Source organism: Pseudomonas sp. SWRI50 (assembly GCF_014269095.1).
GTDB lineage: Bacteria > Pseudomonadota > Gammaproteobacteria > Pseudomonadales > Pseudomonadaceae > Aquipseudomonas > Aquipseudomonas kermanshahensis.
The window spans coordinates 1-191,381 of the sequence record NZ_JABWRW010000009.1 but is presented as its reverse complement, the minus strand read 5'-3'; the positions used below and the strand labels follow the sequence as shown (position 1 = coordinate 191,381).

At 61.8% G+C, this 191,381-nt stretch carries 161 protein-coding genes, 1 tRNA gene and 6 pseudogenes; 73 read left to right on the top strand and 95 right to left on the bottom strand.

The window, feature by feature from the left end; translation table 11 throughout:
• Nucleotides 1-30 precede the first annotated feature (30 nt).
• The 6 genes and pseudogenes from HU750_RS12695 to HU750_RS12670 form a co-directional block, all read right to left on the bottom strand.
• Entirely contained in the window at nt 31-369 is a 339-nt protein-coding gene (locus HU750_RS12695; RefSeq protein WP_186680085.1) for a hypothetical protein, read from the bottom strand.
• A gap of 10 nt (nt 370-379) precedes the next feature.
• Nucleotides 380-2,329, bottom strand: coding sequence for a hypothetical protein (locus tag HU750_RS12690; protein WP_186680059.1), 1,950 nt, complete (start codon nt 2,327-2,329; stop codon nt 380-382).
• Between the two features lie 5 nt (nt 2,330-2,334).
• Nucleotides 2,335-4,464, bottom strand: coding sequence for a hypothetical protein (locus HU750_RS12685; RefSeq protein ID WP_186680057.1), 2,130 nt, complete (start codon nt 4,462-4,464; stop codon nt 2,335-2,337).
• The gene (locus HU750_RS12680) at nt 4,448-5,593 is read right to left on the bottom strand and encodes a tyrosine-type recombinase/integrase (RefSeq protein WP_186680055.1); all 1,146 of its coding nucleotides are present in this window, start codon (nt 5,591-5,593) and stop codon (nt 4,448-4,450) included. Before HU750_RS12680 ends, HU750_RS12685 begins: the two co-directional genes overlap by 17 nt.
• A 1,053-nt stretch (nt 5,594-6,646) precedes the next feature.
• Nucleotides 6,647-7,018, bottom strand: a pseudogene (locus tag HU750_RS12675) (endonuclease); the annotation flags it as partial.
• Between the two features lie 6 nt (nt 7,019-7,024).
• Nucleotides 7,025-7,267: a DUF1654 domain-containing protein gene (locus HU750_RS12670; protein ID WP_027596110.1), complete on the bottom strand. Its 243-nt coding sequence runs from the start codon at nt 7,265-7,267 to the stop codon at nt 7,025-7,027.
• Between the two features lie 219 nt (nt 7,268-7,486).
• Between HU750_RS12670 and HU750_RS12665 the strand changes: the two genes are divergently transcribed.
• Nucleotides 7,487-9,610 (top strand): TonB-dependent receptor family protein, encoded by a 2,124-nt coding sequence (locus HU750_RS12665; RefSeq protein ID WP_186680043.1) that lies wholly within the window; start codon nt 7,487-7,489, stop codon nt 9,608-9,610.
• 118 nt (nt 9,611-9,728) lie between these two features.
• Here HU750_RS12665 and HU750_RS12660 read toward each other — a convergent pair whose 3' ends face one another.
• From HU750_RS12660 to HU750_RS12620, 9 genes are all read right to left on the bottom strand, one after another.
• Nucleotides 9,729-10,484, bottom strand: coding sequence for an SDR family NAD(P)-dependent oxidoreductase (locus HU750_RS12660; protein WP_186680041.1), 756 nt, complete (start codon nt 10,482-10,484; stop codon nt 9,729-9,731).
• 117 nt (nt 10,485-10,601) lie between these two features.
• The gene (locus HU750_RS12655; protein WP_238348894.1) at nt 10,602-11,363 is read right to left on the bottom strand and encodes a GntR family transcriptional regulator; all 762 of its coding nucleotides are present in this window, start codon (nt 11,361-11,363) and stop codon (nt 10,602-10,604) included.
• 54 nt (nt 11,364-11,417) lie between these two features.
• Complete coding sequence (locus tag HU750_RS12650; RefSeq protein ID WP_099454659.1) at nt 11,418-12,443, bottom strand: proline racemase family protein; 1,026 nt, start codon at nt 12,441-12,443, stop codon at nt 11,418-11,420.
• Between the two features lie 9 nt (nt 12,444-12,452).
• Nucleotides 12,453-13,934: an aldehyde dehydrogenase family protein gene (locus HU750_RS12645; RefSeq protein WP_186680039.1), complete on the bottom strand. Its 1,482-nt coding sequence runs from the start codon at nt 13,932-13,934 to the stop codon at nt 12,453-12,455.
• On the bottom strand, nt 13,931-15,211 hold the full coding sequence (locus HU750_RS12640; RefSeq protein ID WP_186680037.1) for an NAD(P)/FAD-dependent oxidoreductase: 1,281 nt from the start codon (nt 15,209-15,211) through the stop codon (nt 13,931-13,933). The genes HU750_RS12645 and HU750_RS12640 overlap by 4 nt, the downstream gene beginning before the upstream one ends.
• Nucleotides 15,212-15,337: 126 nt before the next feature.
• Nucleotides 15,338-16,213: a dihydrodipicolinate synthase family protein gene (locus tag HU750_RS12635; protein ID WP_186680028.1), complete on the bottom strand. Its 876-nt coding sequence runs from the start codon at nt 16,211-16,213 to the stop codon at nt 15,338-15,340.
• Nucleotides 16,214-16,249: 36 nt separating this feature from the next.
• Nucleotides 16,250-16,915 carry an amino acid ABC transporter permease gene (locus HU750_RS12630; protein WP_099454655.1) on the bottom strand — a complete coding sequence of 222 codons (666 nt, stop codon included), beginning with the start codon at nt 16,913-16,915 and terminating at the stop codon, nt 16,250-16,252.
• 10 nt (nt 16,916-16,925) lie between these two features.
• The gene (locus HU750_RS12625; protein ID WP_099454654.1) at nt 16,926-17,597 is read right to left on the bottom strand and encodes an amino acid ABC transporter permease; all 672 of its coding nucleotides are present in this window, start codon (nt 17,595-17,597) and stop codon (nt 16,926-16,928) included.
• A 10-nt stretch (nt 17,598-17,607) separates the two neighbouring features.
• A complete protein-coding gene (locus HU750_RS12620) occupies nt 17,608-18,429 on the bottom strand; it encodes an amino acid ABC transporter ATP-binding protein (RefSeq protein ID WP_186680027.1) in 822 nt (273 codons plus the stop codon).
• A gap of 430 nt (nt 18,430-18,859) precedes the next feature.
• Between HU750_RS12620 and HU750_RS12615 the strand changes: the two genes are divergently transcribed.
• Together HU750_RS12615 and HU750_RS12610 are read left to right on the top strand one after the other, a co-directional pair.
• Nucleotides 18,860-19,693: a transporter substrate-binding domain-containing protein gene (locus tag HU750_RS12615; protein WP_186680026.1), complete on the top strand. Its 834-nt coding sequence runs from the start codon at nt 18,860-18,862 to the stop codon at nt 19,691-19,693.
• Nucleotides 19,694-19,774: 81 nt separating this feature from the next.
• Nucleotides 19,775-20,545 carry an SDR family NAD(P)-dependent oxidoreductase gene (locus HU750_RS12610; RefSeq protein WP_099454651.1) on the top strand — a complete coding sequence of 257 codons (771 nt, stop codon included), beginning with the start codon at nt 19,775-19,777 and terminating at the stop codon, nt 20,543-20,545.
• Between the two features lie 8 nt (nt 20,546-20,553).
• Here HU750_RS12610 and HU750_RS12605 read toward each other — a convergent pair whose 3' ends face one another.
• The 5 genes from HU750_RS12605 to HU750_RS12585 all read right to left on the bottom strand — a co-directional run bounded on the left by HU750_RS12605 (nt 20,554) and on the right by HU750_RS12585 (nt 26,778).
• Complete coding sequence (locus HU750_RS12605; protein WP_186680025.1) at nt 20,554-21,849, bottom strand: NAD(P)/FAD-dependent oxidoreductase; 1,296 nt, start codon at nt 21,847-21,849, stop codon at nt 20,554-20,556.
• A gap of 52 nt (nt 21,850-21,901) precedes the next feature.
• A complete protein-coding gene (locus HU750_RS12600) occupies nt 21,902-22,324 on the bottom strand; it encodes a RidA family protein (protein ID WP_099428869.1) in 423 nt (140 codons plus the stop codon).
• Nucleotides 22,325-22,353: 29 nt separating this feature from the next.
• Nucleotides 22,354-23,493 (bottom strand): ornithine cyclodeaminase family protein, encoded by a 1,140-nt coding sequence (locus HU750_RS12595; RefSeq protein ID WP_099454650.1) that lies wholly within the window; start codon nt 23,491-23,493, stop codon nt 22,354-22,356.
• A 259-nt stretch (nt 23,494-23,752) separates the two neighbouring features.
• A complete protein-coding gene (locus tag HU750_RS12590) occupies nt 23,753-25,102 on the bottom strand; it encodes an alginate export family protein (RefSeq protein WP_186680022.1) in 1,350 nt (449 codons plus the stop codon).
• Between the two features lie 188 nt (nt 25,103-25,290).
• Nucleotides 25,291-26,778, bottom strand: coding sequence for an aldehyde dehydrogenase family protein (locus tag HU750_RS12585; protein WP_186680020.1), 1,488 nt, complete (start codon nt 26,776-26,778; stop codon nt 25,291-25,293).
• Nucleotides 26,779-27,055: 277 nt separating this feature from the next.
• On the opposite strand from HU750_RS12585, the gene HU750_RS12580 reads away from it, so the two are divergent.
• The 3 genes from HU750_RS12580 (at nt 27,056) to feaR (ending at nt 30,173) form a co-directional block, all read left to right on the top strand.
• Nucleotides 27,056-28,552, top strand: coding sequence for an APC family permease (locus HU750_RS12580; RefSeq protein ID WP_027596117.1), 1,497 nt, complete (start codon nt 27,056-27,058; stop codon nt 28,550-28,552).
• Complete coding sequence (locus tag HU750_RS12575; protein ID WP_186680018.1) at nt 28,533-29,117, top strand: DUF3156 family protein; 585 nt, start codon at nt 28,533-28,535, stop codon at nt 29,115-29,117. The genes HU750_RS12580 and HU750_RS12575 overlap by 20 nt, the downstream gene beginning before the upstream one ends.
• A 114-nt stretch (nt 29,118-29,231) precedes the next feature.
• Nucleotides 29,232-30,173 carry a transcriptional regulator FeaR gene (feaR, locus tag HU750_RS12570; RefSeq protein WP_186680016.1) on the top strand — a complete coding sequence of 314 codons (942 nt, stop codon included), beginning with the start codon at nt 29,232-29,234 and terminating at the stop codon, nt 30,171-30,173.
• Between the two features lie 143 nt (nt 30,174-30,316).
• Here feaR and HU750_RS12565 read toward each other — a convergent pair whose 3' ends face one another.
• Nucleotides 30,317-30,682, bottom strand: coding sequence for a cupin domain-containing protein (locus HU750_RS12565; protein ID WP_186680014.1), 366 nt, complete (start codon nt 30,680-30,682; stop codon nt 30,317-30,319).
• A gap of 30 nt (nt 30,683-30,712) precedes the next feature.
• Nucleotides 30,713-32,011 carry an NAD(P)/FAD-dependent oxidoreductase gene (locus HU750_RS12560; protein WP_186680011.1) on the bottom strand — a complete coding sequence of 433 codons (1,299 nt, stop codon included), beginning with the start codon at nt 32,009-32,011 and terminating at the stop codon, nt 30,713-30,715.
• 240 nt (nt 32,012-32,251) lie between these two features.
• Here HU750_RS12560 and hpaR (HU750_RS12555) point away from each other — a divergent pair, with 240 nt between their 5' ends.
• The 3 genes from hpaR (HU750_RS12555) to HU750_RS12545 all read left to right on the top strand — a co-directional run bounded on the left by hpaR (HU750_RS12555) (nt 32,252) and on the right by HU750_RS12545 (nt 35,061).
• Complete coding sequence (gene hpaR, locus HU750_RS12555) at nt 32,252-32,674, top strand: homoprotocatechuate degradation operon regulator HpaR (RefSeq protein WP_085273095.1); 423 nt, start codon at nt 32,252-32,254, stop codon at nt 32,672-32,674.
• Nucleotides 32,675-32,877: 203 nt separating this feature from the next.
• Nucleotides 32,878-34,047 (top strand): p-hydroxyphenylacetate 3-hydroxylase oxygenase component, encoded by a 1,170-nt coding sequence (locus tag HU750_RS12550; RefSeq protein ID WP_027596123.1) that lies wholly within the window; start codon nt 32,878-32,880, stop codon nt 34,045-34,047.
• 75 nt (nt 34,048-34,122) lie between these two features.
• A complete protein-coding gene (locus tag HU750_RS12545) occupies nt 34,123-35,061 on the top strand; it encodes a p-hydroxyphenylacetate 3-hydroxylase reductase component (protein WP_027596124.1) in 939 nt (312 codons plus the stop codon).
• A 104-nt stretch (nt 35,062-35,165) separates the two neighbouring features.
• On the opposite strand, the gene hpaI is transcribed toward HU750_RS12545, so the two are convergent.
• From hpaI to HU750_RS12505, 8 genes are all read right to left on the bottom strand, one after another.
• Entirely contained in the window at nt 35,166-35,969 is an 804-nt protein-coding gene (hpaI, locus tag HU750_RS12540) for a 4-hydroxy-2-oxoheptanedioate aldolase (RefSeq protein ID WP_027596125.1), read from the bottom strand.
• A 10-nt stretch (nt 35,970-35,979) separates the two neighbouring features.
• Entirely contained in the window at nt 35,980-36,783 is an 804-nt protein-coding gene (hpaH, locus tag HU750_RS12535; protein ID WP_186680010.1) for a 2-oxo-hept-4-ene-1,7-dioate hydratase, read from the bottom strand.
• Nucleotides 36,784-36,800: 17 nt separating this feature from the next.
• The gene (locus HU750_RS12530; RefSeq protein WP_186680006.1) at nt 36,801-38,108 is read right to left on the bottom strand and encodes an MFS transporter; all 1,308 of its coding nucleotides are present in this window, start codon (nt 38,106-38,108) and stop codon (nt 36,801-36,803) included.
• A 51-nt stretch (nt 38,109-38,159) separates the two neighbouring features.
• Complete coding sequence (locus HU750_RS12525) at nt 38,160-38,570, bottom strand: 5-carboxymethyl-2-hydroxymuconate isomerase (RefSeq protein ID WP_186680005.1); 411 nt, start codon at nt 38,568-38,570, stop codon at nt 38,160-38,162.
• A gap of 59 nt (nt 38,571-38,629) precedes the next feature.
• The gene (gene hpaD, locus HU750_RS12520) at nt 38,630-39,553 is read right to left on the bottom strand and encodes a 3,4-dihydroxyphenylacetate 2,3-dioxygenase (RefSeq protein ID WP_027596129.1); all 924 of its coding nucleotides are present in this window, start codon (nt 39,551-39,553) and stop codon (nt 38,630-38,632) included.
• A gap of 130 nt (nt 39,554-39,683) precedes the next feature.
• Nucleotides 39,684-41,144, bottom strand: a complete 1,461-nt coding sequence (gene hpaE, locus HU750_RS12515; protein ID WP_027596130.1) for a 5-carboxymethyl-2-hydroxymuconate semialdehyde dehydrogenase — start codon at nt 41,142-41,144, stop codon at nt 39,684-39,686.
• Between the two features lie 5 nt (nt 41,145-41,149).
• The gene (locus HU750_RS12510) at nt 41,150-41,914 is read right to left on the bottom strand and encodes a fumarylacetoacetate hydrolase family protein (RefSeq protein ID WP_186680003.1); all 765 of its coding nucleotides are present in this window, start codon (nt 41,912-41,914) and stop codon (nt 41,150-41,152) included.
• An 11-nt stretch (nt 41,915-41,925) separates the two neighbouring features.
• Complete coding sequence (locus HU750_RS12505) at nt 41,926-42,585, bottom strand: fumarylacetoacetate hydrolase family protein (protein ID WP_099454640.1); 660 nt, start codon at nt 42,583-42,585, stop codon at nt 41,926-41,928.
• 172 nt (nt 42,586-42,757) lie between these two features.
• Here HU750_RS12505 and hpaA point away from each other — a divergent pair, with 172 nt between their 5' ends.
• On the top strand, nt 42,758-43,663 hold the full coding sequence (hpaA, locus tag HU750_RS12500; protein WP_027596133.1) for a 4-hydroxyphenylacetate catabolism regulatory protein HpaA: 906 nt from the start codon (nt 42,758-42,760) through the stop codon (nt 43,661-43,663).
• Nucleotides 43,664-43,838: 175 nt separating this feature from the next.
• Complete coding sequence (gene hpaR, locus HU750_RS12495; protein ID WP_186679992.1) at nt 43,839-44,261, top strand: homoprotocatechuate degradation operon regulator HpaR; 423 nt, start codon at nt 43,839-43,841, stop codon at nt 44,259-44,261.
• A 57-nt stretch (nt 44,262-44,318) separates the two neighbouring features.
• Here hpaR (HU750_RS12495) and HU750_RS12490 read toward each other — a convergent pair whose 3' ends face one another.
• Nucleotides 44,319-45,407 (bottom strand): asparaginase, encoded by a 1,089-nt coding sequence (locus tag HU750_RS12490; protein WP_027596135.1) that lies wholly within the window; start codon nt 45,405-45,407, stop codon nt 44,319-44,321.
• Nucleotides 45,408-45,810: 403 nt separating this feature from the next.
• On the opposite strand from HU750_RS12490, the gene HU750_RS12485 reads away from it, so the two are divergent.
• The 7 genes from HU750_RS12485 (at nt 45,811) to HU750_RS12455 (ending at nt 52,833) form a co-directional block, all read left to right on the top strand.
• Nucleotides 45,811-46,767 carry a sugar ABC transporter substrate-binding protein gene (locus HU750_RS12485; protein ID WP_186679990.1) on the top strand — a complete coding sequence of 319 codons (957 nt, stop codon included), beginning with the start codon at nt 45,811-45,813 and terminating at the stop codon, nt 46,765-46,767.
• A gap of 21 nt (nt 46,768-46,788) precedes the next feature.
• Nucleotides 46,789-48,342: a sugar ABC transporter ATP-binding protein gene (locus tag HU750_RS12480; RefSeq protein WP_099454637.1), complete on the top strand. Its 1,554-nt coding sequence runs from the start codon at nt 46,789-46,791 to the stop codon at nt 48,340-48,342.
• A complete protein-coding gene (locus HU750_RS12475; protein ID WP_186679988.1) occupies nt 48,339-49,334 on the top strand; it encodes an ABC transporter permease in 996 nt (331 codons plus the stop codon). Before HU750_RS12480 ends, HU750_RS12475 begins: the two co-directional genes overlap by 4 nt.
• A 4-nt stretch (nt 49,335-49,338) precedes the next feature.
• Entirely contained in the window at nt 49,339-50,361 is a 1,023-nt protein-coding gene (locus HU750_RS12470; protein ID WP_186679986.1) for a LacI family DNA-binding transcriptional regulator, read from the top strand.
• Nucleotides 50,362-50,370: 9 nt separating this feature from the next.
• The gene (rbsK, locus tag HU750_RS12465; protein WP_186679984.1) at nt 50,371-51,279 is read left to right on the top strand and encodes a ribokinase; all 909 of its coding nucleotides are present in this window, start codon (nt 50,371-50,373) and stop codon (nt 51,277-51,279) included.
• Nucleotides 51,276-51,674 carry a D-ribose pyranase gene (gene rbsD / locus HU750_RS12460; protein ID WP_027596141.1) on the top strand — a complete coding sequence of 133 codons (399 nt, stop codon included), beginning with the start codon at nt 51,276-51,278 and terminating at the stop codon, nt 51,672-51,674. The genes rbsK and rbsD overlap by 4 nt, the downstream gene beginning before the upstream one ends.
• Nucleotides 51,675-51,825: 151 nt before the next feature.
• Complete coding sequence (locus HU750_RS12455; protein WP_186679981.1) at nt 51,826-52,833, top strand: nucleoside hydrolase; 1,008 nt, start codon at nt 51,826-51,828, stop codon at nt 52,831-52,833.
• Here the strand turns inward: HU750_RS12455 and HU750_RS12450 are convergent.
• On the bottom strand, nt 52,805-53,017 hold the full coding sequence (locus HU750_RS12450) for a hypothetical protein (protein ID WP_027596143.1): 213 nt from the start codon (nt 53,015-53,017) through the stop codon (nt 52,805-52,807). The two genes, HU750_RS12455 and HU750_RS12450, sit on opposite strands and share 29 nt — an antisense overlap.
• Nucleotides 53,018-53,305: 288 nt before the next feature.
• Between HU750_RS12450 and HU750_RS12445 the strand changes: the two genes are divergently transcribed.
• Nucleotides 53,306-53,623, top strand: coding sequence for an I78 family peptidase inhibitor (locus HU750_RS12445; protein WP_027596144.1), 318 nt, complete (start codon nt 53,306-53,308; stop codon nt 53,621-53,623).
• 61 nt (nt 53,624-53,684) lie between these two features.
• On the opposite strand, the gene HU750_RS12440 is transcribed toward HU750_RS12445, so the two are convergent.
• Entirely contained in the window at nt 53,685-53,897 is a 213-nt protein-coding gene (locus tag HU750_RS12440) for a cold-shock protein (RefSeq protein ID WP_027596145.1), read from the bottom strand.
• Between the two features lie 162 nt (nt 53,898-54,059).
• Nucleotides 54,060-54,362, bottom strand: a complete 303-nt coding sequence (locus tag HU750_RS12435) for a hypothetical protein (protein ID WP_186679977.1) — start codon at nt 54,360-54,362, stop codon at nt 54,060-54,062.
• 334 nt (nt 54,363-54,696) lie between these two features.
• Between HU750_RS12435 and thrS the strand changes: the two genes are divergently transcribed.
• The 9 genes from thrS (at nt 54,697) to HU750_RS12390 (ending at nt 62,171) form a co-directional block, all read left to right on the top strand.
• Nucleotides 54,697-56,619, top strand: a complete 1,923-nt coding sequence (gene thrS / locus HU750_RS12430; RefSeq protein WP_186679974.1) for a threonine--tRNA ligase — start codon at nt 54,697-54,699, stop codon at nt 56,617-56,619.
• Nucleotides 56,619-57,170, top strand: a complete 552-nt coding sequence (infC, locus tag HU750_RS12425) for a translation initiation factor IF-3 (protein WP_016487884.1) — start codon at nt 56,619-56,621, stop codon at nt 57,168-57,170. Before thrS ends, infC begins: the two co-directional genes overlap by 1 nt.
• A 60-nt stretch (nt 57,171-57,230) precedes the next feature.
• On the top strand, nt 57,231-57,425 hold the full coding sequence (gene rpmI, locus HU750_RS12420) for a 50S ribosomal protein L35 (RefSeq protein ID WP_008100408.1): 195 nt from the start codon (nt 57,231-57,233) through the stop codon (nt 57,423-57,425).
• A 28-nt stretch (nt 57,426-57,453) separates the two neighbouring features.
• On the top strand, nt 57,454-57,810 hold the full coding sequence (gene rplT / locus HU750_RS12415) for a 50S ribosomal protein L20 (RefSeq protein WP_003250671.1): 357 nt from the start codon (nt 57,454-57,456) through the stop codon (nt 57,808-57,810).
• A gap of 109 nt (nt 57,811-57,919) precedes the next feature.
• Nucleotides 57,920-58,936 (top strand): phenylalanine--tRNA ligase subunit alpha, encoded by a 1,017-nt coding sequence (gene pheS / locus HU750_RS12410; RefSeq protein ID WP_027596148.1) that lies wholly within the window; start codon nt 57,920-57,922, stop codon nt 58,934-58,936.
• Between the two features lie 33 nt (nt 58,937-58,969).
• Nucleotides 58,970-61,351: a phenylalanine--tRNA ligase subunit beta gene (gene pheT / locus HU750_RS12405; protein ID WP_186679960.1), complete on the top strand. Its 2,382-nt coding sequence runs from the start codon at nt 58,970-58,972 to the stop codon at nt 61,349-61,351.
• 4 nt (nt 61,352-61,355) lie between these two features.
• Nucleotides 61,356-61,658 (top strand): integration host factor subunit alpha, encoded by a 303-nt coding sequence (ihfA, locus tag HU750_RS12400; protein WP_003250679.1) that lies wholly within the window; start codon nt 61,356-61,358, stop codon nt 61,656-61,658.
• Nucleotides 61,639-61,995, top strand: a complete 357-nt coding sequence (locus tag HU750_RS12395; RefSeq protein WP_008100384.1) for a MerR family transcriptional regulator — start codon at nt 61,639-61,641, stop codon at nt 61,993-61,995. The genes ihfA and HU750_RS12395 overlap by 20 nt, the downstream gene beginning before the upstream one ends.
• Before the next feature lie 99 nt (nt 61,996-62,094).
• A tRNA-Pro gene (locus tag HU750_RS12390) sits at nt 62,095-62,171 on the top strand.
• Between the two features lie 77 nt (nt 62,172-62,248).
• Here HU750_RS12390 and HU750_RS12385 read toward each other — a convergent pair.
• The gene (locus HU750_RS12385; protein WP_186680082.1) at nt 62,249-62,509 is read right to left on the bottom strand and encodes a hypothetical protein; all 261 of its coding nucleotides are present in this window, start codon (nt 62,507-62,509) and stop codon (nt 62,249-62,251) included.
• Between the two features lie 217 nt (nt 62,510-62,726).
• Between HU750_RS12385 and HU750_RS12380 the strand changes: the two genes are divergently transcribed.
• The 4 genes and pseudogenes from HU750_RS12380 to HU750_RS12365 all read left to right on the top strand — a co-directional run.
• Nucleotides 62,727-63,755 (top strand): hypothetical protein, encoded by a 1,029-nt coding sequence (locus HU750_RS12380; RefSeq protein ID WP_186679947.1) that lies wholly within the window; start codon nt 62,727-62,729, stop codon nt 63,753-63,755.
• A gap of 697 nt (nt 63,756-64,452) precedes the next feature.
• A complete protein-coding gene (locus HU750_RS12375; protein WP_186679944.1) occupies nt 64,453-64,920 on the top strand; it encodes a lysozyme inhibitor LprI family protein in 468 nt (155 codons plus the stop codon).
• Nucleotides 64,921-64,995: 75 nt separating this feature from the next.
• A complete protein-coding gene (locus HU750_RS12370) occupies nt 64,996-65,451 on the top strand; it encodes a lysozyme inhibitor LprI family protein (protein ID WP_186679941.1) in 456 nt (151 codons plus the stop codon).
• 1,066 nt (nt 65,452-66,517) lie between these two features.
• A pseudogene (locus HU750_RS12365) lies at nt 66,518-67,545 on the top strand (aminotransferase class III-fold pyridoxal phosphate-dependent enzyme); the annotation flags it as partial.
• Nucleotides 67,546-67,955: 410 nt separating this feature from the next.
• On the opposite strand, the gene HU750_RS12360 reads toward HU750_RS12365, so the two are convergent.
• From HU750_RS12360 to HU750_RS12345, 4 genes are all read right to left on the bottom strand, one after another.
• The gene (locus HU750_RS12360) at nt 67,956-69,557 is read right to left on the bottom strand and encodes a 5-guanidino-2-oxopentanoate decarboxylase (protein ID WP_186679938.1); all 1,602 of its coding nucleotides are present in this window, start codon (nt 69,555-69,557) and stop codon (nt 67,956-67,958) included.
• A 55-nt stretch (nt 69,558-69,612) separates the two neighbouring features.
• The gene (locus HU750_RS12355; protein WP_186679935.1) at nt 69,613-70,644 is read right to left on the bottom strand and encodes an ABC transporter substrate-binding protein; all 1,032 of its coding nucleotides are present in this window, start codon (nt 70,642-70,644) and stop codon (nt 69,613-69,615) included.
• A gap of 42 nt (nt 70,645-70,686) precedes the next feature.
• Nucleotides 70,687-72,066: a sodium:solute symporter family protein gene (locus HU750_RS12350; protein WP_186679932.1), complete on the bottom strand. Its 1,380-nt coding sequence runs from the start codon at nt 72,064-72,066 to the stop codon at nt 70,687-70,689.
• 376 nt (nt 72,067-72,442) lie between these two features.
• On the bottom strand, nt 72,443-73,327 hold the full coding sequence (locus tag HU750_RS12345) for a LysR family transcriptional regulator (protein ID WP_225935629.1): 885 nt from the start codon (nt 73,325-73,327) through the stop codon (nt 72,443-72,445).
• Nucleotides 73,328-73,481: 154 nt separating this feature from the next.
• Between HU750_RS12345 and speB (HU750_RS12340) the strand changes: the two genes are divergently transcribed.
• The 5 genes from speB (HU750_RS12340) to HU750_RS12320 are packed head-to-tail and all read left to right on the top strand — an operon-like array spanning nt 73,482 to nt 77,506.
• Nucleotides 73,482-74,435: an agmatinase gene (gene speB / locus HU750_RS12340; RefSeq protein ID WP_186679926.1), complete on the top strand. Its 954-nt coding sequence runs from the start codon at nt 73,482-73,484 to the stop codon at nt 74,433-74,435.
• 34 nt (nt 74,436-74,469) lie between these two features.
• Nucleotides 74,470-75,252, top strand: a complete 783-nt coding sequence (locus tag HU750_RS12335; protein ID WP_186679923.1) for a transporter substrate-binding domain-containing protein — start codon at nt 74,470-74,472, stop codon at nt 75,250-75,252.
• Nucleotides 75,253-75,260: 8 nt separating this feature from the next.
• Nucleotides 75,261-75,983: an ABC transporter permease gene (locus HU750_RS12330; RefSeq protein ID WP_186679920.1), complete on the top strand. Its 723-nt coding sequence runs from the start codon at nt 75,261-75,263 to the stop codon at nt 75,981-75,983.
• Nucleotides 75,980-76,699 (top strand): histidine ABC transporter permease HisM, encoded by a 720-nt coding sequence (gene hisM / locus HU750_RS12325; RefSeq protein ID WP_186679915.1) that lies wholly within the window; start codon nt 75,980-75,982, stop codon nt 76,697-76,699. The genes HU750_RS12330 and hisM overlap by 4 nt, the downstream gene beginning before the upstream one ends.
• A gap of 12 nt (nt 76,700-76,711) precedes the next feature.
• Nucleotides 76,712-77,506 carry an ATP-binding cassette domain-containing protein gene (locus HU750_RS12320; RefSeq protein ID WP_186679912.1) on the top strand — a complete coding sequence of 265 codons (795 nt, stop codon included), beginning with the start codon at nt 76,712-76,714 and terminating at the stop codon, nt 77,504-77,506.
• 33 nt (nt 77,507-77,539) lie between these two features.
• Here HU750_RS12320 and HU750_RS12315 read toward each other — a convergent pair whose 3' ends face one another.
• Entirely contained in the window at nt 77,540-78,463 is a 924-nt protein-coding gene (locus HU750_RS12315) for a LysR family transcriptional regulator (protein WP_186679906.1), read from the bottom strand.
• 372 nt (nt 78,464-78,835) lie between these two features.
• Between HU750_RS12315 and speB (HU750_RS12310) the strand changes: the two genes are divergently transcribed.
• Nucleotides 78,836-79,840, top strand: a complete 1,005-nt coding sequence (gene speB, locus HU750_RS12310; RefSeq protein WP_186679902.1) for an agmatinase — start codon at nt 78,836-78,838, stop codon at nt 79,838-79,840.
• 426 nt (nt 79,841-80,266) lie between these two features.
• Nucleotides 80,267-82,444 carry a methyl-accepting chemotaxis protein gene (locus tag HU750_RS12305; RefSeq protein WP_514132421.1) on the top strand — a complete coding sequence of 726 codons (2,178 nt, stop codon included), beginning with the start codon at nt 80,267-80,269 and terminating at the stop codon, nt 82,442-82,444.
• Nucleotides 82,445-82,516: 72 nt separating this feature from the next.
• On the opposite strand, the gene HU750_RS12300 is transcribed toward HU750_RS12305, so the two are convergent.
• The 4 genes from HU750_RS12300 to HU750_RS12285 all read right to left on the bottom strand — a co-directional run bounded on the left by HU750_RS12300 (nt 82,517) and on the right by HU750_RS12285 (nt 87,428).
• Nucleotides 82,517-84,562, bottom strand: a complete 2,046-nt coding sequence (locus HU750_RS12300) for a TonB-dependent receptor domain-containing protein (RefSeq protein ID WP_186679895.1) — start codon at nt 84,560-84,562, stop codon at nt 82,517-82,519.
• A gap of 238 nt (nt 84,563-84,800) precedes the next feature.
• Nucleotides 84,801-85,964: an AAA family ATPase gene (locus HU750_RS12295; protein ID WP_186679892.1), complete on the bottom strand. Its 1,164-nt coding sequence runs from the start codon at nt 85,962-85,964 to the stop codon at nt 84,801-84,803.
• 192 nt (nt 85,965-86,156) lie between these two features.
• Nucleotides 86,157-86,531 (bottom strand): cupin domain-containing protein, encoded by a 375-nt coding sequence (locus HU750_RS12290; RefSeq protein WP_099428897.1) that lies wholly within the window; start codon nt 86,529-86,531, stop codon nt 86,157-86,159.
• Nucleotides 86,532-86,603: 72 nt separating this feature from the next.
• Nucleotides 86,604-87,428: an AraC family transcriptional regulator gene (locus HU750_RS12285; RefSeq protein ID WP_186679890.1), complete on the bottom strand. Its 825-nt coding sequence runs from the start codon at nt 87,426-87,428 to the stop codon at nt 86,604-86,606.
• A 174-nt stretch (nt 87,429-87,602) separates the two neighbouring features.
• Here HU750_RS12285 and HU750_RS12280 point away from each other — a divergent pair, with 174 nt between their 5' ends.
• From HU750_RS12280 to HU750_RS12270, 3 genes are all read left to right on the top strand, one after another.
• Nucleotides 87,603-88,289 (top strand): hypothetical protein, encoded by a 687-nt coding sequence (locus HU750_RS12280; protein WP_371918136.1) that lies wholly within the window; start codon nt 87,603-87,605, stop codon nt 88,287-88,289.
• Nucleotides 88,290-88,623: 334 nt separating this feature from the next.
• Nucleotides 88,624-88,911 (top strand): hypothetical protein, encoded by a 288-nt coding sequence (locus HU750_RS12275; protein ID WP_099454605.1) that lies wholly within the window; start codon nt 88,624-88,626, stop codon nt 88,909-88,911.
• 35 nt (nt 88,912-88,946) lie between these two features.
• Nucleotides 88,947-89,420: an anti-virulence regulator CigR family protein gene (locus tag HU750_RS12270; protein ID WP_186679884.1), complete on the top strand. Its 474-nt coding sequence runs from the start codon at nt 88,947-88,949 to the stop codon at nt 89,418-89,420.
• Between the two features lie 161 nt (nt 89,421-89,581).
• Here HU750_RS12270 and HU750_RS12265 read toward each other — a convergent pair whose 3' ends face one another.
• The 3 genes from HU750_RS12265 to HU750_RS12255 form a co-directional block, all read right to left on the bottom strand.
• A complete protein-coding gene (locus HU750_RS12265; RefSeq protein WP_186679881.1) occupies nt 89,582-90,067 on the bottom strand; it encodes a GNAT family N-acetyltransferase in 486 nt (161 codons plus the stop codon).
• Nucleotides 90,064-90,324, bottom strand: a complete 261-nt coding sequence (locus tag HU750_RS12260) for a Pathogenicity locus (RefSeq protein ID WP_099454602.1) — start codon at nt 90,322-90,324, stop codon at nt 90,064-90,066. Before HU750_RS12260 ends, HU750_RS12265 begins: the two co-directional genes overlap by 4 nt.
• A gap of 64 nt (nt 90,325-90,388) precedes the next feature.
• Nucleotides 90,389-91,384, bottom strand: a complete 996-nt coding sequence (locus HU750_RS12255; RefSeq protein ID WP_186679878.1) for a 5'-nucleotidase — start codon at nt 91,382-91,384, stop codon at nt 90,389-90,391.
• 368 nt (nt 91,385-91,752) lie between these two features.
• On the opposite strand from HU750_RS12255, the gene HU750_RS12250 reads away from it, so the two are divergent.
• From HU750_RS12250 to adhP, 3 genes are all read left to right on the top strand, one after another.
• Nucleotides 91,753-93,423 (top strand): hypothetical protein, encoded by a 1,671-nt coding sequence (locus HU750_RS12250; protein WP_186679875.1) that lies wholly within the window; start codon nt 91,753-91,755, stop codon nt 93,421-93,423.
• A 35-nt stretch (nt 93,424-93,458) separates the two neighbouring features.
• Complete coding sequence (locus tag HU750_RS12245) at nt 93,459-93,788, top strand: hypothetical protein (protein ID WP_027596171.1); 330 nt, start codon at nt 93,459-93,461, stop codon at nt 93,786-93,788.
• A 327-nt stretch (nt 93,789-94,115) separates the two neighbouring features.
• Complete coding sequence (gene adhP / locus HU750_RS12240; protein ID WP_099428906.1) at nt 94,116-95,126, top strand: alcohol dehydrogenase AdhP; 1,011 nt, start codon at nt 94,116-94,118, stop codon at nt 95,124-95,126.
• A 59-nt stretch (nt 95,127-95,185) separates the two neighbouring features.
• On the opposite strand, the gene HU750_RS12235 is transcribed toward adhP, so the two are convergent.
• The 5 genes from HU750_RS12235 to HU750_RS12215 all read right to left on the bottom strand — a co-directional run bounded on the left by HU750_RS12235 (nt 95,186) and on the right by HU750_RS12215 (nt 101,232).
• Nucleotides 95,186-96,700 (bottom strand): DHA2 family efflux MFS transporter permease subunit, encoded by a 1,515-nt coding sequence (locus tag HU750_RS12235; protein ID WP_186679872.1) that lies wholly within the window; start codon nt 96,698-96,700, stop codon nt 95,186-95,188.
• Nucleotides 96,690-97,847, bottom strand: coding sequence for an HlyD family secretion protein (locus tag HU750_RS12230; RefSeq protein WP_186679855.1), 1,158 nt, complete (start codon nt 97,845-97,847; stop codon nt 96,690-96,692). The genes HU750_RS12235 and HU750_RS12230 overlap by 11 nt, the downstream gene beginning before the upstream one ends.
• Complete coding sequence (locus HU750_RS12225; protein WP_186679850.1) at nt 97,844-99,334, bottom strand: efflux transporter outer membrane subunit; 1,491 nt, start codon at nt 99,332-99,334, stop codon at nt 97,844-97,846. Before HU750_RS12225 ends, HU750_RS12230 begins: the two co-directional genes overlap by 4 nt.
• Nucleotides 99,335-99,446: 112 nt before the next feature.
• On the bottom strand, nt 99,447-100,178 hold the full coding sequence (locus tag HU750_RS12220; protein ID WP_186679847.1) for an AraC family transcriptional regulator: 732 nt from the start codon (nt 100,176-100,178) through the stop codon (nt 99,447-99,449).
• A gap of 124 nt (nt 100,179-100,302) precedes the next feature.
• Nucleotides 100,303-101,232 carry a LysR family transcriptional regulator gene (locus tag HU750_RS12215; RefSeq protein WP_186679845.1) on the bottom strand — a complete coding sequence of 310 codons (930 nt, stop codon included), beginning with the start codon at nt 101,230-101,232 and terminating at the stop codon, nt 100,303-100,305.
• Nucleotides 101,233-101,327: 95 nt separating this feature from the next.
• Between HU750_RS12215 and HU750_RS12210 the strand changes: the two genes are divergently transcribed.
• Nucleotides 101,328-102,503, top strand: a complete 1,176-nt coding sequence (locus HU750_RS12210; protein ID WP_186679842.1) for an MFS transporter — start codon at nt 101,328-101,330, stop codon at nt 102,501-102,503.
• Nucleotides 102,504-102,618: 115 nt separating this feature from the next.
• On the opposite strand, the gene HU750_RS12205 is transcribed toward HU750_RS12210, so the two are convergent.
• From HU750_RS12205 to purU, 6 genes are read right to left on the bottom strand one after another with little or no spacing between them, the layout of a single operon-like run.
• Nucleotides 102,619-103,221: a sarcosine oxidase subunit gamma gene (locus HU750_RS12205; RefSeq protein ID WP_186679840.1), complete on the bottom strand. Its 603-nt coding sequence runs from the start codon at nt 103,219-103,221 to the stop codon at nt 102,619-102,621.
• A gap of 3 nt (nt 103,222-103,224) precedes the next feature.
• Nucleotides 103,225-106,128, bottom strand: a complete 2,904-nt coding sequence (locus tag HU750_RS12200; protein ID WP_186679836.1) for a 2Fe-2S iron-sulfur cluster-binding protein — start codon at nt 106,126-106,128, stop codon at nt 103,225-103,227.
• Nucleotides 106,125-106,430: a sarcosine oxidase subunit delta gene (locus tag HU750_RS12195; RefSeq protein WP_186679833.1), complete on the bottom strand. Its 306-nt coding sequence runs from the start codon at nt 106,428-106,430 to the stop codon at nt 106,125-106,127. The genes HU750_RS12200 and HU750_RS12195 overlap by 4 nt, the downstream gene beginning before the upstream one ends.
• A gap of 12 nt (nt 106,431-106,442) precedes the next feature.
• Complete coding sequence (locus HU750_RS12190) at nt 106,443-107,684, bottom strand: FAD-dependent oxidoreductase (RefSeq protein ID WP_186679831.1); 1,242 nt, start codon at nt 107,682-107,684, stop codon at nt 106,443-106,445.
• Nucleotides 107,666-108,577, bottom strand: a complete 912-nt coding sequence (gene folD / locus HU750_RS12185) for a bifunctional methylenetetrahydrofolate dehydrogenase/methenyltetrahydrofolate cyclohydrolase FolD (protein WP_027596183.1) — start codon at nt 108,575-108,577, stop codon at nt 107,666-107,668. Before folD ends, HU750_RS12190 begins: the two co-directional genes overlap by 19 nt.
• A complete protein-coding gene (purU, locus tag HU750_RS12180) occupies nt 108,574-109,440 on the bottom strand; it encodes a formyltetrahydrofolate deformylase (RefSeq protein ID WP_027596184.1) in 867 nt (288 codons plus the stop codon). Before purU ends, folD begins: the two co-directional genes overlap by 4 nt.
• Before the next feature lie 340 nt (nt 109,441-109,780).
• On the opposite strand from purU, the gene HU750_RS12175 reads away from it, so the two are divergent.
• From HU750_RS12175 to HU750_RS12155, 5 genes are all read left to right on the top strand, one after another.
• Complete coding sequence (locus HU750_RS12175; RefSeq protein WP_186679829.1) at nt 109,781-110,182, top strand: hypothetical protein; 402 nt, start codon at nt 109,781-109,783, stop codon at nt 110,180-110,182.
• A gap of 127 nt (nt 110,183-110,309) precedes the next feature.
• Complete coding sequence (locus HU750_RS12170) at nt 110,310-110,531, top strand: MbtH family protein (RefSeq protein WP_003256222.1); 222 nt, start codon at nt 110,310-110,312, stop codon at nt 110,529-110,531.
• Nucleotides 110,528-111,247, top strand: a complete 720-nt coding sequence (locus HU750_RS12165) for an alpha/beta fold hydrolase (RefSeq protein ID WP_186679826.1) — start codon at nt 110,528-110,530, stop codon at nt 111,245-111,247. Before HU750_RS12170 ends, HU750_RS12165 begins: the two co-directional genes overlap by 4 nt.
• 57 nt (nt 111,248-111,304) lie before the next feature.
• Nucleotides 111,305-111,856, top strand: a complete 552-nt coding sequence (locus HU750_RS12160; RefSeq protein ID WP_027596187.1) for a hydrolase — start codon at nt 111,305-111,307, stop codon at nt 111,854-111,856.
• 26 nt (nt 111,857-111,882) lie between these two features.
• The gene (locus HU750_RS12155; protein ID WP_186679824.1) at nt 111,883-112,935 is read left to right on the top strand and encodes a DUF1615 domain-containing protein; all 1,053 of its coding nucleotides are present in this window, start codon (nt 111,883-111,885) and stop codon (nt 112,933-112,935) included.
• 98 nt (nt 112,936-113,033) lie between these two features.
• Here HU750_RS12155 and HU750_RS12150 read toward each other — a convergent pair whose 3' ends face one another.
• The 9 genes from HU750_RS12150 to HU750_RS12110 all read right to left on the bottom strand — a co-directional run bounded on the left by HU750_RS12150 (nt 113,034) and on the right by HU750_RS12110 (nt 120,605).
• Nucleotides 113,034-113,903 (bottom strand): metal ABC transporter substrate-binding protein, encoded by an 870-nt coding sequence (locus HU750_RS12150; RefSeq protein WP_186679822.1) that lies wholly within the window; start codon nt 113,901-113,903, stop codon nt 113,034-113,036.
• A complete protein-coding gene (locus HU750_RS12145) occupies nt 113,900-114,799 on the bottom strand; it encodes a metal ABC transporter permease (protein ID WP_027596190.1) in 900 nt (299 codons plus the stop codon). Before HU750_RS12145 ends, HU750_RS12150 begins: the two co-directional genes overlap by 4 nt.
• Nucleotides 114,796-115,545: a metal ABC transporter ATP-binding protein gene (locus HU750_RS12140; RefSeq protein ID WP_099454584.1), complete on the bottom strand. Its 750-nt coding sequence runs from the start codon at nt 115,543-115,545 to the stop codon at nt 114,796-114,798. Before HU750_RS12140 ends, HU750_RS12145 begins: the two co-directional genes overlap by 4 nt.
• Nucleotides 115,542-116,444 (bottom strand): metal ABC transporter substrate-binding protein, encoded by a 903-nt coding sequence (locus HU750_RS12135; RefSeq protein WP_186679814.1) that lies wholly within the window; start codon nt 116,442-116,444, stop codon nt 115,542-115,544. Before HU750_RS12135 ends, HU750_RS12140 begins: the two co-directional genes overlap by 4 nt.
• 16 nt (nt 116,445-116,460) lie before the next feature.
• Entirely contained in the window at nt 116,461-117,030 is a 570-nt protein-coding gene (locus HU750_RS12130) for a DUF6162 family protein (protein WP_099428923.1), read from the bottom strand.
• 26 nt (nt 117,031-117,056) lie between these two features.
• Complete coding sequence (locus tag HU750_RS12125) at nt 117,057-117,377, bottom strand: hypothetical protein (RefSeq protein ID WP_027596194.1); 321 nt, start codon at nt 117,375-117,377, stop codon at nt 117,057-117,059.
• Nucleotides 117,374-117,913 carry a PA2404 family protein gene (locus HU750_RS12120; protein ID WP_027596195.1) on the bottom strand — a complete coding sequence of 180 codons (540 nt, stop codon included), beginning with the start codon at nt 117,911-117,913 and terminating at the stop codon, nt 117,374-117,376. Before HU750_RS12120 ends, HU750_RS12125 begins: the two co-directional genes overlap by 4 nt.
• Nucleotides 117,910-119,103 (bottom strand): PepSY-associated TM helix domain-containing protein, encoded by a 1,194-nt coding sequence (locus HU750_RS12115; protein WP_186679811.1) that lies wholly within the window; start codon nt 119,101-119,103, stop codon nt 117,910-117,912. Before HU750_RS12115 ends, HU750_RS12120 begins: the two co-directional genes overlap by 4 nt.
• A gap of 167 nt (nt 119,104-119,270) precedes the next feature.
• The gene (locus tag HU750_RS12110) at nt 119,271-120,605 is read right to left on the bottom strand and encodes a lysine N(6)-hydroxylase/L-ornithine N(5)-oxygenase family protein (RefSeq protein WP_186679808.1); all 1,335 of its coding nucleotides are present in this window, start codon (nt 120,603-120,605) and stop codon (nt 119,271-119,273) included.
• A gap of 199 nt (nt 120,606-120,804) precedes the next feature.
• On the opposite strand from HU750_RS12110, the gene HU750_RS12105 reads away from it, so the two are divergent.
• On the top strand, nt 120,805-121,260 hold the full coding sequence (locus HU750_RS12105; protein ID WP_027596198.1) for a hypothetical protein: 456 nt from the start codon (nt 120,805-120,807) through the stop codon (nt 121,258-121,260).
• A 132-nt stretch (nt 121,261-121,392) separates the two neighbouring features.
• Here HU750_RS12105 and HU750_RS12100 read toward each other — a convergent pair.
• The 5 genes and pseudogenes from HU750_RS12100 to HU750_RS12080 all read right to left on the bottom strand — a co-directional run.
• Nucleotides 121,393-123,842, bottom strand: a pseudogene (locus HU750_RS12100) (TonB-dependent siderophore receptor).
• A 96-nt stretch (nt 123,843-123,938) separates the two neighbouring features.
• Entirely contained in the window at nt 123,939-124,886 is a 948-nt protein-coding gene (locus HU750_RS12095; RefSeq protein ID WP_186679805.1) for a FecR domain-containing protein, read from the bottom strand.
• A gap of 2 nt (nt 124,887-124,888) precedes the next feature.
• The gene (locus HU750_RS12090) at nt 124,889-125,419 is read right to left on the bottom strand and encodes a sigma-70 family RNA polymerase sigma factor (RefSeq protein WP_027596201.1); all 531 of its coding nucleotides are present in this window, start codon (nt 125,417-125,419) and stop codon (nt 124,889-124,891) included.
• A 97-nt stretch (nt 125,420-125,516) separates the two neighbouring features.
• Complete coding sequence (locus HU750_RS12085; RefSeq protein ID WP_186679803.1) at nt 125,517-128,309, bottom strand: amino acid adenylation domain-containing protein; 2,793 nt, start codon at nt 128,307-128,309, stop codon at nt 125,517-125,519.
• 222 nt (nt 128,310-128,531) lie between these two features.
• Nucleotides 128,532-128,696: pseudogene (locus HU750_RS12080) on the bottom strand (helix-turn-helix domain-containing protein); the annotation flags it as partial.
• Between the two features lies 1 nt (nt 128,697).
• Between HU750_RS12080 and HU750_RS12075 the strand changes: the two are divergent.
• A pseudogene (locus tag HU750_RS12075) lies at nt 128,698-128,841 on the top strand (transporter); the annotation flags it as partial.
• Nucleotides 128,842-129,071: 230 nt separating this feature from the next.
• On the opposite strand, the gene HU750_RS12070 reads toward HU750_RS12075, so the two are convergent.
• Complete coding sequence (locus tag HU750_RS12070) at nt 129,072-129,770, bottom strand: pirin family protein (protein ID WP_027596211.1); 699 nt, start codon at nt 129,768-129,770, stop codon at nt 129,072-129,074.
• Between the two features lie 221 nt (nt 129,771-129,991).
• On the opposite strand from HU750_RS12070, the gene HU750_RS12065 reads away from it, so the two are divergent.
• A complete protein-coding gene (locus HU750_RS12065) occupies nt 129,992-132,463 on the top strand; it encodes a UvrD-helicase domain-containing protein (protein ID WP_186680079.1) in 2,472 nt (823 codons plus the stop codon).
• A 7-nt stretch (nt 132,464-132,470) separates the two neighbouring features.
• Here the strand turns inward: HU750_RS12065 and HU750_RS12060 are convergent, their stop codons facing one another.
• Complete coding sequence (locus tag HU750_RS12060; protein WP_186679801.1) at nt 132,471-137,351, bottom strand: NEL-type E3 ubiquitin ligase domain-containing protein; 4,881 nt, start codon at nt 137,349-137,351, stop codon at nt 132,471-132,473.
• A gap of 185 nt (nt 137,352-137,536) precedes the next feature.
• Here HU750_RS12060 and HU750_RS12055 point away from each other — a divergent pair, with 185 nt between their 5' ends.
• The 3 genes from HU750_RS12055 (at nt 137,537) to HU750_RS12045 (ending at nt 140,251) form a co-directional block, all read left to right on the top strand.
• Complete coding sequence (locus tag HU750_RS12055; protein ID WP_186679798.1) at nt 137,537-138,463, top strand: alpha/beta fold hydrolase; 927 nt, start codon at nt 137,537-137,539, stop codon at nt 138,461-138,463.
• Between the two features lie 66 nt (nt 138,464-138,529).
• Nucleotides 138,530-138,949, top strand: a complete 420-nt coding sequence (locus HU750_RS12050) for a VOC family protein (protein WP_186679795.1) — start codon at nt 138,530-138,532, stop codon at nt 138,947-138,949.
• A gap of 411 nt (nt 138,950-139,360) precedes the next feature.
• Nucleotides 139,361-140,251, top strand: a complete 891-nt coding sequence (locus HU750_RS12045) for a sterol desaturase family protein (RefSeq protein ID WP_186679792.1) — start codon at nt 139,361-139,363, stop codon at nt 140,249-140,251.
• Here HU750_RS12045 and HU750_RS12040 read toward each other — a convergent pair.
• Nucleotides 140,234-140,917 (bottom strand): helix-turn-helix domain-containing protein, encoded by a 684-nt coding sequence (locus HU750_RS12040; RefSeq protein ID WP_186679789.1) that lies wholly within the window; start codon nt 140,915-140,917, stop codon nt 140,234-140,236. The genes HU750_RS12045 and HU750_RS12040 overlap by 18 nt on opposite strands.
• Before the next feature lie 199 nt (nt 140,918-141,116).
• Here HU750_RS12040 and HU750_RS12035 point away from each other — a divergent pair, with 199 nt between their 5' ends.
• Nucleotides 141,117-142,808 (top strand): MFS transporter, encoded by a 1,692-nt coding sequence (locus HU750_RS12035; protein WP_186679787.1) that lies wholly within the window; start codon nt 141,117-141,119, stop codon nt 142,806-142,808.
• A gap of 121 nt (nt 142,809-142,929) precedes the next feature.
• Here the strand turns inward: HU750_RS12035 and HU750_RS12030 are convergent, their stop codons facing one another.
• On the bottom strand, nt 142,930-143,499 hold the full coding sequence (locus tag HU750_RS12030; RefSeq protein WP_186679786.1) for a hypothetical protein: 570 nt from the start codon (nt 143,497-143,499) through the stop codon (nt 142,930-142,932).
• Between the two features lie 85 nt (nt 143,500-143,584).
• Nucleotides 143,585-143,971 carry a VOC family protein gene (locus HU750_RS12025; protein WP_027596218.1) on the bottom strand — a complete coding sequence of 129 codons (387 nt, stop codon included), beginning with the start codon at nt 143,969-143,971 and terminating at the stop codon, nt 143,585-143,587.
• Between the two features lie 500 nt (nt 143,972-144,471).
• Between HU750_RS12025 and HU750_RS12020 the strand changes: the two genes are divergently transcribed.
• Nucleotides 144,472-145,377, top strand: coding sequence for a LysR family transcriptional regulator (locus tag HU750_RS12020; protein WP_027596219.1), 906 nt, complete (start codon nt 144,472-144,474; stop codon nt 145,375-145,377).
• 36 nt (nt 145,378-145,413) lie between these two features.
• On the opposite strand, the gene HU750_RS12015 is transcribed toward HU750_RS12020, so the two are convergent.
• Complete coding sequence (locus HU750_RS12015; protein WP_186679785.1) at nt 145,414-145,887, bottom strand: YMGG-like glycine zipper-containing protein; 474 nt, start codon at nt 145,885-145,887, stop codon at nt 145,414-145,416.
• A gap of 58 nt (nt 145,888-145,945) precedes the next feature.
• Complete coding sequence (locus HU750_RS12010; RefSeq protein ID WP_027596221.1) at nt 145,946-146,533, bottom strand: TetR/AcrR family transcriptional regulator; 588 nt, start codon at nt 146,531-146,533, stop codon at nt 145,946-145,948.
• 103 nt (nt 146,534-146,636) lie between these two features.
• On the opposite strand from HU750_RS12010, the gene HU750_RS12005 reads away from it, so the two are divergent.
• The gene (locus HU750_RS12005; protein ID WP_186679783.1) at nt 146,637-147,848 is read left to right on the top strand and encodes an MFS transporter; all 1,212 of its coding nucleotides are present in this window, start codon (nt 146,637-146,639) and stop codon (nt 147,846-147,848) included.
• A gap of 54 nt (nt 147,849-147,902) precedes the next feature.
• On the opposite strand, the gene HU750_RS12000 is transcribed toward HU750_RS12005, so the two are convergent.
• Together HU750_RS12000 and HU750_RS27420 are read right to left on the bottom strand one after the other, a co-directional pair.
• On the bottom strand, nt 147,903-149,681 hold the full coding sequence (locus HU750_RS12000; protein WP_346010845.1) for a phosphoethanolamine transferase CptA: 1,779 nt from the start codon (nt 149,679-149,681) through the stop codon (nt 147,903-147,905).
• Nucleotides 149,682-149,822: 141 nt separating this feature from the next.
• Nucleotides 149,823-150,122 (bottom strand): annotated as a pseudogene (locus HU750_RS27420) (DMT family transporter); the annotation flags it as partial.
• 9 nt (nt 150,123-150,131) lie between these two features.
• Between HU750_RS27420 and HU750_RS11990 the strand changes: the two are divergent.
• The gene (locus HU750_RS11990; RefSeq protein ID WP_346010844.1) at nt 150,132-150,293 is read left to right on the top strand and encodes a helix-turn-helix domain-containing protein; all 162 of its coding nucleotides are present in this window, start codon (nt 150,132-150,134) and stop codon (nt 150,291-150,293) included.
• Nucleotides 150,294-150,354: 61 nt separating this feature from the next.
• A complete protein-coding gene (locus HU750_RS11985) occupies nt 150,355-150,513 on the top strand; it encodes a DUF2986 domain-containing protein (protein ID WP_081717545.1) in 159 nt (52 codons plus the stop codon).
• A gap of 156 nt (nt 150,514-150,669) precedes the next feature.
• Here the strand turns inward: HU750_RS11985 and HU750_RS11980 are convergent, their stop codons facing one another.
• The 3 genes from HU750_RS11980 to HU750_RS11970 are packed head-to-tail and all read right to left on the bottom strand — an operon-like array spanning nt 150,670 to nt 154,486.
• Entirely contained in the window at nt 150,670-152,118 is a 1,449-nt protein-coding gene (locus HU750_RS11980) for an aldehyde dehydrogenase family protein (RefSeq protein ID WP_186679781.1), read from the bottom strand.
• A complete protein-coding gene (locus HU750_RS11975; RefSeq protein ID WP_186679779.1) occupies nt 152,115-153,083 on the bottom strand; it encodes an NAD(P)-dependent oxidoreductase in 969 nt (322 codons plus the stop codon). The genes HU750_RS11980 and HU750_RS11975 overlap by 4 nt, the downstream gene beginning before the upstream one ends.
• A gap of 11 nt (nt 153,084-153,094) precedes the next feature.
• Entirely contained in the window at nt 153,095-154,486 is a 1,392-nt protein-coding gene (locus HU750_RS11970; RefSeq protein ID WP_186679777.1) for an NAD(P)/FAD-dependent oxidoreductase, read from the bottom strand.
• A gap of 222 nt (nt 154,487-154,708) precedes the next feature.
• On the opposite strand from HU750_RS11970, the gene HU750_RS11965 reads away from it, so the two are divergent.
• From HU750_RS11965 to HU750_RS11950, 4 genes are all read left to right on the top strand, one after another.
• Complete coding sequence (locus tag HU750_RS11965; protein ID WP_186679773.1) at nt 154,709-162,268, top strand: Tc toxin subunit A-related protein; 7,560 nt, start codon at nt 154,709-154,711, stop codon at nt 162,266-162,268.
• A 96-nt stretch (nt 162,269-162,364) separates the two neighbouring features.
• Entirely contained in the window at nt 162,365-166,702 is a 4,338-nt protein-coding gene (locus tag HU750_RS11960) for a SpvB/TcaC N-terminal domain-containing protein (protein WP_186679770.1), read from the top strand.
• A gap of 135 nt (nt 166,703-166,837) precedes the next feature.
• A complete protein-coding gene (locus HU750_RS11955; protein ID WP_346010843.1) occupies nt 166,838-169,603 on the top strand; it encodes an RHS repeat-associated core domain-containing protein in 2,766 nt (921 codons plus the stop codon).
• A 102-nt stretch (nt 169,604-169,705) separates the two neighbouring features.
• On the top strand, nt 169,706-170,761 hold the full coding sequence (locus tag HU750_RS11950) for a GlxA family transcriptional regulator (protein WP_186679763.1): 1,056 nt from the start codon (nt 169,706-169,708) through the stop codon (nt 170,759-170,761).
• A gap of 77 nt (nt 170,762-170,838) precedes the next feature.
• On the opposite strand, the gene HU750_RS11945 is transcribed toward HU750_RS11950, so the two are convergent.
• From HU750_RS11945 to HU750_RS11925, 5 genes are all read right to left on the bottom strand, one after another.
• Complete coding sequence (locus HU750_RS11945) at nt 170,839-171,177, bottom strand: RidA family protein (protein WP_027593698.1); 339 nt, start codon at nt 171,175-171,177, stop codon at nt 170,839-170,841.
• 11 nt (nt 171,178-171,188) lie between these two features.
• On the bottom strand, nt 171,189-171,539 hold the full coding sequence (locus HU750_RS11940) for a cupin domain-containing protein (protein WP_186679760.1): 351 nt from the start codon (nt 171,537-171,539) through the stop codon (nt 171,189-171,191).
• A 12-nt stretch (nt 171,540-171,551) separates the two neighbouring features.
• Complete coding sequence (locus HU750_RS11935; protein ID WP_099453710.1) at nt 171,552-172,931, bottom strand: MFS transporter; 1,380 nt, start codon at nt 172,929-172,931, stop codon at nt 171,552-171,554.
• 213 nt (nt 172,932-173,144) lie between these two features.
• Nucleotides 173,145-173,915 carry an NAD(P)-binding domain-containing protein gene (locus HU750_RS11930; RefSeq protein WP_186679756.1) on the bottom strand — a complete coding sequence of 257 codons (771 nt, stop codon included), beginning with the start codon at nt 173,913-173,915 and terminating at the stop codon, nt 173,145-173,147.
• A 12-nt stretch (nt 173,916-173,927) separates the two neighbouring features.
• Nucleotides 173,928-175,247, bottom strand: a complete 1,320-nt coding sequence (locus HU750_RS11925; RefSeq protein WP_186679753.1) for an NAD(P)/FAD-dependent oxidoreductase — start codon at nt 175,245-175,247, stop codon at nt 173,928-173,930.
• 190 nt (nt 175,248-175,437) lie between these two features.
• On the opposite strand from HU750_RS11925, the gene HU750_RS11920 reads away from it, so the two are divergent.
• Both HU750_RS11920 and HU750_RS27170 read left to right on the top strand, forming a co-directional pair.
• On the top strand, nt 175,438-176,082 hold the full coding sequence (locus tag HU750_RS11920) for a glutathione S-transferase family protein (RefSeq protein ID WP_186679751.1): 645 nt from the start codon (nt 175,438-175,440) through the stop codon (nt 176,080-176,082).
• A gap of 199 nt (nt 176,083-176,281) precedes the next feature.
• Nucleotides 176,282-176,908 (top strand): hypothetical protein, encoded by a 627-nt coding sequence (locus tag HU750_RS27170; RefSeq protein WP_238348893.1) that lies wholly within the window; start codon nt 176,282-176,284, stop codon nt 176,906-176,908.
• A gap of 132 nt (nt 176,909-177,040) precedes the next feature.
• On the opposite strand, the gene sfnR is transcribed toward HU750_RS27170, so the two are convergent.
• The 4 genes from sfnR to mrdA form a co-directional block, all read right to left on the bottom strand.
• Nucleotides 177,041-178,138 carry a sigma54-dependent transcriptional activator SfnR gene (gene sfnR / locus HU750_RS11905; protein WP_186679743.1) on the bottom strand — a complete coding sequence of 366 codons (1,098 nt, stop codon included), beginning with the start codon at nt 178,136-178,138 and terminating at the stop codon, nt 177,041-177,043.
• Between the two features lie 9 nt (nt 178,139-178,147).
• Nucleotides 178,148-179,335 carry an acyl-CoA dehydrogenase family protein gene (locus tag HU750_RS11900; protein WP_186679741.1) on the bottom strand — a complete coding sequence of 396 codons (1,188 nt, stop codon included), beginning with the start codon at nt 179,333-179,335 and terminating at the stop codon, nt 178,148-178,150.
• Between the two features lie 9 nt (nt 179,336-179,344).
• Complete coding sequence (msuE, locus tag HU750_RS11895) at nt 179,345-179,905, bottom strand: FMN reductase (RefSeq protein ID WP_186679739.1); 561 nt, start codon at nt 179,903-179,905, stop codon at nt 179,345-179,347.
• A gap of 337 nt (nt 179,906-180,242) precedes the next feature.
• A complete protein-coding gene (gene mrdA, locus HU750_RS11890; protein ID WP_186679734.1) occupies nt 180,243-182,135 on the bottom strand; it encodes a penicillin-binding protein 2 in 1,893 nt (630 codons plus the stop codon).
• Nucleotides 182,136-182,698: 563 nt separating this feature from the next.
• Here mrdA and HU750_RS11885 point away from each other — a divergent pair.
• Together HU750_RS11885 and HU750_RS11880 are read left to right on the top strand one after the other, a co-directional pair.
• The gene (locus HU750_RS11885; protein ID WP_186679731.1) at nt 182,699-184,030 is read left to right on the top strand and encodes an MFS transporter; all 1,332 of its coding nucleotides are present in this window, start codon (nt 182,699-182,701) and stop codon (nt 184,028-184,030) included.
• Nucleotides 184,031-184,219: 189 nt separating this feature from the next.
• A complete protein-coding gene (locus HU750_RS11880; protein WP_027593685.1) occupies nt 184,220-184,933 on the top strand; it encodes a GntR family transcriptional regulator in 714 nt (237 codons plus the stop codon).
• A 6-nt stretch (nt 184,934-184,939) separates the two neighbouring features.
• On the opposite strand, the gene HU750_RS11875 is transcribed toward HU750_RS11880, so the two are convergent.
• Nucleotides 184,940-185,890 (bottom strand): PDR/VanB family oxidoreductase, encoded by a 951-nt coding sequence (locus tag HU750_RS11875; protein WP_186679727.1) that lies wholly within the window; start codon nt 185,888-185,890, stop codon nt 184,940-184,942.
• A gap of 12 nt (nt 185,891-185,902) precedes the next feature.
• On the bottom strand, nt 185,903-186,970 hold the full coding sequence (locus HU750_RS11870; RefSeq protein ID WP_027593683.1) for an aromatic ring-hydroxylating dioxygenase subunit alpha: 1,068 nt from the start codon (nt 186,968-186,970) through the stop codon (nt 185,903-185,905).
• Nucleotides 186,971-187,216: 246 nt separating this feature from the next.
• Here HU750_RS11870 and HU750_RS11865 point away from each other — a divergent pair, with 246 nt between their 5' ends.
• The 3 genes from HU750_RS11865 to HU750_RS11855 all read left to right on the top strand — a co-directional run.
• The gene (locus HU750_RS11865; protein WP_186679724.1) at nt 187,217-187,885 is read left to right on the top strand and encodes an ABC transporter ATP-binding protein; all 669 of its coding nucleotides are present in this window, start codon (nt 187,217-187,219) and stop codon (nt 187,883-187,885) included.
• The gene (locus HU750_RS11860) at nt 187,882-190,344 is read left to right on the top strand and encodes an ABC transporter permease (protein WP_186679723.1); all 2,463 of its coding nucleotides are present in this window, start codon (nt 187,882-187,884) and stop codon (nt 190,342-190,344) included. The genes HU750_RS11865 and HU750_RS11860 overlap by 4 nt, the downstream gene beginning before the upstream one ends.
• Nucleotides 190,334-191,381, top strand: a 1,048-nt coding sequence (locus HU750_RS11855; protein WP_186679717.1) for a lipocalin-like domain-containing protein, incomplete at its 3' end; no start/stop codon positions are given. The genes HU750_RS11860 and HU750_RS11855, both read left to right, overlap by 11 nt.

Sequence of the window (191,381 nt, the reverse complement as noted above, 5' to 3'; positions counted from 1 at the left end):
TCTATAACCCCAAGCGTCGACACAGCAGTGCTATGCAGCTGTCGCCAGTAGAGTATGAGAAACGCTATTTTCTGAGCTTGGAGAGTGTCTAGTAAACCAGGGGCGATTCACCATGTTGTAGTCAGAGATCAGAGAAAGCACGTCGGGCTGACGGCGTTTGGTGATCAGGCTGGGATCGACAGAGTTGGCGAGTGCTACACGCCGTGGGACGATCTTAGGTGCAGAGGTCGCCTGCTGTGACATGATTTGCGCCTTAAGGGAATTGAACTCTTCGGTGACATGTTTAAACAGCTTGCGGGTAGTCTCGTTTTTAACCCAGGCAGGCTCAGTGGTTTCTGGTTTCTTGGAATAATCTTCAAGCTCAAACATGCCGTATTCTCTACTTTTCCAGAATTCTTCGTTCAATGAGCTTGACTGCACTGGCGCTGAGGTCAGCAATTGCTTTCAAAGAATGGCTCTTGGCGATTGCGTTGTGGGATATACCTGCCCGGATAAGTGTCTCTTTTTGAATTTCATTACTCATGCTATGTGGGCATCCCAGGCAAACTTCGAGACAGCTATGATGATCCACGTTGGGTACTCCAGTTTTTCTGTCATGACATTTTGCCAAATGTTCTTCGCCTTTGGGCAAGGCACAAAACCCCCATTCAAAGGCAACAAACCTAGAATAGTTCCCGGCCATTGCCTCTAAAATATCATTGAACTCCTCATCGGTAACAGCAACCACGTTAGCTAGTTCATTTTCAATTCTCCTTGCAGCAGGCCCATATAATTTCTCGTCCAGGCGATTTTCAGCGATCCTCCCGATCATCTCCCGCAGATACTCCTGCTCCTGAGCTTCATGAACGGATTCGCTAAGTTTGTACTGTGTATACCTTTTCGTATGAGCAGATCCATATTGATGTCTGAAGTGCTCTCGGATCTTCTCCTTGATTCTCCCATCGAACCTGCGAAGGGCAAACTCGGCAAATGTATGCCGGGCTTGGTGAGGGGAGACATGGCTATGGATTAAAGCGGCCTCTGGGTGTTTTTCTAAGACAAAGTCCTTGTAGAAATCTCTGAACCAATTTCTCAGTGTTGGTAAACTAAAGCTGCTGTCGGCCAACCATTCTTCTTTTGTTTGCTTTCCCCAACCAAGCGCGACATTAAATGCTCCGCTGCGGAAGCCACAGTGGAAGAGAGGCAGGTCTGTGTCCGAAGGGTCTAAAGCTGAAAGGTTAGTTATCAAGTTGGCGGCCTGTGCAACCAACCCATGAAGCGACCTCGGGCTTTGGAATCCGTTTTCTGTTTTGGTGTTTTCGCTTTTAAACCACCAGCTTCCATCGTTATGTCTTTCATAGCCGTCTGTGCTTATGCTTCTGGTCTCACTAATGCGGAACCCGCTGAGGATTGTTATGATCGAAAGCGCCGCCTTCAGTAAAGTAATGCAGAAGTCACTAAGCTCTCCTAGGGTGTTCCAGGGCATCTTTTTGAACGCTGTTGTGGTTGCAGTATCGATACTTGATCCTAAGCTTCTGGCGGAGTGTTCCCATTTGATGATCCTGCTAGAATTATGATTGACTTGAGAGGATTGAATGTGCCTATAGAGAGCCAAGCGATCATTCTCTCCGAACCAAAGCTTTGGCGCTTCTTTGAATTCTCGCCAGCATTCGAAAAATTTTGAAGCAATCATTGCCTCATCGGATTCGATGAGTATGATTGCTTCAGCTAAAGTTAGCGAGGCACACACCATAGGTATTGATCCATACGTGCCACCTTCTTTCCATTCGGCATATGTCAATCCGTGACTGGCAAGAAGTTCAGCTACCGCTGACTTTCTGAATGAGTCAGTGATGTGGTATGAGAAACCGTCCGGGAGTGCTCCATGGATATACAGGTTGTTGGTTCTGTCAATCAACCTGCTCATCATCTGAATCGTGGAAAACCCTAAAAGCTCGTCGCTTCCAATTAGTAAGCTGGATTTTTTAACCGAAAATTTCCTGAGTAAATTTGCCAGTTCCGCCCGATTCAATGTGTGCAACGACCTGTCCGGATATTCTTGTTCCCAGTATTCGCAAATTTCGCGAATGTATGCTGTTTCTTGTCTTGCAGAAGAGATGCTGCTTACAAGTATCCGATTATTCTCGTCTGCATAGCCGCGTCCAATACTGCCCTTAAGAAATAACATCTGGCCGTAGATCCTTTTCGCCTGTGAGCAATCCCAATCGAAGCGGACGTTGTATATGTCTCCAGTGTTTGGGCATTGAACACTCCAGACATCATCTCCTAACTGATTGTTATGAGATTGGCCTGAGGTGGCCAGACTGAACGAAGCATTTTCTGATTTCATTATTCTCACCTGACTACTGGCCTCGGAAATGAAGATCTGTCCAGGACGCCCTGTCCAAGCGAAATGGTCTTGCGATCAAATTTTTCCAGACATGCTTCGATGTAAGCTGTCTGCATGACAAGAGATGTGGCACGAGCCTCCTCACTAATGGGAGTATTTCTAAGTAGCTCTACACAGGCCTGCTTATAGTCCAAAAGCAACGCGGCGGAGACAGGGTTAGTAATGATATAGGTAGTACCACCCCGTTTCAGCTGAGCTGTAGGAGTTATTTCATATCCTGCGTCCCGAGCAGAAAGCAAAAGCTGATCAAATTCGGCGACAGAGTCTTCACCTTCTATATCTGTCGACCATCCCAGCATGACCTTGAACTCTTTCATACCCATAAATACATTCCCAGCCATGGAGTCGATGACTTTCCTGGCATCATCAACCATGGCACTGCCCACAGTGGCTGCAAAAGCCGCACGCTTCCCTAGCCTATATTTCGTGGTGCTCGCATAGATGTATTTGATTCTTTTGACCTGGGGCGAGTGTGCAGTTGCACTGGCGTCAACGACCTCTTGGCCATACTTCTCATAGGGAATATTGTCGAGGTCACTTTCGTCCAAATCCAATATTGCTCGGCTTTGGGCGATGTTGGTCACTGAGATGGTTTGCCTATAAATATCGTCTTTCGCCTTTCGGTTGTTTTTATGAAAAATCCTGTTATTGGCTGCAACGCATCGGACGATGTTGGCGAATATTTTAATGCCAGGCTCTTTCAACTGGAGATCGTTATAAGTGCTGGTGTGCTCGTGGCAAGCCATAATCAGTGGAGAGTAGGGCTCGCTGTTCAAACACTGTAAGGTGCTAGTGGTAGGTATTTCTATTAGTTTGTTTCCATGGCTAGGGAAAAGACTAAAGAAGCTCTCTTTTAGCTTTTTGAAGGATACATAAGCTTGATACTGCAGGGACTTGGAAGAATGCATGGGGACTTCTCGGATTTTCTCCGCGCTTCGGCCTTTTTCGAAAATCGGAGAAGCTGAGCTCATTGTTATTCTTAAGTCATCAATGCTCATCTTCAGGAGTCCAGCTAGCTGAACTCGGTCAGTTGCTAGTAACCACGCGAAGCAAATTTCTTCCGCTGGTGTGTGCTTGATTAGGGAAAGATAATCGATGTTTTTGAAGTATAGAATTCTATTGGTATCGTCTGGCTGAATATCCAGAGCGCCAGTGATTCTGAGACCGTCTCGGATTTTTTGGTCAGCTGCGGTTTTTGAAAGCTCAAGATTTCCATCGATGGTCTCATACGCCCATTGTACTTGGTTCCAAAGCAAGCGCTCCTTCAAGCTCAGGTCGTCACTGTCCAAAATGTAGGCCGCTAGCGGTTTGTAGACTGTGCTTCGCTTACTGTCATGGCTACTCCATTTAAGACGGAGATAGTCTCCCTCGCAGCTCTGGATGAGCTCTTGTAGCTTCTGAGAAACCCCAGGGTCGCTTAGTAGTGCAGTACGCTGTTCCTGCATTTTTTCTAGGAAGGCGCAGCAGAATCTAATAGTTGACTGGACGATTTTGAGCTCGTCATCAATTGGCTGTTCAGTGATCTGGCTAAGGCTTGCTTGTGTCCGTTCTGATTTATTGGGCAGAGAGGGGATATACGACCTCGCTGCCCTAAGGCTGTTGATGATTTCTGCGCGGCTCGGATCTGCGTGGTGTTGTTCAATGTACCAGTCAATAGGGGTTCGATAGGATGACATGTAGGCGCACGCGCTGCTCTCTTGTACTCCCTTATTTTTGAGGTGGAGACAGTAGTCTCCAAATATCCCGGTGGGAAATTTCGAAGCCCCTGCATACTCTACCGATGCCCATTCAAAGATTGCCCTAGTTCGAGTCAGCTTTGCATATGCGTCATGACGGCTCTTTGTTTTTAGGGTGTCACTATTCAGATAGCTGATTAAGCACCTGGCGATAGGACATTTTTCAAACCATGTTGGAATACTAATGGTTTGCAGTGACGGCTCTGTCCGCATAGAACTGATGACCAGTACAGTTGCTGATGTATCAGACCCAGATGTAGGCGAGATTTCTGGTGCAAGATCGGACAGGCTCAGATCCAGCATCATCTGTGTTTTTGGTGCGTCAATCTTTGATTTCATTATTCAATGCCTGCCTGATTTTTTCGCGTCTGCCTAGCTCTCCGTCAAAAACAACATATGTTTTTGTTGTTTCTACATCGCTATGTCCTAACTGGTCTGGTAGATATTGCCAAGGGTCTAGACCGTGCTTGTAGCAAAAATCGACTAGGTTAGTTGCGTAAGTGTGTCGAAGTGAATGAAAAACCAGGTTAGAAAATGATTCTTTCGATATGAAGTGATAGTTAGGATTCAACTCATGAATCCTCGCGATGTTCTTTTCGATTATGCCGATTGAAGCGTTCTTCGCCCGCCTAAAAATATTTGTACAGTGGCTTTCGATCAAAGGTTCTCCTCGGCGTGAGCAAATCAATGGCCCGTCAGGTAGTTTGCTTCTTCGACCCTCAAGAAATTGCTTGATCTTTCTCACTGCATAAGGGGGAATATCTACTTTTCGGATTTTGCTTCCCTTGCCGATTAGCGTGATTGTAATAGTTCTAGAACCGATTTTTTCTGCAGCTGAAATCAGATTTTTCAATTCTTCGGTTTTAAGATTTTCACTGTTGGTTACTTCGCTAGTCCGTAATCCATAATGAAATCCAATAATAAGCGCTAGCTCGTCACGCTCTTTTTCAAATGCTCTTTTCGAGGCTATATTTGCTAAAATTTCATTGAAAAGATCTTTGTGTAAATAGTTGTTGTATAAGTCGAAATCAATTTTTTTCTTTGATTTTTTGTTTTCTTTGCTTTCGTCTTGTATGTACAGATAGCTGAATTTTGCGGGAGCTGAAATAATTCCTGCATCGTAGGCGAACGCATAAAGGCCTTTGATGGAAGAAATATGTCTCTCCATCGACTGTTTTTTCAGGCCATGGAATTTATGAAGATGGCCATATAAATATCCGGACATGTCGGTGTCAGAAAGAGAGTCCCACTCTAGTCCATATCGCTCAAGCGTTTGAAAAAAAGACAAAAGGTCAGAGCCAGTGGCTCTAATTGAGTTATCAGCTTTTTCCATTTGTGCGAGCGAAATAAGGTATAGCGATGGGATCGGAACTATGCTGTCAGTGAAAACATTTTCACCCCGCAAGATCGCATAGGTTTTAATCGTTCCTCCTGACCATTCGACGTTAGTGACTTTCTTAAGTTTCATTAGTGGTTCGCTTGGTCGGCGGGGTGGGCGCTTCAGTCTTTTGGTCGCAGACTATGTTCTTAGTCTTCTAAATGTTCGTTACGGTGGTGGATCCTAGGGGGTCAAGAGTTCGGGTGCAATCGTCCTGCTAGTTCATTTAATTATCTATTTTTATCTTTTTATTATGTTTAGTTATAGCTTAATTTTCAATTTATCGATATTTCTAAGTATTCTTCCATGGCGTGTTAGGTGTTTTTTCTTTTGATCATGCAACTGCTAATATTTTTGTTTAAGTCAATTTGTCAATAATGTTTAGAGTTGTTCTGTTTTTTGGGGTAGCTTTCTAGGGCGCGGGCTGAGCCCAGGCCCCGTCAGCAGTGAGCTTCTTGGGCGGTTCGTTGGGTTTACAAGGTCTGTGTGTGTGGCTTGCTTAGTTAAAGTATATAGTTGGGTTTTCTGTCAATATGCCTGTATTTTGTTTTTTGCAAACTGCAAATGGTTTGCATTTTTTAATGGTTGCAAACGAGTTGAAAATAGGCGTTAAAGACATAAAAGTTTTTATCTTGATATAATCGATTTATAGAGAATTTTAATTTCTATATCCGAAATTTCCCCTGCGGTCTCAAGAGGGAGCAACGGGGCGCTGCTGACGGGATGAATTTCAACCGTGGTTGGCACCAACGCGCCGGCTTGGGCAGCACACGAAATTCAGGTCGGCGTGTTGACCTTGGCAAGGTTCGGTTTTGACCTGCGCAAGGCCAGGTAAAGGAGGGCTTTGCTAGACGCGCTGAGGTGGTATGGAGAAATGTGTAACGGAGTCCAGGCTCTATCAGTTCACCGTGCTTTTCCGATTGGGCACTGGAGCTTTATGGATGAGTCGGCAAATGCTCCCAGCACGGACTTCACAATGAGAGGGGCTGGATTGAGCCATGCCCCTCCTTGAAGCCCATCAGTTGCAGAATGCAGAGTCGGGAGGCTGGAGGCGATATCGATGTGAAGGCGTGCTAGGGAAGAGGGACTATACCGATCACCCAGCTTGTCAACATTTTACGAGAAACGAAGCGCTTTCAGATAAACCTCACCGATACTGGGCACCAGATTGTGCAGGTCGGCCTCGGCGCGCTTGTACACCTCATCGTGCTGCGAGCACTGCTTGCGCCCACCGTCCTGCCAACACTGGCGCTGGTGGCCGATCTGCCAGGCCGGCACGATGTGCTCCCATTCGATGCGCGAAGCCCGTTGGGCATTCTTGCGCGGTGTATAGCCGCAAGAGGCCAGGTCAACCTTGTTGCCTTTGTACTTGCAGCCGCAATAAAACTCCGTCGATTGTGGCGCGTACAGCTTCCAGGCGACCTTCTTGGCCTCCTGGAACGTGCGTGGGGCATCGGCGTGGGCAAACGGGGTGGACAACAGCAGGCAGGCTGCAGCGAAAAGCGAAACTCTCATGCGCAGTCAGTCTTCCTTGGGCACGGTCCAAAAAATCTGCACGCCGCCATCGTCGCGATGGGCGAGGGTGACGTTGTCGTTCTCGGCGATCTCTTCGAGCAGGGTCTCCCAGTCATCCGGGGACTCTTGCTCCAGGCGGAAGATCAGCGCTGCACGGCTGCGTTGGGCAGTGGGGCTGTTGATGATCTTCTGGATACGTACGCCCAGTTGTTCATAGCTGCTCGGTGTTGCTGAGGAGGTGCTGGCCACAGGCATTTCCTTGTTTTTGCTGTATGTGCGTACAGTATTTCACCGTAAGTAAATTCGCAACTGCCTGTGAGGCAAAAGAGTGTGTGGCCGAGGTGAAGGATTGGTACCATCTGTGCCATCACCTCTCCGCATTCATTCGCGCGCTCTGTGCCTGGACACAGCAGTGACGCCTTGGGCATGACGCGAAATCGGTCAGGCCCAAGCTTCAGGAAGCTTCACATGTACCCATTGCGTTTGCATCGACCTGCCCCCTTGCGCACAGGCCTGACCCTGTTGCTGACCGGCAGCATCAGCCCGTTGAGCCATGCCAGCACCGAGGCAGTCGATGTCGTGATCACCGACCCGGTGGTGGTCACTGGCGCCTACGCGCCAACCGGCAGTTTCGACCTGCCTTTTTCGATCGATACCGTGGACCTTTCCCACGGGACCGACGGCCAGTTGGCCGTCAATCTTTCAGAAGTGCTGACCAAGGTACCGGGCCTGGTGGTGCAAAACCGGCAGAACTATGCGCAAGACCTGCAAGTGTCATCGCGGGGTTACGGCGCACGTTCGGCCTTTGGTATCCGCGGCCTCAAGCTGCTGAGCGATGGTATCCCTGCCAGCACGCCAGACGGCCAGGGGCAGGCCGCCTCGCTCAACCTGGATGTGGCCGATCGCATCGAAGTGTTGCGCGGCCCCGCAGCGACCCTGTACGGGAGCAACGCCGGCGGCGTTATCCAGATGTTCAGCCGGGACGGGCAGGGGCCTGCAAGGGTAGGGGCCGAAACCACTTTTGGCAGCGACGGTTTCAACAAGAATCACCTGTCGGCCGAGGGCGGCAACGAAACCGCCGGCTTCGTGCTCGATGCATCGCGCATGGACACCGACGGTTACCGTGACCACAGCGCCGCCCGCCGCGACCAGACCTTCGCCAAGGTGCACGTAAGGCCCGACGCTGACTCGCGCCTGGCGCTGATCTACAGCAGCCTCGAACAGAACAACACGCAAGACCCGCTGGGGCAAACCTGGGACGCCTATAAACATGACCCTCGTTCCACCGCGGCGGTGGCGGATATCTACAACACCCGCAAGAGCATCGACCATCAGCAGTTGGGCATGAACTACGAGCGCTATTTCGGCGATGCCACGTTGCAGTTCAACCTCTACGCGGGGCAGCGTAGCGTCGTGCAGTACCTGTCCATTCCGAAGACAGTGGCCTCCAACAGCCAGCGTGGCGGTGGGGTAGTGGACTTCGACCGTGCGTTTCACGGCGGCACCTTGCGCTGGATACAGCCGGTTGTAGCCGCCCCCGGCAACCTCACGGTCACGGTTGGCGCCGACTATGACCAGAGCAAGGACGACCGCCGCGGCTTCCAGAACTTCAGCGGCGACACGCTGGGCGTCAAAGGTGAGCTGCGGCGTGACGAGCAAGACACCGCCACCAGCCTGGACCCCTACATCCAGGCGCATTGGGAACTCGGCAACTGGACCACTGACCTTGGCCTGCGCCACAGCTCGATGCAAATGCGCGTCGATGACCACTACCTGGCCAATGGCGATTCCAGTGGCAAGAAGACGTACCAGCAGAACACGCCATCGCTGTCGGTGATGTATGCGTTTACGCCGGATGTGCGTGGTTACGTGAGTGTCGGCAAGGGTTTCGAGACCCCGACCCAGGCCGAAATGGCCTACGCCCCTGGCCTGGTTGAACGCTTCAACTTCGGGCTCAAGCCTGCCTCCAGCACCCAGTATGAAGTGGGCGTCAAATACCGGCTCGGCGAACGTACCCGGCTCAACGCCGCGGTTTACGAAATCCATACGGATGACGAAATCGTGGTGGCCAGCGCCACCGACGGCCGTACCAGTTACCGAAACGCCGGGAAGACCTTGCGCCGCGGGTTTGAGGCGAGCCTGCACAGCGACCTCAGCGATCAGTGGCAGACGACCGTGGTGTACACCCGCACCGATGCCCGCTACGCCGAAGACTTCGCCCAAGGCACGCAGACCATCGAGGATGGCAACCGCCTGCCGGGCGTGCCGCTTGACAACCTGTTCGGCGAGCTCGTGTGGAAGCCAGCGACGTTTGTCAGCATGGGGGTTGAAGGGCAGTACCGCAGCAAGGTGTATGTGGAGGACAGCAATACCGCAAAACCGGCGCCGGCCTATACCGTCTTCAACTGGCGGACGCGCTTCGAACAGCACGCGGGGCCGTGGACGTTCCACCAGTTGATCCGCCTGGACAACCTGTTTGATCGGCAGTATGTGGGGTCGGTGATCGTGGGTGACGGCAACGCACGCTACTACGAAGCTGCGCCGGGGCGTTCGTGGTATGCGGGCGCCGGGTTGGAGTATCAGTTCCGCTGATAGAGGTAGGAGCAGCCTTGTGCTGCGAAGAGGCCGGTAGTAGCACAGTGATCTTTACTGCTGCTACCGGCCTCTTCGCAGCACAAGGCTGCTCCTAACCTGGGGGTGCATGCTGCAGTCAGGCCACCGCTTGCGCGCCCGTGATCTCGACCAGCGAGCCGCACATGAACGCCGCCTCGTCCGAAGCCAGGAAGGCCACCAGGGCGGCGACCTCTTCCGGTTTGCCGATGCGCCCGAACGGGACCATGCGGTCCAGGTCGGCGATGGTGCGCCCCGACCGCAGCACGCCGGCTTCAAGCATGGGCGTGTGGATCTCGCCGGGGCATACCGCATTGACCCGGATTTTATGCGGCGCATAGTCGCGCGCCAGGTTTTGTGTAAACGACGCCACCGCCGCCTTGGTGACGTTGTAGGCAATATGCCCAGGTGCCGGGTAGAGGCCCCACTGCGAGGCCGTGTTGACGATCGCGCCACCCCCCGCTTCGATCATGCCAGGCAGCACGGCCCGGCACAGGTGGAACATGGCATCCAGGTTGATCGCAAAGCTGCTGTGCCAATCCTCTTCGCTCAAGGCCAGCAGGTTGCCGCGACGGTTGATGCCGGCGTTGTTCACCAGCACATCGATGCGCCCGAACGTTGCTGCGACCTCTTGCACCAAGCCCCGGCAGGCCTCGCCCGACGCGATGTCCGCCGCGATGGCGTGCGCCTTGCCGCCGGCCTGCTCAATGGCCTGCGCCACTGCCTTTGCTGCTTCGAGGTTGACGTCACTGACCACCACCGTTGCGCCTTCGCTGGCCAGCCGGCCAGCAATGGCAGAGCCGATGCCGCCAGCGCCACCGGTCACGATCGCCACGTTGTTCACGAATCTTTGCATTTTCGACTCCTGATTTAATGTATGCAGGTTTGCATGCAGGCTGATAAAGGGTGTGAGTGTGTCAACAGGGCTGAGCGGTCTCAGCCCTGGCGGTGTCAGCGGGTGCTGATAAGGGGGTCAGGCGATGGACATGCGCGCTGTCAGGTTCTGCTGCAGGTAATCCAGGAACCGGCGCTGGAACAGCATCGTATGTTCATGCGCCGCAGCTTCTGCGGCATCGGCATCGCGCGCGGCAATGGCCTCGATCATTTCATCGTGGTCACGGCCAAGGCGGTGGGCGGTGGCCGAACTGACCACGTGGTCGAAGTGCAGGTGCAGCAGGCGCTGGCCTTCACTCAACAGGCGTTCGTAGTAGTTGATGAAGTAGGGGTTGCGCCCGGCCTGCGCGATGGCCATGTGGAAGGCCTTGTTCAGCTCGGACATGGCCTGGAAGTCGCCACTGGTCACGGCCTCCAGATACGCCGCGTCGGCGTTGCGGATGGCGTCCAGGTCTTCTGCGCGATGCTGGGTTGCAGCCAGGCGGGTGACGGCGCGCTGGATCAGGTCCAGGGCCGAGATGTAATTGGGGAACTCCTCGATCTCGAAGGGGGTGACCAAGGTGGTGCGGTTCGGCAGGATGACCACCAGCCCCTCGGTGATGAGCCGTGCCAATGCATCACGCACCGGTGAGCGAGAGAGCCCGAACTGCGCGGCCAGTGAGACTTCGTCCAGTTGCACGCCCGGTTTGAGCTTGAGGGTGAGGATCTGCTTGCGCAGTTCCTCGTATATGTAGCGACCGCTGTGGCGACGTGGCGCGCCTTCGGTTTCGGTGTCTTTGGCCATCATCAGGTCTCGGTTGGGCTCGGTCGTATCATACAGGCCGGTCTTTGTTGTTTTCATCTGCAGTGCGCTGCAGGCCCCTTCGCAGCCGTGCCGGCGAGAGGCCGCTGCGGCTCAGGCAGTCCCCGCGCCCCAGGTATCGCTGAGCATGAACCCGGCCGCCAGCGGGTCATCCGGGTCCACCCCCAACTGCTGCAGCCCGTAAAGCCAGGCGCGCCCGGTTACCCGCGGCAGCACCGCAGGCCGGCCGGCGACCTCGGTATGCCCGAGCAGGGTGACCTGGAACTGCCCGCCGATGGTCGAGCGCGACACCAACTCGTCACCCGTCTGCACCAGGCCGCGTGCCGCCAAGGTGGCCAGGTTGGCCGAGCTGCCGGTGCCGCACGGCGAGCGGTCGACCCGGCCAGGCGGCAGGGTCGTGCAGGTTTGGTAGGTGCGCTCATCAAGGCGATTGCGGAACATCACATACGCCACCTCGTTGACCGACGGCAGCAACGGGTGCTGGATGTTCAGCTGTCGATTGATCACGTCTTTCAACGCCACACCGGCGTCGGCCAACGCCCGGGCATTCTCCGGGTTGATGGACAACCCGGTCTGCTCGACGTCTACCAGCGCGTAGTACACACCCCCAAACGCCACATCGAGCTTGATCGTGCCGAACGCTTCTGTCTCGACGGCCAGGTCCAGGTGCTCGACGAACGCCGGCACCATGTCCAGCGACACGCTCAGGCAGCGCCCGTCCGCGCACTGGGCACGGGCGGTGACCAGGCCGGCCGGGGTGTCGAGCACCACGGTGGTTTCTGGCGTCTGCATCGGCACCATGCCCAGTTCGAGCAGGGCGGTGACCACGCAGATGCAGTTGCTGCCGGACATCGGGTGGGCCTTGTCGGCCTGCAGCACGATGAACCCGGCGTGTGCATCAGGGTGGGTCGGCGGCAGCAGCAGGTTCACCGACATCTGCAGGCAGCCACGCGGTTCCAGCGTCACCAGGCGCCGTAGGCTGTCGTCGACCTCGTTGATGTAGTTCATCTTGTCCAGCATGCTGGCGCCGGGGATGCCCAAAACGCCACCGGTGATGACCTTGCCGATTTCGCCCTCGCAGTGCACTTCGGCCAGTTGTAGGGTCTGTTTCCAACGCATGGCGTTACCTCACTTGATGTACCAGCCCCAAGGCTGTTCGCTGTCGTAGCGGGTGATCTGCTTGGTTTCGAGGTAGTTGTTCAGGCCCCATTCACCCAGCTCGCGGCCAATCCCGCTTTGCTTGTAACCGCCCCAGGGGGCTTCGGTAAAGGTCGGCTGGGAGCAGTTGATCCAGACAATACCTGCGCGGAACTTGCGGGCCACGCGCTCACAGCGCGCCAGGTCTTTGGACATGACAGCGGCGCCCAGGCCGAAGCGTGAGTTGTTGGCCGCGTCGATCGCTTCCTGTTCGCTGTCGAAGGGGCGGATGCACACCACCGGGCCAAAGATTTCTTCGTTCCAGATCCAGCTGTGTTCCGGCACGTCGGCGAACACTGTGGGTTGCAGGTAGAAGCCTTTGTCCAGGTGTGCTGGGCGCTCGCCGCCCACCACCAGGCGGGCACCTTCTTCCAGGCCCCGGGCGATGGCGCGCAGGGTGCCATCGTACTGGTTACGGTTGACCAGCGGGCCGAGCAGCACGCCTTCTTCCATGCCGTTGCCGATCTTGATCTTGCGCGTTTCTTCGGCAAGGCGTGCCAGCAACGGCTCGTACACCGAACGCTCTACCAGCACCCGTGAGGTGGCCGAGCAGACCTCGCCCTTGTTCCAGAAAATCCCGAACATGATCCACTCGACCGCAGCTTCGATATCGCTGTCGGCAAAGATCACGAATGGCGACTTGCCGCCCAGCTCCAGGGTGACGTTCTTGATGTCCTGTGCGGCCGCTTGCATGATGCGGCTGCCGACCGGCACGCTGCCGGTGAAGGCCAGTTTGTCTACGCCGGGGTGCGCGGTCAGCGCTGCACCGACGGTGGTGCCGGGGCCGGTGACGATGTTCAGCACACCGGCAGGCAAGCCGGCTTCATCGGCGATGCGCGCGAGCTCCAGCGCGGTCAGCGAGGTTTGCTCGGCGGGCTTGAGGACGATGCAGCAGCCCGCCGCCAGGGCCGGGGCGATCTTCCACGCGGCCATCAGCATCGGGAAATTCCAGGGCACGATGGCGCCGGCAACACCGATGGGTTCCTTGCGCGCCACGCAGCTGAAACGGTCATCGGACAGCGCGATGGGTTTTTCGCCTTTCTCATCCAGTTCTTCAGCCAGGTTGGCGTAGAACTCGAAACAGCCCGCTGTGTCGCCGATGTCCCACATCGCTTCCGGAAAGGGTTTGCCGTTATCGCGCACTTCAAGGGTGGCCAATTGTTCCTGGCGGGCACGGATGCCCTCGGCGATCTTGCGCAGGTAGGCGCCACGTTCGGCGCCGCTCAGGCGTGGCCATGGGCCTTCGTCGAAGGCAACGCGAGCTGCTTTGACGGCCACGTCGATGTCTTCTGCACTGCCGGACGCCACCTGCGCGATCAGGCTTTCGTCACTGGGATCGAAAGAGGGGAAGCGTGCGCCCAGGATGGGGCTGACCCATTGGCCATTGATGTAAAACTGGTCGTAGCGATTCATGCTGCTCCTCCAATGAGTGCGAAACGTCGGGCGCTGAAGGCGTTCAGGTCTTGTGCGGGCGTGCGCTGCGCGACCAGGTCGGCAACCAGGCGGCCGGTGGTGGCGCCGAGGGTGAGGCCGAGTTGGCCATGCCCGAAGGCCATGACCACGTTGTGCAGGCGTGGTGCGCGGTCGATGACGGGTTTGGTGTCCGGCAGGAAGGGCCGGTAGCCGACGCCAAACTGCATGCCTTGGGTGTTCAGTTGCGGCAGTACCCGGCGTGCCTTTTCCATGATGATCTCGGCGCGCTTGAAGTTCGGTTCGGCGCCTGGCGCTGCGAACTCGAGGGTGCCGCCAATCTGCATGCCACGGGTCATGGGGGCAAAGCAGAAACCACCGTCGGCATAGATCACCGAATGGCGGATCTCAACCCCAGGCTGGGGCAATACCGCCTGGTAGCCGGCAATCCCAGCCAGCGGGATGTTGACCCCAAGGGTGTCGAAAAACGCGCGGGCACCGGTACCGGCGGCGACGACAACCTGCTCGGCCGGCAAGCGCGTGCCGTCGGCAAGGGTCACGCCGGTGGCGCGGTCGTGGGTGTGGTCGATCTTCACCGCGGCTTGGCGCACGCGCACGCCCCCTTGGGCAATGAAACTTGTGGTCAGGGCCGCGATAAACCCTTCGGTGTCATTGACGGCGCGCCAGTCGGGGAACAGCAAACCGTGCTGGAACTTGCCCGCCAGGGCCGGCTCCAGGTCAGCGATGGCCGCGCCGTCCAGCTCTTCTGATTTGAAGCCAAGCTGCTTGCGCAGGTCCAGGTGAGGGCGTTCGTGGGCCAGCCCGGCCGGGGAGTCGAATACCTCAAGGATGGGGCGGTCGCCTAGCAGGGTCTTGTCGGGGCAGGCGTTCAGCAACGGCGCATAGTCGTCGTAGACATGCTGGGTGAGCCGGGCCATGTCTTGCGCGATCTGGTTGATCTTCGAGGTTCGCGCGCAGGCCAGGAACCGCAGAAACCACGGCAGGATGCCAGGCAGTGCGCTGGGGCGCAGGGCCAGGGGGCCTTTCTGGTCGAGCAGCCAGCCAGGAATTTTCATCAAGATGCCAGGCTTGGACAGCGGGATGACTTCGCTGACCGCCATCTGGCCGCAGCTCCACTTGGCGGTGCTGTCGCCAGGGGCGGCGGGGTCGACCAGGGTGACCCGGTGGCCGTCGCGCTGCAGGTACAGCGCGCAGCAGACGCCGACGATACCGCCACCGATGACGATGGCCTGTTGCGCTGAAGGGTGCGGGTTGTTCATGGTGCAGGCTCTACGTTGTTGCGAGGGCTGCGCCCTCGATCGCGGGCAAGCCCGCTCCTACAGGTTTGCGCCGCTCCTTGTGAGAGCGGGCTTGCCCGCGATGGGCCGCAAAGCGGCCCCTGGCACTTATTGCTGCGAAGCTTCGTATACCGTGCGGAACTCGGCCTTTTCTTCATCGGTCAGCGGCAGCAGCGGCGCACGGGCATTGCCAACCTTGAAGCCTGCCAGCTCCGCCCCGTACTTGACCTTTTGCACGAACTTGCCGCTTTCCAGGTTGGCCATGGCTGGGAACAAACTGCGCATCACTTGCTGGGCACCGCGGATATCGCCAGCCGTAAAGGCCTTGTGGAAGGCCACGACCTTCTCCGGGAAGATGTTCGCCGGGCCACAGATCCAGCTGTCGGCGCCCCACAGGTAGAAGTCCAGCGCTTGGTCGTCCGAGCCGCAGGACAACTGCATGCCCTTGTATTTCTCACCGATCTCGATGGCACGCAACAGGTTGCCGCTGCTTTCCTTGATGCCGATCACACGCGGGTGTTGGTGCAACGCCGCGATCACGTCCAGGCCCACTTCGACGTTGGTGCGGATGGGGTAGTTGTAGAGCACCACGTTGATCTCGGGAAAGGTCTGAAGGATGGTGTTGTAGTGGGCCAGCAGCTCTTCCTGGGACGGCAGCGCATAGTACGGCGGGGCAATCAGCAGGTTGGTGTAGCCAGCGTCGACGGTCTGCTTGATCTGCTCCAGCACTTCACGGGTGCACGAACCGTTGGCCCCCGCGATCAGGGTGCCGCGGTCACCTACCACCTCTTTGACGGTGGCCAGTATCTGACGGCGTTCGTCATTGGCCAGTGCATAGTATTCGCCGGTCGAGCCCAGTGGCACGAAACCGCTGACCCCTGCGGCCAGTTGATGCTCGAGGATCGAGGCCAGGGTGTCGTGATCGACTTTGCCCGCGGCGTCGAAAGGGGTGACCAAGGCAGGCAGGATACCGTTGAGTTTCATGATGTCGTCTCCGGGGTTGGTTTCAGATCAGTCAGGTCAGTAGGCGTAGCGACGCAGCAGGCGCCCTTCGACCACGCCGACCAGGCGGGTCAGCGGGAAGGCCACGAGGAAGTAGATGACGGCCACAGCCGAGAGGAACTCGACCGGGCGGGCGGTGCTGTTGGAAATGTTCTGGCCGACGAACATCAAGTCGGCGACCCCAACCGAGGAGATCAACGCACTCTCCTTGAACAGGCTGACCACGTTCGACAGCAGCGGGGGCACGGCGCGCAGCAGTGCCTGGGGGAAGATCACATAGAGCACCTTCACCTTTGACGTCAGGCCCAGGGCGGTGCAGGCGTCGTGCTGTTCGCTGGCGATGGACTTCAGCGCGCCGCGGAAGGTCTCGCTGGTGATTGCCCCCATGAACAAGGTCAGGGCGATCAACACCGAGGCATAGGGCGGGATGTTCAGGCCGAAGACCACCGGGAAGCAGAAGAACACCCAGAACAGCTGGATCAGCAGTGGCGTGCCGCGGAAAAACTCCACGTACAGGGTCAGCGGCAGGCGCAGCAGCGGCGTCTTGACCTGGCGCAGCAGGCTGACCACAAAGCCCAGCAGGCTGCCCAGCAGGGCGCAGATACCGGTGAATGCCAAGGTTAGGGCCAGGCCTTTCAACAGCACTGGCCAGTAGTTCAGAACAACCGAGAAATCGAGTGGCATGGCTGTCTCCTCAGCGCTGGGCAGCCAGGTCCTGGCGTCGCTCGAACCACTGCACCAGCTGGGCGATCGGAAGGGACAGGGCGAAGTAGACCAGGGCGATCAGGGTGTAGGTTTCCAACGGGCGATAAGCCTCGGTGGCCAGGCTCTTGCCGACGTACATCAGGTCGGCGACGGCGACGATCGCCACTAGCGCGCTTTGCTGCAGGGTGCCGATGCCGTTGGTGATCAGCACCGGCAAGGCGCTGCGCAGCGATTGCGGCAACACCACGTACAGCGTGCGCTGCCAGGGCTTCAGGCCCAGTGCCACGCAGGCATCGAGGTGCTCGCGCGGTACCGCTTGAACGCCCGCGCGGTAGGCCTCGGCATTGAATGCCGTAAGGTTCAAGCCCAGGGCCAGGAAGCCCATGGCGATCGGGTCGATGAACACGTCGAACAGCATCGGAACGCAGTAGAAGAACCAGACGATCTGCAACAGCGCCGGGGTGCAGCGGAAGAACTCGATGAACAGCTGCGCCGGCCAGCGGATGAAGAACCATCGGCTCAGGGCCATCAGGCACAGCACGAAACCGCACACCAGCCCGATCAGGTTGGACACCAGGGCCAGCTCGAGCGTGACCTTGAGGCCGTCGAGCAGGGCCGGCAGGCTGCCATTGAGGAAGTGGAAGTCAAATTGGTAGTTCATCGGAGCGCCCTCAGTCCAGGTGCAGGACTTTTTCCAGAAACTCGTGGGTACGGGGTTCGCGCGGGGCGGTAAAGAGCTGGTCTGGGTGGCCCTGCTCGACGACCTTGCCGTTGGCACAGAACACCACGCGGGTGGCGATGTGGCGGGCGAAGTGCATGTCGTGGGTGACGATGACCATCGCCATCTTCTGTTCGGCCAGCTGCAGCATCACGTTCTGCACCTCGATGACCATTTCCGGGTCGAGTGCCGAGGTGACTTCGTCGAACAGCATCAGCCGCGGTTCGAGCATCAGTGCGCGGGCGATGGCCACACGTTGTTTCTGGCCACCGGAGAGCTGGCTGGGGTAGGCGTGCAGCTTGCTTTCCAGGCCCAGCCGGGCGAGGTAGGCGCGGGCTTTTTCGGTGGCCTCGGCCTTGCTCAGGCCATGCACCTTGACCGGGGCGAGGATCAGGTTGCCCAGCACCGAGAGGTGCGGGAACAAGGTGTAGTGCTGGAACACCATGCCGATCTGTTTGTGCAGGGTTTCATCCAGCGGCTTGCCTTGCTTGCGGCAGCCATCGATGTAGGGCTTGCCCTGGAAGCGGATGGTGCCGCCCTGGATACCTTCCAGGCCCATCAACACCCGCAGCAACGAACTTTTACCGCTGCCGGATGGGCCGATGATCACCAGCCGGTCATCGGCGCGCATGTCCAGGTTCATCTGGTCCATCACCACCAGTTGCTCGCCATAGGCCTTGCGAACGTCACGCAGCTGGATGAAATCACCGCCGTAGACGGAATTCGGGGTGAGCGAAGTCAGTGGCTGGGCAGCCACTAAATGAGGCGTGTTCATGACAGTCGTCTCCGCGAGGTCGCCCCTGGCCAGGGCCCTCGGCATGTCAGCAGGCGTTACCGGGCTTTCAGGCCCGCTGTGTTTTAGGCAGCAGCCGCAGAATTGCAGCGAGACACGGGACGGCGGGGAAAGGGGGGCGTGGCATTTTGAGTCTCTCCGGTGATTGTTTTTGTAGGCAGAAGAGCAAGCAAAAAAGAGCGCGATAATTCTAATGAGTGCCGCTATGTATGCAGAGTTGTATTCAGGCTAGTGTGATTTCGCTGAGCCTGTCAACACATGCGTAAGCGGAAATTTTTCATCAGCACTCCAAACGGCTATTGACAGGCCAGCTCAACCCTTTCTACTGTGAGTACAGCATTGCATACATACAAGCATGCAGATAAACGCCTTACCTTCCTGCCAACAACAATGATTATCAGTGAGGTCAAAAATGGTTGTTTCCGTCCGCTCTTCGTTCAACGCGCTGTTGGCCAGTGCCAGCCTTTGTGCCGCACTGCTGGCTCAAGCGCCGGCCCAGGCCGCTGAGACTTCGCTGTGGCAAGACGTGCAAAAAGCCGGGGTGTTGCGTTGTGGCGCCGCCGTGGCAGCGCCGTACGTGATGCGAGACGCCAGCACTAGCGCCTACAGCGGCTACTTCGTCGACCTGTGCCGGGACTTCGGCGAGAAGGTGCTCAAGGTCAAGGTGGAGTTCGTCGACACCAGTTGGGACAACCTGGTGGCGGGCTTGCAAAGCAGCAAGTGGGACCTGGCCATGGCCCTGAACCAGACCCCGGAACGTGCCTTGGCGGTCGCATTCACCGTGCCGGCAACCGACTATCAGGTGTCGCTGCTGGTCAACAAGAACAACCCCAAGCTCGTAGACGTGAAGGACGACATCGCCACCCTCGACAAACCGGACGTGACGTTCGCGGTGATGTCTGGCACAGCCCAGGACAAGGCCATCAGCGCGGTCGTGCGCAATGGCAAGATCATGCGTTTGCCCGGCATGGACGAAGCGCGCCTGGCGGTCATGTCCAAACGTGCTGATGTGCTGGTCGATGCCAGCGACACCAACCACCTGTTTGCCCTGGCCAACCCTGACTGGACCCGCGAGATACTGCCCAAGCCTGCACTGGCCAAGCAGGGCGTTTCATTTGGTGTACGCCGGGACATCACGGCGGCCGACCTTGAAGTGCTGAACATCTACCTGAGGCAGCGACGCGACACCGGTGAAATCCAGCAGTTGGTCGACAACGCTTCGCTGGCGGCCAACGCTGCCAAGTAGGGCGTAACACTGCGTCATGCCGCGCGCCTGCAGCCAGGCACGCGGCATTTTTCTGGGCTGCATAGAAAGAAGGTGAACTTCATGAGTGAACGCACACGGCCCCTGCATGGGCAGGTAGTCCTGGTCACGGGAGCGTCAGGGGGTATTGGCGCCGCGATTGTCGAACAACTGGCGGCCGAGGGTGCCAAGCCGCTGATTCATTACAGCCGCGATGCCAAAGGTGCCGAGGCCCTGTTGGAGCGGATCGCGGGCAATGGCTGGACCGTGCAGGGTGACCTGAGCCAGGACACCGGCCCTGAGGCCCTGTGGCATGCCGCCCTTGAGCTGGCCGGTGGGCGCATCCATGGCCTGGTCAACAACGCAGGCATCCGCACCGAGGTCCCGCTGGATGCGCCCTCAGCGCAATGGCGGGCGGCGTGGCGTCGCGAGTTTCAAGTCAACTTCTTCGCCGCAGCCGACTTGTGCCGTGAAGCAGTGGCGCATTTTGGCGCCCATGGCGGCGGGCGTATCGTCAACATGGCCAGCCGCGCCGCCCAGCGAGGTTATGCCGCCGAGGCATTGCCCTACGGCAGCAGCAAGGCCGCGCTGATCAACTTGACCAAATCACTGGCCCGTAGCGTGGCGGGGCAGGGTGTGGTGGCGGTGGCGATTGCCCCGGGTTGGGTGCGCACCGACATGGCGGAACAGTTTGTCGCCCAACATGGCGAAGCCGCCGCCGTGGCAGACATCCCCCTTGGGCGTATGGCCAGCCCGACTGAAATCGCCGAGCTGGTGGCGTTCACTTTGCGCCCGTCCCAGGCGTCGCTCAACGGCGCGACGCTGGATATGAACGGCGGCAGTTACATCCGATGAGGCGCCGCTTAGGCGAAGCGCTCGAACCGATAGGGGCTCGGGTCGATCAACGTGGGTGACTGCGAAATCAAGTCCGCCGCCAATTGGCCCGCTGCCGGCGAGGTGCCGAAGCCATGCCCGGAAAACCCGGTCGCCAAGGTCAGGCCGGGAATGGCCGGCACCGGGCCGATCACGGGGTTTGAGTCTGGGGTGACGTCAATCGTGCCTGCCCAGGCGGAGGCGATCCGGGCCTGCTCGAACACTGGCCAAGCTGCTTTCAGGTTACGCAGGGCTTCATCGTTCAATGCCGTGTTGGCCTGTGGGTCCTGAACCCTGACGCGCTCGAAGGGCGTCACCTGCGAGGCACTCCAGCGCCGGGCCAGGGCCAGGTCCTTGAAGAAGTACTTGCCGAAGCTGATGCGCAAAAAGTCACGCTGTGCCCGCAGTTGCGGCAGGTAACGCCTGCCCAGCAGCAGGTGATCCAGGGTCAGGAATGCATCGAGCGCCCCGCGCTGGGTAATGATGTAGCCGCCATCCTTGTGTTTGCGGAAGGAAAAGTCCGGTGCGCCCACGGCAATGTCGGTCGGGCCGTCCAGCGGGTGGGTGCGCAGTACTGAACAGGTCAGCGGCAGGGTGGGCAGGTTGATATTGAGGTTGCCGAGAAACTTGCGAGACCACAAGCCGCCGGCTAGCAATACCTGGTCGCAGCGAATCTCGCCTTGCTCGGTGACAACGCCGCTGACCCTGCCAGCCGCGGTGACCAGCGTGCGCACCGCGCAGTTTTCCACGAGCACCGCGCCTTTGGCGATCGCTGCACGGGCGATGGCGCTGGCGGCCAGGGTTGGCTCGGCGCGCGCGTCCGAGGCGGTGTAGATGCCCCCGGCCCAGTCGGCACGGCCGCCGGGCACCTTGTTGGCAATCTCCTTGTTGCTGAGCAGCCGAGAGTCCAGGCCAAGGTGCTCGACGCTCTTGAGCCAGCTTTCGTGCATGCCCATCTGCGTGTCGTTGCGGCCGATGAACATGATGCCTGCTTGCCGGTAGCCGACATCGCTGCCGACCCGTTCTGGCATTTTCGCCCACAGTTGGTCGGCGGCCAGGGCCAACGGAATATCGTGCGCATGGCGGTTGGTCTTGCGCACCCAGCCCAGGTTGCGCGACGACTGCTCGCCCGCAAGGCGCCCCTTCTCCAGCAGCACCACAGGGATGTTGCGTTCGGCCAGGGTAAGGGCCGCGGTCAGGCCGATGATGCCTCCCCCGATGATCACCACGCTCGTGGCCTGAGGGTGGGTGGTAGGGGTGTGCACAGGGTCGATGATGGGGGGCATGGCTTCACTCGGCGGCAGTGTGAACGGAATGTTGCGGTTCAAGGCTGGCGGATCACTCGCCCAGGCGGATCAGCGTGACCTGCGCGCGCGAAGCCCCCCGGTACGCCGTCACTTCCAGCTCGACTTTGTAGACGGTCGAGCCCAGGGGCGGGCAGGTGACGGTGGTGGCCGGGTCGATGCCTCGGAATTTTTCGCCGATCACTTCCATGACCGTTGGCACGTCGGCCGGGTCCTGGATGAACACACGCGAGCTGATCACATCCCCCAGCCCGGCATCGACTGCCGCCAGTGCGGTTTCGATGTTGGCGAATACCTGGTGGGTCTGTTCGATCACGTCTTCAGGGATGACCTGGGTCTGCGGGTTGCGCCCGGCGGTGTTAGAGACGTGGATCCAGTTGTCCACCGCCACCAGGCGGGAATAGCTGGCCAGGTCTTCGAATTTCGAGCCGGTTTTCAGTTTGGTGATCTGCGTCATGGGGGAGCCTTTTTTGAGTGGTTGAGGAATCAGCTAAGGACAGGTTTTTCCCAGAGATTGAGCTTCACGCCGATGCCTTTCTCGAGCGCGTTGCGGTACACGACGGTGCCCCAGGCAACGTCTTCCACGGGCATGCCGCCCACCGACATGAGGATGATTTCTTCGTCGTTCAGACGGCCTGGCGCATCACCCCTGATGATCTTGCCGATGTCCTCGACCTGCGCGGCGTCCAGCTTGCCTTCGGCGATCATGTCCATGAAGCGCACGCCTACCAGCGGCACATGGTTGTGCGCAGGCTTGGGCAGTTCTTCGAACCAGGCTTGGTACAGCCCTGTGTTGTCTACTACCTTGCGCACGTCCGCACGCTCCATGCCGTCATCAATGCTGCACGGGGCAGGCATGGCCAAGAACGCACCGGGCTTGACCCACTCGCGCCGCACCAGCGGGTAAGTGCTGGGGTCGCCGACTTCGCCCGAGCTGCAGTAGCTGACCAGGTCGGCGTCACGTACCACCTCTTCCAGGGTCTGCACGACCTGGATGTGGGTGATTTGCGGGAAGGTCGCCTGGACCCAGGCAACGAAGTCATCCAGGTTCTTCTGGCCTCGGCCCTTGATCTTGATCGTATCGATCAGCGGGCACACCGCCATGAACGCGGCAACCGTGGTCTTGCCCATCACGCCCGGCCCAGCCAGGCCGATGACCTTGGCGTCCTTGCGGGCCAGGTGGCGCGCACCAACCCCGGGGATGGCGCCGGTGCGGTACGCCGACAGCAGGTTGGCCGACATGTGTGCCAGTGGGGCGCCGGTGTCGGCGTCGTTGAGGGTGAACATCAGGATCGAGCGGGGCAGGCCCTTTTCGCGGTTGGCGATATTGGAGCCGTACCATTTGGCGCCCGCGGTGCGGAAGTTGCCGCCCAGGTACGCTGGCATGGCCATCATGCGACGGTCTGCGGTCGGCTTTGGCATGTGCGGGAACGGCGATTGCTCGGGGAAGGTGATCATCGCACCGTGGGAGTCGTTGTTCGGGCCGGCCATGCGGTAGTCGCCCTGGTAGAGCAGGTCGAACATTTCTTCCATGGTATCGACACAGGCGGGCATGTCGGTCACGCCGGCGCGGATCATGTCCTGTTCGGACAGGTAGATGAAGTCAATGCGGGTATCGAGGGTCATGGCGGGTCTCGCAAGGCGGCCGTTGTCAGGTTTTGTTCTTGTGGGCGGGGGCTGTCATTCGTGGTGTCAGTTTCGCTAACGAGCGGCAGGCCGTCTTGCGTCAGCGTGCCAGGCGACTTGACCTGCCGTGCCACGGCTGAGCTTTGTGTAGGAGCAGCCTTGCGCTGCGAAGAGGCCGGTGAAGGCAGCGGAGATCTACTGTGATTTGACCGGCCTCTTCGCAGCACAAGGCTGCTCCTACAGTGGTTCATGTACTGATCTAGAACGGCACCGCAACAGTCAGCTGGCTGTAGACGTTGGTGCCGTCGCCGCCCACCTGATTGCCGCCGTTGCGCTCGTCCTTGCGGGGCTGATACAGGCCCACCAGCGGGCTGATGATCAGGTGGTCGTTGACCGCCCATTCCAGGTAAAGGTCGAGTTCCCGGGCATCGAGGTTGAGGCTGTCGCGGGTACGCACCGTGTCGAAGTCGAAATACAGCGCACCGACCGTGAGGTTTTCCAGCGGGGTCGCCTTCACGCCGACATGGTGGATGCCGGTGTTGCTGTTGAAGGGCCCGGCATAGTTGGCGGCGACTTCACCCTGGAACCAGGTGCCATAGCCACTGGACAGGCCACTGAACAGCGCGTCCCAGCCTGCCGAGTAGCGGGTGTAGCGGTAGGTCACCTGGGGTGCCCAAGGCAGGTCGGCGAAGGTATAGCCGGCCTGCAGGTACCAGGCTTTTTCCGGGCCGCCTTGCTTGTCTTGCCACGCGTATTCGAAGGCGAAACTGGCATTGTCGATGCCGGCGTTGCCTTCGCCACGCAGGCTGTAGACGTCCATGCCCTCACGCGCTTTCTGGAACGCGCTGGCCCATTGCTCGGTGACGTCGATACCGTGCACCCAGGTAAGCCCCAAGGTGCCCAGAGCATGGGTGTAGTCCAGGGTGCCGGCGGCCAGTTCGGTTTCAGCCTGCGCGCGGTTATCGGACTTCAGCCACAGCAGGCTGCCATGCAGGCCATCCTGCCCGCCCAGGCGCAGTACTGCGGTGCGGTCGAAGGCGTGACGCGCCGCCAGGTAGTAGGCGCCGCCGCGGTCCAGGTGGCCGTCGGCCACGCCGTTGCCCAGGTTCGGGCCGTCGTCGTTGATCAGGAAGCCGCTGCCCAGGTTCGGGCCGTCGTCGTTGATCAGGAAGCCGCTGCCCAGGCGGACCACCTGCCGCCCTCCAGAAAGGTCTACGCCATCCTTGCCCAGCCAGGGCAGCAGGTCGCCTGAACGCCAGCCCAGGTAGGCGTCCTCGATCTTGGTGGTGCGCTCGGAGCCATCGGTGTTGCCGGCGGCATCGCCATCGCCCCAGGTGGCGGAGCTCACCCAGTTCAAGGCGCCATAGAGGCTGCCGTTGCCTGCCAGGCCCTGGTCACCGCTCAGGCCATACTTGATGAAGCCCTCGCGCCAGGTCGAGCCACCGGCCGTGCCGTCATAATTCTTGCGGCTGTTAAACATGCCCCACACCGCGAGCATGTCGGCATTCACGTGGCTGTCGTCGTCGGCGTAGAGTTCGTAGGCCGGCGCGGCCTGGCTGGCCAGCAGCGTGGCCAGGGCCAGGGTGGACAGCCGTTGCGGTTTGAACATTGCACTTCCCTCGATTGTTCTCGGCACCTCGCAAGGCGGCCTTTGTTGTTCGGGGGCAGCCTCGTGGAGGCGAGGCGCCGTCGCGGTTGGCTGCGACGGCCTATTAGTGCGTGGATGGCTGGGTGGGGTCTTGTTCGTGGCTGCCAAGGCGCTTGCCCGCCTTGGCCAGGTACATGCAGCAGGGCGCTTCAGTAACGGATCATCACCGACTTGAGCTCGGTGAAATCATCGATGAACGCCGAGCCGAACTCGCGGCCGATGCCGGAGGCCTTGATACCGCCGAAAGGCACGGCGGGGTCGAGCAGGGTGTGCATGTTGACCCACAGCGTACCGGCCTGGATGTGCGGGACCATCCGCATGGCTTTGCCCAGGTCGTTGGTCCACAGGCTGGCGCTGAGGCCGTAGGGCGTTGCGTTCATCAGGTGCAACAGTTCGTCTTCGTCGTCGTACGGCAAGAAGGTCGCCACCGGGCCGAAGGTTTCCTGGTTGAGCAGGGTGTCGCTGGCGCCCTTGGCGAGAATCACCGTCGGCTCGACAAAGCAGCCTGGGCCATCGCCAATGTGCCCACCATGAATGATCTGGCTGCCTTCGGCGCGTGCGGTGGCGAACAATTCGGCCAGCTTCTGCTGGTGTGGCTTGTTGGCTACCGGGCCGAACTGGGTCGATTCATCCAGCGGCGAGCCGACCTTCAGCTGGCCCAGGCGTTGGCACAGTGCGTCAAGCAGTGGGTCGATGCGCGAGCGGTGGACGAAGAAGCGCTCACCGGCGGCGCAGATCTGCCCGGAATGCAGAAAGCCAGCTTCAATGATGCCGTCGACGGCTTTGTCGAGCGCTACATCGGGCAGGAACGCTACCGAGTTCTTGCCGCCCAGTTCCAGTGTCGCACGGGTCAGCTTGGCGCCCATGGCGGCTTGGCCGACGGCGATGCCGGTGGGCACGGAGCCGGTGAACGAAACCTTGTCGGTACCGGGGTGCTCGACCAGCGCCTTGCCCACCAGGCCGCCGCCGGTCAGTACGTTGAGGGCGCCCGGTGGCAGGCCGGCCTCGCTGGCCAGTTCGGCGATGCGCAGCAGCGTCAGGGGCGTGAACTCGCTGGGTTTGAGAATGATGCTGCAGCCGGTGGTCAGCGCCGAGGCCAGCTTCCAGATGGCGATCATGGTGGCGAAGTTCCACGGCACGATGCCCACCACCACGCCGATCGGTTCGCGCAGGGTGAAGGCGCTGTAGCGCTCACCGGCGAACGAGGGCAGGGACGGGGTGATGGTTTGGCCGGTGATCTTGGTGGCCCAGCCTGCGTAGTAGCGCAAGAAATGCGCGGCCTGCTCTACCTCGAACGCGCGCGCGATGCCGATCAGCTTGCCCGACTGCAAGGTCTCTAGCTGGGCCAATTCTTCGCGGTTGGCTTCCAGCAGGTCGGCCAGCTTGAACAGCACGCCGGCGCGGGCGGCCGGGCTGGTGCACGACCAGGTGCTGAAGCCTTGGCGCGCCGAGCTCACGGCATGGTCAATGTCGGCCTGGTTGGCATCGGCAATGCGCGCGAGGGTTTCGCCATTGGCCGGGTTGACCACGGCAAGGGTCGAGGCGGATTGGCTGGCGATGGAGTGGCCGTGAATGAACACGCCATGTTGGCGGGCCAAGAATGCCGTGACCGCGGGAAGAAGGGTAATGTCGCTCATGCTGGCTCCTGAGGCAGAGGAACGCGGCCTGACCGGCCGCCAAAGCGTCGAGCATAGTGAACGGGCCCGGTGCTGATCTTGCATCTCCCTGACGGCGGCATGACGCTGCCTGCCAGGCATGCAGGTGCTGGCAGGCAGCAACAAGGGCCACGGCAGCCATGGGCAAGACGCCCCGCCGGCTGCGGCGCACAGTGATGACGCAGGGAGGCAAACAACAGCCGTGCGTGCAGGTTCACTTGCCGCGTTCAACGCCACAAAAACAAGCCGGGGCATAACGATGTCACTCAACAATAAGCTCACCGAGCATCTCAACCGGGGCAGTGTCGGTTTTCCTACGGCGCTGGCCAGCACCGTCGGGCTGATCATGGCCAGCCCGGTGATCCTCACCGCGACCATGGGGTTTGGCATTGGTGGCAGTGCCTTCGCCTTGGCCATGGTCATCGCGGCATTGATGATGCTGGCGCAGTCGACCACCTTTGCCGAAGCGGCCTCGATCTTGCCAACCACAGGGTCGGTCTATGACTACATCAACTGCGGCATGGGCCGCTTCTTCGCCATCACCGGCACGTTGTCGGCCTACCTGATCGTGCACGTGTTCGCCGGTACTGCCGAAACCATCCTGTCGGGGGTCATGGCGCTGGTGAACTTCGAGCACCTCAACACCCTGGCTGAGTCGGCGGGCGGTTCGTGGCTGCTGGGTGTCTGCTTCGTGTTGGCGTTCGCCGTGCTCAATGCCTTCGGGGTCAGTGCGTTCAGCCGGGCCGAAGTGATCCTGACCTTCGGCATGTGGACCACGCTGATGGTGTTCGGCGTGCTGGGCCTGATCGCCGCACCGGCGGTGGAGCTGGAAGGGCCGTTCGGGGCGTCGCTGGTCGGCACCGACCTGATGACCATCCTCTCGCTGATCGGCATGGCCATGTTCATGTTCGTCGGCTGTGAGTTCGTCACGCCGCTGGCGCCGGAGCTGCGCCGTTCGGCCTGGGTGTTGCCGCGGGCCATGGCGCTGGGCCTGTTTGGTGTGGCCAGCTGCATGTTCATCTATGGCGCAGCCATGAAGCGCCAGGTGGAAAACGTCGTGCTCGATGCCGCCAGCGGCGTGCACTTGCTCGACACGCCCATGGCCATCCCGCGTTTCGCTGAACAGGTGATGGGCGATATCGGCCCGGTGTGGCTGGGGATCGGCTTTTTGTTTGCCGGCGCCGCCACCATCAACACCTTGATGGCCGGGGTGCCTCGCATCCTGTACGGCATGGCGGTGGACGGCGCGCTGCCCAAGGCCTTCGCCTACCTGCACCCGCGGTTCAAGACGCCCTTGCTGTGCATTCTCGTGGTTGCCCTGATCCCTTGCCTGCACGCCTGGTACCTGGGCGGCAACCCGGACAACATCCTGCACCTGGTGCTGGCGGCAGTGTGTGCCTGGAGCACGGCATACCTGCTGGTGACGCTGTCGGTGGTGATCCTGCGCATCCGCCGGCCCGATCTGCCACGGGCCTACCGCTCGCCACTGTTTCCGCTGCCGCAGATCATTTCCAGTGGCGGTATCGTCATTGGCATGGCGTTCATCACCCCACCAGGCATGAACCCGGCCGACATCTATGTGCCGTTCGCCATCATGCTGGCCGGCACCGCCACCTATGCGCTGTTCTGGACGCTGTGCGTGCAGAAGGTCAACCCGTTCAAGCCGGCGCGGGTCGAGGATGTGCTGGAAAAAGAATTTGCGGCAGAGCCGGGCCATGCAGTGGAGCACCTGCACCATGATCAGACGTTTGCGTGATCGCCTGCTGGCGCCGCGTGCCCCGGCCGGCTACCGGCCCGGGGCCACGCTGGGGCTGCTGTCCCGTAACCTGGGGCAGGTGCACATGCAGTTGCTGGAACCCGCCCGCGGGGTGATCGACAACCCGGCGCTGGGCTGTCGTGCCGAGGTACGTGAGTGTGTCGAGGCACACTTGCTGATGCATGTGGTCACCTGCGAATTCCGCCTGTGCCTGCCTGCCCTGCAAGGGGGCGGGGTAACGCTTGAAATGCGTCATGCGGGTGCAATCCTTCGTACTGGCCTGGCGTGCGTGTACCGCAGTGGCGACAAGGCGCGTTTCACCCAGGTACGTGAGCAACTGCTGAACAATGCGCAACTGACCGCCGCCCTGATGCCGCTGGATTTCAAGCGACTGACCCTGGAATGCCGCGATGGCCACTGGTGGCTGACCTTGGAACACATGGGCGGCAGCGAAGTGGTCAGCCGCATGCCAGCGTTTCGTCGCTACATTCAGATCAGTCCGCCGCAACGCGCGCACCTGATGGCCTGCCTCGGCCTGTTCGGGCAATCGCTGCCGCGTCTCTAAGCTTTTTTTGGCACGTGCCTTGCTCAAGCTTCAGACGAGAGATCACAGTTGTGCGGTCATTGATAACATGTTAACAATGGCTGCATAACAACAAATTCTGCGTCGAGGGCATCCATGCACACTCAACAACCCAACCGTCAGGGGCTGGAACGCTGGACCACGGCTATGCAGCAGATCTGCGGCCGTTTCGAGACCGAGTTGGCCTCCAACCCGGCGTTGTTCATCGGCGAAGTGTCGACGTTCTCCCGCGCGGGGTTACCACTGGCCAATCTGCGCACCAATGCCGGCAACATCCGCCGCCTGGGCGACAACCCGACCCTCGACGATGACCAGCATTGCTTCCTGGTCAGCCAGCGCATGGGCTACTCGACGGTGGCGCAGGGTGGCATGCAGGTCAGCCTGGCGCCGGGCGAGTTGCTGCTGATGGACTCTGTCGGGCGTTGCGAGATCACCCCCAGTGGGTTGATCGAGCATGTTTCGCTGGCCCTTTCCCGCGAGCAGGTGCGCAAGCATGTGCAAGGCAGCGGTGGGATGTTCGGCAAGATTTCCTCATCCAATGCCTGCGGGCGCATGCTGCATGTTTTGATGGACCAACTGTGCAAGGACGACCATGCCAGTGGCGATGGTGCGCAAGGCGATGCGTTGCAGACGGCATTCATTGCATTGCTGGAGCCCGGTTTCGAGCGCAATGGCGACTCGCCGCACACCCTTGGCCCGCTCAGTGGTGCCAACCTGCGCAGCTATGTGCAGCAGGTGATTGACGAGTCCCTGTCACAGCCCGGGCTGACACCGGCCAACCTGGCCGGCCGGCTGAACATTTCGGTTCGGCATTTGTACCGCCTGTTCGAGGAGGAGGGCGACAGCGTCTGCCGCTACATCCAGCGTGCGCGCCTGAAGCGCAGCGCGGACGACCTGGCCAACCCGTTCTTCAAGCGCGAGTCGATCACCTCGATCGCCTACAAGTGGGGCTTTACCGACTCGGCGCATTTCAGCCGCTCGTTCAAAAAGCAGTTCGAGCAATCGCCCAAGGACTTCCGCGCCCAGGCCATGGCCTGACACGCGCTTACCGCGACCTGGGTAGGAGCAGCCTTGTGCTGCGAAGAGGCCGGTGAAAGCAGTGAAAGTTCACTGTGTTTTCACCGGCCTCTTCGCCGCACAAGGCTGCTCCTACCCAGGTCGTGTCAATCCGGGGGCAAACCTCAGGCCACTGCCAGGTAATGCTTGACGAACGATTCGCTCAGCACCTCCCACAGCACCGGCGTACCTTTGCTGACGAACCAGGCATCACCGGCCTTGAAGCGGGTGACTTGCCCCGTGGATTCATCGGTCAGCTGGATTTCGCCGGTGACGATCACCGCCTGCTCGTCGAACGGGTAGACCATGCGGAACTTGCCACGCGTGGTGCCGAAGTAGGCGCTGCTGACTGGGTCAGTCGGCGCGCCGTGGGTCATCTTGCCGAAGGCGTTGACGTCGCCTTCGAGAATATCCGAGCCCAAGTCAGCAACGCTGCCCCACGGGTCGAGTTCGGACAGTTGGACGCCTTGTTTGGCGGCGGTGAGGGTCATGGCAGTGCTCCAGTGATGAGAGGGAAAGGTTTAACGGCGGCCGTTGAAATAGCCCGACAGCTGGTGCGCGGCCTTACCGGCGGTGAGCAGCAGCGGGCGGAAATGGTCTTTGCCAAGGATTCGCGCATGCTTGACCGAGCTGAGCAGGCCATAGCGTGCGGACCCTTCGTGCATGCCTTCGGCGAGGATCTTGCAAATGATGTGGCTAGGCGTCACGCCAAAGCCTGAATAGCCCTGCACATAGAACGCATTGGGGCGGTTGCTCAGCGTGCCGATCTGCGGGAACAGGTTGGCGCTGGTGGCCATCGGGCCGCCCCAGGCCAGGTCGATGCGCACGTCCTTGAGGTACGGAAAGATCTTCAGCATCAGTGCACGGTTCCACGCCTTGAGGTCCAGCGGGATATGCTCGATGCAGGACGTGGCTGCGCCGAACAGCAGGCGGTTATCGCGGGTGACCCGGTAGTAGTCGATCACCGGTCGGATATCGCTGTAGGCACCGCGGATCGGGCTGATGCGGTCGATCAGCGCCTCCGGCAGAGGCTCGGTCATCATCTGGAAGGCGTAGGTGTTGATGGTGCGGCTGTGCAGTTCGGGCTCCAGCTTGTTGAGGAAGCTGTCGCAGGCCCACAGCAGCTTGCTGGCGCGCACCGAGCCGCGCCCGGTACGCACCTTGATACGCTCACCGTAGGTCACCTCCAGCGCCGGGCTGTGCTCGAAGATGCGCGCACCGTGGCCGACCAGGGCCTGGGCTTCGCCGAGCAGCAGGTTGAGCGAATGCACGTGGCCACCGCCCATGTGCAGCAGGGCGCTGCTGTAGGCGTCGCTGCCGATGATCTGCCGCACTTCCGAGCCGCCCAGAAAACGGATTTCGTCATGTGCGTTGATGGCCTTGAATTGCTTTTCCCAGGCGCGCAGGGTCTTTTCCTGGCGGCTGTTGAAGCCCATGTAGCCATAGCCGTGGCAGAAGTCGGCGTCGATGTCGTAGCGGGCGATGCGTGCCTTGATGATGCCGGCGCCCAGTTCGCTGATCGCGAAGATCTCCTGCAGGCCCTTGTCGCCGACACTGCGCCGGATCTTCTCAAGGTCATGGCCGATGCCCGCCATGATCTGCCCGCCGTTGCGCCCGGTGCCGCCGTAACCCAGGTAGCGCGCTTCGAGCACGACGATGTTGGTCACGCCTTTTTCCGCCAGCTCCAGCGCGGTGTTGATGCCGGAAAAGCCGCCCCCGATGACCACGACATCGGCGTCGATGTCACATTCCAGCGTGGGGAAGTTCAGGTTGTACTTTTTGGTCGCGGAGTAATAGGTCGGGCTCTCGAGGGTGATCATGACGCCGCCTGCTGTATAGAAGTGTGATAGGGCCGTTTGGCAAGCGCTCTGGCACATGAGGCCATTGAGCGCTTGAACATTGGCGGGTGTCTTGTCCTTGCCTGCCAGCGAGTGTAACCAGCCTGCCAGTGCCACTGGCAGCGGTTGCACAGGGCTGCCAGCGGCTGATTGGTTAATGTATTAATGAGCCCGTGCTGGCATACTGGCCTGCTCGCCACTTTCCATGATGCTCGGGCACGCATGACCACACCAAGACCCTCTCTGACCCTTACCCTGCTGCAGGCTCGCGAAGCCACGATGGCGTTTTTTCGGCCGGCATTGAATGCCCATGATCTGACCGAACAGCAGTGGCGGGTGATTCGTATCCTGCACCAGCAAGGCGAGCTGGAAAGCCATCAGCTTGCCGAGCTTGCCTGCATCCTCAAGCCCAGCATGAGTGGTGTGCTCAAGCGGCTCGAGCGCGATGGGGTCGTCGCCCGGCGCAAGTCGCCAGAAGATCAGCGCCGGGTGTTCATCAGCCTGACCGACAAGGGGCAGCAGGCGTTCATGGCCATGAGCGAGGAAATGGCCCGCAACTATGAACGGATCCTCAGCCAGTTCGGCGAAGACAAACTGCAGCAACTGATGCAGCTGCTCAACGAAATGAAAAAGATCAAACCGTGACCCGCCAGAGCCCACCGCACCTCGGTTGATCAACACCATGGAAAGTGCAATTTTCCCGCCGTAACGTGCATTTCGAGGCGCACTCGCACCTCACATACTGAACGCGTCTTTACCGACTTGCCGGCTGTGCCATAGCACCGTAACGCCTGCGCCACAGGGCGTGCGCAGCCGCAGCTGACTCTCCAATAATAAAGAGACCGTTCATGAAAAAGCCAAATCCCCTGCTGGAAGACCTCAAGTCGATCCTGCCGACAATTGCTGCGAATGCGGTGCGTGCAGAGCAAGATCGCAGTGTCCCGGCAGAGAATATCGCGCTGCTCAAGAGCATCGGCATGCACCGTGCCTTTTTGCCTAAACACTATGGCGGCATGGAGATCTCGCTGCCGCAGTTTGCCCAGTGCATCGCCTTGCTGGCAGGCGCCTGCGCCAGCACCGCGTGGGCCATGAGCCTGCTGTGCACCCACAGCCATCAGATGGCGATGTTCTCGCCCACGCTGCAGCAGGAGGTCTGGCAAACCAACCCGGATGCCACGGCCAGCAGCAGCATCGCGCCCTTTGGCCGTACCGAGGAAGTCGAAGGCGGCGTGACCTTCAGCGGCGAAATGGGCTGGAGTTCCGGCTGTGACCATGCCGAGTGGGCGATCATGGGGTTCCGCCGCAAGAATGCCGAAGGTACGCAGGACTACTGCTTTGCCGTTCTGCCGCGCAGCGACTACGAAATCCGTGATGACTGGTATGCCGTGGGCATGCGCGGCAGCGGCAGCAAGACCTTGATCGTGCGTGACGCCTTCGTGCCGGAGCACCGCATCCAGAAGGCCAAGGACATGATGGAAGGCAAGTCGGCAGGCTTTGGTCTGTACCCAGACAGCAAGATCTTCTTCGCCCCGTACCGCCCGTATTTCGCCAGTGGTTTTTCCACCGTCAGCCTCGGTGTCGCCGAGCGCATGCTGGAGGTGTTCCGCGAGAAAACCCGCAACCGCGTACGTGCCTACACCGGCGCCGCTGTGGGGGCTGCAACCCCTGCGCTGATGCGCCTGGCCGAGTCCACCCATCAAGTGGCCGCCGCCCGTGCCCTGCTGGAAAAAAGCTGGGATGAAATCGCCGAGTACAGCGAGCGCCACGAATACCCCACACGCGCCACGCTGGCGTTCTGGCGGACCAACCAGGGTTATGCCGTGAAGATGTGTATCCAGGCGGTAGACCGGCTGATGGAAGCGTCCGGCGGCGGCGCCTGGTTTGAAAGCAACGAGATGCAGCGGCTGTTCCGTGATGCGCACCTGACCGGTGCCCACGCCTACACCGACTATGACGTTTGCGCGCAGATCCTCGGCCGCGAGCTGATGGGCCTGGAGCCTGATCCGGCGATGGTCTGACCCGCGCGCGGGTCAATTCCCCTTACAACCACAACAACAAACAGGGCAGGCCGCTGGCCTGTTCGGGAGTCTTGCATGTCCACTGAAAACACCACGGCCTTCGATAGCCGAGCCTTCCGCCGCGCGCTGGGCAACTTCGCCACCGGCGTCACCGTAGTCACCGCCGCTGGCGCCAGCGGGCGCAAGGTCGGCGTCACCGCCAACAGCTTCAACTCGGTCTCGCTGGAGCCTGCGTTGATCCTGTGGAGCATCGACAAACGCTCCACCAGCCATGAAGTATTCGAAGAAGCGTCGCACTTTGCCGTGAACATTCTGGCGGCGGACCAGATTGAGCTGTCCAACAACTTCGCGCGGCCCAAGGACGATCGGTTCGCAGGCATCGATTACCAGCAAGGGGCGGGGGGCGCACCGCTGTTGGCTGACTGCTCGGCGCGCTTCCAGTGTGAGAAGTTTCAGCAATTGGACGGCGGCGACCACTGGATTCTGGTGGGCAAGGTGGTGGCGTTCGATGACTTCGGCCGCTCGCCGTTGCTGTACCACCAAGGCGCCTATTCGATGGTGCTGCCCCACACGCGCATGACCCAGCGTGCAGAGGGCCAAGCGCCGAGCAGCCACTTCCAGGGCCGCCTGCAGCACAACCTGTACTACCTGATGACCCAGGCGTTGCGTGCCTACCAGGGTGATTACCAGCCACGTCAACTGAGCACCGGGTTGCGTACCAGTGAGGCGCGCATGTTGATGGTGCTGGAGAACGATGCCGGGCTCAGCCTCAACGACCTGCAGCGCGAAGTGGCGATGCCTGCGCGTGAGATCGAGGAAGCGGTTGCCAACCTCAAGCGCAAGGGCCTGATTGCTGACGATGAGGGGCGGGTGCGGCTTTCGGTGAAAGGTGTGGATGAGACCGAGGCGCTGTGGACCATTGCCAGGGAGCAGCAGGACAAGGTGTTTGGGCAGTTCAGTGAAGAGCAGCTGGATACCTTCAAGACGGTGTTGAAGGCGATCATTCAGATGTGAGCTGTTGATAACCAGGGGCCGCTTTGCGGCCCATCGCCCCAGGGATCACGCGGTCCCTGAGCGAGCTTGCTCGCGAAAGGGCTGCAAAGCAGCCCCATTGCTGTTCAGTAAACCCCGCCCCCGTCACTCACCGACGCCGACGTACCTTTGAACTTCCCCGCCAGATCCTGCAGCCCACGCATCAGCACCGTGGTATCCACCCCCACCGCCACAAACGCCGCGCCCAAGGCGATGTAGCGCCGCGCCAGCGTCTCGTCCGCACTGAGAATACCCGCCGCTTTGCCCGCCTTGCCGATGCGCACGATCGCGTCCTCGATGGCTGCCTGCACCTCAGGGTGCCCAGGGTTGCCGCGGTGGCCCATGGCGGCGCTCAGGTCGGCCGGGCCGATGAACACGCCATCGACCCCCTCGACCGCAACGATCTCATCCAGGTTGGCCAGCCCTTGTTTGTTCTCGATCTGCACCAGTAAGCACATCTGCGCGTCGGCTTGGTCGAGGTAACCCGGGATGCTGTTCCAGCGCGACGCCCGCGCCAGAGCGCTGCCCACGCCGCGTATACCCTTGGGCGGGTACTGCATGGCCTGCACCAGCTGGCGTGCTTGCGCGGCGGTTTCCACCATGGGTACCAGCAGGGTCTGCGCGCCGATATCCAGCACTTGCTTGATCAACGCTGTATCACCAATGACCGGGCGAATTACCGCCTGGCTCGGGTAGGGCGCCACCGCCTGCAACTGCGCGAGCATGCCGCGCAGGTCGTTCGGCGCGTGCTCGCCGTCAATCAGCAACCAGTCGAAGCCGGCATTGGCCGCCAGCTCCGCGCAGTATGCATCGGCCAGGCCGAGCCACAGGCCGATCTGCGGCTCGCCACTGCGCAGGCGTTGTTTGAAGCGGTTGACGGGCATGTCCATGGGCAAGTCCTCAAACGAAACGGCAGGCAATCGAGCCGAGCAGGTCATAGTCGACGTGGAAGGTGTCGCCAGACCGTGCGGCTACTGGGCGAGTGAAGGAGCCGCCGAGGATGATCTGGCCCGGCTGCAGGGTGACGTCGTACGCGGCCAGCTTGTTGGCCAGCCAAGCGACACCCTTGGCCGGGTGGTTGAGCACCGCGGCGCTTACCCCGGACTCTTCGATCACACCGTTGCGGTAAAGCACGGCCGGCACCTTGCGCAGGTCGATCTCGGTGGGCCGTACCGCGCGCCCGCCCATGACCACGCCGGCGTTGGCGGCGTTGTCGGAGATGGTGTCGAACACTTTGCGCGTGGCCTGGGTCTGGGGGTCGACCTGTTGAATGCGCGCGTCGATGATTTCCAGCGCCGGGATGACCCACTCGGTGGCGTCCAACACGTCGAACACCGTCACATTCGGGCCCTTGAGCGGCTTGCCGAGAATGAAAGCCAGCTCGACCTCGACGCGCGGCACGATGAAACGCTCAAACGGAATGTCGCTGCCTTCATCGAACAGCATGTCGTCCAGCAGCGCGCCGTAGTCAGGCTCGGTAATGTTCGACGAAACCTGCATGGCGCGGGAGGTCAGGCCGATCTTGTGGCCGACCAGCTTGCGCCCGGCGGCGAGCTTCTTGGCCACCCAGGCACGCTGGATGGCGTAGGCATCTTCGATAGTGATGGCAGGCTGGTCGAGTGAGAACTGGCGCACCTGTTCGCGCGAGCGCTCGGCCTGGTCGAGCCGCTCGGCGGCCTGTTGGATGAATGCGTTATCGAGCATGGTTGAAGTCTCAAGGTTCAAGGGTTGACGATGGCGGCGCGAGTACGCAGCACCAGCAGGCCACCGAGGGTGATAAACGCAGCCAGCACATACAGCGCGAGGCTGGCGCTTTGCGTGGTGTCGCGGACCCAGCCGATGAAATAGGGCGTGGCGAACGAGGCAATGCTGCCCAGCGAGCTGATCAGGGCGATGCCGGCAGCCTGTGTGCGGTCATTGAGAAACGCCGTAGGCAGTTGCCAGAACATCGGCAGGGCTGCGCTTGCCCCCATGCCTGCCAGCACCAGGCCGGCCAATACGGGCAGTGCCTGGTTGGGCGCGAGGGCAGCGATCGCGATACCCGCCGCGGCCATCAGCAGGGGGATGGACAGGTGCCAACGGCGCTCGCGGTGGCGGTCGGACGAGCGTCCGCAGGCCAGCATGAACACGCAGCCGGCCAAGTACGGCACCGCGCTGAGCAGGCCGACACTGGCGTCGCTGCCGATGCCGGCGGTGTGGATCAGGCTGGGCATCCAGAACGCCAGCGTGTTCACCGCCAGCATGACCGCGCAGTACACCGCCACCAGCAGCCATACGGCAGGGCTGGCGAGGATACCGGCGAACGAGGTGACCGGCTTGCGCTGTTCTTCCTGGCCGAACTGGGCGCGCAGGGCGGCTTTTTGCTGGGCGTCGAGCCAGGCCACCTGTTCGAAACGCTCGGGCAGGACCGCCAGCACCACCAGGCCGAGCAGGATCACCGGGGCGCCTTCGATCAGGAACATCCACTGCCAGCCACGCAGGCCCGCAGCGTCATGCATGAACGCCAAAATGCTGCCCGAGAGCGGCCCGCCGACCACGCCTGCCAGCGGCACGGCAATGGCGAACAATGCCGTGACCTGGGCACGGCGGCCCGCGGGGTACCAGCGGTTGAGGTACACCAGAATGCCTGGGAAAAACCCGGCTTCCGCTGCGCCCAGGGCAAACCGCAGCAGGTAGAACGCGCTGCTGCTCTCGATCAGCAGCATGCAGGTCGACAGGGTGCCCCACACCACCATCAGGCTGGCGATCCAGCGGCGCGGGCCGACGCGGTCGAGCATCAGGTTGCTGGGTACGCCAAACAACGCATAGGCGATGAAAAACAGCCCGGCGCCCAGCCCGTAGACCGTGTCGGACAGATGTAGGTCCTGGCTCATCTGCATCTTGGCGAAGCCGATGTTGATGCGGTCCAGGTGGGCGAACAGGTAACACACCAACAGCAACGGCATCAGCCGCCAGGTGACGGTCCGGTGTGTGCTGTCGAGGAGTGTGGCTTGCGCCGTGCTGCGCGAGGCGTGCTCGAGTGTGCTCATATTTGTTGTACTTGTTGTGTGATGAGACGGTGAAAGGTGTCGGCCGTTGGCTCAGGCCGGTTTGTTGAACAGCGGGTGCAGGGTGCTGTGCTTGGCGTCGTAGACCTGCGCGTTGCTCTCGTCGATCTGCAGGGTGATGCCGATGGGGCGCTGCTGGAGCAGCGCGTCCAGGTGCTGCTTGAGCACGTGCAACAGGCTGTCGCCGACTGTTTTGTGAACCTCCGCGGAGCGGCCGTTGGCCATCCGCAGGTTGGCGTACAAAAAGCCATAGTCGCCGTTGCCATCCGCCACTGCGCAGTGCGCGGCGGGGTAGGCCAACACGCGGGTGCCGCCGGTGGGGAACACGGCCTTGCCGGCGGCATCGCGCTGTTCGAGCATGGTGTTGGCCAGGGCACGGCAAAGGCCCGGGATGTCGGCGTCTGTTTCCAGGTCGGGGGTGTAGAGCAGAACCAGGTGTGGCATGAAGGGCATCCTCTTGGCAGAAACGCCTGGCCGCCCGGCAGAGCGGCCAGGCAGCGGAACTACAGGCGGCTGGTGGACACCACCGCGGCCGGGTTGGCGGCCTGCGCGGCGGGGATGGCAGCACCATCCTGCGGGGTGACCGGGAAGATCGCGTTGATCTGGCCGGTGCCCGACGAGCCGAAGTAGGGTGTTACCACGTCGGCCTTGCCGTCGTACTTCGACCAGCCCAGGGCACCGAGCAGCATCGCGGTGTCATGCATGAACCCTTCACCGTGGCCCTTGGCGGCGTATTCGGGGAGCATCCCGCAGAATTCTTCCCATTCAGCGTTCTCCCACATCTTCACCACGCGGTGGTCCAGGGTTTCCAGGAACGGGCTCCACACCTTGGTGGCGAAATCCGGCGCCTGGCCGTTCTGCGCAAAGCGGTGTGACAGCGAGCCACTGGCCAGGAACGCCACGGTGCCGTCGTAGTGCTCTTCCACGGCCTTGCGCATGGCCCAGCCGAGGCGGGCGCTGTCGGCCAGGTAGTGGGACGTGCACAGCGCCGAGACCGAAACCACCTTGAAGTGCTGGTCCTGGTTCATGTAGCGCATCGGCACCAGGGTGCCGTACTCAGGGCCCAGGGTGGTGGCGTGGTGGGCCATGGTCTCGACGTTGAAGCGGTTGCATTCGGCTGCCAGCAGTTGGCCGAGTGCAGTGTTGCCCGGGAACTCGTATTCCATGTTGCTGATGAAGTGTGGCAGTTCGTTGCTGGTGTAGACGCCCTTGAAATGCGGGCCGCAGAGCACGTGGTAGTTGGCATTGACCAACCAGTGGGTGTCGAACACGACAATCGTGTCGACCCCGAGCTCACGGCAGCGTCGGCTGATCTCGTAGTGCCCGTCGATGGCGGCTTGCCGAAAGCCCTGACGCGGGCCAGGCAGCTCGGACAGGTACATGGACGGTACATGGGTAATCTTGGCAGCGAGAGCGAGTTTGCCCATGGAAATCTCCGGTAAGAGGATGTTGTTAGGGTGTAGAAGCCTGTGGGAGCGGGCCTGCCCGCGAACACGGGCGCAGCCCGTGCCATGCACCGTGGGCCCCCACAGGGTTACCCGCTTGATCGAGACGGTTTTATACACCCCAGCGCGGGATGTGGTGGCTGCCCATGGAAATGCACACGTTCTTGATCTCGGCGAACACTTCGAAGCTGTATTGCCCACCTTCACGCCCGGTGCCGGAGCCTTTCACGCCGCCGAACGGCTGGCGCAGGTCGCGCACGTTCTGGCTGTTGATGAAGACCATGCCAGCTTCGATGCCACGCGCCAGGCGGTGCGCCTTGCCGATGTCCTGGGTCCAGATGTACGAGGCCAGGCCGTATTCGGTGTCGTTGGCCAGTTGCAGTGCTTCGGCCTCGTCCTTGAACGGGATCAGGCACACCACTGGGCCGAAGATTTCTTCCTGGGCGATGCGCATGCTGTTGTTCACGTCGGCGAACACGGTGGGCTGGATGAACTGCCCCTTGGCCAAGTGCGCCGGCAGATTGGCCGGGCGCTCAAGGCCGCCGGCAACCAGGCGTGCGCCTTCTTCGATGCCGATGCGGATGTACCCGGTGACCTTGTCATAGTGCTGCTGGGTGATCATCGAGCCTACTTGCGTTTTCGGGTCGGTCGGGTCACCCACGATCAGGCGCTTGGCGCGGGCGGCGAACTCGGCGACGAACTGCGGGTAAACGCTTTCCTGGATGAAAATGCGGCTGCCGGCCGTGCAGCGCTCGCCATTGAGCGAGAAGATGGTGAACAGCGCTGCATCCAGGGCGCGTTCCAGGTCGGCGTCTTCGAAGATCACCACCGGCGACTTGCCACCCAGCTCCATCGAGTATTTTTTAAGGCCGGCGGTCTGCATGATCTTCTTGCCGGTGGCGGTGCCGCCGGTAAAGGAAATCGCACGCACATCGGGGTGACGCACCAGCGCATCGCCGGCGGTGGCGCCGTAGCCCTGGATCACGTTGAGCACGCCGTTGGGGATGCCGGCCTCAACGGCCAGGCGACCGAGCTCGTTGGCAGTCAGCGGCGACAATTCGCTCATTTTCAAGACGGCGGTGTTGCCCAGGGCCAGGCACGGCGCCGTCTTCCAAGTGGCCGTCATGAACGGCACGTTCCAGGGGCTCACCAGGCCGCACACACCCACCGGCTGGTACAGGGTGTAGTTGAGCATTTGGTCGTCGACCGGGTAGGTGTGGCCATCCATGCGTGTGCACACTTCGGCGAAGAAGTCGAAGTTGTGCGAGGCACGCGGGATCAGCACGTTCTTGGTCTGGTGGATCGGCAGGCCGGTATCGAGGGTTTCCAGCTCGGCCAGTTTCGGCACGTTTTGGTCGATCAGTTCGCCCAGCTTGCGCATCAGACGGGCACGTTCCTTGGCTGGGGTGTTGGCCCATTTCGGGAAGGCTTCCTTGGCCGCCGCAACCGCCTGCGCGACCTCTTCGGCACCGCCGCTGGCGACTTCGCAAATCGCGTCACCGGTGGCTGGGTTGTAGTTGACGAAGGTGTCTTTGCTCTCGACCTCACGGCCGTTGATCCAGTGCTTGATCATGCTGCTCATGCCTTGTTGTTCTTGAAGAAGTCAGCTTCGCTGACGATGCGGTTGACCAGGCGACCGACGCCTTCCACTTCCACCACCACTTCATCGCCTGGCACTACGTCGGCCAGGCCTTCCGGGGTGCCGGTTGCGATCATGTCGCCCGGTTGCAGGGTCATGAAGCTGGAGAAATATTCGATCAGGTAAGGGATGTCGAAAATCATGTCCGAGGTGCTGCCTTCCTGTTTCAGCTCACCGTTGATCCAGGTGCGCAGCTTCAGGTTGGACGGGTCCGGCACGTCGGCCGCATCGACGATCCACGGGCCGACCGGGGTGGTGGCGTCGCGGTTTTTCACCCGCAGGTTGGGGCGGTAGTAGTTTTCCAGGTAGTCGCGGATGGCGTAGTCGTTGCACACGGTGTAGCCGGCCAGGTACTGCAGGGCGTCTTCGCGCTTGACGTTACGTGCCTGCTTGCCGATCACCGCCACCAGCTCGCACTCGTAGTGCATGTAGGCGACGTTGTCCGGGCGCCAGGTGATCTGCTTGTGGCCGGTGTAGGTGCCCGGCGACTTGATGAACGCCAGCGGCTCGGTGGGCGGCGTGAAGGCGAGTTCCGCGGCGTGGTCGGCGTAGTTCAGGCCCAGGGCGAACATGCTGCCGGTGGCAGGTGGCAGCCAGGTCACCTGGTCTTCATGCACCAGGCGGCCGTCGGCCAGGCGCAGGTGGTCGTCTTCGACGGTGACGTTATGGACCTGGCCGTCGAACTGGATACGGGCGTGTTTCACAGGTGCAATCCTCATTCGGCGACGATGTGGTTGGTGAGCGTGCCCAGGCCATCGATCTCGACATCGACGCGGTCGCCTGGCTGCACATCGACGCGCCCCTCGGGGGTGCCGGTAATCAGGATGTCGCCCGCATGCAGGGTCATGAATTCGCTGATCTCGGCGATCAGCTGGGCAACCGTGCGCACGCAGTTGGCGGTGGTGTTCTGCTGGCGCACTTCACCGTTGACCCGCAGGCGCAGGCCCAGGGCATCGGGGTTGGCCACCTGTGCAGCCGGTACCAGGGCGGGGCCGACCGGGCAGAAGCCATCGCGGCACTTGGCCTTGACCGCAGGGCGGTAGTAGCTGGTCTCAGGCAGGCTGACTTCGTTGACGATGGTGTAGCCCGCCACGTAGCCCAGCGCGTCTTCGGCGCTGACCCGGCTGGCGTCCTTGCCAATCACCACGCCCAGGGCAGGGCCCGGTTGCAGGCGCTCGACACCGGCCGGAAACACCACGTTGCCTTCATGGTGGTTGCGGGTGTTGGGCGTCTTGACGAACAGCACCGGCTTGACGGGCGGTTGTTTGTAGGGCGCTTCGTGAAACGCCGCTTCGTGCTGCTGCAGCAGACCCTGGTAGTTCAGCGCAACGCCGAACAGGGTGCCGGTCGCAACGTCATGCAGGGCATGGCTCATGCTTTTCTCCAGGCGGTGCAGGGCGAGGGTCGTCCTGCCGAGATTGTTAATGTGTTAATGTTATAGTTAATATGTTAACGAAGGTCAAGGCTTCACCCAGTGGCATCTGCCAAGCAGCCGGGGCACCATGGGTGATCGTCAATACGGGCAAGCGCTTTGCGGGTAAGCAGTCATGAGTGATCGGCATCCCATTCCGAACATCAACATCGGCCAGGTCTACGACCAGCGCTACAGCGACAGCGAGGTGCACTACGACCGGCTGGGCAACCTTGCCGGGTTTTTCGGGCGCAACATGCCCGTGCACCGGCACGACCGGTTTTTCCAGGTGCATTACGTGAAGTCCGGTACGGTGAGGGTGTACCTCGATGACCAGCAGTACATCGAGGCCGGGCCGATGTTCTTCCTGACGCCGCCGACGGTGGCGCATGCCTTCGTCACCGAGCCAGACAGCGACGGCCATGTGCTGACGGTGCGTCAGCAACTGGTCTGGCAACTGATCGAAGCCGACGCCAGCCTGTTGCCGGCCGGGGTGCAGGTGCGGCCTGCCTGCGTTGCCCTGGCCAAGGTGCCGGCTGCGTACAAGGCCGAGGCGCGCAGGCTCGAACGCTGGCTGGAAGCGCTCAGCGACGAAGTTGCCACGCCCCATCCGGGGCGCGATGCGGCGTTGCAGTCGCTGACCCGGCTGATCATGATCAGCTTGCTGCGGCTGTGCCCCAACTCGCGCGAGGCCACGCCGGCCAGGCACGAAGACCTGAAAATCTTCCACCGCTTCAACGCACTGATCGAAGCGCATTACCTTGAGCACTGGCCCCTGGCGCGCTATGCGCAGCAGATCGGCGTGACCGAGGCGCGGCTGAACGATGTGTGCCGGCGCATTGCCGACTTGCCGTCCAAGCGCCTGGTGCTTGAACGCGTGATGCAGGAAGCCAAGCGCCTGCTGTTGTTCTCCGGCAGCACGGCAAACGAAATCTGCTACCAGCTGGGCTTCAAGGACCCGGCTTATTTCAGCCGATTCTTCAACCGTTACGCCAAGCTCACGCCCGGCGAATACCGCCAGCGGCAAGCGGAGTTGTTGTGAGAGGGCCATGGCTTACCGCCCGGATCGCGTCGTTGTTGTTTGATCCGGATGGTCGCAGCCTGGCGGGCGGCCTTGAATGGGTTTTCCATGGAAGAGCTTGCACTTTCCAGGCTCCTTGTCCCTTTTTGCCTATGCCCCTAATCTTGCCAGTCGTACCCTAAACACAGGCGCCCACATGACCAAGACGCAACCCTCGCTGACATTGAGCCTGCTGCAGGCCCGGGAAGCCGCAATGGCATTTTTCAGGCCGTTGCTGAACGAACACGACCTGACCGAGCAACAGTGGCGAGTCATTCGTATTCTTAGCCAGCAAGGTGAATTGGAGAGCTACCAGCTCGCCCACCTGGCGTGCATCCTCAAACCGAGCATGACCGGGGTGTTGAGCCGTTTGGAGCGCGATGGCCTGGTGCGTCGGCAGAAGGCCGCGCAGGACGCGCGGCGTGTGTTGGTGAGCCTCACCGAACGCGGCGAGGCCTGTTTCGAGTCAATGCGCGAGGGCATGGAGGCCAACTACCGCAAGATCCAGGTGCAGTTCGGCGAAGACAAGTTGGCGCAACTGATGGGGTTGTTGAACGAGCTCAAACGCATCGAGCCGTAGACCGGGCTGAGGGGAAGGGCCGGTGCAACCCGTGCACCGGCCTTGGCATTACAGCACTCAGTATTCCCAGAAAATCCGCTGCAGCTCTTTGCTGTCCTGGGTCTTGGTCATTGCGACCATGGCCAGGATGCGGGCTTTTTGCGGGTTCAGGTCATGGGCCACGACCCAATCGTTTTTGTCGTCCGGCTGCTCGGCGTTACGCAGCACGAAACCGCCCTGGTTAACGTGGGACGAACGGATGATCTGCACGCCGTTCTTGCGCAGCTCTTGCAGCGCCGGTACTACCCGCGACGACACCGAGCCATTACCGGTACCGGCATGGATGATCGCCTTGGCGCCGTTCTGCGCCAGTGCCTTGTAGGCGGTGTCGGTCACGTTGCCATAGCCGTAGGCGATGTCCACGGCCGGCAGGCTGCTGATCTGCTTGATGTCGAATTCCGAATTGACCGTATGGCGCTTGGCCGGCAGGCGGAACCAGTAGGATTTACCTTCAACGACCATGCCCATCGGGCCCCAGGCGCTCTTGAACGCTTCGGTCTTGATGTTGACCGACTTGCTGACATCGCGGCCAGACTGGATCTCATCGTTCATGGTCACCAGCACGCCCTTGCCACGCGACTGCTTGTCGCTGGCCACGGCCACGGCGTTGTACAGGTTGAGCATGCCGTCTGCCGACATGGCGGTGCCAGGGCGCATCGAGCCGACCACCACGATTGGCTTGTCGGTTTTTTCCACCAGGTTAAGGAAGAAGGCGGTCTCTTCCAGGGTGTCGGTGCCGTGGGTGATGACGATGCCGTCGACGTCGTTGCTGTCGGCCAATTCGGCGACGCGCTTGCCCAGTTTCAGGAGGTCTTCGTTGGTGATGCTTTCGGAGGCGATCTGCATCACCTGTTCACCGCGTACGTTGGCCAGGTCGGCCAGCTCGGGCACACCGGCGATGAGCTTGTCGACGCCCAGTTTGGCCGCTTGGTAGGTAGCGCTGTTGGCCGCGCTGGCGCCCGCGCCGGCAATGGTGCCGCCGGTGGCGAGGATGACCACATTGGCCAGCTTCTGTTGGGTTTCGGCTTCTTTGGCCGAAACGGCGGTCGGCAGGATCAGCAGCAACGCGAGTGCGCTGGGGGCGAAGGATTTAAGTGCAGCATTCATAGTTATTGTTCTCTCTCTTCCTATTGAGGCGATTGCTGTATCGCACAAGAAACAACGCATATTCCGTACCAGCAAAGATGCGGCTTGTGTAGGAGCGGCCTTGCGTCGCGAAAGGGCTGCGCCGCGGCCCTAGCAATCTATGGGGTTTGCTGAAATCTTTGGGCTGCTGCGCAGCCCTTTCGCGACGCAAGGCCGCTCCTACAGGGCATGTGTTTTATTCGGTTTTCCGAACAAGCATAGGAAAACCTGTTCGGTTTTTCGGAAAAATTCCGGATAATCTGCGCCAGGCGTGGCTCGCCCTTAACAGCCAAACGGATTTGACAAAACCAGGTCCTGTTTCCATAGTGAGTCAACGCAAACGTTTGCGATCCGATAATAAACACAAGATTCGGAGTCATCGTCCATGAAACTGCCGTTCCCCGGTCGTCTGCTGGCCCTCGCTGTCGTCTCGTCACTTTCCCTGGCCCTGCCGCTCAGTGCTGCGCACGCCGAAGAAAAACCCAAAGTCGCCTTGGTGATGAAGTCCCTCGCCAATGAATTCTTCCGCACCATGGAAGACGGCGCCAAGGATTATCAAAAAAGCCACGCCAATGATTTCGACCTGATCGCCAACGGCATCAAGAACGAAACCGACACCGGCGAACAAATCCGCATCGTCGAGCAGATGGTCAACGAAGGGGCCAAAGCCCTGGTAATTGCGCCAGCGGACTCCAAAGCCCTGGTTTCAGCCGTTAAAAAGGCTATGGACCAAGGCGTGGTGGTGATCAACATCGACAACCGCCTAGACCCCGAACTGCTCAAGAGCAAAGGCATCAGAGTACCCTTCGTAGGCCCCGACAACCGCAAAGGCGCCCGCCTGGTGGGCGACTACCTGGCGCAGCAGAAGCTCAAGGCCGGTGACCAAGTCGGCATCATCGAAGGCGTGCCGACCACCACCAACGCCCAGCAGCGCACCGCCGGCTTCAAGGACGCCATGGAGGCCGCGCAGATGAAGATCGTTTCGGTGCAGTCCGGCAACTGGGAAATTGACAAAGGCAACGCCGTCGCCGCCTCCATGCTCAACGAATACCCCGAGCTCAAGGCCCTGCTGGCCGGTAACGACAGCATGGCCCTGGGCGCCGTGTCGGCCGTGCGCGCCGCAGGCAAGGCCGGCCAGGTGCAAGTGGTCGGTTACGACAACATCAATGCCATCAAACCCATGCTCAAGGACGGCCGCGTACTCGCCACCCTCGACCAAGCCGCCAGCCAGCAGGCGGTGTTCGGTATCCAGGCGGCGCTGAAGATGATCAACGGTGAGCAGCCGGGCGTGGATGCCGACAATGTCATCCAGACCCCCGTCACGCTCATCACCCAGCCCTGATACCCGCCAGGAGAGAGGGCCATGCCTGCAACGGCCAATGAAGTGGTGCTCGCCGCCAGCGGGCTGGGCAAGACCTACGCCCAGCCGGTGCTCGGTGACGTCGGCCTGAGCCTGCGCGCTGGTGAGGTACTGGCCCTGACGGGCGAGAACGGCGCTGGCAAGAGCACGTTGTCCAAGCTCATCAGTGGCCTTGAGGTGCCCACCACCGGGCACATGACCTACCGCGGCCAGGCTTACGCGCCCGGCAGCCGCAGCGAGGCCGAGCGCCTCGGTGTGCGCATGGTCATGCAGGAACTCAACCTGCTGCCGACCCTGACCGTGGCCGAAAACCTGTTCCTCGACAACCTGCCCAGCCGCTTCGGCTGGATCAGCCACAAGCGCCTGCGCCAACTGGCCACCGCTGCCATGGCCCAGGTCGGGTTGGACGCCATCGACCCGGACACCCCGGTCGGCGAGCTGGGCATCGGCCATCAGCAGATGGTCGAAATCGCCCGCAACCTGATCGGCGATTGCCATGTGCTGATCTTCGACGAACCCACCGCCATGCTCACTGCGCGTGAAGTGGAGCTGCTGTTCACCCAGATCGAACGCCTGCGCCAGCGCGGCGTGGCCATCGTTTATATCTCCCACCGCCTCGAAGAACTGCAGCGCGTGGCCCAGCGCATCGTCGTGCTGCGTGACGGCAAGCTGGTGTGCGACGAGCCGATCCAGCGCTACAGCAGCGCCGAGCTGGTCAACCTGATGGTCGGCCGTGAGCTGGGCGAACACATCGACCTGGGCCGCCGCGAGATTGGCGCGCCCTTGCTGAAGGTCGACCGGCTTAGCCGGGGCGACAAGGTGCGTGAGGTGTCGTTCGAGGTCAGGGCAGGGGAGATCTTCGGTATCTCTGGCCTGATCGGCGCCGGCCGCACCGAGCTGCTGCGCCTGATCTACGGTGCCGACCGCGCCGACAGTGGCAGCATCGCCCTGGGCCAGCCGCCACAGGCAGTGACCATCGACTCACCCAAAGCCGCCGTCAAAGCCGGTATCGCCCTGATCACTGAAGACCGCAAAGGCGAAGGCCTGCTGTTAACCCAGTCGATCAGCGCCAATATCGCCTTGGGCAACCTTGGCGCGGTATCGCGCGCCGGTGTGCTCGACAGCGAGGCTGAAATGGCCCTGGCCGAACGCCAGATCCAGGCCATGCGCATCCGCAGCGCCGGCCCGCACCAGGCTGTTGGCGAACTGTCCGGTGGCAACCAGCAGAAGGTGGTGATCGGCCGTTGGCTAGAGCGTGATTGCCAGGTGCTGTTGTTCGATGAGCCAACCCGAGGCATCGACGTCGGCGCCAAGTTCGACATCTACGGTTTGCTGGCCGAACTGGCGCGCCAAGGCAAGGCCTTGGTGGTGGTGTCCAGCGACCTGCGCGAACTGATGCTGATCTGCGACCGCATTGCCGTGCTCTCGGCCGGCCGCCTGATCGACACCTTCGAGCGCGACCATTGGAGCCAGGACCAGCTGCTTGCCGCAGCCTTTGCCGGCTATCAGACACGTGACGCACTGCTGCATGACGCAGCACCCAGGATGGATGCATGAAAACCACCCCCCTCGACAACCAAAACGCCGCCCCCGTGCGCCGCAGTGGCACGTACTTCGGCCTGGGCACTTACTTGGGCCTGGCCGGCGCGCTGCTGGCGATGATCGTGCTGTTCTCGTTCCTCAGTAGCCATTTTTGGTCCTATGCCACCTTCAGCACCCTGGCCAACCAGATCCCTGACCTGATGGTGCTGGCGGTCGGCATGACCTTCGTGCTGATCATCGGCGGCATCGACCTGTCGGTCGGCTCGGTGCTGGCGCTGGCGGCCTCGACGGTCAGCGTGGCCATTCTCGGCTGGGGCTGGGGCGTGCTGCCCTCGGCGCTGCTCGGCATGGCCGTGGCAGCCCTGGCTGGTAGCATCACCGGCGGCGTTACCGTGGCCTGGCGCATCCCCTCGTTCATCGTTTCGCTCGGTGTGCTGGAGATGGCCCGCGGCCTGGCCTACCAGTTCACCGACTCGCGCACCGCCTATATCGGCGATGCCTACGCCTGGTTCTCCAACCCGATCGCGTTCGGTATTTCGCCGGCATTCCTCATCGCCCTGCTGGTGATCGTACTGGCCCAACTGGTGCTGACCCGCACAGTGTTCGGCCGCTACCTGATCGGCATCGGCACCAACGAAGAGGCCGTGCGCCTGGCGGGCATCGACCCGCGCCCCTACAAAGTGCTGGTGTTCGCCCTGATGGGGCTGCTCGCCGGCCTGGCTGCGCTGTTCCAGATTTCGCGCCTCGAAGCAGCCGACCCCAATGCCGGGTCCGGCCTTGAGCTGCAGGTGATTGCCGCCGTGGTGATCGGCGGCACCAGCCTGATGGGTGGCCGCGGTTCGGTCATCAGTACTTTCTTTGGCGTGCTGATCATTTCGGTGCTGGCCGCAGGTCTGGCGCAGATCGGCGCATCGGAACCCACAAAACGCATCATCACCGGGGCGGTCATCGTCATCGCCGTGGTGCTCGACACTTACCGTAGCCGGCGTGCAGGCCGGCGGAACTGAAAACATGGCAACCATTAAAGACGTCGCGGCACTGGCGGGTATTTCTTACACCACCGTGTCCCATGTGTTGAACAAGACCCGCCCTGTCAGTGAACAGGTGCGGCTCAAGGTCGAGGCCGCCATCGTCGAGCTCGACTACGTACCCAGCGCGGTGGCGCGCTCGCTCAAGGCGCGCAGCACTGCCACCATCGGCTTGCTGGTGCCCAACAGCGTCAACCCGTACTTCGCCGAACTGGCCCGAGGGATCGAAGACGCCTGCGAACGCAACGGCTACTGCGTGATCCTGTGCAACTCCGACGACAACCCGCAAAAGCAGCGCAGCTACCTGCGTGTGCTGCTGGAAAAACGTATCGATGGCTTGGTAGTAGCGTCTGTAGGTGAAGACAGCGACCTGTTGCAAAGCCTGGCCTGCGTGCGCACACCCATGGTCATCGTCGACCGCGAGCTGGACGGCGTCGACGCCGACCTGGTGCGCATCGACCACGAGCACGGCGCTTACCTGGCCACCCGGCACCTGCTTGAGTTTGGCCATCGCGACATCGCCTACATCGGCGGCCCGGCCGAAACCGGTGTCAGCCAACTGCGCCTGGCCGGTTTCCGTCGGGCGCTGCAAGAGGCGGGGGTAGAGGCGGAGCCCAGCCGCGTGCTGCATTGCGATTTCACCAGCCCAGGCGGCCACGGCGCGGCCGCACAGTTGCTGGACGGCAACCGGCCGACGGCGATCTTCGCCGGTAACGACATGATCGGCTTTGGCGTGCTGCGCGCCGCCGCCGAGCGCAACATCAACGTACCGGGTGAACTGTCGGTGATTGGCTTCGATGACATCGAGCTCAGCCGTTACGTCTACCCGCCGCTGACCACCGTGGGCCAGTCGATCCGCGAGCTGGGCGAAAACGCCGCCGCGTTGCTGCTCTCGCGCATCGCCACGCCTCGGCAGGGTACGGCAGAGCAGCGCATCGTCGCCCCGCGCATCGTGCAGCGCGAGTCCACCGGGCCACGCCCGGACCTGTTCAATGATTACCGCTAAGGAGCGCTTATGCATGCCAAGGTAGTGGTGGTCGGTAGCCTCAACATGGACTTGGTCGCCCGCGCCCAGCGTTTGCCACGGGCGGGCGAAACCTTACCTGGCGAGGCGTTTTTCACGGCGCCCGGCGGCAAGGGCGCCAACCAGGCGGTGGCGGTGGCACGGTTGGGTGGCAGTGTGGCGATGGTGGGCAACGTCGGCGATGACGCCTATGGCCAGCAACTGCGCAAGGCGCTGGAGCGCGAAGGCGTTGATTGCCAGGCGGTGAGCGTGTGCGAAGGGGTTTCCAGTGGTGTGGCGTTGATCACCGTCGACGCCGCCAGCCAGAACTGCATCGTCATCATCCCGGGTGGTAATGGCCTGCTGACGCCGCAGACGGTGCAGCGTTTCGACACGTTGCTGCAGGCGGCTGACGTCATCATCTGTCAGTTGGAAGTGCCGGCCGAAACCGTGGCCTGGGCCTTGGCCAGGGGGCACGAACTGGGCAAGCGTGTGATCCTCAATCCGGCGCCTGCTACAGGCCCGTTGCCCTCAACCTGGTTCGGCCATATCGACTACCTGACCCCAAACGAAAGCGAGGCCGAAGCACTGACCGGTATCGCCGTCACCGACCAGGGCAGCGCCCTGCGCGCCGGTGAGCGATTGCTGCAACTGGGCGCTGGCAAAGTGATCATCACCCTCGGCGCCCAAGGCGCCCTGTTGGTGACCGCGCAGGGCCATCAGCACTTCCCCGCGCCGGTGGTGCAACCGGTGGACACCACGGCCGCTGGCGACACCTTCGTGGGTGGTTTTGCCGCAGCTTTGGTGCGGGGCCTGGAGGAGGGCGAGGCAATCGCCTTCGGCCAGCGCGCCGCGGCATTGTCGGTTACCCGCGTGGGGGCGCAACCGTCGATTCCCTACCTCTCGGAGCTGCAGCCATGAAAAAGACCGCGCTGCTCAATATCGCCCTGTCACGGACCATTGCCGGGTTGGGGCATGGCGACATTCTGGTGATTGGCGATGCCGGGCTGCCGGTGCCGCCTGGCGTCGAGCTGATCGACCTGGCGCTGACGCCGGGCATACCGGACTTTGCCAGTGTGCTGCGGGTGGTGTTGAGCGAGATGCAGGTTGAGCGGCATGTGCTGGCTGAGGAAATGCAGAAAGTGGTACCGCCCGGGCTGGTCGAGATTGAGCGCTTGCGCGGTAAGCTGGGCAAGCGGGAGTGGATGAGCCATGAGGAATTCAAAGTGCTGTCACGCAGTGCGCGTGCCGTGGTGCGCACGGGGGAGTGCCAGCCGTACAGCAACATTGCCCTGATATCCGGGGTGACCTTTTAGCCGAGGGCGCTGCCCTCGATCGCCGGCAAGCCGGCTCCCACAGGTCCTGTGCAGTTTGCCGAAGTATTCACAATCTCTGTAGGAGCTGGCTTGCCGGCGATTGGGCCGCAAAGCGGCCCCGCAACCGTTACCAAGGCAACAGGAGTGCCCCATGCTCAAACCCCTGCTACAAGGACTCACCCTCATGGCCGCAGCCACCACCACCACCCTCCAGGCCGCCCCGCGCGATCTGATCATCGACACCGACCCCGGTGCCGACGACGTGGTCGCGCTGTTCCTGGCCATGGCCTCGCCCGATGAGCTGAACATCCGCGCCATCACCACCGTGGCCGGCAACGTGCGCCTCGATAAAACCTCACGCAACGCCCGCCTGGCCCGCGAATGGGCTGGCCGTGAAGACATCCCCGTGTACGCCGGGGCCGGCCGCCCGCTGGTGCGCACGCCCATCTACGCCGCCGAAGTGCATGGCGAAGAAGGCCTGACCGGTGTGCAAGTCCACGCGCCGCAAAAGCCGCTGGCCCAAGGCAATGCCGTGCAATACCTGGTCGACACTCTCGGCAGCGCACAACCTCACAGCATCACCCTGGCCATGCTCGGCCCACAGACCAACCTGGCCCTGGCGCTTATCCAGCGCCCGGAGATCGCCCAAGGCATCAAAGAAGTCGTGGTCATGGGCGGCGCCCATTTCAACGGCGGCAACATCACCCCTGCAGCCGAATTCAACCTGTACGCCGACCCGCATGCCGCCGAGGTGGTGCTGGCCAGTGGCGTACAACTGACTTACCTGCCGCTGGACGTCACCCACAAGCTGCTGACCAGCAAAGCACGCCTCAAGCAACTCGCGGCGGTCAACAACCAGGCCAGCAAGCGGGTCGTGGATATTCTCAATGCCTACATCACCCACGACATGGACCTGTACGGCATGCCTGGCGGCCCGGTGCACGACGCCAGTGTCATTGCCTACCTGCTAAAACCCGAGCTGTTCAGTGGGCGACGCATTCACATGGTCATCGACAGCCGCGAGGGCCCGACCTTTGGCCAGACCATCGCCGACTGGTATGGCGTGCTGAAACAGCCCGCCAACGTAATGTGGGTAGAGGAGGGGGATGCTCAGGGCTTTTTCGACCTGCTCAGCGCGCGCCTGGCTCGATTGCAATAGGGGAATGCCTGGCGAAGCGCTCGAACGCTTGGTCCATAAAGCTGCGCGCCGCTTCGCTGCCGCGGTCGCGCACCAGCAGGTCGATGGCAATCAGTAGCAACTCCTCCGGCGTGCTGGGGCTGTAGGCACTCTGGCCCTCCGCCCATTTGACCTTGATATCGGCGTCGATGCTGTGGCTGCTCATGAAAGGCTCTCACTGGGGGCCTGGGACGAAGGGGCGAACACCGGATCCTGATGTTCGAGGGAGGCACGGCGCGCTCCACTTCTTGCAGTAAATCATGCCTTTGCGTCAATGACTCTGCGACATAAGAATAAAAAGCTTTGCGCGGCAAACCAAGCGTATTGTGCAAAATCCAGTCACGATTGCATTTCGCCTCCACCGGCATGTTCAGGCAGACTTGTGCGGTTTTGCAACAAACAATGCGCGCAGCTGTCGGATCAGACAGTGCCCAGATCGATTTTAGGAGGATTCATGTTCCGTACCCGTGCTTACCTGGCGACCCTGGCGGTGGCTGCTGTGCTGGCTGGTTGCAGTACCGGTGGCAATTCTGCTGGCAGTGCGCCTGCCGCACCGGCAGGCAACGACGGTCGCTGCGAAGCCAGCGGTGCCGATTTTGCCATTGGCAAGCCGGGCAGCCCAGACCTGCTGGAGCAGGCCCGCAAGGCCAGTGGTTCGCAGATGGCGCGTATTCTCAAGCCGCACGACGTGGTGACCCTGGAGTACCGCTCCGAGCGCCTTAACCTGAATGTGGATGAGCAAGGTGTGGTAACCCGCGTCAACTGCGGCTAAGCCGTTGCGAACCCCATAAAAAAACCCGCCACTTGGGCGGGTTTTTTTACAGCTGTCCGAATTACTCCGGACGAACCTGTGCAGCCTGCATACCTTTCTGGCCTTTTTCGGCCACGAAGGAAACAGCCTGGCCTTCTTTCAGGCTCTTGAAGCCGTCAGATTCGATGGCCTTGAAGTGTACGAAGAGGTCGTCGCCGCCGCTTTGTGGGGTGATGAAGCCGTAGCCTTTTTCATCATTGAACCATTTGACGGTGCCGTTTTGGCGATTGGACATGGGGTGAATCTCCAGACATTTGATTTTTTCAGTGGTGCGATGTTGCCGAGGCTCCGAAGCACCGGCAACATCATAGTCTAATTCTGCGCATCTAGCGCCTTTTACGTTCGCCAGATGTTGATCCAGCGCAAACAATGGGTGGCGAACCCCCGCTTTATGGTTTCAGCCCTTCGTGCATGCTTGCTTAACAACCGTTTGAGCTTTCTGCATCAGTTTGGCGTCCACGCCATCACTGCTGTTCAGGTCCTTGATCTCGTCATCGCTGAAGTTCTTTTCGATAGCTGTTGCGCCACAGGTGCAGTGCTGCTGCGCCGCCTTGGCGTCCAGGCCCTGGCCAGAGGCGACCTTGGTGCACTGGGACATGTAGTTTTGCTTCGCGCCAGCCGGGAACGAACCCGCGTTGGCCGCAACCGGCAGCAGCAGGGCGCCAGCAACGCTCAGGGCCAGAAGAGACGGAAATCTCATAACCAGACACTCCTTGGTTTAGGTCTCATCAAGAGTAGGATGCTTCCCAAAGTCTGATAGGAATTTTTCCGCGTAAGTTCACCCCGGTTGTGTAATTTCCAAATATTTCTGCATCGTGCCCAACCCCGCGTGCTAGCATGCTCGGCTTGTAGCTGACAACGTGCAGCTCACCTGTTTTTTACCTTCCAGTCACTCTGGTTCGCCCCTGGTAAGCCGAAAGGCTTCTGCCACTGTGAGGCAGGCTTTCTCTCGAGAAAGACAGCGCGGATCTTGTACTGGCTCATCCCAACCCACGTGACCTTTGGTAGGGGTCACCACTAGGAGAGGAGGCGCCATGCCCACTATTACTCTTCCCGATGGCAGTCAACGTTCGTTTGATCACGCCGTATCCGTAGCTGAAGTCGCCGCCTCTATTGGTGCCGGCCTGGCCAAGGCCACCTTGGCCGGCAAGGTCGACGGCAAGCTGGTCGACGCCTGCGACCTGATCACCCACGACGCCACCCTGCAGATCATCACCCCTAAAGATGAAGAGGGACTGGAGATCATTCGTCACTCGTGCGCCCACTTGATCGGCCACGCGGTGAAACAGCTGTACCCGACCGCCAAGATGGTGATCGGCCCGGTGATCGACGAAGGCTTCTATTACGACATCGCCTATGAGCGCCCCTTCACCCCAGAAGACATGGCCGCCATCGAAAAGCGCATGCTGCAGCTGATCGAGAAGGATTACGACGTCGTCAAGAAGATGACCCCGCGCGCCGAAGTCATCGACGTGTTCAAGGCCCGTGGCGAAGATTACAAGCTGCGCCTGGTCGAAGACATGCCGGATGAACAGGCCATGGGCCTGTACTACCACGAAGAATACGTCGACATGTGCCGTGGCCCGCACGTGCCGAACACGCGCTTCCTCAAGGCATTCAAGCTGACCAAGCTGTCCGGCGCCTACTGGCGCGGCGATGCCAAGAACGAGCAGCTGCAACGCGTCTACGGCACCGCCTGGGCTGACAAGAAGCAGCTGGCCGCCTATATCCAGCGCATCGAAGAAGCCGAAAAACGCGACCACCGCAAGATCGGCAAGCAGCTCGACCTCTTCCACCTGCAGGAGGAAGCCCCAGGCATGGTGTTCTGGCACCCGGACGGCTGGACCGTCTATCAGGTGCTCGAGCAGTACATGCGCAAGGTTCAGCGCGATAACAACTACCTCGAAATCAAGACCCCGCAGGTCGTTGACCGTATTCTGTGGGAGCGTTCCGGCCACTGGTCCAACTACGCCGAGAACATGTTCACCACGTCGTCGGAAAACCGTGACTACGCGGTCAAGCCGATGAACTGCCCGTGCCACGTGCAGGTGTTCAACCAGGGCCTGAAGTCGTACCGCGACCTGCCGATGCGCCTGGCCGAGTTCGGTGCTTGCCACCGTAATGAGCCGTCCGGCGCCCTGCACGGCATCATGCGTGTGCGTGGCTTCACCCAGGACGACGCGCACATCTTCTGCACCGAAGATCAGGTGAAGAAAGAAGCCGCCGACTTCATCAAGCTGACCCTGGACGTCTACAAGGACTTCGGTTTCAGTGACATCGCCATGAAGCTCTCGACCCGCCCAGCCAAGCGCGTGGGCTCTGAAGAGCTGTGGGACCGCGCCGAAGGCGCCCTGGCCGATGCCCTGAACGAGTCTGGCCTGGAGTGGGAATACCAGCCGGGCGAGGGCGCGTTCTACGGTCCGAAGATCGAATTTACCCTGCGCGACTGCCTCGGCCGTAACTGGCAGTGTGGTACCCTGCAGTACGATCCGAACCTGCCAGAGCGTCTGGACGCCAGCTACATCGCCGAAGACAATAGCCGCAAGCGCCCGGTAATGCTGCACCGCGCCATCCTCGGTTCGTTCGAACGCTTCATCGGCATGCTCATCGAGCATTACGCGGGTGTGTTCCCGGCATGGCTGGCGCCGACCCAGGCAGTGGTCATGAATATCACCGACAAACAGGCCGATTTCGCCCTTGAGGTTGAGAAATCTCTGAACGGTAGCGGTTTCCGTGCCAAGTCGGACTTGAGAAATGAGAAGATCGGCTTTAAAATCCGCGAGCATACTTTGCTCAAGGTCCCGTACCTTTTGGTTATAGGGGACCGCGAAGTCGAAACGCAAACCGTCGCTGTGCGTACTCGCGAAGGCGCAGACCTGGGCTCCATGCCCGTCGCGCAATTCGCTGAGCTCCTGACACAAGCGGTTTCCCGGCGTGGTCGCCAAGAATCGGAGTAATGACTATTAAGCGTGAAATGAGAAACGATAAACGTGCTGTACCGAAGGCCCCGATCAACGAGAATATCTCGGCCCGCGAGGTTCGGTTAATTGGCGCAGACGGCGAGCAGGTTGGCATCGTCTCGATTGATGAAGCGCTGCGTATCGCTGATGAAGCGAAGCTGGATCTGGTGGAAATCTCTGCAGACGCGGTACCGCCGGTCTGCAAGGTCATGGACTACGGCAAGCACCTCTTCGAAAAGAAGAAGCAGGCTAACGAAGCCAAGAAAAACCAGAAGCAGATCCAGATCAAAGAAATCAAGTTTCGTCCAGGGACGGAGGATGGGGATTACCAGGTAAAACTACGCAACCTGGTACGTTTCCTTACCGATGGGGACAAGGCCAAGATCTCTCTGAGATTCCGTGGTCGTGAGATGGCCCACCAGGAGCTGGGCATGGAGCTGTTGAAGCGGGTTGAAAATGACCTGCTTGAATACGGCACCGTTGAGCAGCATCCTAAGATGGAAGGACGCCAGCTTATGATGGTCATCGCCCCCAAGAAAAAGAAGTAATCTCCCGGGCACGGCAGGCCTGATGATTATGTGTAATTTTATCGAATGCGGAGTTCCAACATGCCAAAAATGAAAACCAAGAGCGGTGCTGCGAAGCGTTTCCTGAAAACAGCTTCGGGCTTCAAGCACAAGCACGCTTTCAAGAGCCACATCCTGACCAAAATGTCGACCAAGCGTAAGCGTCAACTGCGTGGTAGCAGCTTGCTGCACCCGTCTGACGTCGCGAAAGTCGCGCGCATGCTGCGCGTTCGTTAATTCTGGTCAAAGATAGAGGAAGTTACTCATGGCTCGTGTAAAGCGCGGCGTTATCGCTCGTAAGCGTCACAAAAAAATTCTGAAACTGGCTAAAGGTTACTACGGTGCACGCTCGCGCGTATTCCGCGTAGCCAAGCAGGCTGTCATCAAGGCCGGTCAATACGCCTACCGTGACCGTCGCCAGAAGAAGCGTCAGTTCCGCGCACTGTGGATCGCTCGTATCAACGCCGGTGCCCGCACCAACGGTCTGTCTTACAGCCGTCTGATTGCTGGCCTGAAAAAGGCGTCGATCGAAATCGACCGTAAGGTTCTGGCCGATCTGGCAGTGAACGAAAAAGCGGCGTTTGCTGCGATTGTCGAGAAAGCTAAAGCCGTTCTGGCTTAAGTACCCGCGACAATCACCCGGCGGCGCTAGCGTCGCCGGGCATTGAACGTCATCGATAGGGGAAGAGCCTTCAAAGCTCTTCCCCTATTTTCGTATCTGGAGTCTGTACATGGAAAACCTGGATGCGCTGGTCTCGCAAGCCCTTGAGGCCGTAGAGCGCGCTGAAGACATCAATGCCCTGGAACAGATCCGGGTTCAATATCTCGGCAAGAAAGGCGAGCTGACCCAGGTGATGAAGACCCTGGGCAACCTGCCAGCCGAAGAGCGGCCAAAAGTCGGCGCGCTGATCAACGATGCCAAGGAACGCGTCACCGAGGTGCTCAACGCACGCAAGGCCGCCTATGAAGAAGCCGAGCTCAGCGCTCGCCTGGCTGCCGAATGCATTGACGTGACCCTGCCAGGCCGTGGCCAGACCACCGGTGGCCTGCACCCGATTACCCGTACACTCGAGCGCATCGAGCAGTTCTTCACCCACATCGGCTACGGCATTGCCGAAGGCCCAGAGGTCGAAGACGATTACCACAACTTCGAAGCGCTCAACATCCCCGGCCACCACCCGGCGCGGGCGATGCACGACACCTTCTATTTCAATGCCAACATGCTGCTGCGCACCCACACCTCGCCGGTGCAGGTGCGGACCATGGAGTCCAGCCAGCCGCCCATTCGCATTGTCTGCCCGGGCCGCGTCTACCGCTGCGACTCGGATATCACCCACTCGCCGATGTTCCACCAGGTCGAAGGCCTGCTGATCGATCGCGATATCAACTTCGCCGACCTCAAGGGCACCATCGAAGAATTCCTGCGCGTCTTCTTCGAAAAAGAACTGGCTGTGCGCTTCCGCCCGTCGTTCTTCCCCTTCACCGAGCCGTCCGCTGAAGTCGACATCCAGTGCGTGATGTGTTCTGGCAAAGGCTGCCGCGTCTGCAAGCAGACCGGCTGGCTCGAAGTCATGGGCTGCGGCATGGTCCACCCGAACGTGCTGCGCATGTCCGGCATCGACCCTGAAGAATTCCAGGGCTTCGCCTTCGGCATGGGCGCCGAGCGCTTGGCCATGCTGCGCTATGGCGTCAACGATTTGCGTCTGTTCTTCGACAACGACCTGCGCTTCCTCGCGCAATTCCGCTAGGTCAATGCCCGACGCAACTTTCAGGAGAACAGCATGAAATTCAGTGAACAGTGGCTGCGCGGTTGGGTAAACCCGCAAGTCTCCCGTGACGAACTGGTCGCCCGCCTGTCCATGGCCGGCCTCGAAGTCGACAGCGTGACCCCCGCTGCCGGCCAGTTCAGCGGCATCGTCGTGGGCGAAATCCTCGCCACCGAGCAACACCCGGACGCCGACAAGCTGCGCGTCTGCCAGGTCAGCAACGGCCAGGAAACCTTCCAGGTCGTCTGCGGCGCCCCCAATGCGCGCCCGCGCATCAAGATCCCGTTCGCCATGATCGGTGCCGAACTGCCAGGTGACTTCAAGATCAAGAAGGCCAAGCTGCGCGGCGTCGAGTCGTTCGGCATGCTGTGCTCGGCGGCCGAGCTGCAGATCAGCGAAGAAAACGACGGCCTGCTGGAACTGGCGGATGACGCCCCGGTTGGCGAAGACATTCGCCAGTACCTGAGCCTGGACGACGCCAGCATCGAAATCGGCCTGACCCCGAACCGCGGCGACTGCCTGTCCCTGGCCGGCCTGGCCCGCGATGTCAGCGCCCTGTACAACGTCCCGGTCACCCGCCCAGTCGTCCCGGCTGTACCGGCTGCCCACGACGAAGTGCGCCCGGTCGAAGTGACTGCCCCGGCTGCCTGCCCACGCTACCTGGGCCGCGTTATCCGCAACGTCGACCTGTCCAAGCCGACCCCGCTGTGGATGGTCGAACGCCTGCGCCGCAGTGACGTGCGCAGCATCGACGCCGCCGTCGACATCACCAACTACGTGATGCTCGAACTCGGCCAGCCGATGCACGCCTTCGACCTTGCCGAAATCAACGGCGGCATCCGCGTCCGCATGGCCGAAGAGGGCGAAAAACTCGTCCTGCTCGACGGCCAGGAAGTCGCCCTGCGTGCCGATACCCTGGTCATCGCCGACCACACCCGCGCCCTGGCCATTGCTGGCGTCATGGGTGGTGAGCACAGCGGCGTCAACACCGAAAAAACCCGCGACCTGTTCCTCGAGAGCGCTTTCTTCGAGCCGATCTCCGTTGCTGGCAAGGCCCGTTCCTACGGCCTGCACACCGATGCCTCGCACCGCTACGAGCGCGGCGTCGACTCGCAGCTGGCCCGCGAAGCCATGGAACGCGCCACCGCGCTGATCCTGGAAATCGTCGGCGGCGAAGCCGGCCCGATCGTCGAAGCCGTCAGCGAACAGCACCTGCCGAACGTCGCCCCGGTAACACTGCGCGCCGAACGCATCACCCAGATGCTTGGCATGGAGCTGGAAGCCGCCCAGGTCGAGCAACTGCTCAACGCCCTGGAGCTGACCACCACGGCGAACGGGGCAGGGCAGTGGACCGTCAACGTCCCAAGCCACCGCTTCGACATCAGCCTGGAAGTCGACCTGATCGAAGAGCTGGCCCGCCTGTACGGCTACAACAACCTGCCGGTCCGCTACCCACAGGCGCGCCTCGCGCCCCAGGGCAAGCCGGAAACCCGCGGTGACTTGCCGAACCTGCGCCGCCTGCTGGTCGCCCGCGGCTACCAGGAAGCCATCACCTACAGCTTCATCGACCCGAAGTTGTTCGAGCTGTTCACCCCTGGCGTCGAGCCGCTGCTGCTGGCCAACCCCATCTCCAGCGACATGGCCGCCATGCGCGCGTCCCTGTGGCCGGGCCTGGTCAAGGCGCTGCAGCACAACCTCAACCGCCAGCAAGACCGCGTACGCCTGTTCGAAAGCGGCCTGCGCTTCGTCGGCCAGCTCGGTAACCTCGAGCAGCAACCGATGATCGCTGGCGTCGTCACCGGCAGCCGCCTGCCAGAAGGCTGGGCCAACGGCCGCGACGGCATCGACTTCTTCGACGTCAAAGCCGACGTGGAAGCCCTGCTGGGTTACTCCGGCGCGCTGAGCGACTTCACCTTCAGCGCCGGCAAACACCCCGCCCTGCACCCAGGCCAAACCGCCCTCATCGAACGCGACGGCAAGCCCGTCGGCCACCTCGGCGCCATTCACCCCGAGCTTGCCAAAGCTCTGGGCCTGGATCGCCCGGTGTTCCTGTTCGAGCTGGTATTGGGTGAGGTGGTCGAAGGCCGCCTGCCGAAGTTCAGCGAACTGTCCAAGTTCCCAGAAACCCGTCGTGACCTGGCGTTGATTGCAGGACGTGATGTAGCTTCTAACGCGGTGCTTGAATTAATTCGTGACAATGCAGGCGAATGGCTCACAGACCTCAGGCTGTTTGATGTCTACCAAGGTAAAGGCATTGATCCTGATAGAAAAAGCCTGGCCGTCGGCTTGACCTGGCAGCATCCATCGCGCACTCTTAACGACGATGAGGTGAACGTTACCCTGCAAAATATCCTCACCTCGCTCGAACAAAGGTTGAACACCACGTTAAGGAAATAACGGCATGGGTGCTCTGACGAAAGCTGAGATGGCCGAAAGGCTGTACGAGGAGCTGGGGCTTAACAAGCGTGAGGCCAAGGAGTTGGTCGAGCTGTTTTTCGAAGAAATTCGGCACGCACTTGAAGAGAACGAGCAGGTCAAGCTGTCCGGTTTCGGCAACTTCGACCTTCGCGACAAACGCCAGCGGCCGGGCCGCAACCCCAAGACAGGGGAAGAGATCCCGATCACCGCTCGCCGCGTCGTCACCTTTCGTCCAGGGCAGAAGTTGAAGGCCCGGGTTGAGGCCTATGCTGGAACCAAGCCATAACGACGAACTGCCCCCCATACCGGGCAAACGCTACTTCACCATTGGTGAAGTCAGCGAGCTTTGCGCGGTAAAGCCGCACGTACTGCGGTATTGGGAGCAGGAGTTCCCTCAGTTGAACCCCGTGAAGCGGCGGGGGAATCGGCGGTATTACCAGCGGCAGGACGTGCTGATGATCCGCCAGATTCGAGCGCTGCTGTATGACCAGGGGTTCACCATTGGCGGGGCGCGGTTGCGGCTCTCCAGTGATGAGGTGAAGGATGAGTCAAGCCAGTACAAGCAACTGATTCGGCAGATGATTGTTGAGTTGGAGGATGTGTTGGTGGTGTTGAAGAAGTGATCCGCTCCGACGGATGGAAATTTTTTTGAGAAAAAGCTTTCATTTATCAAAAGGTTAGGGTAGATTCTTCAACGTTCTCAGCGGTATCGAGAATAGAGTCGGGGCGTAGCGCAGCCCGGTAGCGCACTTGCATGGGGTGCAAGGGGTCGAGTGTTCGAATCACTCCGTCCCGACCAAAAATCCCTAAAAAATCCAGTCACTTCGCGGTGACTGGATTTTTTTATGGGCGGCTCTGCGCAAAATGGGCGCAAAACTATCCGGCGAATTCGCCACTATCCAGCTTCTGGTAGTTCCTGGTCATACCGTCAGTCGTATGCCCCGCGATCTTCTGGCCATCTTTCTCCGCCCGCTTGTTCAGGCCGGTCGCCACCAGCACGTCAAGGTTGTTCGAGTCCTCGTAGCCCGGGCTTGTGAGGAAGTGGCTGCGGCTGATGCTGTGTCGGTCTGAGCATTCAGCGCACAAGCCAAGGGTGAGCCAGAGCAGGCCGAGCTGCTTCTCGGTGGCTTCAATCATAGCTTTCTCCATGCATGCGCCGCCCTCGCTGGGGTGGCGTTATCGTCGATAGGAAAGGTTGTCTGAACTGCCAAACGCGCTGGCTGCCCAACGGAAGGCAATCCAGAGGCTGCTACGGGAGCAACAAGGGGTTGTGGCACAGTGGCGTGTTACGGATCGCTGAGGTTTCCAGCGTGGGATGCGGCGCTTTTCGATACTCATGAAGGAGAAACAGAACATGGCGACTCTTTCGAGATTGTTACTCATCGGCGTCAGCACAATCTTCGTCAGCTCGTTTAGCCATGCTCAGGCGGGCTCGGCTGCGGCAATCGCTGCCCATTCTCAAATCATGAGCGCGTTCGAGGCGTCGGTGGCGACCCATGCGGAGCCCAACTTTTCAATCTTGAAAGCGCTGGACTTCAAGTCCCAAAGCTATCAGGAGACGGTTCAGCGTCTTGGTGTTCGATTCACGTACCCACAAGGCTTTGAAATCGATGAGCAACGTGACCTGCTGTACGTTCTGCGGTACTCCAATGGCCGGCCTGCTCGCGCCGTGATTGAGAAGTACCGGTGGAGCTCTGGTGAATTGCTCTCGACCTACATCATTCCTGAGCCTCAGGCCTCGGTGTCCGAGGGCCTTGTAGTGACCCAGGAAGAGGGGGGTGATGTAGCCTTCCTGCGATCCGATAGCGCCCTCACGCGCTATCGTTTTGTAGATGATCAATCCGGTTTCGGCACCACGCAAAAGCTTGAGGCGGTTGCAAGCAACGTTGCCCAAAGTTTCTATCACAAAGGTGGCGAGTGGTATGTCGAAAAGTTCAAGACGCCGGAAGACGCGCTTGGGCAGAGCCGCGGCCAGTACTCGGTGCTCGACAGCAGCTTCAAACACGTTCGGAACGTGAATTTTGCGCCGCAGTACTCCGGCTACCGAAACTCCGAGCAGCTCAATCTACCCAAGCACCAGGGTTTCGCGGTAACAGATAACGGCTATGCAATGACCATGGGCGGCTATTGGTCGTCGCGCATGAAGGCAACCCCGTACCACTATTTCGGCGTGAACCTGTTTGACCGGCACGGCAAGATCGTCAAGTCGGAATACATTGCCCCTGAGGCCCTGGTTTCACAGCTATCAGCGATGGGAATTCATGCTGACACCGTCGAGAACGAGGGCATTCAGGCCTTGAGCAACGGCAAATTGGTGACCTTGCAGGTGGTCCGCACGGGTAATCGGAGCGGGAAACTTCTATTCCTCACCCTGAGCCCTTGAACCCCCCCATTTTTTGGTCGTGATCTGCGGCAAGGCAATTTCGACTGAGGGCGCCGCCCTCGCCGGGGTGGCGCGATTCTGATTGGGCTAGAGTTGAGTCACGCTATCTGGGCTGTCGGTATCTGCGTATACCCTGGCAAGCACTGGATCTACGTAATGATGCCGGGAATCATAGGGTTCTTCAGCGCTTGGCCACCAGAGCTGCACGATAAGCGTTGAGGCGCTGGCCGGCCGCGCCGGAGTCAGCGCTGGCGCAACGCGGGCGAGTAGGGACGGCCAGGTGCCGGAGTCGACCACCTATGCCGAATGGAACGGGAAGCAATCGGCAGTGCGTCAGGACGAGATCCTCGGGCCGGAGCGCGGCAAGCTTCTGCGCCAAGGCAAGCTCAAAGAGTTCTACAACGACAAGGGCAGTTTTATTACTCTTGAGGATCTACGCCGGTTCGGATTAGCGGGGCGCAATAGGGCGGCCCGATGGCCCAGATCTGCAAAGCCCATGAGGCCGCTATGGCCGAGCGTGACAAGCGCGTAGATGAGCTGTCCCGGAAGGCCGCGACTACTGCTAACCAGGCTGCCGAGGCCCTGAATCGAGCACCGCCGTAGCTGCGCTACAAGTAAATGGACGCCGCTTGGTAGTGCGCAATCTCTTTTTGCAGCAATATGCAGTCCCTAATAGACATCTCAAGGAGTGAGGCGCGTGAAAGGGTTGTTTCAAGGAATCTGCATAGGGTTGTTGATCGTGATGGGTGCTGCCCATGCTGATGTTGGCCGCGAGGAAGAGCTGGATGATGCGGTCCGTCAGTTCGCAGCAAAGGTGGAGGCGGTGTGGCAGCAGTGCCTAAGTAGACCAGACGTGCACACTACGAATGATAGCGACATGTGTCTCTCCGCGATGGTGCGCACAAGTAACGAGAAAGTGGAGGTTAAGTACCAGGAAAAACTGGTTAAGGCTCAGCAAATGACTGAGAGGCCTGACATATTTTCATCTTATGAGAAAGTCCCTGCCATGCTTAAGGCTTCTCAGGTACGGTGGAAGGAATATGTCAAATCTGATTGTGATGGGATTTACGAAGAGAGCGTAGCTGGAACCGCTCGGTCTACCAATGCACTTTTGTGTGAGTACAAACACGCGCTCCAGCGACTGCGTGCACTCGACGGTTGGTAGTAATATTAGTTGGGATACAACGTGCTTCTCAGGCACGATGCAGCCGGCGAATTTTCACCTCAAGGAGTGAGGCCAGTGAGGAGTTTGATTACTGCGATCTGTGTGGGGTCGTTGCTGGTAATGGATGCGGCCCATGCTGATGTCGGCCGAGAGGAAGCACTGGATGCGGCGGTGCGCCAGTTCGCGGCGAAGCTGGAGTCCGATTGGCAGAGCTGTTTGAACGGTTCGGAAACGGTCAAAAAATGGGGCTCGGGACGTTGCGCGTATTTGATGCTGCAAACGGCTAAAGATGCGGTGACACAGAAATACCGGGAGAAGTTTGCTACTGCTCAGGATTACGCAAACAAGGACTGGCTCCCGAAAGATGTCCCGGCCATGTTGCCGAAGGCGCAAGATGCGTGGGAGCAGTATGTCAGGGAGGATTGTGGTGTAGTTGCCGCGCAAACAACAGGGACCGCTAGCACTACCTATCAACTGATATGTGAGTATAAGCATCAAATTCAGCGACTGCACGCCTTGGACGAGTGGTGAACCCTGCCAACTTCTGCGCCTTAGTGTAGATTTGGTCGAGCGCTTTTTCTCAACGCTGGGCGAGAAATGGATCAAGCGGCAAGTACACGTTAGCGTCAAAGATCTAGAAGAGCAGTTGTGTGTAGGGGCGATGCAGTCAAACGGAAGGGTGGCAACTGTGTGTGGGTTGACAGACCGAGGGTACTGAGAGTCCCGGCGCACACAAAGGTGCCCCACGCACAGCTGCCATAACTGGCATTGCACATGCACTCAGTGACCCACGGTCTGTCAAAACCGTATCGCCGATTGGCAGCGACAGGCCGAGACTATGACTCACGTTTTGCGTGCGCAACGAAAAACAGGCGTCGCGAGTATCTTTGGGAAATGCCCTACAAGAAAGGGGCTAAATCTGATTTTTCAGCGGTTAGGCGTAACTACATGTATCGCGCTCACCGCACAGGGAAACGTAACTCCATGTGAGCGCACGGATATTCAGAATTAGTTTAAAATTCGCGCCTCTACCATCTCAAAGGACTGAATTTGTGGTAAGTCAAAATGCCATCACCTGCCCACACTGTCAGGGTCAAAACGTCCAGCTTCTTTCTGTCATTCATGCCGCCGGAACCTCTCATTTCCAAGCCACTCATGAGGCGCACTCAGGATTCGGGCCGCGTGTAACGGTTGAAACAACCGGGCGCCAGCAGACTAATCTGAGCGCTAGCGTCGCACCTCCAGGCGCTAAACGTCTGCGTGGCCCGATAGTGCTTACAGTGGTGGGGGGCATCATCCTCTACGATGGGCTTAAATTGACCTGGGAAGTGGACTGGACCAGGTTCTTCATTGGTGTCACGTTCATCACCATCGGTGTGATCGGATTTGTGCGGCACTGGCGGCACAACGTTGTGCAATATGATCAGTACGAAGAGTGGCGTCGTACCTGGCTGTGCCATGCCTGCAACATGAGATTCCAACCTTCCTAACGTACACCTCAATAGTCGTTAGAGCCCGCCTAGTGCGTAATGCTGTTCACTTAAGTTATTCATCGCCCTTAGTGGGGTCGCTTTGCGGCCCATCGCGACACAAGGCACCCTATGTAGAGCTCTGTGAGCGGCTCAACAAACTGGTGCCTGGTGACTTCGCCAAGAAGACGCTGCTAGTCACCACGGGTGCAGAGGCGGTTGAAAACGCGCTGAATATCGCCCGAGCGGCGACGGGGCGGACCGGGGTCATCGCGTTTACCGGCGGTTATCACGGCCGGACCATGATGACCCTGTCGTTGACCGGCAAAGTGGTTCCTTATTCTGCCGGGCTCGGCCTGATGCCTGGGAACGTCTACAGGGCGCAGTACCCCAACGAGCTGCAGGGCGTGAGCAGCGACGACGCCATCGCCAGCGTCGAGCGCATTTTCAAGAACGATGCCGCGCCCCAGGATATCGCGGCCATCATCCTCGAGCCGGTGCAGGGTGAGGGCGGATTCCATGTAGCGCCCAAGGACTTCATGCTGCGCCTGCGCAAGCTGTGCGACGAGCACGGCATCAAGTTGATCGCCGACGAGGTCCAGACCGGCGCTGGCCGTACCGGTACCTTCTTTGCGATGGAGCAGATGGGCGTTCACGCAGACTTGACCACGTTCGCCAAATCCATCGCTGGCAGGTTCCCGCTGGCCGGCGTGACCGGGCATGCCGAACTGATGGACAGCGTCGCGCCAGGTGGCTTGGGTGGGACCTACGCAGGTAACCCGCTGTCGTGTGTCGCCGCACTCGCTGTTCTCGATGTGTTCGAGGAAGAGAAGTTGCTCGACCGTGCCAAAGCGGTGGGCGAGTTGCTGGTCGCTGGGTTGAAGGATATCCAGTCACGTCACGCCACCCTGGGGCATATTCGCCAGCTGGGTGCGATGGTTGCCGTCGAACTGTTCGAAGGCGGCGATATCCACAGCCTGCCAGCGCACTGGCCGCTCAAGTGGTCGCCAAGGCACTCGACAAGAACCTGATTCTGCTGTCGTGTGGCACCAACGCCAATGTGCTGCGAATTCTCGTGCCGCTGACGGCTTCGGACGAGCAGTCGCAGCGCGGCCTGGCGATCATCAACGACTGTTTTGAAGAGTTGGCCGGTTAAGCCTGGGCTTGAGCATCAACTAACGTGTGAGCCGGGGGCAGGGGCTGTGGATATTTGCAGTGCTCCCGCGTTCAACCTGAGCGATATGCTGCGGCCAGTCCGATGGTGGGGGTTCGCAGCAGGTAGCAAAGCGCTTGCTTAGGGCGGGTGGGATTCAGACGGCATCCCTTGGTCAGGATGGAATCTCACCGAAGCGAGCGAACCCTCATCTGCCCATTTGGGGACAGCAATCTGAAGCCCGTGGATTGCTGTCCCCTTTTTTGTTCTTCGCCGATGGTCGTGCGGAGAACAATTGGGCTTGCAGTGGCCATGCGGGCCTCTTCGCGGGTGTATCGCATCAACTGACTGGCATTGGGGCTTGTCCGCTACCACGGGGTTGGTGTTGCCCGTCGGGCAACACCTTGTCAGCGTCATGGATGGAACGGTGTTGCCTGAAGGATCTCGATGACCATCGGCCGATCACTCGGCGCATCGCTGAGCAACCGCGCGAGGTGCTGAAAGTCGACGGCACGTTCAGCAACGCAGCCAAAGCCACGCGCAATGGTGATGAAGTCAGGGGTGTAGATGTCCACGCCGATGGGCTGTATGTCTCGGCGCTCCATGTAATGCTTGATTTCCCCATAGCCGTAGTTGTTCCACAGCAGCACCACGATCCCAATCCGTGCCTCTACGGCGCTGGCGAGCTCAGGAAGGGTGAATTGCAGCCCACCGTCGCCGATCAAGCAGATTACCGGCGAGGTCGGGTCGGCAAGCCGGGCACCCATCGCTGCGGGCAAGCCGTAGCCCAGCGTGCCGAACCCGGTGGTGGAGTTGAACCAACGCCGGCTGCCTTTGGTGTTTACCAGGTGGTTGCCGGTATACACCGTCTGTGTGGAATCACCGACAAAGCGTGCCGACGGCAACACCTCGAGCACAGTGTCGAACAGCTGGCGGTAATTGCTCCAGGATTGTTGTTCAGCGTCCAGCTCGCGGCGTACCTCAGCGGTGCGCGATGCGCCGGCTCGCTCGGTGTTCAGTTGCCGATGCTCAAGCGCCCCGAGCATCCCCTCGATGGCCGCGGCTGCATCGGAACGAATGGCCAGGGTTGGGGTATGGTTACGCATCAGTTGCTCGGCATCGATATCAATGCGGATCAACTGGCCGTCAATGCAAAAGTTCTGGTCGAACACGATGTCGTGATCGGTTTCGCCCAGCTCGGTGCCGATCGCCAGCACCACGTCGGCGTCCTTGACCAGACGCCGTACCGGATCGAACGAGTGGTTGCTGCCCAGCAGCAGCGGATGGTTCGCGGCGAGCAACCCTTTGGCGTTGATGGTCAGTGCCGTTGGCGCGTCCAGCCTTTGCGCCAGTGCTTGCACCTGATCGTGCGCACCAACGCAACCTCCGCCGATCAGCAGTACCGGGCGCGCGGCGCTACTGAGCAGTGTAGCCGCATGTTCGAGCACCGCGGCACTGGCCGTGGGGCGCTCTATCACGACCCGTGGGCGCACCGTCAGGTGCTCGGCGCAGGCGGTGATGATGTCCAGCGGCAGTTCGATATGCACCGGGCGCGGGCGCTCACTGTCGAACACGGCGAACGCTCGCGCCAAAACAGCCGGCAATTCCTCGACACTGAGCAGGGTGTGGCTGAACGCCGTGACGCCTGCACTCATGCCTCTCTGATCGGGCAGCTCATGCAGGTAGCCATTGCCGTGAGCGAGGCGGGCACGTTCGTTCACACTGGAAATGACCAGCATCGGAATCGAGTCCGCGTAGGCTTGGCCCATCGCCGTGAGAATGTTGGTCATGCCGGGGCCGGTGATGATGAAACAGACGCCAGGCTTGCCCAGCACGCGGGCGTAGCCGTCTGCCATGAAGCCTGCGCCCTGCTCGTGGCGTGGCGTGATGTGGCGTATTTGCGTCGAGGGCAGTCCGCGATAAAGCTCGACTGTGTGCACGCCTGGGATGCCAAAGACGGTGTCGACTCCCCACGCTTCAAGTTGTTTGACGAGAAATTCACCACAGGTGGTCATGACGACTCCTTGAGTCCAATAAGGTTGTAGTAATGAAGGTGCATATATTCAGTGCTCATTTTGCCGCCCAGGCGATAAACCGCTGCTCGAGGTCTTCGCCGTGGCTGACCCAGAAGTCGTTGTCCAGGGCGACAGATTGCGCCAGGTTCTCAGGCGACGTGTTCAATCGGTGGGCAATCGCTGGGTTCAGCAGTTCTGGTGTGTGCACGTTGGTCGAGCCGTAGCCCAGTTGCTCGGAGAGCTGTTTCTGTTGTTCTGGGCGTAGCGAGAATGCAATGAATTGCTCGGCCGTCGACTTGTTCTTGCTGCCTTTGGGGATGGCCCAGGCATCCATGTCGTAAATGCTGCCCGACCAGACCGTCTTCACATTGGCACCCGCATTTTGTGCGGAAAACACCCGGCCGTTGAATGCACTGGTCATTGCCACGTCGCCACTCGCCAGGTACTGCATCGGCTGTGCGCCGGCTTCCCACCATTGGATGAACGGCTTGATCTGGTCGAGTTTGCGGAACGCGCGATCCACGCCTTCTTTGGTCTCGAGCAGCGGGTAGATGTCTTTTGCCTCGACCCCGTCTGCGATCAATGCGATCTCCAGGGTGTACTTGGCGCTTTTGTGCAAGCTACGCTTGCCTGGGAATTTCTCGAGGTTCCAAAGGTCTGCCCAGCCGGTGGGCGCCGCGCTCAACTTGTCGGCGTTATAGGCCAGTACCGTCGACCACACCAACAGTCCTGCCCCGCATTCCGACAACGTACCGGGCAGGAAGCTCGATTGTGGGGCATTCTGCGAATGACTGAGTTTTTCGAACAGCCCCTCTTCGCAGCCGGTGATCAACTCTGCCCCGCCAACTTGCACGACATCCCAGTTGACACTGGCGGTGTCCACCATGACTTTGATCCTGCCCAATTCGCCGTTGTACTCGCCCGCAATCACCTTGTTGCCGGAGGTCACTTCGAACGGCTTGTAGAACGCCGTCGTTTGCACTTCCTTAGCTACGCCACCAAAAGAAATGACCGTCAGTTCGCTGGCGCTTGCGTTGCGCATGAGAAGTTCAAACAGGATGGCTGGGATGATTATTGTTTTTTTCATGTTATTTCTCCCGTTTCAGGTTGGCGCTGCAAGGGGTAGGTTTCAGCGGGTTTGGGTTGCAACTACAGGCTGGCGAGCCGCAAGGCTGACCACCACGAAGCTGACCAGGCCTACGCTCAGGCCATAGTAGATAGGGCTGGCCGCCGCCAAGCCGTCTTTGATCATGAATACCAAGGCGGTCGCAAAGCCCAGGCTCATGCTGGCAATTGCCCCAGCGGTGGTCGCCCGCTTCCAGTAAATGGCGCCGACCAAGGGGATCAACATCCCGGCAACCAGCAGGTTGTAGGTCAAGGTCAGTGCGCCCAGTACATCGGTGACCACACAGGCGATGGCGAGAACCGCCAGGCCTGTCAAGGCCGTGCACCAGCGGTTCATGCTCAAGCTGGAGGCTTTACCGTTGCGCAATGTCGGGAGCAAGTCCTGGGTCAGTACCGTCGATGCGGCGAGCAGGCCCGCGCTGGCGGTCGACATCATCGCGGCCAGGGCGGCGGCAATCACCAAGCCTCGGATGCCGGGCGGGAGGGCAGTTTGGGTGATCGCTGCAAAGGTATTGTTGGGGTCGGTGAGATCAGGAATTATCACCCGCGCGCACATGCCGATCACCGCGCAGACCAGCCCGTAGATGACGCAATAGACACCGGCTGCCGAGCCTGCGTATTTGGCGACGTGCTCACTTCTGGCTGTGAATACGCGCTGCCAGATGTCCTGACCAATCAGAATGCCAAAGAAGTAAATCAGGAAGTAGCTGATGATGGTGTCATAACCCATCGCAGTGAAGCTGAACGCGCTGGCCGGAAGTTGCGCCATCAGTGCATCCCAGGCGCCGACGCGGTACAGGCAGATCGGCAGCAGGATGAACATCAAACCGACGGTCTTGATCACGAACTGCACAATGTCCGTCAGGGTCAGCGACCACATGCCGCCGATCGAGGAGTAGGCGACCACGACCCCACCGCCGCAGAGAATCGACAGCAGGAACGGCCACTCGAACAGCACTTGCAACACGGTGCCCATGGCCAGCGTGGAAATCACGCCGATCATCAGCGAATAGGCCAGCATGATCGCGGCGCTGGCCTGGCGGGCCACGGCGTTATAGCGCCGCTCGAGAACTTGGGTCACCGTGAAGATTTTAAGTTTGAGCAGGGGTTTGGCTAAAAACAGGTTCAGCGCAATGATGCCCAGGCCCAAGGTGGCGCATAACCAGACGCCGGAAATACCATAGACATAGCCCAGGCGCATGGTCCCGACGGTGCAGGCGCCGCCTAACACGGTAGAGGCCATGGTGCCCATGTAGCACCACGGCCCTAAGTTGCGACCCGCGATCAGGTATTCCTCGCTGGTCCGGGCTCTGTGCATGCCGTACCAACCGAGTGCTAACATGCTGGCTGCATAAAGCAGTACTACCACGATGTCCAGACTCATCCTGTTCTCCGAGTATTGTAATTGTATTGACTGAAATTACCTGCCAGCGGCCGTTGGTGGCGCCATCGATGGCAGAGCGACAAGAGGGGCAGGTTGTGCGAGGCGAGGGTGTGCGCCGGTCAGGCTAATAATGCTGACGGGGGCTAAAAGGGCGTCTGTAGTGCAATTGAACTGCATAAACGCTGTGGTGGCCGTGCAGCCAGGTGACGCGGTGCTGAAGGGGTGGCGTGAACGGTCCACAAGGTTCCCTCGAATGTTCTTATAGTTATTTTTCGAGAATTGTGGACAGCACGGTCACTGGGTTAAATACGGGTTTGGAAAATGATTGTTGAAGGATCCGTAAACTGACCCTGAGGGTGAGGTGACGGTCGCCCGGTCAATGACCGGCGACTCGGAACGTCTCGATGATCTGATCCCTGAACACGATCAGCGCTTCGCTGAGGTCCTGGCGATTAGGGGTAGTCAGCTGAAAGTCCACGGTGTAACCAAAGTCGGCGGGCAGTAGTTCCTTGACCTTTCCTGCGTCGAGCCACGGCTTGGCAACGTGCTCGGGTAAGAAGCTGATGTGGGCGCCGGAGAGAATGAATATCAGGTCGGCCTCAACCCGCTCGGATATTGCGTTTTGCCGCTCGGCCACAAAGCGCGCGCCGACCGATTTCATTCGGTAGGCATGGCTCACTTTATCGGCGCGGTTCAACGCTTCAGCGGTCACCGAGGCGGCGGAAAACAACGGGTGGTGCTTGCCGCAATAGAGTTTCTGCACCTCGGTGAACAAGCGCTGGTAAGTGAGCGCGGCGTGATTGATGGAGAAGTAGCCGATCGCGATGTCGAGCTTGCCGCTCAGGAGCATGGTTTCGAGCTCATCCGGCGTGCCGGTGATGATGTTGAGGGTGACGTCATGCGCGCGTGCCCGGTAGTGCCCGACGCTGTTGCCGATCAGCTCCAGGATCTGCGGCGCGAGCAGCTCGGAAAGGCCGATCCGCAACTCGCCGATGAGCGTGTCGGAGACTGCTTGTGTCTCCCGCGTGAAGGCCCCCACCGCATCCAGCAACTTGCCAGCGGACTGGTAGACCTTGGTGCCTTTGGCGGTCAGCTTGAAGCCGCTTTTGCCCCGTTCACAGAGCCGAAAGCCCAGGCGGACCTCAAGCTTTGCCATCTGGGTGCTGATTGTCGATTGGGCGACGCCCAGCTTGCCTTGGGCGGCCGCGAAGCCCCCGGAATCGACGATGGTCACGAACAGCCGCAGAAGCTGCAGGTCCATGTCCTGAATTTGGCTAAGCATCGTTTACACATCGCATATTGTTAATGTGTGCTTATCATAGTTCGTATTTTACGCTGTTTGAAAGCGCGGCAGAATCCTGGGCAAGTGCCATAGAGCGCTACCGATCTGCATTGCTTGAAGGACCTTGAGAGAGATGAGCCAGAACGACCTAGCAATTACCCGTGAGAGCCTTTACGGAACCCAGGCGGAGTCATCGTTTGCGGGGGTTTCCAGTTTCATGCGGCGACGCTACAGCCGCGATCTGAATGGCGTCGACCTGGCCATCACAGGCGTACCCTTCGACACTGCCACAACCCATCGCCCCGGCACCCGTTTTGGCCCTCGTGGCTTGCGCACCGCGTCGACCGGGATTGCCTGGGCCCGGCACTGGCCCTGGGAGTTCGACCCGTTCGACCTGTTGGCGGCGGTCGACTATGGCGACTGTCAATTCGATTCTGGCCAGCCGCAGAGCGTGCCTGGCGCCATCGAAGCGCACGCTGACAAGATCCTCGCGCACCGGTGCGGCATGCTCACCCTGGGCGGCGACCATTTCATCAGCTATCCGCTGCTCAAGGCGCACGCCAAAGTCCATGGCCCGCTGTCGCTCGTGCATTTCGACGCCCACACCGACACCTGGCCAGACCCTGAGGTCAAGCGGATTGAGCACGGAACCATGTTCTATCATGCCGCTCGGGAGCATCTGGTCAATCCCGCGCGGTCGATTCAAGTCGGCATGCGCACGACCAACGACGACACCATGGGCTTCGAGGTACTCGATGCTCGCCAGGCCAACACACTGCAGCCTGCGCAAATTGCTGAGCGCATTCTGGCCCGTGTCGGTGACAACCCGGTCTATTTATCGTTCGACATCGACTGCCTCGACCCGGCATTCGCGCCCGGCACGGGTACACCCGTCTCAGGCGGCCTCTCGACGTTTCATGCCTTGGAGATTCTTCGTGCGCTGCGCGGGATCAACATCGTCGGCATGGACATCGTAGAGGTATCTCCGCCTTACGACCATGCTGAAATAACGGCCCTTGCAGGGGCTACGATCGCCATGGAAATGGTGTGTTTGTATGCCTGGCGACACAAGCTGATGTTCAAGTAGTCCTCGCTGCTTTATCACCCAGAGAGATCAAATAATGAAAATAAAATATCTCAAATACTGGCTGGCCTCTGCGTGCCTGGCCGTCACCGCGACCCACGCCCAAGCTGTCGAGTTGCGCTTTGGTGTGGATCCGACCTATCCGCCGTTCTCCTACAAAAACAAGGAGGGTGGCCTGGAGGGGTTCGAAATTGAAATCGGCAATGCCCTGTGCGCGCAACTGAAGCGAACCTGCACCTGGGTGGTCAACGATTTCGACGGTCTAGTCCCGGGGCTCAAGGCGAGGAAGTACGACGGCATTCTGTCTTCGATGCAGCCTACCGCTGAGCGGCTCAAGCAAATTGATTTTACTGACGGTCTGTATGAAGTGCACAGCGCGCTGGTCAGTCACAAGCATCACTCGCTCACGTTGTCGGAGTCTGCGTTGCGCGGTAAGTCTGTTGGCGTAGAGCAGGGCACTGTGCAGGAGCGTTATGCGAACAAGGCCCTCGCCGCGTGGGGTGTTTCGGTCCTGAGCTATCAAAGTCAGGACCAGGTCTATGCCGATCTTATGAACGGACGGCTTGACGCCAGCCTGCAGGACTCGACGCAAGCCGAATTGGGTTTTCTGAACACGGCGCAAGGCAAGGACTATGAAGTCAGTGATGTCGTGCGTGATCCTGATATGCAGTCCAGCGTGGCGATCGGCATCAACAAAGGCAATGCGACATTGAAAACCGAGCTCGATGCCGCCATACACGCGGTTCGCGCCAGTGGTGAATACGAACGCTTGCAGAACAAGTATTTCTCCGCGCCCACCGTGACCTCGTCGATGAACTAGGAGGCCTCATGGAGTGGTTCAGCGAGCATGTAAGTGGGTTATTTGACCTGTCCGGTTATGGCCTGCTGATTCTACACGGGGTACAGGTTACGTTGGCGTTGGCGGTGCTCTCGTTGGCATTGTGTTGTCTGCTAGGGGGGCTCGGCGCGTTAGCGAAGCTGTCAGACGTGGCTTTCCTGCGCTGGCTGGGCAGCGCTTATACGACCCTGGTCCGCTGTGTGCCCGACCTGCTGTTGATGCTGATAGTGTTCTACGGGCTGCAGACGGTTGTGGCGAACCTCGGCGATGCGCTGGGCATCGGATACATTAACCTGGACCCGTTCATGACTGGCGTGGTTACGCTGGGGTTCATCTACGGTGCTTATTTCGCTGAAACCTTCCGCGGCGCGATCATAGCTATTCCGCCGGGGCAGGTCGAGGCGGCAAAAGCCTATGGATTGTCGTCTACCAAAGTGTTCACCCTGGTGATCTTTGCGCAGATGATGCGCCATGCGATTCCAGGGCTTGGCAATAATTGGCTGGTGTTGTTGAAGGCCACCGCACTGGTATCGATCATCGGTCTTTCCGATCTGGTGGAGGCCGCGCAAAGCGCTGGGAAGGCCACATTCAGGATGTTCTTTTTCTTGATCCTATGCGGGCTTGTCTATCTGCTTATCACGGCGCTGAGTGGCTGGTTGCTCAACTGGCTGGAAAAGCGTTACTCCGTAGCATTCGTCAGGAGCGCGGTATGATTGAGTTGTTTCAGGCGTACTGGCAACCGTTGCTGTACACGGACGGCGTGAAACTCACCGGGTTGGCGATGACTTTATGGCTGCTGGTCGCCTCATTGTTGATCGGTGCGCTACTTGCTTTGCCGTTAGCGGTGGCGCGCACAGCGGGTGGGCGCTGGATGCGCACAGCAGTGCGCAGCTTCACCTACGTGTTTTGTGGGACGCCACTGTATATCCAGCTGTTGATTTGTTATAGCGGCCTGTACGGCCTTGACGTCATAAAGTCAAGTGAAGTGCTTAGAGTGTTTTTCAAGAATGGGCTTAACTGCGCCATTCTGGCGTTCGCCCTTAATAGCGCAGCGTATACCACCGAAATACTGGCCGGCGCGATGCGCACGTTACCGCCCGGTGAAATAGAGGCCGCGCGTGCCTACGGTTTGCCCGCGTGGAAAGTCCAGTGTTTCGTGATTGTGCCCGCGGCCCTGCGAAGGGCGTTACCTTATTATTCGAATGAAGTCATATTGCTGTTGCATGCGACCTCGATCGCGTTCGCTGCCACCGTGCCGGAACTGATGAAGGTAACGCGCGATATCAATGGTCAAACGTACATGACATTCCAGGTATTCGCTGTGGCGGCATTGCTGTATGCCGTAGTTTCGCTGGTCATCGTCTGGATGTTTCGGCGTGCTGAAATAAAATGGCTGCGTTTTCTTCACCCCGTCGTTGATAATAAATAAAAGAGAGTCCCCATGGCGACATTAAGTGCAGTTGATATTTCCAAAAATTATGGCCCGCATCACGTGTTGAACGGGGTGTCGCTGAGTGCCTCTTCGGGAGATGTGATCACGCTAGTCGGCTCGAGCGGTTCGGGTAAGAGTACTTTCTTGCGTTGCCTTAATCTGCTGGAGCTGCCGACGGCGGGACGACTGCTTTGGAATGGTGATGCGGTTGCCCTGGCGCGGAAAGCCGACGGTTTGCTTCATCCGACGTCCGCCAAGGAGTTGCAGCGTTTCCGTTCGAAACTGGCAATGGTGTTCCAGAGCTTCAATCTGTGGTCACACTTGAATGTTCTAGATAACGTGACGCTCATCCCGCGGAAGAATCTCGGTGTGAGTCGAGATGAAGCACTGGTGCGAGCCAGGAACTATCTAGAAAAGGTGCATATCGATCCTGATAAGTTTGGGCACTGTTACCCCATCCAACTGTCGGGCGGCATGCAACAAAGAGTCGCGATTGCTCGTGCGTTGGCAGTCGAGCCCGAGATCATTTTCCTCGATGAGCCGACATCTGCACTTGACCCTGAACTTGTCGGTGAAGTGCTGGGCGTAATCAAAGGGCTCGCTCAAGAGGGGCGGACGATGGTCATGGTGACGCACGAAATGAAATTTGCTCGGGAGGTTTCTACGGAAGTCGTATTTCTTCACAAGGGTGTCATTGAAGAACGGAACAACCCCGAAGCGTTTTTCTCCCATCCCCAAAGCGAAAGGCTTAAGGCATTCTTGGGCCGTAGCAGCGACGAAGTTTCAGTTTTGCGCACCGCTTGAAATCCGTGTGCACCTGAAATTCCCAGGTGCCCCTCAGGTCGGCGAGCGATGAGATAAACGGGCAGCTTCACGCCCGAAAATCACATCGATTTCGTCACGAAAAGCTTGAATCAAGGGCTCTCGTGATCTTCCGTTTTTGATTATTAGCGAGAACTCAGCCGTGTAGCCAAAGTGTTCCGGAAATAATCTCAGCAGTCGGCCTTCATCCTCCCAACGGCGCGCCAAATGATCTGGTAGATATCCGATATAGTTGCCAGAGAGTATAAGAATTAGCTCGGCTTCCATGCTATCTATCGTAGCTGAGTATCGAGTGAAACCATGTCGCATGCCCTCGGCATTCGACCAGTATCCGCGCTTTATCAGGGCGTGTTCAGTAACTTTTTCTATGGACACGTCTTTTGGATTATACAGCGGGTGGCGATCGCTGCAGAAAAGCCAGTGCTGCTCTATATAGAGTGGCGAGTACCTCAAGCCGCTCATTTTTGTGGGCAATGAGCCGATGGCAAGGTCGACTTTACCCTCCAGAACTTCTTTCTGTAATTCGAATGGGCTCAAGATTTTCAATGTGACATGGATCTTGTCGCTTTTGCGGCTGAAATCGCCCAGTAGATCGGAAATGTTCACCTGAGTATCGGAAAGCATCGAGTCCAGAATGCCCACTGTAATGGTGCCGCGGAGCTCTCCCTTGAGCTCTGCGACATATCGCTCGAACGAATCGGTTTGTTCGATGAGCCTCTTGGCCTCTTCGAAAACGAGCTGGCCTTTGCTGGTAAGGCTGAATCCGGCACGGCCACGGTTGCACAGCTGCATACCCAACTGCGATTCGAGCTGATTCATGTATGTGCTGATTGCTGACGTAGACATATTCAGCTCTTGCTGAGCAGCTGAAAAGCCTTGATTGTTGACGACGCTGAGGAAAATTCTCAGCAGTCGCACATTGTAAAGCGACTCTTTCATTTGTTATTCCTTGTAATGGCAGAATTTTAACATGAGTCGGTGGGAAAGTCGTGTCTATGAGGTTTCTCAAGTCGAGAAAGCGCCATTTTCTGAGAGGCATGGTGGGGGCGTCTTGTGACGCGGTACCCTGAGGCCGCCGGCGCATCAGACGCTGCAAAGGATAGTTTAAGATTTCTTGAACATTCGAATCGAAATTGTAGATTTTAAATGTGCGGCGATTGCGTTTGAATGATCACGGACTGGGTACTGAACTCTGGCTTTAACAAGCTCCCGCTTCGTCACGGTGATGGCTAAAATCCCGTGATTGACCCACAGGTCGCCAAGCGACACTCCGACTTAGAAAGCAGTGATTGAAGAAATTGAGGAGCAACCATGTCTGATCACAGACTAAAAACAAATCTAATCGATGGTCAAGAATATGATCCACAAAAGCGCCCTCGCTTCAACGAGATTGCCTCTTTCATGCGCGCTCCGGTAGCCACCTCGCTGTCAGATATTGATATCGGTTTGATTGGCGTGCCGTTTGATGGTGGTACATCCTTCCGGCCAGGCGCGCGGCTGGGGCCGCGAGGGGTGCGCCAGCAATCCTGCCTGATGCGTACGAAAAGTCATTACTCCGACATCGCGCCTTTTGAAGTCTGCAAGATTCGGGATATGGGCGACGTGTTCATCGACCGAATGTACAATATCGAAGATGCACACGCTTGTATCGAGCGCTACTATCGTGAAGTATGTGCCCATAACATCATGCCACTCACCGTTGGTGGTGATCACTCTATCACTTATCCGATCTTTAAGGCGTTGGCTAAGGACGGCCCTATCGGTATGGTCCATTTTGATGCCCATACCGATACCTGGGATAGCTTATACGGCTCCAAATTCTTCCACGGCGCACCATTCCGTCGCGCGGTTGAAGATGGCCTATTAGATCCTCTGCGTACCATTCAAATTGGCATTCGTGGATCGGAGCACTCCGGCACCCCTAACTTCAGCCTCGAATCGGGTATGCGAGTGATCTTCATCGACGAGTTCGATGAACTGGGCGTGGAAGGCGTCCTAAAGGAAATTAAACGTGTAGTCGGCGACGGTAAAACCTACATTTCGTTCGACGTCGACGGTCTCGATCCTGCATTCGCACCAGGCACTGGCACCCCGGAAGCTGGGGGAATTTCCATGCGCGAGGCGCTTCGCCTGATTCGTGGCATGCGCGGCCTCAATCTCATTGGCGGGGATGTCGTCGAAGTGGCACCAGATTTGGATCCATCGGGCCTGACCACTTTGAACGCAGCGACGTTGATGTTCGACATGTTGTGCGTATTGGCCGACGCCCGTGCTAAGCACCCGCTGAACGGACAAACTACGAATCACCAGCGGTGATTCACGGTGGCACTGAATAGCTAGGCGTTGCCGGTGTCCCGTTAGGACGTGACGCCGGCTTCCCCAGTAGCTATTCATCCGCGACAATCAGAAGTGGTTGAGCAGCTGCCCTGATTGTCGATTCAACAGCGGTTCCAGCGCCGCTAGCGAGGCCAAACAATGGCCGCTCCCACAGTGTCCGCGCATGCCCTGTAAATAGGGACATAACGCGGTCGCTGTAGGAGCGGCCCCGGCATTCTTAAATGAACACCAGCCGACCATGACAACGATCGCTCATTCTCCCTGCGCCCCTTCAGGGTGCAAAGTGGCCTGAAATAAAAGCCTTTATGCACCACCCGTAAGCGTCCAGTGCTAGCGACTACCCCTCAATACGCTTGGATTACAGTTGGCGTGGAAGTTGCTGGCATTTTGATATCTGTGTCGCTTATGGTGAACTTAATGTCGCTTTCAAGTAGTTCCATGCAGTTGTCATCGAGCGAGCGGGGCTGGCTGCCCTGGTTCGGCAAAGCCGGCAAGTTCAGCATGGGGTGGGCGTGCCGCCTCAATCGTTCGAACTATGGAGAAATCGAGCAGACGTTCGAAGCCATTGCCCAAACGCGGGTGCAGTTGCTGCACAACTGGGCGCGCGAACAATGGGATCACTTGGCAGAGTTGGCGGAATACCTGGCAGCAGACTTCGCTCATGTGCAGCCTTCGGCACTACTCGACAAACTGGCACAGGCCGAAGACTTTTCCGAACTGAGTGTGATCGACTGCACGGGCAACGTCAGGGTATCCACTTGGCCAAAGCGTGGCAGCACGCAGATCGAGCAGCTCGCGGCGTTGGCCCATGGTTTGAAAGCGCCGTTTCTTCACGGGCCCTACAGCGACCCGTTGACCTTGCAGATCGGCCCATCCTCGTCGCGTTTTCACGATGAGGTGACGCTGATGTTCTATCAGCCGATCAGGCACGCGGGCAAAGTCTTGGGTTGCCTGTGTGGTCGGGTCCCCAATGATGTGGTAGGCGACCTGATCCAGCGCGAGGCCGGGCATATCTATGCCGAGTCGGGCGACAATTACCTGTTCATGGTGCAGTCACGCTTCGACCCGACCGTGCAGCCAGGCACCGCCTTGTCCCGTTCGCGCTTCGAAGACAGGACGTTTACCCATGGTGAAAACCTCAAGAGCGGCGTGCGTACGCCCTGGAGCACTGTGCAGGTGCAGCGCCATACCGAGTTGGAGCTGCGCTTCACCGACCCCGCGACGCGTGAACTGCACCCCGGCGTGCGGGAAACCATACGGCGTGGCGCCAACCTGTTCGTGACGTACCCGGGTTATTCGGACTACCGCCATGTGCCCGTGGTCGGCAAGGGCGTGACCTTCCAGTTACCAGGGTCGCTCGACCGTTGGGGCATGATGTGCGAGGCAGACTTGGAGGAGGTCTACCGCCGCCGTTCGCTGAGCTACCGGTTGATGAAACCCTACGTGGCGAGCATGGTTGGGCTGTTCGGCTGTAATTACCTGGTGCAGCATTACGCCGGATTACCACAGGGGGTGAACGACGCCATCCAGGCCCTCAGCATGGTCGGCGCTACGCTGCTGTTCGGCGTGCTCGGGCCCAGGCGCCTGGCGGCGAGGTTGAACGGCATGAGCGGTGTACTGCGTACCATCGCCGAGGGTGAGGGCAACCTGCGCCAGCGCCTGGACACGGGCGCCCTGGCCAATGACGAGAGTGGCGACATGGCGCGCTGGATCAACAGTTTCATCGACCGCTTGGATGCCGTGGTGGGGCAGGTGGTCAAGGCCAGCCGCACGGTTGGCAGCACCAACCAGATGATGCTCGGGCGCAGCCAGGAAGCGAGCGTGAGCTCTGTCGAGGTGGCCGACGCGGTGCACCAGATGATGATCATCATGGAGGAGCAGCTCGGTGAGCTGCAGCAGGCGTCGGTCAGCGCCGAACAGATGAAGCAGGCCATGGACGAGGTGGTCAGCCGCGCCCGCGAACAGTACCTGGCTGTGCAGGCGGGCACCCAATCGATTCGCGATGTGGTGGCCCGCTCGGCCTCGAGTGTGCAGCTGCTCGACAACCGCATGGCGCAGATTGGCAATATCACCGGGCTGATCAGCGACATCACCAACCAGACCAACTTACTGGCGCTGAATGCCGCCATTGAGGCGGCACGGGCGGGCGAGCATGGCCGTGGGTTCGCGGTGGTGGCCGATGAAGTGCGCAGCCTGGCGGCCCGCACCGCGCGGGCGGCCGACGATATCCGGCACATGGTCGAAGGCCTGCAGAACGAAACGCAGCAAGCGGTGAGTTTTATGGAGGAGGGCGTGCAGAACGTCGATGATAGTTTGCGCCTGGCCGAGGATGCATCGTCGGAGAACGTGCAACTTCACCAGGCGGTGGAGGGCATGTTCGCCATCATCCAGCAGCTCAACCGCCGCAGCATCGAGTACGGCAAGACCATTGAGCAGGTTAACCACTCCTCCAGCGAGATGCGCCAGACCGCCGTGGTGCTGCAAAACAGCGCGCAGAAGGTGAAGGTGGATGCCGGCAAGCTGCAGAAGCTGGTGGGGCAGTTCGAGGTCAGCGGTGATGGCGAACGGGTCGCTGCCGCTTGAGCGCCGACGGCGCCTCACTCAACTAACCCAGAATTCGTATAAACGCGCGAATTCTGGGTTGTCCGCTGCCAATTAGAAGTAGGTGGTTATCCCGGCAAAATACGCCCGACCGGGCACGTAAAAGCTGGTCGAGTCATCACGTGGGTCTTCATCCAACAAGTTCTGCACGCCGACGTTCAGGGTCAGCCAGCGGGTTGCTGACCAGTTGGCGGTCAGATCGTACGTGGTGTACGACTTGACGAAGTCGGTGCCCAGGCCGCGTTGCTTGCCCACGTGCTGAGCTGACAATTCTGTGCCGATCCGTTCGGTGATCTGCCAGTCGATGGCGCTGAACAACGACAGCTTCGGCGAGCTGATCAGGTCTTCACCGGTCGACAGGTTGCGGCTTTCGAGCATGTAGGTGGCGTTGGTGCGCCAGCTGGCATTTTCCCACAACGGCACTTTGGTGCTGCCTTCCCAGCCGCGGGTGCGGGCTTCCTCAGCATTTTCAAGCATGGTCCACCAGCGGCCCTGGAAATACCCCAGCGGCGCGTACTCGATTTTGTCCTCGAAGTCGGTGTGGAAGTAAGTGAGGCTGGCCTCCCAACCGTCGCGGTCGAAGGAGACACCAATCTCCTTGTTGGTGCTGATTTCTGGGCGTAGGTTCGGGTTGCCGGCCATCCAGCAACTGCCGGTGACGTAACCCAGCGGGCGTAGCGATGTACAACCGCGACCGCCCGAGTTGGTCGCCGCGCCAGCACTGCCTTCTTTCAGGCTGGGGGCACGGAAACCTCGTGACACGCCACCGCGCACCGTCCAGTCAGGGTGAGGGTGATAGACCAGGTAAGCACGTGGGCTGTTATGGTTGCCGTATTCGTCGCTGTGGTCGAAGCGGTTCCCCAACGTCAGCGACAGGTTATCGAGCAGAAACAGCTCGTCCTCGACGAACAGCGCAGAGTAGTCGCCCTCAAGATCCGCGCCGCCCACCGCTGCCCCTTGGTAATCAACGGGTACGGTGCCCAGCGTGTCGGTGTTGGTCAGTTGCTCACGCTTCCACTGGCCGCCAACGGTGAGGCGCTGGTTTACCAACAGGTCAAACGGGATGTTAAGGCTACCCTCGACGATTTTTTCTTCCGAGTTAGCCTTGCCCTCGCTGAGGTCGTTGTTGAACTTGTTCAGGTAAGCGTCGATGCGCGAGGTGCCAAAGCCCCAGTCGCCGTGGTGGGAGACCACGAAGCTATCACGGGTGAGGCGTCCGGCACCGAAGGCTTCACCTACCGTGTCACCCCAGTCGCCGTAGGTTTTCTTCGACGACCACGAACGCTCGACGCCTTGGATCGCTTCGAAGGACAACTCATGGTTTTCGTTGATCTGCCAATTAAGCAACGCGTTGACGCTGTGGTCTTTGGCGCCGCCGGCGCCGTCGTTGTAAACGAAGTCACCCAGTGCGTCGAGGCGCGGCGCGGTTTCGTCGGCAGCGCGCCGAGTCAGGTTGGCGCCCAGGCGCAGCCCCAGGGAGTCGGTGACAGGGCCAGAAAGGTTAACGCTGGTCTGGTTGGTCTGACCACGGTCGGAGTCTTCCGGGATCGTGGTGTTGACGTTGAGCGAGCCGCTCCACTCACGGGACACTTTGCGGGTGATGATATTGATCACGCCGCCCATGGCGTCTGACCCATACAACGATGACATCGGCCCGCGCACGATCTCGATCCGCTCAATCATGTTCGGCGAGATCCAGTTGATGTCCTGGCGACCCAGATCACGGCGGTAATTCGTGTCGGCTGAACTGCCGACGCGTTTACCGTCCACCAGGATCAAGGTGTATTTGTCGTCGAGGCCGCGCAGCTTGATTTTCGACTGCTCGCCCACCGGGCCGTAGCCCCCGGTGACGCCGGGTATGCGGCGTAGCAGGGTGTTCAGGTCGTAGACCGGCTGTCGCTCGATTTCTTCCCGGGTAATGACGCTGACACTGGCCGGCGCGTCGCGCACATCAGTGCCGCCGCCCGTGGCGGTGACGAACGAAGCTTCCAGTTCTGTAGCGGGGAGCGGTTCAAGCTCATGGGCTTCCTCGGCCTGGACGGCAGTCGCGGTGAGCAGTGCGACGGTGAGCAGGGCACGGGAAAAAGGTGGGCATGGCATCGTGAAACAGTCCTTGTCGAGCGGTTGGATTCCAGGGGCAGAATGCAATCGGGGCAGGACACTAACGCAAATGAGAATTGTTTAAAAGAAAATGTTAAAAATAATTTACTGAAAATTTACAAAAAATTGACCCAGCGAAGGGGCATTCCAGGCTTGCAGCCACGGCTACCTGACGGCAGGCCGTTACCGGCCCGCACACCAAGAATCTGACAGTCCCGAAAGAGCGTTCAGGTCGCGATCAATCCACCCAGCGCCACAGCGGCTCATCTAACAGCCCAACACCGCGCAGCTGCGTTTGCCCCTGGATTTTCTCCAGCTCCAGCACATTGCAGCCGTCACAGGCCGACAGCGCCTCGATCAACGGGGCGCTGTGGGATACGACCCAAACTTGGCTACGACGCGAAGCGCGAATGATCAACCGCGCTAGCGCAGGAAGCAGGTCAGCATGCAAGCTGGTTTCCGGCTCGTTCAGCACCATCAACGACGGCGGCCGTGGCGTCAGCAGTGCTGCCATCAACAGCAGATAACGCAGGGTCCCATCCGACAATTCAGCACCCCCCAGCGGGCGCAAAAGCCCGTGCTGATGGAGCTGTACGCTGAACAGCCCACCCGGCGGTGCATCAATCGCCAGGCGACTCCCGGGAAACGCGTCATCCAGTGCCGCTACGAGGTCCTCAACCTCACCAATCTCGATGATGGTCTGCAATGCCGAGGCAAGGTTGCGCCCATCGTGATGCAGAACCGGCGAGCGAGTCCCGAGCTGTGGTTGACGGCAAGGCGCGTCACGGTCGATACGGAAGTGATCGTAGAACCGCCAGCTGTTGATGAACGCCCGCAGCTCCCCGATCTCGGGTGCCTGGCGTGGCCGGCCTACGATGTTGAAAAAGCTCTCACAGCTGTCGGCATGTTGATCGAGTACCGTCCAACTGTTTCCCTCCCGGGCACGAACCATCGCGTTTTTACGTTCAACCAGCAAGGACGATGGCCGGTACGCGCCGGCGGCCCAGATGGCTTCGGTTTTGATCTCGGGGTCGAGCATGAATGCGCTGGGATAGGGCAGGGGAATCGGCAGGCCGAGTGAGATGGCAAAGCCGAAATCCTCGGTGGCGAAGCCGAGGCGCAGGCGTTTGGCGTCGCTCGGGTGCTGGCCTTGGATGGGCACTTCACCGCGCTTCATCCGTGCGCTCATCTCAGGCCCCGCCCACCAGGTCGAATCCAGTCCGCCTTCGCGAGCGAGCGCTTCGATCACGCCGCCCTGGGCGGTTTCGGCGAGCAGGCGCAGGGCTTTGTACAGGTTGGATTTGCCGCTGCCGTTGGCACCGGTCACCAAGTTGAGTTGGCCCAATGGCAACACAAGGTGGTTGATCGAGCGGTAGTTACCGATGGCGAGGGTGGTGAGCATGCGGGGCGTCCCAGCTTGAACTGAGTGGCCGATTGTGGCGGAACTGGAGCGGCCTTACTACCGCTCAACGTGGGCCTTTTCTTGAAACGCTGGGGCCGCTATGCGGCCCTTTCGCGGCACAAGGCCGCTCCTACAGGGGGCGGCGTTGAGCCTGTTACTCTGCCGTAATGCCGCCCCTGAAGCAGCGCCGACTCAGATCCACACGTCGTTCAAGGCTGTGCGCTCACCCCCTTCATGGCCGGTATTCAGCACGCCGCGTGGCTCGATCATCATCAGTTTCGCTTCGCCCTGGGCCGCTGTCCTGTGCTCTACCCCACGTGGCACCACATACAGTTCGCCCGGGTTCACATAGACGCAGCCCTCGGGTAGGTCGATGCGTAACGTGCCTTCAAGCACAAGAAACGCTTCGTCGGTCTCTGGGTGCGAGTGCCAGATGAATTCACCCTCGATTCGCACGACCTTGAACTGGTAGTCGTTCATTTCGGCGACCACCCTCGGGCTCCACTGTCGATCGATCAGCGAAGCCTTTTGGGCCAGGTTCACAGGTTGCAAGTTGGCATTGGTCATGACGGATCCTCTGTAGTTGAGGTAGTCAGCCTATCGAACCCGAAGCGCGCGGCGCTTGTACGATCCTGCAAGTCAGCGCGCAGGCCGCAGCCGTTCCAGCCAGCGCAAAGGCGACACGCCATAGCTGCGGGTGAAGTGCCGGGTCATGTGGCTTTGATCGTGAAAGCCCGCAGCCAGGGCTGCATCAACCAGCGTGAAGCCATCCAGCATCAGCCGCCGAACAGTGTCCAGGCGCCGCAGCGTGACAAAGCGATAGGGGCTGGTGCCGTAAAGGGCGCGGAAGTCCCGTGACAAGCTCCATTGCTCGCGCCCGCTGGCCTGTTCGAGCATTTCCAGGGTGATGCCCAGGTGCAGGTGCTCCATGATGAATGCCCGGGCGCGCTCGGCCGAGCGATAGTCCAGGCGTTTGCGACCACGTGGCTTGCCGCCGACCGCACGCAAGGCCATGGCCAGGTCGTAGACGGCGTCCTGCTCTTCCAGTGTTTCCAGGGGGTGGTCCAGTGCCTGCACGAAGGCTTCACTGGCGCGGTACAGGCGCGGATCGCTGGACAGCCCGCCAGCAATGAAGGGTAACGGCTCACCGCTGAGCACGTTTTGGATCAGCGCCGGGTCGATGTAGGCCATGCGGTAGCGAAAGCCCGCCTCCGTGCCGGCCATGCCGTCATGCACTTCATCAGGGTGCAGGACCAGCGTATTACCGGGTACGCCGTGGCACAGTGCCCCCTTGTAGTGAAAGCTCTGCACGCCGGCGAGGGTGCGGCCGATCGAATAGGTGTCGTGACGATGCGGATCGTAGCCATGGCTACCGAACCATGCTTCGATCCGCTCTACGCTGCCGGGTTGAGCGCTGCGTATGACCCAGTCAGAGGTGGCTGCGTGGGCTGTTTTACGTTCCATGGAGGGGCTTTCCTGCCGGGTTCCGTGCGTGACGGTCGCTTGAAAACGGTTGCCTACTGATTAAAGCTGCACTCAGGTCAGAGGCCTGAACCCCTGAGCCAGATTGGGGGTCCTAGCGTACAGAAAACCGAACCAAGGAGGGTTATGTCCAACGTGAAATGCACCCAATCGCTTATGCTATTGCTGGCAGCGGCCACGCTCGCCGCCTGCGTCCCCTGGAAGCGCGAGCGCCCCGCCTACGCAGACCTTTGCCAATCCGAATTTCAATTCAAAGTGCCAGGCCCGCAAGGGGAGACCACCCTCTACCTGGAAACCTACCTCTACGACCACGCCGCCCACTGGAGCGACCGGCCAATCGAGCAAGTCCTGCACGTCGAGTACCCCGGCGAGAAGTACGCGCGGCGTGAATTCTATGTGCAACTGATCGCCTACAACAAAAACCGCCAGCGTCCGTCGTCCAGCTCCACCCGCGGCGAGCCGCCGATCCCGATCCTCTACGACAGCCGCCAGGCCTCTATCACCTTCGAAGATGGCTCACGCCTGCAGGCGCGGCCCGAGGTGTACCTGGGCATCGACAAAACCTACGACTATCCGCTCGTTTACCCAACCGCCGCGCGCCCATCGCCCTACGACATCAACAGCGACGAAGTACACCGCAACATCCCCAAGATCACCAACAACAAACGCTACGGCTCCGCTTATGTGATTTTCCAGACGGACAAGTTCGATGCCAATTCCAAGTGGACCATCCACCTGGGCGCGCTGGAGGTTCAAGGCCAGAAGCTGCCGATTCCACCGATCAAACTCTGCTACCAACCTGTGAAGAAATGGATCGGTATCGAGCCTTTGATGCGGCCATGAGGTAATGCGTTTATCGGCATGGAGGGGCAATCCACCGCCGTGGTGCTGCGCCCCTATATTTGAACTGCCCAACTGCAGGGGTGCCTAAAGAACATCAACCAGAGGGTAGCAAGATGACTGAGCGCAAAGACGACCAGAAGCAACAAAGCCAAGTACCGGCGCATTCCACGGAAGCGGAAAAGGCCAAGCTTAAGGACAAGAACAAGGATGGAATCCCGCCGGGTGCTGAGTGAGGCTGAGCGGTTCGGTGTCGTCGTGCACACCGGGGCGAAAACTTAGCTAACCTCACTGGATCTGGTGGGGCATTACGACAAAAACGATCAGGGGTCGGGTGATGAGGCGTGAGATTCTGGTTTTACTACTGGCAGCGTCCGGCGCAGCCCAGGCGGGCATTCCGCTACTGAATGCGACATGTCCGGGCAACATTGAGGTCCATGCCGACAGGGGCGGTCCGGTTTATATCAATGGCAAGGAAGGCAAGCTGAAGACCTTCAATGATAACTACTTCGAAGCTAAAGGCAGTGGGGTGACGATTTCGTTGTCCATCAACCCTGACGGCTCGGCGGATGTCTCGTACACCGGTAAGAACAGAGCCAATGGTGTTTGCCAGGTCAAGGAATAGAAATTCCAACCGTTTCACTGAAAAAGGATGTCGCAATGGCCAAGTCACACGCGTTGATTGCCGCAGTCACTTCAGTGGCGCTGTTAGTGGCCTCTGCTGCTTCGTACGCCGATCCGGGTAACGGTAACGGCAATAGCAAGGGGCATGGACAAGGCAAGGGTCAGGCGCAGCACTCCCAGGGGCAGGGCAATGCGGGGGGTAAGAAAAACGGCTCGCAGGCTGGTGAGTGGCCGGGTGGTCCATCGATAGACCGGGGCGATGTCCTCGGCATCTTGAGTGGCCACCGCAGCTATTGGAACCCTGGCGCTGCATTGCCGCCCGGCATTCAGAAGAACCTGGCGCGGGGGAAGCCTCTGCCGCCGGGCATCGCCAAGAAGCTGGATGGCAGATTGCTGGGGCAACTGCCTCACTATGAGGGTTACGAGTGGATGCAGGCGGGGGTAGATTTGATACTCGTGGCGGTTGCTACCGGGATTATTTATGAGGTTGTGAACGGGGCGTTTGATTGAGCCGCCCATAAGACGCCACCTGTACCCTTTTCTCTTTCTTTCCCATCTCAGGTAGAGCTTGCTATCAGGGAATGGTCGGCGTAGCGCGAGTTTTAAAGTGAGGGCAGCTGAACCGCTGCGATGGGCTTCACGGCATCTCCAGCGCAAGGTCTAGGTTGATCTCACACAAAACGCGATCCGCCTGAAGGGTCAAAGGCTGGAAGCGTTTTCTGCATGACAACCGTCCGCTCCTCCCCATAAAACGCATCCCGCACTGTGCAAAACCCCAACCTTGCATAAAACCTTTCCGCCGTAATGGAGGAGGGCACACGCAACACCTCCAGCCCACGCGCAATCGCTTCATCTTCAATCACTGCCATCAGCTGTTTCCCGACCCCAAGCCCTTGATGCTGGGGTTCGACAAACACACTTCTGACCACATCCCCGTCAAGACTGGCCGTGGCAATCACCTCATCCTCAATCAATGCCACAAACACCAACCGCCGAGTCAGCATCTCAAGAATGGCCGCCGTACTGAAAGACGCCTCGATGCGCGAGATAGTCTCGGCATCATAGTCAGCCGCGTTCGACTGGCGTAAGGCCGCTATCACGACTCGGCTTATAACCCCGGCGTCGTCTGCATTCGCCAAGCGAATAGGGCAACTCACTCTCGCGCCCTCAATGCACGCGACTGAGTTTCCTTCGCCAACTGAATGGCCGCATTGATCGCAGCACGCGCTTGGGGGCTGTTCTTCCAGCATGTCGAGCCAACGGCCGCTGATGCCTGGGCCAAAATGTCATCGACATTCGCTTCGCTAAGCATCGCCAGCGAATCAATCCCCATCTGCTCAAGGCGAGCGATAACGGTTGGCCCTACGCCCTTGAGGGCCAGTAATGCTGTGTGTTCCGTCAGTGGAAATGGCATCCGTAAACTCCTGTTATCGGCAAATGCTGCCGCTGGAGTTTACCAACTCGCTGGCCTGCTGGGGCTAATCAAGTTTCTCCAGTGCGTTGCTTTGTGGTGTTTCCAGCGGCTGTTTCGATAACCGCTTCGGCCCACTTCTGTTTGCCACCCCAAACGGCACATGCACCATCGGCAGGTCGCCGGCCGGTGACTGCAGGTGGCTGCGTTGATCATCGAAGAACACGTGGGGTTTGAGAATCGACAACACCCGGGGTTTTTCCATCCCGCCTAGGAAGAAGCACTCATCCGGCGACACACCCCAATCCTTCAACGTGGTCACCACCCGCTCGTGCGACGGCGCGTTGCGCGCGGTCACGATGGCGATGCGCAAGATGCGTTTGTAGTTCGGGTCTTGTGCCAGCTTCTGGTCTTCGAGCGTGCGAATGTGGGAGAGCTTGCGGTACAGGTCCGCCAGTGGCCCGGGCTGGTGGGGGATGGCCTTGCGGGCCCGCTCGTGGGCCTGGAAGTCGTCCAGGTTGTCGTTCTGCTTGTACACGCTTTCCGCTTCGTCATCGGCGATCACGCCGTCAAAGTCGAAGGCCACGCGCAGCTCGGTGTCGATCTCATCGTCGTAAATGCGCGTCGGCAGCACCAGGCCAGCGGGGTAGCTGGCGTCGATGGCGCGCTGCACGTCGTCTTCGTTGGCGCTGAGAAACAACGAGGCGTTGAAGGCCGGGATGTACTCGTGGGGCGAGCGGCCGGACATAAAGGCGGCGCGGGTGATGTCCAGTTGGTAATGGCTGATGGAGCGGAACACGCGCAAGCCCGTTTCGGGCGAGTTGCGCGAGAGCAACACCACTTCCACGGGAAGTTGGTCGGGGAAGGCCTGGTTGATGCTGAGGAAGCGGCGAATGAACGGGAACGCAACGCCCCTCGGGAAGGGCTCATCCAGGTTTTGCTCTTGGTGCTGGCGGTAAGCCTCGACGCCGTCGGCCTTGTAGATGTCGTCAGACACGGTGAGGTCGAAAAGTGCACTGGAGGCCACGCCAATGACCAGCTTGTGTTCGATGGGGTAGGGCATTGAGCGTGCTCCTTGAGGGGTGCAGGTGACGAGTATACGGGTATGCAGGCGGGTGATAGTTAATTGGGGCCGCTCCTCGCCCCTTCGCGGCCAAGCCCGCTCCCACAGGGAGGCGCATGCTTGCAAACGCGGCACAGATCATTAGCGTTGCCATCGTTAGGCTACTATGTATAATCCCGCCGAAACCCGCATTCCAGAGCGGTTAACCATGGAAAGGCAAGTTTCTTGATGCGTTTCTAGCCGATGCCCTCCAGCGGCACTGCCTGCCATTTTGCGCATTGCATTAACTCCGTTGCATCCAGGCCATTGCTGGGCGTTGGCGAAGCCATGCCCCGCAACAGGCTGCACGCATTTCAACAAGGATATTCATGAAAAAGCGTTTCGTTCTCTGTGCCCTGGCCTCCGCCTTGGCAGGTTGCAACTCCGAATACAACTTCGACGAAGTCACCAGCTACACCGGCACTGTCGGGTCGCCGCATGCGCTGTACCTGGAGCGCAAGTCGGGCGAGCGGTTGAACGGCACCGTGGTGCACAAGGTGGGTGACCGGGTGCTGCAGGCGTTCAAGGTCGAAGACGGCAAAGTGGTCGGGGAATGGAAGGAGTTCGACCAGGACGGCAAACTGCTGGTTGAAGGTCAGTTGCAGGACGGTGCGTTCGTCGGGCCCAAGAAAACCTGGTGCAAGGGCGAGTTCGCCGATCACCTGGACAACGTCATCACCCTCGAGGGCGGGCGCCGCAGCGAGCAGCACTACGACTGCGCCACAGGCTTGCAGGTCAGTGACAGCACAGAGATCCCGACCGTTGATTTCCGCAAGCGCGCGATCCGTGTCGGCACCCAACGCGAGTGGAAGGTGGTCGATGGCCAACAAAAGCTCACCTTGCTGGAAACCTTCGCCAGCGATGGTTCCGGCAAGCTCGATGGCCTGGTGGAGCACTATGACTACCAGGGCACACTGAAGGACCGCGCGACCTACAAGGCTGGCGAGCTCGACGGCGTGCGTGAGACCTGGACGTCGTTCACTGATGGCACGTCGCTGCCGGCCACAAAGGTCGAGTACAGCGCAGGTAAAAAGAACGGCCTGTACGAGGTGTACTTCATTCGCGGCTGGCCTGCCGGCACGGTGTCCGAAAAGGGCAGCTACAAGGACGACAAGCAGGCTGGTGTGTGGGTCAACTATCAGCCTGGCTCGGCCCAAGTACGTGATGTTGATAGCCCGCCAGACACCTCGCCCATGGCTATGCGCCTGTGGGACGCCGCCCAGGGCCAGGCGCGTACGTCGGACTGGGCAAAAGAGATCAAAGACCTCGACGCCTTCGCCTACCTGCTGAAAAGCGCCGGCATCAATGTCAATCAACGCCTGCATTACGAGAACAAGCCGCTGATCACCGTGGTCGCCGATAACGCCTATGACTACTTGATCTCGGTAGGCGCAGACCCGATGGGGCGGGATATCAACGGCAACACGCGCCTGATGAACTGCCTGGCGGGCAGCGACTACAGCTCGTGCAGCTTCGCGCACATGATCACCCTGGCGGGCAAGGAAGACCTGAAGGCGCACAACGTCTACGGCGACACTGCGCTGTCGGTGTTCTGCCAGCAAGCCGGCAGCCTGCAACGCCGCCGTGGCGCCGGCCAGCAGCCTGAAGCGCTGTTCCAGGCACTGCTCAAGGGCAGCGACGTCAACGCCAAGGCCTACGGCGGCGAGACGGCCCTGCATGCCTGCATGGCCCAGCGTAACCACAGCTACGCCGACGCGCTGGTCGCGGCGGGCGCTGACCTGAATGCAGCCGATGTCGATGGCACCACGCCGGTGGCCGCGGCCTTCTTCGACAGCTACAACCTGGCGGCAGCCGGGCAGCGCGTGGGCTGGTCCGAGAATGTGATCCGCTTCGCTGCCAGCTATCAGGGCAAGTCCGACTTCACCTTCGACACGCCGCTGGCGGCGTTCGGCAAATCGATTCGCCAGCTGGTGCTGGAAAACGGCGACACAGCCTCGGCGATGTTGATCGACTCCCTGGTGGGCACCGCCAAGGGTTGATTGTTTCTTTCAGGATTTACAGACAAGGATTACTTATGCGTCACTTCAAATACGTGCTGGCAGCACTGCCGTTCTGCGTACTGGCTGGCTGCGGCAACGACGCGCTGGATGGCACCTACGAGGCCACGACCAGCGTGATGGGCTACAGCGCAGGCAAGCAGACGGTCGAGTTCTCCAGCGACTACATCATTGCCGCAGGCAACAAGATCAAGGTCGACGAGTGGGAGCGCAAGGACGACGTGGTGGTAGCCCGTGATGCCAACGGTGTCGCGCTGATCAACGTCCGCGTGCTGGACGGCGGCAAGCGCCTCGAGTCGATTGGTGGCAACAACATGGCCAAGCAAGTGTTCGTGCGCGTCGACTGACCCTACCGGGCCGCTCTGCGGCCCATCGCCACTGTTTACGGCAAACGTTTAGCTTTACCGGCCTTCATTGGGGCTGCTGCGCAGCCCATCGCAGGCAAGCCAGCTCCCACAGGGTGAGCGGGGCTCTCGACAATTACGCCTTCCCTGTGGGAGCTGGCTTGCCAGCGATGGGCCGCGCAGCGGACCCATTGGGCTTAACTGACTGGCATTAGGGTAAACTCGCTCCCCCGTTCAAAACCTGACCTGAAGCAACGCCTCTTCCCCCATCCGCCACTATGCTGATCCGGGCATTCTCTCAAGCTCACTCAGACAGACACGGAGGTGTTTATGAAAGCTGCTGTCGTTGCCAAAGGGCGTCGCGTGGACGTGGTGGAGAAAACACTGCGGCCGCTGGCGCACGGTGAAGCGTTGCTGAAGATGCAGTGCTGTGGCGTTTGCCATACCGACCTGCATGTCAAGAATGGCGATTTCGGCGACAAGACGGGTGTGATTCTGGGCCACGAAGGGATTGGCGTGGTCGTGGAAGTGGGGCCGGGTGTCACGTCGCTCAAGCCGGGTGACCGTGCCAGTGTGGCGTGGTTCTTCCAGGGCTGCGGGCACTGCGAATATTGCAACAGCGGCAACGAGACCCTGTGCCGTGAGGTGAAAAACTCCGGCTACACGGTCGACGGTGGCATGGCCGAGGCGTGCATCGTGGTGGCCGACTATGCGGTTAAAGTGCCGGATGGGCTGGATTCAGCGGCCGCCAGCAGCATCACCTGCGCCGGCGTGACCACCTACAAAGCGGTGAAATCATCAAATATCCGCCCTGGGCAATGGCTGGCCATTTACGGCCTTGGCGGCCTGGGCAACCTCGCCCTGCAGTACGCCAAAAACGTCTTCAACGCCCGTGTCATTGCCATCGACGTCAACGATGATCAGCTGGCCTTCGCCCGCGAAATGGGCGCCGACCTGGTGGTCAACCCGCGCGACGAAGACGCCGCGAAAGTCATCCAGGCCAAGACCGGGGGCGCCCATGCTGCCGTGGTCACGGCAGTGGCCAAGAGCGCGTTCAACTCTGCAGTGGATGCACTGCGCGCGGGCGGTCGCCTCGTAGCTGTGGGGCTACCGCCAGAAGCCATGAGCCTGGATATTCCACGCCTGGTACTCGACGGAATCGAGGTTGTCGGTTCGCTGGTCGGCACCCGCCAAGACCTACACGAAGCCTTCGAGTTTGCCGCCCAAGGCAAGGTGGTGCCGAAGGTGACCCTGCGCCCGATCGAAGACATCAATGACATCTTCGAAGAGATGCAAGCGGGCAAGATCAAAGGCCGCATGGTGATCCAATTCGCCGATTGAAGGCTGCTGCCTGCCCAAATGAAGCCGGCCCGCGTGTGCGGGCCGTTTTCAGGGTGGGTTCAAGCCGATCGCTGGGTCCGCAACAGTAACGCCGCCACCGCGCAGCCTATCAGCGCCAGGCACGCCAGGTAGAACGCATCGCTGTAAGCCATCAGGTAGGCCTCGCGTCGAATGGTCGCCGCCACCCCCTCCAGCGCCTGCTGCTGGGCCGGCAGCCAGCTCTGCACGGTTTGGCTGATGCGCTCCTGAACGCTGGGCGCAAACACCGTCACATGCTCGTGAATGCGCTCGCTGTGGTAACGCTCGCGCGTGGCCACGATCTGCGTCAGCGCGGCAGTGCCGATGGCGCCCCCGAGGTTGCGCAGCATGGAAAACACCGCTGAAGCGGAGCCCGCTTCTCGCTTTTCCAACCCCGCCACCGCCAGTACCGACAGCGCCACCATGATGAACGGCTGGCCAATGCCGCGTACCACCGTGGATGGGATGATGACGTTGTCGGCGCTGTCGACTGTCAGGCTCGCGCCCAGCCAGCAGCCGGCAGCCATGATCAGAAAACCGCTGGCCACCATGAACTTGGCGCTGGTCCAGGCCATCAGCCGTGGCATCAATGGCGCCAGCAGCAGTTGCACTACGCCATAGGCGATCAGCGCCACCCCCACGTCGCGGGCGCTGTAGCCCTGCAGTTGGGAGAGGTAGTTGGGCACCAGGAACACCAGGCCAAAGGTAGCCCCGCCAAAGATGAACATGGCAACGCTGGCCACCCCGAAGTTGTACCGCCCCAGCAAGCGCAAATTGATGAACGCGCGCTGGCCGTACAGCTGCGTATAGACGAACACCGCCAGCGCCAGGCCGGCGATGATTGACATGCCGACGATGAATGTCGAACCGAACCAGTCCAGCCGGCCGCCTTCTTCCAGCACGATCTGCAGGCCGCCCAGGCCAACGACCATGGCCGTGATGCCCAGCCAGTCGCCACGGCGCAACAGGGTCAGTTGCAGGGGTTTGGCCTCGATCGACCAGGCGATGGCGAGCAGCAAGGCGATACCGGGGAACAGCTGCAGGTAGAAGATCCAACGCCACGAATAGACATCGGTCAACCAGCCGCCAATGGAAGGGCCGGCCGCCTGGGCCACGCTGTTGGCCAGGCTGAACAGGGCCATGCCCATGGCCATCTTGCTGGCGGGCAGTTCGGTGATGATCAGCTGGAAGGAGAGGGGGATCAGCACGGCGCCGGCAGCGCCCTGAATCACCCTGAGGGTGATCATCGCCTCAAGGTTGGGGGCCCACGAGCAGGCGATTGACGCCAGCAGGAAGATGAACGAACCCGTCCACATCACCCGGCGCATGGAAAACACTTCGACCAGCCAGGCCGTCAGCGGAATCATGACGATTTCCGCCACCAGGTAGGCGGTGGAAATCCAGGAGCCTTCCTCGAAGCTCGCGCCCAGCGAGCCGCGGATCTCGGGCAGCGCCGCGCTGGTAACGTGCACGTTCATGCCGGCCATGAAGCAGCCGAGCAGGCCGCCGAACACGGCCACCCAGGCGCGTAACGGTACGCGTTGCTCATTGCTCATCGGCAGGCTCCACGGGGCGTGTGTCGACCGTGGTCACCACCGACATGCCGGGCAGTATCTGCAGGCCGTCTGCCGGCCGGTCGAGGACGATGCGCACCGGAAAACGCTGGACGATCTTGGTGAAGTTGCCGGTGGCATTGTCCGATGGCAGCAGTGCGAAGACGTTACCGGACGCCGGCGAGAAGCTGGCCACGTGGCCTTGCATAGGCTGGCTGGAAAAGCTGTCGACACGGACCTGCACCGGTTGCCCTGGGCGCATGTGTGCCAGCTGGGTTTCCTTGTAGTTGGCAACCACGTAGGTCTGCTGCAACGGCACCACCGCCAGCAGCGGCTGCCCAGGCATCACGTACTGCCCGGCGCGCACACGGCGCTGGCCGACCACGCCGTCGATGGGCGCGCGCAGGACGGTGTCCTGTGCATCCTGGTCGGCCAGCGCCTGCCGGGCCTGGGCACGGCTCAGGCCTGCTGCTTGTTGCTTGATCTCGGCATCGGCCGCCAATGCCTGTGCCTTGGCCATCGCCAGCTGCGAGCGTTGTTCACGCAAATGTGCCTGCGCGCCTTGCAGCGCGGCACCGGCTTGCACGGCGTTGGCGTGGGCGGCTTCCAGGCGCTGCACGGTGGCTGCGTCATCGCGCGCCAAGCCACGGTAGCGCTGCATGTCCAGCTCGCTGCGCTGGCGCTCGGCGCTGGCACTGTGCACAGCCGCTTCAGCCTGGACGATGGCCTGCTGCTGCTGGTTGATGCGTTCGGCGGCCACGTGCTGGCGTGCCTGGGCGGCGGCCAACGCTGCGTGCGCTTCGGCCACGCCGGCAGTGGCCTGGTCGAGGCGGGCGCGGTAGTCGCGGTGCTGCAGGCGTACCAGCACATCGCCGGCTTTGACGGCCTGGTCGTCCTCTACTTCCACCTTGGCCACATAACCGGCCACGCGCGCGCTCAAGGCCACCCAGTCGGCACGCACGTAAGCGTCATCGGTGGTTTCCAGGTAGCGCCCCGTGGTCAACCAGTACCCGCTGAATGCCAGCGCTGCCAGCACCGTCAGGCCACCACCGGCGTACAGCGCCAGGCGGCGACGGGTAGGCCTGGGGGCGGTGGCAACTGCCTGGGCCTGGTCATCGGGCAGCGGGTTCTTGCTAACGGCAACATTCATGATTGGCTTCCAGTCTCGGGGGTGGAGCGGTGGACCTGGCTTGGGGCCGGTGCTGGTGACGACTGCCAGCGCCCGCCGAGGGCGCGGAACAGGTTGATCTGGGCACGCGCCAGGCGGCCTTGGGCCTCGACGTGGCTGGCCCTGACCTGGATCAGGTCGCGCTCGCTGTCGAGCAACGCCAATGCATCAACAGTGCCTGCCTGATAGTTGCGTTGCGCAAGGGCAAAGCCACGCTCGCCTTGCGCCAGGGCCGCACCCAGGGCCAAGGCCCGTTGGCGCTCACCCTCAAGGCGCGCCAGCGCCTGGCGCACATCCTTGAGGGCCGCCAGCGCTACCCCGCGGTAATGAGCGACCTGCGCGTTTTGCAAGGCCTGGGCCTTGTTCACCCGTGCCCGGTTGGCTTTGATATTGGGGAATTCCCAGCTGATCAACGGCCCGATGGCAAACATCACCGCGCGGCTGTCACCCAGGTTGGCAAGGTGGTGGTCCGACGAGGTCAACGAGGCACCGAAGCTGACTTTCGGATACAGGTCGGCCTTGACGATATCGACTTCCAGGGCGGCAGCCTGCAGTTCGCGCTCGGCCTTGCGCACGTCGGGCCGGCGTTCGAGCAGGCGCCAGGCGTCGCCAGCGGGCAACGGCGCGGCGAGGGTCGGCATGCGCTGGCAGGTGTCAGTGTCGTCCGTGAGCGTTGTGGGGTCCTGGCCACTGAGCATGCTCAGTTCGTACAGCGCCATCTGCCGACGTGCCTCCAGCATCGGCAGTTGCGCCCGCACCTGCTCGCGCAACCCCAGCAGGCGCACGCTATCGAGCTCCGTAGCGACCCCGGCCTGCCGCTGGCGGTCGCTGAGCTGCACACTGCGCTCTAGGGTGCTCAGGGACTGCCTGGCCGCGGCGATGCGGGCACTGTACACACACTGGTCGATGTAGGCCCGGGTGGTCTGGCTGACCACGTGCAGCTGCACCAGGTCCAGGGCATCGCGGCTGGCCTCGGCCTGCACCCGCGCCCGCTCGATGGCGGCGCGCACCTGGCCCCAGACATCGACCTGGTAAGCCAGCTCGATGGCCGGGTTGAAAGCCCATTGCGACGGCGCATGGCTGTCGGTCGCCTCGGCCAGGGTCTGGTCATCGGCGCTCTTGCCATAGCTCGCGCCCATGCCAATGGAGGTGGACGGCCAGCGCCGGGCATCGAACTCGCCAATGCCGGCGAGCATGGCCTGCACATTGGCTTCGGCCTGCGCCAGGTCCTGGTTGTGCGCCAAGGCTTGCACCACCCAGGCATTGAGCTGCGGGTCGTGGTACAGCGCCCACCAGCGCGCGGGCAGCGTCTGGTCGCTGACGCCGGCAGGCAGGTGCAGTGCAGGGGTTGCCTGGTATGCAGTGGGGGGCACAGCGTTTGTGGGGTGCCCGGTGCAAGCCGTCAGCACGCCGAACAAACCGAGGGCGGCGGCGCGCCCGGCAGGGCAGGAAAGGGATCGTATTGGCATCACGCAAAGTCGTATGAGGGGTCGTGAAGCCAGCTTATCGAGGGGTAGGGTGGCCCCGCTGCCGCAAGCGGGACAACCGTGCGCGCAACTGGGACAACCTCAGCCTCGGCGGTCAGTGCGTGGGCGCGGTGCCGGTGCCGAGCACGCTGATTTGCCAGGCGCTGGGGTTGTAGCCAAGGATGCGCTTGAACATCGCGGCGAATGCGCTGGCGCTCTGGTAGCCGTGCTCCAGCGCCACGTTCAGGATTGGCTTGCCATCGGCCAGGCACTGCTGGCTGAGGATCATGCGGGTGCGGGCCCGCCACTCGCCATACGACATTCCCACCTCACGCTGAAACAACCGCGCCAGGGTGCGGGCACTCATGCTCAACTGCGCGCCACACTGCTCCAGCGTCAGGTCCTGGGCCGGGTCTTCGAGAAACCCCTCGCACCAGGCGCGCAGCCGCGCATGCTGCGGTACCGGCACATAAGCGTCGATGCGCTCGGCGGTCTCCAGTTCACGCTGGATCAGTGCCCGAACGTGCTCGCCCAGCGGCTCGTCGCGTTGCAACATCCGTGACCCCGCCAGGATCAACTCGCGCAGCAGGCCGGAGACCGCGATCACATGGCAGCGAGTCACGTGCGACCCCAGCAGCAAGGTGCGCATCGACACTTCGCCTTGCATGCGCACTTCGTGGCTCATGCCGGCTGGTATCCACAGCGCCTGCCCGCGCGGTATCACCCAGTTGCCGCCATCGCTGTACACGCGCATCACGCCGTTGGCGGCATACATCAGTTGATCTTCGGCATGGCAGTGGCTGGCAACCACTTCGCCGTGTCGGTAGTCCATTCCCAAAGCTTGCATGCCAATCTCCTCGGGCCGTGTGGGGCGAGCAGGGGTAACAATTGGATCCAATGCTATCGCAAGGCAGTCAGGCGGGGTTGCTAAGTGTTCGCGTGCAACGCAGAAATATGCGCATGAATTGCGCTCAGGGTGTAAATCGTGGCTGTTCGTGGCGGGTTGGCCAGCCCTGGTGATGCTGGACCAGGAAGTCCACGAACACCCGCACCCGTGCCGGCATCGCCGGGCCACCGACGAATACGGCGTGTATCGGCTCGCGGTCGCCGGGGTTGTAGGCTTCCAGCACGGGCACCAGTTGCCCGTTGTTGAGGTCATCGGCCACTGTGAAGGTGCCGATGCGCGCGATGCCGGCCCCCAGCCTGGCGAATTGGGCCAGTGCCTCGCCGCTGCTGCACTCCAGGTTACCGGTGACTTTCAGGGCAAAGGCCTGCCCGTCCCGGCAAAACGGCCAGTCCGCTTCAGCGCGGCGGAAGTTGAAGCGCAAACAGTTGTGGCGGGCCAGGTCTTCAGGTGCCACGGGGGTACCGCAGCGTTGCAGGTAGTCGGGCGATGCGACGATCACTTGGCCGGTGTCGCCAATGTAGCGGGCGCTCAGCGAGCTGTCCGGCAGCTGGCCGAAACGCAGCGCGACATCGGCCTGGCCGCCGGCGATGTCGACCACTTCGTCGCTGAGCGTAAGGTCGACCAGCACTTGCGGGTACAGGGCGCTGAACTGCGCCAGCAAAGGCACCACCGTCAGTCGCGCATGGCCCAGTGCGGCACTGACTCGCAGCCGGCCCCGCGGTACACCTTGGTCGGTGATGGCATCCTCGACCTCATCCAGGTCGGCCAGGATGCGCCGTGCGCCGCGCAGGTAGGCGTCGCCCTCTGGGGTCAGCGTGATGGCGCGGGTGGTGCGCAACAGCAGGCGAGTGCCTAGGCGCTGCTCGGTACGCGCGATGATCCGGCTGACCGCCGACGGCGTCAGCCCCAGAGCCCGCGCCGCCGCAGACAAGCTGCCTTCTTGCGCCACCTTGGCAAAAATCTCCATCTCTCCAGACCTTCCGGTGAAGTCCATTTGTGCCTCATGCGCAAAGGTGGTTGGCAAAAATGCAGACTAGTGCCCGCATGAAACGGATCGTAGCATTTAAGGCACAGATAAGGAGCCGTTTCATGCGCATCAATCCACCCCTCGTCGCACTCGCCATCGGTGCCTTTGGCATCGGCGTCACCGAGTTCGCCCCCATGGGCATGTTGCCCAGTATTGCCACTGACCTTGGCGTGTCGATCCCCGCAGCCGGGCTGCTGGTCAGTGCCTACGCTCTCGGCGTGCTGATCGGTGCCCCGCTGATGACCTTGGCCACCGGCAGGGTGCCACGGCGTTACCTGCTGATCGGGCTGATGGCCATTTTCACCCTGGGTAACCTGATGTCGGCCCTGGCGACCGACTACGCGAGCCTGATGGTTGCCCGCGTGGTGACCTCGCTCAACCATGGCGCGTTCTTTGGCATTGGCTCGATCGTCGCGGCCAGCGTGGTGCCCCCTGAAAAACGGGCAGGGGCCGTGGCGGCCATGTTCATGGGGCTGACACTGGCGACCATCGGCGGTGTGCCGCTGGCCACCTGGTTTGGCGAATTGCTGGGGTGGCGTACGGCCTTCTGGGGCATTGCGGGCCTGGGGCTGATTGCGATGACGACACTGTGGTACGCACTGCCTAATGTGCCGCTGCCGAAAAGCGATGGGGTAATGGCCGAGATCCGCGTGCTGGGCCGTGGCCCGGTACTGGCGGCGCTGGCACTGACCGTGGTGGGTTCCAGTGCGATGTTTACCGTCTTTACCTACATTGCGCCAATCCTGCACAGTGAAGCCCAGGCCTCCACACCGTTCATCACCGCCATGCTGGTGTTGTTCGGTATTGGCCTGACGCTGGGCAACGTGTGGGGTGGCAAGGCGGCGGACCGTTCGGTTGACCGCACGCTGATCGTCTCGTTGGCGGTGCTGATTGCCGTGTTGCTGGTGTTCCCGCTGTTGATGCCCTGGGCACTGCCTACCGCACTGGCGGTGCTGGTGTGGGGCGCTGCCAGTTTTGCCCTGGTACCGCCGCTGCAGATGCGCGTGATGGAGGCCGCCAAGGAGGCGCCCAACCTGGCGTCTGCGGTGAATATCGGGGCGTTCAACCTGGGCAATGCGATCGGTGCCGCGCTGGGTGGCGCGGTGATCAATGCAGGGTTGGGTTACCCGGCGATTTCCCTGGCGGGTGCGTTGATGGCGGGGTTGGGCCTGGTGATGGTGTTGCTGTTTGCCTGGCGCTCGCGGGCCGTCCAGGCCTCACCGCTGGCCACGTTTTAAGGGTGTAGGAGCAGCCTTGCGCTGCGAAGAGGCCGGTGGCAACACCGTGGATCTTCGCTGCGGGTACGGGCCTCTTCGCAGCACAAGGCTGCTCCTACCTCAATCGCGCCTGCCGCTAGTACGCAGCGTCCAGTGCAATCTCCACCCCTTCAAATTCCGCCATCGCATCGCGCATCGCTTCGCAAAAATACGCCCGCGAAGCCCGGTCAAACAGCAGTTGCAAGGCAGGCACCGCTTCACGCCCGACATTCACCACGATCACATTGATCCGCGCCGCCGATGTCTGCGCCACGGCCCCGACCGGGAACGCCTGGGCACGCAGGTCAACCCCGCATAGCTTGGCCATCACTGCGCTGCAATGCTGCCCCGACAGCTGCAGCCAGGCGTGGCTGTCCTGGCGCGGCAGCAGGTAGTTGCGCTGGGCGTCCTGCACCCAGTCGGCCTCTTCGGCGGCAATCCGCGCCCCTTGGTCGGCGAAACTGCCCAGCAGCAGGTATTCGGTGGCCGACAGCCGCGCCACCCAGCTACCGTCGTCCTGGCGCAGCGCCTGGTTGGGCTGTGGCGGCAAACGATAGCCGCGTGCTTGCAGGTAGGCCGCGCTGTCGGCGCCACGAAAACCCACCCGCGCCAGGTCGGTCAGGTCGGTCAGCGCGCAGGTCAGCAGTGGCTCGGCCTGTGGCTGGGGAGAGAAGCACTGTTCTGTCTTCAGGCTAGTCATGGCTCACAGCTCCTGGCGCAGGTTGTCGGGATCATGGAAGGGCAGTTGCACCACCTTGGCATTGACCATCACACCGCCCTCCACGCGGATTGGGATGTGCATGCCGGGGGTGGCTTGGTGGGCGCCGGCGTAAGCCAGGCCGATGATCTGACCCAGGGTTTGCGAGTACTCGCACGAGGTGACGTTGCCACTGATGTCCGGGCCGTCCAGTACCAGGTGGCCTTCCAGTGGCTGCGGGCTGCCCTTGGGCAGCGTGAACCCGACCAGCTTGCGCTTGAGCGGCTGCGCTTCGAGGATCTCGATCGAGCGCTTGCCGACGAAGAACGGTTTCTTGCGGCCGATCGCCCACTGCATGTCGATTTCGGCGGGGTGGGTCATGCCATCGGTGTCCTGGCTGATGATCACATGGCCTTTTTCCAGCCGCAGCAGGCGCTGGGTCTCGACCCCGAACGGGCGAATGCCCAGCCCGGCGCCTGCTTGCATCAAGGCGTCCCACAGGCGTTCGGCATGGCGTGCCGGCACATGGATTTCATAGCCCAGCTCGCCGACGAAACCGACCCGCAGGATGCGCGCCGAAATACCCGCCACCTTGCCCAGGCGTACGCCCAGGTAAGGGAAGGCCGCGGCCGACAGTTCCACCCCTTCGCACACCTTGGCCAGCACCTGGCGCGACAAGGGGCCAGCCAGGTTGACGGCGGCCAGGGCGGCGGTGACGTTGGTGATGTCGACGTCCAGGCGCCACTGCGCGTTCCACTTGAGCATCTGCTGGTAGATACGGTCGACGCCACTGGTGGTGGCGCTGACATAGAAGTGCTGCTCGGCCAGGCGGGCGCACACGCCGTCATCGATCACCACGCCGTGCTCGTTGGTCATCAGTGCATAGCGGGTGCGGCCGATCGCCAGTTTGGCGAAGCCGAAGGTGTATAAGCGCTCGAGCAGCTCGGCCGCGTCCGGGCCGCGCACGTCGAGGCCGCCGAGGGTGGAGACGTCGATCAGCCCGACCTTCTCGCGCACATGCCGCGCTTCTTCCTGCATGCAGCGTTCGCGGTCCTCGGGTTTGCCGTAGTAGGCCGGGCGCTGCCAGATGCCGGCGGGCATCATTTTCGCGCCTGCTTGCAGGTGGCGACGGTGCATCGGTGTTTGCCGATAGGGGTCGAATGCGCGGCCCGCCACATGGGCCAGTTTCTCGGCCTGGAACGGTGGCCGTGCTGTGGTCACGCCGGTTTCGCTGATGCTGCGGCCCGTGGCCTGGGCCACTAAGCGCGCGGTGGGCAGCGCCGAGTGACGGCCTTGGGACGGGCCCATGCCGACCGTGGAAAAGCGTTTGACCAGTTGCACATCGCGATAGCCGCTGCGGGTGGCGTTGACGATATCGCGCACCTGCAAGTCTTCGTCGAAGTCGACAAAATCCTTGCCCTTGGGGTGCGGGAAGATCGGCCACGGATGATTGACCTTGGCCTCTGCGACGAAGCTTGCCTGCGCAGGGGCCTCCAGGCCAAGCGCCGCCAGGGCCTCGCTAGCTGCGCGTGTGGCGTCCGTGAGCACATTGCTTAGCACATGCCGGCCGTTCACCGAGCCTGCGATATCCAGCCCGGCCGGCAGGTTACTGAGGGTGAACTCGTCGCGGTTGACGTCATAGGCCAGCTTGCCGCCAGCCTGGCACAGCAGTTGGTACACCGGCATGTAGCCGGCCGACATGCACAGCAGGTCGCAAGCCAGGCGCAGGCCATGGTCGCCGACCTTGCCCTGGCCGGTGATCGGGCGGATATCGACGCCAGTCACATGGCGCATGCCCTTGTCGTGCAGGGCTTCATAGACGGTGCTGCCCAGATGAATGGGGATATCACGCCGTTTCAATTCGGCAGCCAGCGCGGCATCGGCGGGCGCGGCGCGCATGTCCACCAGGGCGGCAATGGCCACACCTTGCTCCTGCAGGTCGAGCGCGGCCAGGTAGCCGTCATCGTGCCCCGTGAGGATCACCGCCCGTTGCCCCGGCTTGACCGCGTAGAGCTTCATCAGCCGTTGCGCGGCGCTGGTCAGCATCACCCCGGGCAAGTCGTTGTTGCGAAACACCACCGGCTGGTCGAACGAACCCGCCGCCACCAGGCAGCGCGTGGCGCGTACCTTGTACAGGCGCTTGTGCTGTATCACCGGCAGGTAGTTGTCGGTGAACCAGCCGTTGCAGGTGGCCTCAAGCAGCAGGTGGATGTTCGGATGGCCCTCGACAGCCGCCAGCAGCTCCTGGCGCAGGCTGGCTGCGCGGGTGCCGGCAATGTCGAAGCGGGCGTAGGTCAGCGAGCCGCCCAGCACCGGCTGTTGTTCGATCAGCAGCACCTTGGCCCCGGCGTTGGCTGCGTCCAGCGCCGCGCGCAAACCGGCAGGGCCGCCGCCGATCACCGCCACATCGACGAACAGATAGACCTTATCGTAGTACTGCGGCTTGAAGCCGAGGTCCAGCACGCCGAGGCCGGCCTTCTTGCGGATCAGCGGCTCCCAGACCTTCCATATGCCCTTGGGCTTGTAGAACGAGCGGTAATAGAAACCGACCGGCATGAACCGCGAAAACGTGCCCAGGTAGGCGTCGCGGTCATGTTCCAGGCTGCCGTTGAAGTTCTGCCCCTCGACCACCTGGCCATCACGCGCCGCCTCCATGTCGGCCAGCACGTTGGGTTCGTCGGGCAGTTGCACCAGGGTGTTGGCATCCTGCCCGGCGAGGCTCAGCGGGCCACGTGGACGGTGGTACTTGAACGAGCGCGACAGCAACCAGCGGCCGTTGCCGAGCAGGGCGCTGGCGATACTGTCACCGGCAAAGCCTGAGCAGGCCTGGCCATCGAAGTTGAAACGCAGGGGCCGCTCGCGGTCGATCAGCAGGCCCATGGGCGCGGGGAGGCGAGTGTGGCTGTTCATCCGGCGATCTCCGGGGTGGCGGCGGGGGTGAAGTCGACGCGGCGGTCGAACCGTTCTTTCGGGTCGAAGGTGCGCAGCACCTGGTCGCTGACGGTGTGGCGCTCGGCCAGGAACCAGTAGCTGGAGGCGTTGTGCAGCCACCACTCGATGACCACACCGGCGTGGTTGTCGCTGTTGAACACGTAGTCGGCCCATTCGGCATCGCTGCAGGCGGCCGGGTCGGGCATGTGCTTGAACTCGCCGCCGTAGGTGAATTCGCTGATGTTGCGCGGGCCGTTCAAGGGGCAGGTCAGGATCTTCATCGTGCGTTCCTTTCAGTGGCTGGCGGCGGTCGCGCCCATTTCGTTGACTTGCTGGAAGCGGCTGAAGCGCTCCAGGGCGAAGGGCGCGATCATCTCTGGCACCTTGCCGCCACTGGCGACCAGCTCGGCCATGGTCTTGCCGCAAATTGGCGTGGCCTTGAAACCCCAGGTACCCCAGCCGGCGTCCAGGTAGTAGTTGTCGACCGGCGACAGGCCCATGATCGGGCTGTAGTCCGGCGTCATGTCGGTCATCCCGGCCCATTGGCGCATCAGCTTGGCGTTGGCCATGAACGGGAACATCTCGATGGCTTGGGCCAGTAGGCTTTCCTTCAAATCGAGGGTGGAGCGGGTGTTGTACAACGGGTAGGGGTCGGAGCCGCCGCCGAAGACGATCTCGCCACGGCTGGTCTGCTGCACGTAGCAGTGCAGTGCTGACGAGCTGACCAGCGGATCGAGAAACGGTTTGAACGGCTGGGTGACCATGGCCTGCAGCGGGTAGGTGTGGATCGGCGCACGGATGCCGGCCTTGGCCATCAACAGCGAACTGGCCCCGGCCACGGCCTGCACCACGCAGCCGCACTGCACCGTGCCGCGGTTGGTCTTCACCGCTTCGATGCGGCCATTGCGGATCAGCAGGTCCTGCACCTCGGTCAGTTGATGAATCTCGACCCCGCGCTTGGCGGCCTGCTTGGCGTAGCCCCAGGCCACCGCGTCGTGGCGTGCGGTGGCGCCGTCGATGTGCCACAGCCCGGCCAGCACCGGCAGGTGGCCGGGGTCGAGGTTCAGGCTCGGCACCAGTTCGCGGATCTGCTGGCGGTCGATCATCTCGGTGCGCCCGCCAAAGTGCTTGTTGACCTCGGCACGCTGGCGGAAGGCGCGCACGGTGGCGTCGGTGTGCGCCAGGGTCAGCTGGCCGCGCTCGGAGTACATGATGTTGAAGTCGAACTCGTTGGACAGGTTCTGGAACATCCGCACCGATTCTGCGTAAAAGCGCACGCCTTCACTGGTGAGGTAGTTGGAGCGAATCACCGCCGTGTTGCGTGCGGTATTGCCGCCGCCCAGGTAGGCCTTTTCCAGCACCGCGACGTTGGTGATGCCATGGTACTTGGCCAGGTAGTAGGCGATGGCCACGCCGTGGCCGCCGCCGCCGATAATCACTACGTCGTAGCGCGGTTTGAGTTCGCAGGGTGGCGGCAGGTCGACCTCCACCGGGTAGTCGGCGCTCAGGCCGTATTTCAGCAGGGCGAAAGGCATGCGGTGCGCTCCTGTTGGGCGGCCTGTTGTTGCAGGTCGAGGGCGAGCAGGGTGTTTTTCATCAGGTAGGCGATGGTCATCGGGCCGACGCCACCGGGCACTGGGGTGATGCCGGCGACCTGGGGCAGGGCGGCGGCAAAATCGACGTCGCCGACCAAGCGGCTGCGGCCGTCTTCATCGATGCGGTTGATGCCGACGTCGATCACCACTGCGCCGGGCTTGAGCCAGTCGGCGCCGATCAGGCGCGGCTTGCCCACCGCAGCAACGAGGATGTCGGCCTGGCGGCACAACGCCGGCAGGTCGTGGCTGCGCGAGTGCACCACGGTCACCGTGCAGTCGGCTTGCAGCAGCAGGGCGGCCATGGGTTTGCCGACAATGTTCGAACGCCCCACCACCACCGCATGCTTGCCGCGCAACTCACCGCAAGCATCGCGCAACAGGCGCATGCAGCCACTGGGGGTGCAGGGGGTGAGCACGTCGCGGCCCTGGGCCAGGCCGCCGACGTTCTCGCTGTGGAAGCCGTCCACGTCCTTGAGCGGGCTGATGGCTTGCAGCACGCGGTGCGCGTCGATGTGTGCCGGCAAGGGCAGTTGCACGAGGATGCCGTTGACCGCGTTGTCACGGTTGAGCCGGTCGATCAGGGTCAGCAGGTGGGCTTGAGACGTGTCTGCCGGCAGGCGATGCTCCAGGGAGCGGATGCCCACTTCCTCGGCGCGCAGCACCTTGTTGCGTACATACACCTGGCTGGCGGCGTCGGCGCCTACCAGCACCACGGCCAGGCCTGGTTGCACACCGCCCTGGCGCAGGGTATGCACCTGCTCGCGGACCTCGGCCAGCACCCGCGCCGCCGTGGCCTTGCCGTCGATCAGCTTGACGCTGGGGAGGGCATTCATTTGAAGATCACCGTGCGGTCGTGGTTGAGGAACACCCGGTGTTCCAGGTGGTACTTCACCGCACGCGACAGGGCGATGGTCTCGGTGTCACGGCCGATGGCTACCAGGTTGTCAGGGGCGTAGGCGTGGTCCACGCGCTGCACTTCCTGCTCGATGATCGGCCCTTCGTCGAGGTCGCTGGTGACGTAGTGTGCGGTGGCGCCGATCAGCTTGACCCCGCGTTGGTAAGCCTGGTGGTAAGGCTTGGCCCCTTTGAAACCGGGCAGGAACGAATGGTGAATATTGATCGCCCGGCCCGACAGTTGCCGGCACAGGTCGTCGGAGAGGATTTGCATGTAGCGCGCCAGCACCACCAGCTCGGTGCCGGTGTCCTCGACGATGCGCATCAGCGCGGCCTCCTGCTCGGCCTTGGTTTCTTTGGTTACTGGCAGGTAGACGAAACGGATGCCCTGGCGTTCGGCCATGGGGCGCAGGTCCAGGTGGTTGGAAACCACGGCAGTGATGTGCATGTCCAGTTCGCCCTTGGCGTGGCGGTAGAGCAGGTCGGACAGGCAGTGGTCGAACTTGCTGACCATCAGCAACACACGCATCGGCCGGGCGCTGCTGTGCAGGCTCCATTGCATGTCGAAGCGCTGGGCGACGTCGGCAAAGCCCGCTTCCAGTTGCGGCGTGTCACCGCTGACACCGGTGTTGTAGCGGAACACGGCGCGCATGAAGAAGCGGCCATTGTCCTCGTCGTCGAACTGCGCCATCTCGCTGATGTAGCAACCTTGCTCGGCCAGGTAGGTGGTCACCGCGGCGACGATGCCGGACACGGCCGGGCAACTGACGCGCAGGATGAAATGATCGGGAGCGGGATGCATGTCGGGGCCTCGTGGTGGAGTGGGGCAGGTCGGGCACAAGGGCAAAGGGATTCGCGGGATGGCGAAGGGTGTTTCTTGTTAGGAATATAAATTTCCTTTAGGCGATTTATAGGCGAAGTGATGGGTTGAGGTCTAGCGCTTTGTGAAATTTTTTTGCCTGACAGGAAATAAATTGGATTTTGAGGCACTGGGGCTACTGTGCAGCCCATCGCCGGCAAGCCCCACAAGAACCGCGCATTCTCGTGGGAGCTGGCTTGCCGGCGATGGGGCGCGCAGCGGCCCTTTTGGCCCTAACAGGTTCGAATTGGGGCTTGATGGCGAAGAAGGCTATGCTTGCCCCATGAGCACACCACCCAACCTTCGCCAACCGTGCCCCCCTGGCGCCTGTAACTGCGGCCGCGAGCACCTGGCCGAGCAGCCGTCAGCGGCGCAGCGCATCCTCCTGCTCACGCGGCAGGAGGAGAAGCGCCTGCTTGAGCGGTTGGAGAACCTCAAAGACCTGGATGACCTGCAGCGCCTGCAACAGCGGATGTATGAAAACCTTGGCATCCGTGTGCACATTGCCCCGGGGTTCAATGAGGTGCGGACCATGCGCGGGATTGTCATCGAGCTGGATGAACAACCGGGGCTTTGCCGCAAGACCCGGCAGTTGATACCGGCGGCGATTCGGCGGGGGTTGGAGCGTAATCCGCAGGTGGCTTATCGGTTGTTGGATGACCATGACTTGCTGCGGGGGGCGTGAGGGGATGGGTGACAGGGCATGTCATGCCGCCAACCAACCCCCTAATTTTTCCGCACCGCCTTACGTCTACTTGAGAACCGTCCTACGCCAAGCGCGTACCGGCACCTATCACTCAAGGAGACAGGCAATGACTTCCGTATTCGACCGCGACGATATCCAGTTCCAGGTAGTGGTCAACCACGAAGAGCAGTACTCGATCTGGCCCGACTACAAGGCAATCCCCAATGGCTGGCGAGCAGTAGGCAAGAGCGGCCTGAAGAAAGACTGCCTGGCCTACATCGACGAGGTCTGGACCGACATGCGCCCGCTGAGCCTGCGCCAGAAGATGGCCGAAGCCGCAGCGCAGTGACCTCGATGAACCTGCTGTGCCTGCCGTATTCCGGGGCCAGCGCCATGGTTTACAGCCGCTGGCGGCGCAAGCTGCCGGCCTGGTTGCAGGTGCGGCCGGTGGAGCTGCCTGGGCGCGGTGCGCGCATGGGCGAACCGCTGCAGACCGACATGCAGGCACTTGCGCGGCAATTGGCGGCCGAGCAACGCCTGGCCGCCAGCGCGCCGTATGCCTTGCTCGGTCATAGCCTGGGCGCGCTGCTGGCCTTCGAGCTGGCCCATGAGCTACAGGCGCTGGGGTGTGCGCCGCCGTTGGCGTTGTTCGCCTGCGGCACCGCCGCCCCCACCCGGCGCGAAGACTACGAGGGTAAGAATTGGCGCGACCCAAAGCGCGACGATGAGCTTATCAGCGAATTGCGCGAACTCAACGGTACGCCAGAGGAAGTGCTGGGCAATGCCGAGTTGATGAGCCTGACCTTGCCGATCCTGCGCGCCGACTTTTTGCTGTGCGGCCGCTATGCCTATCGTCAGCGGCCAGCGTTGCAATGCCCGCTGCACGTGCTGGGCGGCGAAGACGACCGGGCCAGCGAGGAGCAACTGCTGGCCTGGCGCAAGGAAACCCTGGGCGACTTTTCGTTGGAAATATTCCCCGGCAGCCACTTCTTCATCCACGAACACGAAGACCGTGTGCTCGGCGTGCTGGCCGCGTCGCTTGAGCCACATCGGCTTTCGGCCTGATTGACGTCACCGCTTGCCTGGGGGAGGCTAGGCCTTTTCCCAGGCAAGGGGCAGACAATGCTGATCGATCCACACAAGGCCACGCTGCTGGTCGTCGACATCCAGGAAAAACTCATCGGCGCCATGAGCGACCCCGAAGGCACTCGGGCGCGAGCGCGCTGGTTGCTGGCGGCGACTGCGGAGCTGGAACTGCCGACGGTCATTTCCGAACAGTACCCCAAAGGGCTTGGCCCTACCTTGGCGGAACTGACCGCTGCAGCGCCTGCTGCCCAGGTAGTGGAAAAAAGCCATTTCTCCTGTGTGGCCGCCGAGTGCTTGCCGGCCAGTTTGATGGGACGTGAGCAGGTGATCGTCTGCGGTATGGAGACCCACGTCTGTGTGCTGCAAACTGTGCTCGGCCTGCTGGCGTTGGGCAAGCAGGTGTTCGTGGTCGAGGATGCCTGTGACAGCCGCACCGCAGCCAGCAAGGCCGCGGGCCTGGCGCGCATGCGCGCAGCCGGGGCGCACATCGTCACCCGTGAGATGGTGCTGTTCGAACTGATGGGCAGTGCCAGCCACCCGCAGTTCCGCCATATCAGCAAGACCTACCTGGTCGGTGAGCAGCCCTGAACGCGCGGTTACTGGCGACGGCCCTGATGGCCCTGGCGCTGCTGCAAGGCTGCGCGGGGCGTCGCGAAGAAGAGCCTGAAGCGGACCCGGCCAAGGTGCGCGCCCAACTGATGCGCTTATTACCCGCGCAAGCCAAAGACCGTGCAGGCTGGGCCAAGGACATTCAACAGGCCTTCGAAGCCCAGCGCATTGCGCCTAGCAAAAGCAACCTGTGCGCGGTACTGGCAGTGACCGAGCAGGAGTCGACCTTCAACGCAGACCCACAGGTGCCCAACCTCGGGCGCATCGCTCGCGACGAAATCGACCGTCGCGCCGCGCGCCTGCACATTCCCCGCCTGCTGGTGGATGGCGCGCTGAAGACGCCTTCCGGCAACGGCCAGAGCTACCAGCAGCGGCTGCTGGCCGTGCGCAGCGAGAAGCAACTGAGTGCGCTGTACGACGAAGTCATTGCCCGCCTGCCACTGGGCAAGACCTTGCTGGGTGGGCTCAACCCGGTGCACACCGGCGGGCCGATGCAGGTCAGCATCGACTTCGCCGAAAAGCACGCCAAGGACTACCCCTACAGCTATGAAGGCACGATCCGCCAGGAAGTGTTCAGCCGCCGTGGCGGCCTGTATTTCGGCATTGCTCACCTGCTAGGCTACCCGGCGCATTACGATCGCCAGCTGTACCGCTTCGCTGATTTCAATGCAGGTTGGTACGCCAGCCGCAATGCGGCGTTCCAGGCGGCGCTGAGCAAGGTGACGGGCACCAGCCTGGCGCTGGATGGCGACCTAATTGCCCCCGGCGCGATCATGCCCGGTACCACCGAGCTGGCGGCGCGCAAATTGGGGGTGAAGCTGGGTTTGCGCAACCCACAGATTCGCAGCCAGTTGGAGTCGGGTGACAGCCTGGCCTTTGAAGACAGCAAGCTGTACAGCGGTGTGTTCGAGCTGGCGGATGCGGCGGCAGGTAAACCGGTGGCGCGTGCGGTCTTGCCGGGGATCGAGCTGAAGAGCCCGAAGATTACCCGTAAGCTCACCACCGCGTGGTTTGCGGGCAGGGTGGATGAGCGGTACCAGCGGTGCATGAAGCGCTGAATGTCGATGACCTGTGCCGGCCTCTTCCCGGCCAGGCCCGTCACCGACGGAGACCTGTGGGAGCGGGTTTACCCGCGAAGAGGCCAGTACAGGCGGCATCAGCTTTCGCTCAAGGCGCCAACCACCTGCTCAACACTGGCCTTCAACCCCGCCACCGCATCATTGGCATCACTGTCCACCACCACCAACCGGGCTCCTGCAGCCTTGATCACCTCGGCCACCGCCGGCTCCGGCTGGCGATGGTCCAGCACCAATGCCACGTCCTGACTTTTCAGGTTTTCCCCCAGCGCCTTGAGCGCCGCCGCATCCCACTTGCCCTCGGCCGGCAGCGCCTGTTCCACCACATCCAGGTTCAACCCGCTGGCCAGGTAACCCAAGCGCTCGGACAGGCTGACCACGGTCAAGTTGTCTACCTCGGCCAGCTGGGTCTGGCTGCTGGCCGTCAGCTCCAGCAGCTGGCGCTTGAGGCCGGCCAGGTTGCCTTGGATCTTCGCCTTGTCGGCCGGCGACAACCGTTCCAGGTCATTGGCCACCACATCGGCCATGCGCCCAAGGTTGGTCGGGTTCAGCCACGGGTAGGCGCCGTAGGCGTCGTCGCCGGTCACCGCAATCCCTGGCAAGGCGCCGTCCACCGGGCGCGCTGCATCAATTTCGACGATGCGGATATTGCTGCGCCGGGCCATCGGGTAGAGGGGGTCGTCACGCCAGATCGAGCGCACCCCGATCACCGCGTCGGCCTGTTGCGCGGCGTTTGCCAGGCTTTCGCCGCCGCGGCTGCTGAAGTACGAAGGTTGGCGGCTGGCCGGCAGGTTGGCAGGCGCTGCGCGCTTGAGCTGCACCGAAGTGCCGTCGAGCAGGGCGGTGGCCAGGCTGTGGGTCACCGGCAAGGTGGTGAGCACTTGCGTGGCAAAAGAGAGCGAAGGCAGGCCCGCCAGGGTCAGTGCCAAGGTCAGCTGTTTCAGGTTCATGCCGGGTTTCCTTGCAGGCGTGGAACAAGCGCACGGGCCAGCGCGGCCAGTGCGAAGCAGATGCCGGCGACCAGGATGATCGCAGCGCCGGAAGGTACCGGCAGGTCGCAAACGATCGGCAACAAGATGCCGAGCAGGGTGCTCAGCGTGGCGATCAGCACCGAGATAAAGAAAAAGCCCTTGAGCGACTGGCTGACCAGGCGTGCCGCAGCCGCCGGAATCACCAGCAGCGCACCGACCAGAATCGCCCCGATCACCTTCACCGACGCCACCGTGACCAGGGTCACCAGCACCACGAACAGGTAGTCCAGGGTCTTCACCGCCACCCCGCGTACCGCCGCCAATTGCGGGTTGAAACTGGCCAGCATGATGCGGTTGTACAGCGGCAAGGCCAGCGCCAGCACCAGCACCGCGACGATACCCAGCACCACCAGGTCCTGGGCGCTGACCGTCAGCACCGAGCCGAACAGCACGTTCTCGAGGATGTGCACGTTGATCTTGCCCGCCAGCATCAGCAGCAGGCTTGCGCCCAGGGCCAGGGACACCGACAAGAACACGCCGATCAGCGTATCCGGTGACAACCCGGTGCGGTTACGCAGGAAGTTGAGCAGGATGCCGAACAGCAGGCAGTAACCAAACAGGCTGCCATAAGGGCCGGTATACGGCTCGCCCAGCAGGATGCCGATGGCAACCCCCGTGAGCGCGGCATGGCCAACCGCCTCGGAGAAGAAGGCAAAGCGCTTGACCACCACCAGGGTGCCCAGGCCGCCCAGCACCGGGCCGATCATCAGGCCGGCCAACAGGGCATTGACCACGAACCCGTAGGCCAGCGCCTCGGGCAGGTAGCCGGTGTTGGCCCATTCCTGGACCAGTTGGCGAAATGCTTCAAAACTCATGAGGCAAGGCTCTCGCTGCGCGGGTGAACGGAGAACAGGCCAAGCAGGCGCTCTGGGGTCAGGGCCTGTGCGGGTGGGGCGTCGAACAGCACCTGGCGGCTCAGGCCAGTGACCCGGTCGGCCAGGCGCAGCACGGCCTCCAGGTCGTGCTCAATCCACAACACGGTGGTGCCAGCCTGGCGCCAGCTGTGCAGCAGCTGCTCGAACACCTGAATGCCCGCTTCGTCGAGGGCCGACATGGGTTCATCCAGCACCAGCAGTTGCGGCTCGGGAATCAGCCCCTGGGCCAGCAGCACCCGTTGGCGTTCACCGCCGGACAGCGCGCCCATGCGCCGCTTGCGCTTGTCGAGCATGCCGACCCGGGCCAACGCGGCATCGATGGCCGGTTGCACGCGGCGTGACAGGCCGAGGAAGGCGGGCCGGCGCTGGCACATGGCGGCCATGAAGTCGTCCACGGTCATCGGCAGGCCACGGTCGAACTCCAGCGCCTGGGGCACGTAGCCGATCACTTCGTGGGGGCTCGGCCAGTGCAGGGTCAGTTGGCCCTGGTGCGGCATCTGCCCGAGCAAGGTCTTGATCAGCGAGCTTTTGCCGCCGCCGTTGGGGCCGACGATCGCATGCACGCTGCCGGCCGCCACGCTGAAGCTGACCTGTTCGAGAATGCGGGTGCGGCCCAAGGTCAGGTCGATGCCGGCAAACTCGATGCGCGGGCCATTGGCCGCGGCGAGGTGGGCGGCGGCGGTCATGCGCGGTTCTCCTGGATGGCGCGGACCACGGTGTCGAGGTTGCGCTTCATCTCCACTTCGTACTTTTCCTTGGTGTAGTCACCGTAGGAAATGTGCGTCAGCGGGTACAGGCGCACGCCCGATTCGCGCTGAATGGTCTCGACATAGGCGGACGGGAAGTCCATCTCCGAGAAGATCACCTTCACGTCCAGCGCCTTGAGCTGGTCGATGGTCTTTTTCAGCTGGGCCGGGCTTGGCTCGATGCCGTGCGCCGGTTCGACCACAGCAGTGACCTCCAGGCCAAAGTCACGCACCAGGTAGTCGTAGGCCGCATGGATGGTCGCCACGCGGAAGGTCGCGCTGGGCGCTTCGGTGACCTTGGCCAGGGCCTCCGCGCGCAGGGCGCGCAGGCGTTTGGCATAGGCGCGGGCATTTTGCGTGTAGAACTTGGCGTTGTCCGGGTCGAGCTTGCCCAGTTCGCGGGCAATGTTGTTGACCTGGGCGATGGTGGTGCTGATCGACAGGAAGGTGTGCGGGTTGACCACCTTGCCGGCGCCACGCGCGGCGATGCCGGTGGCGGCCAGCAACGGCACATTCTGGTTGGCCTCGATGGTGGCGATGCCGGGCTTTTCGCTGGCCGCTATCATGCGGTCGGCGAAGTCGTCATGGCCCACGCCGTTGAGCACCACCACGTCCAGCGTGCCGATGCGTTTGATGTCCTCCGCGCGCGGCTCGTAGGCATGTGGGTTGAAACCCGCCGGGATCAGTGGCACCACTTTGGCCTTGTCACCGACAATGTTGCTGACGTAGCTGTAGTACGGGTGCAGGGTAATGCCGATGCGCAGGGGCTTGCCGTTATCGGCCAGGGCCAGTGCCGGCAGGGCAAGGGCCAGGAGCAGGGCGAGGGCGGAGCGGAACATGGGGGAGTCCTTGGGTTCAGTGACGGTGTTCGCGGGTGACCCCGGCGTCGTAGTGGCTGACCACCTGTTGCCAGCCGGCGGCGATCAGGGCGGCGTGGCCCAGGTCGTCCGGCGTAACGGCGGCGCTGTCGCGGCGTAGCCACACATCCGGCTGGCCAGTGCTGTCGTCAGGCAGAATCAGCAGCAGGCTGCCGGCCACCTGAGGGGCCTGGCTGCGGCCCAGGTAGGCGCCAGTTGCCAGCCACGACCACTGGTGGCCACCGCGGCTCTGGCTGCCCGCATCGACCACAAAAGGTGGCAAGCCGTCGTCGGCCAGGGCTTGTACGCTGGGCACGGCGGCGGTTTCCTCGCGCAGCAACTGGATCTCGTCGAAGGCCACGCGCAGGTCGGTGTACAGGCCTTGTTCGGCGGGGGTCAGGTCGCGGCGGGCGTCGATCTGGTGGCTGGCGATGGTCTGTTCGTCCTCGCGTTCGCCACGCAGCATCACCACCGTGGCGGCAAGCACCACGATCAGCAGGCTGACCAGCAGCACGTACAGGGTTTCGTGGCCGGCGCCGGCCGGGCGGACTACCTGGGCGCGGTTCATGGCTGGGCTATTCATGGCCGGGCTGTTCATGGTTGGGCAATGTCGGCGTAGTCGACTTCGACGACATGCCCAGGGCCTGCATCGAACAGCACGTAGAACTCACCGTCGGGGCGTTTGAAGGTGAGGGTCGAGTCGTCGCCGAGCTTGCCGCCGACCAGCACCTGCTCGTCATAGCCGATCACATCCAGGGTCACCCCAGGGGCGCCGCTGCCATCCGAGAAACCGCCGGTGCATTTGACCTGGCCGCTGGCCACTTCTTCGCATTCGCACATCGGGTTGTGGGCCAGGGCAGGGCCTGCGGCCAGTACCAGCAAGGGCAGGGCGAGCTTACGCATCAGGTGTTTCATTTCTTGCCTCCTTGTTTCTCGAGCCAGGCCACGGTGGCGGGCGATGCCTTGGCCAGGGGGACCGAAGCCTGGTGCATGCTGCCGTCCCAGCCTTCGAGGGTGATCCAGATCTGTGCATCAGGCTGGGTGCGCGGCGGTATCAGCAGGTTGGTGCCCATGCGGTACGGCGCGCCGAAGAAAATGGTGCCAGCAGCGCGCAGGCTGCGCGGCTTGCCGATGCGCAGGTAGACGGCCTTGACGTCATTGATGCAGGCCTTGCACAGCGAGGCGCTGAATGACTTGAAATGGCCGGCGGGGCCGTCGGCGCGTGGTGCCTCGTCGCGCAGTTCGGCCAAGTTCAGGCTGTAGGGGCCGACCTGGATGTCGCTGATCACGTTCGCCCCCAGCCCGGCGTCGCCGCGGAACAGTCTGGCGTTTTCGAAGTACTTGGGCATGAAACCCAGCGGGATGAGGATCAGCAGGATGTTCAGGTGGAAGCGCCATTTCAGCCACCACTGCTTGAGCGGGCTGGCGGGCAGGGTCTTGGCCTGGCTCATGGGCGGATCTCCACGGTGCTTTCACGGCTGGCCGCGCGTGGCGCACGCTCGCTGCGCTTGAGGGCGGCGGCGGTCGCCTGGGCGGTGCGTTTGGTCCAGATCAACAGGCCGCTGAACACCATCAGGGTGAGGACCAGGCCAAAGAAGAACCAGATCAGCTTGATCGCCAGGCCGCCAAAGTCGCCGGTGTGCAGGGGGCGCATGGACTCGGTGACGAACTCCAGGGCAGAGCGGTCGCTGATCAGGAACTGGCTGTCGACGTTGCTGGTGTAGGGGTTGACGGCGGCCGACTGGAACATCAGCGGGTACCAGCCGCGGCCACCCAGGGTGACATGGCTGTAGGCAGTAGCCGGCAGTGAGACGGAGCTGATCTCCAGGCCCGGGATCGCCAAGCCGGCGATGCGCGCCGCTTCATCCACATCGATGCGCGGTGCCTGGCTGCCATCGGCTGTCTGCGGCACATCCTCACGGGCGATGACCGGCACGATAGGTCGGCTGGAGATGCTGATGTTGTTGTCGAACAAAATCGCCTGGATCAGGAACCAGGTACCGGTAATGGAAATGACCGCGATGAACCAGATCGACCAAACCCCGGCCAGCCGGTGCAGGTCACCCCAGAAGATGCGCGAGCCATGGCCGGTGCGAACGGGCTTGAAGAAGCCCTTCCAGAATTTCTTGTAGACCACCAGGCCTGTGACCAGCGAGGCCAGCATCGGCAGGCCGAGTATCGAGACCAGGTACCAACCCCAGCTGAAGCCATTGGTGAAGGGCACCAGCCACCAGCCATGCAAGGCGCGGGTGAAGCCTTCGAAGTTGAAGTCCGGGCTCTTGCCCTGGATGGCCCCGGTGTACGGGTTGACGTAGAGCGTTGGGCTGGTGCCGTCGGGGAAGGTCACATCGGCGGTCAGGGCGAAGTGCGAGCCATCCGGCTGCCTCAGCGACTCAACGGCCATGTCCGGCTCGGCCTTGTGCAGGGCATCGAGCACCTGCTGGTAACTCAGGCGTTCGGCATCGCCGTCAGGCTTGCTGGCGCGCACGTCCGGGTTGGCCAGCCAGACAATCTCCTGGCTGACCACGGCGAGCATGCCGGTAAAGCAGACGATCAGCACGAAGAACCAGATCGGGAGGGCGAGCCAGCTGTGGACCAGGAACCACAACTTGGATTTGGATTTTTTCGGGGATTTGGCCATCTGATCGTCTTCTGAAATGTGTAGTCGAGCTTGTGCCCAACCAAGAGGGCTGCACTTATAAAGACGAATGAGAATGGAAATCCTGCCGTTTTAAATGCAAGCAAATGTTTCAGAAAGCGCAAGCCGGCCTTCGCGCAGGGCGACAGGCCGGCGAGTGAAGGCGGGAATCAGGCGCTGGTCAGGGCGACAGCCGGTTGCGAACGGCCATTGAAGCGCGACAGGTCCTGGTACAGCGCCTGGCCGATCTCGGCGGCGCGGGCGGGCAACACCGAGAGCAAGGTGTCGCTCAGGCCGTGGCTGTTCTCGCAGAAACCTTGCAGGTAAACCGACGCCTGCAGGTCTGGGCTGGCCAGTACCCGGTAGTTGCGGTCGACGCTGAAGTCGTCCAGGTAACCCGCCAGTGGTGCCAGCAGGTCGCGGTGCGAGCGGCGCTCGTAGCCGGTGGCCAGGATCACCGCATCGTAGCGGTGGGTCTGGTACTGGCCAGTGGCGAGATCGCGCAGGGTGAGTTCCAGGCCTTCGCGGGTGGCCACCACCGCTTCCACTTGGCGCCGGCACAGCACGTTGTGGCGGAACTGGTGGGCGACCTTCTGGCGGTAGAGGATGCCGTAGATGCGTTCGATCAGGTTCAGGTCGACCACCGAGTAGTTGGTGTTGTGGTACTCGCCCAGCAGCTTGCTGCGTTGGTCGGCCGGCTCGTTGTAGACCAGGTCGGTATAGCCTGGGGAGAAGATCTCGTTGACGAACGGGCTGTCGTCGGCCGGCTTGAGTGCCGAGCCGCGCAAGATCATGTCGACCTTGACCGACGGGTAGCTGTCGTTGAGGTCGATGAAGGCCTCGGCGGCGCTCTGGCCAGAGCCGATCACCGCGATGCGCATCGGCTTGCCTTCAGTGCACGGCAGTTTGTTCAGGCTGCTGAGGTACTGGGAGTGGTGGAAGACGCGCGGGTCATCTTTGAAGGCGCCGAACTTTTCCGGAATTTTCGGCGTGCCGCCGCTGCCGACCACTACCGAGCGGGTGCGGCGGCTGTATTCGCGGCCTTGTTGGTCACGCGAGACCAAGCGCAGGTGCTCTACCCGGCCGGCCGTCACTTCAGGCTCGATACGCACCACTTCTTCGCCATACACCGCCTGGGTGGCGAAGTGCTCGGCGGCCCAGCGCAGGTAGTCGTTGTACTCCAGGCGGCAGGGGTAGAAGGTGCCGAGGTTGATGAAGTCGGCCAGGCGCTGCTTCTGGTGCAGGTAATTGACGAAGCTGTAAGGGCTGGTGGGGTTGCGCAGCGAGACCAGGTCCTTGAGAAACGAAATCTGCAGCTCGCTTTGGGTTGCCAGGGTCTCGCCGTGCCAGCGGTAGTCTTTCTGCTTGTCGATGAACAGCGCGTCCAGGGCATGGCCCTGGGACTGAGCGAGCTCTTCCAGGGCGATGGCCAAGGCCAGGTTGGAAGGGCCGAAGCCCACGCCGATCAGATCTTTGATTGTTTCCTGCTGTGAGGACTGGCTCATGGCTGCGATTCCCTGAATGGTCGAATGTGGACGCCCGCCGGGGCTCCGGCTCCTGCGCAAGTACATGTGTTGGAACGAGCCACACGAGGGGGAATTTACTGGTGGGGTTAGAGGGTTTTGTCACCGCTGGCTAAAGAACTGCGTCCGGCGGCCGATAGGGGAGCCAAGGCAAGGACTCACCTGAAGGCAGGGAATCGGCATGACAGCAATATCTTTGAGTAACCTCCACATCAATGGAGTTTCCGCCCAGGCGATGAGCGCCGCAGCGGCCGCCGAGCGCGAGCAGGCCAAGCAGGCCGCGCAGAGCGAAAAAGGCGGGCCTTTGAGCATCAGTGGCGACACCTTGAAGGTGGGTGGCGGTGGCCAGGCGGAGTCGGCCCAAGGCAGCGAGAGCAGCGACGAGTCGGCAGCGGTGCAGCAGTTGCGGCAGATGATCAAGGAACTGCAAAAGCAGCTGGCTGAAGAGCAGAAGCAGTTGGCCGCATTGATGGCATCGAAGATGGAAGAGACTGCCAAGGCCGCAGCGGTGAGCGCCAAGCAGGCCAGCATCGCCACCCTGACTGGGCAAATCATGCAGGCGACCGCGCAACTGCTCGAAGCGCTGCAAGAGAGCGGTGGCAGCAGCGCAGGTGGGATGGTCAGTACCCAGGCCTAGGCCCTAACTGACAGGCCTAGGGCTGTTTGTAGGAGCAGCCTTGCGCTGCGAAGAGGCCAGTGCAGGCCCCTCACATCTAGGCCTTATGCACTGGCCTCTTCGCAGCACAAGGCTGCTCCTACACCCGTAGCCTCAGAAATCCCAGCGGGTCGTGACCATCAGGTTGCGTGGCTCGCCGTAGTAGGTGGTGTCGAAGTTGCCCAGCCCGGTCAGGTACACCTTGTCGAACACGTTGTTGGCATTGACCGTGAAGCTCAGGTGCTCGCTGTACTGGTAGCGCGTCATCAGGTCCACCAAGGTGTAACCCCCTTGCTTGATGCGCGTGTAGTCGCCAGCCGTCGGGCTGTAGATAGTGCCGTAGAACGCGCTCTGCCAACGTAGCCCACCACCGACGGTGACACGGTCCAGCGCGCCGGGCAGCCGGTAGGTGTTGAACAGCCGCGCCACATGCTCAGGCTTGGTGGTCGCCAGCGGGAAGCCGAACAGGCGGTTGTCGTCGGCGTCGCGGGTACGGGCGTAGGTGTAGCCGGCGGTGATGTTCCAGCCTGGGGCCAGTTCACCGGCCAGCTCCAGTTCGACGCCCTGGGTCGTGGCGCCGTCGATCGCTGTGTAGATGCCCTCGTTGGTGACCGGGTTGGTGCCGACGGAGGAGGCGACGTTGTCTTGTTCGATCCGGAAAAACGCCAGGGTAGCGTTAAGCCGACCATCGAAATAGGCCGCCTTCAGGCCCCCTTCATAACCATCGCCTTCCACCGGGTCGAGGGTGGCGCCATTGACGTCCTTGTACACCTGCGGCTGGTAGATCGAGGTGTAGCTGGCGTACACCGAGTAAGTATCGTCCAGGTCATAGACCACGCCGGCATACGGGGTGACGACGCCATGTTGCTTGTAGCTGGCGTGGGTGTCATCCAGGGACGAGGTCGGGTAGTAATCCTGGTCGTCGTTGTATTTGAAGGTGCTGACCCGGGTACCGAGGATCAGCGACAGGTTGTCAGTTGGCCTCAGGCGCGTGGCCACGTAAGCGCCGTTCTGGCTCTGGGTGGTGGTGTAGTCGCCGTTTTTCGGGAAGTCCTGTACCGCAATCTTGCCGTTCCAGTCGAAGATCGAGCCCGGTACCTGGGCGAAGGCACTGCCGTCGAAGGTGTCGCCGGTCTGGCGCGAATGCGAGGTCATGAAGCCTGCGACCAGGTCATTCTGGCGGCCGAACAGGGTGAAGGGCCCGGACACATTCAGGTCGGCGGTGTTCTGCACGCGGTGGCCTTCCAGCGCCCCCAGTAGAAGAACATGTCTTCGCCGGTTGTAGGGTTGGGGGTGCCGCCGCTGGCCGAGGCCAGGCGGGTGTCATGGTCGCTGATCATGTGGTTGAGGCTGAGCTTGACCTTCCAGTCATTGGCCAGGGCTTGCTCCAGCGAGCCGAAGTAGGTGGTGGACTGGAAGTCGCGGCGGCTCCAGTCGGCACCGGGGTTGTGCGACCGCGAAAAGTCGGTGCGGCTGCCGTCGGCAAAGTAGGTCGGGTTGCCAGTCCAGGAAGCGCCACGCGGCGTGGTGGTCTGGTTGTCGATGCCGAAGGTCAGCAGGGTGTCGGGCGTCAGGTCGGCTTCGAGAATGCCGTAGTAGACGTCCTTCTTCTGTTTGTAGTGATCCAGGTAAGACTTGCGGTCCTGGTACGCGCCGACCAAACGGCCGCGCACGCTGCCGCTGGCGTTGAGCGGGCCGGCGATATCACCTTCGGTGCGGTAGTTGTCCCAGGAACCGGCGCTGGCGGTGATCGAGGCCTTGAAGTCGTGGGTGGGCTTCTTGCGGATCAAGTTGACCGTGGCGGAGGGGTCACCGGAGCCGGTCATTAGCCCGGTCGCGCCCTTGATGACCTCGACGCGGTCGTAGGCGGCCATGTCGACGTGGGTCGCACCTTCGTCATAAACCCCGTCATAGATGGTGTTGACGCCATCGTACTGGTAGTTGGTGATGGCAAAGCCGCGTGCGGAGTATTCCATACGTTCGCTGTCATATGCCTGCACCGAAACCCCGGGCGTATTGCGCAGCACTTCGCCGATGTCTTGCGAGCCGTGGTCGTCGATGGCCTGGCGGGTGATCACGCTGACGGACTGCGGCGTTTCGCGCAGGGTCAGCGGCAGCTTGGTCGCGGTGGTCGAACCGCCGGTGGTGTAGGCGCCAGTGCCTTCGGTGATGTTGCCCAGGCCCTGGCCGTCGATGCGGCTGGGGGCCAGCTCTACCACGTCACCCTGGTGGTGGGTTTGCAGCAGCGAGTAGCGGCCGTCGCTTTCCTGTACGGCCTGCAGGCCGGTGCCGCTCAGCAGCATCTGCAGAGCCTGGTCCACCGGGTACTGGCCATTCAAGGCTGGGGAGCGTTTGCCGCGCGTCCATTGGGTGTCGAACGACAAGACGATGCCAGACGCTGCGGCAAAACGGGTCAGTGTCTCGCCCAGGTCGCCCTGCGGCAGGTGGTAGTCATGCGCTTGCGCGGCACAGGCTGCGCCTGGCCCGCCGAGCAATGCAGTCAGCAACAGGCAGGTGCGCAGGTCTGGCGCGCTGAACGGCCTGAGAGTGAAGCGGCAGGTCATCGTCGTTGTTCTCTGAAAGGTAAAGAGTCAGCCAGGGCTGGGGTTACCTATGAGTCGGATGAGCCGCGGCAAAGTGATCAGGCCTTGGCCATTTTTTTATGCGGCGGTGACGGTGACCCAGTAGCGGGTGCGGGCCTGCACCTGCACCGGCAGGGACGTGGTCAGCGCCCGCAGTATCTGGTCGGTGTCATTGAGCCGGTAGGTGCCGCTGATGCGCAGGCCGGCCACCGAGGGCGCGCAGCGCAGCCAACCGGGCCGATAGCGCGCGAGGTCGTTGATGAAGGTGTCGAGGCGCTGGTCGTTCACGATTAGCAAGCCGCGGCTCCAGGCATCAGCGGCGTTGGCCAAGGCCTGCACGACAGAAAAGCCTTGGCCATTGAACTGGCAGCTCTGGCCGTTGTTCACCGTCATCGCCTGGCCAGAGGCAAGCGCCACGCGTGCCTGTTGGCCAAACACCTCGAGCTTGCCGGCGTCGTCCAGCAACCGCACGGAAAAGCGGCTGTGGCCAGCCTCTACGGTGCCGTGCCGGGTCATCACGCTGCAGCGTTGCTGCGCGGGCACCTCGACCATGATTTCGCCTTGGCGCAGCCGCACCGACGGCTGTTCGCCGGTCTCGTCGATGTCAACGGAGGAGGCGGTGTTGAGCAGCACCCTGCCGCCGTTTTTCAAGGTCAGCCAGCGCTGTTCGCCCACGCCACTGCGCACGTCTGGCAACAGCGGCGCGTGCTGCATTTCGCGATAGCTGCCCAGGCCCAGGGCACTGCCCCCAAGCAACACCAGGCCGGCCTTGACCACGCGGCGGCGGGAGGCGTGGCGGCCGTGTGCGGCCACGGCCAACACCCGCGTGGTGGCTGGGGCATGGGGCGTGCTCATGCGTGTCTGCAAACGCTCGGCTTGCTGCCAGGCCCAGGCATTGACCGGTGCAGCGTTCAGCCACGCCTGCCAGGCACTGTACTCACTGGGCTGCGCCTCACCGCTGTTGAGCTGGCTGTACCAGTGCGCGGCCTGGCGCAGGGCCGCGAGTTGCTCGGTACTCAGGGCCATGCTCACTGGCCGTGCGTCAGGCTGTAGATCATGCAGTGCTCGGCCGCCTTGGCAACGTAGCGGCGCACCGTCACTTCAGAGATGCCCAACTGGGTGGCGATGTGTTTGTAGGGCAGGCCATCGACCTGCGAAAGCAAGAACGCCTCACGCACCTTGGTGCCGAGCGCTGCCAGCATCGCATCGAGCTCGAACAAGGTCTGCAGCAGGGCAACACGCTGTTCTGCCGAGATGTCCAACGCTTCGGGTTGCTCGGCCAGTACCTGCAACCAGGCCCGTTCCAAGTGCACGCGGCGCAGGTGGTCGATCATCAGGCGACGGGCGATGGTGGCCAAGTAGCCCTTGGGTTCACGTACCGCTTCGAGCTTGGCCGCAGCGTCGGCGGCCGACATTACCCGAACGAACACGTCCTGGACCAGGTCCGCGGCCAGGTGGGTGCAGTTGACCCGGGGCGTCAGCCAACCGTGCAACCACTTGCTCTGCGCGCGGTAGAGCTGGGTGACTTGGGTGTTGAGGGCTACGTCCGGGGTGCTCATCCATGCCGCCTGAAAAAGTTGCAAATGTTAATGGTTCGCATTTTATGCAAACTGTTTCAGGCTTGGCAATGACCCGCGGGCCGACAGGGTTACCCCTTCAAGGGGAGGTCGCGCGTTCCACGGCCTGTGCCCCACGCGTCTTGCGCCGCCCGCCAAGGCGGGTAATGACGTGCCGGGTCAACGTATTCCAGCAGTACGTCACCAGCACGCCACCGACAAGGGCCAGGGCCACCGCGAACAACGGCTGATCGACGATGCGCCGTGCCAGCGACTGGAATTGGAAGTGCGTCAGGTAGATGAACAAGGTGGACGAGGCGATCATCGCGCCCGCTCTGGCGATCACGCCCGGCACGGGCACGGACCGGAACCAGATCAAGGCCAGCATCGCCGGCAGGGCGATATCGATGTAACGGGCAAACGCCTGCCAGCCGAGGCCGGCAACGGCCACCAGGTCGAGCTCGGCAATCAGCAGCAGCGCCACCGCACTGGCGACCGCTTTGCGCAGCGTCGTATCAGCGTAGTGAATGGCCATGCCCAGTACCATCACGGCCAGGTAATGCTGAGGTACCCGGTTGAGCAGGGCTGTGGTGTCGAACACGAAGCGGCTGAGCAGCACATCCGCCACCACCAGTGCACACGAGGCCATGATCAGGCAGCGGAACGGGTTGGCGATGATCGCCTTGCGCACACGCTTGATCGACAACACGACACCGAGGATCAGCAGCATCTGCACCAGCACTTCGATGTACCAGTAATTGAACACGCCGACCTTGTCGGGCGGGAACCAGTTGGAGATCAACAGCAGTGATTGCCAGTGGACTCGGTCGAACACCGCCTGCACCAGTACCGTGTACAGAATCGTCGGCACCGCGATGGCGGCTAGCGACTTGAGCAGCATGCGCGCATCGCCGCGCTCATCGATGGCCTTGAACTGGAACCTGGCCAGGCTGATGCCGGAGATCAGGAACAGCACCGACGTCTCGCCTGCAATGCGCCACTCGGAAAACACATTCAAATGCCCGACGACAATCAGCAAAATGGCGACCATGCGCAGGAACACCGGCACTTCCATGACCCGCATCGACCACGTGTTGGCCGGGGTGCCTGGTTCGGCCAGTTCGGCCAGGTCCTGTACCGGTATCATTTCCCAGCGATCCGGCAAGTGGCCGATCAGCGCTTCCAGCACCATCGAGGCGCGGACGAACGACAGCGAGTCGCCGCCGAGCTCCACGAAGGTGAGGCGGGCATCGATGTGCGGAGCCTGCAGTATCTGCGCCCAGGCCTCGGTCAGTTTCAACGCCAGCGGTGACAGCGCCTGCGGGGTGCTGGAGGCGCTGTCATCGAAAGCCGCAGGCAAGGCGCGCTTGTCGATTTTGCCGTTGGGCGTGAGTGGAATGCTCGGCACGAACAGGAACATCGCCGGCACCATGTAGTCCGGCAGCATGCCTGCGATGGCCTGGCGCAGTTCAGCGGTCGCTATGGGCTGATCGGCGACGCAATAGGCGACCAGCCTGACACTTGCGTTGTCATGGTTGGCCAGCACCACGCATTGCTTGATGCGCGGCTGTCGAGTGATGGCGTTTTCGATCTCCGCCAGTTCGATGCGATGGCCGCGAATTTTCACCTGGCTGTCGCCGCGCCCCAGAAAAGTGGCGCTGCCATCGGCCAGGTAAGTGCCCAGGTCGCCGGTGCGGTAGCAGCGGTCGGCCGGTGCGCCGGTGAACGGGTTTACCACGAACTTTTCCTGGGTCAGTGCCGGGTCGCCCCAATACCCCAGCGACAGGTAGGGGCTGCGGATCAGAATTTCCCCGACTTCGCCGGCTTCGACCAGGTGGTTGGCCTCGTTGACGAGCAACAGTTGCGCGCCGCCTATGCCTTTGCCCAACGGGACTTTGCTGTTGTCCGCGTGCGGGTCAAGCACGTGGAAGGCCATGGCCTGTGGCGTTTCGGTGGTGCCGTAGAAGTTCACGCTGGTGGCGTGTGGTGCAATCGCACACATCTGCTGGTACAGCGTAGGGCTGAGCGCATCGCCGCCCCAGAACAAGTAACGCAAGCGTTCGAACAGCAGCCCGTTCATCCGTGCGCCGGTTTCGATCAGTTTGCCCAAAGGCGGCGTCAGGTGGATGACGGACACGCCGTGGTCGTGTATCCACGCAGCCAGGCGCGACGGGTCGGTCAGGGTGGACTGGGCCGGGCAGAGGAGGGTGGCGCCAATCGACAGCGGCGTGAATACATCGCGGTAAACCGGGTCGTGGCCCAGGCCGGATAGCAGCGAAAAGCGGTCATCCTGGGTAAAACCATGCTGCTGCACGTGCCAGTCGACGAAGTGCACCAGCGGCGCATGATGGGTGACGATGCCCTTCGGTTCGCCAGTGCTGCCCGAGGTGAAGGTGATGTAGGCCGGCTGAGCAGGGCTCACTGCGGGCAGGGGCGCTGGCTGGCTGGCGAAGTGTTGCAGGGCATCGGCGGGGGCGTGCGGCACGTTCACGCAGTGCGCATGGCCAGGTTCGACCTCGGCGTCGCCACAGCGCAATACAAAGGCAGGTTCGAGGGTGCGGATGATCTGGCCGATACGTGCAGCCGGGTACGCGGCGTCGGCAACGGTAAAGGTCAGCCCGGCGCGCAAGGCGCCGAGCATGGCATAGACCAGCGCCGCGCCGCGATTTGCGACAATCACTACCCGATCGGCACCGATGGCGCCATTTTCGAGCAGGTACGTGGCGATGCCCTGGCTGATCTGCTCAAGTTGTCGATAGCTGCAGGTGGCTTCGTGGGCAATGATCGCGATTGCCTCGGGCGAGCGACTCGCCTGCTCCACAAAGGCCTGGAAGATCGGCCGTTCGGCACGGTACTCAAGGCTCAGCGTCGGGTTCGGGCGCAGATCCGGCATGTTGTGTGTTCGCTCCGCATGAACGGCAAGTGGCTGGCTGGATAGCACAACGCTAGTGCAGGGCAGCGAATGGCGCCAATGCGCTTGCGGTATTTGCGTGGGCGCTGAAATGTTGGGGCCGCTTTGCGGCCCATCGCGGCGCAAGGCCGCTCCCACAGGGGGATGCGTTCTGTTGTAGGAGCGGCCTTGCGCCGCGATGGGCTGCCAAGCAGCCCCTAATGCTCAGGGCTTACCGGCCACGCTCTCGCCGGGTGCCTTTTTCAGCCGATAGGCCAGGGCAGGGCGGGTCATGCCGAGCAGCCGCGCCGCTTCCGAAACGTTTTGCCGGCAGCGTGCCATGGCCTCTTGCATCAGCGCCTCCTCGACGGCATCCAGGCCGGTGCCGCTCAAAGGGCGCAGCTTTGCCATCGGGCCGTCGATCAAGTACAGCGGCGAGGGAGGGTGGTTTGTGACAGCGAAATGGTCGAAGGAAACCGAAGTGCGTAACCGCGCCCCGACAAGCCAACTCCTACAGGTACAACGCCGACTTTGAGGCTGGCGTTATTCCTGTGGGAGCAACTGTCTTGCGCAATTTCTAAAAATTGACGTGGGAGCGGGCTTGCCCCGCGAACACCGGCGAAGCCAGTGCCATGCACCTCGTAGCCCCATTCGCGGGACAAGTCGGATCGCCGCACCGCCGCTCCGGGCAGAACTGTGTAGCCTCCAAGTCTAGAGCCGCATCTGTGTGGCTTGCCTGCGATGAGGCCAGAGCAGGCAATAGATTCAGGCGACATCCACCAGCACGATCTCGCTGTCCTCGATGGCCGTCACCCGCAACACGTCCTCTTGCTCGATCGCCACCCCATCGCGCGCTTTGGCCTGCAGGCCGTTGACCTCTACCAATCCCTTGGCCGGCACCAGGTAACCACGGCGCCCGGCATCGAAGCGGTATTCGGCGCTTTCACCTGCACGCAGGGTCGCGGCCACCAGCCGGGCATCGGTGCGAATCTGCAAACTGTCTTCGTCACCTTCACGCCCGCTGGCCAGGGTCACGAAGCCTTCGCCACGCTCGCCGGTGGGGAAAGGGCGGGTACCCCAGGTCGGCGCATCGCCCACTCGCTCAGGCACTACCCAGATCTGGAAAATCCGCGTATCGACGTCCTCCAGGTTGTACTCGCTGTGCACGATGCCGGAGCCTGCACTCATCACCTGCACGTCACCCGCTTCGGTACGACCTTTGTTGCCCAGGCTGTCCTGGTGGGTGATCGCGCCTTCACGGACATAGGTGATGATTTCCATGTCACGGTGCGGGTGCGGCGGGAAACCGCTGCCGGCGGCGATCAGGTCATCGTTCCAGACCCGCAGGTTGCCCCAGTGCATGCGAGCAGGATCATAGTACTCGGCAAACGAGAAATGGTGGTGGGCATCGAGCCAGCCGTGGTTGGCGTGGCCGAGGCTTTCGAACGGTCGCAGTTGCAGCATGGTCGTGCTCCTTTAATCAGTGGAATGACGCCATGATGCGACAAAGAAAGATCGAAAATAAGCGTAAATATCGACTTATAACAATCGAATTGATAGATCTGTAAGGCTGCGAATTTTTATCCGTTTCATCGCCTAATCCACTGATCTGCAAGCATTCGCTGGTGATTTTCAGTGGATGCGGCGAACATGGCACGCTGATTTTGTATTCCATCGGAGTGACCGTGGCCCACGAGCATCCCCAGGCGCCTGCCGACCTGACCCCACCTGCCCAGTTACCCTGGTTTCGCCGCCTGGCCGCCCGCCTTTTGGGGCGGGGCCTGACCCGCTTGCAAGCCCAGCATCGCGACTCCTGGTTCCTCGGCCACGCCATAGGCCAGCGCAGTGGCCATGCCGACGGGTTGCGCGAAGGCTTCGAGCGCGGGCGTGTGGAAGGGTACGAGGCGGGGCGCCAGGTGCTGGTCATCCGCGATACCCGCCCTGACACCGCCGCCGTACCCGGCCAGGACGACAACCTCTTTGACGATTGGCGCCTGCCGTTGACCGCCGAATTGAAGAAGCGCTTCAAGGCCGATGTGGCCCAGCGCTTGCCTGCCGAGGCGCAACCCAGTGCGGCCCAGTGGAAGCTGATTTTCAGCGACACGCCGTCCACCTGTGTGGTGGCGGGGGCAGGGGCGGGCAAGTCCACCTCGCTGGTGTTGCGCATTCTGCTGCTGCGCCATTACCTGGGCTACGAGCTGGACGCGATGACCGTGGTCACCTTCACCCGCGAATCGCGCAAAGACTTCATCAAACGCCTGCTGCAGGTGTTCGCCCTATGGCAGATCGACCTGCAGCCCGCGCTGGCCCGCGAGCTGGTGCGCACCTTCCATTCGCGCATCTTGCCGCTGGTGCGCAGCCTGCCAGGCTTTGGCCAGGTGCGCGCGTTCGAGACACTGGGCAACGAGATGCCGGCGGGCCGCGAGGCCGAAGCTGAGAGCAACCTGTTCGACCTGCGGCTGAACGATGCACAGCGCCAACAACTGAACCTCTGCTACAGCACCTTGCTGGGCGATAACCCGCGCTTTGCCGAACTCATTGGCCTGCTGCGCAGCGAAGCGTTGCAGCTCAAGCCGCTGGACCCTAACCACCCGGACGTGCAAAAGCGTGCGCAGGTGACCCAGTTGGCCGCCCAGCGCGACGAAGAGCTGTGCGATGTCATCGAAGACCTGTGGTTCGCCGCAGGCGCTTGGCCGATCAAAGGCATCGAGCCGTGCCGCGACACGGTCGAAATCCGTGGCAGCCGTTTCCATGTGCATGGCCGCCTTGAGGGGCAGGGGCCTTGGGTGGTGTTGGGTTTCGACCCCGCGGAAAGCGCCCAGTACCAGCGCCCCGGCGCCAAGCTGGCGGTGCGCGCCGAGTGGGCGGTCAAGCGCACCCTGCTGCAGGCCTTCTGCGACAAACCGCTGATCTGGCTGGACAACTACGCCGCCGCGCGGCGCTTGGCTGCCTCCCTGGCCGGTGATGCGGTGGCTGGCCCCGGCTTCGAGTACAAGGTCAAGGGCGAACTGGCCCCGGCACCGCTGCTCGATGCCTTTGTCGGTGCCGCCAACTTCATCGAGAACCTGGGGCTTGACGTGAACAGCGCCGTGGCGGCGATGAGCTTCCCGGCAGGCGACAGCGACGGCCTGTTCTTCGAAGCTTTGGCGCTGTACTGGAAGGCCCTGGAGGCGCACCTGCTGGACCAGTCGCCGCCGGTGATGAGCTACAACCGCATGTTTGCCCTGTTTGGCGAGAACAACCCGGAAAATCTGCAACTGCTGCCCGACCCATTGCTCAGGCCCCTGGCGCATTTGATGATCGATGAGTTCCAGGACGTTTCGCCGCAAATCGTCAGTTGGCTGCGTGCCTGCCTTGCCGAGATCCGCCGGCGTGGGCCGTCGATGCACACCGGCCGTAATGCCCAGCATTCGTCGCTGTTGTGCGTGGGTGACGACTGGCAATCGATCTATGGCTGGCGCGGCAGTTCGCCGAAGTACTTCATGGAATTCACCAAGGCCTTTGTGTCACCGGCCAACACGCGGGTGATGATGGTCGAGAACTACCGGTGCCAGCAGCAGGTCATCGATGCGGCGGAATTTCTGGTCAAAGGCACGCCCGCGATCACCGGCAAGAAGGCCCGCGCCAGTGGCCCGGCAGCCGAGTTGCCGGGCTCGCCGGTCAAGGTGTTCGACCGCGACGAGGCCGCGCTGGGCGAGACCCTGATCGAGCATTATCAACGGGGCGAGACGGTGATGATGCTGTACCGCAAGGGCAGCGATAAAGCCCTGATGAACGACCACTTGCAGGCCGTGCTGCACGCCGAGGCAGCACTGCCGGCAGAGCAACGCCGGCTGCGGCAGTTGACCTACCACAGCGCCAAAGGCTTGCAGGCCGATGCGGTGTTCATGCTTGGTGACTGCCAGTACCTGACCAGCTCGCCTTACAAGAACCAGGTCTATCGCCTGGCCGGCCTGGGTAAGGCCGGTGATGCCCAGGCATTCGATACCGCGCAGAAGGAAGAAGTACAGCGCTTGGCCTATGTTGCGGTCACGCGTGCGGTCAGGCACTGCTACTGGCACGTGGAAGCGGCCAACAGCGAAGCGCCGGCGGCGCCGCGTGCCTCGAGCCAGGTAGATGGCCGGCAGGCCTTCTTCGAAGACCTGCGTGGCCAATGAGTGCTGCTTAACCGCCCAGGGTTTGCGCCTGTCGGGTGAGGCTGGCCAGCAGGCCCGCTTCCACCGCTTGCTGTTCAGCGGTCAATGCACGCATGGCGCGGTCGAACTGCCCATCGTTGAGTGGCACGCGGTGAAGGTTGCCTTGCTCGTCCACGGGCGACGCTGGCAGGGCTTCGATCAACGCACGTATCACCGAACTGTCCAGACGGGTAACGGCTTCCTGGGTCTCATCCAGGCAGTAGAAGAGGTAGTCGTGGCCCTGTCGCCAGAAGTCGGTGAGCAACGTGAACTGCGCGGCATACTCGCGCTTTAGGTAGCTTACCCACCCGGGCTGTTCGATAAGCCATTGCAGCCGGGCATTGGTGTCGGCGTCCAGGGCGAGTACGGCGGCCTCGACCCTGTCGATGATGACCTGGTTGACTTGGGCCGTGTCACGGTAGCGCATGCCGTGGCTAGGCTCGGGGAAGCCCAGCGGCACGGCCAGGGATTGGCGCAAGGCCAGGCGAAGCTCGATATCGTCCACCAGGCCGTTTTGCAATTCGCCGTCGGGAAACGCTGCGGGGTCATCAAGCACATCGTGAGGCGGCAGTGCTTCGTCGAATTCATGGTTTTGCAGCGCCTGTTTGCGTAGCGACCGGCGGACACTGATGCGGTCAGCCAACTGGTTGACCTGATCGCGCCGGTACAGCTTCCGATACAGCGCCAGCAACTCGCCAGGGCGAGTACCGGCGCCGCCCGCCGCCTCGTAAGCCAGCACTTCGATCTCCAGGGCACTGAAGGCGTCGGCCCCGGCATCCCCGCAGGTGGGCGGGAAGTCTTGGGCCACCGTGTTCAGGCGTTCGCGCAGCGCACTGTCCCCAGCCGCTTTTTCCAGCAACGCCCAGACACGGTTGCGCAGGCTCTGCGCATCGCGCTGTGCTTCAGCGGATTGGCTCAGGCGTTCCAGAACACCTTGCAGGTCGTTGTTCTCCCCCTGCTCGAACAGATCGCGCCACAGTTGCTCTTGGGCGTCGCTCGCCGGGTTGCGCCACAGCGCTTGCCACTCGGGCATCGCCCCCGCGTGTTCAAAAACGTTGACGCCGCTGTCACCCAGGCGTGTACGTGTTTCGGCCTCCAGGTTGTTGTAGTTGAACAGCCAGCGGCGTTCAGGCAAACGCGCTGAGACATCACGGGCAAACGGTGTACGTAGTACCCCAGGCAGGTCGGGCACGTTGCGGATGCGATTGTAAGACAGGTCAAGGTAGCGCAGCCGATACTGTGGCTGGCTCATCAGGGTGGTCAGGCCTTCGGGCCATTGCTGCAAGTCGCAGCGGTGCAGGTTGAGGTGGCTGAGGCGGGCCATGAAGCGCAGGTCGGGGGCGACTTGTAGCGGGTTGAAATCCAGGTGTAACACCTGAGGGTGGACCATGTCCTGGAAGCGTGCGGCAAGCCTTTGATCCAAGGTGATGTGGTTGTCCCCAAGGCCCAGTGCGTCCAGGCGCAGGCGGGTCAGAAATTGCAAACTGGCGTCATCCAGTTCCAGAAAATTACTGCGCAAATTGAGTATGCGCAGGCCCGGCATCGCGCCAATGGCTTGCCGAGCCGCAGGCGTGAGAGCCCGCAGGGCATTGCCGGTCAGGTTCAGATCGCGCAGCCGGGGGGCGGACCGCAGCGCCTCGAACAAGGCTTCGGCATTCATGTGCGGATTGTTGGTCACGTCCAATGCCTGCAGGTGAGGGAAGTTGGCCAGGAAAGCGCCTTCCAGGCGCTCCAGGCGCAAGCCGTCGAGCCTCAATTCATGAATATGCGGCATGGCGGCAGTCAGGGTTGGCAGCTCGCGCAAGCGAATACGCTCCAGCCATAACAGGTTGCGTTGTTCACCGCCCTCACGGCGGCAGGCGCTCATCAGGCGCTCGGCGCATTGCTGGCGGTTTCGGCGGTCTTCCAAGTCGTGCGCGTTCTCGATCCAGCGGCCCAGATCACGGTCCAGGCTGCGCTGCTCAGCTTCCAAGCGGTTGATCGTTGTGCCCAGGTCGCCGGCCTCTGCCAGCTCGGATTGCAATGCGCTGATTTGCGCAGTATCGAGTTCTGGATATAGCGCCCGCAAACGACGCGCTGCCGCCCCTGTTTGACCACGGCCACTGAGCGGGTAACCGAGCCTGCCATTGGCCAGGCGCATGGGCGAGCGGAACCCCGGTTTGATCGGTTGCTGACCCAGCAGGGCGGCACAGTGCTGCCGATCGGCAAGCGCGATCTCGAACCGTTCGGCCGCAGTGGCCAATGGGTGTTCGGCGTGCAAGGCCTGTTGCAATCGTTCACTGTCTGCATTGGCCAGGCTGTGCCGGTACAGCCCGATGAGGGCTCGGTCCAGCCTGGCGCGAGCTTGCAGCAATCGGGCTTCTTCGCCGATGCGCAGGGGCACTCGGCCTGCGGCCAGGCGCTGACGTTCAATGCTGTTGGCATGGTCGAGGATTTCGTCGAGGGCGCTGTCCGGCAGGCCTGGGAACTGGCGGGCAAGGGCCTGCGCTGCTGGGCTCTGCGGTTGACGATGGCCTTGCTGCAAACTGTCGAATATCGCCCCGCGGCGGTTGGCCAGATGCTCAGCAAGCGTGTCGTTCAGTACCGAGGCGCGTTGAGCGTGCGGGGTATCGCCAAGCATCGATTGCACCGTGGGCTCATCCATCTGCGCCAACACCGTCTGGCTCAGTGCGCCACTGTCGAGGTCGGCGCGGGTGATCTCGATCTCAATCTGCCCCGGTGAGACGGGCGGCCCGTAGCGCACTGCCTTGCCCCACGGCTCTGGGCCTTCGAAGACTTTGAGCACGTTATCCTGCGGCCACTTCGGCAGGTTGAGCAGTTCGGGCAGGGCATAGTTTTTGTGGGCCGCGAGCGGTAGGCCGTGGCGTACGTGTTCTATGAGAGTGCCCACTTCGTTGTCCAGTTGCAGGCGCAGCAGCGTGTCGACCAGCAATGCTGGGGGGCGTACGCCAGCAGCATGGGCACGGCGCAGGCTGGCCGTGTCGGTGCCGGTGCTGCGTAGGGCGGTGAGTAATTGCGCATCGTCCAGCCCGTGGCTGCGATGGCCGAGACGGCGCAGCAGCTGTATGTCGTCCCATTCGTGAGTATGTTCATGGGCCAGCTGCCAGCGGCCGTCGCCGATCGGCCGCACGTGCGGCGCATAAGCCTGAGGGGAGTCGGGGTGACGCACGCGCCAGTGCTGTTCAGGGTCTTGGAACACTTCATACAGGGTGCCCTCCAGCGCCACGTAGGCCTTACCCTGGTGTTGGTGAAGCCCGAGTGCATCGGGCTTTGCACCTTCGGCAAGCACCACACTGCTGGCATACGGCGCCATGTTTGGGTGCCACAGCAGTTCGCGGTCTTCCTGCCACACTGCCTTCAGCGCATCGACGAAACCGGACGCCTGGATGACCTTGGCGCCGGCGGCGAACCCGGCGAGCACTGCGGCATTGATGGCCAACGATTGCACCTGCTGCAGCGCCTGCGCGGTGTCGCCTTCCTCCCAGGCTTCGAAACCGGTGAACACCGAACTCATCAGGTCATAGGCAAATACCCCGAGCATGGCGGTGTTCAACCCTGGGACGAAGAACGCGGCGACGTTGAGTACGTTCATGCCCAGTTCGAACCAGTGTTGCAGGCGCGCGTTACGTGCTTTGGCGTCAACTTCGGCGGTGGGCACAGCGATGGTTTTGGCGTCGGCCTTCATGCGTGCCAGGTGCGCTCTGTACAGCGTCGGCCAGGGCGCATTGCCCAAGGGCGAAGGGGTAACGTGCAAAAGCGGATTGCTGCGCAGCCTGCGGTTGCCGGCCGCATCCACCTCGAACAGCGCGTGCTCCAGTTTGGCCGTCAGTTCCACTTGCCGGTCTTTATAGGCGAACTGCAGCAACGCACGGCGGAATTCGCTGCGCTGCAACCGGTGCCGCAGGTGCTGCCCGACCGCCTGGACCGAAGCAAACTCGCGCACCGAGTGCACGCTGTCGTCCGGGATGTAGAGGATGCAAGGGTTGCTCTGATTTGGGGCATCAGGCCCGATAAGCAGGATTTCGTGCAGAGGAATATCGAACAGGCTGAAACGCCAGCACTGCAGCCTGTGCTCACCATAGGTCGGTGCGGTGACATTGCTGCACAGTTGCATCAGCGCGGTGCGCCCGCGTTCGCTCAGCAGGCCCTTGAGCCAGGCAACCTGCGCCTGCACCCGCAAGCACTCGCGGCTCGCCTGAATCGACAAGCGCTCGACTTCCAGCCGGTTCGCGCCTTCATGGGTAGACTTAAGGTGGCCTTGGTACTGTTGGCCCAGGTCCAGCGCCCGGCACTGCTGAACGAAACTGGCCATGGTCAGGCCCTGCAAGGGTGACTCATCGCCGGCGCCGCGGGTCAGCCGGCTATAGGCACCGACTTCCGTGAGGCCCTCGAAGTTGTGCAGGGCGGCTTCCAACAAGCTGCGCGGTTGCGGCGCGCCGACGGGGCGGGTAGCGAGCACGTCTATCGGCTGCTCCGGTACCAACGGGTATTGTGGGTCGGGCACGCCGACCCATGGGTTGCCGATGGGCTCGAAGGGCTGGAACACATACTGTGCCTGGTCCACCGCCACGTTCAGGCCTAGGCGCTCGGTCAGCAGCGGTCGGCAGAATTCGATGATGCCTTTGAAGCCGGGCAATGCCTGGCGGAGCTGGGCGAGGCAGGTGTCACGGGTCTCGACAAGCAGTCGCAGTTGCTGGCGCTGCTCGGGTTCGGCGCTGGCGTACCAGCTGTAAGGCGTGCCATCGGCCGCCAGGTAATCCTTGCGTACCCGCTGCACGACGCGTTCGGCATGGCCGGGGTGCAGGGCTTTGCTCCATAGCGGCAGCGTGCGCGTGATCTGCGCGTGATGTAAGGGTGGAGTGCTTGTCATGGTACCGACCTCTTGAGCAGGGAGGCGGTAGTCGACCCTCATCCGTGTGCCGGGGTGCGGTAGATAATTGCCGGCAGCGGTCGGTCTCGCGCATGTACGGGTCGGTGAGGGGCCAACAGTGCAGGTGCATCTGCGAGAGGGTGGGGTAGGCCATGGCGGCCGGTTTGCAGCCAAGGGGAGCTTCTATGCGTTCGCTGTGCGGTCCCAAGGATCATTTGCTTGACCTCGACGGTATTGAAATAGCGGTACGCACTTGGGGGCCGGAAGACGGTATCCCGGTGCTGGCCTTGCATGGGTGGCTGGACAACGCCGCCTCGTTCGATCGGCTCGGGCCGTTGCTCGACGGCTGTTTCGTGGTGGCGCCGGACTTGGTCGGCCATGGCCGCTCCAGCCATCGGCGCCACGACAGCGGCTATTACCTCTGGGAGCATGCCGAGGATATGCTGGCGGTGGTTGACAGCCTGGGCCTGGCGCACTTCCATGTGCTGGCCCACGGTATGGGCAGCGGCATCGCCTCGTTGCTTGCCGCCCTGTCCAGCGGCATTTCCAGCATGACCTTCCTCGATGGCATGGGCGCGCCGTTCACGGTCGCGGAGGATGACCGCGTGCAGCATCTGGCGCGCTCCTACCGGCTTAAACGGATGGTCCAGCGCAGCCAGCTACAGGGTTTTGGCGAACCCGACGCGAGCCGCTTCGACACGATTGAAGCGGCCTTGCAGCAGCGCCGCCAGCGCCTGGACGGCGAGCTGTCGGAGGACGCTGCGCGGTTGCTGGCCCGTCGTGACCTGCTGCAGGTAGGCGACGGCTATTGCTGGCGCCACGATCCACGCTTGGTGCTGCCCGAACCCATGCCGTTGACCGAGCGCGAAGCCTGTGACCTGCTCAGCCAGATCCAATGCCCGCTGTACCTGTTGTTCGGCCGACAAGGGGCCTTTAGCGGCAATGCGTACGCCCAGCGTGAAGCGGCTTTGCCTGGCCATGCGCGGGTTTCATGGCACCCTGGCGGGCACCATTTCCACCTTGAGGCACCGGACCGGGCGTTGGTCGATCAGTTGCTGCGGCTGCTGGCACGTCATGAAGGTGGCCAGTTACAGCGCTTGGTCAATGAGTAGCGAGCACGCCGAATAGTGGGCTATGGTGGCGTCTGACCTGCGCACACGCCACAAGGAGTCCCCGGCATGCGACCGTTCGCCATCAAGCACATCGACCACCTCGTCCTGCGGGTCAGCGACCTGCCACGCAGCCTCGCCTTTTATGTGGACGTGCTGGGCTGCACGGTCAGCAAGGTGCGTGAAGACCTGGGCATGGTCCACCTGGCGACGGGCACTGCCATGATCGACCTGGTCACGCTGGACGGTGTGCTGGGGCAGCCGGGTGGCGCCGCGCCGGGCGCAGAGGGGCGTAACCTGCATCATTTGTGCCTGCGTATCGAGCCCTTCGATGAGCCGGCATTGGCCGCTTACCTGCGCGCTGCGGGTGTAACGGTGGAGCCTGCCGAGAACCGCTACGGCGCCGAAGGCGAAGGGCCGTCGTTGTACTGCTTCGACCCCGATGGCAACCAGGTCGAGCTCAAAGGGCCGGTGCTGGAGGCGTCATGACGGGTTTGCAGACGCACGAGCACTGGATCGCCACGACTTAAGGCACGCTGTTCGCCCAAGAGTGGTCGCCGTTGCAGGCGCAGGGTGCCCCCATCATTCGCGGACCATAATGACGAGTTCGGCTCCCAGTCTCACCCCGAGCGCCTTGTCGCGCTTACGTCGGGCCTCGGCGTGTTGCGGCTGATACCGGGCTGTGGGCATGTGCCACACCGGAAACAGGCTGATGGGGTGTTGGCAGAAATCGGGCGCTTTCTGCGGTAAATTCCAGCTCAGAGGTTGTGGGCCCCATTACAGCCGCTTCCCTTTGCCTGATCTTCAATAATGTACACAGTGCGCATCTGCGCCGTTCGTTCAAGCGCTCCCCCGGCACTTGCCTAAACACTGGCGGCTCCAACTTTCCTGGAGTCGCTCATGCGTACCCTCTATGCCCCGGTCTTTTTGTTCGGTTTCATCAGCGCCGCACTCTGGCTCGTCGCCAGTCATGCCAGCCCCTTATGGTTGCTCCTGCTGCTGGCCGCTGCTGTCGGGCTCTCCTTCACCTGTGAACGGTTGTTCCCGTACAAGGCAGCCTGGAACCAACCTCAAGGCGAGGGCAGCCGAGATCTTTGCCATGCCCTAGTCAACGAATGCCTCAACATCGGCAGTGTGGCGACCATTCCGTTGCTGGCCGGTTGGCTACCGATGACGGGCCTGTGGCCTGCGCAGTGGCCGCTTGCGTTGCAGTTGCTGCTGGCCATCGCCGTGGCCGACCTGGGGATTACCTTGGTGCACTACGCCAGCCACCGCAGCCCATTGCTCTGGCGTTTGCATGCGGTGCACCACAGTGTCACCCGTCTGTATGGTTTCAATGGCTTGATGAAACACCCCCTGCACCAACTGCTTGAAGCCCTGGCGGGCACGCTGCCGTTGTTGTTGGTCGGCCTGCCTTGGGACGTGGCTTTGTTGCTGGCTTTCAGCGTGTCTATCCAATTGCTGCTGCAGCACAGCAATGTGGACATGCGCATCGGCTGGCTGCGCCATGTGTTCGCCTGGGCGCCAGTGCATCGGCTGCACCACTTGAAGTATGGCAGCGCCGGCGACGTCAACTTCGCGCTGTTCTTCCCGCTGTGGGATCGCCTGCTCGGTACGGCCCTGTACCTGCCGGGCTATGCGCTGGCGGACGATGACATGGGCATTGGCGACCGCCCCGATTACCCGCAGGCCTATCTCGCTCAATTGCGTGAGCCGTGGGCCGAAGGCGACGCCCACCCGCCGGCGGTACTGCCTGCGGCACTGCGCACGGCGTTAGGCGAGCGGTCGTAAGCGCATTTGGCGCAGTGCGGTGCTGGGGCTGAGCCCGAACTGGCGGCGGACGCTACGCGCGAAGTGCGCAGAGTCGGCAAACCCCGCAGCCAGTGCGGCGTCTGTGAGGCTGACGCCGCTTAGTGCCAGGCGCAACGCCACGCGCAGGCGCTGCCACAGCACCAGTCGACGGACCGACAATTTCAGTGCGCCGCTGAACAGCCGCTCCAGTTGGCTGATCGATAAGGCCGCGGTATTTGCCAGCTCACGTGCCGAAAGCGCCTGTTCGTCCAGGGCACGCACACGTTGCAGCGCTTTCGCCAGGCGAGGGTCCAGGGCCCGGCGCGGCCATTGCCGCAGGCATTCGGCCAGGCGCTGAGGGTTGTTATCGGCTTGCCGGCAAGCCTGGCCAAGGTCGGCCAGGTCGAAGGCAAGTGGCTCGGCGAAGAGCGTCAGGCAAGGCACGCCCTGGCTGATGATCGCATGCGGTTGCTGCGAAGGGATCATGACGAGCGCGCCGCTGTGGTACTGATCGCCAAGCTGTACCTCGACCTCGCCGTCGAGGGCGACCAGCACCTGATGGGCATAGTGGACATGGCTGTCGGTAGTGCCGAGGGTACTCACCAGCAGGCAATGATCACTGCCCAGCCAGATCTCGCCTTGCCAGCCTGTTGTCCGTTCGCTCATGCATCCCCCTGTGGCCGCTCGCCATCAAGCGAGTGGATATCCCAGCAAAGCCGATTATGCTTCAGATACCTTGCTGCGATTCGAGGCGGCCTGCCTCGTCGTGCTTCGCGCAACCAATGCAAGCCCTAGGGCCTGGGTGCGACGGTGAAATGGGTGTGAGGTACTCCGGCCTGCGATAACGACAAGACGGAGGCAACCGATGGCGGTTCTCGACAGCGCATCCACGGGCAGTAGCGCGCCCCAACGCGGTATCACCCGGGAGGAGCGCAAGGTCATCTTCGCATCATCCTTGGGCACGGTGTTCGAATGGTACGACTTTTACCTGTACGGCTCACTGGCCGCGATCATCGCCAAGCACTTCTTTGCCGGCGTCAATGAAACCACCTCGTTCATCTTCGCCCTCTTGGCGTTTGCCGCAGGCTTTGCCGTGCGGCCGTTCGGGGCCATTGTGTTCGGCCGCCTCGGTGACTTGATCGGGCGCAAGCACACCTTCCTGATCACCATCGTCATCATGGGCCTGTCTACCGCGCTGGTCGGGCTGTTGCCCAGCTATGCCTCGATTGGCGTGGCGGCGCCGGTCATCCTGATCAGCCTGCGCCTGCTGCAGGGCCTGGCACTGGGCGGGGAATACGGGGGCGCGGCGACCTATGTGGCCGAACATGCACCCAAGGGCCGGCGTGGCTTCTTTACCGCCTGGATCCAGACCACCGCGACCCTGGGGCTGTTCCTGTCGCTGCTGGTGATCCTGGCCTGCCGCACGGCCATGGGCACCGAGGCGTTCGAGGCGTGGGGCTGGCGCATTCCGTTCTTGCTGTCGATCCTGCTGTTGGCTATTTCGGTGTACATCCGCATGCAGCTCAACGAGTCGCCGGTGTTCTTGAAGATGAAGGCCGAGGGCAAGGCGTCCAAGGCGCCGTTGACCGAGTCGTTCGCCCGTTGGGAAAACCTCAAGGTGGTGATCATGTCGCTGCTTGGCGGCACCGCCGGCCAGGCGGTGGTGTGGTACACCGGGCAGTTCTATGCGCTGTTCTTCCTGTTGCAGACGCTCAAGATCGACCCGCAGACTGCCAACTTGCTCATCGCAGGTTCGCTGCTGATCGGCACGCCGTTCTTCATCATCTTTGGCAGCCTGTCGGACCGCATCGGCCGCAAGAAGATCATCATGGCCGGTTGCATCATCGCCGCGCTGACCTACTTCCCGATCTTCAAAGCCCTGACCGAGTACGGCAACCCGGACGTGTTCGTCGCCCAGGAGCAGAACCCGATCGTGGTGGTGGCTGACCCTGGCCAGTGCGCGTTCCAGTTCGACCCGGTGGGCAAGGCCAAATTCACCAGCTCCTGCGACATCGCCAAGAGCCTGCTGGCCAAGCGGGCGATCCCGTATTCCAACGAGAAGGCCGAGCCCGGCAGCGTGGCGCAGATCCGTATTGGCGAGCGGGTTATCCCGAGCTTTGATGGCCGCAGCCTGGCCGCAGCCGACCTCAAGACGCAGAGCGATGCTTTTACCGCCACCCTCGTCGGGGCGCTGAAGGAGGCGGGCTACCCCGAGAAGGCTGACCCGGCGAAGATTCACTACCCGATGGTGCTGTTGCTGCTGACCATCCTGGTGATCTACGTGACCATGGTCTATGGGCCGATTGCGGCCTGGCTGGTCGAGCTGTTCCCGGCGCGCATCCGCTACACCTCGATGTCGTTGCCGTACCACATTGGCAACGGTTGGTTCGGCGGCTTCCTGCCGACCGTGGCGTTTGCCATGGTGGCGGCGACCGGGGATATCTACTACGGCTTGTGGTACCCGATCGTGATTGCGCTGATGACGGCGGTGCTGGGGATCTTCTTCATGCCGGAGACCAAGGACCGCGATATCAGCCACACCCGAGTCAGGCCATGAAACCCGTGTAGGAGCAGCCTTGTGCTGCGAAGAGGCCGGTGATAACAACGAAGATCTTCGCTGCTATCCCCGGCCTCTTCGCAGCACAAGGCTGCGCCTACCGAAGCGTGCATGACCTGCCTCAGTCAAAATACCCTTGTAGGGTAAAGGCGTACCCGGTATCCACCCCGGTGGCTTCCCCGCGGCTCCAGCGCTTCTTCAACACGAACTCGAACGCCGGCTCGTACAACCCGTCCCGCACCACCGCACCGCCGAGCACCTCCACGTCATACCAGCCGTTGTCCAGCTCGATGATCGGCCGCCCAGGCGCCTGGTAGCGTGCCAATAGATCACCGAGGGCCTTGTTGGTGAAGTGCTGCAGGATGCGCCAGGTGTACAGCATCAACGCGCGGTGCTCAACGCGCAGTACGTAGCCGGAACGCTGATGCTTCAGGCGGCTACCCGGCTCGCGCAGGGCAGGGGTGTGGCCATCGAGGGTGAAGATGATCCGGTAGGGCAGGTTATCGATGCCGGCAATGGGCAGTACCACACCTTCGCGCACCGCCTTGTCACCGCTGTCGTCATGGGTGAATGCGTGGGCCAAGTCGTCCGCCAAATCGTTCTCTTGCTTAAAACGCTCGAGCAACTGAATGTCGCCGACCAGGAAGTAATCGATCAGGTCGTTGAGGACCTCACTGAATTCGTGGCGCATTTGTTTTCCTTGTTGGCTGCGCAAGTAAGCAAAGGCAACTATAGCGGAGGGCGGGCCACGCGTGCCCGCCAGGCGGGGGTGACCGCTAGTGTTTCTGTGCGATCTGGATCAGGTTGCCGCAGGTGTCGTCGAACACGGCCACGGTCACTGGCCCTGCGGCGGTTGGCGGTTGAGTGAACTGCACGCCGGCCGCGCACAGACGGGTGTATTCAGCCTGGATGTCGCGCACGCCGAACGAGGTGACGGGGATGCCGTCCTGCTTGAGCGCAGCCTTGTACACTTTGGCCGCAGGGTGGGCATCAGGCTCCAGCAGCAGCTCGACGCCGTTTGGCTCGTGGGGTGAGGTGAGGGTAAGCCAGCGGTGCCGGCCCAGGGGGATGTCATGTTTGGGCATGAAACCGAGCACGTAGTGATAGAAAGCCAAGGCCTTGGCCTGGTCGTCGACAAGAATACTGGTGACAACGATCTTCATAGGCGCACACCGTTTTTTGGGACTTGTCCACTTTCATTAAAGACCTTTTGGGCAGCGCCGGGGTTCATTTCAGTGTGCAGGGGCTGGGGCATTTCCCGGTGGGTATGGGCGCAAGCAGGTTGTAGCTTGAATGGGCAGTTCACATAAACCGGAGAAATGACCATGCAAGATGAACCGAAGAACGAATCGCCATCCCTTGATCACCTCGAGCACGTGGAGGAAGTGGTAACTCAGAAAACCGTATCGTGGCGTACCCGAGGTGCAGCCCCTGTAGTCGGCGCGCCTTGTGCACCAGGCTACAAGCGCGTCGGTGACGAGTGCGTGTTAGCGAACATTCCCTTTGAGTGAGCCGCGTAACGGGGGGCGCATGGCGCCCCCCACTAAAAAACATGCTCAAGCCATAGGTAAATCCTTCATCACCCAATCCCCCGGCAGCCAGGCGCCACGTTAAAGTGACAGGCAAAATACCAGCGCGCCCAGGCGGCGCCGGAGAGGTGCCTGTGGCTTCTTATACCTTGCGACAACTCAAGTATTTCGTCACCACCGTGGAGGCCGGTAGCGTCGCCGAGGCCTCGCGCCAGCTGTACATCGCCCAGCCGTCGATTTCTACGGCCATCAAGAGCCTGGAAGAAAGCTTTGGCGTGCAGCTGTTCATCCGCCACCACGCCCAAGGTGTGTCGCTGACGCCCAGCGGCAAGCGCTTCTACGCCAAGACCAAATCGCTGCTGCAGATGGCCCATGAGTTCGAGCAGAACGCCTTGGCCGACAACGACACCGTGGCTGGGCAAATCGACATCGGCTGTTTCGAGACAGTGGCGCCACTGTACCTGCCGCGCCTGATCGCCGGCTTTCGCGAACGCTACCCAGGCGTCGACATCCGCCTGCGCGATGGCGAGCAGCAGGACCTGATCCAGGGCCTGACCGCCGGCACCTTCGACCTGGCGTTTCTCTACGACCACGACTTGGACGGCACCATCGAGGCCGAGCCGCTGATGCCGCCGCAAAAACCCTATGTACTGTTGCCCGAAAAGCACCGCTTTGCCGGGCAAAGCCAAGTCTCGCTGCGCGATCTCTGCCCCGAGCCGATGATTTTGCTGGACGTGGCGCCCAGCCGGACCTACTTCGTCAGCTTGTTCAACGAAATGGGCCTGACCCCGAACATCGTCTTCAGCTCACCGTCGATCGAGATGGTGCGCGGGATGGTGGGGCAGGGGTTCGGTTTTTCGCTGTTGGTGACCCGTCCACATTCGGAATGCACCTATGACGGGCAGCGCTTGGCGATGGTCGATATCGCCGAACCTGTGGCGCTGTCGGGGCTGGCGGCAGCCCGCTTGAAGCGGGTTCAGTTGACCAAACCGGCACAACTGTTCGTCGAGTTTTGCCGGGAAGAACTGGCCAAGTTCTAATGCCTGCCGTCGGCCTGACCTTGGTGCATCAAACGTTCAAGGGTTGACCTGGTACCCACGCCCTTGCAGGCAACCGCTGTACGCGCTGGCATGGGCCGAGCTCTGTGCTTCGCCCTGGGTACGCCGGTCCTGGCGGCGATCCTGGCGCTGGCGCATGCCCCCCACTGCCGCACCGGCAGCGGCGGTTTCACCGGCGCGGTTTTGCCGGTATTGCTGCTTGGCATCGTCACTGGCCCGGTCATACAGCTCTTCATGCTGATTGCCGCGGACTTGCGCACCCACGGCACCTGCAGCTGCGCCGGCTGCCGCGCCGCGCACCCGGCCACCGACGTGGGCATCGCTGGATGTCGAGGCGCTGTTCGCGGCATTGGTGGCGACGGTATTGCAATCATTGATGTCCAGTTGCATCTGCTGGCTGCTCTGGCCTTTCAGCGGTACCACTGACTGCGCCTGGGCGGCAGGTGCTGTGCACAGCAGCACCAGCAGGTAACTCCATGAGAGCGAACGCATGGCACACCTCCTGTGGGCGTGAACCCCCTCTCACAGGATAGTCCGCCTGGGCGGATTTTCAGCAGGGGTTGCGCAGCCCCTTGAGCATCAGTTCCATGGCGTCCAGGGCCTGCTCAAGCCGTTGGCCTTGGCCCTCTTCTTCGGCAATCCAGAATGCCGTTTCTGCCAGGCCCCCGCAGATAAGCGACGCCAACGCCTGTGGATTGGCCTGGGCGACCACGCCCTGCGCCATCAACTGCTCCAGCATGCTGCGCAGCGAGGCGACGCAGTGCAGCTGCGCTTGCGGGGTAGGGGCACCCAATACGGCACGCCCATCGCGCAACACGATGCGCTGAATCTCCGGCTCGCGGGCCATTTCCAGGTAGGCGCGGCAGCGGTTGCGAAAGCCCTCCCAGGGGTCGCTGGCCGTGTCAGAGATCGCATGCAGTCGCGCGTCCATTTCTGCGTCGATTTGCGCGATAACGGCGGCCAAAAGGCCCTTCTTGTCGCCGAAGTGATGATAAAGGGCGCCACGGGTGAGGTTGGCCTGGGCCGTCAGGTCGTCCATCGATGTCTCACCATAGCCACGTTCGCTGAAAACCTGGCGTGCAGTCTCCAGCAGGGTGGCTCGGGTCTGTTCCATGTCGGCGCGGGTACGTCTGACCATTGGGGCTCCTGAAAGTACGGCTTTACATTCAGTGCGTATGATAATAGGGTTTTAATCATACGGCTTGTATGTAAGCCGCTTTTTTCGATACGGAGAGTTGATCATGCTCAACCCCTACCGCCAGCTGTTCCAGGCAAAAGGCACGGCCGGGTTCGCCTTGGCAGGCCTGGTGGCACGTTTGCCTTTGCCGATGACGGGCATCGGCATCATCACCCTGCTCTCGCAGCTACGCGGTAGCTATGCCCTGGCGGGGGCCGTGGCAGCGACGTTTGTATTGACCTATGCGCTGATGTCGCCGCAGGTTTCCCGCTTGGTCGACCGGCACGGGCAGCGCCGTGTGCTGCCCGCCGCTGCAGGCTTGTGTGTAATGGGCCTGCTGGTGCTGATGGCCTGTACTTGGTGGCAAGCGCCCGATTGGGGGCTGTTCGTCGGGGCCGCGTTGGCAGGCTTCATGCCGAGCATGTCGGCGATGGTCCGTGCGCGCTGGACGGCGCTGTACCGGGGCACGCCGCAGTTGCAGGTGGCGTATTCCCTGGAGACGGTGCTCGACGAGGTCACGTTCATTGCTGGGCCACCGGTGTCGGTGGGGCTCTGCGTGGGCGTGCTGCCACAGGCCGGGCCATTGGTCGCGGCGCTGCTGTTGGCGATCGGGGTGTTCGCCTTGGTCGCTCAAACCGGCAGCGAACCGCCCGTGGATGCAGACGCGAGAGCATCGAAAGGCCAGGGCTCGGTGTTGCAGCACTGGGATGTTCGGCTGCTGGCGTTGCTGATGGTGGCCATGGGCGTGATCGTCGGCAGCGTCGACATCGTCAGCGTGGCCTTTGCCGAACAGGCCGGCATGCCGGCAGCGGCCAGCGTGGTATTGGCGTGCTATGCCGTCGGTTCCTGCGCTGCTGGCCTGGTATTCGGGGCCTTGAAATTGCCAACGGCCTTGCACCGGCTGCTGTTGCTCGGTGGCCTGGCGACGGCAGTGACGACTTTGCCGTTGCTGCTGGCTGACAGCGTCTTCGGGCTTGCTGCCGCCGTCTTGCTGGCGGGCCTGTTCTTTGCGCCGACGCTGATCGTGGCGATGTCACTGGTGGAGCGCAGTGTGCCCGCACAGCAGATGACCGAGGGCATGACTTGGCTGCTGGCGGGGTTGAATGTCGGTGTCGCGCTGGGGGCGTTGGCGTCAGGGCAGGTGGTCGACCTGCTGGGCGCCAAGGCGGGTTACCAAGTCGCGGTGGTCGCGGGTGTAGCGGTCGCGTTGGTGGCGCTATGCAGCTACCGACGGCTGGGCACAGTGGCCTTCGCAAGGCGAATGCCACTTGGGTGATCAGGCTGCAACCGGGCACGTTGCAAGGCCGCCCCAAGTGGCTGCAGGCGCGTATCAGTTCATGTTGCTGCCCGGCTGGACCTTGGCGCTGCTGGCGGTGTCTTGCACGCGTTCGGCCTCGTCCTGTGGCAGGTGATCGAACTCGCGCAGGCCGTTGTTGCGGTAAGGGTCACCGATCCAGCGTGGCACAACCTCAAACTGCGGGTTGACGATGCTTTTGGCAGGCTCGTACAGGTCATAGCTGAGCCCGGCCAGATCGGACAGCGTGTGAATCAGGTGCGAACTGCTGTAGGCACGGTTGGCCGTGGCCTGCAGGTCGCGCGGGTGTGCCGCTTGCCAGCTCGGTGAGGTCCACAGCAGGAACGGGATGGTGTACATCGGCCGGGTTGGGGCGCCTTCGTTGCGCCCCAGGCGGTCGTGATCGCCCGAGCTGTAAACATCCTCACCGTGGTCGGAGAGGTACAGCAAGAAGCCGTTGGGGGTGGTGGCCGAGTAGCGCTTGATCAGGCTCGACACCACGTGGTCGTTGTAGCGCACTGCGTTGTCATAGAAGTTGTAGGTTTCCACCTCGCTGGGCGAAAGCTTGGCCGGCACGCCCTGGCGATCGCTGAAATGCTGGAAGGCATTGGGGTAGCGGTAGCGGTAATCCATGTGCGTGCCCAGCAGATGGATGATGATGAACTTGTTCGGCGCAGGGTCTTGCAGGGCTTTCTCGAACGGGTCCAGCACCACTTCGTCGTACTGGCTGGCGTTCTGGTTGCGCTGGTTGTTCAGGTAGACCGGCACGTCCGTTTGCTGGGAGAAGGTGGTCAGCATGGTGTTGCGCTTGGTCATGGTCTGCTGGTTGGTGATCCAGAAGGTCTTGTAGCCTGCCTGTTTCATCAAGTTGATCAGCGACGGGTCGGTGAGGAAGCGGTCCGGGTGCTGTTCGTCACCAAAGGTCAGGATCTGCTGCATCACTTCGATGGTGTAGGGGCGTGGCGACACCACGTTGCTGAACACCGTCAGGCCCTTGTCGCTGGCGGCCAGCGCATCGAGGTTGGGCGTGGTATCGCGCGGGTAGCCGTACAGGTGCATGTGCTCGCGGGTGGTCGATTCGCCAAGCACCAGAACCAACGTGCGCGGCGCGTCACCGCTGCTGTTGCGCAGGTTCTGCAAGGGCGGCAGCGCAGCGTTCTGCGCCAGCAGTTCCTGCATGTTGTTCAACTGTTGGCGGTATTGCTTGTAGCCGACCAGCAACTGCCACGGCACGGCAGGTTCCATGCGTTGCTGAACCTTTTCGGCAGCGTCGGCAAAGTTGCGTTCCTGGGTGACCATCTGTTTGTAGAAGGGGTATACCAGGTTGGCCACCAGCAGCAGGACAACCACCGGAATGCGGCTGCGCAAGGGCAGCGTGACCGGGCGCACGCGCTTGTACAGCAGCACGGCCACCACGGTATACAGCAGCAGCGCCAGGCCCAGCCAGAGGCTGAAGTATTGGCTGAAATACTCGCCAGCCTCCGCGGTATTGGATTCGAACATCACGAAGATGACGCTTTGCGAGAACTCCTGGCGATAGATGGCGAAGTAGCTCAGCCCGACCAGCGAGGCGGCCCACAGCACCAGGCCGATGACTGCCGCGGTGGCGCGGGTAAAGCGCGGCAGCAGCAGTACAGGGGCCAGCCACAGGCTGCTGAGAAACAGCGCATCGCGAAAGCCGGCAAAGCCGGTGGTGCCACTGAACAGCAGCAGCGCCTGGGTAACGCCGGAGAAATACCAGAAGAACAGCAGGAGCCAGCCCAGGCCGGCCCAGTCCACGCCTTTGCGCGTGGGGATTTTTTTAATAGCTGACACGTATGCCTCGTAGAACCTTGGCAGCCACCCAATGTGCGCGTGGCCGGAAAGGGCGTGACGCTAATCTGAAGGTTGTGAAAATAACGTCAAGGCGCAGCGCAACGAGACGGGAGGCATGCCCGTCCGGGGCGTTTCAGGTGGGTAGCCAAGCAAGACCAGTGCAGCCCACAGGCTCAGGTTGAGCATCTGCGCGATCTTGTCGCCACCGCCGTCGGGCAACTGGGTGTTGACCTTGAGGAAGTACACACAGACGGCATAGGCCAGCCCCGACAGTACCCTATAGATGACGCCCTTCATGCCCAGCGCACTGCTCATTTCGGGCATCAGCAGCAGGTACAGCCCGATAAAGGCCAGGGTGATCGAGACGAGGAAGTTGGCCGAGGGGCGTTCCTTGAGCAGGTAAAAACCCAGGAAGGTCATGAAAAACACCTGGGTACCCGTTGAATCCAGGTGCGTGTCGCCTACGCCCAGCGCCTGTTGCGTGAAGGCCTGAGCATCGCCGATGCCGCCATCGCGTGCGGGTTCTTCGACCAGAGCCATTTGAACCGGGCATTCAAAAAGGTGGTGGGGCTGACGCCGGGCAGTTTTCGTAGCGGATATTCGCGGGTTTGATTTCTCAGGCGTAAAGGTATGATGCCTACAGCGTAACCAGACCTACAGGCGCAGTGGAACCATGAACCGTCGTAAGAAGATCAAACAGTTGATGCAGGCGCATGCCAAGAAAGCCAGTGCCAAGCTGGCGCCGAAAAGCAAGCCCAAGTACATCAGCAAAGCTGACCGGTTGAAGCTGGCAGAGGCTGCCGAAACCACAGTTGTCGAATCGCCGAGCTGATAAAACAGAATGGAACCCGGCCCGACCATCGGCCGTTATGCATTTCCCTGTAGGAGCAGCCTTGTGCTGCGAAGAGGCCGGTGACAGCTCAGTAAATCTTCGCTGCTGTCACCGGCCTCTTCGCAGCACAAGGCTGCTCCTACACAGTGCGTAAGGTCAGGCCAACTGGTACGTGGTTTTTACCCGTGTGAAGAACTGCCGTGCGTGAGTGCCCTGCTCTCGTGAGCCCAGGCTCGATGCACCATTGCCACCAAATGGCACGTGGTAATCCACGCCCGCCGTGGGCAGGTTGACCATGACCATTCCCGCCGAACTGTTGCGCTTGAAATGCTCGGCATGGCGCAGCGACGTGGTGACGATCCCGGCCGACAAACCAAACACGTTGTCCTCGGCAGCCGCAAACGCCTCGTCGTAGTCACGCACCTTCAGCACACTCAGTACCGGGCCGAAGATTTCTTCGCGGTAGATGCGCATCTGCGGCGTCACGTCGGTGAACAGTGCAGGCGTGAACAGGTATGCCCCAGCCTCGTTGTCGATGCGCTCCCCGCCACACACTAGCTTCGCGCCTTGCTCACGGCCTGAGGCCACGTACGACAGGTTCTGCTCCAACTGCCGGCTATCGACCACGGGGCCTATGTCGGTGGTGGGCTGCAATGCATCGCCCACGTTCAGCGCCCGGGTACGCTCGGCCAGGCGCGCCACGAACGCGTCATGAATACCCGCGGTGACGATCACCCGGGAGCTAGCCGTGCAGCGTTGGCCGGTGCTGTAGAACGAGCCGTTCAATGCCACCTCCACGGCCTGCTCCAGGTCCGCATCGTCCAGCACGATCAATGGGTTTTTGCCGCCCATCTCCAATTGCACTTTCTTCATGCCATCGGCCGCCAGCCTGGCGATCTGCCGACCGGTGTGCTCGGAGCCGGTGAAGCTGATGCCATCGACCAGCGGCGAGCGGATCAGGGTGTCACCGACGCTGCGCCCCGGCCCGATCAGCAGGTTAAACACACCGGCGGGCAAACCTGCCCGTGAGATGATTTCGGCCAGCACCCAGGCCGAGGAGGGCACCAATTCGGCCGGCTTGAACACCACACAGTTGCCGAAACACAGGGCCGGGGCAATCTTCCAGGCCGGGATGGCGATCGGGAAGTTCCACGGCGCGATGATGGCGACCACGCCCAGCGGCTGAGTGAACACGTCGATGCCCACGTCCTGGCGTACAGACTGGTATTTCTCGCCTTCGGCGCGCAGAGCTTCCTGGGCATAGAACTTGAACGAGCGGCCGGCACGGTCGACTTCGCCCAGTGCCTCACGCACCACCTTGCCTTCTTCGCGGGCCAGCAGTGTGGCCAGTTCTTCTCGGCGGGCGAGGATTTCGCTGCCGATGAAGTCCAGCGCATCGGCGCGTTGCTGCGGGTTGCTGCGCGCCCAGGCGGGAGCGGCGCGGCGGGCAGCAAGCAGGGCCTGTTCGGTCAGTGCCTGATCGGCGCGGGCGAAGCGCTCGACCACTTCGCTCGGGTTGGACGGGTTGCGGTTTTCCAGCACATCGTTGCCGCCTGGGGCGACGAAGGCGCCATCGACATAGCTGCTCTTGGTGACCAGGGTCATGCGGTTCGGCTCCTTTTTACGTTGGCTTGGCGGGCGACGAAGTCGCTGATGTTGTCCACGGCGCTGTCCATCAATTGCTGCATGGCATCTTCACTGCTCCAGGCGATGTGTGGGTTGAGCAAGAAATCATCACGCTCGATCAGCTGGAACAGTGGGTTGCTCGGGTGCAGCGGCTCATGTTCGACCACATCCAGCGCCACACCGCCCAGGCGGCCGTCCCGTAGCGCCTGGATCAGCGCGGCTTCGTTGACCACGCCGCCACGGCCGGTATTGACCACCAGGGCGTCGGGCTTCATCAGGGCCAGTTGTTCGGCACCAATGAGGTTGTAGGTGTCGGGCGTCAGCGGGCAGTTGATCGACAGCACGTCGCAGCTGCGCAGCAGTTCGGCCAGCGGTCGGCAGTCCAGTCCCTGGCGCTTGCCGCCCCGGTCTTCGAACAGCACCTGCATGCCAAAAGCCCGCGCCAGGTGCGCCAGGCGCAGGGCGATCGGGCCGCTGCCGATGATTGCCAGTTGCTTGTCGCGCACGTCACGGATGCGGTGGTTGAAGTAGATGTTCTGCTGCGGCTTCTCGCCCGCATGCACTTGGCGCATCAAACGCGTGAACGCGGCCGGGCGGCGGAACAGTTCGAGAATCATCGCCAGGCTGTGCTCGGCCACGGTATTGGCGGCATAGCCCGGCACACTGGCCACTTCGATGCCATGGGTATCGCAGTAATCGACATCGACGATATCGCGGCCGGTGAGGGCCAGCGAAATCATCTTCAGTTTTGGCAACTGGCTCAGGTGTTCCTCACGCAGTGGCACGCTGCAGGTAAAGGCGATGGTTGCGTCTTTGAGGTGTTCGAGCACCTGCTCGGGGTGGGTGTACGCAAACTGCTGCCAGGTGTGCTCGCAGGCCGGGCGCTTAAGGCGGGTGGAGGGCGCCAGGCCCTCGTCGTCGAGCAGTACGATGTGTTCGCTCACGGTCCGTTTCCTTATTTTTTCTGGGCCGGCACGTAGCCGGCCGGGGCCATGGCCACCAGGCGACGGGTGAGGAAACCGGCGTCCTGATCATGGTCTTCGAGGGATTCCTTGCGGACCAGGGCGTCACGCACCATGTGCGCGCCAAAGAAGCGGAACGGCTCTGGTGGCAGCATTTTCATCTTCTGGTGGACCAGGCCGCAGTTGGCCCATTCGTCATTGGCATGCTCGACCAGCGACTTGATGATGCGGCTGGCAAACACGGTGGTGGCCACGCCATTGCCAGAGAAGCCGATGCCGTAACTGATGTTCTGGTGGTGATCGAGGTAGCCGAAGTTCGGCAAGCCCTTCATGGCCCGGTCGATGGGGCCGGTCCAGCTGCTGACGACCGGTACATCGGCAAGTTGCGGGTACAGCCGGCGCAGCTCGGCAGCCACTTTGTCGGCAGCAGGGGAAGGCTTTTCGTAGAGGTTGCCGATGCGTCCGGCATACGCGAACTGGCCCAGCGGCTTGCCGAAGACTACGCGGCCATCAGGGGTGTTGCGCCAGTAGTTGAGCACGGTGCGCGAGTCGGTCATGCATTCGCCGCGGCTGAAACCGATGGCATCGAGCTTGGCCTTGACGGGTGCTGTCGCCACCATGTCGCTGGACATGATCGCGATCATCCGGCGCAACTCCGGGAACTGCGCGCCCCAAGCGTTGAGTGCCAGCACCACGTGCTTGGCCTTCACATGGCCCTTGGCGGTGTGCACCACCGGGTTGGCGCCACGTTGCAGGTGGGTGAATGGCGATTTCTCGAAGATCTGCACACCAAGCTTCAGCGCCACCCGGCGTAGGCCCCGCGCGAGCATGGCGGGCTGCACGGTGGCGGCGTTGGGGTCATAGATGCCACCCAGTACCAGCGGTGAGCCGACGCGCCCGCGAATGGTCTGGCGGTCAAGCTCTTGGAACGGGTTGACGTCTAGCTTTTGCAGGCCATCGGTCAGCACCCGCCAGGAATTCATCTGGCGTTGGTTGGTGGCCGTCCACAACCAGCCATCCTTGCGGTACTGCGCGTCGATGCCGTGTTCCCGGCAGAAGCTGCCGATCTCGTCGATGGCCGACTCTGCGGCCTCGCAGATGCGCCGCGCCTCGACGTCGCCGCAAATGGTCCGCACCGACAGGTACTTGCCCCACCAGTTGGTGGCAACGCCGCCGTTACGTCCGCTTGCGCCTGAACCACAACGGTCGCGTTCGACGATGACGATGGTTTTTTCCGGGTGGGCCTGTTTCAGGCGGATGGCCGACCACAGGCCAAGGAAGCCACCGCCGACAATGCACACGTCGGCTTGAATCGAGTCCTGCAGGGCAGGGGCGAGGTCGCTGTCCAGGTCCAGCGCCTGGGCATACCAGAATCCACGGTACATGAGGGGTGCCTCTGAGCATGTTTGTCTTGTGTACACATGATGCTCAGTGCGGCCGGGGCGCGATATTACAGTCATGACAATTGATAGGACGTGGGCGCGTGCCTGGAGGAGGCGTTCTGAAAACCCTTACATCATGAGGGAATAAAACTGACGGCTTGTTTTCGAGGGTTGCAGTTACTAGCTAGCAGTTCTGAGAGGTCTTTTTTTAGGAGTGATCCATTAGTGTTGCCGCGTTTGAATGGGCTCGCCAAGTTAAAAAGTTGCTCACCCTGCGGGGTGGGCTTGTCCAGTGGTTTATTGCGGCAAGGTTATCTAATGATTCAAAATTTTTCTGAACAGAGTAAGTCTCTCATGAGCAAGTTGAAGGTCGATTCGCTGGCGTCCATGGGCGATCTATCTGTCGAAGAACTGCGTGAGCAATTGGGCGATATGGTTGATATTGACGAAGCTCGCCAGTTGCACGAACAAGTACGCCGGGCACGCAACCGAACCCTGCTCGATGAGAAAAATATCATCATCCGTCATTCTCCGCTTGTGCCGAAGCGTCTCCAGCACGTTAACGATCGGCCGATCGAGCGCCCAGGACGATACTGTGCCCCTGGGAATGTGGCCTCGATGTTTTCGCCGGCGGCTTATCTGGCAGAGCTGTATAAACAGGCGAAGGAGTTGTATCCCGCGAAAAACCCCTGGCATATCGACGAACGCCGCCCCGACCTGCGGCAATTGGTACTTAGCCAGAACAATCTGGACACGCCGATCAGTGCCCTCAGCCTGTCCAATGAGATATTGCTGAGCCGGGCGATTGAGGCGCTTACCCCGCCGGGCAGCCCGGCGTTGAACCATGACCAGCTTCTTGAAACGCTGTCGACCGATGTCGGCAACAGCACTACGCCGTACCATCATCATCACAATCGCCTGCGCCAGGTGTTTGTCCAGAACGATGCGGATTTGTCGCACCTGCTGGCGGCACCCCACTTCACCAAGCATCTGGATGACGCTGCACTGGCCTGCCTTCACTATGATATATCGCCCGCGTTGCGCCGTTTATTGACGGACGACATCAACGAGCAAAATGCTGAAGAGCAGTTTACCAAGTACTTCCCTGGCATGACGCCAACCGCCATGATGCAGCCCGCGCGCTTGCGCAGTTGGTTTGGCCTGACAGATGCTGAACTGCAAGGCTTCATGGGGGAAATGGATAAAGCTGAATACATTGGGCGCACGCTGACGACACGTGCCGATGACGAAATGATCCAGTTGACGTTGAGTGATACGCCTCCCAATATGCGTTATGTTCGACTGTATCCATTGCATAACGACACCTGGCAGTTAGCGTTCAAGTTTCAGATCAATCGCGTTGTTAAATTTGAACTCAGCGGTCCTTTTGAGTTTGAATTGAAAGCGGCAGATTATGGGCTCGACCACTGTGCGCCTGATGTCGAGTATCGCCACAGTTTCGAATGGGCCGACGTGCCGGCCGAGGCCGCGCTCACCGCTAAATGGACGCGGTCCGCTAGCGCTGACCATGAGAGCCGTGAAAGCACGTTAAATGTTACCTGCACGCGGTTGTCGATCGCTGCGTACCTGCTTCAGTTGAACAAAATCGTTCGCCTGTACAAAGTGACCCAGCTGTCCCCACGGGCACTGCAAGACATCATTAATAGCGTCGAGCCAAGCCAGATCACTGACCAGACGCTGGCCATTGTTTTGCGCACCGCCCATTCAGTAAAGCGTTACGGCATCGATCACCAGGACGCGCTGCTCATGGCCAGGGGGTTTATCTCCGAAGCGTCCCACGGCACTGAAAAAAGCCAGTTCGACCGCCTGTTCAATGACCCGCCACTGGTTGCAGGCGGTTTGATCAGAGACAATACGCGGCTGCGCCTGCACCCGGACCATGCCAGCGAGCATGCCGACATCAAGGCAACCCTCAAGCGTGCCTGCCAAACCGATGACGAAGGGCTGTTCGAGCTGGGCCGGCTTATCAGTGGCCTTGCGGATGCCGACGTTGGCATGAATGTCATCATGTCCCATTTGTCCGCGCTGTACACCTTGAGCCTGTGGGCTCGGCATCACGGTCTGACGCTTGCTGAGCTGCGCCAACTGCTGCAGATGATGGGTGCGCCGCATCCGATGCACTCGCTGGACAACAGCGGATGGCAGCTATTGTTGCAGGAGCTGCGCAGCACCACCGACTGGATGGCTACCCGTGGCTGGACCGTTCACGATCTGCAACTGATGACCCGCGCTGTCGAGGCCATCCCAGCCAGTACCGAAGTCGGCAATCTGCTCAACGACATGCGAGCCGCCTTGAGCGCCGCGCAACTACCCGAAGCACCGACAGTGCAGGATCTGCTAGGCGTGCTTTCGCCCTTGACCGCCTCCACGTTCAACCTCAGTGGTGATGCGTTGGCGCAAGCATTGTTGAACTGGGTAAACCGTGCCGAGCCGAGTGGGCTCACGCTGCAGCAGGCCTGCGAACGCCTGCGCAAGGCCGACCCTTCGGCCCCGCATGAACGTGTCTTGGTCGACTTTGCCTACACCCTCGCGCAAATGACACTCATCGCGCATGGATGCGGCGTCACAGGCGATGCGCTGCGCCTGTTGGTGGAAAAGCCACAGTTGCTGGCAGCCAACGCCGGGCATAGTGGCACCGCTGGCTTGCTGCGGGATGTCCAGACCCTCATGGCGCTCGGCAACTTCAGTGACTGGCTAAGCACGCTAGCGGACCCGTCAGGCGCAGGCGGCGCACTGCTGGCGGCACTTGGTGAAGGTGCAGGCGTATCGTTGTCCCAGCTTTCTATGACTACCGGTGTTGCTCAAGCGACGTTGGCGCAGGCGGCTGTGCATGCACATGACCAAGACGAGCTGAAAGAGCCGACAAAGGTCCACAGCTGGCAGGAAATCGAACTGCTGATGCAGTGGGCGAAACTGGCCGAAGCCTATGCCGTGATGCCAGACACGCTGGCAAAATTACTGGCCCAGGACGACGAGTGGGCCGCATGGCGGCAGATGGCAGACGCTTTTCATGCAGGCTTGAAACCGTCGCAGGTCACGGCGGCCCATGCCGCCACGGAACGGCCGCTTAGCCTGGCGCTGACCGGCGTGCTGGGCGCGAAACAGAACTTCTCTGTCGAAGCGCTGAACAAGCACCTGTTGATCGACGTGCTGAACGCCGAACAGGTGATAAGCAGCCGTATCGCCGAAGCGATGTCGGCCCTGCAGCAGTTCATCCACTGCACCCTGTCGACGCCAGAAGACCCGGCCAACGTGCGCCATGTTGTGCTGGGTCGCCAGTTTTTCAAGGACTGGACGCGTTGGAACGCTAGCTATGCCAACTGGGCTGCAGGGCAAATGCTGATGTACTACCCAGAAAACTACATCGACCCGACGGTACGCCTGGGGCAAACCCCGGCAATGGACGACATGCTGCAAACGCTGGGGCAGGCGCAGGTCAATGACGATACAGTGGGCGATGCCTTCCAGGGCTACCTGAGTGCGTTCGAGGAAGTGGCCAACCTGGAGACCATCAGTGGCTATCACGACAACCGCGAAGCCGACACGGGCAAATCCTGGTTTATCGGGCGTAGCCGCAGCCAGCCTCACCAGTACTGGTGGCGCACGGTAGACGAAGCCAAGCGTGCCCCAGAAGGCGTGCTGCCAGCCAATGCCTGGACCGCCTGGACAAAAATCGAACTGGCCCCGCAAGTGCAAGGGCGCCTGATTCGGCCTGTGGTGTTCCGCGGGCGTTTGCACCTGGGCTGGGTGGAGCGCCAGGAGCACATCATCACCCGTGATGACAAAGGGCAGCCAGAACTGCGTGAGTGGAACTGGACGTTCAAGCTGGCCTGGCTGCGTTATGACGGCAAGTGGAGCGTGCCCATCGAGTACCCGCTCGTGGTCGATATTGGCAAAGATACAGTTCTGGAAGACCTCTCGTTGTTTCTTGCCGCCTGGCCGCAACGTGATGGGCTGCTGGCAGCCATCTATGATCGGGCTGCAGAGAAAGTTAGCGAAGCTTCTACTGTTACCGGCTTGGAGATTTCCGAGAACTTCAGCAGCTGCCCGCTGGGCAGTGTCGAACTGTTCCTGGGGCCGGTGCAGCACTGGCTGGATACCACCCTTGATACCGGCATGTGCGCGGTTTTCGAAGGGCTGGAGTTACCAAGTGCGGAAAATCGCATGCCGGTCAGTGCCGGGAGTGGTACGCCCATCGGTTTTACGCAATTTGATGCAAGGCTCGATGAAGCCAAGGTTATCGGTGGTGAAGGGGAGATTGGGAACACTTACAGCCTGTATTTTCGCAGCCAGTTGTCGGTAACGTCAAAGCGGCCACCCATTGAAAATAAATGGGTTGAGGTACTCCTTGCGCAATACCCTGAATTGGGCGCAGAAACAAATCAAATACGCGGCCTGATACGCAGTAATGAGGGTGCATTGCTGACGCGTCATGAAAATGGCTGGTTTGTGGGGTATCTGGTCATCAGTGAGTCACAAATGAGTGCCTACTTCGGGCATAACAGTAGCTCTATCACACGCGTCGCTAACGATGTGCGCTTGCTTTATTGGACTGGTTTGAAGAGGGTTGAGAGCAGTGCCGGGAACGCAGTGGTCGCACGCGTCACTATTACGCAAGAGGGTCAGTTAAGGCGCATGAGTCTCTACTTTAATGAGGACTCGAGCTCAAATCCTACACCCAGAAATGTACTTGGGGTTTTGGGCTACCCATATGACCAACATGACGACACCCTCTACCCTCAGGATTACCTGAACCTGCTTGGCAAAGTTCGTGCTGAGGAAGTGTTGTGCCGCATCTACAGCGTCGATGGCACGCGCTGGAAAACCGTAAAGGCCAACCAGGAGTACGATCTGTCACAAGGGCCGGCGCAGGTACAGTTGAACACCACCGCACCTATGGGTGACACCAGCGAGTGGGAGGGTGGCAGCGAAGCCCTGCACCGCATCGAGTTCCAGTTCGGCAACGGCAACACCCGCAACTACACTCTCAAGGTTTACAAAGATGCCGATGTACTCAAGACCGCCATCATCGGTGCCACTGATCAAGGCGCTCAGTATCTGGCGCACAGAGGGCAGGTAACCCGCCTCAACACCCTGTTCGCTCGAGATCTGACAGTAAAGGCGGTGTCGGGGATCGACGCTATCCTGAACTACGACACCCAGCACATACCTGAGCCAAAACTTGGCGTCGTTGTGCGTCTGACACTTCCGGTGTACAAGGAAACGTATCACGGCACAGAGCGCTGGGCCGAAGTCTGGCTTGCTACCGACAAAGAGGCGCGCACCTTGCTTTGGAGGGGCCAGCTCAGCGACAACACCAAGGTGCTCGCCAGCATGTTGTTCGAGTCGGATCAGAGCTATGTCGGGCAACAGTCCTACCACTTGGAGACGAAATACAGCGCTAAACACAACAAGGCCATATCAGGCCTTAGCATCATGATCTCAAGCGAGACCCTGGCAATCCAGCGTGACTCTGATGCGGCATCTACCGGCCAAGTGCTGCTCAAGGACAATGTGGACAGTGTGCAGGTATTTGGCAGGAACGACACTGAAAGCATGGACTTCACCGGCGCCAATGCCCTGTATTTCTGGGAGTTGTTCTACTACACCCCAATGTTGGTCATGCAGCGCTTTCTTCAGGAAGAACGCTTTGACCTTGCCGAACAGTGGCTGAAGTACGTGTTCAACCCGGCTGGCTACTCAGTATCCGGCGTAGGCACACAGCGGATGTGGAATGTACGGCCGCTGGAAGAAGACACCAGCTGGAACGACGACCCCCTGAAGTCGGTCGACCCGGATGCCGTGGCGCAGAACGACCCGATGCACTACAAGTACAACGTCTTCATGCGCCTGCTGGACATTTGCATCGGCCGCGGCGATGCCGCCTACCGCAGGCTGCAGCGCGACACCCTCAGCGAAGCCAGCGTCTGGTATCAGCGCGCGGTGAGCCTGCTGGGCGACGCCCCCTGGGCACCGCCGGCAACGGGCTGGAACGAACCCGTGCTGGGGCAGGCCGCAGCGCCCGGCGAAAGCCCGTTTCTGCCAGAGGTTAACCGGACTATGCTCGGTTACTGGGAGGCGCTGCGCATTCGACAGTACAACCTGCGCCACAACCTGACCCTCGATGGCCAGCCGCTAAGCTTGCCGCTCTACGCCACACCGGCCGATCCCAAGGCGTTGCTGGCCGCGGCAGTGGCAGCAGAGGCCAGTGGCGAACGTGGCCTGACGGAAGTCAACGACGTGCCGGCGCTGCGCTTCACCGTGTTGCTCGACGGTGCCCGCAGCATGGCCGCCCAGCTGATTCATTTTGGCAGCGAGATGCAATGGATTCTCGAGCGCCAGGATGCCGAGGCGTTGGCAGGCTTGCTGGCCAGCCAAGGTGCGGAGCTTGCCGAGAGCAATGTGGCGCTGTTCAAGCACACCCTCAAGGAGCTGGCAGCCGACCGCGTGACCTTGCAAAGCTCGCTGGTGGCGGCCACGGCCAGTCGGAATCACTACCTGAACCTCTACCAAAGGAACATCTCTGATCGCGAGCACCTTGCGCTGAAGTTGCGAACCGAGTCTGAACAGGCAGGTGCGGCTGAATCTGCCCTCATGGCAGGGGCTTCGATCATTGCCGCCTTCCCCAAGATCTTTGGTTTCTCCAACGGTGGCGGTAAACCGGAAGATGTATTGAAAGCCGTTGCCTACGGCTTTGGCGCGCGCTCGAAAGTGTATGGGATCAAGGCATCGCGCCTTAGCCAAGAGGAGGTCTTCGCGCGCCGCCGTGCTGAGTGGAAGTTCCAGTATGAGTCGGCAGAGAAACAGATGGCGACCGTACAGGCTCAACTTGATGCCCTTACAGTACGTGAAACCTCCGCCCAGATGCACATTGCCCACTTGAACACCCAAGCTGCCCATTCACAGGCCCAGCTTGCCTTGTACCAAGGCAAGTACACTGGGAAGGCCATGTACAGCTGGCTGCGCGCACGCCTGGCGAGCATTTTCTACACCTATTACGACCTCACTGTGTCGCGCTGCTTGATGGCACAAAAGGCCCTGCAGTGGGAAAAAGGCGACACGGATGTGTACCTGCGCACCGGCACCTGGAACAGCGCCTGGTCGGGTTTGCTGTGTGGTGAGGGGCTGATGCTGGCACTGGGGCAGATGGAAACGGCCTGGGTCAAATGGCAGAAGCGCGAGCTTGAGGTTACGCGCACGGTATCACTGGCCAGGCTCTTCGACGGCAAGCTCAGCTCGCAAGGCCAACCCGTCACCTTGGGTGAGGCGGTCAAGGTGCTGCTTGACGGTAAAACAGTTGAGGTCGATGACCAGCTTGAACACAGCAGCCTGGCACTGGCGGCGAACGGCATGCTGTCGGTGCAGTTCGGCCTTAAAGCGTTGAACCTGGCAGCAGGCTTCGAAACTGCAGCTTCGCGACGTATCCGCAGTATTGCGGTCTCTCTGCCGGCCTTGCTGGGCCCCTATCAAGATGTGCATGCACGGCTGCTGACCAGTGCCCAAGGCCTGCCTGCGGGCTGCGAGCAAATGAACGTTTCCCATGCCATGCAGGACAACGGCCAGTTCAGCCAGCTCAATGGTTACCCGGCATTTCGCCCAGGTAACCAGTTGCTGCCGTTCGAAGGGCTGCACATCGCCAAGGCGGATGATCGCGACGACCAGACCCAGATGTCGTTGAACTTCGCCCAGGCCCAGGGCGATCAGCGGGCACTGCTGGAACGTCTCAACGACATCATTCTGCACGTGCAGTTCACCGTCCGCTAAGGAGCAGGGGAGGGTACCCAGGTGCCCTCCCGCTGAGGCCGACTTCCTATTCCCGACCCTTACGCCCAGGCGCGGGGGTCGTCAAGGAGCAACATCATGAATGATATGTCTGTCACCCCTTCGGGTGCCGGTGGTGAACCTGTGTTCAGCCCCCCCTCGCTGCCGAAGGGCGGCGGTACGGTTTCGGCGGGCGGAGGCATGCTGTCAGTCGGCAGCGCCGACGGCGCCGCAGGTTGGTCGCTGCCTTTACCATTGCCGGTCGGCCGCGCGTTGTCGCCGTCGTTGAGCCTGGCCTACCGTTCTTCGGCAGGTAATGGCGCCTTCGGTGCTGGCTGGCAGTGTAGCCCGCCCACTGTCTGCCGCCTGGACCGCCTTGGTGTCCCGCGTTACACCCTCAGTGACCGTTGGCAGGGTCCCGATGGCGAGGAAATCCTGCTCGACCGCGGTGCGCCGCGCACTGTCGCCAGTTTGCCGTTTTCCGATACCCCCGCTGCTCACACGGTAACCGCCTGGGTGCAGCGCAGTGGCGGCCGCGACCAGCGCCTGGAGCATTGGCAAGCGCAAGAAAGCCCCGACTCGCCGGGCTTCTGGCTGCAATACCATGCCGACGGCAGCATCACCTTGTTTGGCTGGTCGGCCTCAGCTCGCCTGGCCAAGCCCGGCAAACCGGCAGAGGTCGCCTGCTGGTATGCCGAAGAGACTGTCAGTGCCACGGGTGAGCATGTGGTCTACACCTACCGCAGCGAAGACCAGGCGGGGTGTGATGCGCACGAACTGGCCATGCACCCGCAGGTTGCCAACACCTACCTGGTTGCCGTCCACGCCATGAATGCAACCCCAAGCGCAGCGCTGCTGATACCGCAGCAGGCCTTTCGCCCAGACGATTTCATGACCGTGATGCAGCTGGATTACGGCGAGCACGGCGTGGATGTGAACACCCCACCGGCGTTCGAGGTGGAGGCACCCTGGCCGGTGCGCGAGGACTGCTTTTCGTACTGGCGCTGGGGCTTCGATAAACGGGTGCGGCGGCTTTGCCACGAGGTACTGCTGTGGCACCGTACGCGCATGATGGCCGGGAACGCTGACCCAAGCCCGCAACTGGTTTCGCGCTTGCACCTGGGGTATGACACATCGGGCGTCGCCTCGGTGCTGGTCGCCGCGCAACAGATCGCTTACGAAACCGATGGCACGCCGTTGTTGCTGCCGCCGGTGGAATTCGAGCTGAGTCGCCCAGGGCGTGAGCACTCAGACTGGGAGGCATTGCCCGACCTCGATGGCTTCAGTGCACCGCACTGGCAGATGGTAGATCTACACGGTGAGGGGCTGCCGGGTTTGCTGTTCCAGGATGCAGGTGCCTGGTGGTATCGCGCGCCAGAACGCAACAGTGACCTGGGTGGCGATGCCATCACGTGGGGCGAGTCACAGGTATTACCGGGAGCGCCGCGCCCAGGCACAGGAATGCTGGCCGACCTCGAGGGTGACGGTCAGCCACAATGGCTGGTCAACCTGCCGGGTGTTCGCGGCAGCTTCACCCTGACGCCGGATGGGCAATGGTGTGACTTCATTGCCGCCGACGCCATGCCCAGCGAGCTGGCCCATGGGGATGCGCAACTGGTCGACTTCAGCGGTGGCGGGCAGCAGGACCTGGTGATGATCGGGCCACGTAGCGTGCGCTTGTCTGCCAGGGTGCGTGGTGCCGGCTGGCAGCCTGCCAGCGACATCGTGCCAGGCCCCGCGCTGCCATTGCCTGGCGGCGAGCACCGGCTGGTGGCATTCGCCGATCTTGCGGGCACAGGTTTGCAGCAATTGATCGAGGTTACGGCCGAGGGCGTCACCTATTGGCCGATGCTTGGCCACGGTCGTTTTGCCAACCCTGTGCAGATGTCGGGTTTTGCCATCGAACACTTCAACGCCGCGCGGGTATTGCTTGGCGATACCGATGGCAGTGGTACTACCGATATCCTTTATGTAGACGCCGACCGCGTCCGGGTATTCGTCAGCCAAAACGGCAATCGCTTCGTCGAAAGCCATTGCGTGCCGGCGCCAGAGGGGGTTGTGCTCGATGCCAGCTGCAAGCTGCAACTGGTCGATTTGCGCGGGCAGGGTTGTGCAGAGCTGGTGCTGACTGTGCCACACATCTCTCCACGTAGCTGGGCGTACCGCTTCAACGACCGACGCCCCTGGTTGCTGGCCGAGGTGTGCAGCAACACCGGTGGTCGTACGCTGTTCGACTACCGCAGTTCTGCGCAGAGTTGGCTGGATGAAAAGCGTGTTCTGCAAGGGGAAGGTAAGACGGCGATCAGTCGCTTGCCGTTCCCGGTTCACACCTTGGCCCAGGTGACCCTTGTGGACGACATCAGTGGCCTGCGTACTGTCAGTGGCATGCGCTATCAGAGCCCGGTCTGGGACCCAGTCGAGCGCGAGTTTCGCGGTTTCAGGCAGTTGATCCAGACCGACACCCTGAGCGACGCCCAGGGCACGGCCGCCGAGCGTTCGCCGCCGGCGCAAATACGCCAGTGGTTCCTCAGTGGCATCGAAGACCTGGATAGCATCGCGCCACAGGGCTTTGATGGGCAGGGCAGCGCAGAGGCGGACTTTCCCTTGCAACCGGTGCGCTTCACTCGCCTTGAAGGTGACTGCGATGTGCCCTACTCGCCGCAAGGTGCAGCCCGGCGTTGGCTGCTTTGTGCCTTGAAAGGGGCGCAAGTGCGCAGTGAAACCTACGGCCTTGACGGCACTGAACACGCGGGGCTGCCGTACAGCATCACCCGTCAGCGCTGGCAAGTGCGGGTTTACGAGACCGCGCACGCCGACCGGCCCGCCGCCTTGGTAACGCCAGTAGAGACCCTGGCCTTCACCACCGAGCGCATTGTCCAGGACCCGGTTATCACGCAGACACTGGTGATTGGCCAGGACAAGTACGGCCATGTCCTGCAGCAGGTGCAGGTGCATTACCCGCGCCGGGTTACAGTCTCCCCATCGCCTTATCCAGCCTTGCTGCCAGCCGGTTTGCTGGACGATGCGCGCGACCCTCAGCAGGACATGGCCTGGCTTGAGCACGCGCGTCATGGGGTACGCAACCTGGAGGACGGCCATGATTACGTGTCCGGGCTGATCGAAGCGACCCGTACCGATGTGCTGGCGCTGTCAGCGCACGCGCTGCCACAGGGCGGCTTCAGCGTGGAGCATCTGCTGGCACCCGACGGCCCGTTGGAGGGCCTGGATGCTGCCACGCTGTCGGGCTACCAGCGCAAGCAATGGTGCGATGCCCAGGGGCAACTGACCACGGCGCCAACCCGCCAGGCGCTGGTGGCCTACCGCGAAATCGCCATGCTCGAACACGCCACCCTGGCTGCGCTCGAGACAACGCTGTTGCCGCACGAGCTGGCACAGTGGCAGGCCAATGGCGGCTATCACCTCATCGCCTTGGCCGAGGACGGCAAGCGGGTGTACGTCAGCCGCCACGACTTGATCAGGCACCAGGGTGCGCCACTGTTTTATCGGCAGGCCACGCTGCGTGCCAGCGAGCTGCTTGGCGAGCAGCGTGTTGACTGGAGCCCACACGCCCTGCAAGTGCTGAAGATAACCGACGCCGCTGGCCTGGAAACCGGCTTCGAGTATGACTGGCGTTTCCTCACGCCTGTAGCCATGACCGATGCCAACGACAACCAGCACCAGGTCAGCCTCGATGCCTTGGGGCGAGTGACACAAACCCGCTTTTACGGCACGGAACAGGGCCAGTCGGCCGGCTATAGCAGCAAGGCATTCACGCTGCCGGCAACGGTCGAGGGCATCCTGGCACTCGAAGGAGGCGAGGTACCCGTGGCCACGGCGCACCGGGTAGTGACCGACAGCTGGATGCCCTTGGCACGTGACAGCCAAGGGCGTCCTCTGGCTACCCGCATGGGCGAGCTGGCGCTGCGTCGCCTGCTCAAGGCCAAAGGCCTGCCCGCTGTGGACGACAGCGAAAGCCGCCAGCCGCCACATATCATCAGCCTGCAGACCGACCGCTACGACGGCGACCCTGCGCAGCAGCTGCGCGTAAACGTGGCGCACAGCAATGGCGCCGGCCGCCTGTTGCAGACCGCCGTGCTGAGTGCGCCCGGCGATGCGTGGGTGCGTACCGCCGCAGGCAGCCTCGAGCGCGATGCCAACGGTGCTGCACGCGTGCAGCCCGCAGCGCGGCGCTGGGCGGTGACAGGTAAGACCGAGTACGACAACAAAGGCCAGCCCGTGCGCACCTGGTTGCCGTACTACCTCGATGACTGGCGCCCTGTAAGCGATGACAGCGACCACCCCGGGCTGTATGCCGATACCCAGCTGTATGACGCCATGGGGCGCGTTTACCGCGTCCTCACCGCTGCGGGCTGGGAACGGCGTACCGAGTACTACCCCTGGTTCACGGTAGCGCAGGACGAGAACGACACGGCCTGAACGCGACCCTGATGGCGCGCGCTACCTGGCGCACGCCATGCCACTCAACCCAATGCAGAATTCAAGAACAGGAGGCACGCGATGCCTGCTCTTTCGGACAACGCTGTCCATCGCAATACCCCTACCGTCACGGTCGTGGACAACCGCGGCCTGGTGGCCCGGACCATCCACTACCATCGCCACCCGGACACGCCGACCCTGACGCAACCTCGGATTACGCGCCAGCAGCATGACGCCAAGGGTTTCATGACCCACAGTTGCGACCCGCGCCTGCACGCCAGCGGCCGGGGTAACTTTGCCTGGCTGACCGACCTGGCCGGCACCCCGGTGTGCACCCAAAGCGCCGACGCCGGCGTGTCGATCAACCTGAGCGATGCAGCGGGGCGCCCGTTGCTTGCCGTGTCGCGAATCGCGCTTGATGAGCGCGGCGAGCACGTGCGCAGTGAAGCGGTCACCCGCACTTGGCACTACGAGAACGCCACCCTGCCTGGGCGCCTCGTGGGCATTAGCGAACAGGTCAATGGCCACGCGGCTTGTCGGCTGGAGCGGGTGGTATATGCCGGCAACAGCGCCGCAGAAAAAGCCCACAATCTGGCGGGCCAGGCGAGCCGGCACTACCACACCGCCGGTGTGCTGCAGACCCATGGCGTTGGCTTGACCGGTGTACCCCTAGCGACCACGCAGCGTTTGCTGGTGGATGCCGATAACCCGCAGGTGGAGGCGGATTGGCAAAGTGAACAGCCTGCCGATTGGGAGGCCCAACTGCAGCCGGAAAGCGAAGCCAGCACCACGCTGAGCACGGTGGATGCGACCGGTGCACCCTTGACCACGCGTGATGCCGCAGGCCATCTGCGTCGCCAGGCTTACGACGTGGCGGGCCTGCTCACGCAGCGTTGGCTGACGCTCGAGGGCGGCCCTGAGCAGGTCATTCTCAACGCCTTGAGCTATTCGGCGGCTGGGCAAAAGCTGCGCGAGGAGCACGGTAACGGCTTGGTCACCCAATACTGCTACGAACCGCGCACACAGTTGCTGGCAGAAGTACGCACCGAGCGCCCGACAGGGCACGCGCAAGGGGCCAAGGTGCTGCAAGATCTGCGCTACGCTTACGACCCGGTGGGCAATGTGCTCAGTGTGCGCAACGACGCCGAAGAAACCCGCTTCTGGCGCAATCAGAAAGTCGAACCGCTAAGCACCTATGTCTATGACAGCCTGTACCGGCTGGCCAGCGCCACCGGGCGCGAGATGGCCAATGCCGGCCAGCAGGGCGTCAATCTGCCGGATATGGCGATCTTCGATAACGTCACCTACAGCTGCTACAACCGCACCTATACCTACGACATGGCGGGCAACCTGACCCGCATCCGCCACAGCGCGCCCGCCACCAACCACAGCTACACCACCGATATCACCGTCAGCGACCGCAGCAACCGGGCCGTGGACAGCGCGCTAACCCAGGACCCGACCGCCGTCGAGGCGTTGTTCAACGCCAGTGGCCAGCAAAAGGCGTTGTTGCCGGGCCAGCAACTGAGCTGGACACCGCGCGGTGAGTTGCACGCCGTTACCCAGGTCATGCGCGAAGGGGCGGCGGACGATGGCGAAAGTTATCGCTATGACATTGGCAACCAACGCGTGCTCAAGGTCAGTACCCAAAAGACCGCGGCCCACATGCGCACGCAACGTGTGCAGTACCTGCCAGGCCTGGAGCTGCGCAGTACAACCCAGGGCGGCTCGCTGACCGAGCAACTGCAGGTGGTGCTGGTGGGCGACGCTGGGCACGCCCAGGTGCGGGCCTTGCACTGGGCTGCAGGCAAACCCCCAGAACTTGCCAACGCGCAATTGCGTTACAGCTATGCCGACCAACTGGGCAGCGGTTGCCTGGAGGTCGATGGCAGTGGTGCGGTGATTAGTCGAGAGGAGTACTACCCGTACGGCGGCACGGCGGTATGGGCCGCTCGCAGTGAAGTGCAGGGGCGCTACAAGTTTGTTCGTTATTCGGGCAAGGAGCGCGATGCGACAGGGCTGTACTACTACGGGTATCGCTATTACCAGCCTTGGCTGGGGCGGTGGTTGAGTGCGGACCCGGCAGGTACGGTGGATGGCTTGAACTTGTACGCGATGGTGCGTAACAACCCGATGACATTGGTTGATGAGTTGGGGTTGAGGGGCAAAGGGAAAAAGAACAAGGGCGGGGGGAACAGCTCCGGAGCACAAGGCACGTCGGTTGCCAGCGGGGCCGGTGACGCTGCTAATGACCCAGTCGCATCAACTTCAGCTTCTGCAGGGGCGAGCCGAGATGGTGCTGGTCTGCTCGCTTCATCCTCTCAATTAGAGCCCTCTGCAGCAGATACCCAAGACGACGATGGCTGGTCGCAAGCTCCTAGTCCTAAGAGTAAGCAGGCAAGCAGGTCGCCGAAGAAAGAATCCGTGGCAGTCAGGGAGGCTGGCAAAACAGATAGTCCAGTGTATGAGAAGTTGAAACGATATCTACCGACAGACAGGCAATCGGGTTATGGTGTTATGGCTATTGGCCAAAGGCCAAAGAGTGATGGTACGAAGCAAGAATATTTCTTCTTGGAAAGAGGTACAGAATCTCGGGGCTTCAAGCATGTGACCACTCGGCACCGTGCCGACTTCGCTGATCAGGGCATAACGAGGGATAAGGACATCGCTGATTTGGTGATGGCCGCCTTGGCCCATGGCAAAGTAATAGGCATTCAAAACCCCCGGCCACTCATGGGTAAACGTCCAATTTACGAGGTCACTTTCAACAACGAACAGCACTTCGTTGCAGTACAACTTTCAACTGACGGCTACGATAAAGCAGAGAGCGTGATAGGCGCTAACCCTAGTGAGAAGCACTACTCCGCCAGAAATGCTGTTGCGAGGTCACGTAAAAAGTAACCCGTGTCGGAAATCTACTATTCTTGGCGCTAAATATGATATGGCGGACGCCTGAAGACGCCTAGAATGACACCCACTTCGGATGTCATGTGAGCAGCGTCCATGGTCGCCCTACAACAACAACCACAGCCCCCCGAAGCCACCTCGCAGATAAAACCGGAACTGCGGGTTGGCTTCGTGCTCCTCAACCAGTTCACCCTGGTCCCGGTCGCTGGCCTGGTCGACTCGCTGCGCTTCGCTGCCGACAAGTCGTTCCGCAGCCAGCAAGTGTATTGCCAATGGGACTGGATGACCCTGGACGACCAGCCGATCACCGCCAGTTGCGGCATGCCCATTTCGCCGACCAAACCGCTCAACCTGTTTGCCCAGTACGACTACATCGTGCTGGCGGGCGGGCTGCTGGGCGAAACGCGTAACCCCCCAGACTGGCTACTCGATGCCCTGCGTGAGGTGCATGCGGCCAATATCCCGATCATCGCCCTGTGTTCAGGTTCGTTCGTGCTGGGCAAGGCCGGCCTGCTCGATGGCCGGCGGTGCGCGTTGCATTTCACCTTGCGCGATGAGTTCAAGGAGCGTTTCCCGCTGTCCACCGCCGTGATCGACAAGAGCTATGTGGATGACCGCGGCATTATCACTTGCCCGGGCGGCACGGCCATCGACCTGGCGGCCAACCTGATTCGCCGGCACTGCGGCGCGGTGCGTGCGCAGAAGGGCTTGGAGTACCTGCTGGTGGACGAGCGTGCCGACGCGCAAGAGGACAAGGCCGCCAGCGAAAGCGTTTACCAGAACGACCGTGTGCAACGGGCCATTGCCTTCATGCGCGCCAACCTGGATGCCTCGATGACCCTCAAGGCGGTGGCCGAGGCAGTGGGCACACACCCGCGGCAGTTGCACCGCGAGTTCGTTGCCAACACGCAAGAGCCGCCGGCCAACTACTGGCGCAAGCTGCGCCTGGACCACGCCCGGCGCTTGCTGGTGAATACCAGCCAGAACATCACCACCATTGCCTTGGCGTGTGGGTTTTCCGATGCGTCGCACTTCATCTTGTGGTTCCGCAAGCAGTACGGCGAGACGCCTTACAGCTTCCGCAAACGGCGGCATGAAGTGGAGCGGTTTGACTGGCATGGGGACAAAGTAGGCTTGGACCCGGAGCTGTAGCTGTGTACACATCTCCAGCGCTACCCGTGTAGGCGCTGGCTTGCCTGCGAATGGGCCGCAAAGCGGCCCCGGCGCTATCAAAGCTGACCAAAAGCCTGAATTTCGATCCGATACTCAGGCGCCGCCAGCGCAGCCCCCACACACGCCCGTACCGGTGGCTGCTGCCCGACCCAAGCGTCATACACCTCATTCATCGCCGCAAACTCCCCCATGTCAGCCAGCCAGATCTGCACGCGGGTCAGGTTGCCCTTACCTGCGCCAACCTGTGCCAGCCACTGCTCCAACTGCGCCAGCACGCACCGCGTCTGCGCAGCGATATCGCCCGGTGCAAGGGCGACGATCCCGGAGGTTTCCAGGCGGCCATCCACCAGAACCATCTGGCTGGCCCGTTTGCCGGGGTTGATACGTTCGATCATCCGCGCGCTCCTCAGAACAGTACGTAGGTCTTGCGCAGGGTCTCGCGGATCTCCCACACGCCTTCGCAGTTCTCCGGGAACAGCACCGCATCGCCCGCCCGCAGCTCGACCGGCTCGCCACCGTCGGGGGTAAAGGTGCAGCTGCCGCTGACGATATGGCTGAATTCGCGGTTTTTCAGGAAGCGGCGGAATACCCCGGGGCTGCTTTCCCAGATGCCGATGCTGGCACCCACCGCTTCATCGGTCTGGTCCTGGGCGCTGGCGGCGTGGGCGATCGGTTCGCCGATCGGCAGCCGGGCAGGGGCTGGCGTGCCCAGGGGCGAGGTAGCGGCATTGCGGACAACGGTAAGCACTTGATTCATGGTGTGGCTCCTTCAGGCTTTTCGGGCAACGTTTTTGTAGGACGGTGACGGTGCAGGGGCGGCCCCGCCCAATGCGGCGGCTTGCTGCAGGTCGAGCTTGCTGGTCTCTGGGGCCAGCCACCACGAGATCAGTGCACCGAACAGTGAGATCAACGCGGCGGCGAACATGGTGTTGGCAATGCCATAGGTGGCCAGGGAAATAGGCACCAGGTAGGTGCCCACGGCCGCGCCGATACGTGACAGCGAAGTGGCCAGGCCAACGGCAGACGCGCGGATCTCGGTGGGGAACAATTCGTTGGGGTAGACGTATTCCAGCACCTGGGCGCCGCCGATCAACACCGCGTAGGCGCCAAACAGCACCAGCACGGTGGTGGGCGATGCGTCGGGGAACACGCCCAGCAGCACCAGCGACATGCCCGACCAGAGGAAGCTGTGGATCAGCATCTTGCGCCGCCCCAGGCGGTTGATCAGCTTGGTTGCCAGCAGGCAGCCAAGGGTGAACAGCAGGGTGATGGCGATCGAGCCGTAGGCGGCCCAGTCGCCGGTGAGCTTCAGCGCCTGCAGCACCTTTGGGGCGAACGCATAGATGGCGAACAGCGGGACGATGGCGCAGGTCCAGAACAGGGTGACAAAGGCCATGCGCTTGCCGTAGCCGGAGTGGAACAGCGACCACACCGACACCGGTTTGCCGCTGACGTGTTCGGGCAGATCGGCGATGGAGTAATCCGGGCCATAGACGCGTTTGATCACGGCATCCGCCTCGGCAGTGCGGCCCTTGCTCAGCAGCCAACGTGGCGATTCTGGCGTGCCGCTACGGGCAATCAGGAACAACGCACCCGGGACCAACGCACTGGCCAATACCCAGCGCCAGCCGTCATCGCCGCCGACGCGCAGCAACAGTTCACCGACCACGTAGGCCACGGCGGCCCCGGCGAACCACATCAGTACCATCGCCGCCAGCAGCGGCCCGCGTTGCTTGCGTGGCAGGAACTCGGCCAGCAGCGAGGTAGCGATCGGGTAGTCGGCGCCGACCGCGATACCAATCAACAACCGCCAGGCGAACAATGCCCAGGCCGACTCGACCCAGAACTGCGCCACCGAAAAACCGACAATGGCGATCAGGTCGACCAGGTACAGCACCTTGCGCCCGTATTTGTCGGTGAACCAGCCACCCAGGAAGCCGCCGAGGAACACCCCGATCAGCGCCGAAGCCGCAATCAGCCCCTCCCAGAAGGCCGACAGTTGCAGGGCCTGGGTGATCTGCAGCATGGCCACGCCGATGATGCTCAGCACATAGCCGTCGAGGAACGGGCCTCCGGCGGAATAGACCGTCAGTTTGCGGTGGAACGCATTGAGTGGCGCATCTTCGACGGAGCGTTTCGGGACAGACATTGGACTTACCTCTTGTTGTTATTTGACGCACTTGCGTGGCGGCACTATGGCACCGGGTTGCAGGGGTTCCCTATAACGATTCGGACGGGTCGTGGGATGGCATTGCGAAGTGTGAATGGCACTGTAGAAGCAGCCTTGTGCTGCGAAGAGGCCGGCGACATCAGCCAAGATTTACGGCGTTGTCACCGGCCTCTTCGCAGCGCAAGGCTGCGCCTACCGCGACCGAGTCAATAGCGCATCCAGCACCACTTCGCAGGCCGCGCCCCAGCTGGCACTTACCGGTTGATGCATCAACACGGCCAGCCCATCGGCGGTAAAGGTGCCCGGCGTGGCAATCGCTTGCCCCAGGGCCTTGAGCGTGTGTTCGGGTTGGCGCTGGGCACTGCTCACACAGTCGTGCAGGTTGCCCAGTACCAAAGCGCGTGCGTCGGTTGCGGGCAAGCCTTTGTCAGTCAGCCACTGCTGCAGGTCGTGCAAAAGGAAGTAGAACCAGCCATTCATGCACGCGGCCACCGTGGCCAGCTCGAACGCCGCTTCATCCTGCAATACCACCAGGTTGCCCAGCCCGGCCAGGCATCGCTCAGCGGGGGGATCCGGGGGGTAGACCACTACTGTGGACTGGTTGTGTTGCGCGGCATAAGACAGCATCACGCGCACGCAGTGAGCGGCGGGGAAGGCGGCTTGCAGCTGTTGCAGGTTCACACCTGCTGCCAACGACAGCAGGCGTTGTCCGGGGTGCAGGCGTACCTCGCCGGCCAGGTCTGCCAGTGTTTCCGGGCGTACGCCCAGCATCAGCACCTCGGCCCGATCGACTACCGCCTGATTGCTCGGCAGTACCTGGCAACCGTGTGCGTGGGTCAGTGTTTCGGCGCGCTGGGCGTTGCGTGGCGACAGCAGGATCGCGCCGTCGAAACCACCGCGGCGCAGGCCGATAACGACTTTTTCGGTCAGCTCGCCGACCCCGAGGATGCCCAGGCTATGCATGATGCCTCCTTGTCAGCTTTCCAGGCCGGCGCGGCGCTGGCCCCAGTGCAGGTTCAGGTTGACGCCCAGGCTCAGCAGCGGCTCCGGCGGGTTGCGGTTGGGCCCGGCCGCGCCCAGCAGGAAGTCGATCAGCTCGTCACGCTCGCCACTCAGCCAGTCGGCCAACAGGGTCCCGGTGGCGGTGCCCCGTGTAATTCCCAGGCCGTTGCAGCACAGCGCCGCATGGACATTGGGTGCCAGCGTGCCGAAGTGCGATTGGTGGTTGCGCGACAGGCACATCGAACCGCCCCAGGTGAATTCGAACGGTGTACCCGCAAGCATCGGGAAGCGCCGCTCGAACGACGCCCGGTGCTGTCGTCCGGCCCGTTGCAGGTGGCGCTGGTTGGCGCGCCCATCGGCGTTGAAACTGAAGCTGTTGCGCACCAGCAGGCGCTGGTCCGGGGTGCGTCGCAGGGTGCTGCCAAACGGGTCGGCGGGGATGATGCCCCAGGTCGCCTTGCCACCCAGGCGTGCTTGTTCGTCTTCGCTCAGGGGCCGGGTCATGCTGGCGTAGGTGAAAATCGGCAGCAGCCGCCCCGGCAGGAAGCCGAAGTACGAGGCGAAGGCGTTGTTGGTCAGCAGCAACTGCTCGGCAACGATCTCGCCATGGGCATGCGTAAGGGTGATGCGCGTGCCCTGTTCGATGCGGGTGATGGTGGTGTGTTCGTACAGCGTCACGTTGCTGGGCAGGCTGTCTGCCAGGCCTTTGGCCAAGGCGGCCGGCTGCAGTAACTGGGTACCTGGGGTGTACAACGCTTTGCGGTAGAACGCGGTGCCGAAGTGCTCGGGCAGGTCACGGGCATCGATCATCTGGTAAGGCTGGCCGAGTTTCTCCAGGCCGCTGCGGTACGCTTCGAGCACCGCCAACCCCTTGTCTTCGACCGCCGCCTGGTACTTGCCGTCCGGGCGGATCTGGCAGTCGATGCCATGCTGCTGGATCAGCGTGTGCAGTATCGACTGCGCGCGCAGGTTGAGCTTGAGGTTCATCCGCGCCGTGGCCAGCTCACCGATGTAGTCCGGTGCGCCGATGTCATGGGGCAGGTCGATGGCAAAGCCCGAGTTGCGCCCCGAGGCGCCAAAGCCGACTTCCTGGGCTTCGAGCAGGATCACCTCGTCATTCGGGTGATGCAGCGCCAGCTGCCGTGCGGCGGCAAGGCCGGTGAAGCCAGCACCGAGCACCACCCAGCGCGCTTCGCTCCGCCCCCGGTGCGCGGCACGTGGCTGGCGCAGGGGGCTGAGGTGGAACCAGCCGCAACCGTTGTCGTCCGCGGGGGTAGAGGTGTTTCTGTACATGGGTTTTATCCGTGTTGTTTTCTTCACTGTCGCATGGCCCGGGCGGTGGGCATATAACGGGAATGACGGGTCGTGGGAGGTTTTGGATTGACCGCGGCAAGCCCTGCATGATTTGCTCGGTTTGCCGGTGACTGGCCCGTGCAAAGGCCCCGGCACCTAACGATCATTCAAAGGAAACTGAAGGTCTGCCATGTCCGAATACACGCTCCACTGCTTCGCCGAATCCGGCAATGCCTACAAAGCCGCCCTCATGCTCGAACTCACCGGCCAGCCTTGGCAGCCGGTGTTCGTCGACTTTTTCAACGGCCAAACCCGCGAGCAGGCCTGGCGCGATGAAGTGAACGAGCAGGGCGAGGTGCCGGTGCTCGAACACGCGGGCAAGTCGTTCACCCAATCGGCCTTGATCCTGGAATACCTCGCTGAGCAAACCGGCCAGTTTGGCCCACGCGATGAGGACGAAAAGCGCGAGATCTGGCGCTGGATGCTGTTCGACAACCACAAGTTCACCAGCTACTACGCGGCGCTGCGGTTTATCTATTGCCTGAAACAGATGGGCGAAACCGATGTGACCAAGTTTTTGCGTGATCGCGCCACGGCGGCCTATCGCATCGTTGATGCACATTTGGCGAAGACGCCGTTCATGGTCGGCGGGCGCTTGACCATCGCCGACCTGTCGTTGGCGGGGTATGTGTTCATGCCTGAAGACACGGGTATCGCGCTGGACGAATTCGTTCATATCGAGGCCTGGAAAGCGCGGATCAAGGGCACGCCAGGCTGGAAACACCCCTATGACCTGATGCCGCGGACAGCGCCTGTTCAAGTGCCATTCGGATGACTGGTCGTGACAAGCGCTAGCGCATGACTACGCTCAGGACGTAAGACACATTCTGCAACAACTGGCCAGTTGGCCCTGATGGATCTCGCTCACCCGCTGCAGATGGAAGGCCGCACTGGTTTGCAGGTCGCCCCATGGGGGGGCCGGAACTCACGGGGGTCATGTGCAACCCCCGTGCTACTCCAAGCGGAGGCTCTACATGCTCAAAAAATGCTTGTTGGCTTTGGCAATCGGCGCGGTTTTGTCAGCGTCGGCCGTGTTGGTGCCTGACTCCATTGGCGGTGCGTCCAGCGCGTATGCGAAGGATGGCGGTGGTGGAGGTGGCGGCGGCCATGGTGGCGGCGGTGGCGGCGGTGGTCATGGCGGCGGTGGGGGTGGTAGCGGTGGTGGAGGTGGCGGCGGTCACGGCGGCGGCAGCGGTGGTGGAGGTGGTCATGGTGGTGGCAGTGGAGGCGGCGGCAGTGGCGGTGGTGGAGGCCACGGCGGCAGTGGGAGCGGACACAGCGGCGATGGCGGCGGACATGCCAGCTCAGGCCGTGGTGAAAGTGGACGCAATGGCGCCGATGATGGTGCCAACCATGAGGCCAACCATGAGGCCAACCATGAGGCCAACCATGAGGCCAACCATGAGGCCAACCATGAGGCCAACCATGAGGCCAACCATGAGGCCAACCATGAGGCCAACCACGAAGCGAATCACGAAGCGAATCACGAAGCGAATCACGAAGCGAATCACAGTGTTGGCGAGGCCCACGGTGTAGGGCATGGCGCCGATGATGGGGCCGATCATGATGTCGGCGATGATCATGGCGGTGACCGCACCTAGCATTTGAGTGGCCCGTATCGGCCTCTTCGCGGGTAAACCCGCTCCCACAGGATCTTCACTGGCCTTGAAAGCAGTGGAATACCTGTAGGAGCGGGCTTGCCCGCGAAGAGGCCGGTACGGGCACTGCACATTTCAAATCGACAACCGCACCACCCGGTTATCTAGAACTTGCGATGCTTGCCCCCGCCTTTTGTTCACCACCAACTCGCCAATCGCGATCAGCCGGGTCCGGGTGATGTTGCGCGACAGCCCCAGCAACTGCGCGGTATGCACCTGGTTGTAATGGCAAAAACGGTACGCCGAGCGCAGCAGGGCATTTTCGACCTTCTCGTACAGCCCCCCAGGCTGCTCCTCGTACAATTGGCTAAACGCCCGCTGCAGCAGTTCTTCCACGGCATTGCTGGCAGGCTCCTCCTGCCGTTCGATACGCAGGTTGGACAGCCGCAAATCCTCCGCCTGGATCACCCCGTCAGCACAGGTCAACAAGCTGTGGTGAATGACGTTTTCCAACTCACGGATATTGCCCGGCCACGCATAGTCAACCAGCTTGGCCTGGGCCGTCGGGTTCAGTTCCACCGGCCCGTAGCCCAGCCGGTCGCTGTAGCTACGAATGAAATGCCGCGCCAATGGCAGGATGTCACCTGGCCGGTCACGCAGCGGGTGCAACTGCAAGGTCACCACGTTTAGCCGGTAATACAAGTCTTCGCGAAAATGCCCGGCATTGATGGCCTTCTCTAGCTGCACGTTGGTCGCCGCCAGCACCCGCACATTGATCGGGATGCTTTTGCGTGAACCCAGCCGCACCACTTCGCGCTCCTGCAACACCCGCAGCAGCTTGACCTGGATCGGCAAGGGCAGGTCGCCGATCTCATCGAGGAACAGCGTGCCGCCGTCAGCCTCCTCGAACCAGCCGGCCTTGGCCGCCAGGGCGCCGGTGAAGGCGCCTTTTTCATGGCCGAACAGTTCGGCCTCCACCAGCGACTCGGAAAACGCCCCGCAATTGACCGCGACGAATGGGCCGTTACGCCGGCCGCTGAGGTTATGAATATGGCGTGCGACCAGCTCCTTGCCCGTGCCGGTTTCGCCGATGATCAGCACGCTCGCCTCACTCGGCGCGACCTGTTGCAGGTGGGCGAGCAGCGCCTGTGACCTGGGGTCTTCGAAAACCTGCGCGGTCGCCCTGATCGAGGTGGCCAGTGTCGGGGACGGGGGGAGGGTCAGCAGTTGCATGGGCAATCCTCAGGAGTAGAAGGATGGGTCAGGGCGCTTGCCGTTGAGGGCCCACTCGCCCAATTCATGGATGCGGTAGTCCACGGGGTCGTGCAGGGTCTGTGTCCTCAGGTTGCGCCAGTGGCGGTCGAAGCGCAGCGAGGCGTGGGTAGCGCGGGCACCGGTGACCTCGAACAGCCGGTTGCAGATATCCAGGCCATGGCGGCTGGCGGCAACCTTGGCGGTGCCGATGGCCAGGGCCAGGTCGCCGCGTTCCTCTGCGCTTAAGGCATGCTCCTTGGCCCAGGCGCTATCGAGCTGGCGGGCAGCGCGTTCGATCAGCAAACGGACGCTTTCCAGGCCGATCCAGAACTCGCCGTAATGGCGCAGCACATAAGGGTCTTCGGCAGTGGTGGTGGCGTTTGAGCGGAACCACGGCCGGCTTTCCTTGAGGGTGTACTGGCGGGCTTCCTCGTACGCGCCTTCGGCGATACCCAGGAACAGGTTGGCGAAGTGCAGCTGCGCGATCAGCGGGCGCAAGGCGGCGAAGGGCGTGCTCAGCGGCCCTGGGTCGAGCAGCAGTTCAGAGTGCTCGACCCGCACCCGTTCAAACGTGGCGCTGCCGCTGTCGGTCTGGCGTTGGCCGATGTTGTGCCAGTCGCTGTGCAGGCTGATACCGGTACGGCCACTGGGGATCGCGGCGATCAGCAGTTTGCCGCCCGCGCGTTCGTCCACGGCGGAGGCGATCAGCATTTCCGAGTCGCTGGCACCGGAGCAGAAGCTCTTCTTGCCAGAGAATTCGCACCAACCGTCGAAGTGCTTGACCACGGTGCGTGTGTCCAGCGGGTTGAGGGCGTTACCCCAAAACCACTGCTTGCGTGCAGTCTGCTCGAACCACGGCTGCCATTGGTCTGGGCGCGAAAACAGGCGCACGGTGGCCAGCATCAGGTGATGGAAACCGAAGACGTGGGCAATGGAGCTGTCGACCCGGGCGAACTCGCGCACCACTTCGAAAGTATCGAACCAGCTCGCGCCTTGGCCACCGAACGCTTGTGGGATAGCCAGCGACAACAGGCCGCTGCCACGCAGCGCGTCGCGCTCAGCCTTGGGCGTACCGCCGCGCTCGTCACGCTCGACGGCGGTCTGGGCGAACTGCCCAGCCAACTCGCGGGCGATGGCCAGGGCAGGGCGTGGTGCCGTGTTTACCGGTGCATTCATGGCCGCTCCTCAGGCGCTTTTGCGCAGCGCGTGATGGGCGCCGAACAGAGGCACGGCACGTTCGGCGGCCAGGCGGATACGCGCGGCGAGGGCCTCACTGGAAACGCGGTAGTCGGCCAGTTCCGCTTGGCTGGCAAACACACCAATCGGCAGTGTCAGGGCCTGCAGGAAGCTGAACAGCGGGCGCAACTGGTGATCGAGCACCAGCGCGTGGCGCTCACTGCCCCCAGTGGCGGCGAGCAGCACTGGGGTGTCGACCAGGGCGTCCTGACCAATAAGGTCGAACAGATGCTTGAAGTGGCCGGTAAAGCTGCCGCGGTACACCGGCGTGGTCACCACCAGCAGGTCGGCCTTTTCCACCAGCCGCAGTTGATGCTCCACCGCCTCGGGCAGCTCGCTGCGCCACAGGGCACTGCCCAACGGGCGGGCAATGTCACCCAGGTCGATGAGGTGAGGCTTGATGTTCAGGTGTTCGGCCAGTTCCGCGAGGATCGCCTCGGTCAGGGCCAAGGTGCGCGAAGGGCGGGAAGTACCGCCAGACAGGGCGACGACATTCAGTGGGGTGCTCATGGGCAAGTCTCCGGTTCGGGTTGAGCGGGGGACTTTGCTGGAGCAATCGTCGTGCCGTTTATAAAACGTATTTTAGATCAACGGGTTACGCGTTATAGCGCCCGGGGCGATGTTGCCGTGCGGGCGCTGGCTGTTGATCGGGTGTTGCGCTGCAGACAGTTGGCCGGGTGTTGGCGGCTGTACAGTTGGGAGTGTTATAGAGGAATTTGGGTGCGGCTAAAAAAGAATAAGAACTTATATTCTTATTCCACGAACCAGTCGGCGCGCGCGAAGCTCGATTTCCTAGACGCTGCAAATCCCATGGCGAACCCCTAGCAACCCATCGCCACATCCACCCCTAACCGTGCGGCACTGCCTTGGTCGCCGCATTGCCCGCATATTCAGGCTTCAAGTGCCCCTGCTCATCCAGCAGGTACGCATCCATCACCTCGCGCACCACCGGCCCCGCCACACGCCCGCCCGCTTCGCCGTTCTCGATCATCACCGCCACCACCACGCTTGGGTGATCGGCCGGTGCGAAACCGACGAACAGGGCGTTGTCGCGGTGCCGTTCCAGGGTCTTGTTGCGGTTGTAACGCTCGCCTTGCTTGATCGCCACCACCTGCGCCGTGCCGCTCTTGCCGGCGATGCGGTACTGGGCGCCGGCCGCCGAGGCGCGGGCGATGCCGCGGGGGTCGTGCATGACCATTTGCATGCCTTGGCTGACCTGGTCCCAGGCGCGTTTGTCATGCAGCACGATGTCGGGCATCGGGTTGGGGTCGACCGGGGTCTCGCCACCCACTGTCATGGCCAGGTGCGGGCGGTGCCATACACCCTTGCTCGCCAGCAGGCTGGTGGCCTGGGCCAATTGCAGCGGGGTGACCTGCATGTAGCCCTGGCCGATCCCCAGGATCAACGTCTCGCCCGGGAACCAGGCCTGGCGGCGCGTGGCGCGCTTCCATTCGGCGGAAGGCATCAGCCCGGACGCTTCCTCGAACATGTCCAGCGACACCTTCTGCCCCAGGCCGAACTCGGCCATGTAGTCGTGCAGGCGCTCGATCCCCAGCTTGTGCGCGAGGTCGTAGAAGTAGGTGTCGTTGGACCGCATGATGGCGGTGTACATGTCTACCCAGCCGTCACCGCTGCGGTTCCAGTTGCGGTATTTGTGTTCGTAGTTGGGCAGCTCGTAGTAGCCCGGGTCGAACACCCGGCTGCCGGGGGTGATCACGCCACTGTCCAGGCCGGCGATGGCCACTTCCGGCTTGACCGTCGAGCCCGGCGCATACAAACCGCGCAGCACGCGGTTGAACAGCGGCCGGTCGATGGAATCGCGCAGGGCGGCGTACTGCTTGAAGCTGATGCCTTTGACGAACAGGTTGGGGTCGAAGCTTGGGTTGCTGACCATCGCCAGCACGTCGCCATTGGCAGGGTCCAGCACCACCACCGAACCGCGGCGGTCGCCCAGGGCCTTTTCGGCCGCCAGTTGCAAGTGGCTGTCCAGGCTCAGGATGATGTCCTTGCCGGGGATCGGGGCCTTGTGGTTGAGCACGCGCATGACCCGGCCCTGGGCGTTGGTCTCGACTTCTTCATAGCCCACCTGGCCGTGCAGCTGGCGTTCGTAGAAGTGCTCGATACCGGTCTTGCCGATCGACTGCGTGCCGCGATACTCGGTGCTGTCGAGGGTCTTGGCTTCTTTCTCGTTGATGCGCCCGACATAACCCACCGAATGGGCGAAATGCTCGGCCAGTGGGTATTCGCGGATGAACTGCGGTTCTACTTCAAGGCCGGGCAGGCGGAACTGGTTTACCGCAACCAGGGCGATCTGTTCTTCGTTCAGGCCGACCATCAGGGTGACCGGCTCGAAGGGTTTGCGGCCGCGGCGCAGGTCCTTGTCGAACTGACGGCGGTCATCCTCCGAAAGCCTCAACACCTGCGCCAGGGTATCCAGCACTTTGGCTGAGTCGCCGGCCCGCTCACGGGTCATGGTCAGGTCGAAACTGGGCTTGTTGTCGGCCAGCACCACACCGTTGCGGTCATAGATCAGCCCGCGCTCAGGGGCGATGGGCAGCACGTGTACGCGGTTGTTTTCCGACACGGCGGTCTGCTGGTCATGTTGCAGCACCTGCAGCACATAAAGGCGGCCCACGAGGACGGCGACCAGGGTGAAGACCAGGGTGGCGCAGGCGATCAGCCGGCGGTTGACCAGGTGCTTTTCCTTTTCGTGGTCCTTGAGGGGGATGGGCTGCGGCATGGGTGGCTCTGTGGGGTGGCGGTGTGGCCGGGCGGCGGCCCCGGGGCCGGCGATGCTACGCAACCCCTCCCTTTCGCTCAAGGCAGGCGGCCTTGGGCAGGGGCTGGCGATCAGCTGTTGGCCCCGGTATCAGGGTGTTCACGGCGAACATGAAGATTTGTTCATGCCTGTATTCGGATGGCTGGGCAGAGGGGGCGTGGAAGGTTATTTTTGGATCCACAGAACAACTGCTGTGCGATAAGCGAACGAAATAATCATCAAGCGCTAAATTCATAAGGCACTGAAAATTAACGAGTTATTGTATTAATTCGTTCTGGGGTCGCCGCTTTATGTCGTCGGATTGGCGTTTGCCAAAATTCATCCTGTTGTCTGTGGATCCATTATCTGGTTGATTAGCGCCTGACGACGGCCAGCCCTCCGGCCGTGCGCGACGACAATTACAAGAAGGGTCCAGTCATGAATGGCTTATCTCGGGCACGGAACTGTCAACGTTCCTTCTGCTCTGCTTGCGTGTGCACGCCTGTCCTCCCGCCTGTGGCCCGCATCGGCCTGCAGGTGGCCCCATGAACATCGATCTCAAGCAACGTCTGGACAATGACCCGATGGGCCGCTTCCAGTGCCTGGCCATCGGCATTTGCATCGTGCTGAACATGATCGATGGCTTTGACGTGCTGGTGATGGCCTTCACGGCCGCCTCGGTGTCTGCCGAGTGGGGCCTGAGTGGGGCGCAGGTGGGGCTGCTGCTCAGCGCCGGCCTGTTCGGTATGGCGGCAGGGTCACTGTTTATTGCGCCGTGGGCCGACCGCGTTGGCCGGCGCCCATTGATTCTGTTCTGTCTGGCGCTTTCCGGTGTCGGCATGTTGCTCTCGGCGTTGAGCCAGAGCCCGTTGCAACTGGCGCTGCTACGCGGGCTGACCGGCCTTGGCATCGGCGGCATCCTGGCCAGCAGCAATGTGATCGCCAGTGAATATGCCAGCAAACGCTGGCGTGGCCTGGCGGTGAGCCTGCAGTCCACGGGGTATGCCCTGGGCGCGACCTTGGGCGGCTTGTTGGCGGTATGGCTGCTGGGTCACTGGGGCTGGCGTTCGGTGTTCCTGTTCGGTGGCATTGTCACGGTGCTGGTGATCCCGTTGGTGCTGCTGTGGCTGCCGGAGTCGCTGGACTTTTTGTTGGCACGCCGCCCGGCGAATGCCTTGGCGCGGGTCAATCGGTTGGCCGACAAGCTCGGGCAACCAGCACTGTCCCAGTTGCCGCCGCCCGCGCAAAGCGTGCCCGGTGCCGCCACAGGGTTCAGGCAGTTGCTGACCCCCGCCATGCGTCGCACGACGCTGGTGATCTGGTTGCTGTTCTTCCTGGTGATGTTCGGCTTCTACTTCGTCATGAGCTGGACCCCGAAGCTGCTGGTCGCGGCTGGCTTGTCGGCGCAGCAGGGCATTACCGGCGGAGTGTTGCTGAGCGTTGGCGGCATCCTTGGTGCGGCGCTGATTGGCGGCCTGTCGTCACGCTGGCCACTGAGCCGCGTGTTGGCGATGTTCATGCTGGTCACGGCCGGGCTGCTGGTGCTGTTCGTGGCCAGCGGGTCATCGGTCACTGCCGCGCTGGCGCTGGGCTTGCTGATCGGGCTGTTCGCCAACGGTTGCGTGGCTGGGCTGTATGCGCTGTCACCGGTGGTCTATGACGCGTCGGTGCGCGCCACTGGGGTGGGCTGGGGCATCGGCATTGGCCGGATTGGCGCAATCCTGTCGCCGACCGTGGCCGGCGTACTGCTCGACGGCGGCTGGCAACCGCTGCACCTGTATGGGGTGTTTGCCAGTGTCTTCGTGCTTGCTGCTGGTTGCCTGCTTTTGCTCAAGCCAGCGTCGCGGCCGGGGCAGGCAGTGATGGCCGATGCCTAGGGTCGGGCTTGCCGTGCATCCCAGCAAAATTTTGCCAAAAATGGGTGTGGCTGGCAGGTGTACGCCGCAGCAATTTTGCCGGCATTGAGATCGCGCGCCGCGCGGGCGGCGCTCGATCTCATGGCCACCCAATGCGTCGTGGCGAGCACTACGATAAGATTACCGCTCATGTCTCTGGAAACTGCCTGGATGAGCAAGCCCGGTCAATTGGTGCTGGTTACGCTTCGCAAGATGATCGCCTCCGGCGAGTTGGCGGCCGGCGAGCGTCTGATGGAAATCCCCACCGCCGAACTGTTCGGTGTCTCGCGGATGCCGGTGCGCATGGCATTTCGCACCCTGGAGCAGGAGGGCCTGCTGGTGCGTTTTGGCGGGCGTGGGTTTCAGGTGCGTTCCGTCAGCGCAGACGACATCGCCGGTGCGGTCGAGGTGCGTGGCGTGCTGGAAGGCCTGGCTGCGCGCCAAGCGGCAGAGCGTGGGCTGTCCGCTGAAGCGCGCGCAGCGCTGCAGCGCTGCCTGGTCGAAGGCGACCAGCTGTTCGACAAGGGTTTTGTCACCGAGGAAGACCTGCAGGCCTACCATGACCTCAACATGCGCTTCCACCAGGTGATCATCGCGGCCAGCCACAACCCGGCGATTGCCGATGCCCTGGCGCGCAATGACCACCTGCCGTTTGCCTCGGTCACTGCGCTGGCCGTGGACCGCCACGACCTGGCGCGAGAGTACCGGCGCTTCAACTATGCACACATGCAGCACCATTCGGTGTTCGATGCCCTGGTCAGCGGGCAGGGCGCCCGCGCCGAGGCCATCATGCGCGAGCACGCCAATGCCACCTTGCGCTACGCCGAGACGTTCGGCGCGGCCACGGCCGATGCGCGCATGAAGGTCATCCTGCCCTCGTCCTGAAGCGCTTCAGATATCCAGCACCAGCAGCGGCGTTTTCGATCGCGAGCAACAGGGCGTGAACTGATCGTTCTGCGCCTGCTCCTGTTCCGTGAGGAACAGGTCGCGATGCTCCGGTGTGCCTGCCAGCACGCGCGTCAGGCAGGTGCCGCAAATGCCTTGCTCGCACGACATGGCGATCGCGATGCCGTGCTGTTCAAGCACCTGCACCACACTCTGGTCGGCGGGCACCTCGAAGACCTGGCCGGTGCTGTTCACCTGCACCGAGAAGCTGCCGTCGTTCTGCGTATCAACCGGCGCGGCGGCAAAGTATTCGCGGTGCAGGCAGGCCTCCTGCCAGCCCTGCGCCTTGGCGCTTTCCAGCACATGCTGCATGAACCCGCTTGGGCCGCACACATACAGGTGCATATCGTCTTGCGGGTTGGCCAATACCTGAGCGATGTCCAGTGCAGTCTCGGGTTGCTCGTCGAAATGCACGAACAGGCGGTCAGCGAAGGCGGCACCGCGCATGCGTTCGACGAAGGCTGCACGTTCGCTGGAACGGGCGCAGTAATGCAGTTCGAAGTCCTCGCCGCTGTGGGCCAGTTGCTCGGCCATGCAGAGGATCGGCGTAATGCCGATGCCACCTGCGAACAACAGGCTGCGACGGGCGCCCAGGGCCAGGGGGAACAAGTTGCGCGGTGCGCTGATACGCAAGCGGGCACCGTTGTGCACCTGCTCGTGCAGGCTGCGCGAGCCGCCACGTGAGGCAGGGTCCTTGAGTACGCCGATCAGGTAACGGTGGCGTTCTTCGGGGTGATTGCACAGTGAATACTGGCGGACTTGCCCATCCGGCAGGTGCACGTCAATGTGCGCGCCTGCGCTAAAGGGCGGTAGCAGGCTGCCATCGAGTGCGGCCAGCTCGAAGCTGCAGATGTCCTGCGCTTCGTCGTTACGGGAAACCACTACGGCATCGATCATGTCCGTTCCTCGTCAGGCTGGGCTTGCGCTGGTCGCGATCAGTTGGGCTTGGGCCGTGCGTTCGTTGGCGATCAGGCGCTCCAATATCTTGCGCGACTGGACCCCGCCGGCATCGATGTTGAGCTTGAGCAGGTTGCGCTCGGGGTAGGCGAGCAGGTTCTGTTGCTGGCGTTCGAGCATTTCCAGGTCTTCGCTGAAAATCTTGCCCTGGCCCTCGCGGATGTTGGCGGTCAGCGTTTCGTCGTGCGCTGCAAAGTTGCGCGCCATGCCCCAGAAGTACCAGATCGAGGTGTCGGTCTCTGGGGTGATGAAGTCGACCACGATGCTCGAGGCTTTATGCTGCGCATCGGCGTGATAACCCCCTTTGCCTGCGTGGGCCACGCCAACTTCGATTAGCACATGGCTGGGTGGGGTGAAGCGGCAGATCTGCCAGCGGTCCACCGGCACATCGTCGGCCAGGCCGTTGCCGCGCAGGGCCATGCGCCAGAACGGCGGTGCCATGATGTTTTCCATGTGCCGGGCAGTCACCACTTCGTCACCGGTGACGGTGGTCACGGGCGGGGCTTCGTCGATTTCCTTCTGACCAATGCTGGAGGCATGCACGTAGGTTTCGTGGGTCAGGTCCATGAGGTTGTCGATCATCAGCCGGTAGTCGCAGCCAATGTGGAACAGCCCGCCGCCGTAGGCCCACGCGTCATTCACCGCCCACTCCAGGTGTGGGATCAGGCTTGGGTCCGCTTGCGCCTGGTCGCCGGGCCAGACCCAGATGAAGCCGTAGCGCTCGACCACCGCGAAGGTTTTGTTGCAAGGGAAGCCCCTGACCCGCTGCCCTGGCATCTCGACGGTCTTGCCGTCGCAGCCCATCACCAGGCCATGGTAGCCACACACCAGGTTGCCGTTTTCGACATAGCCCAACGACAGTGGGGCGCCACGGTGCGGGCAAAAATCTTCCACTGCAGCCACCCGGTTTTCGTGGCCCCTATAGAACACGATCCGCTCCCCGCAGACCTGACGGCCCAGCGGTTTCTCGGCGATTTCATCGGGGGTGCAGGCGACATACCACGTGTTTTTGGGATACATGGAGGCTCTCCGGGGTAGCGATTGTTTTTATTTAATGGATCCATTAAATAAGAAGGATGGCGGCTGGGTCAAACGGAAGCGCGCAATTGTCTTGGTATTTTGGGCGATTATCGAACTTGCTCTCGTTGGTTTGTTGCTTAGTGGATCCACTAAGTGGGTGACTGACGGTCTAATGGCCTGCTTGTGCTATTCCTTATGAGGCGCTCAGTCACCTCGTGCGAGGTGCTGCCACGAGGAACCCCCGCAATGCTGGTCGTCGAGCAACTGCACAAGTCATTCATCACACCCCAAGGCCCGCTGCCGGTACTGCAGGGCATCGACCTGCGCCTGGCGCGCGGCAGCAGCCTGGCGCTGATGGGGGAGTCGGGGAGTGGCAAGAGCACCTTGCTGCATTTGATTGCCGGCCTGGACCGGGCCGACAGCGGGCGCATCTTGATTGATGACGAACCCCTCGATGGTCGTTCGGAGTCGGCACTGGCGCGGTGGCGCCGGGATGGCATTGGCCTGGTGTTCCAGCAGTACAACCTGATCAGCAGCCTGGACGTGGCGGCCAACCTTGCGTTTCAGGCCCGGCTTGCCAACCGGCATGACCCGCACTGGCTGGCGTACTTGGGAGAGCGCCTGGGGCTGGCTGCGTTATTGACGCGCTACCCGGAACAGCTATCTGGCGGCCAGCAACAGCGGGTCGCCATTGGCCGCGCCCTGGCCGGTCGCCCCGCCTGGGTGTTGGCAGACGAGCCGACCGGCAGCCTTGACGAAGCCAGCAGCGATGAGGTGTTAGGCCTGTTTTTGCAACTGGTCGCCGAGGCCGGCAGCAGTGTCCTGATGGTGACCCACAGCCAGCGCCTGGCGGCGCGGCTAGCGCACAGTTGCTACCTGCAGGCGGGCCGCGTGCGCGCCGAGCACGGCCTATGAGCCCATTGCTGCTGACCCTGCAGGCGCTGTTGAGCCATTGGCGGCGCCATCGCGTGCAGTGCCTTAGCATCTTTACCGGGTTGTGGCTGGCCACTGCTTTATGGACCGGCGTCCAGGCACTCAACAGCCAGGCGCGCAGCGACTACGCCCGCGCCAGTGCGGTACTGGCGGCACCGATGCAGGCGCAACTGGTGCCGCGTGACGGCGAACGCTTCGAGCAGGCGCTGTATGTGCAATTGCGCCAGTTGGGCTGGCCGGTTGCCCCGGTACTGGAGGGGCGGCTGCGGTTTTCTGGCGAGCAGCCGGTGACTGTCCGGCTGATTGGCGTCGAGCCGTTGAGCTTGCCAGTTTCCACTGCCGTGGCCGGTGTGCGGGTGGCCGATTTCGACCTGCAGGCCTTTATCGGCACGCCGGGGCAGGCCTGGGTAGGGCCGGACACCTTGCGCCAACTGGGCAAAACCGTTACCGACGTGGCTGTCAGCAGCGAAGGGCAGCGGCTGCCACCCTTTGTGCTCAAGCCGGAGTTGGCGCCCGGGGTGATCATGGTCGACATCGGCCATGCGCAGGCCTTGCTGCAGGCACCCGGACAGCTGTCGCGGCTTCTACTGACAGGGCCTTCGGCGCCCTTGCCCGCAGCCATCGCTGCGCGGCTCGAACTGCAAACACCGAGTGATGACGGTGGCCTGCAACGCCTGACCGAGAGCTTTCACCTGAACCTCACCGCCCTCGGCTTGCTGGCCTTCGTGGTCGGGCTGTTCATCGCCCACGCCGCCATTGGCCTGGCACTGGAGCAGCGCCGTGGCTTGATCAGAAGCCTGCGGGCCTGTGGCGTCAGTTTGCATTGCCTGTTGCTCGGCCTGGCGCTGGAGCTGGGCCTGTTCGCGGTGCTGGGCGGGCTGGCCGGGGTGGCGGGCGGCTATGGGCTGGCCGCGTTGCTGTTGCCAGACGTTGCCGCGAGTTTGCGTGGTTTGTATGGCGCCCAGGTCGCCAGCGTGTTGCACCTGTCGGCTGGGTGGTGGTTGGCTGGGGTGCTGGTGAGTGTGCTCGGGGCCTTGTTGGCGGGGCTGAGCAGTGTTTTGCAGGCCGCGCGCCTGCCCCTGTTGGCGCTGGCTCAACCCCAGGCCTGGCGCTTGGCGCAAGGCCGTTGGTTGCGGCGCCAAACGTGGGTGGCACTGCTGTTGCTGCTGGTGGCGCTTGGCTGTTGGCAACTGGGCCAGGGCTTGGCCAGCGCTTTCGCCTTCCTGGCGGCGTTGTTGCTGGCCTCGGCGTTGCTGTTACCGCCCTTGCTCGACGGCGTGCTGGCCTGGGCTGCGCGTGGGCGCCGACGGCCGCTGTCGCAGTGGTTCGTCGCCGACAGCCGCCAGCAATTACCCGGGTTGAGCCTGGCGCTGATGGCCTTGTTGCTGGCACTGGCCGCCAGTGTTGGCGTGGGCAGCATGACCGAGGGCTTTCGCAAGACCTTCATCGGCTGGCTCGATGCGCGTTTGTCCGCCGACCTTTACGTGACGCCTCGGGACACCGCGCAGGGCCTGCAGATCAGTGAGTGGCTCAAGCAGCAACCTGCGGCCACGGCGGTGCTGCCAGGCTGGCGTGTGGAAACGCACCTTAAGGGTTGGCCAGTGCAGGTGCAGGGGGTTATCGACCACCCGGCCTACCGCGACCGCTGGCCGTTGCTGGACCAGCACGCGCAGGCCTGGCAGCAGTTGGCGGCGGGCAAGGCGGTGATGCTCAGTGAACAACTGGCCCGCCGCCTAGGGCTGGCGGTGGGCGACACTTTGATGCTGGCGGCCGACGCTGCGCCGCCCATGACAGTGGTGGGGGTGTATGCAGACTATGGCAACCCCAAGGGCCACGTGCTGGTCAATGCCGAATGGCTGCGCAGGCATTGGCCGCAGGCGACATTGACCGGCCTGAGCGTAAATGTCGCGCCCACGGACCTGGCGCCCCTCAAGGCTGCGTTGCAGCAGCGCTTTGCCCTGGACGACAGCCGGGTGGTCGAGCAATCGCGCCTGAAGCGCTGGTCGACCGAGGTGTTCAACCGCACCTTTGCCGCCACCGCCGCCCTCAACAGCCTGACACTGGGTGTCGCCGGCGTGGCCATGTTCATCAACCTGCTGACCCTGAGCCAGAGCCGCCTGGGCCAGCTGGCGCCGCTTTGGGCATTGGGTGTGCGGCGCACGCAACTGGTGTGGCTGACCCTGGGCCAGACGCTCATGCTGAGCAGCCTCACCGTGCTGCTGGCGATCCCTGTCGGTGTCGTGTTGGCCTGGTGCCTGGTGGCGGTGGTGAACGTGCAGGCATTTGGCTGGCGGTTGCCGCTGTATGTGTTTCCTGGGCAATTGGTGCAACTGGCGGTGCTGGGCATCCTCACCAGCCTGCTGGCCAGTGCCTGGCCGCTGTGGCAACTGGCGCGGCGCCAGCCCAGCGATCTGTTGAGGCAGTTTGCCGATGAACGTTAAAGCCTGTGTCGTGCTGTGCGCGCTGCTGAGCGGCTGCGACCAGCCTGCGCCAGCGCCGCAGAGTTTTGCCGGGTTGGGCGAGCAGGCCAGTGGGTTCAGCCAGGTGACCCGCGATCACCCCTTGGTGTTCCCGCGTGATCACGGGGCTCATGAGGGGTTTCGCATCGAATGGTGGTATGTCACCGCCAACCTTGAAGACGCCCAAGGGCGGGACTGGGGCGCGCAGTGGACGCTGTTCCGTTCGGCCTTGCGCCCGGGGGCGGAAACGGCCGACTGGAACAGCCCGAACCTGTGGATGGGGCATGCTGCCCTGACAGGGCCGGGTGGGCATCGCGCTGGCGAGACCCTGGCGCGTGGCGGTGTCGGGCAAGCAGGCGTCGAAGTCCAGCCGTTCAGGGCCTGGATCAATGACTGGTCACTGCAAGGTGATGAGGGCATTGCAGGGTTGCACATGAAGGCTGCCGCCCAAGGCTTTGGTTACGACCTGAATCTGCGCAGTGACAGGCCGCTGGTGCTGCACGGCAGCCAGGGCTACAGCGAAAAGTCGGGCAAGGGGCAAGCGTCGTATTACTACAGCCAGCCGTTCTACCGCGTCAGCGGCGAGGTGGAGCGCGATGGCCTATGCATTGCGGTCACCGGGCAGGCTTGGCTGGACCGGGAGTGGAGCAGCCAGCCGCTGGCGGCCGGGCAAACGGGCTGGGACTGGTTTTCACTGCACCTGGACAGCGGCGCGAAGCTGATGCTGTTTCAGGTGCGCGAGGCCAAGGGTTTGCCGTATCGGGCGGGGACCTGGGTCAGTGCCCAGGGTGAGGTGGTAGCGCTGCGAAGCGATCAGATTCAGCTTCAGGCGTTGGCCTGGACGCGGCAGGAAAACGGCAAGGAGGTGCCGACACGTTGGCGAGTGCGGGTGTTGGCGTACGGCGTTGATGTGCAGGTTGATGCCGTCGAGCCGCGTGCCTGGATGAACACCCGGTTTCCATACTGGGAGGGGCCGGTGAGGTTGCAGGGGAGTGCGGGCGGGCGGGGGTATCTGGAGA

What these genes read in the sequence shown, in the direction of transcription:
- HU750_RS12550 (WP_027596123.1), top strand. Translation starts at nt 32,878, where the DNA reads ATGAAAAAGCCAAATCCCCTGCTGGAAGACCTCAAGTCGATCCTGCCG.
- HU750_RS12480 (WP_099454637.1), top strand. Translation starts at nt 46,789, where the DNA reads ATGCCTGCAACGGCCAATGAAGTGGTGCTCGCCGCCAGCGGGCTGGGC.
- hpaR (WP_085273095.1), top strand. Translation starts at nt 32,252, where the DNA reads ATGACCACACCAAGACCCTCTCTGACCCTTACCCTGCTGCAGGCTCGC.
- HU750_RS12170 (WP_003256222.1), top strand. Translation starts at nt 110,310, where the DNA reads ATGACTTCCGTATTCGACCGCGACGATATCCAGTTCCAGGTAGTGGTC.
- HU750_RS12225 (WP_186679850.1), bottom strand. Translation starts at nt 99,334, where the DNA reads ATGCCAATACGATCCCTTTCCTGCCCTGCCGGGCGCGCCGCCGCCCTC.
- HU750_RS12610 (WP_099454651.1), top strand. Translation starts at nt 19,775, where the DNA reads ATGAGTGAACGCACACGGCCCCTGCATGGGCAGGTAGTCCTGGTCACG.
- HU750_RS12545 (WP_027596124.1), top strand. Translation starts at nt 34,123, where the DNA reads ATGTCCACTGAAAACACCACGGCCTTCGATAGCCGAGCCTTCCGCCGC.
- HU750_RS11980 (WP_186679781.1), bottom strand. Translation starts at nt 152,118, where the DNA reads ATGACCCTGGTCACCAAGAGCAGCTATGTCGATGGCGCCTTCGTCGCC.
- HU750_RS12440 (WP_027596145.1), bottom strand. Translation starts at nt 53,897, where the DNA reads ATGTCCAATCGCCAAAACGGCACCGTCAAATGGTTCAATGATGAAAAA.
- HU750_RS12655 (WP_238348894.1), bottom strand. Translation starts at nt 11,363, where the DNA reads ATGAAAACAACAAAGACCGGCCTGTATGATACGACCGAGCCCAACCGA.
- HU750_RS11925 (WP_186679753.1), bottom strand. Translation starts at nt 175,247, where the DNA reads ATGTACAGAAACACCTCTACCCCCGCGGACGACAACGGTTGCGGCTGG.
- HU750_RS12250 (WP_186679875.1), top strand. Translation starts at nt 91,753, where the DNA reads ATGAAAAAGCGTTTCGTTCTCTGTGCCCTGGCCTCCGCCTTGGCAGGT.
- HU750_RS12490 (WP_027596135.1), bottom strand. Translation starts at nt 45,407, where the DNA reads ATGAATGCTGCACTTAAATCCTTCGCCCCCAGCGCACTCGCGTTGCTG.
- HU750_RS12220 (WP_186679847.1), bottom strand. Translation starts at nt 100,178, where the DNA reads ATGCAAGCTTTGGGAATGGACTACCGACACGGCGAAGTGGTTGCCAGC.
- hpaR (WP_186679992.1), top strand. Translation starts at nt 43,839, where the DNA reads ATGACCAAGACGCAACCCTCGCTGACATTGAGCCTGCTGCAGGCCCGG.
- hpaI (WP_027596125.1), bottom strand. Translation starts at nt 35,969, where the DNA reads ATGGACATGCCCGTCAACCGCTTCAAACAACGCCTGCGCAGTGGCGAG.
- HU750_RS12050 (WP_186679795.1), top strand. Translation starts at nt 138,530, where the DNA reads ATGCGACCGTTCGCCATCAAGCACATCGACCACCTCGTCCTGCGGGTC.
- HU750_RS12295 (WP_186679892.1), bottom strand. Translation starts at nt 85,964, where the DNA reads ATGCTCACCACCCTCGCCATCGGTAACTACCGCTCGATCAACCACCTT.
- hisM (WP_186679915.1), top strand. Translation starts at nt 75,980, where the DNA reads ATGATTGAGTTGTTTCAGGCGTACTGGCAACCGTTGCTGTACACGGAC.
- speB (WP_186679926.1), top strand. Translation starts at nt 73,482, where the DNA reads ATGAGCCAGAACGACCTAGCAATTACCCGTGAGAGCCTTTACGGAACC.
- HU750_RS12635 (WP_186680028.1), bottom strand. Translation starts at nt 16,213, where the DNA reads ATGAAACTCAACGGTATCCTGCCTGCCTTGGTCACCCCTTTCGACGCC.
- HU750_RS11930 (WP_186679756.1), bottom strand. Translation starts at nt 173,915, where the DNA reads ATGCATAGCCTGGGCATCCTCGGGGTCGGCGAGCTGACCGAAAAAGTC.
- HU750_RS11960 (WP_186679770.1), top strand. Translation starts at nt 162,365, where the DNA reads ATGAATGATATGTCTGTCACCCCTTCGGGTGCCGGTGGTGAACCTGTG.
- HU750_RS11950 (WP_186679763.1), top strand. Translation starts at nt 169,706, where the DNA reads ATGGTCGCCCTACAACAACAACCACAGCCCCCCGAAGCCACCTCGCAG.
- HU750_RS11920 (WP_186679751.1), top strand. Translation starts at nt 175,438, where the DNA reads ATGTCCGAATACACGCTCCACTGCTTCGCCGAATCCGGCAATGCCTAC.
- HU750_RS12280 (WP_371918136.1), top strand. Translation starts at nt 87,603, where the DNA reads ATGCTATTGCTGGCAGCGGCCACGCTCGCCGCCTGCGTCCCCTGGAAG.
- HU750_RS12270 (WP_186679884.1), top strand. Translation starts at nt 88,947, where the DNA reads ATGGCCAAGTCACACGCGTTGATTGCCGCAGTCACTTCAGTGGCGCTG.
- HU750_RS12435 (WP_186679977.1), bottom strand. Translation starts at nt 54,362, where the DNA reads ATGAGATTTCCGTCTCTTCTGGCCCTGAGCGTTGCTGGCGCCCTGCTG.
- HU750_RS12150 (WP_186679822.1), bottom strand. Translation starts at nt 113,903, where the DNA reads ATGAACCTGAAACAGCTGACCTTGGCACTGACCCTGGCGGGCCTGCCT.
- HU750_RS12595 (WP_099454650.1), bottom strand. Translation starts at nt 23,493, where the DNA reads ATGACCCTCGATACCCGCATTGACTTCATCTACCTGTCCGAACAGGAC.
- HU750_RS12350 (WP_186679932.1), bottom strand. Translation starts at nt 72,066, where the DNA reads ATGAGTCTGGACATCGTGGTAGTACTGCTTTATGCAGCCAGCATGTTA.
- pheT (WP_186679960.1), top strand. Translation starts at nt 58,970, where the DNA reads ATGAAATTCAGTGAACAGTGGCTGCGCGGTTGGGTAAACCCGCAAGTC.
- HU750_RS11885 (WP_186679731.1), top strand. Translation starts at nt 182,699, where the DNA reads ATGAACATCGATCTCAAGCAACGTCTGGACAATGACCCGATGGGCCGC.
- HU750_RS12030 (WP_186679786.1), bottom strand. Translation starts at nt 143,499, where the DNA reads ATGCGCCACGAATTCAGTGAGGTCCTCAACGACCTGATCGATTACTTC.
- HU750_RS12600 (WP_099428869.1), bottom strand. Translation starts at nt 22,324, where the DNA reads ATGACGCAGATCACCAAACTGAAAACCGGCTCGAAATTCGAAGACCTG.
- speB (WP_186679902.1), top strand. Translation starts at nt 78,836, where the DNA reads ATGTCTGATCACAGACTAAAAACAAATCTAATCGATGGTCAAGAATAT.
- HU750_RS12290 (WP_099428897.1), bottom strand. Translation starts at nt 86,531, where the DNA reads ATGACCAATGCCAACTTGCAACCTGTGAACCTGGCCCAAAAGGCTTCG.
- HU750_RS12590 (WP_186680022.1), bottom strand. Translation starts at nt 25,102, where the DNA reads ATGTTCAAACCGCAACGGCTGTCCACCCTGGCCCTGGCCACGCTGCTG.
- HU750_RS12245 (WP_027596171.1), top strand. Translation starts at nt 93,459, where the DNA reads ATGCGTCACTTCAAATACGTGCTGGCAGCACTGCCGTTCTGCGTACTG.
- HU750_RS11940 (WP_186679760.1), bottom strand. Translation starts at nt 171,539, where the DNA reads ATGAATCAAGTGCTTACCGTTGTCCGCAATGCCGCTACCTCGCCCCTG.
- HU750_RS12665 (WP_186680043.1), top strand. Translation starts at nt 7,487, where the DNA reads ATGTACCCATTGCGTTTGCATCGACCTGCCCCCTTGCGCACAGGCCTG.
- HU750_RS12155 (WP_186679824.1), top strand. Translation starts at nt 111,883, where the DNA reads ATGGCCCTGGCGCTGCTGCAAGGCTGCGCGGGGCGTCGCGAAGAAGAG.
- HU750_RS12015 (WP_186679785.1), bottom strand. Translation starts at nt 145,887, where the DNA reads ATGCGTTCGCTCTCATGGAGTTACCTGCTGGTGCTGCTGTGCACAGCA.
- HU750_RS12585 (WP_186680020.1), bottom strand. Translation starts at nt 26,778, where the DNA reads ATGAGCGACATTACCCTTCTTCCCGCGGTCACGGCATTCTTGGCCCGC.
- HU750_RS12070 (WP_027596211.1), bottom strand. Translation starts at nt 129,770, where the DNA reads ATGCTGCAACTGCGACCGTTCGAAAGCCTCGGCCACGCCAACCACGGC.
- HU750_RS12135 (WP_186679814.1), bottom strand. Translation starts at nt 116,444, where the DNA reads ATGTTCCGCTCCGCCCTCGCCCTGCTCCTGGCCCTTGCCCTGCCGGCA.
- HU750_RS12120 (WP_027596195.1), bottom strand. Translation starts at nt 117,913, where the DNA reads ATGAGCCAGGCCAAGACCCTGCCCGCCAGCCCGCTCAAGCAGTGGTGG.
- HU750_RS12115 (WP_186679811.1), bottom strand. Translation starts at nt 119,103, where the DNA reads ATGGCCAAATCCCCGAAAAAATCCAAATCCAAGTTGTGGTTCCTGGTC.
- HU750_RS12005 (WP_186679783.1), top strand. Translation starts at nt 146,637, where the DNA reads ATGCTCAACCCCTACCGCCAGCTGTTCCAGGCAAAAGGCACGGCCGGG.
- folD (WP_027596183.1), bottom strand. Translation starts at nt 108,577, where the DNA reads ATGAATGCCCTCCCCAGCGTCAAGCTGATCGACGGCAAGGCCACGGCG.
- HU750_RS12110 (WP_186679808.1), bottom strand. Translation starts at nt 120,605, where the DNA reads ATGAGCCAGTCCTCACAGCAGGAAACAATCAAAGATCTGATCGGCGTG.
- HU750_RS12625 (WP_099454654.1), bottom strand. Translation starts at nt 17,597, where the DNA reads ATGAACTACCAATTTGACTTCCACTTCCTCAATGGCAGCCTGCCGGCC.
- HU750_RS12255 (WP_186679878.1), bottom strand. Translation starts at nt 91,384, where the DNA reads ATGCCCTACCCCATCGAACACAAGCTGGTCATTGGCGTGGCCTCCAGT.
- infC (WP_016487884.1), top strand. Translation starts at nt 56,619, where the DNA reads ATGACTATTAAGCGTGAAATGAGAAACGATAAACGTGCTGTACCGAAG.
- HU750_RS12190 (WP_186679831.1), bottom strand. Translation starts at nt 107,684, where the DNA reads ATGCCTTTCGCCCTGCTGAAATACGGCCTGAGCGCCGACTACCCGGTG.
- HU750_RS12085 (WP_186679803.1), bottom strand. Translation starts at nt 128,309, where the DNA reads ATGCCGGATCTGCGCCCGAACCCGACGCTGAGCCTTGAGTACCGTGCC.
- purU (WP_027596184.1), bottom strand. Translation starts at nt 109,440, where the DNA reads ATGCATCCCGCTCCCGATCATTTCATCCTGCGCGTCAGTTGCCCGGCC.
- HU750_RS12640 (WP_186680037.1), bottom strand. Translation starts at nt 15,211, where the DNA reads ATGAACAACCCGCACCCTTCAGCGCAACAGGCCATCGTCATCGGTGGC.
- HU750_RS12260 (WP_099454602.1), bottom strand. Translation starts at nt 90,324, where the DNA reads ATGCCATTTCCACTGACGGAACACACAGCATTACTGGCCCTCAAGGGC.
- HU750_RS11945 (WP_027593698.1), bottom strand. Translation starts at nt 171,177, where the DNA reads ATGATCGAACGTATCAACCCCGGCAAACGGGCCAGCCAGATGGTTCTG.
- hpaA (WP_027596133.1), top strand. Translation starts at nt 42,758, where the DNA reads ATGAGTGATCGGCATCCCATTCCGAACATCAACATCGGCCAGGTCTAC.
- HU750_RS12345 (WP_225935629.1), bottom strand. Translation starts at nt 73,327, where the DNA reads ATGGACCTGCAGCTTCTGCGGCTGTTCGTGACCATCGTCGATTCCGGG.
- HU750_RS12605 (WP_186680025.1), bottom strand. Translation starts at nt 21,849, where the DNA reads ATGCCCCCCATCATCGACCCTGTGCACACCCCTACCACCCACCCTCAG.
- HU750_RS12485 (WP_186679990.1), top strand. Translation starts at nt 45,811, where the DNA reads ATGAAACTGCCGTTCCCCGGTCGTCTGCTGGCCCTCGCTGTCGTCTCG.
- HU750_RS12565 (WP_186680014.1), bottom strand. Translation starts at nt 30,682, where the DNA reads ATGACCCTCACCGCCGCCAAACAAGGCGTCCAACTGTCCGAACTCGAC.
- HU750_RS12055 (WP_186679798.1), top strand. Translation starts at nt 137,537, where the DNA reads ATGCGTTCGCTGTGCGGTCCCAAGGATCATTTGCTTGACCTCGACGGT.
- thrS (WP_186679974.1), top strand. Translation starts at nt 54,697, where the DNA reads ATGCCCACTATTACTCTTCCCGATGGCAGTCAACGTTCGTTTGATCAC.
- HU750_RS12355 (WP_186679935.1), bottom strand. Translation starts at nt 70,644, where the DNA reads ATGAAAAAAACAATAATCATCCCAGCCATCCTGTTTGAACTTCTCATG.
- HU750_RS12210 (WP_186679842.1), top strand. Translation starts at nt 101,328, where the DNA reads ATGCGCATCAATCCACCCCTCGTCGCACTCGCCATCGGTGCCTTTGGC.
- HU750_RS12125 (WP_027596194.1), bottom strand. Translation starts at nt 117,377, where the DNA reads ATGAAACACCTGATGCGTAAGCTCGCCCTGCCCTTGCTGGTACTGGCC.
- HU750_RS12475 (WP_186679988.1), top strand. Translation starts at nt 48,339, where the DNA reads ATGAAAACCACCCCCCTCGACAACCAAAACGCCGCCCCCGTGCGCCGC.
- HU750_RS12645 (WP_186680039.1), bottom strand. Translation starts at nt 13,934, where the DNA reads ATGAATCGCTACGACCAGTTTTACATCAATGGCCAATGGGTCAGCCCC.
- HU750_RS12445 (WP_027596144.1), top strand. Translation starts at nt 53,306, where the DNA reads ATGTTCCGTACCCGTGCTTACCTGGCGACCCTGGCGGTGGCTGCTGTG.
- HU750_RS12230 (WP_186679855.1), bottom strand. Translation starts at nt 97,847, where the DNA reads ATGAATGTTGCCGTTAGCAAGAACCCGCTGCCCGATGACCAGGCCCAG.
- HU750_RS12620 (WP_186680027.1), bottom strand. Translation starts at nt 18,429, where the DNA reads ATGAACACGCCTCATTTAGTGGCTGCCCAGCCACTGACTTCGCTCACC.
- HU750_RS27170 (WP_238348893.1), top strand. Translation starts at nt 176,282, where the DNA reads ATGCTCAAAAAATGCTTGTTGGCTTTGGCAATCGGCGCGGTTTTGTCA.
- HU750_RS12160 (WP_027596187.1), top strand. Translation starts at nt 111,305, where the DNA reads ATGCTGATCGATCCACACAAGGCCACGCTGCTGGTCGTCGACATCCAG.
- HU750_RS12395 (WP_008100384.1), top strand. Translation starts at nt 61,639, where the DNA reads ATGCTGGAACCAAGCCATAACGACGAACTGCCCCCCATACCGGGCAAA.
- rbsK (WP_186679984.1), top strand. Translation starts at nt 50,371, where the DNA reads ATGCATGCCAAGGTAGTGGTGGTCGGTAGCCTCAACATGGACTTGGTC.
- HU750_RS12560 (WP_186680011.1), bottom strand. Translation starts at nt 32,011, where the DNA reads ATGATCACCCTCGAGAGCCCGACCTATTACTCCGCGACCAAAAAGTAC.
- adhP (WP_099428906.1), top strand. Translation starts at nt 94,116, where the DNA reads ATGAAAGCTGCTGTCGTTGCCAAAGGGCGTCGCGTGGACGTGGTGGAG.
- HU750_RS12195 (WP_186679833.1), bottom strand. Translation starts at nt 106,430, where the DNA reads ATGAAGATCCTGACCTGCCCCTTGAACGGCCCGCGCAACATCAGCGAA.
- HU750_RS12140 (WP_099454584.1), bottom strand. Translation starts at nt 115,545, where the DNA reads ATGACCGCCGCCGCCCACCTCGCCGCGGCCAATGGCCCGCGCATCGAG.
- HU750_RS12175 (WP_186679829.1), top strand. Translation starts at nt 109,781, where the DNA reads ATGAGCACACCACCCAACCTTCGCCAACCGTGCCCCCCTGGCGCCTGT.
- HU750_RS12470 (WP_186679986.1), top strand. Translation starts at nt 49,339, where the DNA reads ATGGCAACCATTAAAGACGTCGCGGCACTGGCGGGTATTTCTTACACC.
- HU750_RS12040 (WP_186679789.1), bottom strand. Translation starts at nt 140,917, where the DNA reads ATGAGCGAACGGACAACAGGCTGGCAAGGCGAGATCTGGCTGGGCAGT.
- HU750_RS12275 (WP_099454605.1), top strand. Translation starts at nt 88,624, where the DNA reads ATGAGGCGTGAGATTCTGGTTTTACTACTGGCAGCGTCCGGCGCAGCC.
- HU750_RS11875 (WP_186679727.1), bottom strand. Translation starts at nt 185,890, where the DNA reads ATGATCGATGCCGTAGTGGTTTCCCGTAACGACGAAGCGCAGGACATC.
- mrdA (WP_186679734.1), bottom strand. Translation starts at nt 182,135, where the DNA reads ATGCCGCAGCCCATCCCCCTCAAGGACCACGAAAAGGAAAAGCACCTG.
- HU750_RS12010 (WP_027596221.1), bottom strand. Translation starts at nt 146,533, where the DNA reads ATGGTCAGACGTACCCGCGCCGACATGGAACAGACCCGAGCCACCCTG.
- HU750_RS12615 (WP_186680026.1), top strand. Translation starts at nt 18,860, where the DNA reads ATGGTTGTTTCCGTCCGCTCTTCGTTCAACGCGCTGTTGGCCAGTGCC.
- feaR (WP_186680016.1), top strand. Translation starts at nt 29,232, where the DNA reads ATGCACACTCAACAACCCAACCGTCAGGGGCTGGAACGCTGGACCACG.
- HU750_RS11970 (WP_186679777.1), bottom strand. Translation starts at nt 154,486, where the DNA reads ATGTACCGTGGATTCTGGTATGCCCAGGCGCTGGACCTGGACAGCGAC.
- HU750_RS12090 (WP_027596201.1), bottom strand. Translation starts at nt 125,419, where the DNA reads ATGAGCACCCCGGACGTAGCCCTCAACACCCAAGTCACCCAGCTCTAC.
- hpaD (WP_027596129.1), bottom strand. Translation starts at nt 39,553, where the DNA reads ATGGGCAAACTCGCTCTCGCTGCCAAGATTACCCATGTACCGTCCATG.
- HU750_RS12450 (WP_027596143.1), bottom strand. Translation starts at nt 53,017, where the DNA reads ATGAGCAGCCACAGCATCGACGCCGATATCAAGGTCAAATGGGCGGAG.
- HU750_RS12285 (WP_186679890.1), bottom strand. Translation starts at nt 87,428, where the DNA reads ATGGAACGTAAAACAGCCCACGCAGCCACCTCTGACTGGGTCATACGC.
- HU750_RS11865 (WP_186679724.1), top strand. Translation starts at nt 187,217, where the DNA reads ATGCTGGTCGTCGAGCAACTGCACAAGTCATTCATCACACCCCAAGGC.
- HU750_RS12330 (WP_186679920.1), top strand. Translation starts at nt 75,261, where the DNA reads ATGGAGTGGTTCAGCGAGCATGTAAGTGGGTTATTTGACCTGTCCGGT.
- HU750_RS12580 (WP_027596117.1), top strand. Translation starts at nt 27,056, where the DNA reads ATGTCACTCAACAATAAGCTCACCGAGCATCTCAACCGGGGCAGTGTC.
- HU750_RS12215 (WP_186679845.1), bottom strand. Translation starts at nt 101,232, where the DNA reads ATGGACTTCACCGGAAGGTCTGGAGAGATGGAGATTTTTGCCAAGGTG.
- HU750_RS12130 (WP_099428923.1), bottom strand. Translation starts at nt 117,030, where the DNA reads ATGAACCGCGCCCAGGTAGTCCGCCCGGCCGGCGCCGGCCACGAAACC.
- HU750_RS12205 (WP_186679840.1), bottom strand. Translation starts at nt 103,221, where the DNA reads ATGACTAGCCTGAAGACAGAACAGTGCTTCTCTCCCCAGCCACAGGCC.
- HU750_RS12035 (WP_186679787.1), top strand. Translation starts at nt 141,117, where the DNA reads ATGGCGGTTCTCGACAGCGCATCCACGGGCAGTAGCGCGCCCCAACGC.
- sfnR (WP_186679743.1), bottom strand. Translation starts at nt 178,138, where the DNA reads ATGCAACTGCTGACCCTCCCCCCGTCCCCGACACTGGCCACCTCGATC.
- HU750_RS12315 (WP_186679906.1), bottom strand. Translation starts at nt 78,463, where the DNA reads ATGAAAGAGTCGCTTTACAATGTGCGACTGCTGAGAATTTTCCTCAGC.
- msuE (WP_186679739.1), bottom strand. Translation starts at nt 179,905, where the DNA reads ATGAGCACCCCACTGAATGTCGTCGCCCTGTCTGGCGGTACTTCCCGC.
- HU750_RS12300 (WP_186679895.1), bottom strand. Translation starts at nt 84,562, where the DNA reads ATGCCATGCCCACCTTTTTCCCGTGCCCTGCTCACCGTCGCACTGCTC.
- HU750_RS12660 (WP_186680041.1), bottom strand. Translation starts at nt 10,484, where the DNA reads ATGCAAAGATTCGTGAACAACGTGGCGATCGTGACCGGTGGCGCTGGC.
- HU750_RS12455 (WP_186679981.1), top strand. Translation starts at nt 51,826, where the DNA reads ATGCTCAAACCCCTGCTACAAGGACTCACCCTCATGGCCGCAGCCACC.
- HU750_RS12505 (WP_099454640.1), bottom strand. Translation starts at nt 42,585, where the DNA reads ATGAGCCATGCCCTGCATGACGTTGCGACCGGCACCCTGTTCGGCGTT.
- HU750_RS12380 (WP_186679947.1), top strand. Translation starts at nt 62,727, where the DNA reads ATGGCGACTCTTTCGAGATTGTTACTCATCGGCGTCAGCACAATCTTC.
- HU750_RS12025 (WP_027596218.1), bottom strand. Translation starts at nt 143,971, where the DNA reads ATGAAGATCGTTGTCACCAGTATTCTTGTCGACGACCAGGCCAAGGCC.
- pheS (WP_027596148.1), top strand. Translation starts at nt 57,920, where the DNA reads ATGGAAAACCTGGATGCGCTGGTCTCGCAAGCCCTTGAGGCCGTAGAG.
- rplT (WP_003250671.1), top strand. Translation starts at nt 57,454, where the DNA reads ATGGCTCGTGTAAAGCGCGGCGTTATCGCTCGTAAGCGTCACAAAAAA.
- HU750_RS11870 (WP_027593683.1), bottom strand. Translation starts at nt 186,970, where the DNA reads ATGTATCCCAAAAACACGTGGTATGTCGCCTGCACCCCCGATGAAATC.
- HU750_RS12145 (WP_027596190.1), bottom strand. Translation starts at nt 114,799, where the DNA reads ATGAGTTTTGAAGCATTTCGCCAACTGGTCCAGGAATGGGCCAACACC.
- HU750_RS12385 (WP_186680082.1), bottom strand. Translation starts at nt 62,509, where the DNA reads ATGATTGAAGCCACCGAGAAGCAGCTCGGCCTGCTCTGGCTCACCCTT.
- HU750_RS12200 (WP_186679836.1), bottom strand. Translation starts at nt 106,128, where the DNA reads ATGAACAGCCACACTCGCCTCCCCGCGCCCATGGGCCTGCTGATCGAC.
- HU750_RS12530 (WP_186680006.1), bottom strand. Translation starts at nt 38,108, where the DNA reads ATGAGCACACTCGAGCACGCCTCGCGCAGCACGGCGCAAGCCACACTC.
- HU750_RS12690 (WP_186680059.1), bottom strand. Translation starts at nt 2,329, where the DNA reads ATGAAATCAGAAAATGCTTCGTTCAGTCTGGCCACCTCAGGCCAATCT.
- HU750_RS12680 (WP_186680055.1), bottom strand. Translation starts at nt 5,593, where the DNA reads ATGAAACTTAAGAAAGTCACTAACGTCGAATGGTCAGGAGGAACGATT.
- HU750_RS12105 (WP_027596198.1), top strand. Translation starts at nt 120,805, where the DNA reads ATGACAGCAATATCTTTGAGTAACCTCCACATCAATGGAGTTTCCGCC.
- rpmI (WP_008100408.1), top strand. Translation starts at nt 57,231, where the DNA reads ATGCCAAAAATGAAAACCAAGAGCGGTGCTGCGAAGCGTTTCCTGAAA.
- hpaH (WP_186680010.1), bottom strand. Translation starts at nt 36,783, where the DNA reads ATGCTCGATAACGCATTCATCCAACAGGCCGCCGAGCGGCTCGACCAG.
- HU750_RS11880 (WP_027593685.1), top strand. Translation starts at nt 184,220, where the DNA reads ATGAGCAAGCCCGGTCAATTGGTGCTGGTTACGCTTCGCAAGATGATC.
- HU750_RS12525 (WP_186680005.1), bottom strand. Translation starts at nt 38,570, where the DNA reads ATGCCACACCTGGTTCTGCTCTACACCCCCGACCTGGAAACAGACGCC.
- ihfA (WP_003250679.1), top strand. Translation starts at nt 61,356, where the DNA reads ATGGGTGCTCTGACGAAAGCTGAGATGGCCGAAAGGCTGTACGAGGAG.
- HU750_RS12235 (WP_186679872.1), bottom strand. Translation starts at nt 96,700, where the DNA reads ATGAGCAATGAGCAACGCGTACCGTTACGCGCCTGGGTGGCCGTGTTC.
- HU750_RS12335 (WP_186679923.1), top strand. Translation starts at nt 74,470, where the DNA reads ATGAAAATAAAATATCTCAAATACTGGCTGGCCTCTGCGTGCCTGGCC.
- HU750_RS12045 (WP_186679792.1), top strand. Translation starts at nt 139,361, where the DNA reads ATGCGTACCCTCTATGCCCCGGTCTTTTTGTTCGGTTTCATCAGCGCC.
- HU750_RS12095 (WP_186679805.1), bottom strand. Translation starts at nt 124,886, where the DNA reads ATGGCCCTGAGTACCGAGCAACTCGCGGCCCTGCGCCAGGCCGCGCAC.
- HU750_RS12650 (WP_099454659.1), bottom strand. Translation starts at nt 12,443, where the DNA reads ATGCGTTGGAAACAGACCCTACAACTGGCCGAAGTGCACTGCGAGGGC.
- HU750_RS12630 (WP_099454655.1), bottom strand. Translation starts at nt 16,915, where the DNA reads ATGCCACTCGATTTCTCGGTTGTTCTGAACTACTGGCCAGTGCTGTTG.
- HU750_RS12685 (WP_186680057.1), bottom strand. Translation starts at nt 4,464, where the DNA reads ATGAAATCAAAGATTGACGCACCAAAAACACAGATGATGCTGGATCTG.
- HU750_RS11935 (WP_099453710.1), bottom strand. Translation starts at nt 172,931, where the DNA reads ATGTCTGTCCCGAAACGCTCCGTCGAAGATGCGCCACTCAATGCGTTC.
- HU750_RS11985 (WP_081717545.1), top strand. Translation starts at nt 150,355, where the DNA reads ATGAACCGTCGTAAGAAGATCAAACAGTTGATGCAGGCGCATGCCAAG.
- HU750_RS11900 (WP_186679741.1), bottom strand. Translation starts at nt 179,335, where the DNA reads ATGAATGCACCGGTAAACACGGCACCACGCCCTGCCCTGGCCATCGCC.
- rbsD (WP_027596141.1), top strand. Translation starts at nt 51,276, where the DNA reads ATGAAAAAGACCGCGCTGCTCAATATCGCCCTGTCACGGACCATTGCC.
- HU750_RS12060 (WP_186679801.1), bottom strand. Translation starts at nt 137,351, where the DNA reads ATGACAAGCACTCCACCCTTACATCACGCGCAGATCACGCGCACGCTG.
- HU750_RS11860 (WP_186679723.1), top strand. Translation starts at nt 187,882, where the DNA reads ATGAGCCCATTGCTGCTGACCCTGCAGGCGCTGTTGAGCCATTGGCGG.
- HU750_RS12695 (WP_186680085.1), bottom strand. Translation starts at nt 369, where the DNA reads ATGTTTGAGCTTGAAGATTATTCCAAGAAACCAGAAACCACTGAGCCT.
- HU750_RS12360 (WP_186679938.1), bottom strand. Translation starts at nt 69,557, where the DNA reads ATGACCACCTGTGGTGAATTTCTCGTCAAACAACTTGAAGCGTGGGGA.
- HU750_RS12320 (WP_186679912.1), top strand. Translation starts at nt 76,712, where the DNA reads ATGGCGACATTAAGTGCAGTTGATATTTCCAAAAATTATGGCCCGCAT.
- HU750_RS12305 (WP_514132421.1), top strand. Translation starts at nt 80,267, where the DNA reads ATGGTGAACTTAATGTCGCTTTCAAGTAGTTCCATGCAGTTGTCATCG.
- hpaE (WP_027596130.1), bottom strand. Translation starts at nt 41,144, where the DNA reads ATGATCAAGCACTGGATCAACGGCCGTGAGGTCGAGAGCAAAGACACC.
- HU750_RS12575 (WP_186680018.1), top strand. Translation starts at nt 28,533, where the DNA reads ATGATCAGACGTTTGCGTGATCGCCTGCTGGCGCCGCGTGCCCCGGCC.